The 230,686-nt window shown below is 71.3% G+C and carries 186 protein-coding genes and 1 pseudogene (1 of these 187 cut by a window edge); 65 read left to right on the top strand and 122 right to left on the bottom strand.

Translation table 11 applies throughout. The annotated features are described in order from the left end of the window. The 3 genes from ACFQO7_RS02910 to ACFQO7_RS02900 all read right to left on the bottom strand — a co-directional run. Nucleotides 1-1,136, bottom strand: the 5' portion of a protein-coding gene (locus tag ACFQO7_RS02910; RefSeq protein ID WP_376804894.1) for an MFS transporter. It extends 58 nt beyond the left edge of the window; 1,136 of the gene's 1,194 nt are visible here — the first part of the coding sequence; it begins with the start codon at nt 1,134-1,136; its stop codon lies off the left edge, out of view. A 123-nt stretch (nt 1,137-1,259) separates the two neighbouring features. Continuing rightward, nucleotides 1,260-1,907: a hypothetical protein gene (locus ACFQO7_RS02905; RefSeq protein ID WP_376804893.1), complete on the bottom strand. Its 648-nt coding sequence runs from the start codon at nt 1,905-1,907 to the stop codon at nt 1,260-1,262. Between the two features lie 332 nt (nt 1,908-2,239). Further along, nucleotides 2,240-2,812, bottom strand: coding sequence for an RNA polymerase sigma factor (locus ACFQO7_RS02900; protein WP_376804892.1), 573 nt, complete (start codon nt 2,810-2,812; stop codon nt 2,240-2,242). 122 nt (nt 2,813-2,934) lie between these two features. On the opposite strand from ACFQO7_RS02900, the gene ACFQO7_RS02895 reads away from it, so the two are divergent. Further along, entirely contained in the window at nt 2,935-3,762 is an 828-nt protein-coding gene (locus ACFQO7_RS02895) for an alpha/beta fold hydrolase (protein ID WP_376804891.1), read from the top strand. Nucleotides 3,763-3,908: 146 nt separating this feature from the next. Here ACFQO7_RS02895 and ACFQO7_RS02890 read toward each other — a convergent pair whose 3' ends face one another. The 4 genes from ACFQO7_RS02890 to ACFQO7_RS02875 all read right to left on the bottom strand — a co-directional run bounded on the left by ACFQO7_RS02890 (nt 3,909) and on the right by ACFQO7_RS02875 (nt 8,374). Beyond that, on the bottom strand, nt 3,909-5,219 hold the full coding sequence (locus tag ACFQO7_RS02890; RefSeq protein ID WP_376804890.1) for a ferredoxin reductase family protein: 1,311 nt from the start codon (nt 5,217-5,219) through the stop codon (nt 3,909-3,911). Nucleotides 5,220-5,305: 86 nt separating this feature from the next. Then, on the bottom strand, nt 5,306-5,920 hold the full coding sequence (locus ACFQO7_RS02885; RefSeq protein WP_376804889.1) for a TetR/AcrR family transcriptional regulator: 615 nt from the start codon (nt 5,918-5,920) through the stop codon (nt 5,306-5,308). Beyond that, complete coding sequence (locus ACFQO7_RS02880; RefSeq protein ID WP_376804888.1) at nt 5,920-6,723, bottom strand: fatty acid desaturase family protein; 804 nt, start codon at nt 6,721-6,723, stop codon at nt 5,920-5,922. Before ACFQO7_RS02880 ends, ACFQO7_RS02885 begins: the two co-directional genes overlap by 1 nt. A 64-nt stretch (nt 6,724-6,787) precedes the next feature. Then, complete coding sequence (locus ACFQO7_RS02875; RefSeq protein ID WP_376804887.1) at nt 6,788-8,374, bottom strand: phytoene desaturase family protein; 1,587 nt, start codon at nt 8,372-8,374, stop codon at nt 6,788-6,790. A gap of 270 nt (nt 8,375-8,644) precedes the next feature. On the opposite strand from ACFQO7_RS02875, the gene ACFQO7_RS02870 reads away from it, so the two are divergent. After that, nucleotides 8,645-8,983: a DUF3817 domain-containing protein gene (locus ACFQO7_RS02870; protein WP_376804886.1), complete on the top strand. Its 339-nt coding sequence runs from the start codon at nt 8,645-8,647 to the stop codon at nt 8,981-8,983. A 1-nt stretch (nt 8,984) separates the two neighbouring features. On the opposite strand, the gene ACFQO7_RS02865 is transcribed toward ACFQO7_RS02870, so the two are convergent. Then, nucleotides 8,985-9,635, bottom strand: a complete 651-nt coding sequence (locus ACFQO7_RS02865; protein ID WP_376804885.1) for a TMEM175 family protein — start codon at nt 9,633-9,635, stop codon at nt 8,985-8,987. 83 nt (nt 9,636-9,718) lie between these two features. Here ACFQO7_RS02865 and ACFQO7_RS02860 point away from each other — a divergent pair, with 83 nt between their 5' ends. Beyond that, nucleotides 9,719-10,192, top strand: a complete 474-nt coding sequence (locus tag ACFQO7_RS02860; protein ID WP_376804884.1) for a hypothetical protein — start codon at nt 9,719-9,721, stop codon at nt 10,190-10,192. Here ACFQO7_RS02860 and ACFQO7_RS02855 read toward each other — a convergent pair. After that, nucleotides 10,189-10,416 carry a hypothetical protein gene (locus ACFQO7_RS02855; RefSeq protein WP_376804883.1) on the bottom strand — a complete coding sequence of 76 codons (228 nt, stop codon included), beginning with the start codon at nt 10,414-10,416 and terminating at the stop codon, nt 10,189-10,191. The genes ACFQO7_RS02860 and ACFQO7_RS02855 overlap by 4 nt on opposite strands. Nucleotides 10,417-10,952: 536 nt before the next feature. On the opposite strand from ACFQO7_RS02855, the gene ACFQO7_RS02850 reads away from it, so the two are divergent. Both ACFQO7_RS02850 and ACFQO7_RS02845 read left to right on the top strand, forming a co-directional pair. After that, complete coding sequence (locus ACFQO7_RS02850; RefSeq protein ID WP_376804882.1) at nt 10,953-11,489, top strand: GNAT family N-acetyltransferase; 537 nt, start codon at nt 10,953-10,955, stop codon at nt 11,487-11,489. A 55-nt stretch (nt 11,490-11,544) separates the two neighbouring features. Continuing rightward, a complete protein-coding gene (locus ACFQO7_RS02845; protein ID WP_376804881.1) occupies nt 11,545-12,258 on the top strand; it encodes a DUF4240 domain-containing protein in 714 nt (237 codons plus the stop codon). 24 nt (nt 12,259-12,282) lie between these two features. On the opposite strand, the gene ACFQO7_RS02840 is transcribed toward ACFQO7_RS02845, so the two are convergent. Continuing rightward, entirely contained in the window at nt 12,283-12,627 is a 345-nt protein-coding gene (locus tag ACFQO7_RS02840) for a hypothetical protein (protein WP_376804880.1), read from the bottom strand. A 125-nt stretch (nt 12,628-12,752) separates the two neighbouring features. On the opposite strand from ACFQO7_RS02840, the gene ACFQO7_RS02835 reads away from it, so the two are divergent. Further along, nucleotides 12,753-13,442, top strand: coding sequence for a YoaK family protein (locus ACFQO7_RS02835; protein ID WP_376804879.1), 690 nt, complete (start codon nt 12,753-12,755; stop codon nt 13,440-13,442). A 79-nt stretch (nt 13,443-13,521) separates the two neighbouring features. Further along, nucleotides 13,522-14,406 (top strand): arginase family protein, encoded by an 885-nt coding sequence (locus tag ACFQO7_RS02830; RefSeq protein ID WP_376805016.1) that lies wholly within the window; start codon nt 13,522-13,524, stop codon nt 14,404-14,406. A gap of 1 nt (nt 14,407) precedes the next feature. Here the strand turns inward: ACFQO7_RS02830 and ACFQO7_RS02825 are convergent, their stop codons facing one another. Further along, nucleotides 14,408-15,886: an SDR family oxidoreductase gene (locus ACFQO7_RS02825; RefSeq protein ID WP_376804878.1), complete on the bottom strand. Its 1,479-nt coding sequence runs from the start codon at nt 15,884-15,886 to the stop codon at nt 14,408-14,410. Between the two features lie 157 nt (nt 15,887-16,043). Between ACFQO7_RS02825 and ACFQO7_RS02820 the strand changes: the two genes are divergently transcribed. Further along, nucleotides 16,044-16,346: a putative quinol monooxygenase gene (locus ACFQO7_RS02820; protein WP_376804877.1), complete on the top strand. Its 303-nt coding sequence runs from the start codon at nt 16,044-16,046 to the stop codon at nt 16,344-16,346. Nucleotides 16,347-16,435: 89 nt separating this feature from the next. Here the strand turns inward: ACFQO7_RS02820 and ACFQO7_RS02815 are convergent, their stop codons facing one another. Further along, the gene (locus ACFQO7_RS02815; protein WP_376804876.1) at nt 16,436-17,077 is read right to left on the bottom strand and encodes a response regulator transcription factor; all 642 of its coding nucleotides are present in this window, start codon (nt 17,075-17,077) and stop codon (nt 16,436-16,438) included. Nucleotides 17,078-17,081: 4 nt separating this feature from the next. Next, nucleotides 17,082-18,341 carry a sensor histidine kinase gene (locus ACFQO7_RS02810; RefSeq protein WP_376804875.1) on the bottom strand — a complete coding sequence of 420 codons (1,260 nt, stop codon included), beginning with the start codon at nt 18,339-18,341 and terminating at the stop codon, nt 17,082-17,084. A 135-nt stretch (nt 18,342-18,476) separates the two neighbouring features. Between ACFQO7_RS02810 and ACFQO7_RS02805 the strand changes: the two genes are divergently transcribed. Then, on the top strand, nt 18,477-19,826 hold the full coding sequence (locus tag ACFQO7_RS02805) for a methyltransferase (protein ID WP_376804874.1): 1,350 nt from the start codon (nt 18,477-18,479) through the stop codon (nt 19,824-19,826). Nucleotides 19,827-19,877: 51 nt separating this feature from the next. On the opposite strand, the gene ACFQO7_RS02800 is transcribed toward ACFQO7_RS02805, so the two are convergent. After that, nucleotides 19,878-20,522 carry a nitroreductase family protein gene (locus ACFQO7_RS02800; RefSeq protein ID WP_376804873.1) on the bottom strand — a complete coding sequence of 215 codons (645 nt, stop codon included), beginning with the start codon at nt 20,520-20,522 and terminating at the stop codon, nt 19,878-19,880. Between the two features lie 118 nt (nt 20,523-20,640). Between ACFQO7_RS02800 and ACFQO7_RS02795 the strand changes: the two genes are divergently transcribed. Further along, nucleotides 20,641-21,120 carry a nucleoside deaminase gene (locus ACFQO7_RS02795; RefSeq protein WP_376804872.1) on the top strand — a complete coding sequence of 160 codons (480 nt, stop codon included), beginning with the start codon at nt 20,641-20,643 and terminating at the stop codon, nt 21,118-21,120. Between the two features lie 54 nt (nt 21,121-21,174). On the opposite strand, the gene ACFQO7_RS02790 is transcribed toward ACFQO7_RS02795, so the two are convergent. Then, complete coding sequence (locus ACFQO7_RS02790; RefSeq protein WP_376804871.1) at nt 21,175-22,596, bottom strand: glutathionylspermidine synthase family protein; 1,422 nt, start codon at nt 22,594-22,596, stop codon at nt 21,175-21,177. Between the two features lie 3 nt (nt 22,597-22,599). Further along, a complete protein-coding gene (locus ACFQO7_RS02785; RefSeq protein ID WP_376804870.1) occupies nt 22,600-23,169 on the bottom strand; it encodes a hypothetical protein in 570 nt (189 codons plus the stop codon). Nucleotides 23,170-23,254: 85 nt separating this feature from the next. Here ACFQO7_RS02785 and ACFQO7_RS02780 point away from each other — a divergent pair, with 85 nt between their 5' ends. The 3 genes from ACFQO7_RS02780 (at nt 23,255) to ACFQO7_RS02770 (ending at nt 25,376) form a co-directional block, all read left to right on the top strand. Next, nucleotides 23,255-23,689, top strand: coding sequence for an NUDIX hydrolase (locus ACFQO7_RS02780; RefSeq protein WP_376804869.1), 435 nt, complete (start codon nt 23,255-23,257; stop codon nt 23,687-23,689). Further along, nucleotides 23,686-24,282 (top strand): histidine phosphatase family protein, encoded by a 597-nt coding sequence (locus ACFQO7_RS02775; RefSeq protein WP_376804868.1) that lies wholly within the window; start codon nt 23,686-23,688, stop codon nt 24,280-24,282. The genes ACFQO7_RS02780 and ACFQO7_RS02775 overlap by 4 nt, the downstream gene beginning before the upstream one ends. Nucleotides 24,283-24,374: 92 nt before the next feature. Next, nucleotides 24,375-25,376, top strand: a complete 1,002-nt coding sequence (locus tag ACFQO7_RS02770; RefSeq protein ID WP_376804867.1) for an ArsR/SmtB family transcription factor — start codon at nt 24,375-24,377, stop codon at nt 25,374-25,376. A gap of 7 nt (nt 25,377-25,383) precedes the next feature. Here ACFQO7_RS02770 and ACFQO7_RS02765 read toward each other — a convergent pair whose 3' ends face one another. Continuing rightward, on the bottom strand, nt 25,384-26,346 hold the full coding sequence (locus tag ACFQO7_RS02765; RefSeq protein ID WP_376804866.1) for a hypothetical protein: 963 nt from the start codon (nt 26,344-26,346) through the stop codon (nt 25,384-25,386). Nucleotides 26,347-26,349: 3 nt separating this feature from the next. Here ACFQO7_RS02765 and ACFQO7_RS02760 point away from each other — a divergent pair, with 3 nt between their 5' ends. Then, a complete protein-coding gene (locus tag ACFQO7_RS02760) occupies nt 26,350-26,691 on the top strand; it encodes a hypothetical protein (RefSeq protein WP_376804865.1) in 342 nt (113 codons plus the stop codon). On the opposite strand, the gene ACFQO7_RS02755 is transcribed toward ACFQO7_RS02760, so the two are convergent. After that, nucleotides 26,672-26,809 (bottom strand): hypothetical protein, encoded by a 138-nt coding sequence (locus ACFQO7_RS02755; RefSeq protein WP_360535422.1) that lies wholly within the window; start codon nt 26,807-26,809, stop codon nt 26,672-26,674. The two genes, ACFQO7_RS02760 and ACFQO7_RS02755, sit on opposite strands and share 20 nt — an antisense overlap. 125 nt (nt 26,810-26,934) lie before the next feature. On the opposite strand from ACFQO7_RS02755, the gene ACFQO7_RS02750 reads away from it, so the two are divergent. Both ACFQO7_RS02750 and ACFQO7_RS02745 read left to right on the top strand, forming a co-directional pair. Then, entirely contained in the window at nt 26,935-27,702 is a 768-nt protein-coding gene (locus ACFQO7_RS02750; protein WP_376804864.1) for a hypothetical protein, read from the top strand. A gap of 111 nt (nt 27,703-27,813) precedes the next feature. Continuing rightward, entirely contained in the window at nt 27,814-28,314 is a 501-nt protein-coding gene (locus ACFQO7_RS02745) for an SUKH-4 family immunity protein (protein ID WP_376804863.1), read from the top strand. 89 nt (nt 28,315-28,403) lie between these two features. On the opposite strand, the gene ACFQO7_RS02740 is transcribed toward ACFQO7_RS02745, so the two are convergent. The 4 genes from ACFQO7_RS02740 to ACFQO7_RS02725 form a co-directional block, all read right to left on the bottom strand. Next, nucleotides 28,404-28,613, bottom strand: coding sequence for a ferredoxin (locus tag ACFQO7_RS02740; protein ID WP_376804862.1), 210 nt, complete (start codon nt 28,611-28,613; stop codon nt 28,404-28,406). Then, on the bottom strand, nt 28,610-29,806 hold the full coding sequence (locus ACFQO7_RS02735; protein WP_376804861.1) for a cytochrome P450: 1,197 nt from the start codon (nt 29,804-29,806) through the stop codon (nt 28,610-28,612). The genes ACFQO7_RS02740 and ACFQO7_RS02735 overlap by 4 nt, the downstream gene beginning before the upstream one ends. Before the next feature lie 88 nt (nt 29,807-29,894). Further along, complete coding sequence (locus ACFQO7_RS02730) at nt 29,895-30,389, bottom strand: universal stress protein (RefSeq protein WP_376804860.1); 495 nt, start codon at nt 30,387-30,389, stop codon at nt 29,895-29,897. Between the two features lie 16 nt (nt 30,390-30,405). Beyond that, a complete protein-coding gene (locus ACFQO7_RS02725; RefSeq protein ID WP_376804859.1) occupies nt 30,406-32,217 on the bottom strand; it encodes an MDR family MFS transporter in 1,812 nt (603 codons plus the stop codon). Between the two features lie 86 nt (nt 32,218-32,303). Here ACFQO7_RS02725 and ACFQO7_RS02720 point away from each other — a divergent pair, with 86 nt between their 5' ends. Further along, nucleotides 32,304-32,909, top strand: a complete 606-nt coding sequence (locus ACFQO7_RS02720) for a TetR/AcrR family transcriptional regulator (RefSeq protein WP_376804858.1) — start codon at nt 32,304-32,306, stop codon at nt 32,907-32,909. A 324-nt stretch (nt 32,910-33,233) separates the two neighbouring features. Further along, nucleotides 33,234-34,346: a lysylphosphatidylglycerol synthase transmembrane domain-containing protein gene (locus ACFQO7_RS02715; RefSeq protein WP_376804857.1), complete on the top strand. Its 1,113-nt coding sequence runs from the start codon at nt 33,234-33,236 to the stop codon at nt 34,344-34,346. A gap of 9 nt (nt 34,347-34,355) precedes the next feature. Here the strand turns inward: ACFQO7_RS02715 and ACFQO7_RS02710 are convergent, their stop codons facing one another. The 5 genes from ACFQO7_RS02710 to ACFQO7_RS02690 all read right to left on the bottom strand — a co-directional run bounded on the left by ACFQO7_RS02710 (nt 34,356) and on the right by ACFQO7_RS02690 (nt 37,753). After that, nucleotides 34,356-35,132: a leucine-rich repeat domain-containing protein gene (locus tag ACFQO7_RS02710; protein ID WP_376804856.1), complete on the bottom strand. Its 777-nt coding sequence runs from the start codon at nt 35,130-35,132 to the stop codon at nt 34,356-34,358. 110 nt (nt 35,133-35,242) lie between these two features. Beyond that, a complete protein-coding gene (locus ACFQO7_RS02705; RefSeq protein ID WP_376804855.1) occupies nt 35,243-35,941 on the bottom strand; it encodes a DUF998 domain-containing protein in 699 nt (232 codons plus the stop codon). Nucleotides 35,942-36,013: 72 nt separating this feature from the next. Beyond that, nucleotides 36,014-37,207 carry an MFS transporter gene (locus tag ACFQO7_RS02700; protein ID WP_376804854.1) on the bottom strand — a complete coding sequence of 398 codons (1,194 nt, stop codon included), beginning with the start codon at nt 37,205-37,207 and terminating at the stop codon, nt 36,014-36,016. Nucleotides 37,208-37,248: 41 nt separating this feature from the next. After that, a complete protein-coding gene (locus tag ACFQO7_RS02695; protein WP_376804853.1) occupies nt 37,249-37,581 on the bottom strand; it encodes a DUF3140 domain-containing protein in 333 nt (110 codons plus the stop codon). Then, nucleotides 37,571-37,753: a hypervirulence associated TUDOR domain-containing protein gene (locus ACFQO7_RS02690; RefSeq protein WP_376804852.1), complete on the bottom strand. Its 183-nt coding sequence runs from the start codon at nt 37,751-37,753 to the stop codon at nt 37,571-37,573. Before ACFQO7_RS02690 ends, ACFQO7_RS02695 begins: the two co-directional genes overlap by 11 nt. Nucleotides 37,754-37,965: 212 nt before the next feature. Here ACFQO7_RS02690 and ACFQO7_RS02685 point away from each other — a divergent pair, with 212 nt between their 5' ends. Further along, nucleotides 37,966-39,309 carry a vWA domain-containing protein gene (locus ACFQO7_RS02685; protein WP_376804851.1) on the top strand — a complete coding sequence of 448 codons (1,344 nt, stop codon included), beginning with the start codon at nt 37,966-37,968 and terminating at the stop codon, nt 39,307-39,309. 99 nt (nt 39,310-39,408) lie between these two features. Here the strand turns inward: ACFQO7_RS02685 and ACFQO7_RS02680 are convergent, their stop codons facing one another. The 5 genes from ACFQO7_RS02680 to ACFQO7_RS02660 all read right to left on the bottom strand — a co-directional run bounded on the left by ACFQO7_RS02680 (nt 39,409) and on the right by ACFQO7_RS02660 (nt 60,602). Beyond that, nucleotides 39,409-42,729 (bottom strand): Tc toxin subunit A-related protein, encoded by a 3,321-nt coding sequence (locus ACFQO7_RS02680; protein ID WP_376804850.1) that lies wholly within the window; start codon nt 42,727-42,729, stop codon nt 39,409-39,411. Next, nucleotides 42,726-49,649: a neuraminidase-like domain-containing protein gene (locus ACFQO7_RS02675; RefSeq protein ID WP_376804849.1), complete on the bottom strand. Its 6,924-nt coding sequence runs from the start codon at nt 49,647-49,649 to the stop codon at nt 42,726-42,728. The genes ACFQO7_RS02680 and ACFQO7_RS02675 overlap by 4 nt, the downstream gene beginning before the upstream one ends. Nucleotides 49,650-49,693: 44 nt before the next feature. Continuing rightward, nucleotides 49,694-57,163, bottom strand: a complete 7,470-nt coding sequence (locus ACFQO7_RS02670) for a SpvB/TcaC N-terminal domain-containing protein (RefSeq protein WP_376804848.1) — start codon at nt 57,161-57,163, stop codon at nt 49,694-49,696. A gap of 86 nt (nt 57,164-57,249) precedes the next feature. Next, the gene (locus tag ACFQO7_RS02665; RefSeq protein WP_376804847.1) at nt 57,250-59,118 is read right to left on the bottom strand and encodes a CASTOR/POLLUX-related putative ion channel; all 1,869 of its coding nucleotides are present in this window, start codon (nt 59,116-59,118) and stop codon (nt 57,250-57,252) included. A gap of 167 nt (nt 59,119-59,285) precedes the next feature. After that, complete coding sequence (locus tag ACFQO7_RS02660; RefSeq protein ID WP_376804846.1) at nt 59,286-60,602, bottom strand: ThuA domain-containing protein; 1,317 nt, start codon at nt 60,600-60,602, stop codon at nt 59,286-59,288. Nucleotides 60,603-60,839: 237 nt separating this feature from the next. Here ACFQO7_RS02660 and ACFQO7_RS02655 point away from each other — a divergent pair, with 237 nt between their 5' ends. From ACFQO7_RS02655 to ACFQO7_RS02645, 3 genes are read left to right on the top strand one after another with little or no spacing between them, the layout of a single operon-like run. After that, entirely contained in the window at nt 60,840-62,240 is a 1,401-nt protein-coding gene (locus ACFQO7_RS02655) for a serine/threonine protein kinase (RefSeq protein ID WP_376804845.1), read from the top strand. Between the two features lie 44 nt (nt 62,241-62,284). Next, nucleotides 62,285-63,697 carry an RNA-guided endonuclease TnpB family protein gene (locus tag ACFQO7_RS02650; protein WP_376804844.1) on the top strand — a complete coding sequence of 471 codons (1,413 nt, stop codon included), beginning with the start codon at nt 62,285-62,287 and terminating at the stop codon, nt 63,695-63,697. Between the two features lie 14 nt (nt 63,698-63,711). After that, nucleotides 63,712-65,463: a vWA domain-containing protein gene (locus ACFQO7_RS02645; protein WP_376804843.1), complete on the top strand. Its 1,752-nt coding sequence runs from the start codon at nt 63,712-63,714 to the stop codon at nt 65,461-65,463. A gap of 30 nt (nt 65,464-65,493) precedes the next feature. On the opposite strand, the gene ACFQO7_RS02640 is transcribed toward ACFQO7_RS02645, so the two are convergent. Both ACFQO7_RS02640 and ACFQO7_RS02635 read right to left on the bottom strand, forming a co-directional pair. Beyond that, complete coding sequence (locus tag ACFQO7_RS02640; RefSeq protein ID WP_376804842.1) at nt 65,494-67,608, bottom strand: putative bifunctional diguanylate cyclase/phosphodiesterase; 2,115 nt, start codon at nt 67,606-67,608, stop codon at nt 65,494-65,496. Between the two features lie 356 nt (nt 67,609-67,964). Beyond that, the gene (locus ACFQO7_RS02635; RefSeq protein WP_376804841.1) at nt 67,965-68,312 is read right to left on the bottom strand and encodes a hypothetical protein; all 348 of its coding nucleotides are present in this window, start codon (nt 68,310-68,312) and stop codon (nt 67,965-67,967) included. A gap of 292 nt (nt 68,313-68,604) precedes the next feature. Between ACFQO7_RS02635 and ACFQO7_RS02630 the strand changes: the two genes are divergently transcribed. Next, nucleotides 68,605-70,293 carry a pectinesterase family protein gene (locus ACFQO7_RS02630; RefSeq protein ID WP_376804840.1) on the top strand — a complete coding sequence of 563 codons (1,689 nt, stop codon included), beginning with the start codon at nt 68,605-68,607 and terminating at the stop codon, nt 70,291-70,293. 50 nt (nt 70,294-70,343) lie between these two features. Here the strand turns inward: ACFQO7_RS02630 and ACFQO7_RS02625 are convergent, their stop codons facing one another. The 3 genes from ACFQO7_RS02625 to ACFQO7_RS02615 form a co-directional block, all read right to left on the bottom strand. Continuing rightward, nucleotides 70,344-71,180: an alpha/beta fold hydrolase gene (locus ACFQO7_RS02625; protein ID WP_376804839.1), complete on the bottom strand. Its 837-nt coding sequence runs from the start codon at nt 71,178-71,180 to the stop codon at nt 70,344-70,346. 160 nt (nt 71,181-71,340) lie between these two features. After that, nucleotides 71,341-71,850: a mycothiol transferase gene (locus ACFQO7_RS02620; RefSeq protein ID WP_376804838.1), complete on the bottom strand. Its 510-nt coding sequence runs from the start codon at nt 71,848-71,850 to the stop codon at nt 71,341-71,343. Between the two features lie 91 nt (nt 71,851-71,941). After that, nucleotides 71,942-73,738: a bifunctional metallophosphatase/5'-nucleotidase gene (locus ACFQO7_RS02615; RefSeq protein ID WP_376804837.1), complete on the bottom strand. Its 1,797-nt coding sequence runs from the start codon at nt 73,736-73,738 to the stop codon at nt 71,942-71,944. A 237-nt stretch (nt 73,739-73,975) separates the two neighbouring features. On the opposite strand from ACFQO7_RS02615, the gene ACFQO7_RS02610 reads away from it, so the two are divergent. Continuing rightward, nucleotides 73,976-74,416 (top strand): VOC family protein, encoded by a 441-nt coding sequence (locus ACFQO7_RS02610; protein WP_376804836.1) that lies wholly within the window; start codon nt 73,976-73,978, stop codon nt 74,414-74,416. A gap of 81 nt (nt 74,417-74,497) precedes the next feature. On the opposite strand, the gene ACFQO7_RS02605 is transcribed toward ACFQO7_RS02610, so the two are convergent. Then, a complete protein-coding gene (locus tag ACFQO7_RS02605; RefSeq protein WP_376804835.1) occupies nt 74,498-75,529 on the bottom strand; it encodes a hypothetical protein in 1,032 nt (343 codons plus the stop codon). A 224-nt stretch (nt 75,530-75,753) separates the two neighbouring features. Between ACFQO7_RS02605 and ACFQO7_RS02600 the strand changes: the two genes are divergently transcribed. Then, nucleotides 75,754-78,843 carry an ATP-binding protein gene (locus tag ACFQO7_RS02600; protein ID WP_376804834.1) on the top strand — a complete coding sequence of 1,030 codons (3,090 nt, stop codon included), beginning with the start codon at nt 75,754-75,756 and terminating at the stop codon, nt 78,841-78,843. A gap of 22 nt (nt 78,844-78,865) precedes the next feature. Here the strand turns inward: ACFQO7_RS02600 and ACFQO7_RS02595 are convergent, their stop codons facing one another. The 3 genes from ACFQO7_RS02595 to ACFQO7_RS02585 all read right to left on the bottom strand — a co-directional run bounded on the left by ACFQO7_RS02595 (nt 78,866) and on the right by ACFQO7_RS02585 (nt 82,775). Then, nucleotides 78,866-79,714 (bottom strand): ABC transporter permease, encoded by an 849-nt coding sequence (locus ACFQO7_RS02595; RefSeq protein WP_376804833.1) that lies wholly within the window; start codon nt 79,712-79,714, stop codon nt 78,866-78,868. Beyond that, nucleotides 79,711-80,700, bottom strand: coding sequence for an ATP-binding cassette domain-containing protein (locus tag ACFQO7_RS02590; protein ID WP_376804832.1), 990 nt, complete (start codon nt 80,698-80,700; stop codon nt 79,711-79,713). Before ACFQO7_RS02590 ends, ACFQO7_RS02595 begins: the two co-directional genes overlap by 4 nt. 155 nt (nt 80,701-80,855) lie before the next feature. Next, nucleotides 80,856-82,775 carry a family 43 glycosylhydrolase gene (locus ACFQO7_RS02585; RefSeq protein WP_376804831.1) on the bottom strand — a complete coding sequence of 640 codons (1,920 nt, stop codon included), beginning with the start codon at nt 82,773-82,775 and terminating at the stop codon, nt 80,856-80,858. Between the two features lie 227 nt (nt 82,776-83,002). On the opposite strand from ACFQO7_RS02585, the gene ACFQO7_RS02580 reads away from it, so the two are divergent. Further along, nucleotides 83,003-83,677, top strand: coding sequence for an esterase/lipase family protein (locus tag ACFQO7_RS02580; protein WP_376804830.1), 675 nt, complete (start codon nt 83,003-83,005; stop codon nt 83,675-83,677). Between the two features lie 44 nt (nt 83,678-83,721). Here the strand turns inward: ACFQO7_RS02580 and ACFQO7_RS02575 are convergent, their stop codons facing one another. The 5 genes from ACFQO7_RS02575 to ACFQO7_RS02555 all read right to left on the bottom strand — a co-directional run bounded on the left by ACFQO7_RS02575 (nt 83,722) and on the right by ACFQO7_RS02555 (nt 91,378). Then, entirely contained in the window at nt 83,722-85,608 is a 1,887-nt protein-coding gene (locus ACFQO7_RS02575) for a hypothetical protein (protein WP_376804829.1), read from the bottom strand. Continuing rightward, a complete protein-coding gene (locus ACFQO7_RS02570) occupies nt 85,593-86,366 on the bottom strand; it encodes an ABC transporter ATP-binding protein (protein ID WP_376804828.1) in 774 nt (257 codons plus the stop codon). Before ACFQO7_RS02570 ends, ACFQO7_RS02575 begins: the two co-directional genes overlap by 16 nt. Beyond that, complete coding sequence (locus tag ACFQO7_RS02565) at nt 86,363-86,719, bottom strand: CU044_2847 family protein (protein ID WP_376804827.1); 357 nt, start codon at nt 86,717-86,719, stop codon at nt 86,363-86,365. The genes ACFQO7_RS02570 and ACFQO7_RS02565 overlap by 4 nt, the downstream gene beginning before the upstream one ends. Nucleotides 86,720-86,721: 2 nt before the next feature. Further along, nucleotides 86,722-90,843: an nSTAND1 domain-containing NTPase gene (locus tag ACFQO7_RS02560; protein WP_376804826.1), complete on the bottom strand. Its 4,122-nt coding sequence runs from the start codon at nt 90,841-90,843 to the stop codon at nt 86,722-86,724. Between the two features lie 100 nt (nt 90,844-90,943). Further along, a complete protein-coding gene (locus ACFQO7_RS02555) occupies nt 90,944-91,378 on the bottom strand; it encodes a nitroreductase family deazaflavin-dependent oxidoreductase (protein ID WP_376804825.1) in 435 nt (144 codons plus the stop codon). Nucleotides 91,379-91,584: 206 nt separating this feature from the next. Here ACFQO7_RS02555 and ACFQO7_RS02550 point away from each other — a divergent pair, with 206 nt between their 5' ends. Further along, nucleotides 91,585-93,939, top strand: a complete 2,355-nt coding sequence (locus ACFQO7_RS02550) for an FdhF/YdeP family oxidoreductase (RefSeq protein WP_376804824.1) — start codon at nt 91,585-91,587, stop codon at nt 93,937-93,939. 3 nt (nt 93,940-93,942) lie between these two features. Here ACFQO7_RS02550 and ACFQO7_RS02545 read toward each other — a convergent pair whose 3' ends face one another. Next, nucleotides 93,943-94,311 carry a winged helix-turn-helix transcriptional regulator gene (locus ACFQO7_RS02545; protein ID WP_376804823.1) on the bottom strand — a complete coding sequence of 123 codons (369 nt, stop codon included), beginning with the start codon at nt 94,309-94,311 and terminating at the stop codon, nt 93,943-93,945. A gap of 106 nt (nt 94,312-94,417) precedes the next feature. Between ACFQO7_RS02545 and ACFQO7_RS02540 the strand changes: the two genes are divergently transcribed. Next, nucleotides 94,418-95,002 (top strand): NADPH-dependent FMN reductase, encoded by a 585-nt coding sequence (locus ACFQO7_RS02540; RefSeq protein ID WP_376804822.1) that lies wholly within the window; start codon nt 94,418-94,420, stop codon nt 95,000-95,002. A gap of 35 nt (nt 95,003-95,037) precedes the next feature. On the opposite strand, the gene ACFQO7_RS02535 is transcribed toward ACFQO7_RS02540, so the two are convergent. Continuing rightward, the gene (locus ACFQO7_RS02535; RefSeq protein ID WP_376804821.1) at nt 95,038-95,526 is read right to left on the bottom strand and encodes a hemerythrin domain-containing protein; all 489 of its coding nucleotides are present in this window, start codon (nt 95,524-95,526) and stop codon (nt 95,038-95,040) included. Between the two features lie 150 nt (nt 95,527-95,676). Continuing rightward, on the bottom strand, nt 95,677-96,798 hold the full coding sequence (locus tag ACFQO7_RS02530; RefSeq protein ID WP_376804820.1) for a tetratricopeptide repeat protein: 1,122 nt from the start codon (nt 96,796-96,798) through the stop codon (nt 95,677-95,679). 105 nt (nt 96,799-96,903) lie between these two features. Here ACFQO7_RS02530 and ACFQO7_RS02525 point away from each other — a divergent pair, with 105 nt between their 5' ends. Both ACFQO7_RS02525 and ACFQO7_RS02520 read left to right on the top strand, forming a co-directional pair. After that, nucleotides 96,904-97,278 (top strand): PadR family transcriptional regulator, encoded by a 375-nt coding sequence (locus tag ACFQO7_RS02525; protein WP_376804819.1) that lies wholly within the window; start codon nt 96,904-96,906, stop codon nt 97,276-97,278. Next, nucleotides 97,275-98,642, top strand: a complete 1,368-nt coding sequence (locus ACFQO7_RS02520) for a permease prefix domain 1-containing protein (RefSeq protein WP_376804818.1) — start codon at nt 97,275-97,277, stop codon at nt 98,640-98,642. The genes ACFQO7_RS02525 and ACFQO7_RS02520 overlap by 4 nt, the downstream gene beginning before the upstream one ends. Before the next feature lie 51 nt (nt 98,643-98,693). Here ACFQO7_RS02520 and ACFQO7_RS02515 read toward each other — a convergent pair whose 3' ends face one another. The 5 genes from ACFQO7_RS02515 to ACFQO7_RS02495 all read right to left on the bottom strand — a co-directional run bounded on the left by ACFQO7_RS02515 (nt 98,694) and on the right by ACFQO7_RS02495 (nt 103,197). After that, complete coding sequence (locus tag ACFQO7_RS02515) at nt 98,694-99,686, bottom strand: tyrosinase family protein (protein WP_376804817.1); 993 nt, start codon at nt 99,684-99,686, stop codon at nt 98,694-98,696. Then, on the bottom strand, nt 99,683-100,252 hold the full coding sequence (locus ACFQO7_RS02510; RefSeq protein ID WP_376804816.1) for a hypothetical protein: 570 nt from the start codon (nt 100,250-100,252) through the stop codon (nt 99,683-99,685). Before ACFQO7_RS02510 ends, ACFQO7_RS02515 begins: the two co-directional genes overlap by 4 nt. A gap of 128 nt (nt 100,253-100,380) precedes the next feature. Then, on the bottom strand, nt 100,381-100,941 hold the full coding sequence (locus ACFQO7_RS02505; protein ID WP_376804815.1) for a GNAT family N-acetyltransferase: 561 nt from the start codon (nt 100,939-100,941) through the stop codon (nt 100,381-100,383). Nucleotides 100,942-100,990: 49 nt separating this feature from the next. Continuing rightward, entirely contained in the window at nt 100,991-101,119 is a 129-nt protein-coding gene (locus ACFQO7_RS02500) for a hypothetical protein (RefSeq protein ID WP_376804814.1), read from the bottom strand. A gap of 74 nt (nt 101,120-101,193) precedes the next feature. Beyond that, the gene (locus ACFQO7_RS02495) at nt 101,194-103,197 is read right to left on the bottom strand and encodes an amylo-alpha-1,6-glucosidase (RefSeq protein ID WP_376805015.1); all 2,004 of its coding nucleotides are present in this window, start codon (nt 103,195-103,197) and stop codon (nt 101,194-101,196) included. A 126-nt stretch (nt 103,198-103,323) separates the two neighbouring features. Between ACFQO7_RS02495 and argG the strand changes: the two genes are divergently transcribed. Further along, nucleotides 103,324-104,775: an argininosuccinate synthase gene (gene argG, locus ACFQO7_RS02490; RefSeq protein ID WP_376804813.1), complete on the top strand. Its 1,452-nt coding sequence runs from the start codon at nt 103,324-103,326 to the stop codon at nt 104,773-104,775. A 321-nt stretch (nt 104,776-105,096) separates the two neighbouring features. Here the strand turns inward: argG and ACFQO7_RS02485 are convergent, their stop codons facing one another. Continuing rightward, on the bottom strand, nt 105,097-107,388 hold the full coding sequence (locus ACFQO7_RS02485) for a HelD family protein (RefSeq protein WP_376804812.1): 2,292 nt from the start codon (nt 107,386-107,388) through the stop codon (nt 105,097-105,099). Between the two features lie 320 nt (nt 107,389-107,708). Here ACFQO7_RS02485 and ACFQO7_RS02480 point away from each other — a divergent pair, with 320 nt between their 5' ends. Beyond that, the gene (locus tag ACFQO7_RS02480) at nt 107,709-108,221 is read left to right on the top strand and encodes a winged helix-turn-helix domain-containing protein (protein ID WP_376804811.1); all 513 of its coding nucleotides are present in this window, start codon (nt 107,709-107,711) and stop codon (nt 108,219-108,221) included. Nucleotides 108,222-108,290: 69 nt separating this feature from the next. On the opposite strand, the gene ACFQO7_RS02475 is transcribed toward ACFQO7_RS02480, so the two are convergent. Then, on the bottom strand, nt 108,291-112,640 hold the full coding sequence (locus tag ACFQO7_RS02475; protein ID WP_376804810.1) for a S8 family serine peptidase: 4,350 nt from the start codon (nt 112,638-112,640) through the stop codon (nt 108,291-108,293). A 365-nt stretch (nt 112,641-113,005) separates the two neighbouring features. Between ACFQO7_RS02475 and ACFQO7_RS02470 the strand changes: the two genes are divergently transcribed. Beyond that, on the top strand, nt 113,006-113,503 hold the full coding sequence (locus ACFQO7_RS02470) for a winged helix-turn-helix domain-containing protein (RefSeq protein WP_376804809.1): 498 nt from the start codon (nt 113,006-113,008) through the stop codon (nt 113,501-113,503). Nucleotides 113,504-113,643: 140 nt separating this feature from the next. Here the strand turns inward: ACFQO7_RS02470 and ACFQO7_RS02465 are convergent, their stop codons facing one another. From ACFQO7_RS02465 to ACFQO7_RS02445, 5 genes are all read right to left on the bottom strand, one after another. Continuing rightward, complete coding sequence (locus ACFQO7_RS02465; RefSeq protein ID WP_376804808.1) at nt 113,644-114,975, bottom strand: YibE/F family protein; 1,332 nt, start codon at nt 114,973-114,975, stop codon at nt 113,644-113,646. Nucleotides 114,976-115,120: 145 nt separating this feature from the next. After that, nucleotides 115,121-115,534 carry an arsenate reductase ArsC gene (locus ACFQO7_RS02460; protein WP_376804807.1) on the bottom strand — a complete coding sequence of 138 codons (414 nt, stop codon included), beginning with the start codon at nt 115,532-115,534 and terminating at the stop codon, nt 115,121-115,123. Next, nucleotides 115,531-116,280 carry an aquaporin gene (locus ACFQO7_RS02455; RefSeq protein ID WP_376804806.1) on the bottom strand — a complete coding sequence of 250 codons (750 nt, stop codon included), beginning with the start codon at nt 116,278-116,280 and terminating at the stop codon, nt 115,531-115,533. Before ACFQO7_RS02455 ends, ACFQO7_RS02460 begins: the two co-directional genes overlap by 4 nt. After that, nucleotides 116,280-116,597, bottom strand: a complete 318-nt coding sequence (locus ACFQO7_RS02450; protein WP_376804805.1) for an ArsR/SmtB family transcription factor — start codon at nt 116,595-116,597, stop codon at nt 116,280-116,282. Before ACFQO7_RS02450 ends, ACFQO7_RS02455 begins: the two co-directional genes overlap by 1 nt. Before the next feature lie 82 nt (nt 116,598-116,679). Continuing rightward, the gene (locus ACFQO7_RS02445) at nt 116,680-117,033 is read right to left on the bottom strand and encodes an ArsR/SmtB family transcription factor (protein WP_376804804.1); all 354 of its coding nucleotides are present in this window, start codon (nt 117,031-117,033) and stop codon (nt 116,680-116,682) included. A 90-nt stretch (nt 117,034-117,123) separates the two neighbouring features. Between ACFQO7_RS02445 and ACFQO7_RS02440 the strand changes: the two genes are divergently transcribed. From ACFQO7_RS02440 to ACFQO7_RS02430, 3 genes are all read left to right on the top strand, one after another. Next, complete coding sequence (locus tag ACFQO7_RS02440) at nt 117,124-117,483, top strand: ArsR/SmtB family transcription factor (RefSeq protein ID WP_376805014.1); 360 nt, start codon at nt 117,124-117,126, stop codon at nt 117,481-117,483. 73 nt (nt 117,484-117,556) lie between these two features. Further along, nucleotides 117,557-118,960, top strand: coding sequence for an FAD-dependent oxidoreductase (locus ACFQO7_RS02435; protein ID WP_376804803.1), 1,404 nt, complete (start codon nt 117,557-117,559; stop codon nt 118,958-118,960). Then, nucleotides 118,948-120,195 carry an MFS transporter gene (locus tag ACFQO7_RS02430; protein WP_376804802.1) on the top strand — a complete coding sequence of 416 codons (1,248 nt, stop codon included), beginning with the start codon at nt 118,948-118,950 and terminating at the stop codon, nt 120,193-120,195. The genes ACFQO7_RS02435 and ACFQO7_RS02430 overlap by 13 nt, the downstream gene beginning before the upstream one ends. Nucleotides 120,196-120,212: 17 nt before the next feature. Here the strand turns inward: ACFQO7_RS02430 and ACFQO7_RS02425 are convergent, their stop codons facing one another. From ACFQO7_RS02425 to ACFQO7_RS02415, 3 genes are read right to left on the bottom strand one after another with little or no spacing between them, the layout of a single operon-like run. Further along, nucleotides 120,213-120,932 (bottom strand): NADPH-dependent F420 reductase, encoded by a 720-nt coding sequence (locus ACFQO7_RS02425; protein WP_376804801.1) that lies wholly within the window; start codon nt 120,930-120,932, stop codon nt 120,213-120,215. Between the two features lie 28 nt (nt 120,933-120,960). After that, the gene (locus tag ACFQO7_RS02420; RefSeq protein WP_376804800.1) at nt 120,961-121,989 is read right to left on the bottom strand and encodes an LLM class flavin-dependent oxidoreductase; all 1,029 of its coding nucleotides are present in this window, start codon (nt 121,987-121,989) and stop codon (nt 120,961-120,963) included. Further along, nucleotides 121,982-123,031, bottom strand: a complete 1,050-nt coding sequence (locus ACFQO7_RS02415) for an LLM class flavin-dependent oxidoreductase (protein WP_376804799.1) — start codon at nt 123,029-123,031, stop codon at nt 121,982-121,984. The genes ACFQO7_RS02420 and ACFQO7_RS02415 overlap by 8 nt, the downstream gene beginning before the upstream one ends. Before the next feature lie 89 nt (nt 123,032-123,120). On the opposite strand from ACFQO7_RS02415, the gene ACFQO7_RS02410 reads away from it, so the two are divergent. Further along, entirely contained in the window at nt 123,121-123,636 is a 516-nt protein-coding gene (locus ACFQO7_RS02410) for a MarR family winged helix-turn-helix transcriptional regulator (RefSeq protein ID WP_376804798.1), read from the top strand. A 64-nt stretch (nt 123,637-123,700) separates the two neighbouring features. On the opposite strand, the gene ACFQO7_RS02405 is transcribed toward ACFQO7_RS02410, so the two are convergent. The 3 genes from ACFQO7_RS02405 to ACFQO7_RS02395 form a co-directional block, all read right to left on the bottom strand. Then, the gene (locus ACFQO7_RS02405; RefSeq protein ID WP_376804797.1) at nt 123,701-124,099 is read right to left on the bottom strand and encodes a DUF948 domain-containing protein; all 399 of its coding nucleotides are present in this window, start codon (nt 124,097-124,099) and stop codon (nt 123,701-123,703) included. A gap of 6 nt (nt 124,100-124,105) precedes the next feature. Then, a complete protein-coding gene (locus ACFQO7_RS02400) occupies nt 124,106-124,468 on the bottom strand; it encodes a hypothetical protein (RefSeq protein WP_376804796.1) in 363 nt (120 codons plus the stop codon). Between the two features lie 70 nt (nt 124,469-124,538). Continuing rightward, on the bottom strand, nt 124,539-126,941 hold the full coding sequence (locus ACFQO7_RS02395) for an MMPL family transporter (protein WP_376804795.1): 2,403 nt from the start codon (nt 126,939-126,941) through the stop codon (nt 124,539-124,541). A 244-nt stretch (nt 126,942-127,185) separates the two neighbouring features. Between ACFQO7_RS02395 and ACFQO7_RS02390 the strand changes: the two genes are divergently transcribed. Next, nucleotides 127,186-128,184, top strand: coding sequence for a YihY/virulence factor BrkB family protein (locus tag ACFQO7_RS02390; protein ID WP_376804794.1), 999 nt, complete (start codon nt 127,186-127,188; stop codon nt 128,182-128,184). 60 nt (nt 128,185-128,244) lie between these two features. Here ACFQO7_RS02390 and ACFQO7_RS02385 read toward each other — a convergent pair whose 3' ends face one another. The 3 genes from ACFQO7_RS02385 to ACFQO7_RS02375 all read right to left on the bottom strand — a co-directional run bounded on the left by ACFQO7_RS02385 (nt 128,245) and on the right by ACFQO7_RS02375 (nt 131,588). Further along, nucleotides 128,245-129,756 carry a protein kinase domain-containing protein gene (locus tag ACFQO7_RS02385; protein WP_376804793.1) on the bottom strand — a complete coding sequence of 504 codons (1,512 nt, stop codon included), beginning with the start codon at nt 129,754-129,756 and terminating at the stop codon, nt 128,245-128,247. A 57-nt stretch (nt 129,757-129,813) separates the two neighbouring features. After that, on the bottom strand, nt 129,814-130,011 hold the full coding sequence (locus ACFQO7_RS02380) for a hypothetical protein (RefSeq protein ID WP_376804792.1): 198 nt from the start codon (nt 130,009-130,011) through the stop codon (nt 129,814-129,816). Between the two features lie 149 nt (nt 130,012-130,160). Further along, complete coding sequence (locus ACFQO7_RS02375) at nt 130,161-131,588, bottom strand: RICIN domain-containing protein (RefSeq protein ID WP_376804791.1); 1,428 nt, start codon at nt 131,586-131,588, stop codon at nt 130,161-130,163. Nucleotides 131,589-131,866: 278 nt separating this feature from the next. Here ACFQO7_RS02375 and ACFQO7_RS02370 point away from each other — a divergent pair, with 278 nt between their 5' ends. Further along, the gene (locus tag ACFQO7_RS02370; protein ID WP_376804790.1) at nt 131,867-132,964 is read left to right on the top strand and encodes a substrate-binding domain-containing protein; all 1,098 of its coding nucleotides are present in this window, start codon (nt 131,867-131,869) and stop codon (nt 132,962-132,964) included. A gap of 58 nt (nt 132,965-133,022) precedes the next feature. Here ACFQO7_RS02370 and ACFQO7_RS02365 read toward each other — a convergent pair whose 3' ends face one another. The 14 genes from ACFQO7_RS02365 to ACFQO7_RS02300 all read right to left on the bottom strand — a co-directional run bounded on the left by ACFQO7_RS02365 (nt 133,023) and on the right by ACFQO7_RS02300 (nt 152,922). Further along, a complete protein-coding gene (locus tag ACFQO7_RS02365; RefSeq protein WP_376804789.1) occupies nt 133,023-134,426 on the bottom strand; it encodes a family 43 glycosylhydrolase in 1,404 nt (467 codons plus the stop codon). A gap of 61 nt (nt 134,427-134,487) precedes the next feature. Beyond that, complete coding sequence (locus ACFQO7_RS02360) at nt 134,488-135,936, bottom strand: glycoside hydrolase family 43 protein (protein WP_376804788.1); 1,449 nt, start codon at nt 135,934-135,936, stop codon at nt 134,488-134,490. 346 nt (nt 135,937-136,282) lie between these two features. Next, on the bottom strand, nt 136,283-137,194 hold the full coding sequence (locus tag ACFQO7_RS02355; protein WP_376804787.1) for an ion transporter: 912 nt from the start codon (nt 137,192-137,194) through the stop codon (nt 136,283-136,285). 145 nt (nt 137,195-137,339) lie between these two features. Next, the gene (locus tag ACFQO7_RS02350) at nt 137,340-140,129 is read right to left on the bottom strand and encodes a helix-turn-helix transcriptional regulator (protein ID WP_376804786.1); all 2,790 of its coding nucleotides are present in this window, start codon (nt 140,127-140,129) and stop codon (nt 137,340-137,342) included. A gap of 176 nt (nt 140,130-140,305) precedes the next feature. Further along, on the bottom strand, nt 140,306-141,628 hold the full coding sequence (locus ACFQO7_RS02345) for a diguanylate cyclase (RefSeq protein ID WP_376804785.1): 1,323 nt from the start codon (nt 141,626-141,628) through the stop codon (nt 140,306-140,308). Beyond that, nucleotides 141,625-142,107: a VOC family protein gene (locus ACFQO7_RS02340; protein WP_376804784.1), complete on the bottom strand. Its 483-nt coding sequence runs from the start codon at nt 142,105-142,107 to the stop codon at nt 141,625-141,627. The genes ACFQO7_RS02345 and ACFQO7_RS02340 overlap by 4 nt, the downstream gene beginning before the upstream one ends. A 15-nt stretch (nt 142,108-142,122) precedes the next feature. Further along, nucleotides 142,123-143,076: a redoxin family protein gene (locus ACFQO7_RS02335; protein ID WP_376804783.1), complete on the bottom strand. Its 954-nt coding sequence runs from the start codon at nt 143,074-143,076 to the stop codon at nt 142,123-142,125. A gap of 148 nt (nt 143,077-143,224) precedes the next feature. After that, nucleotides 143,225-145,138 carry a GTP-binding protein gene (locus tag ACFQO7_RS02330; protein ID WP_376804782.1) on the bottom strand — a complete coding sequence of 638 codons (1,914 nt, stop codon included), beginning with the start codon at nt 145,136-145,138 and terminating at the stop codon, nt 143,225-143,227. A 213-nt stretch (nt 145,139-145,351) separates the two neighbouring features. Continuing rightward, on the bottom strand, nt 145,352-145,945 hold the full coding sequence (locus ACFQO7_RS02325; RefSeq protein ID WP_376804781.1) for an antibiotic biosynthesis monooxygenase: 594 nt from the start codon (nt 145,943-145,945) through the stop codon (nt 145,352-145,354). A 105-nt stretch (nt 145,946-146,050) separates the two neighbouring features. Beyond that, a complete protein-coding gene (locus ACFQO7_RS02320) occupies nt 146,051-146,626 on the bottom strand; it encodes a DUF2199 domain-containing protein (protein WP_376804780.1) in 576 nt (191 codons plus the stop codon). 153 nt (nt 146,627-146,779) lie between these two features. Further along, entirely contained in the window at nt 146,780-148,549 is a 1,770-nt protein-coding gene (locus tag ACFQO7_RS02315; protein ID WP_376804779.1) for an ABC transporter ATP-binding protein, read from the bottom strand. After that, nucleotides 148,546-150,156: an ABC transporter ATP-binding protein gene (locus ACFQO7_RS02310; protein WP_376805013.1), complete on the bottom strand. Its 1,611-nt coding sequence runs from the start codon at nt 150,154-150,156 to the stop codon at nt 148,546-148,548. The genes ACFQO7_RS02315 and ACFQO7_RS02310 overlap by 4 nt, the downstream gene beginning before the upstream one ends. A 207-nt stretch (nt 150,157-150,363) precedes the next feature. After that, entirely contained in the window at nt 150,364-151,329 is a 966-nt protein-coding gene (locus ACFQO7_RS02305; RefSeq protein WP_376804778.1) for a DUF389 domain-containing protein, read from the bottom strand. A gap of 15 nt (nt 151,330-151,344) precedes the next feature. Further along, nucleotides 151,345-152,922 (bottom strand): MFS transporter, encoded by a 1,578-nt coding sequence (locus ACFQO7_RS02300; protein WP_376804777.1) that lies wholly within the window; start codon nt 152,920-152,922, stop codon nt 151,345-151,347. Nucleotides 152,923-153,155: 233 nt separating this feature from the next. On the opposite strand from ACFQO7_RS02300, the gene ACFQO7_RS02295 reads away from it, so the two are divergent. The 3 genes from ACFQO7_RS02295 to ACFQO7_RS02285 all read left to right on the top strand — a co-directional run bounded on the left by ACFQO7_RS02295 (nt 153,156) and on the right by ACFQO7_RS02285 (nt 163,331). Continuing rightward, a complete protein-coding gene (locus ACFQO7_RS02295) occupies nt 153,156-154,214 on the top strand; it encodes a cation diffusion facilitator family transporter (RefSeq protein WP_376804776.1) in 1,059 nt (352 codons plus the stop codon). 149 nt (nt 154,215-154,363) lie between these two features. Continuing rightward, nucleotides 154,364-159,814 carry an ATP-binding protein gene (locus ACFQO7_RS02290; protein WP_376804775.1) on the top strand — a complete coding sequence of 1,817 codons (5,451 nt, stop codon included), beginning with the start codon at nt 154,364-154,366 and terminating at the stop codon, nt 159,812-159,814. Nucleotides 159,815-160,025: 211 nt separating this feature from the next. Next, nucleotides 160,026-163,331 (top strand): NACHT N-terminal Helical domain 1-containing protein, encoded by a 3,306-nt coding sequence (locus ACFQO7_RS02285; RefSeq protein ID WP_376804774.1) that lies wholly within the window; start codon nt 160,026-160,028, stop codon nt 163,329-163,331. Between the two features lie 94 nt (nt 163,332-163,425). Here the strand turns inward: ACFQO7_RS02285 and ACFQO7_RS02280 are convergent, their stop codons facing one another. Continuing rightward, nucleotides 163,426-163,839: a MarR family winged helix-turn-helix transcriptional regulator gene (locus tag ACFQO7_RS02280; protein WP_376804773.1), complete on the bottom strand. Its 414-nt coding sequence runs from the start codon at nt 163,837-163,839 to the stop codon at nt 163,426-163,428. Nucleotides 163,840-163,933: 94 nt separating this feature from the next. On the opposite strand from ACFQO7_RS02280, the gene ACFQO7_RS02275 reads away from it, so the two are divergent. Both ACFQO7_RS02275 and ACFQO7_RS02270 read left to right on the top strand, forming a co-directional pair. Further along, complete coding sequence (locus tag ACFQO7_RS02275; protein WP_376805012.1) at nt 163,934-165,721, top strand: ABC transporter ATP-binding protein; 1,788 nt, start codon at nt 163,934-163,936, stop codon at nt 165,719-165,721. Beyond that, nucleotides 165,718-166,218, top strand: coding sequence for a class I SAM-dependent methyltransferase (locus tag ACFQO7_RS02270; protein WP_376804772.1), 501 nt, complete (start codon nt 165,718-165,720; stop codon nt 166,216-166,218). Before ACFQO7_RS02275 ends, ACFQO7_RS02270 begins: the two co-directional genes overlap by 4 nt. 27 nt (nt 166,219-166,245) lie before the next feature. Here ACFQO7_RS02270 and ACFQO7_RS02265 read toward each other — a convergent pair whose 3' ends face one another. Next, nucleotides 166,246-168,120: a CASTOR/POLLUX-related putative ion channel gene (locus ACFQO7_RS02265; RefSeq protein ID WP_376804771.1), complete on the bottom strand. Its 1,875-nt coding sequence runs from the start codon at nt 168,118-168,120 to the stop codon at nt 166,246-166,248. A gap of 193 nt (nt 168,121-168,313) precedes the next feature. Beyond that, nucleotides 168,314-169,858, bottom strand: coding sequence for an MFS transporter (locus ACFQO7_RS02260; RefSeq protein ID WP_376804770.1), 1,545 nt, complete (start codon nt 169,856-169,858; stop codon nt 168,314-168,316). A gap of 151 nt (nt 169,859-170,009) precedes the next feature. On the opposite strand from ACFQO7_RS02260, the gene ACFQO7_RS02255 reads away from it, so the two are divergent. From ACFQO7_RS02255 to ACFQO7_RS02245, 3 genes are all read left to right on the top strand, one after another. Next, nucleotides 170,010-170,642 (top strand): TetR/AcrR family transcriptional regulator, encoded by a 633-nt coding sequence (locus ACFQO7_RS02255; protein WP_376804769.1) that lies wholly within the window; start codon nt 170,010-170,012, stop codon nt 170,640-170,642. Continuing rightward, nucleotides 170,639-171,670: a zinc-dependent alcohol dehydrogenase gene (locus tag ACFQO7_RS02250; RefSeq protein ID WP_376804768.1), complete on the top strand. Its 1,032-nt coding sequence runs from the start codon at nt 170,639-170,641 to the stop codon at nt 171,668-171,670. Before ACFQO7_RS02255 ends, ACFQO7_RS02250 begins: the two co-directional genes overlap by 4 nt. Nucleotides 171,671-171,748: 78 nt before the next feature. After that, nucleotides 171,749-171,982 carry a hypothetical protein gene (locus ACFQO7_RS02245; protein ID WP_376804767.1) on the top strand — a complete coding sequence of 78 codons (234 nt, stop codon included), beginning with the start codon at nt 171,749-171,751 and terminating at the stop codon, nt 171,980-171,982. Between the two features lie 29 nt (nt 171,983-172,011). On the opposite strand, the pseudogene ACFQO7_RS02240 reads toward ACFQO7_RS02245, so the two are convergent. After that, nucleotides 172,012-172,302 (bottom strand): annotated as a pseudogene (locus ACFQO7_RS02240) (glucuronyl esterase domain-containing protein); the annotation flags it as partial. A gap of 217 nt (nt 172,303-172,519) precedes the next feature. Here ACFQO7_RS02240 and ACFQO7_RS02235 point away from each other — a divergent pair. Then, nucleotides 172,520-172,942, top strand: coding sequence for a hypothetical protein (locus ACFQO7_RS02235; RefSeq protein ID WP_376804766.1), 423 nt, complete (start codon nt 172,520-172,522; stop codon nt 172,940-172,942). A gap of 66 nt (nt 172,943-173,008) precedes the next feature. Here the strand turns inward: ACFQO7_RS02235 and ACFQO7_RS02230 are convergent, their stop codons facing one another. Further along, nucleotides 173,009-173,326: a hypothetical protein gene (locus ACFQO7_RS02230; RefSeq protein ID WP_376804765.1), complete on the bottom strand. Its 318-nt coding sequence runs from the start codon at nt 173,324-173,326 to the stop codon at nt 173,009-173,011. A gap of 170 nt (nt 173,327-173,496) precedes the next feature. Between ACFQO7_RS02230 and ACFQO7_RS02225 the strand changes: the two genes are divergently transcribed. Then, entirely contained in the window at nt 173,497-173,877 is a 381-nt protein-coding gene (locus tag ACFQO7_RS02225) for a DUF2255 family protein (RefSeq protein WP_376804764.1), read from the top strand. 2 nt (nt 173,878-173,879) lie between these two features. Here ACFQO7_RS02225 and ACFQO7_RS02220 read toward each other — a convergent pair whose 3' ends face one another. Continuing rightward, nucleotides 173,880-174,887: a GNAT family N-acetyltransferase gene (locus tag ACFQO7_RS02220; protein ID WP_376804763.1), complete on the bottom strand. Its 1,008-nt coding sequence runs from the start codon at nt 174,885-174,887 to the stop codon at nt 173,880-173,882. Between the two features lie 121 nt (nt 174,888-175,008). Further along, nucleotides 175,009-175,320, bottom strand: coding sequence for an STAS domain-containing protein (locus tag ACFQO7_RS02215; protein WP_376804762.1), 312 nt, complete (start codon nt 175,318-175,320; stop codon nt 175,009-175,011). A gap of 164 nt (nt 175,321-175,484) precedes the next feature. Between ACFQO7_RS02215 and ACFQO7_RS02210 the strand changes: the two genes are divergently transcribed. The 3 genes from ACFQO7_RS02210 to ACFQO7_RS02200 are packed head-to-tail and all read left to right on the top strand — an operon-like array spanning nt 175,485 to nt 177,968. Beyond that, nucleotides 175,485-176,327, top strand: a complete 843-nt coding sequence (locus ACFQO7_RS02210; protein ID WP_376804761.1) for a PHP domain-containing protein — start codon at nt 175,485-175,487, stop codon at nt 176,325-176,327. A 50-nt stretch (nt 176,328-176,377) separates the two neighbouring features. Then, nucleotides 176,378-176,998: a hypothetical protein gene (locus ACFQO7_RS02205; RefSeq protein WP_376804760.1), complete on the top strand. Its 621-nt coding sequence runs from the start codon at nt 176,378-176,380 to the stop codon at nt 176,996-176,998. A 46-nt stretch (nt 176,999-177,044) separates the two neighbouring features. Next, a complete protein-coding gene (locus ACFQO7_RS02200; RefSeq protein ID WP_376804759.1) occupies nt 177,045-177,968 on the top strand; it encodes an NAD-dependent epimerase/dehydratase family protein in 924 nt (307 codons plus the stop codon). On the opposite strand, the gene ACFQO7_RS02195 is transcribed toward ACFQO7_RS02200, so the two are convergent. Then, on the bottom strand, nt 177,965-178,933 hold the full coding sequence (locus ACFQO7_RS02195; protein WP_376804758.1) for a helix-turn-helix transcriptional regulator: 969 nt from the start codon (nt 178,931-178,933) through the stop codon (nt 177,965-177,967). The genes ACFQO7_RS02200 and ACFQO7_RS02195 overlap by 4 nt on opposite strands. A gap of 67 nt (nt 178,934-179,000) precedes the next feature. Here ACFQO7_RS02195 and ACFQO7_RS02190 point away from each other — a divergent pair, with 67 nt between their 5' ends. Then, nucleotides 179,001-179,555, top strand: a complete 555-nt coding sequence (locus ACFQO7_RS02190; protein WP_376804757.1) for a mycothiol transferase — start codon at nt 179,001-179,003, stop codon at nt 179,553-179,555. A 17-nt stretch (nt 179,556-179,572) separates the two neighbouring features. Here the strand turns inward: ACFQO7_RS02190 and ACFQO7_RS02185 are convergent, their stop codons facing one another. After that, nucleotides 179,573-181,102, bottom strand: coding sequence for a hypothetical protein (locus ACFQO7_RS02185; protein WP_376804756.1), 1,530 nt, complete (start codon nt 181,100-181,102; stop codon nt 179,573-179,575). Nucleotides 181,103-181,283: 181 nt separating this feature from the next. On the opposite strand from ACFQO7_RS02185, the gene ACFQO7_RS02180 reads away from it, so the two are divergent. Both ACFQO7_RS02180 and ACFQO7_RS02175 read left to right on the top strand, forming a co-directional pair. Next, a complete protein-coding gene (locus tag ACFQO7_RS02180) occupies nt 181,284-181,709 on the top strand; it encodes a GNAT family N-acetyltransferase (RefSeq protein WP_376804755.1) in 426 nt (141 codons plus the stop codon). Between the two features lie 51 nt (nt 181,710-181,760). Further along, nucleotides 181,761-182,615: a DUF1349 domain-containing protein gene (locus ACFQO7_RS02175; RefSeq protein ID WP_376804754.1), complete on the top strand. Its 855-nt coding sequence runs from the start codon at nt 181,761-181,763 to the stop codon at nt 182,613-182,615. 10 nt (nt 182,616-182,625) lie between these two features. Here ACFQO7_RS02175 and ACFQO7_RS02170 read toward each other — a convergent pair whose 3' ends face one another. From ACFQO7_RS02170 to ACFQO7_RS02150, 5 genes are all read right to left on the bottom strand, one after another. Beyond that, nucleotides 182,626-183,714 carry a phosphotransferase gene (locus ACFQO7_RS02170; RefSeq protein ID WP_376804753.1) on the bottom strand — a complete coding sequence of 363 codons (1,089 nt, stop codon included), beginning with the start codon at nt 183,712-183,714 and terminating at the stop codon, nt 182,626-182,628. 67 nt (nt 183,715-183,781) lie between these two features. Beyond that, nucleotides 183,782-184,408: a response regulator gene (locus tag ACFQO7_RS02165; protein WP_376804752.1), complete on the bottom strand. Its 627-nt coding sequence runs from the start codon at nt 184,406-184,408 to the stop codon at nt 183,782-183,784. Further along, complete coding sequence (locus tag ACFQO7_RS02160) at nt 184,405-185,439, bottom strand: sensor histidine kinase (RefSeq protein ID WP_376804751.1); 1,035 nt, start codon at nt 185,437-185,439, stop codon at nt 184,405-184,407. The genes ACFQO7_RS02165 and ACFQO7_RS02160 overlap by 4 nt, the downstream gene beginning before the upstream one ends. Then, nucleotides 185,429-185,794: a hypothetical protein gene (locus tag ACFQO7_RS02155; RefSeq protein ID WP_376804750.1), complete on the bottom strand. Its 366-nt coding sequence runs from the start codon at nt 185,792-185,794 to the stop codon at nt 185,429-185,431. The genes ACFQO7_RS02160 and ACFQO7_RS02155 overlap by 11 nt, the downstream gene beginning before the upstream one ends. Nucleotides 185,795-185,849: 55 nt before the next feature. Continuing rightward, complete coding sequence (locus tag ACFQO7_RS02150; protein WP_376804749.1) at nt 185,850-186,695, bottom strand: alpha/beta fold hydrolase; 846 nt, start codon at nt 186,693-186,695, stop codon at nt 185,850-185,852. Nucleotides 186,696-186,795: 100 nt separating this feature from the next. Here ACFQO7_RS02150 and ACFQO7_RS02145 point away from each other — a divergent pair, with 100 nt between their 5' ends. After that, a complete protein-coding gene (locus ACFQO7_RS02145) occupies nt 186,796-187,242 on the top strand; it encodes a YybH family protein (protein WP_376804748.1) in 447 nt (148 codons plus the stop codon). 6 nt (nt 187,243-187,248) lie between these two features. Here the strand turns inward: ACFQO7_RS02145 and ACFQO7_RS02140 are convergent, their stop codons facing one another. Then, nucleotides 187,249-187,824 (bottom strand): DUF3159 domain-containing protein, encoded by a 576-nt coding sequence (locus ACFQO7_RS02140; RefSeq protein WP_376804747.1) that lies wholly within the window; start codon nt 187,822-187,824, stop codon nt 187,249-187,251. 240 nt (nt 187,825-188,064) lie between these two features. Here ACFQO7_RS02140 and ACFQO7_RS02135 point away from each other — a divergent pair, with 240 nt between their 5' ends. The 5 genes from ACFQO7_RS02135 to ACFQO7_RS02115 all read left to right on the top strand — a co-directional run bounded on the left by ACFQO7_RS02135 (nt 188,065) and on the right by ACFQO7_RS02115 (nt 195,906). Then, on the top strand, nt 188,065-189,642 hold the full coding sequence (locus tag ACFQO7_RS02135; protein ID WP_376804746.1) for a right-handed parallel beta-helix repeat-containing protein: 1,578 nt from the start codon (nt 188,065-188,067) through the stop codon (nt 189,640-189,642). A gap of 203 nt (nt 189,643-189,845) precedes the next feature. Further along, the gene (locus tag ACFQO7_RS02130) at nt 189,846-191,090 is read left to right on the top strand and encodes an SGNH/GDSL hydrolase family protein (RefSeq protein WP_376804745.1); all 1,245 of its coding nucleotides are present in this window, start codon (nt 189,846-189,848) and stop codon (nt 191,088-191,090) included. 202 nt (nt 191,091-191,292) lie between these two features. Then, complete coding sequence (locus ACFQO7_RS02125; protein ID WP_376804744.1) at nt 191,293-192,327, top strand: hypothetical protein; 1,035 nt, start codon at nt 191,293-191,295, stop codon at nt 192,325-192,327. A gap of 73 nt (nt 192,328-192,400) precedes the next feature. Continuing rightward, on the top strand, nt 192,401-194,143 hold the full coding sequence (locus ACFQO7_RS02120) for an ABC transporter ATP-binding protein (RefSeq protein WP_376804743.1): 1,743 nt from the start codon (nt 192,401-192,403) through the stop codon (nt 194,141-194,143). Continuing rightward, on the top strand, nt 194,140-195,906 hold the full coding sequence (locus tag ACFQO7_RS02115) for an ABC transporter ATP-binding protein (RefSeq protein ID WP_376804742.1): 1,767 nt from the start codon (nt 194,140-194,142) through the stop codon (nt 195,904-195,906). Before ACFQO7_RS02120 ends, ACFQO7_RS02115 begins: the two co-directional genes overlap by 4 nt. Nucleotide 195,907: 1 nt before the next feature. Here the strand turns inward: ACFQO7_RS02115 and ACFQO7_RS02110 are convergent, their stop codons facing one another. From ACFQO7_RS02110 to ACFQO7_RS02065, 10 genes are all read right to left on the bottom strand, one after another. Beyond that, complete coding sequence (locus ACFQO7_RS02110; RefSeq protein ID WP_376804741.1) at nt 195,908-196,468, bottom strand: DinB family protein; 561 nt, start codon at nt 196,466-196,468, stop codon at nt 195,908-195,910. Nucleotides 196,469-196,590: 122 nt separating this feature from the next. After that, nucleotides 196,591-197,193, bottom strand: coding sequence for a pentapeptide repeat-containing protein (locus ACFQO7_RS02105; RefSeq protein WP_376804740.1), 603 nt, complete (start codon nt 197,191-197,193; stop codon nt 196,591-196,593). Between the two features lie 138 nt (nt 197,194-197,331). Beyond that, nucleotides 197,332-198,141: a protein kinase family protein gene (locus ACFQO7_RS02100; protein WP_376804739.1), complete on the bottom strand. Its 810-nt coding sequence runs from the start codon at nt 198,139-198,141 to the stop codon at nt 197,332-197,334. Nucleotides 198,142-198,275: 134 nt separating this feature from the next. Next, nucleotides 198,276-199,649: a phosphomannomutase/phosphoglucomutase gene (locus tag ACFQO7_RS02095; protein ID WP_376804738.1), complete on the bottom strand. Its 1,374-nt coding sequence runs from the start codon at nt 199,647-199,649 to the stop codon at nt 198,276-198,278. Beyond that, nucleotides 199,646-200,683 (bottom strand): mevalonate kinase family protein, encoded by a 1,038-nt coding sequence (locus ACFQO7_RS02090; RefSeq protein WP_376804737.1) that lies wholly within the window; start codon nt 200,681-200,683, stop codon nt 199,646-199,648. The genes ACFQO7_RS02095 and ACFQO7_RS02090 overlap by 4 nt, the downstream gene beginning before the upstream one ends. After that, nucleotides 200,680-201,519 carry a radical SAM protein gene (locus ACFQO7_RS02085; RefSeq protein ID WP_376804736.1) on the bottom strand — a complete coding sequence of 280 codons (840 nt, stop codon included), beginning with the start codon at nt 201,517-201,519 and terminating at the stop codon, nt 200,680-200,682. The genes ACFQO7_RS02090 and ACFQO7_RS02085 overlap by 4 nt, the downstream gene beginning before the upstream one ends. Before the next feature lie 97 nt (nt 201,520-201,616). Beyond that, nucleotides 201,617-201,892, bottom strand: a complete 276-nt coding sequence (locus ACFQO7_RS02080) for a hypothetical protein (RefSeq protein WP_376804735.1) — start codon at nt 201,890-201,892, stop codon at nt 201,617-201,619. Beyond that, a complete protein-coding gene (locus ACFQO7_RS02075; protein ID WP_376804734.1) occupies nt 201,889-202,191 on the bottom strand; it encodes a hypothetical protein in 303 nt (100 codons plus the stop codon). Before ACFQO7_RS02075 ends, ACFQO7_RS02080 begins: the two co-directional genes overlap by 4 nt. Then, nucleotides 202,188-202,385: a hypothetical protein gene (locus ACFQO7_RS02070; RefSeq protein ID WP_376804733.1), complete on the bottom strand. Its 198-nt coding sequence runs from the start codon at nt 202,383-202,385 to the stop codon at nt 202,188-202,190. Before ACFQO7_RS02070 ends, ACFQO7_RS02075 begins: the two co-directional genes overlap by 4 nt. Further along, the gene (locus tag ACFQO7_RS02065; RefSeq protein ID WP_376804732.1) at nt 202,382-202,615 is read right to left on the bottom strand and encodes a hypothetical protein; all 234 of its coding nucleotides are present in this window, start codon (nt 202,613-202,615) and stop codon (nt 202,382-202,384) included. The genes ACFQO7_RS02070 and ACFQO7_RS02065 overlap by 4 nt, the downstream gene beginning before the upstream one ends. Before the next feature lie 266 nt (nt 202,616-202,881). On the opposite strand from ACFQO7_RS02065, the gene ACFQO7_RS02060 reads away from it, so the two are divergent. After that, nucleotides 202,882-204,456: a helix-turn-helix domain-containing protein gene (locus tag ACFQO7_RS02060; protein ID WP_376804731.1), complete on the top strand. Its 1,575-nt coding sequence runs from the start codon at nt 202,882-202,884 to the stop codon at nt 204,454-204,456. On the opposite strand, the gene ACFQO7_RS02055 is transcribed toward ACFQO7_RS02060, so the two are convergent. Then, a complete protein-coding gene (locus tag ACFQO7_RS02055) occupies nt 204,453-205,022 on the bottom strand; it encodes a GNAT family N-acetyltransferase (protein WP_376804730.1) in 570 nt (189 codons plus the stop codon). The genes ACFQO7_RS02060 and ACFQO7_RS02055 overlap by 4 nt on opposite strands. Nucleotides 205,023-205,618: 596 nt before the next feature. Here ACFQO7_RS02055 and ACFQO7_RS02050 point away from each other — a divergent pair. Further along, nucleotides 205,619-208,402: an NACHT domain-containing protein gene (locus ACFQO7_RS02050; RefSeq protein WP_376804729.1), complete on the top strand. Its 2,784-nt coding sequence runs from the start codon at nt 205,619-205,621 to the stop codon at nt 208,400-208,402. A 257-nt stretch (nt 208,403-208,659) separates the two neighbouring features. Here the strand turns inward: ACFQO7_RS02050 and ACFQO7_RS02045 are convergent, their stop codons facing one another. The 5 genes from ACFQO7_RS02045 to ACFQO7_RS02025 are packed head-to-tail and all read right to left on the bottom strand — an operon-like array spanning nt 208,660 to nt 215,704. Beyond that, the gene (locus ACFQO7_RS02045; RefSeq protein ID WP_376804728.1) at nt 208,660-209,835 is read right to left on the bottom strand and encodes a macrolide family glycosyltransferase; all 1,176 of its coding nucleotides are present in this window, start codon (nt 209,833-209,835) and stop codon (nt 208,660-208,662) included. Then, entirely contained in the window at nt 209,828-211,144 is a 1,317-nt protein-coding gene (locus tag ACFQO7_RS02040; protein ID WP_376804727.1) for a condensation domain-containing protein, read from the bottom strand. Before ACFQO7_RS02040 ends, ACFQO7_RS02045 begins: the two co-directional genes overlap by 8 nt. Then, a complete protein-coding gene (locus ACFQO7_RS02035) occupies nt 211,141-211,374 on the bottom strand; it encodes an acyl carrier protein (RefSeq protein ID WP_376804726.1) in 234 nt (77 codons plus the stop codon). Before ACFQO7_RS02035 ends, ACFQO7_RS02040 begins: the two co-directional genes overlap by 4 nt. Further along, a complete protein-coding gene (locus tag ACFQO7_RS02030) occupies nt 211,371-214,238 on the bottom strand; it encodes a non-ribosomal peptide synthetase (RefSeq protein ID WP_376804725.1) in 2,868 nt (955 codons plus the stop codon). Before ACFQO7_RS02030 ends, ACFQO7_RS02035 begins: the two co-directional genes overlap by 4 nt. Then, on the bottom strand, nt 214,235-215,704 hold the full coding sequence (locus ACFQO7_RS02025; protein WP_376804724.1) for a class I adenylate-forming enzyme family protein: 1,470 nt from the start codon (nt 215,702-215,704) through the stop codon (nt 214,235-214,237). The genes ACFQO7_RS02030 and ACFQO7_RS02025 overlap by 4 nt, the downstream gene beginning before the upstream one ends. Before the next feature lie 146 nt (nt 215,705-215,850). Here ACFQO7_RS02025 and ACFQO7_RS02020 point away from each other — a divergent pair, with 146 nt between their 5' ends. Then, nucleotides 215,851-217,311 carry a condensation domain-containing protein gene (locus ACFQO7_RS02020; protein ID WP_376804723.1) on the top strand — a complete coding sequence of 487 codons (1,461 nt, stop codon included), beginning with the start codon at nt 215,851-215,853 and terminating at the stop codon, nt 217,309-217,311. Nucleotides 217,312-217,519: 208 nt separating this feature from the next. After that, on the top strand, nt 217,520-218,812 hold the full coding sequence (locus ACFQO7_RS02015) for a cytochrome P450 (RefSeq protein WP_376804722.1): 1,293 nt from the start codon (nt 217,520-217,522) through the stop codon (nt 218,810-218,812). Nucleotides 218,813-218,869: 57 nt separating this feature from the next. Here ACFQO7_RS02015 and ACFQO7_RS02010 read toward each other — a convergent pair whose 3' ends face one another. The 7 genes from ACFQO7_RS02010 to ACFQO7_RS01980 form a co-directional block, all read right to left on the bottom strand. Beyond that, on the bottom strand, nt 218,870-220,483 hold the full coding sequence (locus ACFQO7_RS02010; protein WP_376804721.1) for a pectate lyase family protein: 1,614 nt from the start codon (nt 220,481-220,483) through the stop codon (nt 218,870-218,872). A gap of 265 nt (nt 220,484-220,748) precedes the next feature. Next, a complete protein-coding gene (locus tag ACFQO7_RS02005; protein ID WP_376804720.1) occupies nt 220,749-221,801 on the bottom strand; it encodes a hypothetical protein in 1,053 nt (350 codons plus the stop codon). 2 nt (nt 221,802-221,803) lie between these two features. Further along, nucleotides 221,804-222,313, bottom strand: a complete 510-nt coding sequence (locus ACFQO7_RS02000) for a SigE family RNA polymerase sigma factor (RefSeq protein ID WP_376804719.1) — start codon at nt 222,311-222,313, stop codon at nt 221,804-221,806. A 196-nt stretch (nt 222,314-222,509) separates the two neighbouring features. Next, the gene (locus ACFQO7_RS01995; protein WP_376804718.1) at nt 222,510-223,319 is read right to left on the bottom strand and encodes an SDR family oxidoreductase; all 810 of its coding nucleotides are present in this window, start codon (nt 223,317-223,319) and stop codon (nt 222,510-222,512) included. Nucleotides 223,320-223,689: 370 nt separating this feature from the next. Further along, complete coding sequence (locus tag ACFQO7_RS01990; protein ID WP_376804717.1) at nt 223,690-225,066, bottom strand: extracellular catalytic domain type 1 short-chain-length polyhydroxyalkanoate depolymerase; 1,377 nt, start codon at nt 225,064-225,066, stop codon at nt 223,690-223,692. A 378-nt stretch (nt 225,067-225,444) separates the two neighbouring features. After that, a complete protein-coding gene (locus ACFQO7_RS01985; RefSeq protein ID WP_376804716.1) occupies nt 225,445-228,561 on the bottom strand; it encodes a glycosyl hydrolase family 95 catalytic domain-containing protein in 3,117 nt (1,038 codons plus the stop codon). A gap of 596 nt (nt 228,562-229,157) precedes the next feature. After that, nucleotides 229,158-230,686 (bottom strand): non-reducing end alpha-L-arabinofuranosidase family hydrolase (locus tag ACFQO7_RS01980; RefSeq protein WP_376804715.1); only part of this gene is annotated, 1,529 nt, incomplete at its 5' end.

Genomic DNA, 230,686 nt, shown 5'->3' with positions numbered 1-230,686 from the left:
GCCAGCCCGACCAGCACGATCGGCATGGCGAACAGCGCCGCCAGCGGCGCGATGCCCAGCCACAGCGAGCCCAACCCGAACGCCCCGTACACGGCCAGCGCGCCCAGTTCCGCGCCGAACCCCGACACCGACAGCACGGTGGCGCGGGTGTGCCCGCTCATCGTGTGCTGCAGCCGCGCCTCGGTCAGCACCCGGGTCAGCTGCAGCAGTCCGAAGCAGACCGCGATCGGCACCAGCCCCGCCACTCCCCCGGCCAGTGCGCCGACCGCCAGCGCCGCCCCGGCGACCGCGATCGTCAGCCCGGTCGCGAGCGGCGTCGCCCGCCAGCGCTCGGCCAGCAGGCTGCCCAGCGCCATCGCCGCGATCAGCGCCGCGATGACCAGCGGCACCCCTGCGGTCGCCACACCCAGGTCACGGACGAGCAGCGGCCCGTACTCGTCGAGCGCGCTCAGGCTCGGCACGGCAGCGGCGATCAGCACCGCGTGCCATACCCGCCGGTCCGTGCGCACCTCGGCCAGACCGTCCCGGAGATTACGCAGGTAGGACCACCCGCCAGCCGATTCACGGCGGGTCCGGGGCCGCTCGGGCAGCGCCAGCGCGGCCGCCGCGCTGCCCAGGCAGGCCAGCACGCTGCCCGCGGCGATCAGCCCGAAACCACCGACGGCGTACGCCGGGGCGGCCATCGCGCTGGCCGCCAGCATCGACACCATCGCCACGGTCGCCGCCCGCCCCGCGAGCGCGGTGTAGCGGTCCGTCGCGCCCTCGGCCGCCAGCTCGTCGTAGAGCAGCGCCTCCTTGGTCCCGGAGCTGATCGCGCTGCGCATTCCCCACAGCACGAACCCGACCGCGAACCCGGCGTACGTCGACCACAGGAACCAGGTCGCGAACCCGGCCCCGCGCAGCAGCGCCCCGAAGGCCAGCAGCCGGCGACGGGAGTAGGTGTCCGCCCACGCCCCCGACGGCACCTCCAGGGCGAACGCGACCGCGCTCCAGATCACCAGCAGCGAGGTCAGCTCCGCGGTGGGCAGGCCCGCATCGGCCATCAGCAGCGTGTACACGGGGAAGAACAGCACACCCTCGTCACAGGCGCGCAGCGTCGCATAGATCCGGCCCAGCCTGCGCACCGGCGGCGTCATCGCCGTCCCCCGTGGATCGCCATGCCCCAAGCCTGGCGGGACTCCCGATCGGACGCAATCCGCGCACACGCGTCGTGACCCCGCGGCCGGTCCGCAGCGCGGGGTCACGACGGTCGGTGACGGTCAGTTCGCAGGGCCGCCCGGCGGCGTCGGACGGGGCAGGCACTGCGGCACCGTCACGACAACCCACGGGCGCACCATCGTGCGGTGTGCCTGCCCGTCGATGGCGTAGCCGATGACCAGCTGGTCCGCGGCCGGGATGTGCTGCGGCCGGATGACGACGTAGACGCCCTCGTCGCGCAGCTGGTAGTCGATCGGCGACGTGGCGTGCTCCGGCGTCCCCGGCAGCGGAAACTCGTACTCCGTATCCACCGGCGGCTGCGAGGCGCACTGATCGGCGGGCACCATGCCCATCACCACGGTCCGCGCCCCGGCCTGCGCCAGCTCGGCGTTCAGCTGTGCCGGGTCCGTCAGCTCGTCGGCCCGGAAGCTCACCACCACGGACCCGTCGGCGTTCACCCCGACCGAGTACGCGGGCGCGGCCCACGGCTCGGCCACCGCCAGCACCCCGGCCGCCGCGAACACGACGGTCCCAGCTAGCGCCGTGGCCAGGCGGTGGCGTGCCGGGCGCGGCCGGACGGGCGGGTTGTCCTCGACGGCCAGCACCCGGTCGAGCATGGCGCGGGCGTACGGGTCGTGCGGGTGCAAAACGGGCGGGGCCGGGTCGGCGGCCCTCAGTCGGGCCAGGGCAGTGCTGTTGCGGTCGTTCATCGAATGCCTCCGTAGATACTCCGGCATTCAGGCCGGAGAGGAAACGGAACCCTTGCGGAGCTGGGCAGGAAAAGCTGGTTCGCCGCCAAGGCGAATCCGGCGTCCGCCGGTGCCGCGGGAGTGAACAGGTGTGCTAATTTGTTGAGGCCTGGCAGGCGATAACCAAGCCGGTCGGGCCTACCGCCGGGCTGGCGGGAAGTCAGGTCTGTGGAGCCTGTGTAAGACCGATGGGCGGTACACCGCTCCTTGCTGGTAACCCAGGTCGGCAACGGGCTGTGAAGCAGAAAGCTCAACCCGCGAGGGTCGAAACCCCTGCTTCAGCTGGGGAGATGTCAAGAGCTGGTGCTCCCTTCGGCGACGATCGACCGCATGTGCGGGCGGGATGTCGCCTGGGCGGCGGACTCCTCGGTGGCCAGCAGCCGGGCCGCGAAGCGCTTTCGGGCGCGGTGCAGGCGCACCTTGACCGCGGTCCGGCTGCAGCCCAGCACGACGGCGACCTCGGCCACCTCCAGGCCCTCCCACTCGGTCAGACGCAGGACCTCCTGATCGGCCTCGGAGAGCCCGGCCAGCACGGCACGCACCCGCAGGTGCTCGCCGACCTGCCCGGCGTGGTCGTCCACGGTGGCGTCCGCGCCGACGGCCGCCTTGGCGGACAGCCGCTCCCGGCGGGCGCGGGCCCGCAGCTCGTTGGCGATCACGTGCCGCGCGGTGGCGTACAGCCAGGCCCGGGGGTGTTCGGCGGGCACTTGCGCGAAGCGCCGCCAGGCGACGAGGAACGTGCCGGAGACGACGTCCCCGGCCGCGTCGGGGCCCACCCGACGGGTGGCGAAACGCGTCAGCTCCGCGTAATGGGCGTCGAACAGCTCTTCGAAGCGCCCTCTGGCGGCCGCGTTGTCTGGTTCCATACCCGGGAATGTCCACCTGTCGCGCTCGGGTTACCGGTCGGCGCAGATCATCTCGCGGCCCGTGCCCCCACGGTCGACCGCCGTCAGGCGATGACGGCCGGATGCGGGTGTCGGTGGGTGACGTGGCACTGTATTTCGACGTCGACGGCAGCGAGCTCGCGCCCGACGGCGACCGCATGGCCGAACGTCCGACGCTGCTGCTGCTCCACGGCGGTCCCGGTGCTGACCACAGCCTGTTCAAGCCCGAGACCGCCGCGCTGACGGACGTCGCCCAGCTCGTCTACCTCGACCAGCGTGGGTCCGGCCGCTCCGACCCGGGAGAGCCGATCGACTGGACCTGGGACCGCTGGGCCGATGACGTCGCCGCGTTCTGCCGGGCGCTGGACATCGTCCGCCCGGTGCTGGTCGGCTCGTCGAGCGGCGCGCTCGTCGCCGTGGCCTGCGCCGCGCGGCACCCCGGTCTCGTCGCCGGGCTGATCCTCGACAGTGCCCTCGGCTTGCCCGCGTCCCTGGACGAGACGCTGGACGTGTTCGAGCGGCGCGGCGGGCCGACCGCGCGGGAGGCCGCACGCCGCTACCTCGGCGGCGACCGGGGCGACGAGTCCACCGCGGCGTGGCGGGAGCACTGCCTGCCCCTCTACGGAGCGCCGGACGGGGACTCGGACCTGGCACCCCGGATCGCGCGGGCTCGCATGAACATGGACGTGCAGGCGCACTTCCAGAGCGGCGGCTGCGGACCCGCCGAGATCGCCCCGTACGGACCTGACATCACGTGCCCGGTCCTGGTGCTCGCGGGCGAGCACGATCCGGTGTCACCCGCGGCCGGGGCGCGGCGCCTGCCGGCGATGCTCCCCAACGCCGACGTCGAAGTCCGTGTCATGCCCGGGGTGGGGCACAGTGTGCTGCGCCAGGCCCTGGTGAGGCGCTCGCCCTGGTCCGCGGATTCCTGAAATCGCTGGGACCGACCGGTTGAAACGCATCCCGGCGGCCGGCTCAGGCCTGCACTGCGGCGAAGACGGCACTGGCCGCCACCAGCAGCAGCGCGAGCGCGAGGACGAGCCGGGTCACCTGGGCATGACGCATCGCGGCCGCCGACTCAGACCCAGTTGAAGCGTTCGGTGTGGATGCGGGCGGGAGCCACACCCAGTGCGACGAGGGCGTCCTCCATGGCGTCCATCATCGGGTCGGCTCCGCAGACGAAGTACTGCCAGCGCTCGAAACCGGGCGGCAGGTGACGGCGCAGCATGTCCTCGGTGACGCGCCCGGTCTCACCGGTCCAGCCGGGCGGCGGCTCATCCAGGGTGTGCACCACCTGCGCATCGAGCCGGGAGGCGAGCCGGTCCAGCTCCTCGCGGAAGGTGATCTCGTCCCAGTTCCGGTTGGCGATGACGGCGACGACCGGCCTGCGGTCACCGCGGTCGGCGAAGGTGCGCAGGATGCTCACCATGGGGGTGACGCCGACGCCGCCCGCGATCAGGCAGAAGCCCGGCCCCTCGTACAGGTCGGGACTGAACACCCCGTGCGGGCCGTCCAGGTAGGCCCTGGTGCCGACGTCGAGGCCGGACACGGTGGCGGTGAAGTCGCCGAGCGCCTTGATGCTCACGTCGACGGTGCCCGCCGCGTCGCCGCTCGACGAGAGCGAGAACGGGTGCTTGGTGAGCGAGAACGGCGAGCGCCCGATCGCGAACCAGGCGTACTGGCCGGGCGCGAACCGGAACCCCGGGTGGTCGTCGGCGCGCAGCGTGAGCGTGGTCGTGCGCCCGCGTTCCGGCGTGACCTGCTCGACGGTCCACGGCCGGCGGAGCAAGGTCAGCGGCTTGCCGATCCGCACCCACACCAGCAGGGTCACGAACGCGGCCGACATGACGATCCACAGCGCGCGTTTCCACCCGGCGTCCAGGTAGTGGTCGACGAGCAGCGCGTGCATCAGCGCGGCGACGACCACGATCACGGCGAGCACGGCGTGCAGCGCGTGCCACGCCTCGTACGACAGCCGCAGCCGCCTGCGCCACAGCGACGACGCGACGAGCACGAGCAGCGCGATCGTCGACAGCAGCGCCCAGCGGACCCGCGCGGGCGTGTCCTCGGCGAACGGCCGCACGACCAGGTCCCAGGGTGCCGAGATCGCCACGTGCACGAGCACGAAGACCAGCCCGACCAGCCCCATCTCCCGGTGGAACTGCACGAGCGCGTCGGTGCCGAACGGGGCCGCGACGGCCCGGAACCGGGCGACGAGCGCGAACTCCAGGCCCATCAGGGCGAGCCCGACGAAGCCGAGCGCGGCCGAGAACTCGGTCGCGAAGCCGCGTCCCGGGCCGGAGAAGCCGACCACGGCGAACACCAGCGGCGCGATGGTGACGCCGAGGAACAGCCCGATCCACAGCGCGCCCCGTACGACAAGGCCCACCCTGGTCACCTCCAGCCGGCGCAGCCACGGCGGCTATGTGCAGCTCTGGCCGTTTTGTCCCGCCACTGTGCACCGTACCCCGGCGGTCAGGCCGATCCGTCCGGTTCGGCCAGGCTGAGCCGCCAGGCGTCGAGCAGCGGGGCGAAGCGTTCCGCGGCGTCGAACAGCGCGTCCGGGCCGAGGCGGTGGGCGTCCAGATGCGACAGCATCTCCATGCCGAGGTAGAGGGCGACCGCCGCGGTGGCGACCTCGCGCACCGGGATCAGGTCGGCCAGCGGCGTGCCCGCGAGCAGGCGTTCGATGACCCCGGCCGCGAAGTCCTGCCACACCGCGGTCTGCACCTTCACCTGCTCGGCCAGCCGGGCGTTGGCGTTGGCCGCGGCGACCAGCTCCTGCACCGCGGCGATGTGCCCGGCCGCGCCGTCCTCGTCGTACAGGCGGCGCAGCCGGGCCAGGGTGTCCGTGGCCGTGGTGACGCCGTCGAGTTCGGCGCGGTAGCGGGCCAGCCGGGCCTCGCTGGTGAACTGCGACGTGGCGACGAACAGGTCGTCCATGTCGGCGAAGTGGTAGTAGATGACGCCGGGCGCGAACCCGCCGGTCTTGGCGACGGCGCGGGCGGTGCAGCGGCCGTACCCCTCGGCGGCGAGGGTCCGGGCGGCCGCATGCAGCACCCGCGCACGGGTGTCGGCGCGAGGCGGCATCAGATGACCCGGACCGGGCGCACGCCCGCCGCCGACAGGTGCGGGTCGAGGCGGCGGGCCAGCTCGGGCAGGCGGTGGCTGGGGATCTGCGGGTACAGGTGATGCTCCAGGTGGTAGGTCAGTTCGAGGAAGATCGCGGGGATGACCCTTCCGCGCAGCGTACGCGTCTGCGTGAGCGGCTCGTCGCCGTAGTCGTGGTGCGGCAGGTAGACGGTGAGCAGCGGGTAGACCCAGCTCCCGACGATCGCCATCACCGTGTACGCCAGCAGCGCCGGGGTCACCGGCCACAGCAGCGCTCCCCCGGTCAGCGCGGCGAACGGCATCGCCGCCTCGACGAACAGCCACGTCCGCAGCCCTCGGTCGCCGCGGGCGCGCCGCCACGACCACCACCACAGCCGGGCCAGGAACACCGGTCCGTAGAGGACGGCCCCGAGCAGCGACAGGTTCGCCGGGTAGCCCTCGGGGTCCTCGTCGCTGGGGAACAGCCGGTGGTGCTGCAGGTGGGTGGACCGGTAGGCGTGCCCGCTCTCCAGCAGCACGAGCCCGGTGAAGAACAGCGCCCACTCGGTCTGCCGCGCGGACAGGCCCAGGGCGCGGTGCACCACGTCGTGCGTCACGGTCACCACGGACACGAACACCCCGAACACCACCAGCGGCGTCAGCCACCACCAGCCGGCCCACGCGACCAGCGCGAAAACCCCGATCATCGCGTACGGCCGCACGAGCGCGACCCGGGTGCGCCACGGCGACACGGCGAGCAGATCCGTGCCGACCTCGCTCAGGCTGGGCAGTTTCGCGCTCATGCCTTCTCCTCGCTGCGCTCGTCGGCGGCATCACGGAGGCAGCTGATTCGCTCGCTTTGCTCGCTCATGCCCGCACCCCCGCCGAGCGTTGCACGTCCTCGGCGACCAGGCGGCTGCCCAGCACACAAGCCACGGTGCCCAGCCCCGGCCAGGTCGTGTCGCCGACCTGCCAGAATCCGGGCAGCGCGGTGCGGTGCGGCACGGCGAACTGGTTGGAGTTGCGCAGTGTCTGCCGCACCCCGCCGACCGCCCCGTGGGGCCGCCAGGTGAACCGTTCGTAGCTGCGCGGTGTGCCGACCTGCCGGACCACGGCCTGCTCGCCCAGTCGCGGGTAGACCCGCCGCGCGAGTTCGATGAGGCGCTGCCCGATCTCCTGCTTGCGCGCCGCGTACTCCGGTTCGGACAGCCCCTGCCAGCCGGCCAGCTCGGTGTGGGTGGAGATCATGACGGCGCGGTGGCCGGGCGGCGCGCTGACCTCGTCGCCGGGTGAGGACACGGACACGAACATGTTGTTGCCCTTCCCGAGCGGCCGCGCGTAGTCCTGCATCAGCTGGTGGTGGGTGAACTCCTGCCCGGCGACCTCGTGCTCGGGCACGCCCAGGAACACCACCACCGCACCGCCGAGGTCGGGCTCGTCGCGCTCCAGATACGGCCGCAGCCCCGCCGCGACCGGCGTGCCGGCCGCCACCTGCGCCGTGACGGGCGCGGGCAGCGCGCTCACCACGGCGGCGGCCTCGACGTCGCCGCGCGCGGTGTGCACCGTGTAGCCGCCGGCGTCACCACCCCTACGCTGTCCTAGGAGGCTGCCCCGCTGCCGTCCGGCGCGGGTGGTCACACGCTGGACGCGGCAGCCGGTGCGCAGGTCGCCGCCGAGCGCGCGGTAGTGCCCGACGAGCACCCGCCAGAACCCGTGCATGCCGCCGCGGTGGCGGGTGAGCCCCGCCCCGCGGATGGTCACGCCGAGCGCCGCGTTGATCAGCGGGGCACGGTCGACGGTGCTGTGCACGGTGTCCTCGACCAGCATGCCGAGCAGCGATACCAGCGAGTCCTGCCCGCGCAGCCCGTGCGCCCGCAGCGCGCCGCCCATGGTCCGGCCGAGGTGGCGGACCATGGGCAGGTGCCGCAGCCCGACCGCGCGCAGGTCGTGCAGCGCGTCGGCGGGGGTACGGACCGGCAACCGGATGCCGGACCGGCTGGCCGCCCAGAACACCTCGGCGAGCCGGTCCAGCTCGGCCCAGAAGCGCCGGTGTGCCCGGGTGTCACCGAGGGTGCGCAGCCGCTCGGCATGCCAGCGGGACTGCTCGCGGTGCAGTGTGACGACCCGGTCGGGCAGCCAGGCCACGTATCCGGGCAGCTGCTCGGCGTCGAGCGCGGGCGCGCCCGTGGTGGTGAGAAGCTCGTCGCCGACGCCGCCGGGCGCGAAGTCGACCAGGGTGGTGGCGCCCACGTCGAAGGAGAAGCCGCGGTGGCGGAAGTAGCCCGCGCAGCCGCCGGCGTGGCCGTGCGCCTCGAAGACGATCGTGGACAGGCCCGCCGCCTGCAGCCGCAGCGCGGTGGCGAGCCCCGCGAGCCCGCCGCCGAGCACCGCGACGTCGCAGCGTCGAGGCAGGTCACGGGACCGGGTGAGGGGCGGCGTCCGGGAGAACCCCACGGGCGCATCACGATTCTGAACATCTGTTCTGAACACATGTTCAAATTAGAACTCGCTGTCCATCGAGTCAATGCCATGTTTCGAACACCCCGCCGACCAGCGGATCCTCACCTGGAGGGCGGATCTTCAGCCGGTTTTCACACCTCTGCCAGGTTGCTTCGTGGATCGACCGTTAGGGTCACGCCGATCACAGCAGCGTGGCAAGCCCGGACCCGGGCACCGGCGCGGCTCTATGATCGGCTCCGTCACCGCCGACCTCCTGGAGATTTCATGTCGAGCACCGCAGGCCGCTGGTTCCGCTACGCCGCCATCGCCGAGACCTTCTCCTGGGTCGGCCTGCTCATCGGCATGTTCTTCAAGTACATCGTGGTCAAGAACGACATCGGCGTGTTCGTCTTCGGCCGGGTGCACGGCGCGATGTTCGTCTTCTACCTGGTGACCCTGCTGTGGACCGCCCGCGTGCACCGCTGGAGCTTCGCCCGCCTCGTGGTGGGCGGCGCGGCGTCGATCCCGCCGTTCCTCGGGCTGCTGTTCGAGCGCTGGGTCGCCAAGCGCACCCCGGCCGCCGCGCCCGCCGACGCCGAGCCCGCGCTCACCCCGGCCCGCTGACCTACTCCAGCACGTCGGCCCCGGCCGGGGCGTGCCGGCTCATGAAGATCCCGAACGGGATCGACAGCAGCCACATCGCCGCGGCCAGGGCCGTGCCGACGAAGAACGCCACCGGGATCGACAGCAGGAACGCCACGACCGGCGACAGCGCCATGATCGAACCCCAGCGCATGATCGCCGGGGTCACCTTCACCCGCAGCAGACCGGCCTTCCAGGCATACCGCAGCAGCACCACCTCCAGGCCGCTGACGATCGCGCCGGTCACCGCGTACGCGCTGACCGCCAGCGGGTTGCCGAAGTAGTCGCCGAGCAGCGCGGTCGGGAACGGCATGAACGCGATGAACGCCAGGTAGAGCATGTTGCGGGCGATGAGGCCGTAGTCGACCCCGCGCAGCACGCTGAACATCTTGTGATGGGCCAGCCAGTACCGGCCGATCAGCGCGAACGACAGGAAGAAGCCGGCGAACTCCGGCAGCAGGTCGGCGAGCTTGGCCAGCAGCTCGTGAACGCTTTCGACGTCGCTCAGCCGGGGCACGCCGACCTCGACGATGAGCAGGGTCATCGCGATCCCGAACAGGCCGTCGCTGAACGCGGTCACCCGGCCGAACTCCACCGAGTCGCGCGCCCAGACCCGCGCGGAGCCTCGTACCACATGATCACTTTAGGTCCCGAACGGGCCGTGAGCGGCCGAAACCGGCATGCGCCGGACGATCATCAGGGGTTAGCCTCACGCGCATGTCCCCCTTCTTGGCCGCCGCGCTGCACGCCAACGGGCAGCTGCCCTCCGAGCGACTGCCGTGGATCGCGGCCGACTGGCTGGCCGCGGGCCACAACGGACCCGCGCTGCGCGAGCTCGCCGGCCTGGGCGCGCGTGACTACCAACTGGCCACCGAGCTATGGCCGGCGGCGCTGGCGGAGACCGGCCTGGCACCGCTGACCGAGGAGCTGGGCGCCCGCGCGTACCTCGACCACCTGTACACCTGTGTGCTGGACGGCACGTTGAGCGAGGGCGACCTCTGCTGGAATATGTCCGACATGCGTAATTTAACCCACGGGGTGCGCGGCGTCTGGCCGTTCGACGAGCTGGCGGAGTTCGAGTACCAGTTCAACGTCCGCTACGACTCCCCCACCGACGTGCAGGAGCAGCTCGTCCGCAAGCTCTGCCAGGACCACCGGGACCGATACTTCGGCGGCGAAGCCCTGAGCTAGGCCCCCGGCGCGGGCCGCCGCCCCCCGCGCCACTTGGCCAGGTACGGCAGCGCGAACAGGTAGAGGCCGCTGAGCATGAGCAGGGCGAGCGGGAGCAGCGGCACGTAGGAGACCCAGACGATCGGCTCCCGCTGGGCCAGGGCGACGAACGTGGCGATGACGCTCACGGTGAAGATGACGGACAGCCAGCGGTGGACCTGGCGGATCCCCTTGTTCCAGTTCATGGCGACCTCCTGAGCAGGACGGGACCCGGGCCCCTCGCGACGTGCGGTAGGGGCACGCTATTCGCGGCCACCCCGCCCACGCTTCTCGATTCCTGACCGATTCGGCACGGACGCCGTCGCGGACGTCTCATACGGGGCGCGGGGCACACCAAGACCATCGGACTTACCTGGCACCTGTGCGTATCTTGAGCCCGCTTTCGCCCACGTGCCTGGCAAGTCGGGCGATCTTGGCCGATCGGTGGGCGTTCCGAGGGAGGGCCGGGCGCGTTGGGTGGAGATCGCTGTTGTCGGTCACTCTGCGGTCAGACCCCGCATCGTGACCGGAAACGGCGGTCTTCGTCCGAGCAATGCGTCACCGCTCGGCCACCAGGTTGGGAAGGGCACCTTCTACAACGCATGGCGATGTGAAGGTGCCCTTCCTGCGCCCAGGCGGATCGGCTTCGGCATGGCCGGTGCGGCCCTCCGTGGAAAACCGTGTGCCGTGCGGCGGGCGGTCGCTCATCATCGTCCTCGTGAGTGATCCAGATGAACCTCCGGTGAGGTCGACGGCGCGGCTGGCCTTGCGGGTCCCGGAGCAGGCCGACCTGGACCGGGTGTACCGCCTCTACTCCGACCCGCTGGTCTGGGAACCGGACCCGCTGTCGCGCCACGACGACCCCGCGCAGACCGAGCGGATGATCGGGAACTGGCGGGCGGCCTGGGACCGCGACGGCCTCGGCATGTGGACCGCGTGGGCCCGCGATGAGTTCGTCGGCATAGGCGGCTGCTTCGTCCGGTACGGCGTCGCCTGGAACCTCGGCTTTCGGCTGCGCCCGCTGTACTGGGGACGCGGGTACGCCCAGGAGGTCAGCGCGGCCGCGATCCATGCCGCAGGCAGGCTTCGCCCCGACCTTGCCGTCACCGCGTACCTGCTCGAAGGCAACGACCGGTCGTCCCGTGCCGTCGAGCGGACCGGCCTGCGCCGCATATGGCGCGGCCCTGACGCGGGCAATCCCGACACCGCCGCGATCCGGCTGCTCTACGGTGACCGGCCGCTGCCGCAGGAGACCCTCAGCGCGCTCATCGAACGCTGACCGCGCGCCGAGGTAGTGACCGAATCGTCGGAGCACCGTGCGATAGTCCCGCGTCATGGACACCGCAGACTTCTGGTCGCTGATCGAACGCTCCGCCGCCGCGACCGACGACCCCGTCGATCGGCTGGACTGGCTGACCGACGAGCTGAGCCGGCTGCCGGTCGACGAGATCATCGACTTCGACGTACGCCTCGACGAGCAGCGCGAGCGGGCCGACACCTGGCTCATGTGGGCGGCCGCGCTGCAGATCTGCGACGGGCTGTGCTCCGACGACGGCTTCTGGTACTTCCAGCTGTGGCTGGTCGGCCTCGGGCGGCAGGCGTTCGACCTCGTCGTCGCCGACCCGGACGCGCTCGCGACGGTGCCCGCGGTCCAGGCCCTGGTCACCGCCGACATCGGCGAGCGGACCACGCAGTGGGCCGACGGCGCGTGGCCCAGCCTGGAGGGCCTCGACGACGTCGCCGCGCAGGCCTACCGCCGGGTCACCGGGTGTGCCGACGACGACGAGGGCTTCTTCGAGCTGGTCGAGGAGCGCGGGCACGGCGGCGGGTCGTCGCCGGACCCCGCTGACGTGGACTGGAACCACGAGGACCCTGCCGAGTGCGTCCGCTGGCTGCCCCGGGTGAGCGCGACGTTCCCGCTCTCGGCCCGGTCGGTGCGCGAGGAACGCAGCCGGCAGGCCATGGCGGAGCTGCTGGCCGAGAGCGGGCAGACCGAGGACGAGTTCTTCGCCGAGGTCTTCGGCGCCCGGCCGGATCAGAGGAGCTGACCCGGCCGGGCGTCACGTGCTCGCTCAGATGCGGATCTGACGGGTGATGGTCGGGTCGGTGATGGCGGTGTCGCGGGCGAGCAGGACCACGAACCCGTTGCGGGAGAACGCCTCCACCGCCCGGCTGAACTGCTCCTCGGCGTCGACCTGCCGGTGCTTGCCCATCCGGAACCCGTCGCGCGTCTGCTCGGTCCCGCCGGGCTGCACCAGGCCGCGGAAGTGGTCGCCACCGGCCGCGTTGTGCTCAGCGACCTCCTGAACACCCGCCGCCGGATGATCTCGCGCAGCGTCGGCCGCTCCTCGGACATCTCCAGCCGCCGTGCCGCGGTCGCCCGCCGTCGTCTCGTCGACAAAGGTCACCATCGCCATGGCCGCGCAGTCTAGGGGCTCGTGCCGACATCCACGGCGCACCGGCGACGGGCTGCCCATTCCGGACACGCGCGGGGCGGTGACCCGGAAACATCGTGGGCAGGGTGCGGCGACAGGGGGTGGCGATGACGGAACCGGGCGGCGTCCCGTACCGGACGTCGCGGTCGCTGCGCCTGATCGTGCTGCTCACGATGGCCGCCGGATTCCTGGACGCGTACACCTTCCTCGGCCGCGGCGGGGTGTTCGCGACCGCGCAGACCGGCAACGTCGTGCTGCTCGGGGTGCAGGCGGCGCAGGCGCAGTGGGCCGACGCGCTGCGGCACCTGCCGCCGATCGTCGCGTTCGTGATCGGGGTGTGGACGGCGGAGACGATCCGGCTGCCCCGGGTCGCGGCGGTGCTGCGGTGGCCGGTGCGCGCCGCGCTCGTGCTGGAGATCCTGGTGCTGGTCCTGGTCGGACTGATGCCGTCGGGCGGCTCCGACGAGCTGGTGGCCGTCATGATCGCCTTTGTGGCGTCGGTGCAGATCACGTCGTTCGGCCTGATCGGCCGGTGGACGTTCAACACCACCGTCACCACCACGAACCTGCGCAACGCCGCACAGGCGGTGTACGGCGCGGTGGTGCGCCACGACCGCGACGCGGCCGCGCAGGCCCGCAGCCTGTGGCCCGCCATCGGCTCGTTCGCGGCGGGCGCGCTGCTCGGCGGCCTGGTCACCGCGAGGGTCGGAGATCGCGCGGTATGGGTGGCGGTCGTGCTGCTGCTCGCCGGCCTGGCCCTGTTCCTGGCCGACGACCGCCGCCGCGGCCGGTCATGAGGACGGCACCCGGCCTCCACCGGCGGCGTGCCTGCTTGCCGGTGCCGCCGGCGGCGGTGAGACTCGACCCGTGATCACGATGGTGGGGGTGCCGATCGACTGTGTCGGCGTGCCCGAGGCGGGCGACCCGCCGTTCGGGACCGAGCTCGCGCCGGGCGTGCTGCGCGAGGCGGGCCTGGTCGCGGCGGTGGGCGGCCGCGACGGCGGGGACCTGCCGGTGCGCCTGGTCGGCCGGGTCCGCGACGACCGCACCGGCGTGCTCGCCTGGCCCTCGGTGCGCACCATGACCGACGTGGTACGCCGCCACGTGCACCAGCTGGTCACGGCCGGCCACCTGCCGCTGGTGGTCGGCGGTTGCTGCACGCTGCTGCCCGCCGCGCTGGCCGGGGCGCGCGACGCGCTGGGCGGCACCGGCCTGGCCTACCTCGACGGGCACCTGGACCTCTACGACGGGCGCACCTCCCCCACCGGCGAGCCCGCCGACATGCCGATCTCGGTGGTCACCGGGCACGGGCCGGTGGACTGGGTGGACCTGGTCGGCGGCCCGCTGGTCGCGCCGGACCGGCTGCGCCTGCTCGGGCCGCGCGACCGCGCCGAGGCGGTCGAGTACGGCTCGGTGCTGCCTGAGCAGCTCGGCTACCTGCCCGAATCCACCCCTGCCGACCTGCAGGGACAGGGCATGGCCGAGGCCGGTGCGGCGGCCCGCGACGCGCTGGCGAAGGGCGGGCGGTACTGGGTGCACCTCGACGTCGACGTGCTCGATCAAGACGCCTTTCCCGCCACGGACTACCTGATGCCGGGCGGTCTGCGCCTGGCCGAGCTGCGGGAGCTGATGCGGCCGCTGACCGCGTCCGGCGCCCTGGCCGGAGTATCGGTCGGCTGCTACAACGCCGCGAAGGACCCTGACGGATCGTGCGCGACAGCCCTGGTCGACCTGTTCGGTGAGCTGCTGGCCGGCAGGTGACTCAGACGCGTTCGGCGGCGCGGGCGATGTTGCGGGCCATGTCGGCGAAAACCAGCGAATGCAGGGGTGCGATGGTCCGCCAGTAGAGGTGCCCGGCCAGGCCGCGGGGCGCGAACACGCTGCGCTGGGAGTACCGGCTGCCCCGCGGGTCGTCGCAGACCCGCATCTCCAGCCAGGCGCGGCCCGGCAGCCGCATCTCGGCCCGCAGCCGCAGCAGCCGTCCCGGCTCGACCTCCTCGACCCGCCAGAAGTCCACCGTCTCCCCGGCCCGCAGTGCGGCGGGGTCGCGGCGGCCGCGCCGCAGGCCGATCCCGCCGAACGCCTGGTCGAGCAGCCCGCGAGCGGTCCAGGCCAGGTCGGAGGAGTACCAGCCGTTGTCGCCGCCGACTCCGGAGACGACCTCCCACAGCGCCGACGGCGGGGCCTTCACCCGCTCGGTGTGCTCGTCGACGTAGAGGTCGCCGCCGGACCAGTCCGGATCGGTGGGCAGCGGCTCGGCCGGGGCCCGCGTCCACGACGCCGTCGACCAGTGGGTCTCCACCTCCGCGTCGCGGATGCGCAGCAACGCCAGCCGGACCGCCTCGTCGAACGGCTTCAACCCGCCCGTCGGGTCGGTGACGTACTTGACGATGTCGTGCTCGTGGCAGACCGCCTCGTGGACCAGGCTCTCCACCAGCGGGGTCGCGATCGCGCCGGGCACCGGCGTCACCAGGCCCACCCACAGCGACGACAGCCATGGCGACAGGGTGCGCACCGGCACGACGACCCGGCGGTTGAGCCCGGCCACCCGGGCGTAGCGGCTCATCATCTCCCGGTACGTGAGCACGTCCGGGCCGCCGATGTCGAAGGAGCGGTTCACGTCGCCGGGCACGCTCGCCCAGCCGACCAGGTAGTGCAGCACGTCGCGGACCGCGATGGGCTGGATGCGGTTGCCGACCCAGCGCGGCGTCACCATCACCGGCAGCCGTTCGGTCAGGTGCCGCAGCATCTCGAAGGACGCCGAGCCGGAGCCGATGATCACGGCGGCCCGCAGCGTCACCGTGGGCACGCCCGAGGTGGTGAGGATCCGGGCGACCTCGTCGCGCGAGCGCAGGTGCGCCGACGCCCCGTCGGCCCGGTCCGGGGCGGGGCCGCCGAGGTAGACGATGCGCCGTACGCCCTCCTGCCGGGCCGCGTCGGCGAAGGTGTGCGCGGCCCGCCGGTCGATGTCCTCGAACCCCGGCGAGCCGAGCGAGTGGACCAGGTAGTACGCCACCTCGACGCCGCGCAGCGCGCGCCGGGTCGAGGCGTGGTCCAGGACGTCGGCCTCGACGATCTCGGCCTGCGCGGCCCACGGCACGTCGCGCAGGCGGACCGCCGACCGGGTAAGGCAGCGCACCCGATGCCCCGCCTCGATGAGCCGCGGGGCGAGCCGTCCGCCGATGTACCCGGTCGCCCCGGTGACCAGCACCCGCCGACTGCTCCCGGCCTGCCCGACCATACGCCCAGAGTAGAGCCGTCAGCCCGGCGAGCAGGGCGGATTCGGCAGCGACGGCACGATCCCGCCGTTACTGGAGTAATCGGCTATATCGGACCGCCGATTCTCGATACTCTCGCCTGGGATGACGCCCGATCCCTGCCCCGCGACAGGAGCACACATGGTCACGATCGGCCTCATGGCGACGTTGCACGCCGCCCCTGGCATGGAGGATGAGGTGGCCTCGTTCCTCACCGGCGGGCTGCCCCTGGTCCAAGCCGAGAAGGGCACCGTGGCCTGGTTCTGTTTCCGCATCGACGAGTCGACGTTTGGCCTGTTCGACGCGTTCGCCGACGAGGCCGCGCTGCAGGCCCACCTCGACGGCGACGTCGCTGGCGCCCTGATGGGCCACGCCGGCCAACTCCTCGCCAAGCCCCCCGAGATCCGCACCGTCCACCTCCTGGCCGCCAAACTCCCGGCCTGATCCGCACTTTCGAGGAAACTGCAGGAATCAGGGCGGACTTTCGCGCAGTTTCCTGAAAACTGCAGCGCCGACGTGCGACCGGGCGGGGGTCAGGAGCGCAGGTAGGTCAGGACGGCCAGGACGCGGCGGTGCTGGTCGGCGTCGGGGGCCAGGTCGAGTTTGGCGAAGATGTTGCCGATGTGCTTCTCGACCGCGCCGTCGCCGATGACCAGGGCCCGGCCGATGGCGGTGTTGGAGTAGCCCTGCGCCATCAGTTCGAGGACCTCGCGCTCGCGGGGAGTCAGGGTCTGCACCGGGTCCCTCCTGCCGCGCAGCATCAGCTGGGCGATGACCTGCGGGTCGAGCACGGTCGCGCCCGAGCCGACCCGCTCCAGCGCGTCCAGGAAGCCGTCGACGTCGACGACGGCGTCCTTGAGCAGGTAGCCGACGCCGCCCCGGCCGTCGGCGAGCAGCTCGTCGGCGTACGCCAGCTCGACGTACTGCGACAGCACCAGCACCCGGGTGCCGGGTGCGGACCGCCGGGCCTGCACCGCGGCGCGCAGGCCCTCGTCGGTGTGGCTGGGCGGCATGCGCACGTCGACCACCGCGACGTCGGGCGCGTGCGCGGCGACGGCCTCGACCAGGGCCGGCCCGTCCCCCACCGCGGCGGCCACCTCGTGACCGGCCTCGATCAGCAGCCGGACGATGCCCTCGCGCAGCAGCACGCTGTCCTCGGCGACGACGACACGCATCAGGTCACGCCACCGGCACGGTCGACGGGGCCTGCGCGACCAGGATCGTCGGGCCGCCCGCCGGGGAGTCCACCGCGAACTCGCCGTCCACCGCGCGCAGCCGGTCGGCCAGCCCGGCCAGGCCGTGGCCCTTGGCCAGGTGCGCGCCACCCACGCCGTCGTCGGTCACCATCAGGTATACGCGACCATCCTGCTCGGTGACCTCGATGCGGGCGGTGGCGGCCCCGCTGTGCTTGGCGATGTTGGACAGGGCTTCGGCGGCGGCGAAGTACAGGGCGTTCTCCGTCGCCGCAGGCAGCCGGTCCTCGACGGCCAGGTCGAGGGTCACCGGCACCGTCGAGCGCTCGGCGAGCGAGGTCAGCGCGGCGGCCAGGCCGCGGTCGGCCAGGATCGGCGGCGCGATGCCCCGCGACAGCGCCCGCAGCTCGTCGAGGGTCTCCTTGGCCTGCCCGAGCGCGTCCTCGATCGTGTGCCCGGCGGCGTCGGGGTCGTCGGCGAGCTGGCGGCGGGCCCGGGACAGCTCCATGGCCAGCCGGATCAGCCGCTGCTGCGGGCCGTCGTGGATGTCGCGCTCCAGCTTGCGCAGCGCCACCGCCTCCGCCGACACCGCCGCCGCCCGGCCCTCGGCCAGGTCGTCGATGCGCCCCTGCAGTTGGGCGAGCCGGGTCAGCAGCATCGAGGCGAACCCGGCGTGCAGCGCCGCCACCCCGCGCTGCACGCCGTACACGGTGAGCAGGGCGAACACGCCGACGAGGGTGTTGAACAGGGTGCGGGTGGCTTCGGTGTCCGAGCCGAGCAGCTTCTCGATGACAATGTTCTGGCCGTCCTCCTCCGGGACGAAACGGCCCCAGATCCAGTACGTCAGCCCGCCGATTGCCATCGCCCACCAGGTCACCGTGAACACGAACGCGATGATCGCCACGGGGAGGTTGAGGATGCCGTGGAGCAGGTCGAGCCAGCTCTGGCCCTGGCGCAGCGGGTTGGTCAGGCGGCGGATCCAGCCGGCGCCCTCGGGTGCGGGCTGGTAGCGGGGGCGGGGCACCGGGCGGTCGTACAGCTTCTGCAGGCGCAGCCGCTCGATGTCGGCGAACCCGCGCGCGACCACCAGCGCGGCGCCGAGCACGGCGACCCCGATGAAGAAGGTCACCAGGGTGCCGACGCCCGCGGCGAACAGCGCGACGCACAGCGCGAAGGAGACGACCGCGAGCGGCAGGCCCAGCAGGTTGTACGCGGCGTCGCGCCCGAGGCGGCGAAGGATCGTCATGTCAGATGACGTTATGCGCCCGGCCTGCCGGTTCCCATCCCGCTGCCCGCCGAGGTGATGGTAGGGACAACCCCACCATGCGGACGCGGCCGAAACCCGCACGACATCGGATCGCGTTGCGGACATCATGGGGCGATGGGTGCGGATCAGGTAGAGGTGCTGTTCATCGGTGGTCGCTCGGGCGTCGGCAAGTCGACCGTCGCCGCGGAGGTGTGCGTACAGCTGGAGGCGGCCGGGATCGCCCATGCGCAACTGGAGGGCGACTTCCTCGGGCAGGTCTTCCCACCGCCGCTCAGTGACCCGGACCGGTCCCGGATCGTGCTGGACAACCTCGCCGCGGTCTGGCGCAACTTCGCCGCGCTCGGCTACCGGCGGCTGGTCTACACCAACACCGTGAGCGTGCTGTACGCCGACGAGCTCGCCGAGGCGCTGGACGCGCCGGTGAAGATCGTGCGGGTGCTGCTCACCGCCTCGGACGAGGTCGCCAACGAGCGGCTGGCCGGGCGCGAGCTGGGCAGCGGATACGACGTGCACGTCGCCCGCAGCGCCCGCGCCGCCGCACGGCTGGACCGCGACGTCCCGGCCGACGTGGTGCGGATCGGCACCGACGGCCGGTCGGTGACCGACATCGCCGCCGACGTGGTCGCCGCGACGGGCTGGTCGGCGCAGGCAACGGGTGACGGCCTCGATCGCGAAGCCGCCCGCCCGAGACGGCGGATGTCGTTCGACAGCGCCGCGACCACCTACCAGCGGGGCCGGCCGCCGTACCCGGATGCGGTGTTCGAGCTGCTGGCCGACCGCTGCGGGCTGCGGCCGGGCGCCCGGGTCCTGGAAATCGGCGCGGGCACCGGGCTGGCCACCGGGCCGCTGCTGGCCGCCGGTGCGCACGTGACCGCGGTCGAGCCCGGCGCGAACCTCGCCGAGGTCCTCGTCGCCGCGCACGGGTGCGACCGGCTCGAGGTCGCCGTCGCCGACTTCGAGACCGCCGACCTGTCCGGCGGGTACGACCTGGCGGTCGCGGCCATGGCTCTGCACTGGCTCGACCCGGCGACCTCGACGGCGAAGATCGGCGGACTGGTCCGGCCGGGCGGGTGGCTGGCCGCCTGGTGGACCGAGTTCGGCGACCGCGACCGGCCGACCGAGTTCCGCGACCGGCTCGACGAGGTGTACCGCGACCTGCTGCCCGGCGAACCCGGCTACCGGCAGAGCCGCTCGTACGTGCTCGACACCGACCGGTGGCGGCGCCAGCTGACCGGGGGCGGCTGGTTCGGCGACGTGGCCGTGGAGGTCCTGACCTGGCAGCAGACGCTGACCCCGGCCACGGCACGCGACCTGTGGTCGACGTTCCCGAACATCGCCGAACTCGCCCCGGACGACCGCGAGCAGTTCCTGTCCCGGCTCGCCGCGATCATCGACGACCTGGGTGGGCAGGTCGACGACCCGCGGCTGACTGTCGTCTACACCGCCGCCCGCACCTCCAGGTGATCGCCCGGCATCGGCTGACGACTCCGCCCGCCGGTCGCGCCGTACACACGCCTACTCCGCGTGCACGCCCCACTGTCCGCGGTGGATGACGTCGGCCGTGCCGCGGCGGCGGTCGGCGACGTGCGCGCCCTGGGCCGGGGTGTCCGGGGCACGGTAGCCGATGCAGATGCCGCCGATCGGCACGTACTCGGCGGGGATGCCGAACTCGGCGCGCAGCGCGTCGGTGTGCTTCGGGACCTCGACGACCGCGTCGAAGTCGGGGCCCTGCTGCGGCATGATGCCGAAGAAGCAGGCGCTGAGCCCCTCGTCCACGGCGGACAGCAGCATCATCAGCGAGGCCATCCCGGTGTCGATGTGCCAGTAGGGCACCGGCCAGCGGGCTTCGGCCTGGTCCTCCCAGCCCTTGTCCGCCTGGGCATACCGGGCCAGGTAGGCGGCCTTGTGGGCCAGCGGGATCACCACGAGCGGCGCGAGCTGCATCGTCGGGGTCTGCGCCATCCGGGTCGGCACGAACGGCCAGAAACGCGCCCGGTCGGCCGCTTCGGTCAGCGCCAGGAAGGCCCAGCCCTGCGAGAACCCGGCCGAGGGCGCGCGCAGCGCGCTGGCGAGGATGCGCTCGACGGTCTCGGGGGCGATCGGCTGGTCCGTGTAGTGGCGGACCATCCTCCGGCGGCGGATCACGTCTTTGAATTCCATGGGCCGGATTGTGCCACGCGACCTGCGGCGTCGTCCGTACCATGATCACCGGGGACGGTTGCGGGGCCGGCGCGTCGGTAGGCTGCTGCGCGATGGTGTCGAGCAGTCGGGAGTGGTCGTGGTTGACGAGACGGATCTGGTGTTCCTGCGGCGCTGCGTCGAGCTGGCGGAGCTGGCGCTGGCGGTCGGCGACGAACCGTTCGGGTCGGTGCTGGTCGACGAAGACGGCGAGGTGCTGTTCGAGGACCACAACCACGTCGCCTCCGGCGACGAGACCCGGCACCCGGAGTTCGAGATCGCCCGATGGGCCGCCGAGCACCTGACGCCTCGGCAGCGGGCTGCCGCGACCGTGTACACCTCCGGGGAGCACTGCCCGATGTGCGCGGCGGCGCATGCCTGGGTCGGGCTGGGGCGCATCGTGTACGCCGCCTCGTCGGCGCAGCTGACCGCGTGGCGGCAGGAGATGGGCCTGGCCCCGGGACCGGTGCTGCCACTGCCGATCCAGCACGTCGCGCCCGGCGTGCCGGTCGACGGCCCGGCCCTCGAACTCGCCGACACGGTCCGCGATCTGCACCGACGGCAGCACGGAGCCGCCTGAGCGTTGGGAAGGGCACCTTGCACAACGCATGCGTTGTGCAAGGTGCCCTTCCTTTCAACGGTGGGAGGCGATGGTGTGGGGGACGAAGGAGGCGGTGTTGCGGGTGATGAGGCCGGCGGTGCCGGTGCCTTCGCGGATGCCCATGCCGGCCGGTTCGCCGTCGATCATCCAGACGCCGAGGACCGGGTGGTACGGGCCGCCGGGGCCGTCGAACGTCGGCAGCTCGGCGAGGCCCTGGACGATCATGCCGGTGTCGCCGTAGTCGCCGCCGGTGGCGGCCAGGACCGCGCCGTCGCGGACGAGTTCGACGTTCGCGCCCTCGCGGGACCAGATCGGCTTGCGGGCGTAGCTGGTCAGGTCGGCGGGGCGCTGGTCGGCGAAGTAGGCCGGGAGCAACAGGTCGCGGTGGGCCGGGTCGTCGCGGTGCAGCTCCCACAGGACCGGGAGCAGTGCCTTGTTGGACCAGAGGGCGGCGGTCCACGGGGGTTCGATCCAGACGGTGCCACGTTTGGTGGGGTCGGCCATGTTGGCGAAGATGGGGCGGCCGCCCTCCTCGTGCCACAGCCACTCCCACGGGTACAGCAGGAAGATGACGTCGATCGGCGTCGCGGGCGCGCCCTTGCTGGGCTCGTACACGATGCGGCCGTCGGCCATGTCGACGCCGATCTGCGCCACCTCGATCAGCTCGACCGGGTAGCCGGCCTGCCGGGCCGTCTCGGCGAGGTAGCCGGCGTTCATGGCGTCCTCGCCGGAGGCCTCGGTGCCGTCGTAGGCGAAGTACACCGTGGGGCGCTGCGGCAGCCAGGGGCGGGCGGCGACGAGTTCGCCCAGGTTGCGCCGCCAGGCCTCGATGAGGCGCTCGTGCATGCTGGTCCACTGCCGGTCGAAGTGGTGGGTGTGGCCGGTGTCCTCCAGCCACCGCCACTGCACCACCGCCGCCTCCAGCAGCGACGTCGGCGTCTGCGCGTTGTATTCGAGCAGCTTCGGGGTGGTGCCGCGGCCGCCGTACCAGATGTCGAAGCGGCCGTAGACGCTCGGCGAGAAGTCGGGGCTCTGCCGGGTGTGCGCGTGCGTGCCGAACAGGTCCTTGTCGCCGTGCGCCCAGGTCTGCGGGCTGTTGTCGTACCAGGTGCGGATGACCTGCTCGTGCACGTACTCGGGCACCCCGGTGCGGCTGAGCAGGCAGGTGGCCGGGGTGCACACCGAGGTCAGGTAGGCCTCGCGGCGCACCTGCGGGTCGGTGCGCGGGCAGCGCTCGACGATGTGGTCGCCGGCGGCCACGCACATGCGGTGCAGGGTCGCGGCGGACTGCTCCAGCAGCAGGATCTCGTCGAGGTCGAAGTCGTAGAACGGGCCCTCACGCCAGTACGACACGGCGGAGCCGTCCTCGGCCACGGTGTCGTTGAACACCAGGCCCAGCGAGCGGTTGGTCTCCGCCCAGCCGGGCCTGGGTGCTTCATGATTGACGCGACGCACCGCTCAGCTGCCCACGGTGGTGCCGGAGCCGGTGCCGCCGACGATGCCGGAGCGCACGGTGCTGCCGTTGGTGACCCGCGACGGCAGGCCCCACTGGCTGCGGGTCGCGGTGTCGCCGGCGCTGAACATGTCGCCGCCGGTGGGCACCCGGTCGCCGATGCGCAGGGTGCGCGGGTACGCGGTGGAGTAGGCGAGGTAGTACGGCCAGTCGGTGCCGTACGCCTGGTCGCCGTCGCACTGGATCGGGTCGACGACGACCTCGTACTCGTCGACGCAGTAGAAGACGTAGGCGTCCTCGTAGACGGGCTGCACGACGACCGGCGCGGCGGTGGTGCGGACCGGCGACGGCTTGGCCACCGGCGTCGGGCTCAGCGTGGTCACCGGCGTCGGCGAGGGCACGACCACGGGTTGGGGCACGTACGACGGCTGCTGGTAGTCGATCGCGCTGGGCTGGTACACCGGGTCGTCCGGGGCGCTCGATCCGAACCCGCAGGCGACCGAGCCGCTCGCCAGTCCCAGGAACGCCGCGCTCAGTGCCACGCTGCGCGATCTCAGCCGTACGCCCTCTGCCATTGTCTGCTCTCCCCGTGTGCCGGATGTGGGCCATCACTGTGACAGGGGCCCGCAAGCCGATCAAGGGTGATCTAGGGTGGGCCGAATGGACGACAACCCTGTACAGCTGGCCGTGGTGATGCTCGTGAACCGGGCGGGCGAGCTGCTGCTGCAGTTGCGCGACGAGCACGCCCCGAACTTCCCGAACATGTGGGCGCTGCCGGGCGGGCACATCGAGCCCGGCGAGACGCCGGAGCAGGCCGCGCCGCGCGAACTGATGGAGGAGGCGTCGCTGCGCCCCGACTCCCCGCTGCGGCTGTTCCTGGTGCAGCCGGTGCCCGAACACCACCGGGTGAAGCACTACTTCTACGGGATGACCTCCGCGGTGCAGGACGACGTGGTGCTCGGCGAAGGCGCGGCGATGGTGTTCACCCCGGCCGAGCAGGTGTTCGAGGGGCGCGAGTTCACGCCGGGCACGGCCCTGGCGATCACCGAGTTCCTGGCCTCCGCCGAGTACGCGCAGCTGCGGGAGCGGGCATGACGGGCAACCGGTTGCTGTACCTGGTCCGCCACGGCGAGGCGGACACGCTCGGCGAGCTGACCGAGGCCGGGCTGGAGCAGGCCCGGCTTACCGGCGAGCGGCTGGCGTCGGTGCCGTTCGCGTCGGTGCAGCACAGCCCGGTGCGGCGGGCCGCGCACACGGCCGCGCTGATCACCGCGCACCTGCCGGGGGTGCCGGTCGAACAGTCCCCGCTGGCCGGCGACTACGTGCCGTACCTGCCGCCCGACGACGAGCTGCCCGCCTTCGCCAAGGGTTTCCTGGACGGCTACTCCCCCGCCGAGATCGCCGAGGGCGCGGCCCTGATCGAGGCCGCGCAAGCGCGTTACACCGCGGTCGCCGAGACCGACACGCACGAGTTGGTGGTGACGCACAACTTCCTGATCGGCTGGCTGGTGCGGCACGCCCTGGACGCCCCGCCCGCCCGCTGGATCGGCATCAACCAGGCCAACTGCGGGATCACGGTGCTGCTCTACCGGGCCGGGCGGCCGCCGTCGCTGGTGTCGTTCAACGACTTGGCGCACCTGCCCGACCGCCTGCGCTGGACCGGGTTCCCGCCGGCGCTGCACGTCTGATCATGGACGTGGGGCTGGTGTTGGATCCATGACAACCACTAACCTGCCCCGAAGCGGACAAGCCGTGGCGGGAGAGGGTCTGGCGGATCGTCGTGTACTCCATCCACTTCACCTCACGCGACCTCATGCAGACGCGGATCGTCACGGCCCCGGACCCGCTGTGGGAGATCACCCTCAGCTCCCACCTGCTGGGTCGGCGCAACGAGGATCCGCTGCTGCTGGGTTGGCACCGGGCCGCGCAGCAGTCGCTGCGGGCCGGCTCCGGCCTGCGCGAGCGCGCCGGCCTGTTCCTCGGCGTCAACCTGTCGCACGGCGACTTCCCGGACTTCCTCACCCCGCGCACGCGCGACGGCGGTGTCGACGACGGGCTGGAGGCCGTCGGCAGCACCTGCCGGCGCCAGCTGCGCCGCGACGTGGCGGTCGTCGCCGCCGGCCACGGAACGCTGCCCGCCGCCGCCCAGGACCTCGGCGCGGGTCGCGCGGCGGCGCTGCGCGAGCTGACCGCCGGCATGCGCGAGTACTTCGAGGCCGTGGTCCAGCCGCAGTGGAGCTGGGTGACCGCCTCCTTCGCCGCCGACCACGCCGCGCGCAGCCGCGCCGTCGCCGCCGGCGGCCCGGGCGCGCTGCTGAACTCGCTGCACCCGTCGGTGAGTTTCGAGGACGGCGTGCTGCGGATCGCGGACTACCCGCGGGACCGGCACCTGCACCTGGGCGGCCGCGGACTGGTGCTGGTGCCGTCCTTCTTCAAGCGGGCCACCCGGCCGATCACCCTGCTCGACGACGACCTGCCGCCGGTGCTGGTGTACCAGGTGGACCGCGGCACCGGGCTGGTCGCGGCCCGGCAGCACGCGGCGCTGTCGGCGCTGGTCGGCCGCACCCGGGCGGCGATCCTCGAACTGTGCGCGGAGGGCGGCTCGACCAGCTCCATCGCCGCGCGGCTGAAGCAGTCGCCGAGCACCGCCAGCGAGCACCTGGCCGTGCTGCGCCAGGCCGGGCTGGTGTACAGCGAGCGGCGGCGCAGCAGCGTCGAGCACAGGCTCGCGCCGCTCGGCATGGCGCTGCTGGAGGGGCGGCCCAGCAGTCCCGACCAGTGACGGGAACCTAGGCCTGGCGCGGGCGGGCGAACAGGAGCGCCAGCAGCACCGGGAACTCCAGGTACGTGTGGTAGCTGGCCAGGGCCTGGTAGAGGGTGCGGCCCTGGCCGTAGTCGACCAGGAACAGCGCGCCGAGCACGAGCGCCGCGGCCGCGCCCAGCGCCCACGGCCGCCACCCGGCCAGCCACGGCACGCGCTGCTCGAACTCCGCCGCGGCGTCGGGGGCGAACCGGGGCAGGAAGCCCAGCCACACCACGTAGTGCATGGCCTGCAGGAACGCGAACACGGCCAGGAAGCGCAGCCCGGCGGTGAGGCCGGGCGGGCTGACCGGGGCGGCGATCGACTCCGGGGTGCCCGCGAACGCCACGACGGCGGCCGACCCGTCCGCCAGCAGCGGGTCGAACACCCCGGCCAGCAGCAGCGCGGGCACCAGCAGCACCCAGCCGAGCTGGGCGGCGCGGAACAGCGTCCGCTCGCGCCCCGCCAGCCGCCGCGACCACTCCCACAGGAAGAACAGCGGCACCACGTTGTGCAGGTGGGCCAGCACCACGAAGTGGTACGCGGGCCAGGTCAGCGACACCGCCGCCGCCCCGGCCAGGCCCAGTCCCGCCGGGACGAGCCACCGGCGCGGCACCGCGTGCCACACGCCGGTGGCCAGCACGCCGTAGCAGAGCACGACCTCGGGGATGCGCAGTCCCAGCACGCGGCAGAACACGATCGCGCTGACCAGCGCCAGCGCCGTCCACAGCAGCCGTCCGGTGAGGATGTGCGCGAACCGGCCCGCGACGTAGCGCAGCTCCAGCACGTTGTGCAGCACCCCGAACGCGATCAGCCCGAGGACGGTGGTCGCCAGCGGGGCGCGCAGCGCGGCGGCCAGCGCCACGGCCGCGCAGGCGGCGAACCCGAGCGCGAGGGCGGCGGCGCGCGGCGGCGCGGGGGTGCGCGGGGCGGGCAGGGTGGCTACCGTCATGCGATGCTCCGATACCCGGCCGCGCTCGCGCTGACGCTGGCCGTCGAGATCCCCGTGTACGTGGCCGCGCTGCGCTGGGGCTGGGCGGTGTCCTGGCGGCGGGCGGCGCTGTGCGCGCTGGGCGTGAACCTGGCGACGCACCCGCTGCTGTGGTGGCTGCTCGCGCCGTGGACCGGGCTTTCCGCGTACCCCCTGGTCGTGGTCTTCGCGGAGGCCGTCGTGTGCGGCGCGGAGGCGATGCTGCTGGCCTGGTGGCTGCGGCGGCGTGATCGGCTGCTGGCGGTGCTCGCGATCGCCGCGAACGCCGCCTCGGTGCTCGCCGGGCTCATTTACGCGAGCGCTTGACCAGCACGACGACCAGGACGACCGCGGCCGCGGCGAACAGCAGGCAGACGCAGACCGCGGCCAGGCCGAGGCCCGCGTAATCGGGCTGGGGGGCGACATCGGCGAGAATTGCTGGCATCGGTCCAGTATCGCGATCACAGCGAGGGAGTCCACCGGCCGAACGTGGCGTCCACGATGGCCGGTCGCCGCGACATCCCCAGCGGGCCGCCCCGCGTCCGGGTGGATCATGTGGTCAGATGAGCCATGGGAGACGGCTGGCACGAGGTGGCGGGCGACGAGGCGGACTGGCTGGCGCAGCTGCGGCCGGACGGCGAGCTGACCGGCTACGATCCCGGCGGGCGGCCCGACGCGGTCTGGATCCTGCACGCGATGTACGAGTGGGAGTCCGGCGCGACCCGCACCACCCACCAGGACCTGCGCCGCAGCCTGCTGGACGCGCACCTGGTCGAGCCGGAGCTGATCGGCGGGATCAACCTCGACGAGTGGGGCGTCGTCGACACCGGCGGGGCGATCGGGCGCTCGCAGCACCCGGGGCCGGGCTGGCGGCGGCTGCGCTGGGCGGAGCTGGCCGGGCGCACCGACGAGCCGGTGGTCCCGCCCGGCAGCGCGCCGGACTTCCGCAGCCTGCCCGGCTCCCATCCGGACGGCAGCTGGCCCGCCAGCATCGAACCGCCCGGCGAGGGCTCGCTGGACCGGGAGGGCTGGTCTCGCCTGGTCGACCTGCTGACGGCCTGGTCCGGTCCGGACACCCCGTGCTTCGCGTACATCGCCCGGGGCGCGGCGCCCGACGAGCAGGCACACGTGCTGGCCGGACCGCTCGGCGAGGCCAAGGCGCTCTACGACGACGAGCGCGGCAGCGGCTCCCCGGCGAACCTGTGGCCCGCCGACCGCTCCTGGGTGACCTGGTCGGACTGGGACCTGTGGGGCACCAAGGTCGCCGGCCCACCCGCCTTGATCGAGTCCCTGCTCGCCGACCCGGAACTCGAGACCCTCCGCCTCCCCTGGTGCTGACCCGGCGCGCCAAGCCGGCCCTCGGACCCCGGATGTCGCGGTCGCGGCTCCGGCCGCAGACTCTTTGCCATGCACGAAGCAGGACTTCCCGCAGTGCCGACGTTCGATGAGTTGAGCAGCTGGGCTGGGCCGCAACGCGTCGTCCGGGCGACCATCGGCGGGCTGGCGTCCTGGCGGCTGCCGGCGGAGCAGCTGAACGCGCTCGTCTCATCCGGGGTCCCCGTCCTGGACTGGATCGTCGAGGACGTCGTGTTCCAGCGGGAGCAGCGCTGGTACCGGCTGGCCCAGACGTCACCCGACACGTCGGCGTGGTTCTTCACCGCTGAGCCCGACACCGGACGCGTCTTCCAGCGCAACGACGGAGACGATGAGGTTCGGTTGGTCAACTCCTCGGTCAACCACTGGTTGTGTTCGCTGCACTGGCTGGGTTTGCTGCTGGCGACGTCGCATGCGGTCGCGCACTGGGATGAGTCGGGAGAGCTCGAAGAGGCCGCGCAGGGCGAGATGGCGCAGCTGCGTGATCGGATCGGACGGCTCGACCCGCCCGCCGTCGCCGGTGGGCGCCATGACCGGCTGTTCTGGCCGGCGGTGCTGGACCGATGGCTGTACTAAGACAAGCCGACGGAAGGCATCGGTGCCGGGCGTTACATCTATTTTGATGTGATCACATCTAAATAGATGTAACGCCCGGCGAGTAACCGTCAGCCTTCGGTGACGTCGATCGCGGCGGCGGGGCAGTTGTAGGCGGCCTCGCGAACCGCGTCGTGCTCGGACTCGGGCGGTTCGGCCTGGCGCAGGACGACCAGGCCGTCGGCGTCGTCCTGGTCGAAGACCTCGGGCGCGGTGCGTACGCAGTTGCCCGAGCCGCAGCACGCGTCCCGGTCGACGGCGACCCGCAGCCGTGCGCTCACCACGTCACCGGCAGCCGCTGCACGCCGAACACGACCGCGTCGCGGTAGCGCACGTCGTCGGCGTCCACGGCCAGGGCCAGGCCGGGCAGGCGGGTGATCAGCTCGGACAGGGCGATGCGCAGCTCGGCGCGGGCCAGCGGCTGGCCGATGCACTGGTGGATGCCGAACCCGAACGCCATGTGCTGGTGCGAGCCGCGCTCCAGGTCGAACTCCGCGCCGTCGGGGAACACGTCGGTGTCGCGGTTGGCGGCCGACAGCAGCGCGATCACACCCTCCCCGGCGGCGATGCGGTGCCCGCCGACCTCGGTGTCGGTGACCGCGACCCGGGTCAGCCCGGTGCGCACGATGGTCAGGTAGCGCAGCAGCTCCTCGACGGTGTCGTCGATCAGTTCGGGGCGCTCGCGCAGCCGGCGCAGCTGTGCGGGGTGCTCCAGCAGCACCAGCGTGCTCAGGCCGATCATGTTCGAGGTGGTCTCGTGCCCGGCGATGAGCAGCAGCACGGACAGCCCGACCAACTCCTCCTCGGTCATCTCGCCGGTGGCGACGCGTTCGGCGGCCAGCCGGCTGATCAGGTCCTCGCCCGGCTCGCCGCGGCGGGCCGCGATCAGCCGGGTCAGGTAGTCGCGCAGTTCCTCGATGGCGTCGCGGGCCTGCTCCGGAGTGCTGGACCAGGCCAGCAGGATGCGGCTGCGCTCCTGGAAGTAGTCGTGGTCGGTGTACGGGACGCCGAGCAGGTGGCAGATCACCATCGACGGGACCGGCAGCGCGAAGTGCTCGACCAGGTCGGCGGGCTGCCCGGCGGCACGCATCTCGTCCAAGGCGTCGACGACGGTCTGCCGGATCAGCGGTTCCAGCGTCCGGATGTGCTTGATCATGAACTCGGGGGTGAGCATCCGGCGGAACTTCGTGTGCTCGGGCGGGTCCATGCGGATCAGCGAGCCGTCGGGGCGGCGCGGCATGTCCTCGGGGATGGGCCGGATCAGCGGGAACCCGGGCCGGGTGAAGTCGCTGGAGAAGTCCGGGCTGCGCAGCAGCTCGCGCAGGTGCTCGTGCCGGGTGAACAGCCAGGCCTGCTGGCCGGTGGGCAGCCGCACCCGGCCCACGCCGTCCGGGCCGAGGTCCGGCAGCAGCGGGTCGAGTCCGGAGTTGCCGAACGGGTATGTCAGGACGTTCGTGGCCAGCGTGTCGGACATGTGAGACTCCCCCGTCGAACCCCCAGGACCCCTCCAAGTTACTAGCATTTGCCCGTTTTGGCGGAGTTCTGGCCGACCGGCCGGCTGGTCAGGGAACGACCACCACCGGCCAGCGGCCCTGCTTGACCAGCCGGGTCGCGACCGAGCCGACGAACCGGTGCCCCGCCTGCGCGGACGCCCCGACGACCAGCATGTCCGCCTTCAGCTCGTCGGCCGCGGCGCGCAGTTCCGCGTACGGATCACCGCGGCGCACCGTGAACGTGATGGGCAGGCCCATCTCCTCGGCGGCCTGGCGCACCTGGGCGCGCAGCTCGTCGGCCAGCTCCTCGGCGGTCTGCACCGCCGCCGCCGCGGCCTGGCCGTAGATCGAGGCGACGAGTCCGGCCGACTCCCCCACGAACACCACGACCAGGCGGCTGCGCTGGCGGCGGGCCAGGCCCGCGGCGTACGCGGCGGCCCGCTCCGACGGCGGGCTGCCGTCCACGCCCACCATGATCACTCGCGGGCCGTCGGTGCCTCGCTCGAAAGCGCACGGGGCGGCCGCCGGACCGTAGTGCTCGGTGCGCTGCTGCGGCAGGTCCACGATTCGGCCGCCCTGCTCAGGCCCGGCCCAGCGCCGGAGCCGACTCGCCGAGCCCGCCCGCCGACGCCTGCGAGCGCACGGGGGCGTCGGCGTGTGACGGCCACGGGGTGGACGGCGCGTACGCGAACGCGGGTGCCTGCACACGGGCGTCGGCGTGCGACGGCGCAGCGTAGGCCGGTGCCGGTGCCGGTGCCGGTGCCGGTGCCGGGGCCGGGGCGTAGGCGGGGGCCGGGGCGTGGGAGCGGGCGTCGGCGTGCGACGGGACCGGGGCCGCCGGCGCGGGGGCGACGGGTTCGGGTGCCGGGGCCGGGGCGCCGGAGCGCAGCACGATGTCGGGCAGCAGCAGTGCGGCGATGACGCCGACCGCGCCGATGGCCGCGGAGATGAGGAAGATGTGGCCGGTGGCGTCGCCGTACGCCTCGCGGACGATGGTCTGGGCCATCGGCGGCAGCGTCTTGAGGTTCAGCGAGCCGCCGCCCGAGCCCGCGGGCAGCCCCGCCGCGGCCAGGTGGTCGGCGATGATCGACTGGACCCGGTTGGCCAGCACCGCGCCGAGCACCGAGACGCCGATGGTGCCGCCGAGCGAGCGGAAGAAGGTCACCGAGCCGGTGGCCGCGCCGAGGTCCTTCATGGCGGCGGTGTTCTGCACCGCGAGGACCAGGTTCTGCATGGTCATGCCGACGCCGAGGCCGACGAGCAGCATGCCCACGCTGATCACGGTCAGCGGCGTGTCATGGTCGATGAACGACAGCCCGAGGAAGCCCGCGACCAGCACGATCGCGCCGGTGACGATGTACGGCTTGACCTTGCCGGACTTGGTGACCATGCGGCCGGTGACGGTCGAGGAGACCAGCACGCCGAACATCAGCGGCATGGTGAGCAGGCCGGCCTCGGTCGGGGTGTAGCCGCGGCCGATCTGGAAGTACTGGCCGAGGAACACCGAGCCGCCGAACATGGCCATGCCGACCGCGAGGCTGGCGACGATCGACAGCGCGGGGACGCGCTTGCTGATCACGGTGATCGGCACGACCGGGCTCTCCGCCCGCAGTTCCACCCACACCGCCGCGGCCAGCACCAGCAGCGCCGCGCCGACCATGGCGAAGGTCTGCCAGGACAGCCAGTCGAACGAGTTGCCGACGAACGACACCCAGACCAGCAGCGTGCTCACGCCGATGGCGATCAGGGCCGCGCCCAGGTAGTCGATCTTCGCCTTGACCCGGTGTCCGTGCGGCAGGTCCAGGGTCAGCCACAGCAGCGCGAAGGCGATCGCGGCGATCGGCACGCCGATGAAGAAGCACCAGCGCCAGCCCAGCCACGAGGTGTCCACGATCAGGCCGCCGAGCAGCGGACCGGCCAGCGTGGCGACGGCCATCACGCCGCCGAGGTAGCCGTTGTACCGGCCGCGCTCGCGGGGCGGGATCATCGCCGCGATCACGATCTGGACCAGGGCCTGCAGGCCGCCGACGCCGATGCCCTGCACCGCGCGGGCCGCGATGACCTGGCTGGTGTCCTGGGCGAACCCGCTGAGCAGCGAGCCGATCACGAAGATCACGATGGCGATCTGGACCAGGAGTTTCTTGCTGAACATGTCCGCCAGGCGCCCCCAGACCGGGGTGGTCGCGGTGGCGGCGAGCAGGGTCGCGGTGACGACCCAGGTGTACTGCGTCTGGGTGCCGTTCAGTTCGCCGACGATACGGGGCAGCGCGGTGGACACGATGGTCGAACTGATCATGGCGACGAACAGCACGAGCAGCAGCCCGCTCAGGGACTCCAGGATCTCGCGGTGGCCCATGCGCAGGTGGCGGGGGATGTGGCCGGGGTTGCTCATGGCATCGAATATGGCACTGAATTTGCACAGTGTGCAAAGTTTCCCGATGTGCATTTCGCCACGCCGACCGGTATCGTCTCCTGCTCGTGGAGCCGACGAGCGAGCCGACGCCGACCCTGCGCGAACGCAAGAAGGAAGCGACCAGGCAGGCCCTGCACGAAGCCGTGCTGCGCCTGGCCGTCGAACGCGGCCTGGACGCGGTGACCGTGGACGCCATCGCCGACGAGGCCAACGTGTCCCGGCGCACCTTCTCCAACTACTTCGCCAACAAGGAGGACGCCCTCCTGTACGGCGACCGGATGCGCGTCAACGCGCTGCTGGAGCTGCTGCGCGCCCGCCCCGCCGGGGAGACCCCGTGGCAGGCGCTGACCAACGCGGCGGTCACCCACTTCGAGCAGATCGGCGAGGTCGACCCGAACTGGGTCGCGCAGACCCGGCTGCTGCGCCGCCACCCGTCCCTGCTCGCCCAGCAGGCGGCCGCCCAGACCTTGCTGGAACACGAACTCGCCGCCGAGGTCGCCGCCCGCGACCCCGGCCACGCCGACGAGCCGATGCGCTCGCGCGTGCTGGCCGCCGTCTTCATGACCGCGCTGCGCACCGTGTTCGGGCTGTGGGTCGAGCAGGGTGGCGGGGCCGCCCTGCCCGTGGCCGTGCGAGCCGGGCTGGACCGCGCCGCCGAGCCGTTCGCGTAGCGGCATGCCTGCCCCGGCGGCGGCCGAACGCGCTCGGCTTTCAGCAAACTTTGCGCTGTGTGCAGCGTTACGAGTCGCTCGCCATGCGACCCGCGAGCGGTATGGTCCGTGATCGTGAAGGCACTTCGCCGACGTAGCGCGCCGAGGATCTGCCGACGCCAGGCCCGGCCCTACCGGTCCCCGCGCCGGCAGGCCGCGATACCCGGGCAGCGGACTGCGGCCCGTCGCCACCCGCGCCCGCCCGAGGAGCCATCCCCGCGCACGTCCGCGGCGCTCAGAGCGCCCGCTCCCGTCTGTCGGCGCTGGCTGCGCGGGCTGCTGCCGGTGGCCGTGGTCGTGCTGGCGCTGGTGACCGTACGCGACCAGATCCCCGGCCTCGACCAGATCAAGCCGGTCGTCGCCGACGGCGACCTCGCCTGGATCGGCGTCGCGCTGCTCGCCGAGATCCTGTCGATGTCGCTGTTCGCCCGCCAGCAGACGAACCTGCTCAAGGGCGTCGGGGTGACCGCCCGGCTGGGCGGCGCGCTGGCCCTGGCCTACACCCGCTCCGCGCTGTCGATCAGCATGCCCGCCGGCACCGCGGTGTCCGCCGGGTACGCGTACCAGCGTTTCCGCCGCTGGGGCGCGAGCCGCGAGGCGGCGACCGCCGTCATGATCATGTCGGGCGTCAGCTCGTTCGTCGCCCTCGCACTGCTGTATGTCGCGGGCTTCCTGCTCACCTTCCTCGCCTCGCCGGTGTCGACCTGGCGCGACCAGCCCGTGCTGACCCCCGCGGTGCTGGGCGTCAGCGCCGCGACGGCCGCCCTGCTGGTGCGGCACCGGGTCCGGGCGCGCGCCTCGCTGACCATCGACGGGCCGGTCGACGAGGAGGACCTCGACTTCCTGGCCACCGCCCCGGACACCGCCGACGCCGGGCGACCCGCCCGGTCCGGGCTCGTACGCACGCAGCTGCGCCGACTCGGGCAGCTGATGCGCGACGTGGCCGCGGTCGCCGAGACCATGCCGCGCCGGTACCGCACCGCCGCGCTGGGGCTGTCCGCGCTCAACTGGCTCGCCGACCTCGCCTGCCTGGTCGCCGTCGCGCAGGCCTTCCACCTGCCGCTGGACCTGCTCCAGCTCGGCACGGTCTACGTGGCGGCGCAGCTGGTCCGGCAGATTCCGATCACACCCGGCGGCATCGGCGTCATCGAGGCGACGCTGCTCGCCGCGCTGACCGCCGCGGGCGCGGAACCGGCCGCCGCCGCGGCGACCGTGCTCGGCTACCGGCTGCTGTCCTGCTGGCTGGTCATCCCCGCCGGCCTGACCACCTGGGCGTTCCTGCGCCGCGCCGACAACCGCGCGAGCACCGCCGCGGCTGCTGACCTCGTGGCGGAACCGGTTTCGGCCGTCCCGGCCCCGACACCGGTCGCGGCGACCCCGGCGGCGACGAAGGCCTGACGCGGCCGCTCACCACTGGGTCGCGGGTTGCGCCACCTCGCGACCGCCGGTGTGCACCATGGGAACGTGGTTGGCGGCCGGCTTCGGCAGCGCCTCCACGCACGCCTGAGAGCACGCGTTGACCAGCAGCGGGAGCACGTCGGAGCCGACGCCTCGTGAGATCCAGACCTGGCGTGTCTCACCGTCGGTCAGGGCTTGGTCGCACACGCTGCAGGAGAGGATCTCGTCCGCGCCCCACCGGCCCGGATCAGGCGTCGCGGGCGGTCGGCCGGTTTCGGCGAGCTTCGGAAACGACAGCCGCGTCTTGTAGTTGCCGTACACCGCCCGGGTGCTGACCGTGCTGTCGACCAGCTGCGGGCACCGGGTCAGCTCGTACGGGAACCAGTGCAGCCGGTAGGAGGTGTACGGCTCGAACACCTTCAGGTTGCGCATCAGCCCGATCTGCGGCGGGATCCGCACCAGGTTGCTGCCGTACAGCACCAGGTGTTTCACCTCGGTCAACGTGCCGATCGACGCGGGCAGGGTGACCACCTGCCGCCGTTCCTGCGCGCTCAGCTCCGCCAGCGGCGTGAACTTCTCCCGGCCGTCGGCCGCCGCCTGATTGATCAGGTCCAGCAGCCGCAGCCAGCCCGGGGCCCGCGTGTCCTGCCGGTCGCGGTGGAAGCGCTTCTCCTGCTTGGGCTGCGCCATGCACCGGCAGGTATCGCGGGCGGACTCCGGGTCGCCAGGACCGGCCGCGTCACCGAAGCGGTTCACGAACACCTGCGGCTGCTCTACGTCAGACATGGCGGCACGATAGCCCGCTCTGGCCGGTCCGGATGCCCAGCGGGGTCCGATGATCCGGTCTGTGGTCGCTGAACGTCGCTATAGCAGCGTCGGGCGTCCACAAAAACGGATCATGGTAGCGCTTCGGGTCCGCGGTCCGCCGAAGACGCGGCGGCCTCCGGTGTGGATGAGGCACGCCATGCCCAGCGGCCCAGCGCCAGCACCGTGAGCACCTCGAAGGTGGCCAGGCCGCGTTCCACGAAGCCGAGCGGGATGACATCCCACCACGGCATGCCGGTGTACGGCGTGAGCAGGTACGCGCCGATGATGACGCTGAAGAAGGCGAGCGCGGCCAGCGCGGGGATCGCGGTCAGCCAGACGCTGCGCCGCCAGCGCCGCTCCCGCCGCCACATGACGGTGACCAGCAGCGCGCCCAGGGGCAGGCTGAGGAACGCGACGAGGCTCGCCATCCGGTGGATGTGCCCGTGCAGCGACGGCCCGACCGACCAGTCGTGCTTCGGGAAGTACACCACCGCGGCCAGGCCCGCCGACCACAGCAGCAGGCCGAGCGAGGCGAACGACGCGGGCCGGATCAGCTTCGCGTACGCCAGCGCCACGAACACGGCCAGCGAACCCGCGGCGAGGATCAGCACCCCGAGGTTGAACACCCAGCCGGTCTCGTAGTAGGCGTACTCGCTGATGGTGCGGCGGATCGGGCTGATCGCGGCGGTCGGCGGCAGCACGTGCAGGGCGGACACGGCCAGCACCCCGGCGACGACGGCGGCGAACCCGGCGGCCGCGAAGGTGCGGCCGAGGGAGGCGGACGGCATGCCTCGATCATCCCGCATCGCCGGCATGCGTGGGTGTCCGCAGCGCGCGGACCGACGCACCGTCCGGTGTCGTCAGACGGAGGCGGGAGCCGGCTCTGCCGCTGCGGTCTCCGCCTGGACCACGGCCCGGCCCGATCGCCAGGCGAGCAGTCCCGCGCCGACCGCGAGCACGGCGCACACCGGCCACAGCGCGCCCGGGGCGAGCCCGTAGAGCAGTGCGCCGAGCGGGGCGGCCAGCATGGTTCCGCTGGTCGCGGCTCCGGTGTAGAGGCCCTGGTAGCGGCCGGTCAGTTCGGCCGGGGCACGGTCGAGCACGTGCGCGGTGGCGGTGGTCTTGTAGAGGATCTCCCCGGCGGTCAGCACCACCATCGCGGCGATCACCACGGCCGCGGTGGACCCGAGCCCGAACACCGCCATGCCGACCCCGACCAGCGTGTACCCCACGGCGATGATGGCCGTGGCGGGCAGCCGCCGCAGCAGCATGGTCACCGGGATCTCCAGCAGCAGGATCAGCCCGGAGCCGACGGCGAGCACGGCGGCGTACACGGTCAGCTGCTGCCCGTTGTCGCGCAGGTAGACGGGCAGGGTCGAATACAGCTGCCGGTAGACGACGTCGACCACGACGATCGCGGGCAGCAGCATCAGCAGGCCTCGGTCGGCGAGCACGCTGCGCCACAGCCCGGCGGGCGCGGCGCCGGCGGGCGCGGGTTGCCGCTCCGGTTCGGCGCGCAGCAGCGCGGCGGTGACCGCCCGGACGGCCAGGATGACCAGGCCGTCGATGACGAACAGGGCGGTGAAGTGCTCGACGGCGAGCAGTGCGCCGACCGGCGGTCCGATGACGCAGCCGGCGTTGAACGCGGCCCGGCTGATCGCCACGGCGCGCCGCCGGTCGCCGGGCGGCACCGCCAGCGCGGTGAGCGCGCCCTGCGAGGTGCCGGCGGTCGCGCCGCTGTAGCCGAGCAGGGCCGTGGACACGGCCAGCAGCGCCACCGGCGTCCACGGCACGAGCAGGGTGACGGTGCCCGCGACCGTCGAGGCGAGCAGCATGACCCGGCGGTGGCCGTACCGGTCGCCGAACCAGCCGCCGGTGAAGTTGCCGGCCAGCAGGCCGACGCCGAGCGCGCCGCTGATCAGGCCGGCCTGCTCCAGGGGCAGCTGGCGGGGCCCGGTCAGGTAGAGGAAGAGGAACGTGAAGACGAACGACCCGGCGGCGTTGACGAATCGTCCGACAGCGAGGATCCACACGACCCGGGGTATGTCACGCACGCACGCACCCTAGAGCGCGTGATCATGATCGCGCAAAGGCGTTACCGCAGCGGGTCGTGGCCCCAGTTCATCAGGGAGTACCGCCAGGGCGTCTCGGTGACGTCGCCGGACGGGCGCTGGGCGAGGTGCCGGTGCACGTATCCGACGACCTTGCGCATGTGGGCGAGGTCCGCGTCGCTGAGGTCGGCCTTCTTCGTCCGCAGCAGCCCGACGATGCGCCGCCCGGAGGCGTGCCCGGTCGACTCGCCGCCGCCTTTCTTCTGCCCGACCGCGGTGGAGTCCGCGCTGTCGAGCCACTTCTCCAGTGCGGCCGGGGTCATGTTGACCGCGTCGCCGAAGTCGCGGTAGGTCTGGTCGCGCTCGTCAGCGTTCACGGCGCAGCGCCTCCGGCTTGTGCACCGCGTCGCGGCCGGTCTTGTCGCTGGTCACGCGGTACTGCGGGTCGTCGCCCGAGGCGGCCACCTCGCGTCCGGCGGCTTCGGTGCGGTCGGTGATCTTCTCCTCGACGGTGCCGTGCACGGTCTGCCCGTGACTCCGCCAGGTCACTTTGTCGCCTTTGCGAAGTTTCTTCTGTTCCCCCATGGCCAGGTCAGTTCCCGGCCTGACGGCGGCGAAACCTCGCCGCGCTGGACGCCACCGCCTACTGTGCACGCGTTCCCTCTGCACTTTCAGGGAAGGCGCACGAAAATCGCCGTCCATTGATGCAGTTTCCCCGAAAGTGCAGTTCGGTCCTCGTCACCGCGTCCGAAGGAGATTTCATGCACATCACCGCGCATCTGGACGTCGACGTCGTCGCCGTGGAGACCGACGACCAGCTGTCGGTGCTCATCGAGCTGACCGCGCCGCCCGCCCCGGCCGCCGCCGGTCCCCGCCCGCCGCAGACGCTACAGGTGGTGCTCGACCGCAGCGGCTCGATGGACAGCGGACGCCTCGACGGCGCGAAGACGGCGCTGCTAGGGCTGATCGACCGGCTCGACCCGCAGGACAACTTCGGCCTGGTCGCCTTCGACGACCGGGTCGAGCTGACCGTCCCGGCCGGCAAGCTGACCGACAAGCTCGCGGTCAAACGGGCCGTTGCGGGCCTGCACGCCCGCGGCGGCACCGACCTGTCCGCCGGATACCTGCGCGGGCTGCAGGAGGCCAAGCGGGTCGCCGGAGAGGGTGGAGCACGGCTGCTGCTGGTGTCGGACGGGCACGCCAACGCGGGCGTCACCGACCCCGAGGCGCTCGGCGGGGTGGCCGCCAAGGCGTACGCGGACAGGGTCACCTCGTCCACGCTCGGGTTCGGACTCGGCTACGACGAGCGGCTGATGTCGGCGATTGCCCGGGGCGGGATGGGCAACGAGCTGTTCGCCGAGGAGGCCGACACCGCCTCCGCACAGATCGCCGGGGAGGTCGACGGCCTGCTGTCGCAGACCGCGCAGGCCGCGTCACTGCAGATCACGCTGTCGCCCGAGGTCCGGGCGGTGCAGATCCTCAACGACCTGCCGGTGACGGCGACGGGCAAGACCATGCTGGCCGAGCTGGGCGCGTTCTACGCCGACGAGACCCGCAAGCTGCTGCTGGTGTTCGACGTCCCGGCGATCGCGGCGCTCGGCCTGGCGCAGGTCGCGACGTGCGAGTTCACCTGGGTGGAGCTGCCGAGCCTGACCCAGCACACGGTGACGGTGCCGCTGCACGTCAACGTGGTGCCCGGCGACCAGGCCGCGGGCCGAGTGCCCGACCCGGTCGTCCGCACCGAGCTGGTTTACCTGCAGGTTCAGAAGATCAAGCGCCGCGCCTCGGCGCACCTGAGCGCCAGCTCGGTCCGCCGGGCGCTCGACGAGATCCGCCAGGCGCAGCGCGCGGTCGACGACGTGCTGAAAGACGCCCCCGATTTCCTGCGCGCCGACCTGGACGAGGAGGCGTCGTCGCTGAGGTATCTGGCCGAGCAGACCGAGCAGGGCATGATCGCGCGGGCCGCGAAGTACTCGTCGTCGGACTCGTCGTACAAGTCCCGCAGCCGCGGCAGGAATCTGCCGCCGACCACGGGCGGCCCGGCGAACGAGCCGAAGTCAAGTGGCGACACGTCCGGCGGGCCGCAGGCCCCGCGCAACCACTGACCCCCGCGTCGGCGCACGCGCCAGGAGGCGATGACCGGGCGGCCCGGGTCCGGACAGGACCCGGGCCGCCGGTGTCCGACCACGACTGCTCCGCGGGGCCTACTCGGTGCCCCAGGTGAGCACCAGCCAGGCGTCTTCGAGGCGGGTGTCGTCGAAGTGCCAGGTGAACGCGCCCAGCGCGGCGGGCGGGGTCACCGCGTCGGGCAGCCTGCCCCAGAGCACTCCGGGCGGGGCGCCGTCGGCGGACAGCGCGAGCACCGGCTGCGTGCCCGCCGCGTCGGCGGTGACGGTGACCGTGGTGGCCGCGCCCGGCTGGGCGTACACCTCGATCCGGCGCAGCACCGCGCTGCCGGTGTCGGCCCAGAACGGGTAGTGCTCGGGCCGCAGGGTGACCGTGAACGGGGTGCGGGCCGCCGCGGGCGCGGAGCGGAACTTCGCCCACGCCGTCGGGAAGTCCTGGCGCAGCGACAACAGCCGCACGTTGCCGACCGCGCCCGCCGCGGCGATGCGTTCGGCCAGGGCCGTCTCGGCCGCCTGGCGCAGCGGCAGGCCGCCGTCGCGGGCGGTCATCCGCAGGTGCAGGATCACGTCCGGGATGGCCAGGTAGTCGTGCTGGCGCAGCTTCGGCAGCTCGATGCGCCAGGTGCCGATCGCGCCCTGGCCTTCGAACGGGCCGAGGCGCTCATCGCGGCCGTTCGGGCCGTCGAAGGTCCCCCAGTCGCCGACCGCGTTGCTGGTCGCGATCGACTCGACGCGGCCGTAGCTGTCGCGGAAGCGCTCGGTGTCCTCGCCGTCGCGCTCGTACGCGCCGTCGGCCAGCTGCGGGGTGACCCGGATGCTGCTGTGCAGCAGGGTAAGGGTGCAGGCGACGGTGGTCTGCGGCCCGGCGGTGGCCGGCATGCTCACCCCGACGGCGCGCAGCCGCCGGAAGTAGTGCCCGGGATAGTCCTGGTCGAACAGGTCCTCGGTCAGGATGACCTCGCAGAACCCGTACGTGCGCAACCGCATGAGCGCCCCGGGGTCGAGCTGGCGCAGGCTGACGTTCTTGGTCAGCTCCAGCTCGCGCCGGTTCAGGTCGTGGTAGGCGTGCTCCATGCGCTTGACGTCCAGCAGCAGCCGCTCCCCCGCCAGCAGCCCCTCCTTGCCGGTGGCGTAGCCGGGCTGCACGAACGACTGCCCGGGGTCGCCGAGTTCGTACTGCAGCGCCCGTTCGGCCTTGCGGGCCACCTCGACGGCCAGGCTCAGCCCGGAGTTGTACAGGGCCCGGATCTCCCGGCGCAGCCAGGTGTACAGGGCGGCGGTGCTGGTCTTGGTCGCGCCGTCCACCTTCTCCCCGGCCAGGAACTGCTCGATCTGCTCGGCCTCGGCGATCTGCTGCTGGTGGTTGCGGAACTCCTGCTCGCTCAACGCCTCGCGGATCTGCGCGGCCCGCCAGTGCTTGAGCGTCACCGCGAGGTCGGCCAGGGCCTGGTTGCTCTGGTAGGACCAGTCGAGCTGGCGGCGGGCGTACGAGCCGACCTTGCCCGCGACCGCGGCGGTGTGCGACCGGGACTCGGCGGTCTGCTTGTCGTAGGACGCGTTCCAGGAGACCCCGGCGGCCAGGTTGCCGCCGCCGAACGAGATGGTGCCGCCGGTGCCGAACGGCTCGAAGCGCGCCCCGAAGGTCGGGATCATGCTCAGCATCGCGGCCAGCGAGTCGCCGTCCATCGCCTTGTCCCGCGACGACTGGGCCAGCTTGAGGAACTCCAGCTCCTTGGCCTCGTACGAGGAGACGAGCTTGCCGTCGGCGTCGGCCAGGTTCTTGGCGATGTCGACCTCCAGCGGCCGCGGCTGCGGGCCGGGCTCCTCGCCGGAGGTGAACTTCAGGGTCGCCATCGCGGCCCGGTCCAGGTCGTCCAGGCCGGGCACGACGATCTCCGCGTCGGGTTTGCCGAGCTGCAACTCGTAGTAGCGGTAGCGGGTCAGCGCGGACGCGAACGACTTCTGCACGCCCTCGCGGGCCTTGACCGCCTCCTGCCACTGCTGGAAGCGCACCAGCTCGGCGCGCTGGAGCAGGCTGCGCTCGTACCGGGCGCGCAGCGCGTACAGCGTCTCGGCGTCCTGCTTCTCGATCGCCGACAGCAGGTGCGCGCCCAGCGAGCTGACGTCGCGGGCCAGCTCGGCCGCCTTGTGCACGAGCACCGAGAAGCGCACCAGCGGCGCGGGCTGGTGCAGGCCGGCCAGCACCGAGGACACGTCGAGGCCGGCGGCGGCGGCCTTGGCCAGCAGCGCCGGGTCGATCGGCGGGTCGAACAGGGGCAGCTGGCGGAACACGCCCTGCAGGTTCAGGCTGTTGCGGATCTTGAAGAGGCGGTCGGCGACGGTGTCCCAGTAGCCGAGCAGCTTCTCGTTGGGCGGCACGCAGAAATACAGCGCGCCGCCGATGCTGGCGACGGTCTGCAGCGCGGCCGCGTCCGACGGGGCGCTGGGCGGGGGCAGCTTGTCGAACGGGATGTCGACTTCCAGCTCGGTGAACGTGTTGCCGAGCGCGTCGAGTTTCGGGCGCAGCGACTCGTAGGACTGCGGCTGCTGCCAGCCCTTGCGCGGCACCGCCTGCGGGCGCGGGCCGAGCAGCTGCGCGGCGAGCACGTACAGCTGGGTGGCCTCGCCGATCGACTCGCCGTTGTCCTCGGCGAACAGGCGGTCGCCCCAGGCGATGAGGTTGTCCAGGTAGAGCGTGACGGTCTTGACCATGTAGGCGCTCTGCCGCCAGCGGGCCACCACGTGCGGGCGGAACGGGTGGTCCTTCCAGTCGTGGATGGCGGCCAGGGTGTCTTCGAGCAGTTTCTTGTCGGCCTGGGTGGACAGGTTGGCCAGCACCTTCTCGATGCTGACGACCTCCAGCTCGTGGAAGCGGCGCACCTTCCAGAACCGCATCGGCGACGGGTCGACACCGGTCGCGGTCGGGTCGAAGACGTAGTGCAGCCAGCGCTGGCAGTCCTCGTTGCGCTGGGCGCGCATCAGGTGCGTCGCGATCGCGATCGGCACGTGGTAGAACAGCTCCCAGTTGTAGCAGGAGTACGCGCCGGTGGCGGTGAAGTCGAGGTCCTTGACCGGGTGGTCGCCGGTGACCCGGGCGCTGGGCGCGTACGCGGCGAAGAACTCCTCGTACAGGCGCGGCCGGGGCCGGCCGTCGGGCAGGGTCTTGACCTTGCCGTCGGGCGTGCGCAGGTAGTCGGTGTCGGCCGCCTGCAGGCCGCTGACCGAGCGCTCCACCAGCTCGTGGATCAGCTCGTGCACGTACGGGTGGAAGTGGCCGAAGAAGCGGTACGCCAGCTCCCGCTCGACGACCGTCGTCCGGTTTATCTTGTACGCGCCGAGCTGGCTCGCCAGCGCGCTGCCCCCGTGGAACTGCTGGACGAGCTGGTCCTTGGCGATCACAACGCGCCTCCGGAGAAGAAGTGCCCGCCCTGCGGGCCGATGACGGTGTCGCCGAACGCGACGGTCTTGCCCAGCGCGGTCATCTCGTCGAACCTGGGCTCGATCTGGTACAGCACCCGGGGATCGACCTCCCACTGCGGCGGGCCGGGCGGCACCGGCACGTGCGCGACCAGCGGCGGCAGCTCGAAGTGCGGCTCGATCAGCGGCGTGGTGAAGATCAGCCGGTCGCCCTGCTCGATGGTGCGCTCGGTGAGCTGCGGCTCGACCCAGAAGGTGGCGTGCTCGTCGGCGACGAAGAACGGCAGCACCAGGTTGCCGACGTCGGAGGGCAGCCCGCCGATCGGGGTGCCGTTGGTGACCAGCGTGTACTCGGAGATCTTGCCGAGGATGGCCAGCTTGGTCGGGCAGGCGGGCTGCTGCACGCCGTTCTTCGTGGTGATCTTGTCGACGTAGAACGACGACAGCGTGCCCGTGGCGTCCCAGCGGCCCTGGTCGCCGTCGGTAATCTCGGCGAACGGCGGGCGCGGCGGCTGCGCCGCGGTCTTCAGCGTCGGCGTCGCGTGCCTGCTGACGACCCGGAACGCGGTGTTGAGCCGCCCGGTCAGGTGGACCCACACGGCCCCGTCGGCGGCCGTCGTCGCGTGCACGTGCTCCTCCTTCGGGTCGAACGACACCATCGCCCCGAGCGGCACCTTCAGCACGCCGCTCGAACCGGCCGGGCTCCACTCGCGGCCGAAGCGGTGCGTCCAGCCGAGCTTGACGTTGACCGACAGCAGCGCCGACAGCCCGGACAGCTGGCCGAACGTCAGCGTCGCCGCGCCCTCGCCGGCGAGCGGGCCGGGGTCGGGCTTGCCGGGTTCGGGCACGAAAGTGACCCAGAAGATGTGCACCCGGTCGCGCCACTTCGCGATGGCGACGTGGTCGCCCTCGATCTCGGCGGTGACCGGCGACCACGGCGTCCAGGACCGGTGCGCCAGGGTGCGGTAGAAGTACTTGTGCGGCGCGGCGAACGTGCGCCCGACGACGTGCACGACGTTGTCGGACGGGTCGGGGGCCTGCTCGACGTACACGGCGCGGATGTCCAGGCGGGCGATCTCGTCCAGGCCGCGCAGGTAGCCGAAGAGCGCGTCCTCGGCGTCGTCATTGGTCAGGTCGGTCTGCGTCAGCGCGCTCTCCAGCTCCTGGAACAGGTGCGTCTTGTCGTCGCGGAACTCCGGCTCCAGCCAGTTCGGGGTCCACACCAGGATCTTCAGGTTGGCCTCGCTGACCCGGTAGCGCTTCATCCAGGCGAAGTGCGCAGCGTCGATGACCGACGGGCTGACCTTCGGCTCCAGGTTGAGCAGGCAGCGTTGGATGAACAGCTGCACCGAGGAGATCGCCTGGCGCAGCCGGGAGGTCTGCACGACGGGTTCGGTGCCGGGGTCGACGAGGAAGATCTCGTACAGCTGCTCCAGCCGGTCCAGGTCCATCGTCTGCAGCAGGTGCGCCACGAGCGCGTCGCGGCGGGCCTGGCGCAGCCGGTCGGCGATCGGCTTGACCACGGCCCGCCACACCTCGGGCGCGTAGCGGGCGCGCAGGGTGTCGCGTATCCCCTGGGCGACGGCCGCGTCGGGTTCCGGGTCGGCCCAGCCCGACAGCACCGCCGGGCTCACCCCGAACCGTCCGGCGAGCTGCAGCAGCCGCCACAGCCGGGCCAGGCCGCGCTCGTCGGCCAGCGCGGTGGCCTCGACCGGGTAAGGGTCGCCGGCACCGGCGGTGGCGGTGACGCCGAGCAGGTCCATCGCCGCGCGCACCGCCGCCGGGTCGCGGCGGGTGACCGCGCCGACCGCCGCGGCGAGACCGGCGAGGGTCTGCTCCCGCGCGTCGGCGGCCGTCACGTCGGCCGGGAAGGCGCGGCGGGCGGCGGCGAGCAGCGGCGTCAGGTCCGCGCCCAGCTCACCCTTCAGCCGGGCGTACGCGCACAGCCGCAGCACCTGCGCGAACAGCTTGCGCGCCCGCACGTCGGTGTCGTCGGCGGCCCTGGTCGGCAGCTCCCCCAGATCCAGCCCGTCGAAGTCGGCCGGGTGCGTGAGCAGGTAGTTGGCCTCGGCCGCGTCGAGACCCAGCACACCGAGCAGCTCCGTCGTCTTGCCCAGCAGCAGGTGCGCCCGGTGCAGCGCCTCCACCCCGTCACGCGGGTAGGTGATCAGCTGCGTGACCGGCCCCTGCGGCACCGTCTCGCCCTGCACCAGCAGCACCGGCGTGACCGTCCCGGCGGCCCACACGGTGATCGCGTACGGCTGCCCGGCCGCCAGCTCGGTGAACGCCGACGGCTCAAGCGCGGCCGACGAGGTCGTGGTGTGCAGGAGCGGATCGGCGAGGTGACCGAACCGGACCGACACCAGGGTGCCGGCGGGCAGCCCCGCGACCGTGAACCGGTACGGCCCGGTCGCGGGCACCTCGACATGACCGGTCAGCGTCACCGCACCGCCCGCGGTGTCGGTGCTCAGGCCCGGCCCGGCCGCGGCCGCGTAAGCGCCCAGCAGCGCCTGGCCGGGCTGGTCGGGCCGGTCCAGCAGCGCCGTGTCGGTGAGCAGCGACTCGGTGAACGCGGACGCGGTGCCCAGGTCGGCGGCCACGGCCGTGATCACGGCCTGCCGGATCAGCCGGTCCCGCAGGTACGGCAGCAGCGCCCCGGCGAGCAGGGCACGCCGGTCGCGGTCCGCGGCGGCGGTCAGCGGCGGCGCGGCGAACAGCGTGTCGAAGTCGCCCGCCGCCAGGAACCCGGTCTCGCCGACCCCGGGAACCGTGGTTCGCAGCAGGTGCCGGTCGAACAGCGCCCGGCCCTGGGCCTGCACGTCGTCGAGCAGCCCCGCCAGATACGCGGGCTGCGCCCCGGTGACCGCGGCGAGCAGCGCGGCCCGTTCGCCGTCGCGCAGCACGCCGCGGTGCACCAGCTGCTGCTCCTGGCGCACCGGGTCGTACACGACGGTGACCTGTGGCAGCGCGGCGAAGTCGGCCGGGTCGAGGGCGGCGGCCGGGGCGGCGGGCCGGACCGCGCGCAGCGGCACGGTGTCGGTCCACATGCCGAACAGGGCCTCGGTGACGTCGGCCGGGAACACCAGCGCGAGCCGGGCGCGCAGCACGTCGTCGGTGAACAGCGCCGGGTCGGCGGGCACCGCGTTTTCGGCCCGGATCCGGGTGATCTCCGCCGCGAGGCCGCGCAGCAGCGCGAACGGCGGCTCGGCGGCGGCCCGGTGCGGGCCCAGCGGGTCGAACCGGTGCCGCAGGAGGAAGTTCAGCCGCTCGACGCCCAGGTCCTTGACCGCCCGCACCGCGTCGACGAACGCCATGGTCTGCGTGAACGCGTGGTCGTCGGCGAGGTCGGCGATCGGGGCCGCCGCGGTCGGCGTGAACGGGTCCAGGCCGGTCAGGCCCTTGAGCGTGAGCAGGTCCGCGACCGGCAGTTTCAGCAGCCGGGCCAGTAGCGCGTGTCGGTGCAGCACCGACACGACCGGCATGGTCAGCGGTGCGTCGTCGACGGTGTGCGCGGTCGCCGCGGCCAGGATCGCCGCGATGTCGTCGGCGGTCAGCCGCAGCGCCGACTGCACCGCCGCCAGGTGCGCTTTGAGCAGCACCGAGGCGTCCGACACGTAGTCGCCGAGGGGGTGGTCGAACGCCGGGTCGGCGGTCGGCAGCGCGCCGGACCGGAACAGCTCGGTGTAGTGCCGGTCGTCCAGGTCGGCCCACAGGGCGAGCAGGTCGGTGCGGCCGCGTTTGCCGGCCTTGAGGTCGGCCGCGAGCACGTCCAGGTGGGCCAGGCCGAGCAGGGCGCTGCGCAGCGCAGCGCCGATCGTGCCGGCCGTGCGGGGATCGGGGGTGGTCGGCAGGAACGTCAGCAGCGCCCGGTCGAGGTCCTCTATCGGGCGGCGCAGCCGGCGCTGCATCCGTACGAACAGGTTGAGCAGCAGGAAGTCGAAGGGCTGGGCGGAGGTGCCGTCGAGGCGGCGCAGCACGGTGTTGGTGAAGCCCGGGTCGGCCCCGGGGTCGGCGAGCACCAGCACGCTGCCGAGGGCGGTCAGGTCGACGCCCTGCAGCCAGGTCACGCCCGCCGAGCCGAGCTTGGCCTCCAGGGCGGCCTGCTCCTCGGCGGTGAACGGCGCGTGCCCGGCGGCGGCCCGGTAGCGCAGCGCGTCCTCCATGCTCAGGTCGAGGCGGCGCAGGGTGGCCAGCCCGGCCAGGCCGGGGTTGGCGAACCCGGTGCGCACCAGGGCGACCAGCTCGCGGTAGGTCACGCCGAGCCGCCGGGACAGGGTCACCGCGCCGGACAGCTCGGTGAGCGCCTGCGCCTCGGTGACCGTGCCGTCGTAGCCGTACAGCGTGGTCCAGGTGGGCAGCGGGTTCGCGGCGGTGAGCAGGCGCTGCTCGTCGGGGGTGAGCCCGAGGCGTTCGAGGAACACCGCGGCCCGGCCGTAGGGTTCGGTCCCGGCCGGGTACAGCGCGTCGGTGGGGCGCAGCGTGTCGAGCAGCGTCCACAGGGGCGCGTCGAAGTGGTCGCAGAACTCGCGCACCGTGGTCAGGAACAGGTCGAACGGCAGCGTGAGCGGGTAGCGGGCGGCCTGGAGCGTGGTGTACGCCTTGGCGAGCTGGTTCGCCGGTTCGGCGATCAGGTTCTCGCCGGCCGCGTTGCCGGTGTCGTACACCGGCATGCCGGTCAGGGTGCCCTCGGCGGTGTACTGCTCCAGGATCTCGTTCACGATGTCCAGGTAGGGCAGCGCCGTGTTGGTGTTCTCACAGGTCAGCGGCAGCTTCGGCAGGTCGGGGCGGCGCTGGGTGAGCACCTCGTACGGCGTCATCGGCGCGGGTTCGCCGTCGGCCTGCCACGCCGGGATGTCCGCGTACGGGTACGGCGCGCCGCCGTGCGCGGTCTTCCAGTCGGCCAGCCGCTTGGCCCACGCCTCCGGTGCGGGGTCGAGGAAACGCAGCAGGTTCACCAGGTACGCGGCCGGGCCGAGGATCGAGCGGCAGTGGTCGCACTCGCAGAAGTCCATCGAGCCGAACAGTGTCTCCAGCGTCGGATACTGCTTGATCAGCTCGCTATTGGCCGCCGCGACGGCTTCGGCGGGCGGGCTCGCCACCGGCAGCACGACCTCCGCGCCCGCCTGCTGCACCACCCCGAGGAAGCTGTAGACGACCGTGGTGACCTGCTGCGCCTTGCGGTAGATCCGGTCGGCGATCTGCGGCCCGGCGAACAGGTGCGCCTTGGTGTCGAGGAACGTCTCGTACGACACCGCGGTGACGTCGAGCGCCGAGCCGAATCCGGCGGCGAGCATCGCCTGCATCGACTCGTCGTCCGGCGTCACCTGGTAGAGCCGGGCCAGCGTCTTGACCTGCGCGGTCGTCTTGGTGACCTGGTCGTCGCCCATACCCGCGAACAGCTCGCCGCCGTGCTCGGCCAGGAACGTGTTGACCGGGGTGCGGCCCAGCGCGAAGCCGTGCCGGTTCGCGGCGGTGTCCAGCACCCGGGCGACGTCGTCGCGGACCTCGTCGTGGCGCAGCGCGAGCGCACCGGTGGCGACCATGTCCCCGACGACCTGCGTCGGGTAGGACAGCCGCACCTTGCGGGCCAGGTCGGCGGCGTAGGCGGTGAGCCGCTCGGCGGTGTCCGCGCCGTCGTAGGCGGGCGGGATGAGCGCGTCGAGGCGTTCGGGGTCCTGGCCGGACAGTGCGGTGATCCGCTCGGACCAGCGGTCGGGCCGGTAGAGGCCGTCGCGGACCAGGGCCGGGCCGAGGTCGGCGGAGCCGTCCACGCCGCGCTGCAGGTCGCCGATCAGGTCGGCGTTGTTGAGGGTCAGGTGCGCCAGCCGGGCGCTGACCCGCAGCGTGTCGGTGGGCAGGCCGCGCCGCTCGGCGGCGTCCCAGAACCCGTCCACGTCCCGGTCCCGGCCGTGTTCGGTGAACAGGGTCTCCAGCACCGAGGTCTGCTCCTGCGGCAGCTTCGTGGTCGCCAGCACGTCGCCCCAGCTGGACACGGTGCCCGCGCCGACCATCCGCCGCCGGATCTTCACCGCGTACGCCTCGTGCGCCTGCACCGCGGCCCGGATCTGCTCCTCGTCGAGGCCGACCACCCCGGCCTCGACCGCGCCGCGCAACGCGCGGTCCACGGCTCCGGCGTCCACGCGCGCCAACTGCACCGGGTCGGTGGGCAACCCGGCGCGCAGCATGCCGTACAGGGCGGGCGGCTGCACACCGGTGCCGCGCGACAGCTTGTCTGCGGTCGCGGCCAGCGCCAGCAGCCGCGCGTCCCAGCTGGTCGCCGAGGCGAGCAGGGTCAGGTCGTTGGTGACGCCGTCCTCGACCGCGCTGCGCAGCCGCGCGTCACCCAGCATCGGGCGCACGTCGGAGTCGAGCCGTTCGTACTCGCCGGCCATCGGCCGCAGCCGGGCGGGCACCACCACGTTCAGCGGACCGTCGAACCGGCCCCGCAGCCCGTGCCGCACCCCGGTCAGCCGGATCTCGCCGCCCTCGCCGGCCTGCCGCGGAACGGACAGCCGGTCCTGCCTCGTCGCGCCGAGCTGCGACGCCTGTTCGACCTGCCCGGCCCGGCGCAGGTTCTGCCGGGCGTCGTGCCCGGACGTGTCGACGGCGGACACCTGCAGCCGCTCCACGACGTGCGGGTCGAGGCGCACCGTCGGCTCCTCGCCGGTCTCCGGCTCGGCTGCCCGGCGCACCGGCCGCCCGTCCTCGCCGTCGGTGACCGCGCGGACCTCCAGGTTGACCGGCCCGTCGCGCTCGACCGTCACCGAGTACGCGCCGTCACCGCCGGTCCGTGCCTCGGCGAGGACGTCGGCGCGGCCGTTGAAGCCGACGTCGACGAACCGCAGCGTCACGTCCGCGGCGGGCCGCCCGTCGTCGAAATAGGCGCGACCGCTGATCTGCATGCGTCCTTCTCCTGCCTGTGTCCGGGGAACTGCCGCGCGGGTCACTACTTGGGCGAGACGACCACGTTGGTCATCTCCTCCTCGGTCAGGCCGATGACCCGCACGATCACGCCCTTCTCCGCGCCGTACTTCTTGATCGCGTCCATGGCCGCCTTGAACTCGGCCGCCAGGCCCGCCGGGCCCGCGTAACCGGCCGGGGTGGCGATGTCGAGCGCCACGTTCGACAGCGCCCGCCCGTCCTGCATCACCCCGGCCTTCTTCGCCGCGGCCAGCTCGTCGATGAACACCTTGTACGCCGACACGCTGGGCACGCTCTGCAGCGTCTTGAGCTGGATGCCGAGCTTGGCTTCCTTGGCGTAGAAGTCGAACGTCTTGAAGAAGCCGCCGTTGAGCCGCCCGACCCACTCCAGGAGCCGGTAGCGGGTGCCGGCCAGCGCCCCCTCCAGGACGGTGCCCCGCCACACCGCACCGAGCGGTTCCTTGTCCAGCGCCCACGTCTCGCGGATGGCGTCCATCAACTGCTTGGGCTTGAGCATCCGCACCGATTTGACGACCAGGTCCTCCGCCCCGGCGACCTGGGCCAGGGTGCGCACCTCGGCGCCGGTGGCGTGCCCGGCGGCCATCAGCGGATTGGCGTCCAGCGGGGACATGCCCGGTGGGTGCGGGTCGACCAGCCCGACCGCGAACTGGCCGAGCACGCTGATCACGGCGGCCTTGGCCGGGTTCGCCAGCAGCCAGAACGTCGCGGACTCGCTGGCGGTCATGGCCAGCGAGCCCAGCGCGATGCCGCCGTACACCAGGCCGACGGTGGCGATGGAGCCGACCGCGGCCATGCCGGTGCCCACGCCCATCCCGACGACCTGGCCGGACAGCGCCCCGTTGGTCATGTCCCGGCGGCCCTCGGCCTCCCACTTCTGCCAGCCCGGGTTGTCCTTCAGGCACGGGTTGAGCTGCGGGCGCACCGCGTACCCGGCATGCGCCGGGAGCAGGAAGCTCCACCAGGGCAGCTTCTGCTCGGTCACCTCCTTGCAGTCGGCGCCGTCGGGGTCGTGGAAGCGCACCGGGTTGCCGCGCACGTACATGTAGGTGCTCTCACCGGGGCGGTGGGCTTCCGGGTCGTAGCTGTTCCACCGGCCCAGCCAGGGCACGTAGTAGCGGGCCCCGTGATAGGACAGGCCGGTCTCGTCGTCGCGCTCCTTGCCGGTGTACCGGTAGCGGCGCGCGCTGACCTCGGGCGCGTTCAGCCACAGCGACGTCGTGCCGTACGGGTGGTACTCCTCGACGGAGATCACCTTGCCGGTGTCGTCGAGTTCGAGGCGCGCCGAGCCGGTCTGGTCGTCGTACTGGAACCGGTGCCGCAGTGTCCCGGCCTGCTGCGGCTGCCAGGTGTCCACGGTGGTCCGCTCGACCGTCGCCACCCGGCGCGGGCCGTCGAGCAGGTGCACGGTCTGCCGCTCGAAGACGACCTGGCCGTTGACGCGGCGGCGGTACACCTCGTAGCCGCCGAGGTAGACGAACTCCTCGGTGACGCCGCCGTTGCGGCGCAGCACCCGGCGGGCCCGGTTGCCCGCGCCGTCATAGGTGTAGTACGCGTTCCCGCCGCCGCCGAGGTCGACCGACGCCATCTGGTCGTGGTGGTCGAACCCGATCGCGCCCAGGTGCGGCAGCCCGGTCAGGTTGCCGTGCGCGTCGTGCGTGAACGAGACGCTGCCCGCCCCGCCTGGCACGGTGTGCGACAGCAGCCGGTTGGACCCGGTCGCGTAGGTGTAGTTCCTGGTCCAGCTGCCGACCCCGGCGACGTGCGCCATGATCAGGATGTTGCCCGCGGGGTCGTAGGTGTAGCGCTGCGTGTAGGCGCGCACCGCGTCGACGTCGTCGGGGTGCGGGATCGGCCGGCTCGCCAGGTTCGCGCCGTCGGGCTGCACGCCGAGGCTGGCGTGCTCGCGGCCGGTGGCCTCGATGAGCCGGTAGAGGGAGTCGAAGACGTAGTGGCTGTCGCCGGAGGTGACCTCGCCGTCGAAGAACACCGTGCGCTGCGCGGCGTCGGCGGCGTCGACGGTGTTGCCGGACGGGTCGTGCACGTATGACAGGTCCTGCAGCGCGCTCGTGCCGCGCCGGGTGACGACGCCGCGCAGCCGGAACGTGTGCGGGTCGAAGCGGTGCTCGGTGACCGTGCCGTTGCCGTACGCCGCCCGCACCCGCCGCCCCGCCGCGTCGTAGTCGGCCGAGGCGAGGTACACCGTCTCGGCCACCGCCCCGGACAGCCGCGCCGACAGCGACTCCAGCAGCCCGGCCTCGTTGTAGCGGGGCAGCAGCACGGTGCCCTCGGGCAGCACCTGCATCACCGGCCGGTCGAGGGCGTCGTAGTCGGTGGCGGTGGCCAGCGGCTCGGCTTCGATCAGCGGCAGCGCGGCGGCCTCGATCCCGGCCGGGGCGACCCCGGCCAGCGCCGACCAGTCGGGGGTGGTGTCGTAGGCCTTCGCGAGCTGGCGGCGGGAGGCCAGCAGGTTGCCCTTGAAGTCGTGCCGGTGCGCGGTGAGCAGCCCGCTGCCGTCGCAGGTGTACCGGACCCGGCCGCGCACGTTGTCGGCCGCCGCCGCGGGGACGGCCTCGCCGTACACGGTCAGCGCGGCCAGGATCTCGGTGACGGAGCCCGGCGCGGTGATCCACAGCTGGGCCGGGCGGCGGGCGGCGTCGTAGGCGTGCCGGGCCGTGAAGCCGCGGGAGTCCCAGCGGCGGATCGGGGCCCCGACCGCGTCGGGGACGTACCAGTGCTCGCCCGAGTCGGGGCTGCGGGTGGCGATGGCTCGCCCGGCGACGTCGAACACGGTCTCGGCGGTCGTCACGCCCCGGGCGTCCGTCCGCGACAGCCGCGCGCCCTCGACGTCGAGCACGTCGCGCACCGCGTGCCGCTCGTCGACGACGACGCCGGTGCCGGGCGTGGTGTGCCGGTCGTGGGCGACGGTGACCACGGTCCGGCCGAGCACGTCGGCGTACCCGGCCCCGGGCGTGGCCGCGTGCACGGCGGCCTCGATCGCGGCGCGCTGCTCGCGCGGGCCGAGGCCGCCGGCGATACGCCGCTGGTGCCAGGTCTGCCAACCGGCGGGCTGGGTCGCGAAGTGGGCGGCGAGCAGCGCCGACACGTCGGGGTCGGTGCGCGGGTCGAGCAGCACCGTGTCGTTGGGGTCCCACACCTCGTGCTGCCACGGGTCGAACCGGGTCTTGCTGTAGGTCCCGTCCGGGGCGAGCAGCACGACCTCGCGCCCGACCGGGTCGTAGGCGACGACGTTGCTGACGCCGACGGTGTAGGCGAGTTCGAACGCGGCGGTGCCGGTGAAGAACGGCTCGTAGCGGCGGACCGGGCGGCCTTTGTCGTCGAAGACCGTCCAGCCGGAGCCGACCCAGCGGGGGCCGTCGGGGCCGGGTTCGGCCTGGGTCTTGACCTGGATCTCGCGGGCGAAGCCGTCGCTGTAGGTGATCCGGTGCAGCACCCGTCCCGGGTTCGTGCCGTGGGTCTCCCGGCTCAGCAGGGCGGTGGCCACGGGCGCGGGCCGGGCGTCGTCGCGGGTGCGGTGGAACGCGGCCACGTCGACCAGGAACCGGGTCGTCGCGCCGCCGAGCAGCCCCGCCTGGCCGAGCGGGTCGGCGAGGTAGGCGGCGGCATCGGGTTCGGGGTCGAGCCCGGCGAGCGTGTCGCCGACGGCCTCCTCGGGCTTGCCGCGGCGCGCGGTCGCGGTGACCAGGCCGAGCGCGTCGTACAGCACCTCGGTGCGGTTGCGGTTGGCGTCGCTGGTCACGGCCGGGGCGAGCACCCGGTAGTCCAGCCGCGGGGTCAGCGCCTCCGCGTCGGACGTCGCCGCCTTGGCCCGCTCACCGGCCGACATCCGGTTGCCGACGGTGTCGACGGTGTCCAGCAGCAGCAGGTCGTAGCCGTCGTAGCGGGCGTAACCGACCGCGCCGAACGCGTCGGCGTGCCGGGTGACGGTGAAGAAATGCTCCCTGGCGTACGCCAGCTCCTGCGCGGCGGTGTCGGCCGCGCCGGGCGAGTACAGCAGGCGGCCCGACGGGATCCACCAGCCGCCGTCGGCGTACACGTGGCCGCCCTCGACGCCGAGCACCAGGGCGGGCTGCGACAGCAGGTTCTCCGCGCCGCGCCGATAGGCCCGCTCCAGCAGCCCGGGGGTGAACGCGAGCCGGTAGCTCTCGTACGGCAGCCCGAGCGGCTCCTGCACGCCGGGCCCGAGCGGGCCGGTGAGGTCGTCGCGGCGGTAGCGGACCCGGGTGTGCTCCAGCAGCCTGCGGCAGGGCCCGGCGACGGGCGGCTGCTCGTAGGACACCTCCGCGGCGGCGAGCACCCGCTCCTTGAGGTCGGCGAGCGCGAACGGGCCGCCCGGCGGCGGGGTGACGTGCACCAGCTCGTACGTGCGCACCTCGGCGGGCTGCGGGGCCCGGAACGCCGCCGCGGTCTGCACCGGGTTGGTGAACGTGCTCGCGGTGACCTTCACCCGCACGCCGGTCTGCGCTGCCCGGATCGCCTCGCGGGTGGCCGCGTCGAGCATCGGGTCCACGTCGGCGTCGGGGTGGCGGCGGCCGTACCCGACGGTCGCCGACAGCAGCACATTGCCGAAGTCGTCGGTGTCGAGGACCAGCTCGTGGCTGATCCGCGGGTCCATGACGGTGGTGGTGACGCCGCCGGCCTCGACGGCGTACTCGCGGCGTTCGTAGTGCAGTTGCAGCGTCTCGCGGGGGCGGGCGAAGCAGACCGCGTGCGCGTTGGCGCCCTTGGGCTGGAGCAGGTCGACGGCGTAGTCGCGTTCGGTGACCGTGTACGGCAGCGGGCTGTCCTCGGCGTACACCTCCTGCCGCAGGATCAGGCCCTTCAGCGCCCGGCAGGCCTCCCGCAGGTCGTCGGGGTCGAGGTCGCCGTCCGGCCACACCGTGTCGGGCAGCCGGAACTCGGGGTCGCCGGGCCAGTACTCGCCGGCGTACCCGGCCGACAGTGTTTCGCCGCCGTCGGCGAACGCGCCGGTGTGGTACCAGGTCCGGGTCAGCGTGCGCGGACCCGAGGGCAGGTCCCCGGCGACCGCTCCGATCCGGCCGCCGTCCCACTGCTCGACCATGCCGAAGCCGCGGAACTCGCGCTCCGCGCCGTCGAAGAAGCCGTGGTGGTAGGCGTACGAGGTGGTGAAGACGCTGCCGGCGACCAGATCCTCGGTGGTGACCGTGTCGACGACGTGCACCGGGAACGGCAGCCGGGTGTGCCACGGCCGCCCGGCGGCCTTGTCGGCCAGGTAGTGCCGGGTCGAGGGCGCGTAGTCGACGGTGATGCGGGAACCGAGGTTGTTGACGACCTCGGTGAGCAGGTGCGGTTTGCCGCCGCCGTAAAGGTCGAGGTAGTGCAGGCAACGGCGCTCGCGGCCGGGCAGGGTCGCCGACCACACCAGGCAGGCGGTGCCCGCGCCGAGCAGGTCGGCCACGGTCAGCTCGCCCTGCGGGGTCGCGGTGAGCAGCTCGCCGTCGGCCCAGCCGTTGCCGGACCGGTTGCGGTACAGGGTCACCTCACGCGGCCCGGCGTAGACCAGGTCGGTGACGCCGGAGCCGTCGACGTCGGCGAACAGCACCCGGCGCGGGTCGAACAGCTCCTCGGTGGCATAGCGGGGGGCGTTGTCGGTGACGACGCGGCGGCCGAACCGGCGGCCCAGGTTGGGCCAGTAGCAGACCTCGCCGTTGCGGACCCGGACCAGGTCGAGCAGGCCGTCGCCGGTCATGTCGGCCAGGTGCACCGCGGCCCGGCCCTCGGTGAACAGCAGCCGCGGCCCGTCGGCCTCGTCCGGCGGGTTCAGCACGTGCCGGGCCGGGCCGAAGCCCTCCTCGGCGCGGGAGGCGTACCAGGTCAGCCCGGTGTCCCCGGCCAGCAGCAGGTCGGGGAAGCCGTCGCCGTCGAGGTCGGCGAAGCGCAGGTTCGGGTCCCGCCAGTCGATCGCGGGCAGCGAGGCGAACGACCGGAACGGGGCCCAGCCGTCGTCGGCGCGCTCCACGAAACCGGGCAGCGGCCCGCCGTAGGAGACCAGGTCGAGTTGCCCGTCCCCGGCCAGGTCGACCAGCGTGGTGCCGGTCTGGTTCGGTACGGCGGGCAGCGCCCGCGCGGTGTCGAAGCGGCCGCCGCCCAGGTTGGCCTTGTAGTAGAGGCCGCCTGGGGCGTCGAACAGCATGCCCGCCAGGCCCTCGCCGTCGAGGTCCACCCAGCGGCAGCCGGTGGTGCCCAGCCCGGCGGGCAGGTTGCGCAGGCTCTCGGCGTCGACCTCGCCGAACTCGCCGCGCAGCGTCGCCGGGCGGTAGCCGAACTCCACCGGTGGCATGGCCCGCTCGGCGTAGCCGTCGCCGTCGCGGCGGTAGCCCCGGGTGGTCGCCGAGGCCAGCAACGATCCCGCTGCCTCGTCCGCCGTGTAGCCGAACTCGGTGGCCTTGACCAGGCAGTCCGCGCCGACGCCGGGCTCGCTTGGGAAGTGGTGGAACATCAGCACCCGGCGGCACAGCCGGTAGGTGCGCACCTCGAAGCCGGGCCGGTACACCGAGAACGGGTCGGGGCGCACCGGCCAGTCCCGGTCGGGCGCGGGCAGCGGTCGCGCCGGGTCGTGGTCGCCGTAGTCGAACACGGCCTCGAACAGCCAGCTCTGCGGCTGCTCCGAGGTGGACAGCAGGCTGACCCGGTTGCCGTAGCGGACGCGCTTGAGGTGGCGCTGCGCGCCCCGGTCGGCGGCGGTGCGGTGCTGCTCGTGCGCGCTGGTGAGGTCGACGCCGCGGCCGTCCTCGGGCAGGTACTCGTACTCGACGGCGTTGCCGTGCTGGTCGTGCGCCGAGCTGATCAGCCACGACCAGACCAGGCCGTCGTGCTCGATCCGGGAGCCGCCGTCGCCGCCGTACACGGTGGTGACGCCGTCGCGGGTGATCGAGCGCCAGTGCACGTCGCCGTCGGCGGTGCGCCGCCAGCGTTCGATCCGGCTGAACGCGCCCTCGATCCGCGGCCGGAACCGGTCCACGGTGTACCCGGCGGGGTAGTCGCCCGACGGCACCGGGTTCGGCACGGGCACCAGGTCCTCGGTGCCGGTCATCAGGAACACGTCGTCGTCGGTGTACTCGGGCAGCCCCTTGTCGGTGCGCCGGGACACCGCCGGCAGCGACAGGCCCCAGCCGAGCCCGAACGGGCCGTTGCCCTGGCCGGAGTCGTAGGACAGCGACAGGTTCGGGCCGAACCCGGCCCGGCCCTTGCTCAGGTGCAGCGGCACCGACAGCGAGCCGGTGCCGGTCACCGGGTTCGCCGCGAACTTCTCGCCGAGCCCGCGCACCGCGCCACCGCCCTGCGGCAGGTTGATGGTGGGCAGACCGACCGCGCCCTCGCCGCCGGAGGGACCGGCGCCCGACACGGGACCGGCCGGCTCACCGGCGCGCTGGGCCGGCGGTCCGGAGGGCGCTGCCTGCGGCGATGTCGGGTACGAAGGCTGGGGGGCCGTCACGTTGAGCACAGTAGGCGCGCATGCGGTCACCGGCTTCGATCTGTCGATGTCCGGTCACCTGGACCACCCCGGCAGGGCTGCGCCGGTCAGCTGCTCGACAGCACGATGACCCGGTCGATGGGCGGCATGACCTGCTCCTTGTCGGGGTTGAGGACCACCCCGTGCCCGTCGCCGCTGTCGCTGACCCGGTAGCCGATGGCGACCTCGCCGCGCCGGGCCGCCGACGCCACCACCGTCGCGAAGGTGATCGTCGCCCCGGCGCGCAGGTAGTAGCTCGCCGGGCGGATGTAGATCTCCGCGCCGTCGGCGTCGAACAGGTCCGCGAACACCGACTCCAGGTGGCGGTTCTCCGAGATCTGCGTCATCAGCAGGCTCACCAGCTGCTCGCTGACCACGAAGTCGTCGGCCTTGGTCAGCTGGGCCAGGGCCCGGTCGCGGTCGTCGCGCATCTCGCTGACGATCGAGCCGGGGCCGCGCCCGGCCAGGATGTCGCGCAGGTGCAGCAGGGTCACCAGCACCCGCGAGTCGGCGGTGAGCGCGTCGAGGTCGTCGTCGGACAGCACTATCACGTTGTGGTACGACGCCACGTCCAGCGTCTCCAGCACGCCCCGGTCGCGGGTGTCGCCCGCCTTGGACCGGATCACCAGCCGGCGCAGCCGCGGCACGAGCCGCCCCACCGCGGGGGTCGCGTCGGCCCGGTCGGTGACCACGTCGACCGTCGAGCCGGCGGCGACGTACACGTCGAGCTGCTCGACGATCCGGGCGGCGCGCCGGTTCCAGCCCAGGATCAGGGTGCTCTCCGGGGCGGCGGGGCCGCGCACCCCGTGCACGATCGCGGTGTCGTCGACGGCGAACGGCGCGGTCGCCAGGCTGATCATCGAGTCGTCGCGGGCCAGCAGCACGATCCGGTCGCCGGGGCTGATCATCGTGCCGGGCGGCGGGTTGAGCACGGTCTTGCCGTCGGCCAGCAGCAGCCCCAGCGGGCAGCACTGCCTGTACGCCAGCAGCGCCTGCGCGAACGGCCGCCCGACCAGGGTCGGCTCGACGGTCATGTAGATCTCGTCGCCGCCGAAGTCGAACAGGTCGTGGTAGACCACGGACAGCTTGGACTGCCGGGCGGTCTGCACGATGAGCCGCGCGCCGATGTCGTCGCCGTCGAGCACGATCGCGTCGCCACCGGCCAGTTTGGCGACGGCCCTGTTGCGGCTGTCGCGCACCGCCGCGACGACGTGGTGCGGGCGGCCCCGGAACGCGGGCCCCTTGTTGATCGCGAGCAGGGTCTTGAGCACGTACGCGTCGGCGTCCTCGGCGCTCGCCCCGTCCGGGGCCAGCACGATGATCGACCTGGCCTCGTTGAGGTTGACCATCTCCAGGTCCTTGAGGTCCAGCGGGCTGCCGGTGCGGAAGATCAGCCGGGTGCGGCCGGTGTCGCCGATCCGGTGCTCGACCCGGTCCTCCATGGTGACCTTGTCCTGCTCGGCGAGCACGACCACGGCGGCCTTGCGGCGGCTCGCGTTCGCCTCGACCATCTCGGTGATCACCGTGTAGATCTGGTCGGACCAGCCGAGCACCACGGTGTGGTCGCGTTCGAGCACCGCCGAGCGGCCCTTGCGCAGCTGCTCCAGGCGGCGGTTGATGCCGTTCGTGAGCAGACCGATCAGCGCACTGGCGACGAAGATGCCGCCCAGCGCCAGCACGAACCACATCGGCAGGACGACCCACTCGGCCTCCGTCGGTGCGGAAAGGCTGAACGCGGTGACGAAAGTGCTCCACAGCACCCGCAGCGGATCACCGTTCATGGCCGACGGGTCGACGATCTCGATGGCCACGGTGACGAGCAGCACCAGGCCGAAGGAGGCGACGGCGAGCCAGCCGATGAGCCCGGTCGTGCCGCGCGACATGGTGTTGTCGAACCAGTAGCGCATCCGGGCGCGGAGAGTCACTCGACGGGCCATGAGCTGGAGTTCCTTTGAACGCAGGGAGGGGGCATGCGTTGCGGTCGATCCAGGTGCGCGCTCACTCTAGTGGCGCTCGCATGCGGAACGCGGCGGGGTCGCCGCGGCCGGTAACGACGGAGCGGGCCGGTGCGCGTGGCACCGGCCCGCTCGCCCTCCCCCGAGGTCTAGGGCTGCTGCACCAGCCGGAACGACTGCGCGCCGGTGCCGTTGCAGGCGTACTGCACGAGCTGGACGCTGTCGGCCGTGGACGCGGCGGGCACGTCCAGGCACTTGCCGCTGTTGCGGTTGACCAGGTGGTAGTAGCCGCCGCCCTCGGCGACGGGCTGCCACTGCTGGTTGAGGCCGCCGCTGTAGGTCCACAGCTGGATCGGCGCGTTGTCGGCCGCGGACACGTTGGTCACGTCGAGCGAGCGGGCGCTGTTGAGCCGGATGTCGACGTGGGTGTAGGCGCCGGTGGTCGGCGTGAAGCGATACTGCTGGGCGGTGGTGTTGTTGCAGGTGTACTGCTGGATCGCGGTGCCGTTGGCCGAACCCGCGGCGCGGGCGTCGACGCACTTGCCGCTGTTGCGGTTCACCAGGCTGTACCAGGCGGTCGGCGAGATCGGCCCGGACGACGCCGACGGCGCCGGGGAGGCCGACGGGCTGGGGCCGGGGGTGACCCCGCCGAGCCACAGCAGGCCGTCGATCAGCCAGCGGTTCTGCACCTCGCTGGCGAACGTCGAGGACAGCCGGGTGTTGGTGCTGTAGTTCATCGCGTTGTGCCCGAAGTTCGCGTACAGCATCTTGTAGTCGCGGTTGGTCCAGATCAGCGGGTGGTAGCCGCTGTACCAGGTCTGGTTCGGGTCGGTGCCGACCGGGTAGCTGCCGGGGTCGATCGAGGCCAGGATGTCGATGCTCGGGTTGTTGCGCAGGTCGTTGCGCCACGAGTACCACTCGCTCACCGCCGAGGTCCAGGTCGCGGGCAGCCGGGTGGTGGACGGGTGGGCGCGTTCGGTGCGCATGGTGACGCTGGTCGGGCCCCAGGTGTTGGAGACGAACGCGCCGGTGCCCAGGAAGGTGTTGTAGTACCAGCTCCAGGTGTTCGGGTCGGTGTTGAACGCGGTCACGTGGAAGCCCATCCACGCTCCCCCGTTCTGCATGTACTGCTGGAACGCGGCGCGCTGCCCGGACGGCGGCGCGTCGTCGAGGAACATGATCACCTTGTACTGGGCGAGGTTGCCGGTGTTGAGCCGGCTCCAGTCGGTGGTCGCCTCCCAGGTGAAGTTGTTCTGGGCGGCGGCCTGCGGGAACCAGGTCAGCGCCTCCTTGTCGAAGTCGATGTGGGCGGCGTCCCAGGTGCCGTTGTAGAAGGCGAGCACCTTGAACGCGGGCGCGGCCTGGGCGGTGCCCGGGCCGGCGACGACGGTGGCGGTGATCGCGGTGAGCAGGGCGGCGAGCGCGGCGAGCCACCATCTGACGGTGGTCTGCAGTGTTCTGGGCACGACGGGTCCTCCGGTTTCGTGCATAGCGGGGCGAGGAACGGGTTCTGCCCCTCCAGGACCACCTGGTGAAACCGTTCGTAAACATTCTTAACTGACAATCCGTCGATAGGCAAGATTGGTTTCCTATTCGGATCGGCCGTCCATCCCGTGAGGACGGCTCACCTCCGGGTATGGATGCTGGATCGGCGGCGCTATCCTTGCGGCTCGTTGATGGATCATCGGGTTTCAGGAGGGCAGATGGCCGGCTCGGCAGACGACCCCGTCACCGGCGTCAGCCCGCTGACGAGCCACGACCCGCGCTCGCTCGGCCCGTACCGGCTGCTCGGGCGGCTCGGCAAGGGCGGCCAGGGCGTCGTCTACCTCGGGGCCGACGGCAGCGAGCGCCGCGTCGCGGTCAAGACGATCAACATCGACCTGCAGCACAACCCTCGGGCCAAGGCGCAGTTCGCCAAGGAGATCGCCGCCGCCCGGCGGGTCACCCCGTTCTGCACCGCCCAGATCCTGCACGCCGAGATCGACACCGAGCTGCCGTACGTCGTCAGCGAGTACATCGCCGGGCCGACCCTGCACAAGCAGGTCCGCGACCACGGGCCGCTGGCCGGCAACGCGCTCTACCGGCTCGCCGTCGGCACCGCGACCGCGCTCGCCGCGATCCACCAGGCCGGCATCGTGCACTGCGACTTCAAACCCGACAACGTCATCCTCGGCGGCGACGGGCCGCGCGTCATCGACTTCGGCATCGCCCGCGCGCTCGGCGCGGAGACCATGTCCGGCCACGTCATGGGCACGGTGCCGTACATGGCCCCGGAGCGCTTCCACAATGTGGACGTCGGTCCGGCATGCGACATCTTCGGCTGGGCCGCGACCATCGGGTTCGCGTCGTCCGGGCGTGGCCCGTTCGGGCACGACTCGATGGCCACCGTGATGGCCCGGGTGCTCACCGACCCGCCCGACCTGGACAACCTGACCGGGACGCTGCGGGAACTCGTCGTCGCCTGCCTGGCCAAGGACCAGCACGCCCGGCCCACCGCGCAGCAGGTGCTGATGCGCCTGCTCGGCCACGAGGCCACCCCGGCCGCGCCGGTGCCGCTGGTCGAGGCGCTCCAGGAAGGCAGCGACGCGGCGACCTCGCTGCTCCAGGTGGGGACGGACTCCCCCACCGCGCCCGCGCCCGCGCCGACGGTCACCGCGCCGCAGCCGACCCTGACCGCGACCGCCACGCACCCGGCACCACCCACCGCGACCGCCGCGCAGGCGAGCCCGCCCACGGTCGCCGCGCCGCGCCTGCCGACCGATCCGAACTCGGTTCCGCCGCAGGTGCCGACGGTGCCGCAGCCCCCGGCCACCAGGACCGCTCCCCCGGTCCCACAGCAGCCGGCGGGCGGTGACCGACAGGCCGGGCCGCAGCCGGATGCCGAAGACCGGGCACCCCGGTCGCGGCGGCTGGCGCGGCAGGTCGGCGATCCGCTCGGCATCGCCACCGCGCTCGTGCTGGGCGCGGGCGGTTTCGCCGCCGGGTACGTGCCCTCGGGGCAGCCCGGCACCGGCGCGGCCGTCGGCGGCGGCGTCTTCGCCGTGGTGTACCTGGTCCGGCTGTTCACCGCCGTCGCGCTCGACGACGGCGGGTCTGACACGTGATGCATGGGGAACGGTCGCACCTGGTTGGTGGATCGAAGCAACCGATGAAGGTAACCCGGATCGCTCACTCGGACCGTCTCAACCCTGGTAAATACGCTGCGCTGGCCGAGCAGGCCCGCCGGTTGGGCCAGGTTCGTTCGGCGGTGTGGCAGCGTCATGGCTCGGTCGCAGGCGCCGGTCTGACAGACCGGCAAGTCCGGGACCGATGGCTGGCCGATGGCACCCACCAGCGGTTTCAGGTCTTGGCCAACGCGTGGGAAGAAACGGTCCGCGATGCGATGACCAATATCGCCGCGAACCGTGCCGCGGCGAAGGTCGCGGTGCGAGAGGCGATCCGCAGGCACACCAGCGACCCAGCCGAGCAGAAGCGGCTGTTCACGCTGCTGCGGGCCGACAGGTGGGCCGAAGACCGCTATCTCGCCCGGCAGATGCGCAAGCATCGCAAGCGCGGCAAGAACCATACGCACGACCAGATCGTCGTGCGCGCCGACCAGCACAACACCCGCGCCGACAAACACGGCAGGCTGTGGCTGGCCATACCCAGCCTCCACCTCCGCCGACTCGTCAAGATCCCACTGAACACCACGGTCGCCCCGACCGGCACGCTGCGGCTGGTGCTGCGCGACGGCCGGGTCGAGATCCACTACCAAATCGACCCAGCGGCCATGCCTACCTCGCAGCGGCCGTGCGGCACCAGCACCGTCGGTGTCGACAAGGGCTACACCGAGGCTCTCACCGACTCTGACGGCGTACATCACGGCACCGGGCTGGGCGCATTGTTGACTGCGGAGTCGGACCGCATCAAGGAACGCAACCGGCGCCGGGCCACGCTGCGCTCGATCGCCAACAGCGCCGCCACCCGAGGAAATTTCGCCAAGTCTGAGCGGATCCGCCGGCACAACCTGGGCACCGCCAAGCGCGACCGGCAGGCCGCCAAGCACCGGGCCCGGGTTCGTACGGAGATCTTCACCGCCGTGCACGCTGTGGTCGACAAGGCTTCCACGGTCGTCGCCGAAGACCTCACCAAGACCTTCGCCGGGCGCAAGCCGCTCGGCAAGGACATGAACCGACGTCTCGCCGGGTGGACCAAGGGGGTCACCGCCGAGGCGTTGAAGAACGTGTCGGAGCGCAGAGGTTCTGTGCTCGTGCACGTCAACGCCGCCTACACCTCACAAGTCTGTTCCGGTTGTGGTGCCTTTGGGGATCGCAGCGGGGACCGGCTTCACTGCACCGTGTGCGGGGTGGTGTGGCAGGCCGACGTGAACGCCGCGATCAACGTCCTGCAACGACATGGTGATCCCGACACCACCCTGCACACCCCGTACCGCGCGGTGAAGCAGATCCTGCAGGCGCGGGCTAATCGCCACCGGACCAGACTGCCGGTCCAGGACTCCAGCCAGGCACCTGCCGGGCGGAGAGCGAACTATCCGAACCGCTCAGTAACGAGCGGCAAGTAGGAAGCAGGAATGCCATGGCTTCGCGCCGGACCCAGCGGTGGCTGCCGGTCGCCTTCGCCGCGACCGTCGGCCTCGCCCTGATCGCGGGCTCCTACACGTACGTGTCCACGGTCGCGGGCGACCGCAGCGGCTGCGTGGTGCTCGACGTCGTCTCCTCGACCGAGAAGAGCGAACTCGTCAAGGACCTCGCCGAGCGGTACAACGGCAGCAGGCGGCGGTTCGGCGACCGCTGCGCCGATATCGCGGTCACCGGCCTCACCTCCGGCCAGGCCATGCAGGCGCTCGCCGGGGACTGGGGCGCGCTGTCCGGCACCGGCAGCCCGCGCCCGCAGGTGTGGCTGCCGACGTCGACGCTGTGGACCGGCCAGTTGCAGCTGCTCGACCAGGCCGCCGGGCACCAGGTGCAGACCGGCGGGGAGTACGAGTCGATCGCCAACAGCCCGCTGGTAATCGCGATGCCCGCCGCCAAGGCGCGCTACCTGCAGCAGAAAGGCCCGCTGGGCTGGGGCGACATCCTCGGCATGTCCGGCGAGCAGGGCTGGGCGCAGTTCGGCAAGCCGGAGTGGAAGCGGTTCACCTTCGGCAAGGACAACCCGAACCTGTCCACCTCCGGCCTGGCCGCGACCATCGCGACGTACTACGCCGCGACCAACACCTCCAGCGACCTCACCACCGCCGACCTGCGCGACCCGAAGGTGACCCGGTTCGTCCGCCAGATCGAGGCGAACGTCTCGCACTACAGCGACGACGTCGTCGACCTGCTGCGCGGGCTCGCCGCCGCCGACCTGGCCGGGGACGCCGCCGCCTCCGACCTCAGCGCGATCGTCACCCAGGAGGAGCTGGTCTACCTCTACAACAAGGGCGAGCTGAGCGGCGGGCGGGAGCCGAACGAGCCGCTGGTGGCGCTGTATCCGAAGGAGGGCACCTTCAACCTGGACCACCCGTACGTGGTCCTGCCGCAGGCCGACGCCGCGCAGCGCGCCGCCGCCGCGGACTTCCTGGCCTTCCTGCAGGACGACCGGCAGCAGCGGGACTTCGCCGCCATCGGGTTCCGCGACCACGAGCGGGCCGCGTCCGACGACCTGGTGAAGGTGGTGGGCGGCAGCAAGGCGCCGGGCACCCTGTTCGAGCCGCCGTCGCCAGAGGTCGTGCAGGGCATCAAGGCGGGCTGGGCGACGCTGCGCAAGAAGGCGAACATCCTGATGGCCGTCGACGTGTCCGGTTCGATGACGGCGAACAAGGTCGGCAACGCGCAGACCCGGCTCGCGTACGCGACGGCCGCCGCGAAGAAGGGCATCGAGCTGCTCAACAGCGAGGACCGGGTGGGGCTGTGGGCGTTCTCGTCCAGGTTCGACGGCGCGAAGCTGCCCTACCGCGAGCAGCTGCCGCTGTCCCGGCTGGACGGCCGCAGCTTCGGCGCGAAACTGGACACGGTGCGCTCCGGCGGCGGCACCGCGCTGTACACGACCGTCCGGGCCGCGCAGCGGCACCTGCTCGACAACTACGACCGCACCCGGATCAACGCGGTGGTCGTGCTGACCGACGGCGAGAACGAGTACCCCCAGGACAACGACCTGGCCAAGCTGCTGCGCGACATCGAGCTCGACCCCGACCGGCCGGTGAAGGTCTTCTGCATCGCCTTCGACAAGGGCTCGGACCTGGTGTCACTGCAGAAGATCGCGGCCGCCACGGGCGGCAAGGCGTTCGACGCCAGGGACCCGGAGAAGATCGACGAGGCTTTCGTGAAGCTGCTCAGCAGCTTCTGATCCGCCCCGCCGACCCGCCCCGGACCGGTGTCACCAGCGTGCGCCGGCCTGCTCCGGGTAGAGCGCGGGAGCGGGCGTCACCGGCAGCTCGGGCCGCGTGGCGAGCTCGTCCGCGACGGACGCGGCCGCCGCGTCGGCGACCAGCGCGGGGATGCGCTCGGCCGGCACCGCCGGCGACAGCAGGTAACCCTGCATCAGCGAGCAGCCCGCCGCACGCAGCTGCCGCCGGGTCTGCGCGTCCTCGATGCCCTCGGCGACGGTACGCAGCCCCAGCGTGCCGGCCAGCGCGATGACCGACGAGACGATCGCGCTGTCGTGCTGGTCGGAGGTCATGCCCGAGACGAACGACCGGTCGATCTTGATCTCGTCGAGCGGGATCATCCGCAGGTGCTGCAGCGACGAGAAGCCCGTGCCGAAGTCGTCCAGCGCCAGGCCGACGCCCAGGTCGCGCAGCTGCGCGATGGTACGCATGGCGCGGGCCGGATCGGCCATCAGGGCGCTCTCGGTGATCTCCAGTTGCACCATGCGGGCCGGCACCCGGTGCTCGGCCAGCCGGTCGCGCAGCCGCTTGACCAGGTCGTCGCGGAACAGGTCGCGGATGCTGACGTTGACCGACGTGCGCAGGTCGAGCCCGGCGGCCCGCCAGCGCCCGGCCTGGGCCACGGCGTCGTCGATGATCCGGTCGGTGAGCTGGTGCATCACCGGCGTGTGCTCGACCACCGAGATGATCGCGGCGGGTGAGACGGGCCGGCCGGTCGGGTCGGTCCAGCGCAGCAGCGCCTCCACGCCGACGATCCGGCCGGTGGCCAGGTCGGCCTGCGGCTGGTAGTGCACGGCGATGCGCTCGCGGTCCTCGGTCACGATCGCGTGGCGCACCTGGTCGAGCAGGGCCAGCCGCTGCGGGTGCCGGTCGGTGCCGGGGCGGTAGAGGGCCACGCAGACGCTGTCGCGCTTGGCCTCGTACATCGCGATGTCGGCGTGGCGCATCAGGGTGGCGAAGTCATCGCCGTGCTGCGGGCTGACCGCGACCCCGACCGCGGCCGTGACCTCGACCTCCAGGCCGCTGAGCCGGACCGGGCCGTTGACGGCGGCGCTGATGCGCCGGGCGGCCTGCAGCGCCCGGTCGGCGTCGGCCTCGTCGAGCAGCACGCCGAACTCGTCCCCGCCGAGGCGGGCGACCAGGGCGCCGGCCGGCAGCCCGCCGCGCAGCCGCTCGGCGACGGCGGTGAGCAGCTGGTCGCCGGTCTCGTGGCCCAGCGAGTCGTTGACGTACTTGAAGCCGTCGAGGTCGAGCAGGAGCAGGGTCGGGCCCTGTCCGCGGCGCAGCGGCTCGGCCAGCGCGTCGGTGTACGCCGACTGCAGGCTGGCCCGGTTGCCCAGGCCGGTGAGCGGGTCGGTGAGCGCGGCCCGCTGGCGTTCGGTGGACAGGCGCGCCATGCGCTCGACCGCGTACAGCGGCATGATCACCAGGGGCACGAAGCCGAGGCTGACGTGGCCGGTCACGGCGAGCACCGGGCTCAGCATGGTCAGCGCGGCCAGGTGCACGACCGGATCGCGCATGGCCGTCAGCCGTTCACGCAGGCTCTCCTGCGGCTTGGCGCGACCGGCGGACCGCTCGCGCCGCTGGCTGACGACGACCGACCAGCCGTACACGCCGACGAAGACCAGCGCCGAGCCGGCCACCGCCAGGGTGTCGTTGAGCAGGTCGGCGAGCGCCACGCTGTGGAACGGGTTGGGCTCGCCGACCAGCAGCACCAGGTAGGCCGCGCCGAACGCGACGGCGTACCGGGCGGCGCTGAGCACGGCGTCGCGCCACGGCTGCCGGGCGCGGACCGCGATCACGGCCACGGCCAGCGCCTGCACCACGATCGCCGGGCCCAGGTCCCAGCACAGCAGGATCGCGAAGGTGAACACGAGCGACGGACTGATCACGGCGCCGGTGGCTCGGCCGGACGCGGGCAGGTAGGTGACGGCCGCGGCGGCGAGGGCCAGGAACGACATCACCCAGAACGGGACCTTCTCCATGGCCGGCGTCACCTGAACCACGGTCAAGGCCGCCAGCACGACTCCGGCCAGCGTCAACACGGCCGGCACCAGCGCCGGACGTCGGATCAGGGGCAGACCGCCCGCGGTCAGCGGCGTCACATCGCCCTCCCAAGGCAATTCGTGGGCTGAGATCACACGAGCCGCCAGCCTAACCGAGCAAATCGGGAAATCCGAGCAATCCCCGCTTTACTCAGATTTCCCCCACATTGCCGAACCACCGGGAATGCCCCGCCCCCACCCCAGCCGACGATCTTGCGTGAAATGTGGTACGAAACGCCCACAACGGGAGAAACGGCAAAAGCCCACGCAAGATCGTCGCGATCTTGCGTGAGAACGACGTTCGGAGAGGCGGGACCGTCGCGAGGCGGGCAAGATCGCTCGATTTGCCGGGCAGGGGGGCGTGCGCGGGGTCGAGATACGTGCGGTTGCCTGGCAAGTCGAGCGGTCTTGGTGCGTCAGTGGTCGTCGATCATCCGGTCGAGGCGGCGGACCAGGGCGGCGTGCTCGTCCGCGAGGCGCTGTACGCGCTCGGTGTCGCGTGCGTCCAGGGTGCGGCGCAGTTCGGCGACCGCTTCGAGGTCGTGCTCCCACTGCGACATCCGCTGGAAGTCGGGCGACGGCCTGCCCTCCTCCTGCTCGATGAGGACGGAGTAGCACACGATCGCGATGCCCATGATGTCCAGGGCCGTCTGGTGGCTCACCGCCAGCCCTGCCGGCAGGGCGCTCTCCGGCGCGTTGTGCGCCACCGACTCGGTCACCGACACCTCCATGTCGACCGGTGCGCCGCAACGATGATCGGCCACCGTGCTGGACGATACGCCCTGCCCGGAACGACCTGACAGCAGCACCTGCGTCCAGTGGGCGAGATCATCCGCCACGCCCGCGCGGGCCGCCTCCCGCGGCCGGGAACAGGTCGGCAACCGGTCCACCGGCACCCCGCGCGCCCGCGTGGGATGACCGGAACCAGGTCGCCCACCGGGCACAAGCGCATCGATTGACATCACGATGCGAGCCACGTAGGTTGCGACGGAAAGCGCTTTCCATTTCGTGCGATGTCCCCTCGGACACCGACGCCCCACAGAGTGGAGCCGACACATGACCATCACCGACCTGTCCCGCCGCGCACGATGGCGACCCGCCGCGGCAGCCGCGGGCCTCGCCCTGGCCACCGCGCTGGCCACGCTGGCCTTCACCACGACCGCCGCGGCGGCCACGCTCTACGCCGACGACTTCGAGGACGGCAACTCGTCCGGCTGGACCTCCTCCGGCGGGAGCTGGACGGTCACCACCGACGGCAGCAAGGTGCTGCGGCAGGCCGGCACCAGCGCCGACGCCCGCGCCCGGACCGGGTCGTCGTCCTGGCGGGACTACACCGTCACCGCCCGGGTCAAGCCCACCGCCTTCAACGGAGCCAACCGGTTCACCGCCGTCATCGCCCGCGCGCAGTCGAACACCAGCTACTACTACCTGGCCCTGCGGTCCAATCACACCGTCGAGCTGAAGAAGCTGGCCGGCGGCTCGTCCACCACGCTGGCAACGGGTCCGGTCACCGTCTCCACCGGTGTCTGGTACACCCTGTCGCTGTCGGTGGCGGGCACCGCGCTGCGCGGCACGGTCAACGGCGCGACCACGCTGACCGCGGTCGACGCGCAGTTCGCCACGGGTGGCATCGGCGTCGCGACCTTCTACGCCGCCGCGTCCTTCGACGACGTGACCGTGTCCGACAGCGCCGCGCCGTCGCCCAGCGCCTCCCCCTCGGCTCCGCCCACGCCGTCGAGCAGCCCGTCGGCCCCGCCGTCGGCGAGCCCGCCGCCGGCCGGCGCGATCGTGGTGGCCAAGGACGGCAGCGGCCACCACACCACGGTGCAGGCCGCCGTCGACGCCGTGCCCGCGAACAACACCAGCCGTGTCACCATCGCCATCAAACCGGGCACCTACCGGGAGCTGGTGACCGTGCCCGCGAGCAAGCCGTACGTCTCGTTCGTCGGCACCACCGGCAACGCCGCCGACGTCGTCATCACGTACGACAACGCCAGCGGCACGCCCAAACCCGACGGCAGCGGCACCTACGGCACCACCGGCAGCACCTCGGTGCTGCTGGAGGGCAACGACTTCACCGCCCGCAACCTCACCTTCTCGAACACGTTCGACGAGGCCGCCCACGATTACAGCGCCGAGCAGGCCGTCGCCGTGACGACCCGCGGCGACCGCCTGGTCTTCGACAACGTTCGGATCCTCGGCAACCAGGACACGTTGCAGCCCAGCTCCCCCAACGCGGCCACGGTCAGCCGGGCCTACTACCGCGACTGCTACATCGAGGGCGACGTCGACTTCATCTTCGGCCGCGGTACGGCCGTTTTCGACCGCTGCGAGATCCGCTCCCTCAACCGCAACTCGACCAGCAACAACGGGTACGTCACCGCGGCCTCGACCACGCTCACGAACCCGTACGGCTACCTGTTCACCAGGTGCACGCTGACCGCGCCGGCCGACGTCGCCGCGCAGAGCGTGCACCTCGGCCGCCCCTGGCACCCCAGCGGCGACGTCAACGCGATCGCGCAGGTGCTGTTCCGCGACTCGGTGCTGGGCGCGCACATCAAGGACGCCCCGTGGACGGACATGTCCGGGTTCTCGTGGCGGGACGCTCGCTTCTTCGAGTACCGCAACACCGGTCCCGGCTCCACCGTCACCGCCGACCGTCCGCAGCTGCCCGACACGGACGCCCCGCAGTTCACCGCCCAGGCATACCTGGCCGGAACCGACGGCTGGAACCCGGTCAACTGATGGGAAGGGCACCTTCTACATCGCATGGCGATGTGAAGGTGCCCTTCCTTTCACAAACGGCGGAGGAAGCGGTCGACGGTGGCGCGGAACGCGGCGGGCTGCTCCACCCAGGGATGGTGTCCGCACCGGTCGATCACGGCGAACTCGGCCAACGGGAAGAGCCCGGACAGCGCGCGCACCGGTGCGACCCCGGCGCTGCAGTCCTGCGCGCCCGCGACGACCAGGACGGGCGCGGTGACCTCGCCGAGCAGCCGGGCGAGGTCGGCGGGCGGCTCGACGCTGAAGTAGGCGCGGTTGGCAGCGTAGCTGTAGCGGGCGGTCGCCGCGTGGGCCTGCTCCGGCTCGCCCCAGGCCGCGTAGCCGAGCGGGGCGGCCTGCCGGTACCACATGTTGAAGGCGTCGTCGTCGGTGCTGCCGGGGCCGGCGGACCAGGCCGCGACCGCGGCGTCGAAGGCCGGGTCGCCGCGCCGGGCGTCGATCAGCGCCGAGGTGTCGGAGGGCTCGTCGACCAGGTAACCCGCGGGCGGGGTGACGAGCACCAGCCCGGCGAGCCGGTCGGGGAAGCGCGCCGCGTAGCTGATCGCGAGCCGGGTGCCCGCCGAGTGGCCGAGCAGCAGCAGCCGGTCCAGGCCCAGGTGGACGCGCAGCTGTTCGAGGTCCTCGGCCTGCCGCCAATACGACGCCGTCTGCACGGACTCGGGCAGCGGGGACAGTCCCACGCCGCGCAGGTGGGGAACGATCAGGCGCTGCGGGAGTCCGGCCAGGTCGCCCAGGTAGCGCGGATGCAGGGCCGCACCACCGGCGAGCGCCACGACCGGTGTACCGCCGTCATGGTTCAGTTCGTCGTAGTGCAGCGCGGCTCCGTCGGAGCCGAAGTAGGTCGTCATGAGTGGTCAGCCTTTCGCGGGATGCCTCGCGGGCGCCCCGGCGGCCACCTACGTCAGATGGACCGCGCTGCCTTGCGGAGGGGGAGCACCCAGCCTGATGTCGCGTTGATGGGTCTCACCTCCTCGGATCGGTCGCGTGAGCGGTGACGTTACCAGACGATCATGCGGGTGGATCGGCCGCGGCCAACTCGGCCACGATGTCCAGGTGCCCGGCGTGGCGGGCATACTCCTGCAGCAGGTGGAACAGGACCCGCTCCAGTGTGGGCGGCTCGGCCCCGTCCCAGCGCTCGCTGGGCTGCCCGACCGTGGCCAGGTCCGTGGCGAGCACGACCTCGCGGGTGTGCTCGCCCTGCGCCAGCAGCACGGCGACCAGTTCGGCCAGTGACTCCGTGGGGTCCACGTGCCAGCGGTCGTCGCGCCGGTCGCCCCAGGGATAGCCGACGTCGCGGCCTTCGAAGCCCCACATGATCCAGCGCAGCTCGACATGCCGCAGATGTTTGAGCAGTTCGACCGGTGTCCAGCCGGAGGCGAGCCGGCTGTGCCGCTGCTCCGCCTCGGACAGGCGCTCGACGGTCCGGATGACGGTGGTCCGGTAGTAGTCGAGGTAGGCGGTGAACACCTCGTTGCGGGAGCCGATCGGGGCGGTCGGGCTGGGCGGGGCATCGCTCACCCGTCGAGTATGCCGCCCGCCGGTGGTGTGGACCGCCGGGCGCGGTGCGCGGAGTGCCGTGTCGTGGCACCCCGCGCGCCGCGTCAACGGGTCAGAAGACCGGGACGCCCTCGCGGACCAGCTTCCAGTTCTGCTGGAAGAAGTCCGCCGGGTCGATGGAGCCCTTGGCCTGGGCCCAGTCGATGAGCAGCTGGCGGATCTCCTGCTGCTCGTTGTAGACCTGCGTCTTGACGATGCCGGGGAAGCCGCCGCCGCCGCTGCGCCGGTAGTTGTTCACCGCCACCACGAACTGGTCGGTGTCGGCGACCGGGGTCGTCGTGCCCGCATGGTGGAGGACCGTGATGCGCTGGCCCACCGGCTTGCTGATGTCGATCTCGTAGTCGACGCCGGAGAACGTGTCGTAGTTGTAGTCCGGCACGGTGGGCTCGCTGATCGCGGCCGGGTCGACCGGCGCGCCCGGGGCGAGCGTGCGGAAGTACTTGGCCGAGTACTCCAGGTAGGCGCGCACCTCGGCGCCGGTGAGCACCACGGCTTCGAGGGTGTTGTCGTAGATGTACAGCCCGGCGACGTCCTTGATCTTCACGTCGCCGGCCGGGAACAGCGCGGTGCGGCTGAACGGCGCGGCGATCGACAGCACCGGCAGCCCGGCCTGCGGGGTGCCGGCCATGGCCGCGGTCACGGTGTCGGTCTGCACCTTGTTGATGAAATCGAGGATCGGGGTGTCGACGTAACGGGACTGCTCCGCGGACAGCTCCACCACCGAGGTCGCCACGACCTGGTTGATGTACGCCACGGTCTTGTCGTGCTGCGCCTTCACCGCGGCGACGACCTTCGGGTCCTCGACGACGGTGTTCGTGTTCAGCATGGTGGCGTGCTTGGCGGTGACCTTCCAGCGGCCGCGCTCGCGGCTCAGCGTGAAGTCCATCCGGGTGACCCGCTGACCCCACTTCGACGGCTCCGACAGCAGCACCAGCTCCCCGGTCGCCTCGTTGGCGACGAACTTCTCCACGACCTCGCTGTGGGCGTGGCCGAACAGGATCGCGTCGATGCCGGGCACCTGCTGGGCGATCAGCGCCGTCGGGTTCTCGTTGGGCAGCAGGTCGCCGTAGCTGGACACGCCGCTGTCGCCGCCGTGCGCGGAGATCAGCACGATGTCGGCGCCGCGGTCGCGCATGATCGGGACGTACTTCGCCGCGGTCGCGATCATGTCCTCGAAGCGCAGCTTGCCCTCGACGTTCGCCTTGTCCCAGATCGCGACGCCGGGGTTGGTCAGACCCAGGATGCCCACCCGCAGCGACGGCGCACCGTGGCCCAGCGACACCTTCTTGATGACGTACGGCGTGAACGCCGGCTTGCCGGAGCGCGCCTTGACCGCGTTCGCGGCCAGCGCCGGGAAGCCGAGCTGGCGGATCCACAGGTCGAGCAGCGGCAGGCCGTAGTTGAACTCGTGGTTGCCCAGCGTGATGGCGTCGTAGTCGATGACGTTCATCGCGCGGGCCATCGGGTGGCGCTCGCCCGTCGACGTGATCGGCTCCTGCTTGGCGTAGAACGTCGCCAGCGGGGTGCCCTGGATGGTGTCGCCCGCGTCGAGGACCAGCGTGGCCTTGCCCTTGCGCTCGGCGCGGATCTGGTTGACCAGGGTGGCCACCTTCGCGACGCCGACGTCGTTGTGCGCGCTGTCGTCGTACTCCTTGTCGCGGTAGTAGTCCCAGTTGAAGACGTTGCCGTGGGTGTCCGAGGTGCCGAGGACCGTCAGGTCGTAGGTCTGCGGCTGCCCGTGCCCGGCCGCCTGGGCCGGGACCGCGGCGACCAGCGGTCCCGCGACGACGGCCGCGGCTGCGCCGGTGAGCAGCTGCCGCCGCGACGGCATACCGGAGGGGGAGGTCATGTGTCGAGCCTTTCCATGGGGGTCTCGCCCGGTGGGGCGCCGCCCCGCACCCTAACCAAACAGGTGACCCCCTGCCACCCGATCGACCATCCCCACTGCCCCACCCCTGCGCACCCGCCCGAGATCATCCGACTTGCCCGGCAGACGTGCGTATCTTGGACGCGCTTTCGCACAGGTGTCGGGCAAGTCGAGTGACCTTGACGGGCGGCGGGGCGGCGGCGGGGCTACGGTGCTGCGATGGAGCAGCGCATCAGCATCGTCACGCTCGGGGTCGCCGATCTGCCCAGGGCCAGGGCCTTCTACGAGCGGCTCGGCTGGCAGGGCCAGGAGATCGAGCAGACCGTGTTCTTCCAGACCGACGGCATCGCGGTCGTGCTCTGGGGACGGGACAAGGTCGCCGCCGACGCCGGGGTGCCGGACCTGGGCGGCGACGGCTTCGGCGGCGTCACCCTGGCGCACAACGTACGCAGCCGCGCCGAGGTCGACGAGATCATGGCGGTCGCGGCCGGGGCCGGGGCGACGGTCACCAAGCCCGCCCAGGAGACCTTCTACGGCGGCTACGCGGGCTTCTTCACCGACCCCGACGGGCACGTCTGGGAGATCGCGCACAACCCGGGCTTCACGCTGTCCCCGGACGGCTCGCTGATCCTGCCCGACTTCGGCCAGGCCGCCGGCTGACCGCCCAGCTCCGACTACGCCAACCGATGGGCAGGGCACCTTCTACATCGCATAGCGATGTAGAAGGTGCCCTGCCTTTCCTTAGAAGGCGATGAAGCTGTACAGGGCCAGGTGGTTGGACTTGGTGGTGGGCACGGTGTGGCCGATGGGTGAGGGCTGCACGGTGCCCCGGACGAACAGATAGTCGATCTTGCTGGAGCCGTTGGTGGCAGCTGTGCCGTAGCCGGTCATGCCGTAGCCGCTGAGTGTGCTCGCGGGGATGCCGGTGCGGTTGGCGTCGATGCCGACGATCCGGATCGTCGACGCGTTCAGCAGGGTGGTCGCGTCGGCGCCGAGGTGGATGCCGGTGCCTCCGATGCCCTTGTCGCCGTCGCCGGCGCAGGCGTTCTGCCGGTTCTCCTGCGGCAGGTGCATGGTCGCCACGAACACGCTGGTGCCGGTCGCCTTGATGGTGAACCGGGCGGCGATCGCGCTCGTGCGCTTCCACTTCCACTCGTTGGTGCTGCCGTCGTCGTTGTTCGGCGGCTTGTAGAGGGTGCAGCCCGCGCCGTTGTTGTAGGACGTTCCCGGTTTGAGCCAGCCTGCGCTCCAGTACTTGGAGACGTCGCCGGAGGCCAGGCTGAGGCGCTGGGTGTTGTAGACGATGGCGTTGGTCTGCTTCTTCTTCAGGTCGCCCAGGGACTGGTCGTCGCAGCGGTGCGTGCTGCCCCACGGCTCGGGGTCGTCCCAGACCACGATCGCCTTGTACGTGCCCGCCGGGTAACCGAACTTGGCCGACAGCTGATCGGCGTACGCGGAGGCCTGCCCGGTGCCGCGGACCTGCTGCACGATGAGGATGTCGGGCGCGACGACGCCGCTGGTAGCGGTGCGCCCGGCGTCGTCGACCAGCATCGAGGTCAGGTGGTCCGGGCCTGAGATCCGGGTGCACGACCCGTCGGAGTTGTTGGTCACCAGGTTCTCGATGTTGTTGTTGTAGACCCGCAGCACGCGATCGGCCACGGCCGCTGCCGGTGCGGGGGCGGCCGACGACGCGGCCGGCGCCGCGACCCCGCCCGCGAGCAGCACCGCCGCGACCGCGGTTACCCGGACGAATCTGCGGTGACGAACCGGCATGGGGCTTCCTTCCACCGTTGGACAGCCGACCGGTTCACGATGACGGCATTGCCTACATTCGCCCTACATCAGGGCTACAGCGGGGCAACGCCACAGGGAACGGCGCTCGGCGACGCCGCCGGGTGGCGGCCACGCTGTCGGGAGGATGTCCGGCCTGGCGGATAGCCTGGTCGGTCTATGGGCATTCGGGGCAGCGGGCCGGCGACGATCGTGTGGAGGCCGGCGTGAGCGCGGGGCTGATCGGGCGTGCGCACCCGGCGGCGGTGCTGCACGACGAGGTGTCCCGGGCGATGGCCGGGCACGGCGGGTTGGTGCTGGTCGCCGGGGAAGCGGGCATCGGCAAGACCTCCCTGCTCACCGCGGCCATGGCGCAGGCCCGCGCGTCCGGTGCGCTGGTCGTCGCGGGAACCTGCTGGGACGCCGAAAGCGCGCCGGGGTTCTGGCCGTGGACGCAGGTGCTGCGGGCCGTGCGTCGCGGCGTGGACCAGGCCGACTGGGCGGCGGCGCGGCAGGCCGGCGGGGCCGGGCTGAGCGTGCTGCTCGGCGAGGGCGGGCCGGACGCGAACGGCACGGCGTTCGACGGCGAGTTCCCCCTGTTCGACGCGGTGACGAGCGCGTTCGTGGCGCTGTCGCAGCGCCGTCCGCTGGTGGTGGCCCTGGACGACCTGCACTGGGCGGACGCGGCGTCGCTGCGGCTGCTCCGGTTCGCCGCGCAGCACACGTGGTCGGAGCGGGTGCTACTGATCGGGGCGTACCGCGACGTCGAGGTGGAGGCGCCGAAACATCCGCTGCGGGCGTTGATGGTGCCGCTGTCGGTGAAGGCGACCACGGTCACGCTGACCGGGCTGGGCCGCGACGAAGTAGCCGAGCTGATGGCGCGTACCACCGGGAGGGCGCCGGACCCGGCGCTGGCCGAGGAGGTGCACCGGCGCACCGGCGGCAATCCGTTCTTCGTGGAGCAGACGGCGCGGTTGTGGCACAGCGGCGGCAGCCTGCTGGCGGTCGCGCCGGGGGTGCGCGACGCGCTGGACCGCCGGCTGGCGTTGCTGCCCGAGGACGTCACCGCGCTGCTCGCCACGGCCGCGGTGCTCGGCCGGGAGTTCCCGCGGCAGGTCCTCGTGGCGGCGTCGGGCACGCCGGAGGCCGGGGTGGACCGGTTGCTGGCGCAGGCCGAGGAGGCCCGGCTGGTCGCCGTGCGCGGCGTCGGACGGTACGGCTTCGCCCACGACCTGGTCCGTGAGGCGCTGCACGACGGGTTGCCCGAGCGGGCGCGGCAGGAACTGCACGCGGCGGTGGTGCGGGCGGCCGAGGCCTCGCCGGAGCTGGCCGTCCAGGTGCTGCCCGCGGATCTGGCGCGGCACGCCTACCTGGCCGGCCCGTTGCTGGAGCCGGAGATCGCGGTGCGGCGGCTGCTCGCGGCCGCCGCCGACGCGGGCGAGCGGCTGGCCGCGGACGAGGCGATCTCGCACTACCGGCGGGCGCTGGAGCGGGTGCGCGAGCCCGCCCGGCGGGTGCGCGTGCTGGTCGAACTGGGCCGCAGCGTCTACCACCTCGGCGACAAGTCGGAGGGCTGGCGGCTGTTCGAGGAGGCTGCCGCGATCGCCCGGGAGACGGGCGACGGCGAGCTGCTGGCCTGGGTGGCGCTGGTGGTGCACCCGCACGGCCGTCCCGGCGGCAGCGGGACCGAGCTGCGGCAGAGCCTGCTGCGGGAGGCGTACCGGCTGCTGATCGGCGAGGGCGCGGAGGCCGCGACGCCCGAGCAGCTGGCGCAGAGCCTGATCGTCCGCACCGAGGCGCTGGCCCGCACCGGTCGCGACGACGAGGCGCTGATGTTCAGCCTGTGGGCGCGTCACGATCTGAACTGGGGGCCGGGCGGCGCCCGTGAGCGTGAGGCGCTGACCGCCGAGATGGAGCAGGTGAGCCGCCGCGCGGCGGACACCGGCACGGAGGCGCTGGCCGCATCGTTCCGGTGGGTGGCGCTGCTGGAGATGGGCGACCCGGGCTATCTGGAGCAGCTGAGCGTGTTCCTGGCGGCGGCCGAGCGCGACGGCAGCTTGCGGATGCGCATCTCGCAACTTGTCGACCAGGCCGTCATCGACACCATGCGGGGCCGCTTCGCCGAGGCGGAGGAGCTGCTGGCACGGCTGCGCGCCAGCGAGGGCCATCCGCACGCGGACTTCACGTTCATGCAGTACCACCTGGAGTGGGCGCTGGCGATGCAGCGCGGTCGATTCGCCGAGGCGGACCGGCTGCTGGCGCCGCTCGACGCGCAGGACCACCCGTACCTGCCGCTGGTCCAGGCGATCACGGCGGTGGAGCGCGGTGCCGTCGGCGAGGCGCTGCGGCTGGTGGCGGCCGCGGAGGCGTACAGCAGGCACGACCCGTACCCATCCTCGGTCAACCGGTTGTGCCTGCGCCTGCGGGCGCAGCTGGCCGCCGCGACGGCGGACCCGGAGCGCTGCGACGAGGCCCGGGAGGCGCTGCTGCCGTACCGCGGCGAGTGGGCGGTCTCGCTGTGGGGCTGCGACGTGAGCGGCCCGCTGGACCTGTGGCTGGCCGAGGTCGATGCGGCGGCGGGGCGCTGGGATGACGCCGTGGCCGAGTACACGGCCGCCGCGGAGTCGGCCGAGCGGATGCAGGCCCCGCCCTGGGCGGAGCGGGCCCGGGCGGGCCTGGCCCGCGCATTGACCGCCCGGAACGCCCCGGGCGACACACCGGCCGCCTCGCTGCTGCGCGACCCGGGCGCGCGCGAGGCCGAGGCCGCTGCGGCGTGCGAATTCCTGCGGGAGGACGCCACCTGGCGGCTGCGGTACGCGGGCCGGACAGTGCACCTGCCCGACGCCAAGGGCCTGCGCGATCTGCACGAGCTGCTCAGCCACCCGGGCACGGACATCCCGGCGGTGGAGCTGGCCGACCCACCGGGCGGCGCGACGGCGGTCGTGGCCCGGCGCATGGGCGCGGACCCGGTGCTCGACGACACGGCGAAGGCGCACTATCGGCAGCGGCTCGACCAGCTCGACGACGCGCTCGACGCGGCCGCGCGACGCGACGACACGGCTCGGCGGCGGGCGCTGGAGTCCGAACGCGACGCGCTGCTCGCGGAGCTGCGGGCGGCGGCGGGCCTGGGCGGGCGCACGCGGCGGCTCGGCGACGACGGCGAGCGCGCCCGCAAGGCGGTCACCGCCCGGATCCGCGACACGCTGCGGCGGCTCGACGACCTGCACCCGGAGCTGGCCGCGCATCTGCGGGCGAGCGTGTCGACCGGCAACGCTTGCGGCTACCACCCGGTCCCGGCACCGCCCTGGCGGCTGTGAGCGCCGCCAGGGCGGTGGACCGTCATTTGCGGTTGTAGCGGTACATGGTCAGTGCGCCGAACACGGCGGTGCACACCACGCTCGCGACCAGCACCCAGGTGATCGCCCCGGCGTCGGGCGCGCCGGTCATCACCGAGCGCACCGCCGCCACCAGGTGGGTGATCGGGTTGACGTCCACGAACGCCTGCAGCCAGCCGGGCATCGTGGTGGGCTGCACGAACACGTTGCTGAGGAAGGTCAGCGGGAACAGCACCAGCATGCTGACGCCCATCACCGACTTCTCGCTGCGCAGGATGAGGCCGAGCCAGGTCCAGATCCAGGAGAACGCGAACGAGAACACCACCAGCAGGCCGATGCCGGCTGCCACGCCCATCACGCCGCCGCCGGGACGGAAGCCCAGCACCAGCCCGACGCCCATGATCACGAGTGCGGCCAGCACATAGCGCAGCAGGTCGCCGAAGATCATGCCGACCAGCGCGGCGGGCCGCCACACGGCCAGGGTGCGGAAGCGGTCGAAGACGCCCTTCTCGATGTCGGTGTTCAGGCCGACCCCGGTGTACATCGTGATCATGACGACGCTGGTGACCATGATGCCGGGCAGCAGGTACTGCAGGTACTCGCGCGGAGAACCGGCCAGCGCGCCGCCGAACAGGTACGTGAACATCAGCGTCATGATGATCGGGAACATCGTGACGTCGAACAGCTGCTCGGGCACGTGCTTGATCTTCAGCATCGCCCGCCAGCCGAACGTCAGCGACGCCGACAGCGGCCCCGGCCGGCGCGGCTTCTCCCCCGGCGCCAGCACCGCGGCAATGGACTCCGCCGACGGCGTGTAAGCCGACGTCTCAGGTGCGACGGTCGTCGTGCTCATGCCTTCTCCTCCGTGCGGGCGGCCTTGTCGGTCAGGGCCAGGAACACCTCGTCGAGGCTGGGCTGGCCGAGGGAGAACTCGTCGACGACGATGCCCGCCCCGGCCAGCTCCGCCAGGGCCCGCGAACCGGCCGCGGCGGCGTCCACGGCCGCGCCCGAGCCCCCGACGCGCGCGGTCAGCGCGACCGGGTCGGCCTCCTGCTGCACGGTCGTGTCCAGCACCTTCGCCAGGATGCGCTCCGCTTCGGGGCGCTGGGCCGCGTCGCGCAGCCGCAGGTGCACGGTGCCCGCCCCGATCGAGGACTTGAGCTGCCCCGGGGTGCCCTCGGCGATCACCTTTCCCTCGTCGATGACCGCGATCCGGCCCGCGAGCTGGTCGGCCTCGTCGAGGTACTGCGTGGTCAGCAGCACCGTGGTGCCCTGCGCCACCACCGCCCGGATGATCTCCCAGACCTGGTTGCGACTGCGCGGGTCCAGGCCCGTCGTCGGCTCGTCCAGGAACAGCAGGTCGGGGGTGTTCAGGATGCTGGCGGCGATGTCGATGCGCCGCCGCATGCCGCCGGAGTACTTCTTCACCTGCCGGTCGGCCGCCTCGGTCAGCCCGAACGCCGCGAGCAGCTGCGCGGACCGCTCGCGCGCGGCCGGTTTGCGGTAGCCGAGCAGCCTGCCCAGCAGGATCAGGTTCTCGGTGCCGGTCAGGTCCTCGTCGACCGAGGCGTACTGCCCGGTCAAGCTGACCCGGGTGCGCACCGCGTCGGCCTCGGTGCGCAGGTCGTGCCCGAACACCCGGGCCTGTCCCCCATCGGGTCGCAGCAGCGTGGCCAGCATGCGCACCGCCGTGGTCTTGCCCGCCCCGTTGGGCCCGAGCAGGCCGTACACCGTCCCGGCGGGGACCGCCAGGTCGAGCCCGTCCACCGCCCGGGTCTTGCCGAACGTCTTCACCAGCCCGGAGGTCTCCACCGCCAGGCCGGTTCGGTTCACCGCCATCACATTCCTCTCGTCCACCACTCAACGCGGCCGGCTCGCACGGTGCGGCGACCCCGCCACCCGGTAGGCGCCAGACGCCCCGCCAGATCGGATCTGGCGGGGCGCGGGTGCCCCGCCACCCGGACAACCGAGCAGGCGCGGCGGGCGGAAACGGGTCAGCCGAAGACGCGCAGCTCGTAGACACGGGTCGCGATGTCGGAGTTCTGGGTCGGTGTGGCCACGTCCAGCCGGACGTACCGGGCGCTGACGGTGACCGGGTGGGTGCTAGTGGCCGCGGTGTTGGCGGTGACGTTGACGGCCTGGGACCAACTCACCCCGTCAGCGGACACGGAGATGCTGAACGCCCTGGTGTTGAGGGACGCCGACTCGCCGCCCGCCTGGGCGTGGGCGACCTCGAAGCGGTTGATCGTCCGCGTCGCGCCGAGGTCGACGCGCAGCCAGGCCCCGGTGACGGCGGAGCAGAACTTGTCGGTGTTGCCGCCGTTGACGGTGCCGTTCACGGCCTTCTCCGGGCCTTCGGCGGCCTGGCACGCGGTGGAGCCGGTCGCGGGGCGGCCCTGCGCCAGGTTGGTCCCGGCGCCGACGTGCGGGCTGACGGCGACGTTGTCGAAGGCCGCCGCGGCGTTGAACACCCGCAGCCCTGTCGCGCCCGTGGCGTAGGTCGCGTCCGTGACGTTGATCTTCGGCATGGCCATGTCGTCGACGTACACCTTGATCGAGGATCCGATCGCGGTCACCCGCATGCGGTAGGTCGTGCCGACGGCGACGGTCATGGCCGTGGCCTGGAGCTGGGTCCAGTTGTTGTTGACCCGGCCGAGCACGACCCGGCCCGCGGGGCTGATGCCGGCGTAGTAGCCGGTGTAGCCGTCGGTGCCGGTGGAGGGGTTGGTGACCCGGAAGATCAGCCCGGCGTCGCCGCCGCCCGAGGTCACCGCCACGTCGGCGTCGTAGGTGAGGTTGCCGAAGTTGGTGTCCAGCAGCGCCTTGCCGCCCAGCGAGTTCGCCGCCGTGTAGCGGCCGCCGGTCGCCGACCAGGAGCCGCCGTAGGTGCGCCAGCCGAAGGCGTTGTTGTCGGCGAAGTTGTCGCGCACCCGCATCGTCACCGGGGCGATCGTGCCGTCGGCGTTGAAGACCATCCGGTCGTACGCGAGCTGCCGGTGGTTGCCGTCGGTCTCGCTGAGCGGGCGGCGGTGGTAGACGATGTACCAGGTGTCGGTGCCGGGGATGTTGACCACGGAGTTGTGCCCGGAGCCGCGGGCTACGGCGGCGTCCTGGGCGAGCACCTTGCCCAGGCGGGTGAACGGGCCCAGCGGCGAGTTCGCGATGGCGTACGCGACGGAGTAGTCGGGGCCGGTCCAGCCGCCCTCGGACCACATCAGGTAGTACTTTCCGTTGCGCTTGAACATCTGCGGGCCCTCGACATAGCCCGCGGGCGTGATCTCCTTGTACACGGTGCCGTCGGTGTGCGTGCCGAGGCTGATCATGTCGGCGTTGAGCCTGACCACGTTCGCGTGGCCCCAGCCGCCGTAGTACAGGTAGGCCTGGCCGTCGTCGTCGATGAAGACGTCCTGGTCGATGGGCTGCGCCCCGTTCTGGAACTGCGCGATCAGCGGGCGGCCCAGCGCGTCGGCGTAGGGCCCCTGGGGCTGGGTCGCCACGGCCACGCCGATGCCGCCGAGGCTGCTGTTGTTCTGGATGTCGTTGGCCGCGAAGTACAGGTAGTACCTGCCGTTGCGCTGGATCGGCGCGGGCGCCCACATCGCGTAGGACGCCCAGGAGACGTTAGCCCTGGTCAGCACGTTGGGGTGCTTGGTCCAGTTGACGAGGTCGGTGGACGAGAAGGCGTCGAGGTAGGTCTGCTCGGCGTAGCTCTTCGAGGTGGTCGGGAACACCCAGTAGCGGTCGCCGTAGACGACGGTGTCGGGATCGGCGTACCAGCCGTCGGCGAACGGGTTGCCGGCCTCGCTGGTGGTGTAGTCGGGCGGCACGGCCGAGGCCGCGGGCGCGCCGAGCAGCATCCCGGCGAGGACGGCGAGCATGGTGGCGGCGGCGACGCGGCGGGGACGGTTGCCCATCGGCGGTCTCCCATCAGTGGATTCACGTTCGATCCCGAATCAACGGAATCAAAAACACGGGAACGCGAGTGGCCGCCGTACCACCGGTCGTCACTATACGTCGACACATCGTCATCTGACGATGAGTGAGGTGGATCCCGGACCGGCGATTACACCGATGCAGACAGCAGGCCCCTGCTCCGATGCTCGTTGGCACCACACGCACCGTCCCGACGAAGGGCTCCCCCATGCGTATCCGCCAACGTCTCATCGCCGCCGGCGCGGCCCTGGTCGCCGCCGCGGCACTCGTGGTCGCCCCGGCCACGCCCGCGAACGCGGCGACCAGCACACCGGTGATCTTCGTGCACGGCTTCATCGGCAACTCGTCGAACTGGACGACCGCCCTGTCGGTCTTCCGGGCCGGCGGCTTCACCCGGCTCTACACGTACGACTACAACTGGGCCGGTTCCAACCAGCTCAGCGCCGCCGGCCTGCGGGACAAGGTGAACCAGGTCAAGGCGCAGACCGGCGCGTCGAAGGTCGCCATCGTGAACCACTCGATGGGCGGCCTGGTCACCCGCTGGTACCTGGAGGAGCTGGGCGGCTCGGCCAACGTCAGCCACGTCGCCTCGATCGCCGGCGCCAACCACGGCACCACGTACGCCGGCGCGTGCCTGATCAACGTCTCGTGCATCGAGATGTACCCGGGCTCGCTGTTCCTGCTCGACCTCGCCGACGGCGACGAGACGCCCGGCAGCGCCAAGTACGGCACCTGGTACTCGGCCTGCGACGGCATCATCATCCCGTACACCAGCACCCGCCTGACCGGGGCGAGCAACAACAACGTGCTGTGCGAGACGCACATCGGGTTCCTGACCAACACCAGCGTGCTCACCCAGATCCGCAGCTTCATCGCGGCTTGACCGGCCCGTCGGCGCCGCCCTGCCCGGGGGCGGCGCCGACGCGCTCAGACCGATTCGAGCTGCTGGTTCTGGCCCGGCGTCGCGCGCGGTTTCCGGCTCGCCTTGATGGCGAGGAAGTACAGGTAGCTGCCGAGCAGGACCATCACGGTGGCGATCGGCCACGCGTACGCGCCGGGCACGTGCATGGCCAGGAACCAGGACTTCACGTCCACGCCGACCAGCAGAAAGATCATCGGCACGAGCCCCTGCGGGAACAGCGCGATCGAGCCCAGCGTCCAGCCGATCAGCGCGGTGCGCGCCGCACCCTTGGACACCTCGGCACGCTTGGGCAGTTCTACGCGGACCGGCTTGCTGCGGCCGGTGCGCATCAGGAAGAGCAGCTCCGGCCCGCCTGCCCGCAGCCGCCCGACCGCGACCCGGCCGAGCCACCAGGCCAGGAAGACGCCGGTGGCCACGCCGACCGGCACACCTGCCCAGAGCAGGAAAGCATTGTCGTACGCCGTGCCGAGGGCGAGCACCGTCGCCGCCGGGATGCCCGGCAGCAGTCCGCCCCAGAACATGAGATTGGCCTGGCCGGTCGTGTCACCGTGTTCGAGGGGGTTCTCGGGACGCTTGTGGGCGTCGGGGCCCGGCGCGAGCGCCACCACGGACAGGAGCGCGCCCAGCCCCGCACCGCCGCCGAGCATCGCCGGCACCAGGGCCAGCACCCAGGGCCACACCCAGACCAGCCCGCTCCACGCCGTGAACCCTACCGCGACCGCGAGCGTGACCGGCCCGAAGACCAGCAGGTAGGCCAGTTGACGGCCGCGCAGGTCGGCCCGCTCGCTGCCGATGAGCAGGGTCATCCACAGCGCCGTGCCGTCCTGCCCGTACAGGTTGGCCACCGACGCGCCCGCCATCAGCGCGAGCGCGGGCGCGGCCCACGGCAGCAGCACCTTCTCCCCGAACGTCAGCGGCAGCGCGGTCGTGCCGAGCGCCCAGGCGAGCGGCACGAACACCGACTGCGTCCGCTGCGGATCGCGCCACCAGGTGCGCAGTTCCTTGCGCAGCACCGCGCCGGTGCGCCCGGCGAACAGGCCCCGGCGCGGCGCGGCAACCCGGCGGGAGCCGCGGATGGTCACCCGCGCTCGGCGCGGGGTGCCTAGGCTGCGGCTCCACGCGAGCAGCAGCAGCACGATCAGCAGCACCAGCCCGGCCAGCGCAGCGACCGCCCACCACCAGTCGCCCCGGGCTGCCGACTCGACGGCGACGACGCCCCAGCCGGACGGCACGGCGCGCACCGTGCGGGCGAAGCCCGGTCCGAAGCCGGTGTCGAGCACCCCGGACACCTGGATCGCGACAGCGACCATCCAGCCGGACTGGGCGAGCACCATCATCGCCGCGATGAGCATGCCGGTGAACGCCGCGCCGGTCCGCGACTTCGCCACCACTCCGAACACGACCGTCGCGACCCTCGACAGCAGCACCACGAACACCAGCTGCAGCACGACCGCGGGGAGCGCCACGACCACGGATGCGGGGCTGAGCCGGACCGCGTAGCCGACCAGGCTGACGAACGCCAGCAGCGTCACCGAGGCGGTGACGCCGACGAAGGCCGCGGCGAGCAGGCCAACGGCGAGCCGCCGACGCGGCACGGGCAGCAGCCCGAAGTGGTCGGCGCGCAGCAGCGTCGAGCCGCCCCAGACCGGCCCGACCACCCAGCCCAGTGCCCACATCAGGTACACGGCGGCGAGCAGGTCGGCGACCACCGTGGGGTGGGCAGGCAGGGCCAGGCTGAGCCATATCGTGGCGGCCGCCAGCGCAAGCCCGAGGACCCCGCCGACGACCATCCAGGCGGCTTTTCCACCGGTCATGGAGTGGCGCATGATCGCCAGCTTCATCCGGATCAGGATGCGCGCCTCGGCCGGCAGGGCGCTCAGGACGCCAGCCACGACAGGCCCTCCCGGTCGCCGGTGTCGACACCGACGAGCCGGACGAACGCCTCCTCCAAGGTGCCGTCGCCGCGTACGGCGTCCAGCGGGCCCGCGGCGACGACCTTGCCCTTGGCCATCACGGCGACGGTGTCGCACAGCTGCTCGACCAGTGCCATGACGTGGCTGGACAGGATCACCGAACCGCCCGCGGCGACGAAGCGCACCAGGATCGACTTGAGTGCGGCCGCCGACACGGGGTCGACCGCCTCGAAAGGCTCGTCGAGCACCAGCAGCCGCGGCCCGTGCAGCAGGGCCGTGGCCAGGCCGATCTTCTTGCGCATGCCGGTGGAGTAGTCGACGACCAGGGTGCGTTCGGCGTCGCCCAGCTCCATCACGTCGAGCAGTTCCTGGACCCGCCCGGTCAGGACGTCGTCGGGGATGCCGCGCAGCTGGCCGAGGAACGTCAGCAGCTCCCGGCCGGTGAGGCGTTCGGGCATGGCCAGCCCGTCGGGCAGCACGCCCATGAGCGCCTTCGCCCGGTCCGGGTCCGCCCAGACGTCGACGCCCAGCACCTGCGACCGGCCGCCGTCGGGTCGCAGCAGGCCGACCGCCATCGACAGCGCCGTCGTCTTGCCCGCGCCGTTGGGCCCGACGAGCCCGAAGAACGAGCCCTGGGGCACGGCCAGGTCGACGTGGTCAACGGCGACAGTGTCGCCGAACGCCTTGTGCAGCGCGGTCAGCCGCAGCGCCGCGGCCGGTTCGGCCTCCACGGTCACTCCCCCGGCAGCCGCGGACCCGGGACCTGGCCGCGCTCCGGGCCGGACCACTCCATGGTCAGGGTCAGGTGGCCCTCGCTGGCGGCTTTGGCGATCACCACGCCGGACTCGGCCGTGATCTTGATGCCGATCTCGACGGTGAACTTGTCCGGCCGCCGGGGCAGCGAGCTGACCTGGTCGGTCACCGTCTGGATGACCGGGCGCAGCCGGCTCATCATGGTCTGGAAACTGTCCCGCGCGGTGGTGATGTGGTCGCCGACCCCGGCCTCGACCAGCTCGTCGCGCTCGCCGTCGCTCGGCTCGACCAGCAGCCGGGTGCCGTCCTCCAGGGTCACTTCGATCAGCGGTTGCATGCTCAGCCTTTCCAGCCGGGGCAGATGTCCTCGTCGTCGGGTTCAGCCGCGGCGGCGCGTCGTTCGTCTTCGGTCAGTCCGCGGCCGACCACCTCGCACAGGTGCCGACGCCACTCCTGCGGGTCGAGGGCGAACCGCCGCAGGCCGAACTCGACGCCGCTGACGGTCATGGTCGTCACCGCCCCATCGATGGCGGTGCCGCCCTGCCGGTACTCGTCCAGGTCGTCGGACTTGGGCAGCACCAGTGTGTAGCGCACCGTCGGCCCGGTCACGTCCCAGACCGCGAACTGCTCGCCGCGTTGCAGGTAGACCGTGTCGCCGTGGAAGCTGTGCAGCCGGCAGCAGGCGTTGGCGAGCTGGGGGTTCGCAGGCGGCGCCAGCGTCGCGACTAGCTTCAGCTGTGCGAGGTCGACGATGCCGACCTGGCCCCGTTCGCTGGAGACGGCCAACCGGTCGCCGCGATCGTCGAAGGCCAGCTGCATCACGCTGCTGAACTCGTCGAACCGGAGCAGGGAACCGTGCTGCTTGCCGGTCTCGGCATTCCACAGCGTGACCACGCCGCCTGACGTGTTCACCGCCAGCAGCTGCCGCTGCTCGTTGTAAGCACAGGTGCCGTTGGGGGCCCGGGTGTCGATGCCCGGCTCCCCGCTCAGATCGACCGGATCCAGGGGGCGCAGGCTCGGATAGTCCCAGCGGTGGATCACGCTGCCGTTGAAGTGGACCAGTTTGGTCGCGCTGCGGACCACGCAGGCCCAGCCGAGCCGGGCGTTCGCGGCCTCGCCGGGCGTGCTCGGCGGGGTGGTCAGCGTATGCCGCACCACCGCCGGATCGTGCAGATCGCGCAGCGAGAGGGTGGCGTTGCCGGCGTCGGCGGTGAAAAGGTAGCGGTCGTCGGCGATCAGCACCCGCTCGGTGGGCGGCAGTGCGCTCTCCACACGGCGTCCTGACGGCAGCTGCCACAGCCGGGCCGGAGTGGCCTGCCGGTCAACGGCGAACGGGCCGACCGGGACCGCCCGCTGCGCGCCGGGCGCGACGAGGTCGGCACCCAGCTCGGTGAGCGTTTTGCGCGGTACGTCGGACAGCATGACGCCGCCGTCGGCCGCGTACGCCACGAGCCAGCCGCCGTCGTGCGGCACGGCCACCGGCACCACCCGCTGGTCGGGGCCCTCTCCGCCGAGTCGCGGCAGCGCCAGCACGCCGGTGTCGCCGCTGCCGGTCGCGACGACCTGTATGGCCTGGCTGGCAGAGGTGGCCTCCCACACCAGGCTCAGCAGCACCTCGCCCGCGGGGTCGAAACCGAGCTGGTTGCCGAACACGGCGTTGCACGGTGTCGTCAGTTCGCGCACCTGCCGCATCGCGGGCAGTTCGAACAGCCGCATCGTGCCCTTGCCGGAGAACTTCGGGCAGCGCACCAGCTGCTTGCCATCCGGGCTGACGCCCACGACGTCGTCGCCGATCTGCGCGGTGGCCCTGCCCGCCTTGACGTCCCACACCACGGTGTCGCCGGTCGCCGAGGACCTGAGCAGCACGGTGTCGGCGTCGGGGCCGAACCAGGCGTACTGCACCTCGGTCGGCGGCAGCTCGGTCTCGGTGTCGTCACGCAGGTCCCAGATCATCGCCCGGACGGGATCGTCCGCATGCCGGCTCACCAGCAGCAGCAGCCGCTGACCGGACGGGTCGAAGCGCGCGAGCCTCACGCCCGTGTACTTGGCGAGCGCCAGGCTCTTCCGGTCACCTTTCTCGTCGATGACCGTCACGCCTTCCGCGCCGCGGTAGGCGATGCGCGTGCCGGTCCGATCGGTGATCACGTCCGAGGCGGACTCGTCGAGCAGGATGGAGACGGGTCGACCGCTGCCGTCGAGCTGCCATCGGCGCAGCCTGCCGTCTGCGGTGAGCAGTGCCGGCGGGTCGGCGGCGACGGCGAGGCTGGTCACGTTCGCGGTGTCCGGCAGGATGCGGCTGACCTGGTGGAGTTGCGCGTACACCTGGAACAGCGCGCTGGTCGACTCCGGCAACGGCTTGTCGTGGTAGGCGGCCAGCGCGGTCAGCGCCGCCTTGTCGAGGTCGATCGAGGTGTACCGCAGCGCCTGCGCCGCCTGGTCGCGCGCGCTCGCGTCACGTAGCCGCGCCAGCAGGTCGTCGCTCTGCTCCTGCAGCCGCACCGCGAACACGGCCGTCGCCGCCAACAGCAGCACCAGCACCCCGGCCACCGACCGCCACGCCCAGGCGAACCGGCGGCTGCGCTGCCGGCTGGCCAGGATGAAGTCCCGGTCGTCCTGGGTGAGGTCGTCGCCGTTGCTGCGCAGCCAGTTTCGGGCCGCCTCCAGCCGCGCGCCGCGCAGCGGCTCACCCTGCTCGCGGCTGATGCGCAGGGTCTCGTACCACTGCCAGAACTCGGCCGACTCCTTCAGCCAGTCCTCCAGGCGCTGCCAGCGGCGGGTCAGCGCGTCGTGGGTCAGCTCGTAGGTGACCGCCCCCGTGTCGCGGTCCTGCGACGTGACGACGAGCCGGGCGGCGGCGAGTTCGCGGGCGACGGCCAGCATCGGCGCGGTCAGGTCCTGGGCGCGCACCGGACGCCGCAGCGCGGTCCCGGCAGCGGTCGGCTGCACCAGGCGCAGCATCAGCGAGCGCACCGCGGGCAGCTCGGCCCGCGGGACGCGTTCGCGCAGCACCTCCTCGGCGTAGCCCGCGATGACGCCGCCGACCCCACCGAGCGCGTCGTACGTCTCGTGGGTGAGCACGTCGCCGGGTTCGGACCGCCACAGCCGCTCCAGCAGGAACTCGACCATCGGCAGGGCGCCGGCGGTCGCGCCCGCGTCGGTGAGGATGCGGTCCACCAGCCGGGGTTCGGCGGCGCGGTCCGCCGCCGCGAGCGGCCCCTCGACCGCTTCGCGCAGGGCGTCGCCGGTCAGCGGCGCGAGGTAGGTGATCGCGTGCGTCCACGCCGGGCCGAGCCCGGACAGCGCCGCGGCCTGGTCCAGGAAGTCCGAGCGCAGCGTGACGATGACCCGGACGGTGCGGGTCGACTCCCACAGCGCCCGCAGCAGCGTGAACAGCTCGGTGGCCTGCGCGGGGTCGTGGCCGACCAGTTCTTCGAGCTGGTCGACGACGATGACGAGCCGCTGCGCGTACGCCTGATCGAGAACTCGGACGATGAGGTCGCCGATCCGGCCGGCCCGTAGTTCGGCGGCGATCTCTGCGGGAGTGGCGTCGGGAAGGTCGAACGCCTGCGAAAGCGCGCGGGTGAGCACGCTCTCGGCGGTGACCCCGGCGGCGACCCGCAGGCCGACGATGACGGCGGGCCGCTTCCGCAGCCGGGGCAGCACCCCGGCGGACAGCAGGGACGACTTGCCGGTGCCGGACGCGCCGTTGAGCACGGTGAACGGCTCCCGCCACACGGTCTCGGCCAGCTCGGCCGCCTCGGTGACGCGTCCGAAGTAGAGCGGGGCGTCCTGCTCGCGGAACGGCTCCAGGCCGCGGAACGGGCTGTCGTCCCACCGGCCCGGCGGTTCGGCCCAACCGGCCAGCCCCGGTGCCGCGGCGAGCAGCGCGGCCGCGGGCTGGGCGTATGCCGTACGCCGCCCGGCCAGCGCCTCCGTCGCAACGATCATGCCGGTCACGGCCTGGCGGTCGTCGTCCCAGACGGGGCCGCCACTGAAGCCCTGCGTGGCCCAGAAGCCGGCGTTGCGGTCGTCGTCGATCTGCAACCAGCCCGAACCCTGCCGGCCGTGCATCGTGCCCACGGCCCACACGCCGTCCGGGTGGTGTTCCGGGAAGCCGAACATCCGGCACCGGTGCCCCCAGGCGTCGGGCTCGTCCACGAGGCGGACCGGGCGCACCCCCTCGGGCGCGGGCTCGGCCAGCCGCAGCACGGCGATGTCGGTCTCCCGCGCGGGCCGCCACACCTCGACGACGGCCGTGCCGGTGGTGCCGGTGGCCCGGAAGCGGACCTCGATCCGCGTGCCCACGCCGGGCTCCGCGGAGCCGCGGGCCAGCAGCTTGGTGAGCACGTGTGCGGCGGTGCAGACCAGGTCGGGGGCGGCCACGAAGCCCGCGCCTACCGGGTGGCCGTTCGGGAGATCGATCGACACCACGCTCGCGTGCAGCCGTTGCTCGGCGGACATTCCCCGCTCACGCCCCCTCCGCGCCGGTCGGCGGCCCGGCCCGACGAAGGCTCCATATTAGAGGCTCGTCGGGCCGGGCGCGGTCCCGGAGGGCGTGCGCTCAGGCCGGGTCGAGGACGAACACCGGGATCTCGCGGGCGACCTTGCGCTGGTAGTCGGTGTAGGTCGGGAACGCCGCGACGGCCCGGTCCCACCACACCCGACGCTCGTCACCGGTGGCCAGGTGCGCCGTGTACGCCCTGCGGTCCGGCCCGTCCTGCAGCATCACCTCGGGGTCGGCGACGATGTTGTGGTACCAGTCGGGGTTGCTCGGCCGCCCGCCGACCGACGCCACGATGGCGTAGCTGCCCCCGTGCTCGACCCGCATCAGCGGGGTCTTGCGGATCTTCCCGGACCGCGCGCCGCGCATCGTCACGATGACCACGGGCTTGCCCATGATCGTGGTGCCCTTCGTGCCGCCGCTCGACTCGTAGGTCTCGACCTGCTTGACCGACATGTCCCAGGTTCCGGGTACGTACTCCCCTGTCAGCTCCATTCGTCACACTTTAGGGCGGACGCCGCCGACCGCGCGGCCGGTGCGGTCCGCGCCGCGGATTGGCCGAACCCGCCCCGGGCCGGGCCGGCGGGCATAAAATGATCTCCATCTGCGCCGGTCGCTGCCCCGTGGAGGCGTCACGACCCGGCGGCCCGAGCCATGGCACGCCGACCGGTCCCGGCAGGCGCGTAAGGAAGGCGGATCCGATGGCACCGTCACCCGACCCGGCAGCCGACACCGAGCAGCTGATGATGGGAGCCGTGCCCGGCGCGGCCGCGCTGGGCCGCGGCCCGGTGCCGGACGGCGACCACTCGCGGCACGAGTACCACCACCCGGCGGCGGGCTGGGGTGCGGCGCGCAGTGTCAGCAAGGTGCTGCTGCGCAGCCCGGAGCCGGTGGAGGGTATCCGAGCGCTGCTGGTGATGAACCAGGAGGACGGCGGGTTCGACTGCCCCGGCTGCGCCTGGCCGGACGACCCGACCGGCCTGCGGCTGGACATCTGCGAGAACGGCGTCAAGCACGTCACCTGGGAGATGACCCCGCCCCGGGCCGACCGCGACTTCTTCGCCGCGCACACCGTCGCCGAGCTGGCCAGGTGGACCGATTACGACCTGGAGGCGGTCGGCCGGCTGGCCGAGCCGATGACCTACGACCCGGACACCGACCACTACGTGCCGATCTCCTGGGAGGACGCGTTTGCCCTGGTCGGTAGCACTCTGCGCGGCCTGGGCAGCCCGCACGAGGCGGCGTTCTACACCTCCGGGCGGTTGAGCAACGAGGCCACGTTCCTCTATCAGCTGTGGGTACGCGAGTTCGGCACGAACAACCTGCCGGACTGCTCGAACATGTGCCACGAGGCCAGCGGCCGGGCGCTGACCGCCGCCATCGGCTCCGGCAAGGGCACCACGGACCTGGAGGACTGGGAGCAGGCCGACGCGATCTGGCTGATGGGTGACAACGCGGCCAGCAACGCGCCCCGCATGCTCACCTGGCTGGCCGAGGCCGACCGGCGCGGCGCGGCGCTGGTGCACATCAACCCGCTGATCGAGGCGGCCTCGCGGCGCACCATCGTGCCGCACGAGTTCGTCGACATGGCCACCTTCCGCACGACCCGCACCGGCACCCGCAACGTCCAGGTCCGCATCGGCGGCGACCTGGCCCTGATGCGCGGTGTCGCCAAGGCCGTGTTCGAAACGGCCGACCGCGACCCGGCCGCGCTCGACCAGGACTTCATCGACACGCACACGTCCGGCTTCGAGCAGTACCGCGCGGTCGTCGCGGCGACCCCGTGGGCCGACCTCGTGCAGGGCTCGGGCATCGCCGAGGCCGACATCCGCTCGCTGGCCGCGTCGTACCTGGCCTCGCAGCGCGTCATCATCGCGTGGTGCCTCGGGCTGACCCAGCACGAGCACGGCGTGGACACCGTCCGGGAGATCATGAACGTGCTGCTGCTGCGCGGCAACATCGGCCGCCCGGGGGCCGGTCCCGCGCCGGTCCGCGGGCACAGCAACGTGCAGGGCAACCGCACCTGCGGCATCGACCACCGGCCGACCCCGGCGTTCCTGGACAAGCTGGCGCAGGTGTGCGGGATCGACCCGCCGCGCGAGCACGGCCTGGGCACCGTGGCGGCGATCGAGGCGATGCAGCGCCGCGACGTGAAGGTGTTCGTCGCCCTGGGCGGCAACTTCGTGCTGGCCGCGCCCGACCTGCCGCGCACCTTCGAGGCGATGCGCAACTGCGACCTCACCGTGCAGGTGAGCACCAAACTCAACCGCAGCCACGTGGTGCACGGCAAGCGCGCCCTGATCCTGCCGTGCCTCGGCCGGTCCGAACGCGACGCGCAGGCCGCCGGGGAGCAGGGCGTCACCGTCGAGGACTCGATGGCGATGGTGCACATCTCGTACGGCATGAAGGACCCGGCCTCACCGCACCTGCGCTCGGAGTGCTCGATCCTGGGCGGCATGGCCCGCGCCACCCTGCCCGACAGCCGTACGCCCTGGCAGGACTATGTCGACGACTACGACCGCATCCGCGACACCATGTCGCAGGTGCTGCCCGGGTTCGAGGACTTCAACGCCAAGGCCCGCCGCCCGCACGGGTTCCGGCTCGCCCAGCCCGCCCGGGAGCGCACGTTCCTGACCCCGTCGGGGCGGGCCGAGTTCTGGTCCGGGCCGCTGCCCGACGACGTCGAGCCGGGCGAGGGCCGGCTGATGCTGACCACGGTGCGCTCGCACGACCAGTTCAACACCAGCATCTACTCCAACGACGACCGCTACCGCGGTGTCAAGGGCCTGCGCACGGTCATCTTCATGAACGCCGACGACATGCGCGACCGGGGACTGTCCGACTTCGACCTGATCGACGTGACCAGCTTCTCCAAGGACGGCACCCGGCGCACCCTGTACGGCTACCGGGCGGTCGAGTACATGGTCCCGCCGGGCAACGCGGCCGGCTACATGCCGGAGCTGAACGTGCTGTGCGGCCTCGCCGACATGAGCACCGAGAGCGAGCAGCCGGTGACCAAGCACCTCGTGGTCGAGGTGGTCAAGCAGGCCGGCTGACGGTCACTCCTGGTGGACGAACACGCCCGGGTTGCGGGCGGTCCAGTCGAACAGCGGCTGCAGCGCGTCCATCAGTTCGACGCCGCGGGCCGTCGGCGTGTACAGGATCTGCACCGGGGTGCTGGGGATGACCTGCCGCTCGATCAGGCCGTGCTGTTCGAGTTCGCGCAGGCGCTGGGTCAGCACCCGGTCGGAGATGCCGTCGGCGAAGGCGCGGTAGTGCCCGAACCGGCGTGCCCCGCGCCGCCCGGCCAGCATGATCATGCCGACCCAGCGGCGGCCCAGCAGTTCGAGGACCGGCTGGAAGCCCCGGCAGGCGGCGTCGCTGGCGTCGTGGTGGTCGGGCACGTAGGCGGAGAGCTTCGTGGTCACTTACCCATGGTAAGTAGCTAACCCGAGTTTTGCCCACTCGGGCCCACCCCGGCCAAGCTGGGGAAACGCGGTGATCAATGCCGCGAGGCCACGAAGGGACCATGACATGCTCATCCAGGTCATCAACGGAACGACCCGCGAGGGACGGTTCAGCGAGCGGATCGCCCACTGGGTGCTGGACTTCGCCCGGCAGTACGAGGGGGTCGAGTTCGAGCTGGTCGACCTGCGCGACCACCCCCTGCCGTTCTTCGACGGGGCCGCCCCCATGTGGACCCCCCGGCAGTACGCCGACGAGGCGGTGGCGCGGTTCGGCCGGACGGTGGACCGCGCCGACGGATACATCTTCCTGACCGCCGAGTACAACCACGGCTACTCCGCGGTGCTCAAGAACGCCCTGGACTGGACGTACGCCGAATGGCACCGCAAGCCGGCCGGCTTCGTCGGCTGGGGCGGCGTCGGCGGGGCGCGGGCGATCGAGCAGCTGCGCCAGGTCACCGTCGAGTTCGAGATGGCCCCGCTGCGCCACGCGGTGCACATCGCGCCCGAGATCTACCTGCCCGCCCGCGACCAGGCCGATCCGACTGACACGGCGGTGTTCGCCCCGGCCGAGCCGTTCCTGAAACTGCTCACCGACGACCTGCTGTGGTGGACCGGCGCGCTGCACGCCGCGCGTACCCGCGACGCGTCCTGACCCGGTGCCGGGGTGCGGCCCGCGCCGCACCCCGGTCAGCCCACGTGGTCGCGGAACCGGAACACCGGGTCGGTCCAGCCGGTGTCCGCCACGCCCCGGTCGAGCGCCTCGCCGAGCACACGTTCCTCGTAGGCGAAGTGGGATTCCATGATCGCCGTCAGGCCGTCGAGCTCGCGGCCGATCGCCTCCGGCGCGTCGTCGGGCGAGCCGGCGGCTCCGGCGAGTTCGGCGACCCGGGACACGATCGATGTGATCAAGCCGTGGTCCTCGACGAGTTTGGCGATCGTCGGGGCCAGGTCCGGGCGCTGGGCGAGCAGCTCGGCGAACAGCCCGTCGTCCTCGCCCCGGTGGTGCGAGGTCAGCGCGGCGCAGAACGCCAGGCAGTGGGTGACGAGCGCGTCATGGCCCGCTTCGCGGCGGGTGATGCCCGATCTGATCTCGCGGATACGCCGCCGCAGTTCCTGGTGCGCTTGCGCGAGCTGGGTGCTCAAGGCGACCGTGCGGTCGTCGGCAGGGGAAGCCACGGGGGCGGTCCCTTCGATTCCACACCTCCATGCCTGGCGCAGTCCGCCACCGGCACGCGATGCTGCCGCCATCCGATCATGAAACGTGCGGAGAGGGCAACCCAGGCCGTTCGACGCCCCCTGTGCTACGGCAATCCTGGTGGCAGGGCCTCAGCCGCCGTCCGGGCTCCGGCGCAGCCGGGTGACGAGGTCGGCGGCGCGCCGCCACCAGTACTCGTACCGGCCGGGGAACTGCTCGTTCAGCCGGTCCAGCCGCTCGAACGCCTCGGCGGCGTAACCGGGATCGTCCTCGGCGTCGCCGATGAGCAGGCACACGTTGGCCAGCGAGCCTTCGACCAGCAGCGGCGCATGCTCGGCGTACTCGCGCAGGATCGGCTCGGCCCGGCGCGCGGTCCGTGCGGCCTCCTCCCGGCGGCCCTGCGCCAGCAGGACCTCGGCCTCGGTGGACAGCGGCATCGCCCAGCGGCGGCGTTGCACGGCGGTCGCCGGTTCCCCGTCGGTCTCCCGCAGCACTTCTTCGGCCTCCTCGACCTTGGCGAGTGCCTCGTCGAGCCGGCGGGTTCGGGTCAGCGTGGTGGCGTGGTTGGTCAGCGCGGTGGCGAGCAGGTGCCGGGCGGCCCGGCCGGTCTGGGTCCGAGCCAGCGCGATCGCCTCGGTCTCGGCGGCCGCGGCGTCGCCGAAGCGGCCGAGCAGGGTCAGCGACGTGCCCTGCAGCACGAGCAGCTCGATCTCGATCTCGCGATGGCTGCCCGGCGCGGTGTCCCGCAGCACGTCGAGCGCTTCGGTCAGCGGTGCGAGAGACGCGGCGGTGCGGCCGAGGTCGGCCAGCGCGGCGCCCCGGTTGAGCAGCAGCGGCACCCGGCCGACGGCGGACAGCACTTCCGGCGCGGTCTGCTCCAGCTCGGCGAACAGGTCCAGGGCCTGCTCTCCCGCCGCGAGACTCTCGGCGGCGTGCCCGAGCTGGCGCAGCACGAAGCTGCGCAGCGACATCAGTTCCGCGCCGAGCACGTGCGCCATCTCCGAGCCCTGGACGGCCGGCGAGCGCCAGGTCTGTTCGGCCTCGTCCAGCGTGCGCAGGGCCGCGGGTCGGTCCGGCTCCTCCTGCACGGCCAGCCAGCGGGCCATGCACAGCCGGACCCAGACGAGCATGGTCGCGCCGTCGTCCCCTTCGTGCGCGTACAGCGTCTCCAGCTCGCGGGCGAAGCGGAGCGCGCCCGCGTGGTCACCGAGGTTGGCCAGCCGCTGGGCCGAGGTGAGTGGATCCTGCTGCACCCGCCCAGCCTGCCACACCATGATCACGGGTTGCCGGGCGGCGTTGCGCCGCGGCGATACCTAGCACTAATATGCATAGCAGTTCAAGGTATAGGCGGTGTCCTCGTGCACATCACGAAAGATCTCGTCGCGGCCTCGGCAACCCCCCTCGTGCTGGGCATCCTGGCAGAGGGCGAGAGCTACGGCTACGCGATCCTCAAACAGGTCAACGAGCTGTCCGGCGGCCAGCTCGAATGGACCGACGGCCTGCTCTACCCGCTGCTGCACCGGCTGGAGCGGCTCGGCCACGTCGAGTCGACCTGGCACAGCCCGATCGAAGGGCGGCGGCGCAAGTATTACCGCATCACCGAGCAGGGTCTGAAGGAGCTGGCGGAGCAGCGCCGCCAGTGGGCCGCGGTCGTGGAGACCCTGCGGGGTGTCTGGAACGCCGGTGCTTCGCTGCGCCCCATCCCCGCCCCCGCCTGGGGCGTGGCCGGATGACGGTGGACAGCGGCAACGAACTCGAACAGCAGATCGCCGAGTGGCGGGCGTACATGCGCCGCCGGCGGGAACTGCACACCACCGACGCCGAGGAGCTGGAGGACCACCTCCGCGACCGGATCACCGAGCTGACCGAGGCGGGCCTGCACCCCGACGAGGCGTTCCTCATCGCCGTCAAGCGCATGGGCAGCCTCGACGAGCTGTCCCGGGAGTTCGCCCGGGAGCACTCCGAGCGGCTGTGGAAGCAGCTCGTGCTGACCGGCGACGACGCCGCCGCGCCCAGCAGCGGCAACCGGCGCGAGCTGTTCATCATGATCGCGTTCGCGGCGGCGGCGGCGCTCGGCATCAAGGCTCCGGCGCTGTTCGGGGTGAGCATGGAGGGCCCCAGCACCTTCTACGCCCGCAACCTCGGCCTGTTCGCGCTCGCCCCGCTGGCGGCGTACTTCGTCTGGCGGCGGCGGCCGGCCCCGGCCGTGATCGGGGTGCTGGCGGGGCTGTTCGCGCTCGGCGCGGTGGCGGCCAACGCGTTCCCGATGGCCGAGGACTCGCAGACCATCGTGCTCAGCGCGATCCACCTGCCGATCGCGCTGTGGCTCGTGGTGGGGGTCGCCTACACCGGCGGCGACTGGCGCAACGACCGGCGGCGGATGGACTTCATCCGGTTCACCGGCGAGTGGTTCATCTACTTCGTGCTGATCGCCCTCGGCGGCGGGGTGCTGACCGCGTTCACCGTCGGCACGTTCTCGGCCATCGGCCTGGACGCCGAGACGTTCGTCGGCACCTGGCTGGTGCCGTGCGGCGCGATGGCCGCGGTCGTGGTCGCGGCCTGGCTGGTCGAGGCCAAGCAGAGCGTCATCGAGAACATGGCGCCCGTGCTGACCCGGGTGTTCACCCCGCTGTTCACGGTCACCCTGGTGGTGCTGCTCGGCGCGATCGTCTGGTCGAGCAACGGCATCGACGTCGAGCGCGACGTGCTCATCATCTTCGACCTGCTGCTGGTCGTCGTGCTGGGCCTGCTGCTGTACGCCATCTCGGCCCGCGACCCGGCCGCCCCGGCCGGGATCTTCGACAAGGTGCAGCTCGCGCTCGTGGTCACCGCGCTCGTCATCGACGTGCTGGTGCTGGCCGCGATCACGGGCCGGATCACCGAGTTCGGCTTCACCGCCAACAAGACCGCCGCGCTGGGCGAGAACCTCGTCCTGCTGGCGAACCTGTCCTGGTCGGCGTGGCTGTTCTTCGGCTTCGTGCGCGGCAGGCTGCCGTTCGGCAAGCTCGAGCGCTGGCAGACCCGCTACCTGGTGGTGTACGCGGCCTGGGCCTGGATCGTGGTGCTGGTGTTCCCGCCCCTGTTCTCCTTCGCCTGAGCGGACGACGTGCGACGGCGCGGCCTTCTCGGCCGCGCCGTCGCGCTGTTCCTAGGCGATCGAGTCGTAGCTGTACCAGGCGGACGCGTCGAGCACCTGGGACGGGGTCAGCGGCTCGCCGAGCAGCGTGACCATGGTGTCGTCGGGCCCCTGCCCGCTGGGCCGCTGGTCGTCGCCGTCGCCCGGGGAGTACACGCGCCCGCCGCGGGTGAGCCACGCCTCCCACAGCCGGTCCACGTTGCAGTGGTTGAGGTAGAACAGCGGGTCGTTGGGCGAGCTGCCCGGACCCATGTCACCGCCGACCCACACGTGCACCCGGTTGTGCATCTGCGGGCTGCCGGCCTGGCCGATCCGGCGCGGGTCGATCCAGCCCTCCACCCGGTTGCGGAACCCGTCGGAGCTGACGTCCCAGGGCGCGCTGTCGTAGCCGAGCCCCTCTTCGAGCGCCCACTTGGCGTCCTCGGCGGTCGGCAGGCCCGGCACGTCGGTGTCGGTGCCCGCGTTGCGCTGCAGCGGGCGCGGCGCGACCGACCAGAGCTGCGTGCCGTAGCCCATCAGGCGCACCCGCATCGCCGCGAGGGGGCCGCTGACCACGTCGCCGCGTGCGTCGCCGAGCGCCGCCGCGCCCCACAGCGAGCTGGTGTGCTGCTGGTCGGCGGGCAGGCCGCCGTCGACGGTCCAGTCCCAGTACGGCAGTCCGGCCTCAAGGTCGCCGGTGACGCGCTGGATCTGCTGCTCCAGGCGCAGCAGGAACATCCGGTGCCAGGGCAGGAAGATCGGGCCGCCGTGGGCCAGGTTGCGCATCGGGCGCTGCGGGCTGCTCGGCATCTGCATCGCCACGAAGTGCCACAGCACGAACAGGTCCCAGGTCGTCAGCGGCTGGTCCACGCCGTACAGCCGGAAGCCCGGGATTGACGGCGACAGCAGCTGGTTGAGCTGCGAGGTGGTGTAGCCCGACTGCTCGGCGTTGAGGGCGACGACACCGGCCAGGAAACGTTCGCGGGCGGTGTCGGAGGTCTGGATGTCGGCGCGGACGGCGGTCACCGGTGCCCCTCCCCGTGGTGCTCATGCTGGTCGTGGTCGTGCGGTTGCGGCTGCGCGGGGACCGGCTGCGGCGCTTCGGGCTCACCGTGCTGGTGCTCACCATGCTGGTGGCTCGTCCCGTGCTCGTGGTCCGTGCCGTGCTGGTGGGCCTGGTCGGGCACGCAGCAGGTGGTGCCGTTGCCGCAGTGCTCGCCGTGCTCGCCGGTCAGGCAGCCGAGCTCGTCGACGGCCGGCGGCTCGGTGCCGAAGTAGTCCAGGACCCGCTTGCACATGTCGATCGCCGACGGCAGCGCGTACTGCGGCAGCCCGTGGTAGTGCACCGCGCCGTTGTCGAGGACCTCCAGCCCGCCCTCCAGCGGCTTGCCGTCGATAGTGATCTTGTATGTGGTATCGATGCGGATCTCCCGCCCCCGGTGCACCGCCGTACGCACCGACGTCGACACCCCGTCGACGCCGTGCGCGTGCCCGTGGCCAGCCGTCGACGGGTCGGGCAGCCCGTACCCGCCCGCCTCCAGAGCGGCGGTGAACCCGGCGGGCGCCGGACCGTCGTCCTTGGTCAAACTCACTGTTCCTCCACCGTGCTGCGACACCCGGGGCGAACACCGCCGCGGGCCCACGCACTGTGGCACCGGCGCGCAGCGACCGCCAACGGCTCGACGCCATTCCGACAGGCACGCCACCCGGACGGCGGAGGTCAGCCCTCGGCCGACCGCCACTCGCGGTCCAGCACGGCGAAGACGAGCTGGTCGGCCCACTCACCGCGGAACAGGTAACTCTCGACGTGGCGCGCCTCCTGGCGCATGCCGAGCCGCGCCATCAACCGGGCCGACGCCTCGTTGCCGGCGTGGCAGCGGGCGTAGACCCGGTGCAGGCCGAACTCGCCGAATGCCCAGTCCAGCAGCGCGCGGGCGGCCTCGGTGGCCAGCCCGCGGCCGCCGTGGTCGGGGTGGAAGACGTAGCCGAGTTCGGCAGTGCGGTCGGCCTGGCTGCGCCAGACCAGTTCCACGGTCCCGATCACCCTGGTGTCGGCGACGACGGCCAGGGTCAGGCAGTCGCCTTCGGCGCGCAGCGCGTCCTCGGCCACCATCGCGGTCACCGACGCTCGGGACTGCTCCCGGGTGCGCGGTCCCGCGCCGAGCATCCAGCGCACGACGTCGGGCCGGCTCTGCCAGGCGTACACGTCGTCGAGGTCACCCGGCACCATCGGGCGCAGCGTGAGCCGTGCGGTGCGCAGCGGATACGGCGGCTGGAACATCAGGTGATCTTAGGCATGGCGCACGACCACGCTCACCCTGCCGCCGGGTTCACCAGCCCAGGGCCACGGCGGCACCGAGGCAGACCAGGGTGCCGCCGGTGAACAACTGCAGTCTGCGGTGGACGGCGGGCCGGGACACCAGCGTGCGGCCGCGGTTCACCGCCCAGGTGAACAGCACGTACCAGGCCGAGTTGCGGCTTCGGCGTGGCCGGGATGGCGCGACTCCTTAGGAGTTGCGCCAAGAGTGAAGTGTCAGAGGGCGATGGTGTGGCGGTGGCCTCGGACGAGGACGTTGTCCAGGCGCATGGGGCCGTCGAAGGCGGTCGGGCGCTCGGCCCAGCGCAGGGTTCCGTTCTCGACGTCGAGGCCGAACAGGGTGCGCAGCACCAGCAGCACCGAGCCCGCCGACCAGGCCTGCGGCGAGGAGGGCGTCGGGTACTCCACCGGCTTGTCGCCCTCTCGGTCGAAACCCGCGAAGACCTCGGGCAGCCGGTAGCCGAACGCGGCCGCGGCTTCGAGCAGCTTGACCGCGAGTTCGACGGCCTCCTGGCGGTGGCCGTACCGGCGCAGGCCCTCGGCGATGATCGCGGTGTCGTGCGGCCAGACGGTGCCGTCGTGGTACTCGATCGGGTTGTAGCCGTGGTCGGCGCTGGACATGGTCCGCACGCCCCAGCCCGACGACATCCGCGGATCGAGCAGCAGCGCGACGGTCGCTTCGGCGTGCTCGTCGTCGACGATGCCGCTCCACAGCAGGTGCCCGATGTTCGAGGTGGCCGCGTCGACCTGGCGCTTGTCGCCGTCGAGGGCGAGCACGAAGTGGCCGCGTCCGGGGTGCCAGAAGTCGGTGTTGAACCGCTGCCGCAGCGCGGCCGCCTCCTTTTCGAGCTGCTCGGCCAGGTCGGGATCGTGCCACAGTTCCCGCGCCAGGCGTGCCGTGCGGATCCGCGCGTCGTAGGCGTAGCCCTGGATCTCACAGGTCGCGATGGGCGGGGTCGCGATCCGCCCGTCGGCGAACATGATCGAGTTCCAGGAGTCCTTCCAGCACTGGTTGGCCAGGCCCTGCGGGGACCGGGTGCGGTATTCCAGGTAGCCGTCGCCGTCGGGGTCGGCCGGGCCGCGCATCCAGCCCACCGCGGCGCGGGCCGCCGGTTCGAGCTGCCGGACCAGCGTGGTGTCGGCGGTCCACCGCTCGTACTCGTCGAGCAGGATGAGGAACAGCAGCGTCGCGTCATGGGTGCCGTAGTACGGGCTGTGCGGGCTGCGGCCGGTGAAGGTCAGCTCCCCGTGGCGCAGCTCGTGCGGGATCTTGCCCGGATCGGCGTCCCGGAAGTCGTCGCTCTCCTTGGCCTGGACCATGGACAGCGCCTGCAGGGTCGTGCGGGCGAGCCGGGGATGGAACGGCAGCGCCTGGTACGCGGTGATCAGGCTGTCCCGGCCGAACAGCGCCATGAACCAGGGCGCGCCGGCCGCCGGGACCGAGTGCGCGCTGCCCTTGAGCGGGCGGAAGCGCAGCGCGGCCAGGTCCATCAGGGCGTGCCGGTACGCGTGCCGGGCCGGGTCGAACGTGGTGTGCAGGACGGGAGCGGCGTCCAGCCACTGCTGCATGGTCTGCGGCATGTCCGGCTCCAGCTGCCCGAAGCCGCCGTGCCCGACCCGCAGCGGGTGCTCGCCGTCGTTGTCGGAGCAGGTCACGTCGATGCACGTCATCCACTCGCCGTGGGCGGGCAGCCGCACCGCCCACCGCATGCTCGTCGGCCGCAGCTCGCCCGGCTCGCTGAATACCACGGTCGTCGCCCGGGTGAAGTCGCCGTTGCGGTACGCGAAGGTCACCGTGTCATCCGTGACGGTGGCGTTCACCTGCCGGGGGCCGATCTTCGCGTCCTTGACCTCGAAGATGTCGGCGAAGTCGGCGTCCAGCGACAGTTCGAGGACCAGCTCGCACACCTCGTCGCCGTAGTTCTGCACGATGACGTCCTCGTGCACGCCGGTGGACACGATGCGGTCGCGCCGGACGGACAGTGCCGGGTTGACCCCGACGCTCGCGCTGGGCAGCGTCGCGTGGATGCGCGCCGAGTAGTACTGGGGCGTGTCGAAGCTGAGCAGGCGCAGCTCCGCGCCGTCGAGGGTCAGCCGCCAGGTGGACAGGTGGCGGGTGTCGGCGAAGTAGAGGCCGTCGTCGGGGCCGCCGGTGTCGCCGAGGCCGTTCGTGGTGAAGAAGGTGCTGCCGTCGAGCAGTGTCAGCCGTTCCTGCGACATCGCCACCACCACAGGCTAAACCGGCCCGGGTGTGCTCCCGGACAGGTCACCCGGATGGGTGAGCGCCGCGACTCACTCACCCGCTCAACTTGCATAGTCATACGGCCGTGTGCATATACTTTGCAGGTGTCCAAGGTCCTAACGTCCCTTCCTGTCGGTGAACACGTCGGCATCGCCTTCTCCGGCGGGCTCGACACCTCCGTTGCTGTCGCGTGGATGCGCGAAAAAGGTGCGATTCCATGCACCTATACCGCAGACATCGGCCAATATGATGAACCGGACATCGCGTCGGTTCCCGGTCGCGCCCACGCGTACGGCGCGCAGATCGCCCGGCTGGTCGACTGCCGCGCGGCTCTCGTCGAGGAGGGCCTGGCCGCCCTGGCCTGCGGCGCGTTCCACATCCGCTCCGGCGGCCGCGCCTACTTCAACACCACCCCGCTCGGCCGCGCCGTGACCGGCACCCTGCTGGTGCGGGCCATGCTGGAGGACGGCGTGCAGGTGTGGGGCGACGGCTCCACCTTCAAGGGCAACGACATCGAGCGGTTCTACCGCTACGGCCTGCTGGCCAACCCGTCGCTGCGGATCTACAAGCCGTGGCTGGACGCCCAGTTCGTCACCGAGCTCGGCGGCCGCAAGGAGATGTCCGAGTGGCTGCTCGCCCGTGACCTGCCCTACCGGGACAGCACCGAGAAGGCGTACTCCACCGACGCCAACATCTGGGGCGCGACCCACGAGGCCAAGTCCCTGGAGCGGCTCGACACGGGCATCGAGATCGTCGAGCCGATCATGGGCGTGCGGTTCTGGGACAGCTCGGTGCCGATCGAGCCCGAGGACGTCACCATCGGCTTCCAGCAGGGCCGGCCGGTGACCATCAACGGCAAGGAGTTCGGCTCCGCCGTCGACCTGGTCATGGAGGCCAACGCCATCGGCGGCCGGCACGGCCTGGGCATGTCCGACCAGATCGAGAACCGGATCATCGAGGCCAAGAGCCGGGGCATCTACGAGGCGCCCGGCATGGCACTGCTGCACGCGGCGTACGAGCGGCTGGTCAACGCGATCCACAACGAGGACACGGTCGCGGCGTACCACAACGACGGCCGCCGCCTGGGCCGGCTGCTCTACGAGGGCCGCTGGCTCGACCCGCAGTCGCTGATGCTGCGCGAGGCCCTGCAGCGCTGGGTCGGCTCGGCGATCACCGGCCAGGTCACCCTGCGGCTGCGGCGCGGCGAGGACTACTCGGTCCTCGACACCACCGGCCCCACGCTGAGCTACCACCCGGACAAGCTGTCCATGGAGCGCACCGAGGACTCCGCGTTCGGCCCCGTCGACCGCATCGGCCAGCTGACCATGCGCAACCTCGACATCGCCGACTCGCGCGCCAAGCTGGAGCAGTACGCCCAGCTCGGCATCGTCGGCGGTGGCCCGCACCTGCAGGTCACCGCCGCTGTCCCGCCCGGCCCGCACCAGCTCATCGGAGCCCTCCCCGAAGGCGGCGCCGACACGATCGCCTCCCGCGGCCACGCCCCCGGCGACGACGAACTGCTCGACAACGCCGCCATGGAATCCGGCACCGACTGACGCCCCGGACTAAGGAAGGGCACCTTCTTAACGCTCCGCGTTTTAGAAGGTGCCCTTCCTAACATCAGACCGGCTTTGACCAGGGCGGGCTCGGCGGCCGGCCATCGGTCTCCGTGGCCTCGCCGGCCACGCCGCCATCAGCGCAGCCACCGCCGGAGAACCCGCTGGTCACGCGCGGCGAGCCGGACACGTTCGACGGCGCCGGAACACCATGGCGAGTGTGCGGCTACATCTTTTTTGATGTGGCCACATCAAAAAAGATGTAGCCGCTGTCGAACAGGCCTTCGCCAGGGCCGACGCATCCGCGCGAGCCGGTCCGGCTCAGGGCAGGAGGGCGGGCGGCAGCGGCGAGCGGTGCAGGATCTCCAGGCGGGCGACCGCGCGGGTCAGCACGACATAGAGCCGCTGCTGTCCGCGGGGTTCGGCGGCCACGATCTCGGCGGGCTCCACGACGATCACGTGGTCGTATTCGAGGCCCTTGACCAGGCCCGCCGGGACCAGGGTGACATGCGGCGCGTCGGCGAGCGGGCCGAGCGCCGCGATCATGTGGTCGGCGGCGACGACCGCGACACTGCCGTCGCCAGGCGCGTTGCGGGCCGCGTCACGGACGGCGGCGGCCAGGTCGTCGACCTGCCGCACCGACAGCTCTCCCCCGGGCCGGTACGAACGGGTCGGCGCGATGCCCGGGGCGAGCATCCGCGCCGCGTAGTCGGCGAGGGTCTGCGGCACCCGGTATCCGGTGCGCAGGTCGAGCATCCGCGCCTCGCGCCGGTCGAGCCGGGCGAGCAGCTCCTTCCACGATGCGGCGGCCAACGGATGGGTGGCCTGGCCGAGGTCGCCGACGATCGTCATCGACGCGTACTCCGCCCGGCGCGCGATCATCCGGCACTCCATCGGCGACAGGTCCTGCGCCTCGTCGAGGATCACGTGCGCGTAGTCGTCCCAGGTGGCCGACTCCTCCTCCGGCTCGGCCACCGGCAGCGGCTCGGCCAGCACCGGCACGTAACCGTCCTCGCCGTACGGGTCGTGCCCGTCGATCCAGCTGACGACCTGGTGGCCTTCGCGCAGGATGATCGCGGCGGCCCAGCGCTGCGCGGCGGCGATCGCGTCGTTGTCGATCGACTGCCCGGCGACGGCCATCGGGGTGGGCAGGCCGGGGGCGTACAGGCTCCAGCCGTCGTGCAGGCCGAGGCTGAGCACGAACGTGTCCACCAGCTGCGGACCCATGGTCAGCTCGCGCAGCCGGGCGGGTTCGACGCGGGCGGCCGGGGCGGCCGGCGGCTCGCCGAGCAGCTCGGACAGCTCGTCCAGCAGCGGCACGTCGTCGATCGACCAGTCCGCGCCGCCTCGAGAGGAGCCGGCGAGGAGCTCGGCCGCGTCGTCGCCGAGCACGCCGCGCGTCCGGTCGGCGTCGGCGAGCCACGCCAGCACGTCCGGCGGGCTGAGCCGGGGCCACCAGGCGACGAGGAAAGCCCGGAACTCCGGGCGGTCGCCGACGTCGTCGATGAACAGGTCACGGTCCAGGTGGTCGCCGTCGACCACCGCCCACGACGCCTCCAGCAGCGCCTTCGCGGCCAGCGGCCGGGCGGTGTTGGGCAGGGTCCCGGTGGCGGCGGCCGCGGCGCGGACCCGCTCGCGCACCGCGGACAGTTCAGCGGGGCCGAGCTTCAGGACCTGGCCCGCGTACACCAGTTTGAGCTGTTCCGGTGCGGTCGGCGGGGCCTGCCAGATCAGCTCGGCCAGCACCGCGTCCATGAGCCGGGTGCTGCCCTTGATCTCGGCGACCGGCGCGGGGTCGCGGCGGACCGCACTCACGCCCTCGACCAGCTCGCCGAGGGCGCGCAGCTGGATGCTGTCCTCGCCGAGCGCGGGCAGGACCCGGCTGATGTAGTTGGTGAAGACGGTCGAGGGCCCGACGACCAGGACCCGGCCGTCGGCGAACCGGCCGCGGTCGGTGTAGAGCAGGTACGCCGCGCGGTGCAGAGCGACCTGGGTCTTGCCGGTGCCCGGCCCGCCGCTGATCAGGGTCACGCCGCGGGCGGGAGCGCGGATCGCCTCGTCCTGCTCGCGCTGGATGGTGGTGACGATGTCGCGCATCTGCGGCCCGCGGGCCCGCTGCAGAGCGGCGAGCAGCGACCCCTCGCCCAGTACGCGCAGCTCTCCGGCGTCGTCGGGGGTCAGCAGGTCGTCGTCGAGGTCGACGACCTCGCGGCCGCGGCTGATGATGACGCGGCGGCGGACGACGCCGAGCGGTTCGCCGGGCGTGGCCCGGTAGAAGGCCGCCGCGGCGGGGGCCCGCCAGTCGATGAGCAGCGGCTCGCGGTCCTCGTCGCGGACGCCGAGGCGGCCGATGTGGTAGGTCTCGCCGTCGTCGAAGTCGAGGCGGCCGAACACGAGCCCTTCGGCTTCGGCGTCCAGCGCCCGCAGCTTGCCCGCCGCGTGGTGGACCATCGCGTCGCGTTCCACGAGTCCGCCCGCGGGCCCGGCGGCGGCGCGACCGTGGCCCTCGCGGACCAGCTGCCGGGCCTGGGCGCGCATGGCCTCGGTGCGGTCGTAGACCCGGTCGACGAGCTGCTGCTCGGCGGCGATCTCCTGCGTTCTGACGTCAGGCACAGTGCTCCCCTGGAGTGGCGGCTGGGGTGGAGTTCACGAGCATATGTGCGGCTGAGCGCACAAAGATCGTCATTCGGGCCGATTCGCCACGGGGCTGGCACCGGTTAGACTGGAACCGCGGGAGGGACAAGCGAGGGCTTGGTTCACCTCCCGTCGCTGTTTCCGGTGAGCGCGGCGGAGCATGCCACGATACTCGTACCGGCAGATATTTATCCCCATCGAGGCCGTTCGTCGGTTAGGGTCAGTGCGCCGATTGTGGATCTATCGGTCGGCTGTGTGGGAAACCGTCCAGACCCGTGGGGAACCGGAGGTGTCGGCAGATGCGGGGAATCCCGGCCGACTCGCTGGTCATCGGCATCGCGTCCTCGCCGGCCGAGCGCTGCCACCTGGCCCGGCTGCTCGGCGGCAGCGCCGCCCTGCTGATCGTGTCGAGCGTCGAGCAGGCCCGGGACTTCCTGGGCGTCGCCGGAACGCCGCCCGCAGCCGCGGCCGCTCCCCCGCTGCCGAAGGCGACCGCCCGGGTTCCTGAACCGCCGCAGCAACCACCGACCGACCTGGCTGTGGACTCCGACCGGCGGGTGCTGCGCTGGCGCAACCGGGAGGTCGCCCTCACCCGGCTGGAGCACGACTTCCTGCTGTGCCTGGCCGACGTCCCCGGGCAGGTCTGGACCTACGAGCGGCTGCACCTGGAGGTGTGGGGCAACAAGCACCTGGGCCGCGGCTCGGACATGCACTCGGTGGTGCGGCGGCTGCGCCGCAAACTCGCCCGGCTGAACGCGGCGGTCACCGTCCACGCGGTACGCGGCGTCGGCTTCCGGCTCGCCCCGGTCTGACCGGCCTGGACGCGATCCGGCCCGCCCGGTCGGAGGACCAGGCGGGCCGGATCAGCTAGCGGTCAGCCGTCAACACCGGATGGGGGACAACGCGAAGTCCTCCACCGTGGGTGTGCTGGTGTTGATCCTCGTCTGACGGGTCTGGGGCTTCCAGCCGTCCTTGGCGACGATCAGCTGCAGCGGGTTGTTGCGGCGGTCCATCCAGTAGGCGTACTTGCCCTGGGCGTCGGTCGCGAACGTCCACGAGTTCGCCCACGAGTCGACCTGGACCACCGCGCCGACGATCGGCGCGCCCACGCCCTGGCAGCTGGTCCCGGTGACGGTGCCCAGCAGCTTGCCCCAGGTCTTCGGCGGCGTCACATTCATCGTGACGGCCACCGGAGCCATCGTGTACGGCGTGTTCTCCTTGATCCCGACCGAGGCGGTGTACGTGCCCGGCTGGTCCACGTTCGCCGACATGCCGACGGTGACGGTGACCTTCGCCCCCGGCGCCAGCGTGACGGCGGACTTGTCGATCGTCAGCCAGCTGACGTCGGCGGCCGCTTCGGCGCAGCCCTCCAGACCCGGCAGGACCTCGCTGTCCGGCATCGCGCTGAAGTTGCCCGACGAACCACCGATCTTGTAGAAGCCGCACGCCGCGCCGCCGCGGTACCGGGCGGTGTTGGCGTTGGGCAGGTTCGACCACGAGTTGGTGGCCGGGTCGTACGCGAAGCCGGCGTTGCTGATGGCCCCGCCCAGCGAACCGCCGACGACGAGCAGCTTGCCGCTCGCGACGGCGAACGAGCTGGCCCAGTTGTCGGTCGGCGCGTCGGCGATCGCCGTCCACGTGTCCGCGCCCGGGTCGTAGGCGTAGCCGGCCTTCTGCGCGGCGGATCCGTCGTTGCCGCCGGTGCAGTAGACCGTGCCGTCGATCCCGCCGCAGGAGGCGAACGCCACCGACTTCGGGTAGTCGGCGACCGCCGCCCAGGTGTTCGTGGCGGGGTCGTAACGGACCACGTCGTTGGACATCGGGGTGCAGCTGGCGGTGGTGCAGCCGCCAATGGCGTACAGCTTGCCGTCGACGACCGCCTGCCCGGCCGCGGCGCGCGGCGCGGGGTTGTCGGCCTTCTCCGTCCAGGTGTTGGCCGCCGGGTCGTACGACCAGGTGCTGCCGTCGGGGCCGGAGTCACCCCAGCCGCCGGTGGCGATGATCTTCCCGCCGACGACGCCCACGGTCATCGCGTTGCGGGCCCCGGGCAGGTCGGCGATCGCCGTCCAGGTCTGCGCGACGGGGTCGTAGACGAAGTTCTTCGTCGACGAGTCCGTGCCGTCGCCGCCCGCGATGGAGTACACCTTGCCGTCGAGGCTGACGACCCGGTTGTCCATCACGTTGGCCGGGTAGTCGGCGATGTCGGTCCACGGCTCGGCTTGCGGGCCGACCGCGGGCGACGCCGCATCAGCCGACTTGCCCATCGATGCTTTCGCCGCGAACGACGTCGGCGTGTTGAGCCGCTGCTCCGGCGCGCCGGCGCTGCCGAGGACCTCCTGCCTGGTCAGCCGCGAGCCGTCGGCCCGCAGCAGTTCGAAGCCGCCCTCGCGCTCACTGAACTCGACCTGCACCGGCGCGCCGCCGGTATTGGTCACCGTGAACGTCTTGCTCGCCTTGCCGGTCGGCATCTGCACGGTCGCGCTCACCGCGGCCGGATTGACCGTGAGCTTGCCCGCCGCGAGCACGAAGCTCGCCGCGGTCGCCCAGTCGGTCTGCACGGTGACCGACTTGCTCAGGGTCACGTAGTTGCCGGCCCGCGCGGTGAACTTGTGCGCGCCGGTGAGCGAGGAGTACATCCAGTAGAAGCCGTCGGGCAGTTCCGGGTCGTCCGGGGTCGCCACGGTGGTGGCCTTCTCGGCCGGCTTGTCGTCGCTGGTGACCGTCGCGCCGTTGAGGTAGGAGTTGTCGTTCTTGTCGCGCACGTGCCCGAGCACCAGCCCGCCGGGGACCGGGGCGCAGGTGACCTGGCTGCCGATCAGCACGTTGTCGACCGACCACCACCACTCGTACGAGGCGTCGTAGTAGTGGAAGCGGACCTGGACCTGCGACTGGCCCGCGGCCTGCGGGATCGGGATCTCGGTGGTCCGCGGACCGCGGAAGTCGGCGGCCTGCCGCAGCAGGTTCGTCCAGGTCGCGCCGCCGTCGAGGCTGAGGTCGACGTCGGCCCGGTCGGAGCCGAGCTGGTTGAAGTCCTGGTTGAACCGGATGACCGGGGCGGTGACCGCGGTCAGGTTGACCACCGGGCTGACCAGCGAGCTGTCCTGCGCGCCGCCGAGCCCGTAGTCGTCGCTGTCGATGATCGCGAAGCCGCCGGTGCCGCCGGTGAGGTTGCCCCGGTTGCCGTCGTCGGTGAACTTCCAGACCTGGCCGTTGCCCTTGTTGTCGACCACGGACCAGCCCGGCGGCACGGTCGTGCCGTCGAAGGTCTCGTACTCGCCGTCGGAGCCGTAGGCGTAGCCGGGCGCGGCGGTGCAGCTGTCGGCCTTCACCGGCACGGCGACGTTGGCCACGACGTTGCCCGTGCCGACGACGACCTGCTTGGTCACCGTCTGGTAGCCCGGGTACTGCGGCTCGACCTTCAGGCTGTACGTCGCCCCGGCCGGCAGCCGCAGGGCGTAGCGCCCGTTGACCGGCGTGGTGTGGTCGTAGACGCCCGACGGGCCTTCCACGGTGACCTTCGCGTACAGCGGCCAGCCGTGCCCGGAGCCGTCGGTGACCGAGCCGGTGACGTCGACGCTGGGGACAGGGCTCAGCGCGACGTCGACCGTGGTGGTCGCGCCGTCGGTGACCGTGGCAGTGCGCGTCGCCGCGGTGTACCCGAACAGCGCCACGGCGACCTGGTAGTCGCCGGCCGGCAGCAGGGTGGAGAACCTGCCGTCGGCCCCGGTGGTCACCTCGCGGTCGACCGAGCCGGTGATGGTCACCGTCGCGCCCGCCAGCGGGCTGCCGGTGCCGGCGTCGGTGACGGTGCCGGCCAGCGTGCCGGTGTCGCCGATCGGCGCGGAGTTGAGCAGCACCAGCGCGTCCAGGCGACCCTCGCCGTAGACGTTGTTGTCGGCCGCGGTGCCGCCGCACTGGGTGTCGGCCTTGTCGATCGCCGCGCCGTTGAGCAGGGCGCGGGTCGCGTCGATGTCACCGACCAGCGCCGGAGCCGCCGACCACAGCAGCGCGATCGCGCCCGCGAGGTGCGGAGCCGCCATCGAGGTGCCGCTGATGCTGGCGTACCCGTTGCCCGGCACGCTGGAGCGCACGTTCACGCCGGGGGCGGAGATGTTCGGCTTGATCTCGCCGTTCTGGCCCGCGCCGCGGGAGGAGAAGCCGGCGATGTTGTTGTTCACGTCGTACGCGCCGGTCGAGTAGTTGCTGACCAGGCTGCCCGGCGAGCCGCTGGTCTGGCAGCCGGAGCCGTTGTTGCCGTTGGACCAGGTGCCGAAGATGCCCGAGGCGGCCCAGGCCAGCGTCACGTCCTCCATGAACGGGTCGTTGGACGGCAGCTCGGTGCCCCACGAGTTGTTGATGATGTTCGGACGCTTGCTCGCGTCGGGGTTCTGACCGTCGAGGTCGGTCGGCTCCAGCATCCACTCACCGGAGGTGATCAGCGCGGCGTCGCTGGGGCAGCAGCCGTTCGCGGCGATCCACTTGACGCCGGGGGCGACGCCGATCTGGTTCGCGCCGTCGGCTCCGGCCATGGTGCCCATGGTGTGCGTGCCGTGGCCGTCGTCGTCGCACGGGGTGTCACAGGTGCCGGCCGCGTTGAACCAGTTGTAGTCGTGGTCGAAGGTGCCGTCGCCGTTGTTGCCCCGGTACGAGGCGACCAAGGCCGGGTGGTCGAACTGGACCCCGGTGTCGATGTTGGCGATGGTGATGCCTTCGCCCTTGACGCCGTACTGCGCCCAGACGTCGTCGGCGTTGATGTTCGCGATGCCCCACTCCAGGGCGTTCACGGTCTGCTCGTCGGTGCCCTTGGTGGTCTCGGGCACCTGGTAGACGACCGGGGCGTAGAGCCCCTCGACCTCGGCGTGCGCCGCGTACTTCTGCGCCATGGCCAGGGAGCCGCTGCTCACCTTGATGGCGTTGGTCGCCCAGAACGTCTGGTACTTCACGCCTGCGGCGTCGAGGTCGGCGCGGACCTTCTTCTGGCTCTCGGCGGCGGTCTTGCGCAGCGCCTGGGCGACCGCGGTGCCGCGTTCCGCCCAGTCCTTGACGGCCTTGGCCTTGCCGAGGTCGGCCCGGTCGGTGAACCGGATCCAGAAGTCTCCCTCACTCTTGGCCGCGAGCTGTCTGGCGAGCTCTGGCCGGATCTTGTCGGCTGCGGCCTGCGCCGCCTGTGCGGTCGAGCCGGTGCCGACCAGCCCGGTCGCGGCGAGCAGAACCGCCGCTCCGGCGCTCACCAGCGATCTGGTGGCACTGGTTCTCCATTGTGGACGTCTGAACATCGGTGCTGCCTCCCTCAGAACGACCCCGATTGAAACGAGCCAAAGTGAGGGTGCGGGGGCGTCCCGGTTCGATGGAGCCGAGCCGACGACTCCCTCAGTGACACCCCCATACACCGCGCGGGTCACGCCGGTTGCCCGTTTGGACACTATGATCGAGCAGAAAGGACGATCAATAACTTGCCGTGAGCAACTTGTCGCTAACGGTTGCCAGGTTGGCGGCGAATTTGCCCATCACTGTCAGGACCATGACGAGAGCTGGTCAGCATGCTCACCACATTCGGGCGGTAGCCGTGATCGAGGACCAGAAAAGCGCATCGCCGGTGTCCGATCCGGACACCGATCCGTTCCCCCTGCTGATCGCGGTCGCACCGTCGCCCGCCGAGCGGATCCGGCTCGCCGAACGCCTGGACGGCATCGCCCCGCTCCTGCTGGTGGCCGACCTCGACGAGCTGCGCCGGCTGATCGCGGCTCCGCAGCAGCGCGCCGAGACGGCGCCCGCCACCGGCGACGGCTCCCTGGTCATCGACTCGGCGAGGTCCACGGCGCGCTGCCGCGGCCGCGAGGTCGACCTGACCCGGCTGGAGCTGGACCTGCTGACCTGCCTGACCAGCGAGCCCGTCCGGATCTGGAGCTACGCCGAACTGCACCGCACGGTATGGCGCGACGAGGGCCTCGAAGGCAAGGCCGACGTCCAGTCCGTGGTCAAGCGGCTCCGGCACAAGCTGCGCCGGCTCGGCACGGGCACCACGATCGACGCGGTGCGGGGCGTCGGCCTGCGGCTGACCGACCGGCGGCAGCCGCAGATCGGGCGCGCCTGATTACTGCCCGAAACAGGCACGTGCTCGGCAGCGCGGCAGCCGCGGACGGCAGCACCGACACTGCCATCGACACGTCCGAATGCCGACACCCTGCCCACCCCGTATCCCGGCGGTAGCGGCAGGGCTTCGGCGATCGCAGCTCAGCCGTGGTCGTGCCGGGCTGGTGCCGGGTGCCGGAACGCGTCCGCCTCCGGCGGCAGGCCCCAGGCCTGTTCGAGCGCGTCGGCCTGACGCGGCCTTGTCCGTCGCGGCGTCGCGGCCCTGCCCTCGCCGCGGCTGCTGACGAGGGCCGCCAGCGCCGTAGTGATCGGCACCGCGGAGATCAGCCCGATCGTGCCGACCACGGAGCGCACGATCTCCTGCGCCAGGAACTCGTTGGTCAGCATCTCCCCCAGCGGCGCGCCGCCCGCGGTGAGCAGCAGCAGCGTCGGCAACGACGCGCCGGCGTACGCCAGCACGATGGTGTTGATGACCGAGGTGATGTGCGCGCGCCCGACCCGCGACGCCGCCCGGTACAGGCCGCCGAAGCCCAGATTCGGATTGGCGTTGGCGAGTTCGGCGACCGTGTACGCCTGCGTGACGGTGACGTCGTCGAGCACGCCGAGCGCGCCGATGAGGATGCCCGCCAGCAGCAGGCCCGGCATGTTGATGTCGGCGTTGACGAACGTGACGTACAGCGACTCCTCGCTGGCCATGCCGGTCAGGTGCAGCAGCGACACGGACAGCGCCGACAGGCCGCCGGTCAGCGCCAGGGCGGTCAGCGTGCCCAGCACGGCCATCGACGTGGGCGCGTTGAAGCCGTGGGTCAGGTAGAGCACCACCAACATGATCAACGACGAGCCGACGATCGCGACCAGCAGCGGCGAGCTGCCCTGCAGGATGGCGGGGACCACGAACATCAGCAGCACGGCGAAGGTGAACGCCAGCCCGGCCAGCGCCGACACGCCGCGCCAGCGGCCGAACGCGATCACCGCGCCGACGAACGCCAGCACCAGCGCCCACAGCCCGTCGGTGCGGTCGTGGTCCGCGATGTCGTACTTGATCGTGCCGTCCTGCTCGAACGACTCGGTCTCCATCACCACGACCTTGTCGCCGGCCTCGACCTCGGGCGCGCCCGGACCCGACGGGATCGCGGTGGTGACCACCTTGCCGTCGGCGAGCCGCACCACGACGTCACCGCACACCGGCGGCGCTTTCTGCTCGGGGGTCTGCACGGGCGGCTCGGCGGCGTCGGCGCAGTCGATGATCCGCACGGACGCCACGACGCCGTCGTGGTTGACGGCCCCGGTCCACGGCTCGGTCTTGAGGTCGCCAGGCCACAGCAGGAACAGCCCGACCAGGGTGAGCACGGCGGCGGGGATCAGCGCGGCCAGGGTCAGCCGGGTGGCCCGCCGGGACACCGGGACCGGGGCGTGGGAGTGCGCGTGCCCGGCGTGGCCGTCGGCGGTGTCGTGGTCGTGGGCTCGGTTCACCGGATGCTCCTCGGCGGTGGTCGACGCCACGGCACCCGGGGTCGGTGGCACGGTGGCGTCGCTGTCAGCGTCCGGCGAAGTGTAGTCGCTGCTCCGACCGTACCCGCCGTGAGCCGCGCCGGGCCGTCGCGGCCCCCGGAGCGCTTCAGCGTTCGGCGGCCGTCAGATCGTCGAGCAGTGCCCGGACCCGGTCGCGGATCTCGTCGCGGATCGGACGCACGGCGTCGATGCCCTGCCCGGCGGGGTCGTCGAGCTTCCAGTCCTCGTGGCGCTGGCCCGGGAAGTACGGGCACACGTCTCCACAGCCCATCGTGATGACCACGCTGGACGCCTCGGACGCCTCCGGGGTGAGGATCTTCGGGGTCTGGCCGGTGATGTCGATGCCGACCTCGCGCATCGCCTCGACGGCGACGGGGTTGATCTGATCCGCCGGCGCGGAGCCCGCGGAGCGGACCTCCACGGCGTCGCCGGCGAGGTGGCGCAACCATCCGGCGGCCATCTGGGAGCGGCCGGCGTTGTGCACGCACACGAACAGAACGCTGGGCTTGGGGTCGGTCATCGCCGTTCTCCTACGGTCAGTTCTTCGATAGGTCGTCCCGCTCGGACGTCGATGTCGTCGCGGGTGGCCCGCACCGCGGGGAAGAGCGCGGCGACCAGGCCGACGCCGATCAGGGCGCCGAGGACCTGTGCGCCGATGTACCCCGGTACGGAGGTGGGGGTGATCCCGGCGAAGGTGTCGGTGAACGCGCGGCCGACGGTGACGGCGGGATTGGCGAAGCTGGTGGAGCTGGTGAACCAGTACGCCGCACCGATGTACGCCCCGACCGCGGGGGCCGCCAGCGCCGCGCGGCCCGTGCGGACGAGCGCGAAGACGAGCAGCACCAGGCCGGCCGTCGCGACGACCTCGCCCAGCCAGAGCTGCGGCTTGTCGCGTACGGTCGCCGACAGGCCCTGCGCGACCCCGAACATCGCGTTCGCGAGAACCGATCCCGCGATCGCGCCCAGCGTCTGGGCCGCGAGGTAGGGCGCGATGTCCCGTGCGGGCAGACCCGCGGGGTCATGCCGGTCAGACCACCACGCTGCGACGGTCACCACGGGGTTGAAGTGCGCGCCGGACACCGGGCCGAGGATCAGGATCAGCACGGCGAGCGCGAATACGGTCGCCGTGGAGTTCTCCAGCAGTTGCAGGCCGACGTCGTCCGGTGACAGCCGGGTGGCCATGATGCCGGAGCCGACGACAGCGGTGACCAGCAGCATGGTGCCGAGCAGTTCGCCCAGCAGGCGGCGGGGCAGCGCGGCGGGCATCAGCACTCCCGGCGGTTGTCGGAGGTCGCGCGCGCCCTCGCGGCGAGTTCGGAGAAGTGTGCTGCGGCGGCGTCGAGAGCGTCGGCGTTGAGGTGGTAGTAGGTGTAGCGGCCGTAGGGTTCGGCCTTGACCACACCCGCGTGGCGCAGTGCGCGCAGGTGGTTGGACACGTTCGGCTGCGACAGGCCGAGGTCCTCGACGAGATGGCAGGTGCAGGCGGGGCCTGCCGCCAGGGCGTCGACGATGGCAGCGCGGGCGGGGTCGGCCAGCAGCCGCAGCACCTCCGCCGGCGCATCACCGGAAACTGATATCACCACGCGGTAATCAAACAGTCCCGCCGGTCAGGGCCGCAACTTCGCGATCATGAACATTGGGTGACGCACTCACCCCACGAACCGCTCAGGTAGCGGGAGCGATGTCCAGCAGAGCGGACAGGGCAGCCATGCGCGGGCGGTTCGCCCGGTACCAGACCCAGGTGCCGCGGCGGTCGGACTCGACCAGGCCGGCCTCCCGGAGCACCTTCAGGTGGTGCGAGATCGTGGGTCCGGTCAGGTCGAACGCGGGGGTCAGGTCGCAGACGCAGGCCTCTCCCCCGTCCGCGGAGGCGATCATCGACAGCAGCTGCAGGCGCACCGGGTCACCGAGCGCCTTGAACGCGGCCGCGAGGTCCGTGGCCGCCTCGGCGGAAACCGTGGCGGCGGTCAGGGGTGCGCAGCACACCTCCGACTCCAGGACGGTCAGCTGCTTCGACATACCCCTAGGTTGACAGTTTTCGAAGCAGACGGCAACGCGGGTTGTCGCGCCTCACGCCCGCCGCCTATCATCGTCTATCGGCGATTAACGATGATGTTGGAGGATGGCATGGAGGAGCTGCTCGACCGCGAGGTCGCCCAGCGGTATGCATCCTGGTTCCGGGCACTTGCCGATCCGACTCGGGTGCAGATCGCAGAGTTGCTCGCCCGCAGGCGCGAGCCGATGAGCGTCGGGCAGCTCACCGCCGCGATGGGCCTGGCCCAGTCGACGGTCTCGCAGCACCTGAAGATCCTTGCCGAAGTGCGCTTCGTGCTGGTCGAGGCGGCAGGCAACGCGAACCTCTACCGGATCAACGCGAACTGCCTGGACCGCTTTCCCACCGCCGCCGATGTGGTGATGGGCCGTCCGGTTGCCAGTCCGGGCGACGCGGCACAGCGACAGGCAGGCTGAGTTGACAGATTTCTAAGTAGGCGGCACTCTAAATACGTCGCTTAGAGAAACTTCTAAACAAGGAGTCGCCACCATGCCCTCATCGACTACCAACTCCCCGGACAACCTCCCGATCGTGGTGGTCGGCGCTGGCCCGGTCGGCCTCGCCGCCGCCGCGCACCTGGCCGAGCGCGGCCTGGACTTCCTGGTCCTGGAGGCTGGCAGTGGTCCCGCCGCGGCCATGGCGAGCTGGGGGCATGTACGGGTGTTCAGCCCGTGGCGGTTCAACCTCGACCACGCGGCCCGCCGGCTGCTGGAGGCCGACGGCTGGATCACGCCGGACCTGGCCGAGCTGCCGCTGGGCGCGCAGATCGTCACCGACTACCTGGAGCCCCTGACCAAGCTGCCCGCGCTCGCGGGCCGGGTCCGCTACGGCGCGAAGGTGGTCGCGATCAGCCGCGACGGGCTCGACCGGGTCCGCACCACCGGGCGCGAGGACACCCCGTTCCTGATCCGCCTCGCCACCGGTGAGGAACTCACCGCCCGAGCGGTGATCGACGCCTCCGGCACCTGGCCCACCCCCAACGTGCTGGGCGGCTCCGGCCTGCCCGCGCACGGCGAGCCCGAGGCGGCAGCATACGTCGACAGTGCCCTGCCCGACGTGCTCGGCGCGGACCGCGACCGCTTCGCCGGCCGGCACACCCTCGTCGTCGGCGCGGGCCATTCCGCCGCCAACACCCTGCTCGCCCTGGCGCAGCTCGCCACCGAGGCACCAGGCACGACCGTGAGCTGGGCCATCCGCACCGGCGCGGCCACCCGCACGTACGGCGGGGGCGACGCCGACGCCCTGCCCGCCCGCGGCGCGCTCGGCACCCGCGTGCGGGCGCTGGTCGAGTCCGGGGCGATCACCCTGCACGCCGGGTTCTCGGTGCAGGCCGTCACGGTCGACGGCGGCATGGTGACCGTGACCTCCCGCAGCGGGGCGAGCGTCACCGCGGACCGGATCGTGTCGGCGACCGGCTTCCGGCCGGACCACACGATCGCCTCGGAGCTGCGCCTGGACCTCGACCCGGTGCTCGGCTCGACCCGCGCCCTGGCCCCGTTGATCGACCCGAACCAGCACTCCTGCGGCACGGTCCCGCCGCACGGGGTCGACGAACTAACCCAGCCCGAGACCGGCTACTACGCCGTCGGCGCGAAGTCGTACGGCCGCGCGCCCACCTTCCTCATGGCCACCGGCTACGAGCAGGTCCGCTCGGTGGTCGCCGCCCTGGCCGGGGACTGGGACGCCGCCCGTGACGTGCGGCTGGAACTGCCCGAGACCGGGGTCTGCTCCTCGTCGGCGGCGCTCAGCGCCGACGACGCCGCGTGCTGCGGCACCCCCGAACCGACCGCCGCGCCACGTGGCCTGGTCACGGGTGTCGCCGGTGGGCTACTGAGCCTGCCGGTGGTCCAGGCCGCCCCGGGCGAGACCGAGACCGGCGGATGCTGCGGCTGACGTCGCCCACGCCGGCCTCCACCGCGGAGGCCGGCGGTCGCCTGCGGCCGGTCGTGGCCGCGCTCGCCGTCACCCAGACCATCGGGTACGGCGTGCTGTACTACGTGTTCAGCGTCTTCCTCGCACCGATGGCGACCGACCTGCACACCACCACGGCGGCGGTCACCGGCGCGCTGACCGTCAGCGTGCTCACCACCGCCGCGGCGGCCGTCCCGATCGGACGGTGGCTGGACCGCCGCGGCGGGCGCGGCCTGATGACCTTCGGCTCGGTCCTCGGCGCCGGCGCGGTCCTCGCCTGGTCGCAGGTCACCGACGTCGGACAGCTGTACGCGGTGTTCACGGTGCTGGGCGTCGCCTCGGCGATGGTCCTCTACGAGGCGGCGTTCGCGGTCGTCGTCGCCACGAGCACCGCGGCGCAGCGGGCGGGCGCGCTGCTGGCGATCACCGTCGTGGCCGGATTCGCCAGCACGGTCTTCCTGCCCACGGCCGCCGCGCTGCAGGAGCGCCACGGCTGGCGGACCGCGCTGGTCGTCCTCGCGCTGACCTACGCCGTGATCGCCGTCCCGCTGCACTTCCTCGCCGTCCCGGCACGGCCCCGGGGGCATCCGGCCGCAGCGGCGGTCGACCACGCGGCGCGACGGGCCGCGGTCCGCGACGCGCTGCGCCACCGCGGGTTCTGGCTGCTGACCGCCGCGTTCGTCGTGCACGGCAGCGCCGTCTCCGTCGTGTCCGTACACCTGATCAGCTACCTGACCGGCCTCGGCCACCCTGCCGCGTTCGCCGCCACCGTCGCCGGGCTGCTCGGGGTCATGTCCGTCACCGGCCGGATCGTCGCCACGGGCCTGACCCGCCGCCGCTCCACCGCCGCCGTCACGGCGGCCGTGTTCGGCATTCAGGCGGGGGCCGCCGCCGCGCTGCCCGTGCTCGGCCACACCCGCCCCGGCGCGGTGTGCTGCGTCGTGCTGTTCGGCACCGGTTTCGGCGTCGGCACCATCGCCCGCCCCGCGCTGCTGGCCCAGCGGTACGGCACCACCGGCTATGCGACCATCGCCGCCGCCCTGACCGTGCCGACCACCGTCGCCAAGGCGGGCGCGCCGCTGGCCGCCGCCGGCCTGTACCTCGCCGCCGGCACCTACACCCCGGTCCTGGCCGTGGTCAGCGCCGCATGCGCCGTCGCGGCCACCTGCCTCACGCTGGCCGCGACTCCGGCAGGATCACCGCGTCAAGATCGGTGAACAGCTCCCGGGGAACCTCACCCCTGTTCGGTGGCGAGCAGCTGCCCCCGTGCCCGGGCGACGGCGCGGCCGCGTTCCGAATCCGGGAAGCGGTCGAGGCGGGTCCGCACCTCGGCGACGTCGACGTCCGCGCCGAAGAGTTCGGTGCCCGGTTCGAAACGGATGCCCTCGGCCAGCGGACCGGCCACCACCGGGTCGAAGCCGAGCGCGTCGACCAGCGCGGCGACCGCGGCGACGTCGGCGGGGCCGTCTCCGGCGATCGCGACGGCGGTGCGTCCGGCCTGCCCGGCGGGCCGGGCCTGGTCCTCGATGTCGTGGTAGCCGACGTGGTTGAACGCCTTCACGACGCGGGCCCCGGACAGGTGGGCCTGCACGGTCTCGCTGGAGGACGTACGCGGGTCGGTGAGATCCTCCCGGATGCCGTCGACCTCCCACCAGTAGTTCATCGCGTCGACGACGAGCTTGCCGCGCAGCGGGTCCGGGTCGATGGCGCGGTACTTGCCGAGCGGCAGCGCCAGCACGACGATGTCGGCGCGGGCCGCCGCGTCGCGGGCGGTGGTGGCGACCGCGCCGGGGACGAGCACCTCGACGGTCAGCGCGATCTTGGCCGGGTCGCCGGAACCGGCGATGAGCACCCGGTATCCGGCGGCCACGGCGAGCCGCCCGAGGACGGTGCCCAGCTTGCCCGCGCCGAGGATGCCGAGGGTCCGGGGACCGTCCTGAGCGGTGTCGTTCATGTCGTGCCCTTCGGTGTCGATGCGGCGATCAGGCGAGCAGGTCGCGGACCATCGGGATCACCTTCGCGCCGTACAGCTCGACGGCGCGCAGGCGGGCGCTCACCGGCTGCGCGCCGGCCGTGTAGATGAGGTCGAACCGGCCGACGCCGAGCGCGCGTACCGTATTGGCGATCTTGCGGGCGACGGTGTCGGGTGAGCCGATGTACAGCGATCCGTGCTCGACCTCGGCGTCGAACTCGGCGCGGCGGATCGGCGGCCAGCCGCGCAGCGCGCCGATCCGGTCGCGGATGACCCGGTAGTGCGGCCAGAAGATCTCCTTGGCCTGCTCGTCGGTGTCGGCCACGAAGCCCGGCGAGTGCATGCCGACCGGCAACGCGGTCGTGCCGAGCTGCTCGGCGGCGCGCCGATACAGCTCGATGTAAGGCGCGAAGCGGCCGGGCTGCCCGCCGATGATCGCGAGCATGAGCGGCAGACCGTGCCGCGCGGTGCGCACCACCGACTGCGGCGAGCCGCCGACGCCGACCCAGGTGCTCAGCCGACCCGATTCGGTCTTCGGGAACACGTCGGCGTTGCGCAGCGGGGCGCGCACAGTGCCGCTCCAGGTCACCGGCTGCTCGTCGAGCAGCTTCACGAACAGGTCGAGCTTCTCCTCGAACAGCACGTCGTAGTCGGCCAGGTCGTAGCCGAACAGCGGGAACGACTCGGTGAACGAGCCGCGCCCGAGGATGACCTCGGCTCGGCCGTTGGACAGCGCGTCGACGGTGGCGAAGCGCTGGAACACCCGCACCGGATCGTCGGAGCTGAGCACGGTGACGCCGGACCCGAGGCGGATGCGCTTGGTGCGGGTGGCGATCCCGGCCAGCACGGTCTCCGGCGTGGACACCGAGTACTCCGGCCGGTGGTGTTCGCCGACGGCGAGCGCGTCGACGCCGAGGTCGTCGGCGATCACCGCCTCGTCGACGACCTGCCGGATGGCGGCGGCGTAGGAGACGGGGTGGCCGGTGTCGTCGTCCGGCACGTCGCCGAAGGTGTCGAGGCCGAACACGAGGTCAGACATGGGTGGGCTCCTTCGAGAGCAGTTCGCGCACCCGCGGGGCGACCTCGCGGCCGAACTGCTCGATGCTGCGGGCGCGGGCTGCCCGGGGCAGGCGCATGATGTCGTACTTGAGGTCGAAGCGGCTGAGCCGCAGGTCACGTGCCATGGTCGCGATCTTGCGGGCGACGGTCTCGGGAGAGCCGACGAACAGGGCGCCCCCGTCGAGTTCGGCTTCGTAGCGCTGGCGCGTCGGGGCGTAGAAGCCGCGTTCGCGGGCGAGGTCCGCGACGACCGGCTGCCAGTACCGCCACCAGGTCTCCACGGCCTCGTCGTCGGTGTCGGCGACCAGGCCCAGCGAGTGCTGCGCGATGGGGAGCGGGGCGTGCCCGAACCGCTCCAGGGCGCGCAGGTACAGCTCGACGTTGCCCGCGAAGCGCTGCGGCCGGCCGCCGATGATCGCCATCATGAGCGGCAGCCCGTAGCGGGCGGCGCGCAGCACCGAGTTCGGGCTGCCGCCGACGCCGATCCAGGTGGGGATGCCGCCCTCGGGCATCCGCGGGTGCAGCCGCTGCCCGGTCAGCGGGGTGCGCACGGTGCCCGACCAGGTGACCGCGTCCTCCCGCTGCAGCCGCATGAACAGGTCGAGCTTCTCCTCGAACAGGCGCTCGTAGTCGGCCAGGTCGTAGCCGAACAGCGGGAACGACTCGGTCGCCGAGGCGCGGCCGAGCACCAGCTGGGCGCGGCCGCCGGACACCGCGTCCAGCGTATAGAACTCGTGGTACAGCCGGACGGGGTCGTTCGTGCTCAGCACGGTGACCGAGGTGCCGAGCCGGATCAGCTGCGTGGCCCGCGCGATCGCGGCGAGCAGCACGGGTGTCGCCGAGTCGGTGAAGCCCTCGCGGTAGTGCTCGCCGACGCTGAACACGTCGAGCCCGACCGCGTCGGCGAGCTGCGCCTCCTCGACGATGAGCCGCAGGGTCTCGGCGTCGCTCAGCAGCCGGTCGCCGTCGGTGGCCACCTCCCCGAACGAGTTGAGCCCCAGTTCGAAGCGTTCGGTCGTCATGGTCTCCCCCTGCCCCGCCGCGCCGCGCACGGCTGATTGACACGTCAATTAGTAGCCCCGGTATGATTGACATGTCAATTGGAGGTGGGATGACCCAGGACACACCTCGGCCACGCCGGGCACGCCGGCTGCCGACCACCGAGGAGCTGCGCATCTGGCGCGACTTCATCGAGACCGCGGAGGTGCTGCGGTCCGCGCTCACCGCGCGGCTGCAGAGCGAGTCGTCGCTGTCGTCGGGCGACTACGCGGTCCTGCTCGCCCTCAGCGAGGCCGAGGGGCAGCGTTTGCGCTCCTCCGAACTGGCGGCGCACATCGACTGGGAACGCAGCCGCCTCTCCCACCACCTGGGCCGGATGGAGCGGCGCGACCTGATCCGCCGAGAGGAGTGCGCCGCCGACAGCCGGGGCGCGGAGATCGTGCTGACGGCCACCGGCCTGCGGTCGTTCCGGCAGTCGACGGTGCCGCACCTGACCGCCGTGCGCGAGCTGTTCGTGGACGCGCTCAGCCGTGATCAGATCGTCGCGGCCGGCGACCTCGCCGCCACGCTGCGGGCCCATCTCGAAGAGTCGGGCAGGCGGCGCGGCACGCCCGCGCAGACCGGCTGACCCGCAAACGAGGCGTGGCCGGGCCCGAATGCCGGGCCCGGCCGTTCACGTCACCGGCGTCAGGTCACTGCCGGTGGTTGCGCGCGGCGAGCGCGCGGCGGATACCGAAGGCCAGCGTGGCCGCCTTGCCGACCGGCGTCGCCGACGCGCCCGTGATCGCGTCGGCGACCTTGGCGATGTTCGCCGCTGCCGACGACAGCGGCCCGGTGACCGCGTCGACCCGGACCAGCTGGACGTTGATGCCGTCCAACGTGGTCTGGACCTGCCCGACGGTGGTGTTCACCTCGCCGACGGTGTTGTTGACGTTGTCCAGCAGCGGGCCCGTCTTGGCGGTGACCTCACGGATCATGTCGGTGGTCGCGTCGACGGTGCGCCGCAGCCGCAGGATCGGCACCGCCAGCACCAGCACCAGCATCGCGAAGGCTCCCGAGGCGACCAGCGCCGCGATCTCCGTACCCGACATCGGCGGTTACTTCTTGGTCCCGGCCGAGCTGCGGCCGATCAACCAGCCCACCAGGAACACCGCCGCTCCGGTCGCCCACGGGGTGGGGTTGCGGCGGATGTTGTCCAGCAGGCTCCGTCCCGCGGCCTCCCACTCGTCGGCAGTGTGCGGCAGGCGGTCGTTGACCGCGGTGAGGGCCTCGGCGGCCGCGTCCTTTGCCGCCACGGCGGTGTGGGCGACGTTGGCCTTGAGCTCGCCCGCCCCCGCGGCCAGGGCGTGCCCGGTGTCGATCGCGGCCTGCTTGGCCTCGGCCGCCTTCTCTGCCACGACCGTGCCGGCCGTGTTCAGCGCGTCCTGCGCGCCGGCGATGGCGTCGTCCTTGCTTGGCATGTCATCTCCCCAAGTGGTGTGTGGTGTTGGCAGGCCGATACCCGCTCGCCCGCGGCATATGCCACAGCGATCAATCGGCCGCGGCCTTGGCCGACGCGTCGCGCGCCACCGGCTCGGTCCTGACCGGCGCGTCGTCCGCCACCGGCTCGGTCGTGGCCGGCGCGTCGTCCGCCACCGGCTCGGTCGTGGCCGGCGCATCGTCCGGGACCGGCTCGGAAGGCCGCCCGTGCGGCTGCGAGAAGCGGCCGAACAGCCGCCGACCCGGCCACTCGCTGGCCGAGCCGAGAACCGTGAGCAGTGCCGGGGCGAGGATCGACCGGACGATGAACGCGTCGATGAGGATGCCGACCGCCAGCGCGAACGCGAGTTCCCGGAACGGGCGCAGCGGCACCATGGCGAGCAGTCCGAAACTGACCGCGAGGGTGAACGCGGCGATGCGGATCGCGTGCGCCGACTGCGGCAGTGTGATCGCGAGCGCCTCGCGCAGCGGCCGTCCTCGGGCCTCCTTCCAGGCGGGGCCGATGCCGAAGATGTTGTAGTCCGAACCCAGCGCGACCAGCAGCACCGCGGCGGCGAACGGAACGTAGAAGGTCAGGCCGTCGGCGTGCAGCACGTCCTGGAACAGCCACGTGGTCAGGCCGAGCGTGGCCCCGATGGCCAGCACGCTGCAGGCGAGCAGACCGATGGGAGCCACCAGCGCGCGCAGGAACAGCACCAGGAACAGCAGGTTGGCCGCGAGCGCCGCGAGCGCGATCCGGCCCAGGTCCTGCTTGGTCTGCTCGACGATGAGCTGCGCGATGGCGGTGTCGCCGCCGATGCTCGTCCGCACGTCGGCCAGCCCGGCGGCCCGCACCAGACCGGGCAGGTCCTGCTGCAACCGGGTCAGGGTCTGCACGGCGCGGGCGCCCAGGGGCTCGTCGGCCAGGATCACGAGGAAACGCGCCGCGGTGCCGTCGGCCGTGCGGAACACGTGAAGATCCTGCGGGATCGCGTCGTCGGCGGGGCCGAGCACGGCGGCTACCCCGGGCTCCTTGCGCAGCGCGTCCTGCAGGCCGGCGAGCTCCTTGTCCCGGGAGCCCACCCCCTGCCCTTCCACGAGCACCTCGGTCGGCGACAGGATGCCCTCGGCGAAGCCCTGCTGCGCCTGCGCGGCGGCCTGGCGGGTCGGATGGTCGGCGGGCAGCGCCTCCACGAACGACACCCCGAGCGCCAGGTCGCGGACCGGAAGCGCGGCCGTGACCAGCCCGGCGACACACAGCAGCAGCACCGGCGCGGCGACCCAGGGGCGGGTCAGCAACCGCGACCAGCGTCCGCTGCCGACCTCGGGCTCCGGGGTGCTCGGCACGGCGGCCCGGCCGCGGCGCGGCGACCACAGGACCGCCCGGCCGAGGATGGCCAGCAGCGCGGGCACCAGGGTGACCGACACCAGCATGCCGATGAGCACGGCCAGCGCCATGCCCGGCCCGAACGCGCGGAACGCCGCCGAACCGGCCACCACCAGCGCTCCGGTGCCCGCCGCGGCGGTCGCCCCGGCGGTGGCGATGATCGGGGTGAACCTGGCGGTGGCGGTCTCGGCCGCCTCCAGCCGGTGCGCGCCCGCGGCGAGCTGGGTGCGCGCCGCGGCCAGGTAGAACACGACGTAGTCGGTGACCACGCCGAGCAGCAGCGCCACCAGCAGCGGCTGGGTCTCCTGCGGCACGGGCACGCCCAGCCGGTCGGCGAGCGCGCCGCCGACGTGCAGGGTCAGCACGATCGCAACCCCGGCCACACCCAGGGCCAGCAGCGGCGCGATCAGCGACCGGAACGCGATCGCGACGATGATGAACACCGCGGCGACGGTGACGGCCTCCAGCCAGGGCAGTGTCGACAGGACGAGGTCGCCCTGCTCCACCCGGGCCGGGACCGAGCCGGTGATCCCGACGACGGCGTCGTCGGCGTCGTAGTGCGCGGCGACGAACTTCTCGGCCGCGGCCAGCTGACCGGCGAAGCTGACGTCGGGCGCGGTGAACAGCATGGTGACGACGGTCGTGCCGTTCTCCTGCGAGCCCGGCATCAGCTGCAGCGTGTTGGTCACCGGCACTGCGCCGAGGATGGGCGCGGCGTCGGGGTATTCGCCCTGGGTCACGGCGCGGGCGCGGGCGACGGCCTCGGCCTGGACCGCCAGCGGCAGGCCGTCGGGGTTGCGCTGCACCACGGAGACCCGGCTCAGCAGCGGGAAGCCGAACTTCTCGAAGGAGCGGACCTCGCTGCGCACGGCCGCGTTGTCGGTGGCCACGAGCTGTCCCAGGTCGCTGCCGCCGTGGCCGATGGGCGGCAGGTACAGCACCGACGCCGCCACGGCGGCGATCCACAGCGCCACCACGACCCAGCGCAGCCACACCACCGCGATCGCGTAGTACTCCAGCAGCCGGCTCGGCCGCCAGCGGCTGCGCACCGGCATGTCCTCGCCCGACGGCGACGCTGCCCCGCTCACCGATGCACCCGCTCGGCGACGACCGGGTCCGACTGCCTCATCCGCATGGTGTTTCCTCCTGTGGCGGCACCTGTCGAGCCGCCACGCGCAGCCCGGTGGGGGCCGTTGCCGCGGGGCGGTTCGGCAGGGTGGGATTTCGTGAGTCGGGTACCCGGCCGACCGCGCGGCAAACGAGGACGACCCGAGCCGCGCGCAGCCGTGTCGGGGGCGTTAGCGGCGGCGCCGCCGGCGGTATGGCAGGGGCATGACCTCCGAAGATCCCCACCCGGCGAACGCCGTGCCCGCGCCACCGCCGGACGCCGGCCCGCGCAGTCCCACCCAGCTCAGCCCGCGCGCCTGGTGGCAGGTGCTGCGCCGGACCGCCAAGGAGTTCGACACCGACAGCCTGCAGGTGTGGGCCGCCGCCCTGACCTACTACGGGGTGCTGTCGCTGTTCCCGGGCATCCTGGTGCTGGCCGCGGCAGTAGGCCTGTTCGACGACCGGCTGGTCGACGACGTGCTCGACGACGTCACCCCGATCATGCCGACGGCGGTGCGCGAGGTCTTCACCGCCGCGCTGGACAACGTGCAGGCCAACGACAGCAAGGCGGGGGTGGCCGCGATCATCGGCCTGGCGGTGGCCATGTGGTCGGCGTCGGGCTACGTCGACGCGTTCATGCAGGCGTCCAACGCGATCTACGATGTGCCCGAGGGCCGGCCGCTGTGGAAGCGACTGCCGATCCGGCTCGCGGTGACCCTGGCGACGGGGGTGCTGCTGGTCGCGAGCGTGCTCATCGTCGTGGTGAGCGGGCGGCTGGCCGAGGCGCTCGGCCGGGTGCTCGGCCTGTCCGGGCCGGTGGTGACGGCCTGGCAGATCGGCAAGTGGCCGCTGCTGGTCGCGCTCATCGCGCTGCTGTTCGCGATCCTGTACTGGGCCTCGCCCAACGCGCGGCAGGGCGGCTTCCGGTGGATCAGCCCCGGCGGGCTGGTCGCCGTCGTGCTGTGGATCGCCGCGTCGGTGGGCTTCGGCTTCTACGTGACCCACTTCGGTTCGTACGCCGAGACCTACGGCAGCCTCGGCGGCATCATCGTGTTCCTGGTCTGGCTGTGGATCTCGAATCTGGCGATCCTGTTCGGAGCCGAACTCGACGCCGAACTCGAACGCCAGCGCGCCATCGCCGCGGGCCACCCCGCCGACAGCGAGCCCTACCTGCAGGTGCGGGACAGCTCGGCGATCGACCGCGACGGCAAGCAGCACCTCTGATCGGCGCACGCCCTCACGGCCGCGACCGGTCCGGTGAACACGCCCGGAACCCGGTCGCGGCTAGGGCTTCGGCTTCTTCGGCGGCTTCGGTTTGCCGCCGTGCGGCTCGGGTTCGGCAGCGGGACGGCGTGCTTCCGGGGTCGCCTGGACCGCGGCCGGTGACGGCGCACCACTGATCACGTCCACCTCGCCCTGGCAGGCCGTACCGTCCAGCACGAACTGGGCGGGCCGACCGGCCGACGCCCCCGCCGTGCCCGTGAGCGCGACGGCGGCCGGGCTGCCCGCGACGAGTTCGGTGCGGCCGGTGACGACCACCCGCGGGCCGTTCTGGCGGACCTCCCCCGCGCGCACACCGCCGACCCGCCAGCCGTCGGGGACCGTGAAGGTGAGCTGCCATCGCTGCGGGCGGCGGCCTGACGCGCCGACGGCGAGCGATGCGGTGTACTCGGTTCCGGCTGTGTGAATCTGCAGGCTGACGTGGCACGACTGCGGCGGCGGGGGTGTCTGGGTCGCGTCGGCGACGTCCGGACCCGCGTTCAGCACCAGCACGCCCACCAGGCCGGTGACGGCGAGCGCCCCGGCCGACAGTCCCGCGCGGCGGCGTCGGGGCATGGTGCGCACGGCAGCGGCCACCCGGCCGGCCACGCCGGTGGCCGGGTCAGGGTCCCGTCTGGTCAGCTCGGCGGGCAGCGCCAGCAGCCGGGTGCGCGTCTGCTCCTCGGCGTCCTGCGCCAGGCGGGGCGCGGGCACGCTCCACTGTTCCAGGCCGGCGACCAGCTCGGCGGCGGTGGGCCGGTCGTCAGGGTTCTTGGCGAGGCAGCTCAGGCACAGTTCTCTGATCGCCGGCGGCATGCCCGGCACGGGCGGCAGAACGTCCGGCGGGCTGAACACGTGCTGGCGCAGCCGCCGCGTCGGAGTGGTCGGATCCCATGGCAGATGCCCTGACAGGCACCGGTACATGACCATGCCGAGCGAGTAGACGTCGCTGGCCGGGGTCACCGCGCTGCGCCCGGTGACCCGTTCCGGTGCGATGTAGTCGACGGTCCCGACCAGTTCGTCCTCCTGGCCGTCGTCGAAGCCGGCCAGCACGCAGATGCCGAAGTCGAGCACCTTGACCCCGGCCGCGGTCAGCATGATATTGGCGGGGGTGACGTCGCGGTGGACGATGCCGCGCGCGTGGGCTGCGGCCAGGGCCGCGGCGACCTGCGCGGTGATCGAGAGGGTGGCCTGCCAGCCGAGGCCGGTGGCGGCCTCTCGCAGCGTCTGCCGCAGGGTGACGCCGTCCACCAGCTCCATGACAAGGTACGGCTGCTCGTGGCCGTCGAGCCGCTGCTGGCCGTAGTCGTAGACGCTGGTGATGCGTGGATGGCTCAGGCCGGCTACGGCGAGCGCCTCGGCCCGCAGCAGGCGCAGGTTGTCCGGCTGCGCGACCAGCCGCGGGGAGAGCATCTTGACGGCGACGGTACGGTGCAGGACCTGGTCATAGGCGCGCCAAACGACCGCCATACCGCCCGCGCCGACGGGCTCGACGAGACGGTAGCGCCGGCCGAGCACCACGGGTTGATCTGTCACCACACTGATCTACCCGGCCTCCGGCGGCGTTAACGTCGATCCGGCCGCCAGAGCCGGTCAGGCGAACCGGCCGTCGGCCGACTCGGCCCCGAGGCTGGCCGCCGCCTGGATCTGCCGGGCGTTCACCGAGGCTTCGCACGGGGCCGGCTCGCCGCAGTTGGCGCAGGACTGGTCGTCCACGGAGACGGGATGGTGGGTGCGCAGGAGTTCGGTGGCCGTGCTGACCACCACACTGTCGGCATCGAACAGATACACAAGGGGCCCCTCGGTCTCAAGCCGGTTGTATGACGGCTGTCGCCGAGGGATAACCGCCGAGCCCGCCGCCTAAACATGTCGACGTCGGACGCGGTGTGGTCGATGCCGGGTCGTGCACCACCGGGCGCGGGCACCCGACCCGGCGTGGATCAGGCGGTGGCCCGGCTCCACTGCTGGTTGTTGCCGGTGCCGCAGGTGTACTGCTGGATGTCGGCCCCGTCGCCGGTGCCGGAGCTCACCACGTCGAGGCACTTGCCGCTATGCCGGGCGACGATCCGGAAATAGCTGCCGGTGGCCTGCCACTGCCACTGCTGGTTCGTGCCGCCGCCACAGGTGTACTGGATGACGTTGGCCCCGTCGGCCGTCGATGCGCTCGCCACGTCCAGGCACTTGCCGCTGTACTGGTTGACGATGCGGAACCACCCGCTGCCGGCGTCGGCGAACTCCCACTTCTGGTTGCCGCCGCCGTTCCAGGTCCACTGCTTGACCTCGGCGTTGTTGGCCGTCGACTGGTTCACCACGTCGATCACCTTGCCGCTGTTGCGGTTGCTCACCCGGTAGTACGGCGGTGCGACGCCGGTGACGGTGCCCGCGGCCGCGTCGATGGTGACCTGCGGATACCAGCTCAGGCTCATCGTCGTGGCGCTCGGGAAGACGATCGGCAGCCAGACGTACTGGGAGTCGCCGACCGGCCCGCCCCACGCGCCCGCCCACCGGTCCCCCAGGTACAGGTAGCTGGTCGCGGCGGTGCCCTGAATCGTCAGCACGAACGTCGACTGGGAACGAAACGTCGTCGCGTCGCCGACGTTGGTCCAGCCGCTCCACGGGCCGGTGATGCTCGACGCGGTGGCGTACTTGGCCTGGTTCGGCGACCAGCCGGTCAGCCCCGAAGTGATCAGGAAGTAGGTGCTCCCCCGCTTGAACAGCGCGGGCGCCTCCCGGGCCGCGTCGTTCCAGAAGTTGCCGACCAGCGACCCGATGCCGAGGTAGTCGGCGGTCAGCCGGTAGATGTGCAGGTCGCGGTTCTCGTCGGCGGCCGAGAGCATGTACGCCGTGCCGTTGTCGTTGTAGATGGTGATGTCCCGGGACATGTGGCCGAGCGGCCGGAAACTGCCCCGGTAGGTGTAACTGCCGTCGACGGTGTCGCCGACCGCGACCGCGGCCCGCGCTTCGCCGTAGTCCGAGCCGTTCTCCTTGTGCATCCACATGACGTACTTGCCGGTGGCGGCGTTGTAGATCACCTTCGGGCGCTCGATGTTCGCGACGCCGAGTTCGGCCGCCGACGACTGGGTCAGCACGTTGTTGCGGAACTCCCAGGTGCGCAGGTCGGTGGAGCGGTAGGCGGCCACCGCCTTGAACGTGTTGTCGGCGTTGCGGCTCTCCCCGAACCAGTAGTAGTAATCGCCGACCTTGAGGACCCCGCCGCCGTGCGCGTGCACGACGTTGCCGCCGGTGTCGGTGAACTGGGTGCCGTTGGTGACGGTGACGGGTGCCGCCTGCGCGGGCGGGACCGCCACGCCCAGCGACGCCACGATCGCGGCCACCGTCAGGGCCGTGAGCCGTCCACTCCTTCTCATCTCGTGTCCTTTCCGTCGGAGAGCGGTGACACGTCGGTGACATCTTCGTAATCGGCAGCGTCCGGTTTCCCCACAGTTCGGTGGCAGTCGTTCACGGTCGTACACAAACGAACGTCGTCCGCGGCGCGAACTTCGTCGATGTTTTCGGGGAAAGATCTGTTACGGTCAGGACCGCTCGACAAGCTGAGAGATGCCGACGAAAGGCACCGGTCAGCGCCGCCTTGTCGCGCGCTCCGCCGGGGCGACCCGGGCCGACCCATCCGGCGCAGGAGGCGCCCATGACGACGCAGCGACTCTTCGGCGTCCAGCGGCAGGAACTGCTCCTCGACGAGTTGCGCAGGCACGGTGCCGTGCGGGTGCGCGACCTCGCCCGCGAGCTGGCCGTCAGCGAGCTCACCATCCGCCGCGACATCGACTCCCTGGCCAGGCGCAACCTGGTGACGAAGGTGCACGGCGGCGCGACCCTGCCCACCCCCATCAGCCGCGCGAACCGGCCCCGGCAGGCGCGCGACCGGTTCACCATCGGCATGGTCGTGCCGTCGCTCGACTTCTACTGGCCGCTCATCGTCAGCGGGGCACGTGCGGCGGCGGCCGCCCTCGGGGTGAACCTGCAACTGCGCGGGTCGAGCTACGAGCCCGACGAGGACCGCCGCCAGATCAGCCGGCTGGTCGAGGCCGGCCAGGTGCAGGGCCTGCTGCTCGCGCCGAGCCTGGACGGCGAGCGGGCGCACGAGATGGTCGACTGGATCGGCCGGCTGCCGGTGCCGACGATCCTGGTGGAGCGCCAGCCCGACCGGTGGACCTCGACGCCGCGGCAGATCGAGTGCGTGCGCAGCGATCACTCGCTGGGCATGGAGATGGCCGTGCACCACCTGCACCAGCACGGACACCGGCGGATCGCGCTGCTGCTGTCCAAGGGCAGCCCCACCTCGGCGTACCTGCTGCAGGGCTGGCGGGTCGCCTGTGCCGACCTCGGCATCTCCGACGCCATCGTGGTGCGCGAGTCGGTCGCGCTGACCACCCCCGGCCACCGGCAGATCATCCACAACGTGCTCGGCGAGTGCCGGCGTGCCCAGGTCACCGCGCTGATCGTGCACAGCGACCCCGACGCGATCTCGGTCGCCCAGTACTGCGCGGAGAAGGGCGTCAGCATCCCCGACGACCTCGCCATGGTCTCCTACGACGACGAGGTGGCCCACCTCGCCGAGCCCTCCCTGTCGGCGGTCCGCCCCGCGAAGACGCACGTCGGCCGCGTCGCGGTCGAACTGATGGTGTCCCGCCTGCTCGACGGCGAACGCCGCCCCTCCCAGCGCGTGCTCATCGCTCCGGAGCTGTTCGTGCGCCGCTCCTCCCTCACCCGCAGCCGCCCCCGCTGAAAAGCGAAGGAAGGGCACCTTCTCATCGCTATGCGATGAGAAGGTGCCCTTCCTTGCATCAGAGGGTGGGGACGACGGGGGTGATGGTGCCGTCGGTGTTGAAGCGCATCGGGTCGATGGTCACCTCACGGTTCGTGCCGTCGCCGGCGGGGATGGCGAACCGGTGGTAGGCGATGTACCAGGTGTCGCTGGTCGGGGCCTTGACGACGGAGTGGTGGCCGGGGCCCTTGATGCCGAGGCTGAGGTTCTTGGACAGGATCGTGCCGCGGTGGGTCCACGGCCCGAACGGCGAGGTCGCGGTGGCGTACTCGACGTGGTAGTTCTCCGAGCGGGTGTCGTCGACCGAGTACGACAGGTAGTAGACGCCGTTGCGCTTGAAGGTGAACGGGGCCTCCCGGAAGTTCGGCAGGCTGAACGTGCGCACCTGCGCCGCGTCGAAGGAGATCATGTCCGCGTTGAGGCGCACCCCGTAGGCGTAGCCGTTGCCCCAGTACAGGTAGGACTGGCCGTCGTCGTCGGTGAAGACGTGCGGGTCGATCATCTGGCCGCTGCGGAACCCGGCGGGCACCAGGGGCCGCCCGAGGGGATCGGTGAACGGGCCCGTGGGGCTGGTCGAGGTCGCCACACCGATGTTGGTGTCGGCGCAGAAGTAGAAGTAGTACCGGCCGTTGCGGTAGGCCATCGTCGGCGCCCAGGCCCGGCTGTCCGACCAGCTGATCTGGGGTCCGAGGTCCAGGATCGTGCCGTGGTCGGTCCAGGTGAGCAGGTCGGCGGAGGAGAACGCCTTGAACCTGGTCGAACTCCAGCCGCTGTAGCCGTCGGTGGTCGGATAGACGTAGTAGCGGCCGTTGAGGTAGGCGATGTTCGGGTCGCCGTACAGGCCCTTGATGACCGGGCTGCGCCGCCCGGCCACCCACGGTGCGGTGACCTGGAACGAGCTGTCCGCCGCGAACGTGCCGGGGTTGGTGGTCGACGGGTCGATCCACAGCTCGTTGTTGCGGTGGCGCAGGTACCGGCCCGGGAAGTTGGCCGACTCCAGGCGCACCGAACCGGTGGCCGAGCCGTCCCGCACGCAGAAGCTCGCGTCCGCCAGGAACGTGGTGCTGCCGCTGTTGGCCTCCAACCGGATGCGGTAGTCCCGGTGCCGCAGCCACATGCCGTTGGCCGCCTGGAACGACACGCAGCCCGCGCCGCCGGCCAGCGCCGGGGTGACGGTGAAGGTGGCGTCGCTCTTGGCCAGCGCGGAACTGCCCGACGTCACCGCGGCGACGCTGCCGAGGTAGTCGCTGTGCCGCACGTAGGAACCGGGGAGGTTGACCGACTGCAGCGACCGCGCGCCGGTCGGGATCTCGGCGGCCATCGCCGGTTCACCGGCCGCCACGGTCAGCGCGGACGCGGCCAGGCACACGGCCAGCGCCCGGGAGATCGCCCGGCGCCTGCCACGGGTCACGAACGTTGTCATGGGGCCTCGCTCTCGGAAAGACGGGGGCGCCCCGGGCACGGCGTCCCGGGGCGCCCACGGATCAGCTGGTGATGAGGCGGAAGGTCGCATCGGAGCGTTCGGTGGCGGTGCTGATCGGGTCGAGGCGGAGCAGGTAGTTGTAGTGGCGGAGGTAGCGGCTGGTGTTGTTGTAGGACTGGTACGACACCGCCGACGAGTCCGCCAGCCCGGCGACCTGCCGGAACGTGGCGTCCGCGGCGAACTGGGCCGAGCCGTCGCCGCGGACCAGGGCGAAGTCGTAGTTGCTGTGCCGCAGGTAGTGGCCCGGAAAGTTCACCGACTCGAACGACACGTAACCGGAGGCCGCGTTCGCCAGACCGGGCACGAGCCGCCACTGCGAGTCGGCGAGCGGGCTGACGTTCGGGTCGATGCGCGCGTCGAAGTTGGCGTGGCGCACGTACCGGTCGGTGAAGTTGAACGACTGCACCCGTCGCGCGGTGCCGCTGCCCCACTTGGCGCGCAGGCGGTCGTACTGCGCCTGGGTGATGCCGATGATGGAGCCGTGCCGCTTGTGGCTGGCTCCGAGCGAGTACTCGGAGGTCGCGCGGACCCGGTAGGTGCTGGTGGCGGCCAGGTTGGTCGAGGTAAGCGGGAGGTAGCCGCGGCCGCTGGCGTACTGGTCGACCCACAGGCCCCACTCGTTTCGCCCGTTGTACTGGTGGAGGATCGGGCCCTCGACCTGCGCGCCGGTCATGCCGAGGTGGGCGATGTCGCCGAGCCTGGTCCAGCCGCTGAGCAGCTGGTTGCTGCCCTCGATGGAGATCTGCCCGTCGCCGGACGCGCGGATGTAGCGGTATCCGCCGACACTGCCGGGGATCTCCAGGATCTGCGTGTCGATGATGCCCTGGCTGCCGGGCCGGTCGATGTACGGCTGGGCAGCGGTGAAGGTGCGGAAGTCGGTGGTCCGGGAGTACCAGATGCGGGCCTTGTCCACGCCATTGCGCGGCGAGATGGTCGCCCAGTAGACGAGGTAGTTCCCGGCGGCCGGGTCCCAGATCGCCTCCGGCGCCCAGGCGCAGCCCGCGCCGCTGATCCCGCCGGCGACGTCGACCAGCCGCGGCGCGGACCAGGTGACCAGGTCGGTGGACTCCCACACGACCAGCGACGTGCTGCCCGCGTGCTGGGCGGCGTCCCAGCCCTTGCCGCTGGCGATGCGCAGGTCGGTGGCCAGCAGGAAGAACCTGTCCCCGGCCGGGGAGCGCACGATGCTGGGGTCGCGTACGCCGAGTTCGCCGACGTTGGAGCGCAGCACCGGTTGGGAGTAGTTGAGGTCGGTCCAGCGCAGACCGTCGGTGCTGGTGGAGAAGTAGATCTGCTCACCGCTGGCGCTCTCGCCGGTGAAGTGGGCCATGAGGTACGCCGCGTAGGTCTCGGCGGCGGCCGCGGGCGACGGCAGCGTGGTGAGACCGAGGGAAAGCAGCAGGGTGGCGGTGAGTCCGCCGAGCCCGAGCCGCCGCAACCGGTGTGTCATTCGTTCCTCCTCGGAACGTCAGTGCGGGCCTGCTGAACGGGTCCGGACTTCAGCGCACGACGGCATGGCGGCACGCGCCACCGGCATCGCTGCAGTCGGGTGAATCGTCACCGGGACACGGCAGGGCACGACGCGGCAGGCGGCTGTTAACGTTCACACCCGCGCCTCGGGTAGCCCTGGTGTCCGCTGAGGATCCAGAGTCGAGCCTGGTCAACTGCAGGTGCGGGCGCGGTGTTTCCCGTACCACACGGGAAGGTTAAGGCCGTGTTAGGAGAATGTTAGCGATAACATTCATGGTGTCAAGACTGTCGATCGGCCCTGCCGAAACAATTTCAGGCCGCCGCCGTCAGCGCCGGCCGGGGTCCCGGCCCACCCGCAGGTCGCGCTCGAGCTCGTCGAGCAGCGTGCGCAGATCGTCCAGACGCCTGCCGACCGCGAGCCGGTCGACCTCGCCCGGTGCCGCGTCGCCGCCCGCCGGTGGCGTGAGCGGCTCGGCCTGCTCCAGGCGGCGGGCCTCCTCCATCGAGTTGATGATCACGCCGACCAGGATGTTGACCAGCAGGTTCGCGGTGATGAGCACGTAGCTGATGTAGAAGACGAGCGTCCACGGCGACAGCGCCATGCCCTGCTCGATGAGGTCCGGCAGGTTCTCCAGCGACAGCAGCACGAACAGGGTGAGCACGGCGCTGCCGATGGTGCCGTACTGCTCGGGCTGGTGCTCGGCGAAGACCAGCCAGCCGGCCATGCCGTAGACGTAGAGCACGACCACCGCCAGCGCCAGGAAGCCGCCCACACCCGGCAGGCTGCGCAGCAGCGCGGTGACGATGGTGCGCAGGCCCGGCATGAAGCGCATGAGCCGCACCACCCGCGCGATCCGGATGACCCGCAGGATCGCCGAGTCGCCGTGCAGGCCCGGGACGAACGCCGCGGCGACCACCGCGAGGTCGAAGACGTTCCAGCCGTTCCGGAAGAAGTCCAGCGGACGCCTGCCGTAGCTGAGCAGGCGGATCGCGATCTCGACCACGAACACCGCCCGGAACAGCCACTCCAGCACGGTCAACCAGCCGGCCGACCGCAGCTCGGGATAGGTCTCCAGGCCGAGGATGACGGCGTTGGCCGCGATGGCCGACACGATCGTGATCTCGAAGCCGCGGGAGGCGGCGACCCTGGCGCACCAGGCCGTGATCCCGGAGGCCGGTGCGGGTGCGGGCGCGACGTCGGCCTCAGCCGGCGCGGTGCGTACGAGAAGCTGGCTCATGCCCCGATCCGGGTCGTCGACCGGCGGGTGCACGTCCGGATCGGACGGTCCGCGCCGGTGGGCGGGAATGACATGGGCGCCACCTTACGGGCAGCCACCGCGACGGCCTCCGGGGCCCACACCGGCGACCGGCTCGGCCGGTGTGCTAGCCGGCCGCCGCCGCGCGATCCTCCACCGTGGACGCGCTGACCGCGATCTCGACCCGGGAACGCAGCCCTAGTTTGGCCAGGATGCTGGACACGTGCGACTGGACGGTGCGCGGCGACAGGAACATCTGCGCCGCGATGTCGGGGTTGGACCTGCCCTCCGCCACCGCGAGCGCGACCTTGTGCTCGGTGTCGCTCAGGGCGGCCCAGCCGTGCTTCGGGCGGCCGCGCGGGCCGCGTACACCCTGCCTGATGCCCGCCTGGCGGGCGCGGGAGCGGGCCCGGTCGATGTCGCGCGACGCCTCCAGCCCCGTGTAGAGCGCCACCGCGGCCGCCAGCTCGTCCCGGGCCGGCTGGAGGCAGCCGGCCGCGGCCAGCAGCACGGTCGCGTGCTCGCGGGCGTAGCCCTCGTGCATCGGCCAGCCGGCCTGCGCGAACCACGCCGCCGCGGCCAGCAGCTGTGCAGGCTCTTCGTGCAGCAGCCCGGCGCAGAACGCGGCGGTGCCCTCGACGCTGCCGATGGCCTGCCGGCTCAGCAGATCGGCCGTGGTGTCGGCGAGCACCCGCAGGCGGCCCGTGTCACCGGCCGCGTACGCCAGCCGGGCCAGGTCCGCGCACAGGCGGTAGCCGATGCAGCGAGGGCTGAAGGTCGGCGGCTGCGCCCAGATCGGGAACAGGATGTCGAGGGCCGCGCCGGGACCCGCCTCGTTCTCCTCCGCCAGGGCCTGGGCCCAGCGCAGCGGGGCCGTGAACGGCGCCTCCAGCACCCTGGCGGTCGCCAGTTCGTCCAGTTCCGGGTCGAGGGTGCGCGCCTGGCCGCGGTGCATGGCGACTAGTGCGGCCAGGCCCCGCAGCGCCGGGGCCTGATGCAGCGGGTCCGGGTTGTCCAGCGCGGCGCGGATCTCGGCCAGCGCGTCGTCCCAGCGTCCGCGCAGGAACAGCACGTTGGCGCGCAGCAGCTGCGCGCTGGTCAGGTAGACCCCGCCCGTGTCGCGGTTGCGGCGTATGGCGGCGTCGAGGACCAGGTCCAGTTCGGCCGGGCGGTCCAGCGCGAACAGGCACATGGCCCGGACCACGAGCGGGTCCACGACCATCGTGGCGTCGCCGTTGTCGAGCGCGGTCATCGCGTCGGTGTTGAGGTCCAGCGCCTCCAGCACCCGGCTCTGCGAGAACCGGAGCACCGCGAGGGTGTTGTGGCCGTACGCCTGCGCGACGGCATCACCGGTCGCCAGGCCGGTACGCAGCGCATCTCCTGCCAGTCGGTCGGCGGTGTCGAACTCGCCGATCAGCAGCCGGCACACGGCGGCGAAGCCGTACAGGCGGCCGGGGTGCGCCGGTGCCAGCCGGGCCGCGTCCTCACCGGCGGCCGCGGCCTGCTGCAGCCGCCCCTGCCGGAAGTAGCCGTTCATGCGCAGTTCGAGCAACTGCGTCCGGGTGGCCGGCGATTGGAAGGCGGCGAGCTGGTCGTGCAGGACCTGCTCGGCGTCATCGGTCTGGCCGGCCCACAGCAGCGCCCGGATCAGCGCGAGGTTCAGACTGGTCGCGGCCCGGTCGTCGGGGGCCGCGGCCGCGGCGGCGCGCAGCAGGGTCACGGCCAGGTCCGGGGCGCGTACGGTCAGCTGCGGGGCCGCCGTCATCAGCCACTGCCCGTGTTCGGTGTGGTCGAGCTGGGCGAGGTGCTCGGCGATCCGCTCGACGTCGGCGCCCCGGTCCATCAGCGCCTGGGCGGCTCGCTGGTGCAGCACGCCACGCACCGAGGACGGGGTCTGCCGGGCGAGCCCCTGCCGGATCAGATCGTGGCGGAACTGCAGCCCGGCCTCGGTTTCGACGAGCAGTCCCGCGCCGGCCGCCGCGGTGAACGCCTCGGCCAGCTCCAGTACCGGGGTCTCCAGTACCGCGGCCAGCATCGGCAGGTCCACGTTCGCGCCGAGCACGGCGGCGTGCTGCAGCACGGTCTGGGTCTGCGATGGCAGCGGGCCGAGCCGCGACATGATCATCGCCTGTAGCGATTCCGCGGCAGGCGTCTCGTGGTCGGTCTCCGCCCGCCCCTGGCTGATCCGCAGCGCGCCGTCCCGGGCCAGGCCTGCCACCAGCTCGGACAGGTACAGGGGATGGCCTTGCGCGGCAGCGACCAGATTCGCCAGCTGTGGCCCGGTCGGCGCGCCGACGGTCGCCTCGACCAGTTCGGCGACCGCGCGCGGGTCCAGCGGCGGCAGGTTCATGCGGTGCGCGCCCTTGGCCGTCATGCTGCGCACCAGCGCGCCCATCGCCTCGCCGCACGGCTCCGGGGCCGCGGCCAGCACGACCAGCAGCGGGTACTGCGCTATGCCGCGGCACAGCCGGTGCAGGACCACGATGCTCTGCGCATCGGCCCACTGCACGTCGTCGACGAGCACGGCCACCGGCCCGGCGGCACACCAGTCGTCGACCAGGTCGAGCATCGCCTCGGTGACGACGAAGTCGTGACCGGCCGCGCCGGGCTGCCGGTCCGCGCCCTCGCCCCGCAGCAGCGCCGCGACCCGGGCCTGGTTCGCCTGGCCGCCGGTGGTCAGCACGCCCAGGCAAGCCCCGGCGACCGCGAACGGCAGGTCCTGCTCCAGCTGCTCGCCCGTCGCGCGCAGCACCCGCATCCCCAACCGGTCGCAGTGTGCGGCGACCACGTCCAGCAGCGCCGACTTGCCGATGCCCGCCTCGCCCTCGACCAGAGTCGCCGAGCCGCGGCCTGCCGCGGCCTCCGCCGCCGCCGATTCCAGCGAGCGCACCTGCGGCTCACGGCCGAACAACGTCATCGGCACACCCCGATTCACCGCGCAGCCCCGTTGATCATCACGGGTCTGCCGTTTCGTGACGACAGCGCACGAAACGGCGGAGACCGGCGCCCAGGCCCGCGCAAGGTACGGGCGACGCTGGCGACCCGCCGGTAACCAGCGTACGGCGATCGGCCGGCCTGCGCCGGTGTGCCGGATCATGCGGTGGGCGGGCTGTGCACGCGGTCGCGGCCGGCCCGTTTGGCGGCGTAGAGCGCGACGTCGGCGCGGCGTACCAGTTCCTCGCTGGTCAGGCCGTGCTCGGGATAGGTGACCACGCCGAGGCTCGCGGTGACCTGTACCGCGTGGCCCTGGAACTCGATCGGCGTGTGCGACAGCGCCGCCCGCACCCGCTCGGCGGTGCACAGGGCCGCGTCGCGGCCGGTGTCGGGCAGCAGCACGGCGAACTCCTCCCCGCCGTGGCGGCCGGCCAGATCCGTCGCGCGCACCTGCGACTGGAGGATCTTGCCGACCTGGCGCAGCACCAGATCACCGGCGATGTGCCCGTACTCGTCGTTGACCGCCTTGAAATGGTCGAGGTCCAGCAGGATCAGCGAGAACGGCCCGCCACGGCGACGGGCATGCTCCAGCTCGCGGGCCATGCCGGCGCGCAGCGCGCGGCGGTTGGGCAGCCCGGTCAGCGGGTCGGTCGTGGCCAGGTCGACCAGCTCCGCCCGGCGCTGCGCGATGCGCCCGGCCATCGTGTTCAGCGCCTCGGCCAGTTCCCGCAGCTCACCGCGGGACTTCACCTCCGCCCGGGTGTCGTAGTCGCCCTCGGCGTACCTGGTGGCCGCCTGCGTGAGCCGGCGGACGTCGCGGACCATCCCGCGCGAGAACGCCCAGCCCAGCCCGAGCGCCACCGCCATGCCGGTCAGACCCGCCGCGACGGTCAGCCGGCGGCTGTGCGCGCTCGTGGCCAGCACCTGTTCGTAGAGCCTGGAGTAGTCGAGCACCAGCGCCCCGACGATGCCGTCGTCGGCGGTGCGGATCGGGACGACCATCAGCTTGGCCTCCGATCCGGCACCGTGCCGGGTGACGGCGCGGATCAGGCCGTCGCGCAGCGTGGCGGCGATCTGCCCGTCGGGGTCGGCGGCCAGCCCCGCCGCCCCGGCGGGCGTCGTGCCGGTGACGCTGCCGCGCCGCAGGTCGACGAGCGCCACTTCGCCGCCGGTCTGGCGTTTCAGGTCGTCGAGGTAGGGCCGCGCGGCGGCACTGTCCAGCCGCCCGCGGTCCTGGACGCCGCCGCCGATCTCGGCCGCGGTCACCCGCGCCAGGTCCTGCGCATCGACCTGGGCGTCCCGCGCGCCCGTGATGCGCTGCTCGCGTTCGGCGATCAGGCCGATCATCGGCAGCAGCGCGGCGACCAGCAGGAACGCCACCGCCAGCCGCGGGCCGACCCGGGTCGGCCAGGCGAGCGCGTGCCACCACCGCCGGAGTCGCGCGAACCCGTACCGTTCCCACCAGGTGTGCCGCCCGGTCACCGCCCCGGTGCCCGCTCCTTGACCTCCTGCATCAGCCATCCGTTGCCGTCCGGGTCGGTGAACGTGGCGAACGAGGCGTAACTGCGGCCGTCGGGAGCCCTGCCGTCCACCCGCTCCTGGAAGCCGTTGTCGTAGGTGTTGTGGAACACCGGGCTCACCTCGACTCCCCTGCCGAGCAGATCCTCACGCGCCCGGTCGAGGTCGTCGACGACGAGGTAGGTGCCCTGGACCGTGCCCGGTGCCGCCGGGGTGAGCCCCCGACCCAGGTGGACCGAGCACGCCGACCCGGGCGGCGTCAGCTGCACGATCCGGAACCTCGGCCCGGCCTCGTAGTCCGCGTCGAGCCGCCAGCCCAGGCCGCGGTAGAAGTTCAGGGCGCGGTCGACGTCGGCCACCGGGAGGACGACGACCTCGACCTTCATGTCCACTGCCGGCGGGGCGACGGCGTCGGCCGGCCGGTCTGGCTGCGCGCTGTTCATGCTGACCTCCTGTGATCACCCGAACGTGAACGCGTACGCCTCGGCGCCGGGCTCGGCGAACGTGATCTCCAAGGTGCGCTCGCGGACGTCGCCGCGTTCGCGTACGAGCTGGTAGAGCCGTCCCTCATCGAGCACGCCCGCGCCGTTCTCATCGACGTCCACGCCGTGCGATCGCCCTGGCGAGCGGCCGTCCACGAGCACCCGGAACGCCACCGGGCCACGCTCGCCCGAGGACAGGACCAGATGGGCGTCGCGCGCGTGGAACCGGCAGGCCAGGGTTCCCCCGGCGCGGGCGAGCACGACGCTCTCGCGTTCGGCCGTCCACTCGCCGGCGAGCGCCCAGTGGTTGAGGCGCAGCTCCGCGGGCAGGTCATAGGACCGCGGCTCGTCGAACGCGATCCCGCCCCGCGAGGCGAAGTTCTCGCCGCGCGCGTAGCCCAGATACGTCTCCGGCGAGCGCAGGTGCGTCCAGTCCGCCTCGGCCTCCACGCCGTCGCTTTCGACGTGGGTGGAGACCAGTGCCCGCTCCACCCCGAGCAGCCGCTGGAGGACCTGCTCGGAGCGCTCGTAGCGGCCCTCGCCGAAGTGCTGGTCGCGGACCACGCCGGCGGCGTCGAGGAAGTAGAGCGCGGGCCAGTAGTGGTTGTCGAACGCCTGCCAGACGGCGTAGTCGTTGTCGACCGCGACCGGATAGTCGATCTCCCGCGCCGCCACGGCCTGCCGGACCCGGCCGCTGTCGCGTTCGAACGCGAACTCCGGCGTGTGCACGCCGACGACGACCAGGCCGTCGTCGCGGTAGGCCTGCGACCAGGCACGCACGTACGGCTGGGCGCGCAGCCAGTTGATGCACGTCAGCGTCCAGAAGTCGACCAGCACGGCCCGGCCGCGCAGCTCGGGGCGGTCGAGCGGCGCGATGTTGAGCCACTCGCTCGCCCCGTCGAACGCCTGCAGGTGCACCGGCTCGGTCATGGTCGCCCTATCGCGGTGGCGTGGTCGTCATGTCTTTCACCTCTTCGCTGATGTTAAGTGGTGGATCAGCTGCGGGAACGGCTATCCGTAGCGGGCCCCGGGCCGGAATGCGACATACCGCGCGGTGCGGCCGAGGCCGCCCATCCGGTCATCGCCGTCGCCTGCCGGACGTCTCCGCGCGGACCGGCCGGTAACCCGCGAACGCCGACTCCAGCACGCCTTCGCCGCCGGTCGCCTCCGGCAGCACCCGGTGCAGCTCCTGCGCGTCGGCGGCGGTCAGCGTCGCGACGACCGTCATCTCGTCGCCGCGCGCGACCTGGTCGCCGACGGCGGCCCGCAGCCTGCTGAGCAGGCTCAGGACCGGCCCGAGCGCCCACGCCGGGAGATCGAGGGTCACCCGGGCCAGCGGCTCGCACAAGATGGTCCCGGACGCGGCCAGCGCCTGCGCCAGCACCAGCGGGGTCAGCTTGCGGAAGTCCGCGGAGGTGCTGTCCGGCCCGCGCAGCGACGGCGGCCCGTCCGCGACGCTGTACCGCGATTCGGTCATGGTCACCACGCAGTCGGTCACCGGCCAGCCGCGCGGGCCCGCGCGCAGCGCGTCGCGGACGTACTCGTCCATGGCCTGCTTGAACAGGTCGAGGGTGCGGTACACGTACAGCGGCGCGTACCGGTAGTCCACCGGCACCTGCACCTGGACTCCCGAACCCGGCGGTGCGGGTTCGACGCGCAGCCCGATGGTGGCCTGGTACGGGTTGGACGGTGTGTTGAGCCGCTCCACCGCGTGCCCGGTCCCGGCGGGCCGTTCGACGCAAAGGGTCGTCGTCTCCCGGAAGTGCGCGTCGATGCCGAACTCGGTGGCGAGGGTGGCCTGGATGACCTCCTTCTGCACCTCGCCGTAGAGCGACACGGCGGTGCCGAGGTGCTCGTCGGCCCGTACGTCGATCAGCGGGTCCTGCTCGGCGAGCTGCGCCAGCGCCGAGCGCAGGCGCGCGCCGTCGGCGGGGTCGGCGGGCACCAGCAGCGCCTCCAGCATGGGCGGGGCGAAGTGGTGTGCGGCCAGGCCGTGCGCCGCGCCGACGGCGTCGCCGACCTGCACGGCGGCCAGGCCGCGCAGCGCCGCGATCCCGCCCGCGGTGACGCTGTCGTGCGGGGTCCAGTGGCCCTGCGCCAGCATGTGCAGCCCGGTGATCCGGTCCCGGCCGCCGGTCGGGTGGTCGCGCAGGTGCAGGGTCCCGTCGAACATACGCACGTAGGCGACCTTCTCCCCCGCCGGGCCGCGTTCGATCTTGAAGATCCGCCCGCTCGGGGGCGCGGCGGGGTCGCCGGCCGACGCGGGCAGCAGCTCCGTCAGGCCCGCCATCAGGGCGTTCACGCCCGCGCCGGTCATCGCCGAGCCGGCGAAGACCGGGTGCACCGCGCACCGGGCGGTCTGCGCGGCCAGTTCGGCGCGCAGCCGCTGCGGCGTCAGGCAGGACTCGTCGGCGACGTACGCGGCGAGCAGCGCCTCGCTCTCGCCGGTGAGCACGTCGGCCAGGGCCCCGGTGTCCGGCTCGGCCTGTGCGCGGCGTTCGCCGGGCCACCTGACCCGGGTCATCGGCGCGGCCTTCACCTCCAGGCGGCGCACCAGGTCCGCGAGGGTGCGGCCGGCGTCGGCGCCACCCCGGTCGATCTTGTTGATGAAGATCAGCGTCGGTACGGCGAGCCGCCGCAGCGCGCGCATGAGCAGCCGGGTCTGCGGCTGCACTCCCTCCACGGCGGACACGACGAGCACCGCGCCGTCGAGCACGCCCAGGACACGGTCGACCTCGGCGATGAAGTCCGGGTGGCCGGGCGTGTCGATGATGTTGACCACCGTGTCCGCGATACGCAGCGACGCCACGGCCGAGCGGATGGTGATGCCGCGCTGTCGTTCCAGCGCCAGCGAATCGGTCTGCGTCGTGCCGGTGTCGACACTGCCGACCGTGTCGATGACCCCGGCCGCGTACAGCAGCCGCTCGGTCAGTGACGTCTTACCGGCGTCGACATGGGCCAAGATCCCGAGATTGAGCGTGCGGAGCGACAAACGTCAAGTCCTTCGAACGAACGGGCAGGAGAGCTTCGAAAGAACCGACCGTCGCTCGCATGTCCCGCTCCTCGTCCGTGGAAAGTCTGCCGCCGCCCACGTAACCACCATCCGCCCCACCGCGCGACCGATTTCCGCCCGCCACGCCGCCCCCAAACGAAGGAAGGGCACCTTCTTAACGGACGTCCGTTAAGAAGGTGCCCTTCCTTCGGGCTAGCGGCGGGCGGTGCGCCAGGGGGCGGGGCGGCCGTGCAGCCACCACTCCAGCCGCCGGGTGATCCACGGCAGCATCAGGTAAGTCATCAGCGGGGTCAGGCACAGCGTGCTGAGCAGCGTGCGCACCACGAGCGGGGCCCCGGCCAGGTAGCGCACCACCACGGCGTTGGCCAGCAGGCTGAGCGGGAAGAACACCAGCCAGATGGTGACCGCCTGCTTCCAGCGCGGCGGGGCGGGCGTACGCGCCTCCTCGACGCTGTGCTCCTGCGGCGGGTCGAACCAGCCCTCGATGCCGGTACGCCGCTCGGTGCGGGCGTGCTCGACGATGCCCTGCGCCGACGACAGCCACCACTGCCGCTGCGCCGACTCCTCCCAGGTACGCAGTGCGTCGGCGTCGGCGAACCGGTACAGCATGTGCCAGTCGACGGAGCCCGGCCCCGGGCGCACCCACCCCGCCCCGAGGAACCCGGGGAACTCCTCGGCGAGGGTGGTGCCCGCCCGCATCCACGCGATCATCTCGCGGGCGTGGCTGGGGTCGGCCCGGCGCGTGATGGCGATGGTCACCGGTACGGCGCCGTTGCTGCTGGTCATGCCTCCATCTAACGCGGCCGCGCGGCGCGGCGGTGTTACCGGGATCGCGTTCGGGGCGCGTTCTTGGTCACGTCGGGGCGGCGAGTCCGGCCGCGACGGTCCGGGTCAGCGGCCGCTCAGCCGCGACCAGAGCGAGCGTCGGTACGGATTCGGGGTCGGGCCGCCGCTCAGCGGCCGGACCGCGTGCAAGCCGCGGGTGCGGATCAGCTCCTCGGGCCACCGCTCGGTCAGCACCCGCGCCAGCAGCGGATCATGGCTGTGCACCAGGCGGGGCACCTGGTCCGGGCCGGGCACGACCGCGCGGGTCCACGCGCCGAAGACGTCCGGCCAGGGCTGGAGCGCGGTGGCCAGCCGCCCTTCGAAGGTGGTGCCCGCCCAGGCCGAGCCGCCCTTCCTGGCCGCCTCGTTGATCCGGGTCCACTCCTTGGCGTCGGGGACGCACAGCCATACCCCGAAGGTCGCGGTGCGGTCGTGCTCGACCGGCACCGGCAGGATCACCCGGATGAAGGCGCCCAGGCCAGCGATGTTGAAGACCTGCTCCGACTCGAACAGGGTGCGCTGTGCCCGGTCGTCGTCGTCCAGGTAGGCGACCGGATCCGGCATCTCCAGGTCCCACGCGAGGTTGCCCGGCGGCAGCGGCTCACCGCAGCAGCTACACAGATTCGCGGTCTCCTCGGCCACGGCAGATCCCCCGTCTCGATCGTCGCCGCGAGTGCGGCGGCCAGACCCTACACCGCACCGGACCACGAGAGGATCCCGTCGACAGCAGTCGATAGCTCACGCACGGGCGAAGTGGCGTGTGAAGCTCTGGGCACCATGCCGAACCGGCGGGCCTCAGGCCTTGTCGCCGTGCCAGGAGCGCCACAGCGCCGCGTACGCCCCGTCCGCGCGGACCAGCTCGTCGTGGCTGCCCAGCTCGGTGATCCGGCCGTCGGCCAGGACGGCGACCCGGTCGGCGTCGTGCGCCGTGTAGAGCCGGTGCGCGATGGCGATCACGGTCCGGCCGTGCAGAACCGCGCCGAGCGAGCGTTCGGTGCGGCGGGCGGTCGTCGGGTCCAGCGCCGCCGTCGCCTCGTCGAGGATCAGCGTGTGCGGGTCCGCGAGCACCAGCCGTGCCAGCGCCACCTGCTGCGCGTCGGCCGGGTTCAGCGCCCGCGCGCCGTCGCCGAGTTCGGTGTCGAGACCGTCGGGCAGGTCGGCGTACCAGTCCGCGCCCACGGCGACGAGTGCGGCGAGCATGTCGTCGTCGGTCGCGCCGGGCGCGGCGAAGGCGAGGTTGTCGCGCAGCGTGCCGATGAAGACGTGGTGCTCCTGGGTGACCAGCGCGATGCGGCGGCGGCGTTCGGCGGGGTCGAGGTCGGTCACCGCGACGCCGCCGAGGCTGACGGTTCCTTCGCGGGGCGCGTCGATCCCGGCGAGCAGGCGGGCCAGCGTCGACTTGCCCGCGCCGGAGGGGCCGACGACGGCGAGCCGCTCGCCGGGGCGCACCTCCAGGTCGATGCCGTGCAGCACGTCGTGGCCGCCGGCGTAGCGGAACCGCACGCCGCGGACGACGAGCCGCTGCCCGGGCGGGGCCGTGGCTACGCCGCGGGGTTCGGGCGCGACCAGGCCGATGCCGAGGACGCGGGCGAGCGAGGCGAATCCCCGCTGCGCCTGCTCCAGAAAGATCATGATGCGGTCGACCGGCTCGATCGACTGCTGGGCGTAGAGGGTGGCCGCCACCACCGCGCCGAGGCTGACCCAGCCGTTGGCCAGGAAGAACCCGCCCGCGAGCAGCATCGCCGCGGCGGGCAGCGCGTATCCGAACTCGACGACGGGGAAGAACACGCTGCGCAGCGCCAGCGTCGTCCGGCGGGTCGTCCACTGGCGGGCGATGCGCGCGGTGCCCTCGCGGGTCCGCTGCTCGGTCAGCCGCAGCGCCTCCACGGTTCGCGCGCCCTCGGCGGTGGCCGTCATCGACTCCGTCAGCTCCGAGGCCGCCTCCCCTTCGGCCAGGTACGCCTGCGGGGCCCGGCGCAGGTACCAGCGGGCGACGGCCAGGGTCGTCGGCGCCCCGGCGAGGATGAGCACGCCGAGCAGCGGGTGCAGCAGGAACGCGGCCGCGACGACCAGCAGCAGCTGGATGATCGAGATCAGCACGGTCGGCACGACCTGGCGGACGGCGTTGCCGACGGTGGCGACGTCGACGGAGCTGCGGGTGGCCAGGTCACCGGTGCCCGCCCGCTCGACCACGGCGATCGGCAGGCGCAGCGTACGCGCGACGAAGTCCTCGCGCAGCCGGGCGTTGGCCCGTTCACCGAACCGGTTGCCGACGTTCTGGGCGGTGCGCGACAGCAGGATCTGCGCCAGCACGCACCCGGCGATGGCCACGGCGAACATGTCCACGGCGGAGGCCGGTGCGCCGGCGGTGACCCGGTCGACGATCCGCCCCACCAGCCACGGCGAGGCGAGCCCGGCGATCGCGGCGGCCACGTGCAGCACGAGCGCGAGGATCAGCGACCGTCTCTCGGCGCGCGCCAGTTCGGCGACCGAGCGGCGCACGGTCGCCCGGTCCGCGACGGGCAGTGCTTTCATCGCCGAGGCGACGGCGGTGGTCTCGGTCATCGCGCGGCTCCTACCTGCCTGGCGGCGTCGGTCTCGGGCTCGTCGGCGTCGCGGGCGACCAGCGCCCGGTAGCCGGGTTCGGTCTCCAGCAGCTCGCCGTGCCGGCCGACGGCGGCGACCCGGCCGTCGCGGACGAACGCCACGAGGTCGGTGCGGTCCAGCAGCAGCGGGGACGTCGCGATGACGACGGTGGTCCGGCCGGCGCGGTGCTCGTGCAGCCGGTCGGCGATGCGGGCCTCGGTGTGCGAGTCGACGGCCGAGGTCGGGTCGACGAGGATGAGCACGTCGGGTTCGGCGAGCAGGTGCTGGGCCAGCCGCACCCGCTGGCGCTGGCCGCCGGAGAGGTTGCGGCCGCGGGCCTCGATCGGCGCGGCGAGCCCGCCGGGCAGCGACTCCACGACGTCGTCGGCGGAGGCGGTCCGGATCGCGGCGGCGAGCTGCGCGTCGGTGGCGTCACCGCGGCTGCGCAGCACGTCGCGCAGCGGGCCCGGGAACAGGTACGAGTCGTGGTCGGCGACGAGGATGCGGGCCCGGACCCGCTCCGTGTCGACCCCGGTGATCGGCAGCCCGCCCCAGGTCACGTCGCTGGGCACGTAGTGGCCGAGCCGGTCGGCGAGCGCGATCGCGTCCGCGGGGTCCTCGGCCGCGACACCGAGCATACGGCCGACCGGCACGGTCAGCCCCGACTGCGGGTCGTGCAGCTCGGCGGGGCCCGCGGGGGCGGCGCCGGACGCGGCCGCTGCGGGCTCGATGCGCAGCACCGCGATGATCCGGCGGGCCGCGACGATGCCGCGTACGGTCATGAAGCCGCCTTCGAGCAGGAACCAGACCGGCACCGACAGGACCGCGGTGTATCCGTAGACGGCGACCATCTCCCCGACGGTGATCTGGCCTTCGGTCGCCAGGCGCGCCGCCAGCCAGACGGTCGCGGCCAGGAACAGGGCGGGGATGCCCGCGGTCAGCGCCTGCACCCAGCTCATGATCGAGCCGACCCGGTAGCCCCGCCGGAGCAGGCTCTGCGATCGGGCCGCGTACCGGCGGGCGAACAGGTCGCGGCCGCCGACCCCGGCCAGCACCCGCAGCCCGGACACGATGTCACCGGCCCGGGTGGTCAGGATCCCGAGCTCGTGCCGGTACGCGGTGTCGACGCCCTGCAGCCGGTTGAGCAGCGGCCCCACCGCGAGCGCGACGGTGGGCACGCCGAGCAGCACGAACAGGGCCAGCATCGGGTCGACCGACCACAGCACGACGGCCGCGATGGCGTAGGACAGGACCGCGCCCACGCCCGGCCCCGTCATCGTCAAGGCCCACGAGGCCTGCGACACGTCCGTGCCGCACACGGTCGCGATCTCGCCGGACGCGACGGTGCGGGGCAGCACCGCGCCGAGCCGGGCGATGTGGTGCAGCACCACCTGCGAGGAGCGGGCCGTGGCGTCCTCGCGCAGGAAGGTCATCGTCCGGTGCCGCATGATGCCCAGCCAGGCGACGACCGTCCCGGCGACCACGATCGCGGCGACCCAGGTCAGCAGCGCCCCGGTGTCACCCGTGCGCAGCCCGTCGTCGATCGCCCGCGCGATCAGCCACGGCCGCACGGCCAGCCCGATCATCCACGCCGTGCCGACGACGCTGCCGCGCAGGGCACGCGGCCACTGGCTGCGGACCAGCCACCACAGGTACCGCACGGGGCCTCTGGTATCCGGAATGCCGGGATCGGGGTGTGGGAGGCGTGGGGGCATGGGGCCAGGCTACCGACGGCCCCCGCCTGCCGGCTTCCGGTTTTGTCCCATCTCACCGGTGTGTGCGCTCTGGACGGTTCACCCGTTCGATACGGCGGGCTCGACGCGATCGCGCCGCTGCGCCACCCGGCGCCAGACGAACCGCTGGGCGCGCAGCGTGACGAAGCCGACCACGATCAGCACCACGATGTTGAGCAGCAGTTGCAGCAGGGAGCCCCGGGCTTCCCGCCACAACGCGTACGCGCTGGCCAAGCCGATGTCGGACGCGGCCGGGATGGTGGTGACCGAGATGAACACGCCGAGCATGGTGCTGAACCGCGCCTCGGTGAGCGCCACCACCCCGACGACACCCGCCAGCACCGCGACGACCAGCGAGAAGAAGTTCGGCGAGTCGATCAGGTGGGACACCGGCCGCAGCCCCAGCTCGAAGGCGGGCGGCGTCCGGCCCGTGCCACGGACGACCAGGCCGAACCCGTACGCCGCCAGGCAGGCCAGCGCGAAACCGCCGGCCAGCGCGGACAGCCCTTTGCGGACCGGGGCCCACGCACGGCGGTCCAGCCCGGAGGCGACACTGACGACGGCCGCGTACTCGGGTCCCACGACCATCGCCCCGACGATCAGGATCTCCGAGTTGGTGAGGATGCCGACCGCGCCGATGACGCCCGCGACGGCCAGGAAGAGATAGAAGCTCGGCGTGTAGAAGGCCCCGGCCCGGATGCGGGACTGGACCTCGTCCCACACCGGCGCCCGCGCGAGCGCGCCGAGCCGCCGGGTCTCGGCCTGCGCGGCCCGCTCGGACAGGGCCAGCTCGACGTGTTCGATGACGACCGAGCCGCGCCGGTCGACGCCCAGGTCGCGAAAGCTGCGCAGGACCCGGTTGGCCGCGCCGGTGAGCAGGTCGCACTCGACGGCGTCGCCGTCGGGGTTGCGGGCCGCCCCGGGCAGCACGACCAGATTGACGACGGCCGGATCGGCGGCCAGCACGCCGACGAGCCGGTCGCTGAGATCCGGCGGGCTCACCGCCCGGATGTGGATCATTTCCATGGGCCCACCCGCCCGTCAGCTGCCCGCGTCGGTGGCCGCGTACTCGTCGAGCAGCCGCTGCTCCTGCTCTTTACGGGGGAAGAACACGTAAACGATGGCCGCGCCGATCAGCACCGCGACGATGCCGGCCAGGTAGGCCCACTGGTCGCCCTGCAGGAACGCCTCCTTCGCCCCCGCGATGATCTGCGTTGCGTACTGCGGGTACTGCTCGGCGGTGGTGGCGGCGCTGGAGAACGACTTGGTGAGCTGCGCCTGCACGCTGGCGGTGATCTCCGGGCTGGGCGGGGCGGCGGTGACGGCGGCCGCGGCGGCGGTGGCGTACCCGGCGGTCAGCAGCGCCCCGAAGATCGACTGCATGACCGCACCGCCGAGGTCGCGCTGCAGGTCGGCGGTGCCGGAGGCCATGCCGGCCCGGGTCACCGGGACCGCCCCGGTCAGCGAGTGCGAGGCGGGCGTGCCCGCGAACCCGACGCCCGCGCCGATGAAGGCGTAGCCGAGGCCGACCTGCCAGTAGCCGATGCCCTCCCGCCACAGCAGCAGCATGGTCAGGAACCCCAGCAGCACGAAGACGTATCCGGTGAGCAGCGTGAACCTGGCCCCGTGCGACTCGACCAGCTTCGCCGAACGCGGCGCGATGAGCACCATCAGGATCGCCGAGGGCAGGATCGCCATACCGGCCTGCACCGTGGTGTAGCCGAGCACGTTCTGCAGGAACTGCTGGCCGACGAACATCGCGCCCATCAGCGACCCGAACACGATGATGCCCGCGCAGGCCGCGACCCAGAACACCCGCCGGGAGGCGATGCCCAGATGGTAGAGCGGATTCGCGGCGCGGCGCTCGCGTAGCACGAACGCGACGACCGCGGCCAGCGCGAGCACGGTCAGTCCCGCGACGAGCGCGCCGGAGTTCGGCACGGGCGCGAAGTTGATGGCCAGGATCGCCGCGCCGACCAGGACGACCGACAGGATGCCGCCGAGGTTGTCGACCGGTTCGGTGGTCTCGTGCACGTGCGCGGGCACCAGCGCCAGGGCCATGACCAGCGCGAGCGCCGCGAGCGGCAGGGTGAGCAGGAAGACCGAGCCCCACCAGAAGCGCTCCAGGGCGAAACCCGCGGCCAGTGGCCCCAGTGAGGCGATCGCGCCGCCGACCGCCGACCAGAGCGCGATGGCGTGGGTGCGGGCCGGTCCCGACCACAGCGCGGCGATGAGCGCCAGCGTGGTCGGGTAGGCCATGCCCGCCGACAGCCCGCCGACGAAGCGGGCGACGATGAGGACGGTGTCCGTCGGCGCGTACGCGGCCAGCAGGCACGCGGGGACCGACAGCAGGATGCCCAGCACCAGCATGAGCTTGCGCCCGTACCGGTCGCCCAGCGCGCCGAGGTAGAGCACGGAGCAGGCCAGGCCGAGCGAGTACGCGACCGCGATGAGGTTGAGCGCCGTCTGCGAGGAGTCGAAGGCCCGGCCGATGTCGGGCAGTGCCACGTTGGCGACGGCCAGGTTGAGATTGGCCACCGCCGCCACCAGGATCAGCGCGGCGAGCACGAGCCCCTGCCGCGCCGGCGCCGGCGGCCGCCCGTCCGGCGATGAGGTCATCGGCCCACTCCCCTCCCCATCCGGTCGGCGAGGTGTTTCGCTCAGGCTATCGAGTGTTCTGTCCTTCATGAGTTGTTTGCGGCATTAGATCCGCCCTATCGGCCCGAAAGTGAAAAACTGGCCGAGACGGTTGTCGATCCACACCGGAACGTTCGGCCTCGGCGGGGCCGGATATGGTCGGAGGCGGAGACGACCGGCAGGGAGCAGATGATCACCCGCGCAGGTGGCGATCGATGAGTCGACCGGGCCGCACCGGCCCACCGCAGGAATCCGCAGGCGACGGTGCGCCGGGCGGGTTCGCCTTCCTGCTGCCCGGTGACACCCGCGCGCCCGACAGCTTGCGCACCGTGTTCGTGGCGTTCGGGGCCAACCTGCTGATCGCGGTCGCCAAGACGGCCGCCGCGCTGATCACGAGGTCGGCGTCGCTGACCGCAGAGGCGGCGCACTCCTGGGCGGACACCGGCAACGAGGTGTTCCTGCTCGTGGCCAACCGCCGCGCCGTCCGCCCGGCCGACCGGCAGCACCCGCTCGGACACGGCCGCGAGGCGTACGTCTGGTCGCTGTTCGCGGCGGTGGGGCTGTTCGTGGCCGGCGGCGCGTTCTCGATCACGCACGGCGTCGGCCAGCTGCGCAACCCGACCCCGGCCGACGACTTCCTCCTCGGGTACGCCGTGCTGGCCCTGTCGTTCCTGCTGGAGGGCGTGTCGTTCGTGCAGTCGGTGCGCCAGGCCCGGGCGGACGCCAGGGTGATGCAGCGCGATCTCATCGAGCACGTGCTGGCCACCTCCGATCCGGCGCTGCGGGCCGTGTTCGCCGAGGACGCCGCGGCCCTGACCGGCCTGGTGCTGGCGACCGCCGGGCTGGCCGCGCATCAGCTGACCGGCTCGGCCGTGCCGGACGCCGTCGGGTCGATCCTGGTCGGGGTCCTGCTCGTGGTGGTCGCGGCGGTCCTCATCAACCGCAACCGCCGGTTCCTCGTCGGGGAGGAGGCCGACCCGCGGGTGCGCACCGCGGTGCTGCGGTCGATGCTGGCCATGCCCGAGGTCTCCCGGGTGACCTACCTGCGGCTGGAGGTGGTGGGACCACGCATGATCTCGGTGGTCGGCGACGTCGACCTCACCGGCGAAGACACCGAGTCGCAGGTGGCGGTGCGGCTGCGGGCACTGGAAGCCAAGATCGCCGCCAGCGCGGCGGTGGCCGGGGCGGTCTTCAGCCTCTCCGCCCCGGACGAGCCGTCACTGGCGCCGGACGACACCGGATCTTGTCCGGAAATGCGCCAGGATGTCCAATAGAGCGCCATCTGGTTTTGGTGGTTCTCCACAAAATTAGCTGTCGTCCCCTGACCAGTACAACGGTTTGCTACCGCTCAGTAGCTGCAAAGGTTGTTGACGGGGACCCACCCCATGGGGTTCTTCGTTCGGTTCTTTGGAAGGCTTACTCGGTGTTCAATCGCATCGCCATCGTCAACCGGGGTGAGGCCGCCATGCGGCTGATCCACGCCGTCCGCGAGATCAACGCGGAGTCCGGCGCGCCACCGATCGAGACCATCGCGCTCTACACCGAAGCGGAACGCACCGCGACCTTCGTCCGCGAGGCCGACGACAGCTACTGCCTCGGCCCAGCGTCCGCGCGCCCCTACCTCGACCACGCCGTGCTGGAGCGCGCCCTGGTCGAGATGCAGGCCGACGCCGCGTGGGTGGGCTGGGGCTTCGTCGCCGAGGACCCCACGTTCGCCGAGCTGTGCGAGAAGATCGGCGTCACCTTCATCGGCCCGAGCGCCGAGGCGATGCGCAAGCTCGGTGACAAGATCGGCTCGAAGCTGATCGCCGAGGAGGTCGGCGTTCCGGTCGCGCCGTGGAGCCGCGGCGCGGTGGAGAGCCTGGAGGCGGCCACCCGCTCGGCGGCCGAGATCGGCTACCCGCTGATGCTCAAGGCCACCGCCGGCGGCGGCGGGCGCGGCATCCGCGTGGTGCGCAGCGACGAGGAGCTGGCCAACGCGTACGAGCGCACCAGCCTGGAGGCCAAGCGCGCCTTCGGCAGCGGCATCGTGTTCCTGGAGCGCCTGGTCACCGGCGCCCGGCACGTCGAGGTCCAGGTCATCGCCGACGGCCAGGGCACCGCGTGGGCGCTGGGCGTGCGCGACTGCTCCGTGCAGCGGCGCAACCAGAAGGTCATCGAGGAGTCCGCCTCGCCGGTGCTCGCTCCCGAGCAGGTGGCCGAGGTGAAGGCGGCGGCCGAGCGGCTGGCGCTGGCGGTGAACTACCGCGGCGCGGGCACGGTGGAGTTCCTGTACCACCCGGGCGAGAAGCTGTTCGCCTTCCTGGAGGTCAACACCCGCCTGCAGGTCGAGCACCCGATCACCGAGGCGACCACCGACTTCGACCTGGTCAAGGCGCAGATCCACGTCGCCTCGGGCGGCCGGCTGGGCGACCTGGTCCCGACCGAGGTGGGCCACGCGGTGGAGGCCCGGCTCAACGCCGAGGACCCCGACCGCGACTTCGCCCCGTCCCCCGGCCGCATCGAGCGGCTGACCCTGCCCGCGGGCCCCGGCGTGCGGGTGGACACCGGCGTCAGCGAGGGCGACGTCATCCCCGCCGACTTCGACTCGATGATCGCGAAGATCATCGCCTTCGGGCGTACCCGCGAGGAGGCGCTGGGCCGGCTGCGCCGCGCGGTCGCCGACACCACCGTCATCATCGAGGGCGGCGCGACCAACAAGAGCTTCCTGCTCGACCTGCTCGACCAGCCCGAGGTGATCGACGGCAGCGCCGACACCGGCTGGATCGACCGGGTCCGCGCGCAGGGCCGTCTGGTCTCGGCCAAGCACTCCGGCATCGCGCTGGCCGCCGCAGCGATCGAGGCGTACGAGGACGAGGCGCTCGTCGAGCAGCAGCGGCTGCTGTCCACCGCGCACGGCGGCCGCCCGCAGGTGCAGCACAAGAGCGGCCGCCCCATCGACCTCAAGCTGCGCGGCGCCGCCTACCGGGTGTCGGTCGCGCAGATCGGGCCGCACCGCTTCCGGGTCGGCATCGGCGAGACCCCGACCGTGGACGTCGAGCTGGAGCGCTTCGACGAGCACACCGGCCGGGTCCTGGTCAACGGCCGCCGCTTCCGGCTGGTCACCGACACCCACGGCCCGATCCACCTGGTCGAGGTCGACGGCGTCACGCACCGGGTCAGCCGCGACGAGGGCGGCGTGCTGCGCTCCCCCGCCCCGGCGCTGGTGGTCGCGACCCCGCTGCAGGTCGGCGACGAGGTCGAGGCCGGCGCGCCGGTGCTCGTGCTGGAGAGCATGAAGATGGAGACCGTGCTGCGCGCACCGGTCAAGTCGAAGGTGCGCGAGATCGCGGTGTCGGTCGGCAGCCAGGTCGAGTCCGGCGCGCCGCTGATGCGCCTGGAGCCGGTCGGCGACGACAGCGCGGCCGAGACCGCCACGACCGAGACCGTGGACCTGGAGCTGCCGCCCGAGCCGGCCGGCCTGACCGCCGAGGCCCGGGTCGCGCGCGGACTGGCCGACCTGCGCAGCCTGCTGCTCGGCTACGACCTCGACCCGCGCGACGAGCGCCGGGCCCTGTCGGCGTACCTGGCCGGGCGGGCCGAACTGGGCCGCGTGCCGATCGAGGGCGAAACCGAACTGCTGCAGGTGTTCGCCGACCTGTCCGAGCTGAGCCGCAACCGGCCGGCCGGCGAGGAGACCCAGGCCGACACCCGGGTGCACAGCCCGCGCGAGTTCTTCCACGCCTACCTGCAGAGCCTGGACGTCGACCGGGCCGGGCTGCCCGACGCGTTCCGCCAGCGGCTGGGCCGGGTGCTCGCGCACTACGGCGTCGACGGCTTCGACCGTACGCCCCAGCTGGAAGAGGCCGTCTTCCGGATCTTCCTGGCGCAGCAGCGCTCCTCCGCCGACGTCGCGGTCATCGTGTCGCTGCTGCAGCAGTGGCTGACCGAGCCGATCCCGGGCGAGGCCCAGCGCGAGGCGGTCGGCCAGGCGCTGGAGCACCTGATCTGGGCGACCCAGGTCCGGTTCCCGGTCGTCGGCGACCTGGCCCGCAGCATCGTGTTCCGCTGGGCCGCCCAGCCGATGCTGCGCCGCAAGCGCGCCGAGGTCTACAACGAGGTCCGCGACCACCTGCGCCAGCTCGACCGCGACCCGGCCGCCGCCGACCGCGACGAGCGCATCGCGAAGATGGTCGCCTCGCCGGAGCCGCTGGTGCGGCTGCTCGCGCAGCGCATCGGCCGGCCTCACGCCGACAACGGGCCGATGCTGGAGGTGCTCAGCCGCCGCTACTACGGCAACCGCGGCGTCAGCGACACCCGCTGCGCCGAGGTCGCCGGGCACACGTTCTTCACCGCGGCGTACGCCCGCGACGGTGAGCGCTTCCGGCTGATCTCGACGGCGACCGACTTCGCCGAGCTGCCTGCCGCGCTGGAGAAGACGGCCGGGCTCGTCGACGGGGCGGCGTTCGCCGACGTCTACCTGACCTGGGCCGACCAGCCCGACACGGACACGATGGCCACCACCCTGCGCGAGGTGCTCGACCGCGCCGGGCTGCCGGAGGCACTCCAGCGGGTGACGGTGTCGGTGGCCGGCCCGACCGGCGCGGCCATGCACCACCACTTCACCTTCCAGCCGGGCCAGGGCGAGGACCGGGTGATCCGCGGACTGCACCCGCAGATCGCCGAGCGCCTGCAGCTGCCGCGGCTGCGCAACTTCGACCTGACCCGCCTGCCCTCGATCGACGAGGAGGTCTACCTCTTCCGCTGCGTCGCCCCGGACAACCCGGCCGACGAGCGCCTCGCCGCGATGGCGCAGGTCCGCGACCTGACCCCGCTGCGCGACGCGGACGGGCGGGTGCTGGCCCTGCCGGCCCTGGAGGGCATGCTCGACGGCTGCCTCGACGCGATCCGCAAGGTGCAGGCGCGGCGACCGGCCAAGAAGCGCCTCGACACCAACCGCATCACGCTGTACGTCTGGCCGAACAGCGAGCTGACCATGGAGGACCTGAACACGGTCATCCAGCGCGTGCTGCCGCGCACCGCCGGGGCGGGCCTGGAGCAGGTGCTCGTCCTGGGCCGCCAGCGCGACCAGGTCACCGGCGAGATGAGCGACGTCGCGGTCGAGGTGTCCTTCGACCAGGGCATGCGCATGTCGGTGACCGCGCCGACGACCGAGCCGATCGAGCCGCTGGACGACTACCGGCAGAAGGTGCTGTCGGCCCGCCGCCGCGGCACGACCTACCCGTACGAGCTGACCGGCCTGCTGGCCGGCCGCGAGGGCAGCTTCACCGAGTACGACCTGGACGACACGGGTGAGCTGGTCGCCGTGGAGCGGCCGAAGGGGCGCAACAAGGCGGGCATCGTGGCCGGTGTGGTCAGCACGCCGACCGCGCGCTACCCCGAGGGCGTCACCCGGGTGGTGCTGCTCGGCGACCCGACCAAGGCGCTGGGCGCGCTGTCGGAGCCGGAGTGCGCGCGCATCATCGCGGCGCTGAACCTCGCCGAGCGGATGCAGGTGCCGCTCGACTGGTTCGCGCTGTCGGCCGGCGCCCGGATCTCGATGGACTCGGGCACCGAGAACATGGACTGGGTGGCCGCGGCGCTCAAGCGCATCGTGGAGTTCACCCAGGACGGCGGCGAGATCAACATCGTGGTCGCGGGCATCACGGTCGGCGCGCAGCCGTACTGGAACGCCGAGGCCACCATGCTCATGCACACCAAGGGCATCCTGGTGATGACCCCGGACTCGGCGATGGTGCTGACCGGCAAGCAGTCGCTGGACTTCTCCGGCGGCGTGTCGGCCGAGGACAACTTCGGCATCGGCGGCTACGACCGGGTCATGGGCCCCAACGGCCAGGCCCAGTACTGGGCCCCGGATCTGCGGGCCGCCCAGGGCGTGCTGATGGCCCATCACGAGCACGCCTACATCGCGCCGGGTGAGTCCGGTCCGCGCCGGGCGGCCACCACCGACCCGGTCGACCGCGACATCTCGCCGTTCCCGCACGCGGTGCCGGACAGCGACTTCACCACCGTCGGGCAGATCTTCTCCAAGGAGCACAACCCCGACCGTAAGAAGCCGTTCGACATCCGCACGCTGATGCGGGCGCTGGCCGACCAGGACCACACGATCCTGGAGCGCTGGGCGGGCATGGCCGACGCCGAGACGACGGTCGTGCAGGACGTGCACCTGGGCGGCATCCCGGTGTGCCTGCTGGGCATCGAGTCCCGGTCGGTGCCGCGGCGCGGCTTCCCGCCCACCGACGGCCCCGACACGTACACCGCGGGCACGCTGTTCCCGCAGTCGTCGAAGAAGGCGGCGCGGGCCATCAACGCCGCCAGCGGCAACCGGCCGCTGGTCGTGCTGGCGAACCTGTCCGGGTTCGACGGCTCGCCGGAGTCGATGCGCAAGCTGCAGCTGGAGTACGGCGCGGAGATCGGCCGGGCGATCGTGAACTTCCGCGGCCCGATCGTGTTCTGCGTGATCTCCCGCTACCACGGCGGCGCGTTCGTGGTGTTCTCCAAGGCGCTCAACCCGAACATGACGGTGCTGGCGCTGGAGGGCTCGTTCGCCTCCGTGCTCGGCGGCGCGCCGGCCGCGGCCGTGGTGTTCGCGGGTGACGTCAACGCCCGTACCGCCAAGGACCCGCGGGTGGTCGACCTGGAGACCCGGATCGTGGCCGCGACCGGTGGCGAGAAGGCGGCCCTGGTCGGGCAGCTGCTCGACGTGCGGGCCTCGGTCCGGGCGGAGAAGCTGAGCGAGGTCGCCGCCGAGTTCGACGGCGTGCACAGCATCCAGCGTGCCGTGCAGGTCGGCTCCGTCGACGCCATCATCAGCGCCGCGGAGATGCGCCCGCAGATCATCGCGGCCATCGAGCGGGGACTCATGGTCGCCTAACACGAGCATTCGTCCAAAAGCCGGTCAGTGCGTCACTTGTTGGCGCCCTGACCGGCTTCGTAAGTGTGATTACTTGCCGTTAGTCGCACCCATTTGATTCACCATCGAGATCATGGTGCGGCCACTGTCGCGGACACGACACTTGGAAAACTCAGGACATGACTAGCGCGAACGTACCATCTCAGTTCTCGAACAACTGAGAGGTTTGACCGTGCCAGCACTAGAGTCGGCTGCGCTTGGCCTAGCGCGGACCGTAGCGAGCAGCGCCGCAACACTTTGGCTAAGCCATCGTCGCGACAGAGCCAATAGCTCTGGCCAATTGTCGGACCTAATCTCCACACAGTTCCGGGATCGTTTCCAACGTCGCAAAGCAGAATTACAGCTCGAGAGCATGGCATCCGACATAGCCGAGCGGATAGAGCGGCTCTTCGAGGCAGACGGATCACAGATTCCCAACAACGAGGCTGTCGCTGCGATAGAAGTCGTTTCGCGAACGCTGCGCAATCCCGCGTTGACAGACAAAGTCCTATTCGTCAACGACGCAGATCCATCCACACTGCTCCTGAGCCTCAGACCCACGCTCAATGCCAACATTACGAGCGCAGGCCTCAGTGAAGCGAGTACTCGAATGGCAGAAATTGTTCTACAAGACTGCGTCCGGTGCTATGTCGAACTCGTTCGCCATCTTCCGGAGTTTAACAACCGCGCGAACCAAGAGATTCTAGCAAGACTTTCACAAATGTCGACAGACCTCTCGGTCCTGTTGTCCATGATGCCACCTCTTCAGTCGACGGAGAGCAATCGAAGCGAAGATCCACAGATAACGTTGGATCGCTACACCCAGTTCATCTCAGCGCACTACGACCAACTTGGACTTTTCGGCGTTGACGTACGCAACTTTAGTCCAGAGACCACGTTAAGCATCGCCTACCTAAACTTGGCCGTTACTGGTCCAGACACCAATACGCAGGCTGTCCTGAGTCGCCAACGCCCATCCAACCGATCATTTCTCAACGGGTTAAAAGGAACCTACGACGATGACACAACTGGACTTCGAGTCGAGTCTGCTCTCAGCAAGAGCAATCGCATACTGATTCGAGGAGAAGCTGGTTCAGGGAAAAGCACGCTGCTACGGTGGCTAGCAATTAACGCTGCACGTCGCGAGTTCACGGGAAACCTAAGCGCATGGAATGGAAAGGTTCCCTTCCTAGTAAAACTTCGAAGCTACGCCGATCGCGCGCTCCCTGTTGTTGGAAACCAGCTCGGAGAGGATATAGCCAGTTTCGGCGCAGACCTTCCTAGTGGATGCGTGAATCGCCTCTTCGCAGAAGGGCGTGCAATTTTATTAGTCGATGGCGTTGACGAGCTCGTCAAGAACCAACGCGCAGCGGTGCGAAGTTGGCTACGAAAGATCTTGGATCAATACCCAGACGTGGTCGCGGTAGTAACATCCCGACCCACGGCAGCACCAGCAAGGTGGCTCACTAATGAGGGCTTCACCGCACTGATGCTGGAACGGATGACTCCTACAGATATAGCCGAGTTCGTTTACCGATGGCATCGGGCGATTAGGGGAGCCCGCCACCTACCTTGCGATGTAGATGAATTGCCACGGTATGAGCGTCGTCTACTCGCACGACTCGATGCTAACCATCACTTACGCGGTTTGGCCACGAATCCACTGATGTGTGCGATGCTGTGTGCCCTAAACCTCGACCGTACCGATGATCTTCCACACGACCGCCTTAGTCTCTATAGAGCCGCTCTGGAGATGCTGCTCGAACGCCGCGATGCTGCACGTAGCGTCCCGGCTTACCGTCGAATAGCCCTGGGTGGCCAACATTCCATGTCGCTCCTTCAGGACCTAGCGTGGAGATTCAGCATTGCCGGCCATGCGGAACTGGATATTGATCATGCCAAGTCGCATGTTAGGCGCAAGCTCACGACTATGCCAAAAGTCGAGGCGTCCACCGATGATGTCTTCGAGCACTTACTTGATCGTAGTGGCGTCCTGAAAGACATCGCAGAAGATCGCATATCATTCGTTCATCGGACATTTCAAGAATACCTGACAGCGAAGGAGGTTTCCGAGGAGAACTACATCGACATGCTATTGCAGCATGCTAGCCGAGACATGTGGCGAGAGACAGTCATCATGACCGCCGGTCATGCGAGCACAGAGTACCGGCATCGACTAATTAATGGCCTGCTGGACAGGGCCGAAAAAGCGAGCCAGAAGCAAGCAAGGTGGCTACGCTTGCTCGCGGCCGCTTGCATTGAGACCTCCCCCGCTCTCGCGCCCGATATATTGGCCCGAATAGACAACCATCTAGCTCTCCTCGTTCCCCCTAGAAGCGTCATCGAGGCACGATCACTAGCCCTTGCTGGGGAACGAGTAATTGACCTACTACCAGACGACATTTCTCTGCTATCGAATAACGCAGCGCGTGCCGCCGTTGAAACGGTTTCCTATGTGGGAGGACCTAAGGCGTTGCGGAAACTTGCGCGATACGGAACCGATGACAGGTCGTCCACCATAGGAGCACTACTGGAGGCCGCAAACAACTTTGAGCCTGAGGAGTATGCGCGTACCGTTCTTGCAGATTCACCATTGCATGATGGTTTCGTCAATGTCAACGACTGGACGTCATCCATGCTTCCCCATCTTCGGCAGCTCACTGGAGTGCGCGCACTCGTGGAGGATCTCGATGCGCTTCTGAAATTGCTGCCGCCGGTGCGACGGTTGGATGTCATGAACCGGCGTATGTCCCGTGGCGGAAGAGCACTAGACTTGAGTGGCTTGGCGGGTAGGAATGATCTCGAAGAACTACTCGTCGAGTCTTACGTCCGTGCAGAAACCTTACCTGAGAGCCTAACTGCACTCAAGCGCCTGAGACTCTGGCAGGTTCATTCCGATGCGTCGAAAATGGACCTCAATTGGCTCGCTAAGTTCCCCCAGTTGACCACCTTGCAGCTCGGTGAGTTTATTGGTGCGCGCAGCATGAATCCGCTGCTGCAAATTGCGGCACTGTCATCCCTCACCCTGAACGCACGATTGGATCGCAAGCCATTCGGCAAGGTTGAGTTCATTTCCCGCTTGCCACATTTGGATTCTCTCGGAATCAATGGATGCAGCGACGAAGACGTCTTGAGTATTGTTGCGACCGCACAACCCAAATTAACCAACCTGCAACTTATGCGACTAAACGTTCGAAGTATCGATTTGAACCATGTTACGCGCCTGCCTTTGAAGCACCTTGACATCGACTCGTGTACAGCTCACGTCGATTTACTTCCACTCGCCAATCTTCAAACACTTGAAACACTTGACATCCGCGGCTGCATGTCAGTAGGCGATCTTTCGCCGCTCGCCGCTTTGCCGAACCTATCAAGTATATACTTATATGGGGTACCAGACTTAGACCTTTCTCCATTGGCAGGCATGGGTCATCTCACGGTATGGGCATATAGCAGTCAGGTTCGCAATGCTGCTGGCGTGCGCGTGAGAGGTTACTAAAGGAAGTTGCATCGCCGATAATGCTCGTGTTGTTGGGGCTTCTGCCGTCCGTGTGTATCTGAGCAGTGTCAACCGGCAAACCAGAACCGCCGTACTACGTAAGCGCCCGCAGGATACGACTTAGGTGAGCCCGATCGTCTGGGCTAAGCACACCGAAGAAGCGGTCGGTCTCGGTACGGCGGGCCATCTCGATCGCTTTTGCAGCATCCCGGCCAGGGCCCGTAAGGGCCACCAATGTCGCGCGGCGGTCAGCGGGGTCGGGGCGGCGTTCGACCAGGCCGCGGGTCTGCAGGTCGTCGACGACCTCGGTGGCCGAGCGCGGGGCGATGCGCAGCTGCTCGGCGAGTTCGTTGAGGCGCAGCGCCTCTTGACGGCCCAGCACATTCAGCGCCCGCGACTGCGACGGGGTGATCTGCCACGGGGCCAGCGCGTCCTTGGTGAGGTGGCGCAGGCGGCGGGCGACCGCCCAGAAGGCCTCCGACAGGCCCGCTTCCTCGTGCTCGTCCACGGGAATACCGTACCAGCGGTTGCTGTTGAAACCTCATGTTGAGGTAACCTCAGCACCCACCTACGGAAGGACCCACCCCTTGGACAGCCCACAGATGGAACGAGGAGGCCGCCGCGGCGGCCCGCACACCGTCACCGCCGAGGAGAAGGCGCAGGCCCGCGAGGTCTCGCCGCGCCGCATCGGCGGCCTGTTCACCGCCCACCGCTGGCAGCTCGCCACTGTCACCGCGATCATCGTGGCCTCCTCCGTGATCGCCATGGCGACGCCGTTCCTGCTGCGCGAGGTCATCGACGTCGCGCTCCCCCACGCCGACCTCACCCTGCTGGTCTGGCTGGTGCTGGGCATGGTCGCCGTCGCCGCGCTGACCTCCGCGCTGGGCGTCGTGCAGACCTGGATCTCCACCAGCGTCGGCCAGCAGGTCATGCACCGGCTGCGCACCGACGTCTTCACGCACCTGCACCGGCAGTCGATCGCGTTCTTCACCCGCACCCGCACCGGTGAGGTGCAGTCGCGCATCACCAACGACATCGGCGGTATGCAGGCCGTGGTCACCTCGACGGCCACCTCCGTCGCCTCGAACCTCACCACCACCGTCGCCACCGCCGTGGCCATGGCCGCGCTGTCCTGGCAGCTGTCGCTGGTCTCCCTGGTCGTGGTGCCCCCGGCCGTCTACCTGACCCGGCGGGTCGCCCGCATGCGCCGTACGATCACCGCGCAGCGCCAGCGCGAGCTGGCCGACCTCAACGTCACCATCGACGAGGGCCTGTCGATCAGCGGCGTGCAGTTGAGCAAGACCACCGGCACCGGCCCCGCGCTCGTCGAGCGCTTCGCGGCCTCGTCGGCCCGCCTCATCGACCTGGAGCTGCGCTCGGAGCTGGCCGGCCGGTGGCGCATGGCCTCGATGAGCATCGTCTTCGCCGCCATCCCCGCCGTCATCTACCTCAGCGCGGGCCTGCCCGCGACCGCCGGCACGCTGAGCATCGGCACCCTGGTCGCGTTCACCGCGCTGCAGGCCAACCTGTTCCGGCCGCTGATGGGCCTGCTCAACGTCGGCGTGTCGCTGACCAGCTCGCTGGCCCTGTTCGCCCGCATCTTCGAATACCTGGACCTGCCCGTCGACGTCGACGACCCCGCGCACCCGGTCGAGCTCGACCCCGCCCGCGTCACCGGCCACCTGCGCCTGGAGGACGTCACCTTCGCGTACCCGGGCAGCGATGCCGCCGCCGTGGCGGGCGTCAGCCTCGACGTGCCCGCCGGCACCTCGCTGGCCCTGGTCGGCGAGACCGGCTCGGGCAAGAGCACCATCGCCGCGCTGATCTCCCGGCTCTACGACCCGGCCGCCGGCCGGATCACCGTCGACGGCGTCGACCTGCGCGACCTGCGGCTGGCCGACCTGGCCCGCATCGTCGGCGTGGTCAGCCAGGAGACCTACCTGCTGCACACGACGATCCGGGAGAACCTGCGCTACGTGAAGCCGGACGCCACCGACGCCGAGATCGAGCAGGCCGCCCGCGCCGCGCAGATCCACGACCTGATCACGGACCTGCCCGACGGCTACGACACCGTCGTCGGCTCGCGCGGGCACCGCTTCTCCGGCGGCGAGAAGCAGCGCATCGCGATCGCCCGCACCCTGCTGCGCGACCCGCGCATCCTGGTGCTCGACGAGGCCACCAGCGCCCTGGACACCCAGACCGAACGGGCCGTGCAGCGCGCCCTCGACGAGCTGACCCGCGGGCGTACGACGATCACCATCGCGCACCGGATGTCGACCGTGCGCGACGCCGACCAGATCGCCGTGCTCGACCACGGGCGGATCCTCGAATCCGGCTCGCACCGCACCCTCGTCGAGGTCGGCGGCGCGTACGCGACACTTGCGGCATGACCCGGCACCGCTTTCACGGCGACGAGACCCGCTTCGACGTGCTCGCCGAGTACGTCACCGCCCGGTTTCCGCAGGCCCGCTACGTCGCCGACGTGGCGGGCGGCCAGGGCATGCTGACCCGGCTGCTGCGCAAGCGGTTCGGCCTGGACGCCGAGGTCGTCGACCCGCGCGGCTGGACGCTCAAGGGCGTGCCCGCCCGGGCCGAGCCCTACCTGGCCACGCTCGCCGACTACTACGACCTGATCGTGGGCCTGCACCCGGACGAGGCGCTGCGCGAGGTCGTGGACTCGGCCCGGGTCCGCCCGGTGCTCGTCGTGCCCTGCTGCAACTTCTGGGACCGCGACCGCAAACTCGGCCGCGACGAGCTGATCAACGCCATCACGGCACACCACCGGGCTCTGGGCGGCCAGGTCGAGCACCTGGAACTCGCCTTCCGGGGCCCGAAGAACCACGCCCTGGTCCTGCTGCCGCCGCAGAAACCGGGCCGGGACGGCTGAGTCGCCGCCCACGGCCCATGGACCGGCTCAGTCCGTGGCGATCACGATCACGCTGTCGCCCGCGTCCAACCGCACCATGCGGGACCGGCGCGGGTTGAGCACGACGCCGTAGAACGGGGTCTGGTCGGCGTCGTCGCGGCGGCGGAAGCCGATCGCCGACTCGCCGCGCCGGCGGGCCGACTCGACCACCGTCGCGAAGGTGACCTCCGCGCCGGGCTGGACGTAGTCACCGGCGGGCTTGAGGTGGATCTCCGCCCCGGAGGCGTCGAACAGGTCGGCGAACACCTCGTACAGGTGCCGGTTCTCGGCCAGCTGCGTCATCAGCAGGCTGATCAGCCGGGCCGAGACCACGAAGTCGTCGGCCTTGGTGACCTGGGCGACCTCGCGGTTGCCGTCGTCGTTCATCTCGGTCACGATCGAGTACGGCTCGCCCAGGTTGACCTCGATGTCACGCAGGTGCAGCAGGGTCACCAGGGTGCGGTCGTCGGCGTGGTCGGGCTCGGCGGAGTCGTCGGACAGCACGATGATGTTCTGATATACGCCCAGCTCCATGGCCTCCAGGTCACGGCGGCTGGTGGGCTGGCAGCGCTTGTGGCCGACGGTCACGTTGGCCCGCTGCGCCGCCAGCGCCTCCTCCGGCGCGAGCGGGGCGGCGACGTCGAGCACGGAACCCGGTTCGGCGAAGCGGTCCAGCAGGTCCAGCACCCGGTCGGCGCGCGAGTTCCAGCCGACCATCAGCGTGCGGTCCGGTGCGCGCTTGCTGTCGGGCACCAGCACGATCGCGTCGCCGTGCACCCGGGCCGGGTCCGCGGCCAGTTCGATCAGCAGGTCGTCCTCGGCGATGAGGATGACCTCGTCGCCGTCGGCCAGCACGGTGTCCATCGGCGGGTTGACCGTGATGGCCCCGTCGGCGCGGCGCAGCCCGATCGGCGCGCCCGCCTCGAACGCGCCGAGGATCTCCCCGTACGCCCGGCCGGTCAGTGACGGCTCGGACCTGATGTAGATCTCGTTGCCGGCGAAGTCGAGCAGGTCGGTGCAGACGGTCGACAGGCCCGACTGCCGGTGCGACTGCACGACCATGCGCACGGCGATGTCGTCGGCGTCGACGATCAGGGCGTGCCGCCCGGCGGCCAGCTTCGCCGCGGCGACGTTCGCCGACTCCTGCACGGCGGCGACCACGTGCGGGCGCGCCTGCGGCCAGGGGCGGTTGTTGAGCAGCAGCAGCACCTTGATGACGTCGATGTCGGGGTCGTCGCCGGCCGGCGACAGCACCATCACCGCGCGGGCGGTGTCGAGGCTGACCAGATCGAGATCGGTGCGCTTGAGCGGGCTGCCGGACCGGCACACCACCCGGGTACGGCCGGTGTCGCCGACCCGGGCGCGGATCTGGTCCTCCATCTCGACCTTGTCCCGATCGGCGAGAACGATCACACTGCTGCGGCGCGAGCTTCGGTTGGCCGCGGCGAGCTCGCTGACGACCGTGAACACCTGGTCGGACCAGCCCAGCACCACGATGTGGCCCTGGGCGATCACCTGCGAGCGGCCCTTGCGCAGGTTGGTGATCGCGTCGTTGAGGCCGGTGGTGAGCACGCCGATCAGCGAGCTGACGAGGAAGATGCCACCGATGGTGACGAAGAGCATCAGCGCCAGGTAGACCGGCCCGCCGATGTCCGCGCCCATCGTGCCCGGGTCCAGGGTGCGCAGCACGCTGCGCCACAGCACGGCCGCCCAGCCGCCGTCTTGCTTGGTCTCCGTCGGCGCGAACAGCGCAGCGAGTCCGGTCACGACACTGATCAGGATCAGCGACGCCAGACCCAGCCAGCCGATGAGGGCGGGGGTGCCGCGGTCCATCGTGCCGTCGAACCAGACGCGTACGCGTCGCCGCACTCCCAGCCGAACCACTGAGCTTCCTCCCACTGCCGCCGCGCCCGGGCCGCTGTCGAATGTCCAATAGGCAGGGACATCCTAGAAGCGGTCGTGGACGGGCCCGCGAGCCGCCACCCGAAGCACCGGAACCCGCCTGCGCGCACGACGTTCGCGCAGGCGGGTGGACCGGTGCGGTGCGGCGGGCGGGCTCGGCCCGCCGGACCGTAGGTCACCGGCCTGCCGGCGCCTCCTCGTGGTGGCGCGTCACGTGCAGGTGGGGCAGGTGCAGCTCGGGCGGCTCGGGCGGGAGGTCCTCGACGCCGGTGGCCACCGCCTGCTCGTGGCGGCGGTGCGCCGAGGGCAGGGCGAGGGTGGCGACGACGGCCAGCACGGCCACGCCCGCGCAGACCCAGAACCCGGTGCTGAACGCCGTGTCGGTGGGCAGGCCACGCGGGGTGCTGTTCGACGTGATGACGGCGGCGACGACGGCCGAGCCGATGCTGCTGCCGATGGTCCGGGCGATGGTGTTGACGCTGGTGGCCTCACCGGTCTGGGTGGCGGGCACGCTCTCGATGATGGCGTTGGACATCGCCGCGAACGCCAGGCCGATGCCCGCGCCGACGAGCAGCCCGGAGACGACGACCTGCCACTCCACATTGTGCGCGAGGGCGGGCAGGGTGAAGCCGCCGACGACCGCGACCGCGCCGAGGAACATCGGCAGCTTCGGGCCGAACCGGCGGACCAGCAGGCCGGCCAGCGGTCCGAACAGGACCATCGACACGACGGTGGGCAGCAGGAACAGGCCCGCCTCGGACACCGACTTGCCGTAGCCGTAGCCGGTGGCGGCGGGCAGCTGCAGCAGGGTGGGCACGAGCAGGAACGAGCCGAACATCGCAAAGCCGAGGATCAAGGCGACGAGGTCGGTGGCCCATACGCCGCGGATCTTCATGAGGCGCATGTCGACGAGCGGCTCGGCGACCCGCAGTTCGATGACGACGAAGAGGATCAGGGTGACCACGCCGGCGGCGAGCAGGCCGATGGTCTCGGCGGATCCCCAGCCCCAGGATTGGCCTTTGCTGATGGCCAGCAGCAGGGACACCAGGGAGACCGACAGGACGGCCGTGCCGAGCAGGTCGAGCTTGCCGGGCTTGCGCACCGGCGACTCCCGCATGCCGAAGATCGCGCCGAGCAGCGCGATGACGACCAGTGCCAGGGGCAGCCAGAACAGCCAGTGCCAGGACAGGCGCTCCACGATCGGGCCGGCGGCCACGATGCCGACGCCCGCGCCGACGCCGAAGATCGCCGACAGCAGGCCGACGGTGGCGCTGACCTTCTCGCGGGCCAGCTCGTCGCGGACCATGCCGATCGACAGCGGCATGATGGCGCCGGCCGCGCCCTGCAGGGCGCGCGCGACGACGAGCACGGCCAGGTTCGGGGCGAGCGCGGCCAGCAGGGTGCCGACCGCGAGGACGGCCAGCACGGCGATGAGGACGCGGCGCTTGCCGACCATGTCGCCGAGGCGGCCGAGCACGGGCGTCAGCACCGACGCCGACAGCAGGTACGCGGTGAGGACCCAGCTCGCGCTGGCGGTGGTGACGTTCAGATCGTGGGCGATGGTCGACATCGCCGGGGCGACCAGGGACTGCAGCACCGCGAAGGCCAGGCCGCCCAGTGACAGGTACAGCACCAGCGTGGTGCCGTTGGTGCGGCGGGCCGGGCTCGGCTCGCCGCCGGTGACGCCGGCGGCGCCCGGCCGCACGATCGTCTGGGTCATGAAACGCCCCCTGGAGCATGTTGTAAACGTCTGCTGACTTGGCGAGTATTCACCCTCCCCGCCGTCGTCAACAGTTGTTTACATCACTTGTAAGCAGTTGTTTACGTCACGTTCCGGGGCCGCTATCCTGGTTCCGGAGCGAGAGGAATCCATGGCGACGAGCAGTCCGCGCACCTCCACCACCGGCGAGGCCGGGCAGCGCCGCCGCGACGCGGCCGGCACCCGCCGGCTGCTGCTGGACGCCGCCCGCCGCCGTTTCGCCGCCGACGGATACACCGGCACCACCGTGCGCGACATCGCCGACGAGGCCGGCGTGAACGTGGCGCTGATCAGCCGCTACTTCACCTCCAAGGAAGGCCTGTTCGAGGCATGCCTGGTCGGTGCCGTCGACGAGCTCAGCCACGCGGTGGAGCCCGACGTGACCCTCGACCGGCTTCCCGAGACCATCGCGACGCAGCTCGCCGGCACCGGCCGCGGCGGCAAGCCGAACCAGTTCCTGCTCCTGCTGCGCTCCTCCGGTGACGAGCAGGCCGACCAGATCCGGCGCAACACCGTGCATTCCTTCGCCGAGCGCCTGGCGCGGGCCGCCGGCTGGCACCCCGACCACCCCGACGCCGACCGGCTCATGCTCAGAGCACAGATCGCGCTGGCCACCGGGTTCGGCATCGTCCTACTGCGCGCGTCGACCGGGCTGGAGCCGCTGTCCTCGGCAGGGCGCGACGAACTGGTGGGCCCCATGCGGGACGTCATCGACGGCCTGCTGCGCGAGCGCGACGCGCGGTGAGCGCCCCGACGATGCGGGCCGCGGTGCTCACCGCGCCGGGCGAGTGCTCGGTGCAGCGAGTGCCCGCCCCGCGCGCGGCCGCGGGCGAGGCCGTCGTGGACGTCGAACGGGTCGGGGTCTGCGGCACCGACGTCGAGTTCTTCACGGGCGAGATGGCATACCTGCACGAAGGGCATGCGCAGTTCCCGATGCGGCTCGGCCACGAGTGGGCCGGTGTCGTGCGGGCCGTCGGCGACGGCGTCGACCCGGTTTGGATCGGGCGGCGAGTCATGGGCGACACGATGCTCGGCGACGGCACCTGCCGCCGCTGCCGTCGCGGGCACCAGCACGTGTGCGCCCGGCGGCAGGAGGTCGGCATCCGCGGCGGCCGCCCCGGCGCGCTGGCCGAGCAGCTCGCCGTGCCGGTCACGTCGCTGCACGAGCTGCCCGACGGCGTCGACCCGGTGCTCGGGGCACTGGTCGAGCCCGGTGGCAACGCCCTGCGCGCGGCGCAGGCGGCCGAACTCACGCCCGGCGACCGGGTGCTCATCCTCGGACCCGGCACCATCGGGCTGCTCACGGCGATGTTCGCCCGCGCCGCGGGAGCCGAGGTGCATCTCATGGGCCAGACGGGCGCGTCGCTGGACTTCGCCCGCTCCGTGGGCTTCGCCAGTGCCTGGACCGAGCAGCAGCTGCCCGACCTGCCCTTCGACGCGGTCATCGACGCCACCAACGCCGCCTACCTGCCGGCCAGGGCGCTCGACCTCGTCGAACCGGCCGGCCGGGTCGTCTACATCGGCCTCGCGGGCACCCCCAGCCAGATCGACACCCGGTGGCTGGCGCTCAAGGATGTCACCGCAGTCGGGATCCTGTCGGCTTCCCCGGGGCTCGCCGCCACCATCGCCGCGTACGCCGCCCGGCAGGTCGACCCGCGGCCGCTCGTGGCCGCCACGGTCGGCCTCGACCAGGTAGGCGCGGTGCTCGCCGGCGAGCGCATACCCGGGGCGGGTCCCGGACCCAAGTTCCACGTCGATCCGCGCACCCGCTGACGGCGGCCGGGTTCGGGCGGTGACACGCTAGGCGAAGGCCGTGCGCTCGGCGACGGCGGCGTACTAGGCGAGGGCGACGTGCTCGGGGACGGCGGGGTGCTGGGTGACGGCGGGGTGCTCGGGCCGTCGGACAGCGTGGGGGTCTGCCAGTCCCGCCACTCGGCGAGGTTGCCGGCGGCGCGGCTGGAGATCCTGATCGCGCCGGGCAAGGTGCCCGTCTTCAGCAGGAACTTCTGGATGTTCTGCTGCAGCGGGGTGCTCCACTCCGGCCTGGTCGCGCAGTGCCTGCCGTTCTGGATGTCGGACCAGTAGGTGATGTTCTCCCCCGCGCCCAGCGCCTTGTAGACCTCCGCGCCGCCCAGGGCCGCGACGGTGGCGGACTTGGGGCCGAGGTTGACGATGTGCGGGTTGTCCATGATGAACAGCCCTCGCGGGGCGACCATGGCCACCATCTGGTGTGGGTCGACCGGCAGGTTGTTCGGGCTGCCGGTGAACGAGCCGAACGCGTCGCCCAGCCACGGCTGCTCGCCGTACGCGCTGCTCAGGCTCTGTGCGCCCTCGCCGGGGATGCCGCGGAAGATGGGCACGCCGGCGCTGCCCGACTTCGAAAGTTTCGGCTTGGGTCTGAAAATATCGACGGCAGCGATCGGCCGACGTGTCCATCACGGAGGGTCACGCAGTAGGCTGCGGGCAGTCTGCCGATCGCACGTTCGTCCGCTTGCGGACGCCATGGCGCCGGTGCTTTGATGCCGCCGGAGCCGGACGCGTCACACCGCCGTGGAGCACCCCCCACGAGGTGGCGGAAGAGTGCGAGAATGCCGACCCAAGATCTTCACAGGAGTGGTGTCCGTGGCTCTGCCCGAGGGGTTGAAGGCGACCGTCATCGTGCTCGCCGCCAGTGCCGTGGCGGTCGTGTGCACGCCATGGCCCGTGCCGCTCCTGCCGGAGGCGCTCATCACCGGCGACCAGCCCAGCCCGACGACGTGGCAGACCGTCGCCCAGCCGATCGCGCTGGCGCTCATCGCGCTCGCCGCGGGCCGCTGGGACCTGAGCATCCTGACCAGCGGGCTGGCCGTCACCGTGCCCGCCGCCGTGGTCTACGGCATCTATGACGAGTTCTTCACCGACAGCGACGGTGCCGACGCCTGGCCGATGGGCATCGTCGTGCTGGCGCCGATCGTGTTCGGGGCCGCGGTCGGGCTCGCCGCCCTCGGCCGGACGTACCGGCGACGGCGCGCCGCCCGCAAGAGGGCGATGCGCACCGTCCTCTGAGCGACGGCGCAGTGCCCCCGCGGCGCATCCGAGCCGGTGACCGGCCCGGATGCGTGCCGGTCGGCGTCAGCCGGCGTGCGGAAGCCGCACCCGGGCCGACAGCGTCAGCTGGTGCAGGCTCTCGGTGACCTCCGGCCGGGTGCGCAGCAGGTCCTCGATCCTGGCCCGCCACTTGCCCCCTTCGACGTCGCGCGTGTTCGCGCGCGGCGAGGTCGTGAGCTCCTTGCGGGTGGCGGACAGGTCGCGCCGGCAGGACGGCCCGAACACGGCCACGAGCTGCTCCGCGTACCAGGCGAACAGGCCGGCGTCACCGCCCGCCACGTCCACGAGCACCCGGGCCGCGTCGAAGGCGACCCTCGGTTGGTGCCGTGCCACGCCATTCATACATGCCTCCCCGTCGCTGCTGTGTCCAATCCCCAGATGGTCCGGGACAACCACGCGCCGCGCAAGACCTCGCACGGCCAAGCCGCCGCGATCGTAAAATGGAGCGGAGAGCGCCGCTCGCCCGCCGCTCGACCGCGGCAGGTGTCCGGCATCGGGAAGGAACCACTCCGATGACCACGACCTGGACCACCAAGGAACTCGACCGCATCGGCGCCGCCGACGAGCTCGACATCGCCGCCCGGCGACGCGACGGCTCGCTGCGCAACCCGACCACGATCTGGGTGGTCCGCAGCGGCGACGACCTGTACGTCCGGTCCTACCGGGGCCCCGAGGGCGCCTGGTACCGGGCGACGAAGACCCGCCACGAAGGCCACATCCGGGCGGCCGGCGTCGACAAGGACGTCGCCTTCATCGACGAGCCCGACCCCGCCGTCAACGCCCGGATCGACGACGCCTACCGGACCAAGTACCGCGGTCACGGGGCCGAGTACGTCGACCCCATGGTCGCCGCGCCCGCCCGGACCACGACGACCAGGATCGTCCCCGCCTGAGGTCAGGCCATCGGCACGTCGCCGGACTCCAGGTAAATCCCGGCCGACGCCTGCGCCAAGCAGGTCCGGATCCGCTGCGCCAGCCTCGGGACCATCAGCGCGTCGAGGTCGGCCACCGCGACGAACCGCCATCCGCTGAGCTCGTCCGGCGCCGCCCGGATCGCCTCGGTCTGCGCGTCGGTGAGCTCGCCGCCGTCGAAGACGAACGTCAGGGCGCCGTCCCAGTGCGGACGCGGCGGCGTCCAGTCGACGCCCAGCAGCCCACCGACCGGCAGGTCGAGCCCGAGCTCCTCGCGGACCTCGCGGCGGCAGGCCTGCAACGGCGACTCGCCCGCCTCCAGCGCCCCGCCCGGGATCTCGGCGGTGTCCTTGTAGGTCGGCTGGACGACCAGCACCCGCCCCTGCCCGTCCCGGTACAGCACACCCGCGGCGACCCGCACCCGGGTGAGTCCGGCGACATACTGCGGGTCGGGCACCTGATCGGTGTCGTCGACGGCCGCCGGCGCGACGGTCGGCTCCGGCTCGGCAACCGGAGTGGTATCCAACGGCTTGGCCATCTGCTGCGCCATCACGGCGAAGCCGAGGCTCTCGTACAGGGCGATGGCCCGCTTGTTGCCGCCGAACACGTTGAGGCCGAGCCGGGAGACGCCCAGCTCGCGCAGCTCGGCCTCCAGGGCCAGGATCATCGCCCTGCCGTGGCCCCGGCCCTGGTGTTCCGGGTCCACGTCGATGTTGTGCAGCCAGGCCATCTCAGGACGGGTGGGCGCGCCCGGCAGCATGGCCCAGAGCCAACCGACCTGGACACCGTCCACCTGCGCGGACCGCAGGATCGACAGGTCGCTGTCCAGGCCTCGCGGCAGGACGACCGCCATCTGCCGGCGCGCCTCGGCCTCGGCGTCGGCGGGAGCCACACCCTTCTCCCGCTCCAGGTTGCCGGCGTAGCGACGGCGCAGCATCGCCGCACGCCGCTCGAAGTCCGGGCCCGACATGGGCACCAGAACCAGGTCCATACGTTTCCTCGTCACACTCGCCCAGCCGGCCACTGCCTGCGACCGGTGAAGGTCGGCCTCTTCGCGACGGGATCAACGTCTCTCGGCGCAGCCGTGCCGCCCATGATCGCATACACCGGCCTCAGGACAGGTCGAGGTGGTCGGCGACCCCGGCGACCTGAAAGACACGCCGCACCCACGGCTGGACGTTGACGAAGCGCAGCCGCACGCCCTGCACGCGCGCGTGCTCGTGCGCCCGCACCAGCACCGCGATGCCCAGGGAGTCGAGGAAGCGGGTGTCGGCGAGGTCGACCTCGACCGCCTCGCAGCCCGAGGAGTCGATCGCAGCCCGCAACCACTCCGTGACCGCTTCCGCCTCCGCCATGTCGACGTCCCCGGCCAGCCTGACGGTGCAGACGCCGCCGTCGACGACCGTGGCGTGGGTGACTCGCATCGGCCCAGCCTCCTAGCGCTGACCGGCGGCAACTCCCGCGTTCAGTACCCGGTGAACCCGTCCGCCAAACGCCGCCGTTCCGGCCGGGGCAGCAGCGACAGCGAACCCTGTATACGGTTGCCGGAGCGAAACGAAGGACCGGCCTCGGGGAAGCGGTGGGGATCGTGACGTTGCCTGCGGACAGCCACCTGCACAGCGAGTGGTCCTGGGACGCCGAGAAGGGCTCCATGGAGGGCTCGTGCGCGCGGGCGGTGGAGCTGGGCCTACCGGCGATCGCCTTCACCGAGCACCTGGACCACACCGTCTGGACGGTCCCGCTCGACACCATCCGGCCGGGTGGGCGCATGGCGAGCCTCACCGGACCGGACGGCCTGCTCACTCCCCCGTCGTTCGACGTGACCGGCTACCTGGCGGCCGTCGAGGAATGCCGCGAGCGGTTCCCGAGCCTGCGCATCCTCAGCGGTCTGGAGATGGGCGAACCGCACTGGCACGCGGCGGCGGCCGCGAAGATCCTCAGCGCCGGGCGGTTCGACCGGGTGCTCGGCTCCGTGCACTGCCTCACCGACGGCGACGGGTTCACCGAGCCGCCGGGCCTCCTCCGGCACCGGCCCGCGGACCAGGTCGTCCGGGACTACCTGGCCGAGGTCGCCAGGATGGCCGCCGGAAGCGACCTGTTCTCGGTGCTCGCCCACATCGACTACCCGGTCCGCTACTGGCCGGCGCAGGCCGGTCCGTTCGACCCGAACGTCTTCGAGGACGAGTTCCGGCACGCGCTGCGGGTGCTGGCCGGCAGCGGCCGGGCGCTGGAGGTCAACACGAAGGTGCCGCTGCATCCGGAGGTCGTGCGCTGGTGGCGGCAGGAGGGCGGGCGGGCGGTCACGTTCGGCAGCGACTCCCACGACCCGACCGGGCTGGCGTTCGGGTTCGGCGCGGCGGTGGACATGGTGCAGGCGCACGGTTTCCGGCCCGGACGGGATCCGTACGACTTCTGGACCTGCGCCCGCTGAGATCCGAAACTGCTCGACAGGACTGCCCCGGGATCGCTTCAATCGTGACCGTGAACAGCTTCGATGCGTGGTTGGCGTACCTGTTCGACAAGCCGCGTGACGACGACGGCTCGCCGGACGAGCAGCCCTCCGCCTGGCTGCAACGGCACGCCCGCCAGGACACCCCCGCGGCGACCGCGGAACGGATCCGGCGCCTGTTCGGCGACGCAGGCGCGCTGCTGAGGCCGTACTCCGACGATCAGGCCGCCCGCGGGCTGCAGGAGATCATCGACGACGGGTCGCTGTGGGCGCTGCGCGATCCGCGGGTGCCGGTGGTGTCGCGCACCCGCGGGTTGCGCTCCATCGTCACGCTGTACGCCCAGGTCTTCGCCCCGCGGATCACGGTCGAGCACCCGAAACACACGCCGAAGCTGGAGCACGTCTGCTTCATGTTCTTCGACGTCGCCCCGCTGGACCTGGGCGAGGACACCGTGCTGGACGTGCTGGAGGAGACGTTGGCCCTGCCGTCGGTGCCGTGCCAGCGGGCGGCCCTGCACGGGCTGGGCCACGCGCACCACCACTCTCCGGAGCACGTGCCACCGATCGTGGACCGCTGGCTGAGAAGACATCGGGACGCGCCGCAGGAGCTGCGCGACTACGCCCTCGCCGCCCGCGTTGGAGCCATCATGTGAATCTCGCGATTTGTCGCGGGCACGATCCAACGTGGACGATGCGATCGTGAGAATTCTCGTGGTGGGTGGAACCGGCCTGATCGGCGCACACGTGGTGGAGGTGCTGGGCGAGCACGGCCATGCCGCGACCACGGTGGCGCGCTCAGCCCGGCCGGGCGTCGACCACGTCCTCGACATCGGGTCGGCCGAGGTCGAGCAGTTGCGGCCGCTGCTCGCCGGACACGACGGCGTGGTGTACGCGGCCCGCACGGACGAGCAGCGGCCGCTGCGCAAGCCGATCCATCCGGCGTTCCGCCGGGACATGGTCGATCCGGTGGTACGCCTGTTCACCGCCGCCCGCGCCGAAGGGCTCACCCGGGGCGTCGTCATGGGCTCGTACTACACGTATTTCGACCGGCTGCACCCGCAGTGGCGGTTGACCGACCGCCACACCTACATCCGGTGCCGGGTGGAGCAGGCCCGGGAGGGGCGGGCGGTCGCCGGGCCGTCGCTGCCCGTAGCGGTGCTCGAACTGCCGTTCGTCTTCGGCCGGGCCGGGGACCGCCTGCCGAACTGGGCCGGTCCGCTGGACGGCTGGGCCAGGTCGCGCGCGCCGCTGGCCGCGCCGCCCGGCGGGACCGCCGCGACGTCCGCGCGCCACGTGGCGGAGGTCGCGGTCGACGCGCTGGAGCGGGCCAGTGGCGAGGACATCCCGGTCGCCGACGAGAACCTCGCCTGGCACGACATGATCTCGCGGATCGCCGAGGCGGTCGGCCGTGGCCGCCGGGTCCGCCGCCTGCCCGCCGGTGCGGTCCGGGCCGCCATGCGCCTCACAGGTGTGCTGCAGTCGCTCGGCGGCAAGGAGTCGGGCCTGCACCCGGCCCATTTCGCCGGCCTGCTGCTCGCCCGCCTGTTCGTCGAGCCCGTGTCCGGCCGTTCGCTGGACACTGCGCTGCGCGAGACGTTCGCCGAGACGACGCAGGCGCGTTAGGCGGTGGGCGCGTCCTCGACCGCGGCGAGCAGCCGCCGGCCGAGAACCTGTGCGGTGTGGCGGACCTCCGGGCCGCCCAGGATCCGGAACGGGGCCGGCAGGGCGGTGAGCTGTTCGGCGTACCACCAGGGGTTGCTGGTCGTGCCGGTCAGGCGGCAGGTGCCGGCGTCGACCGGTTCGAGGCGGCCGAGGTTGCGTGACACGTGCCGGGCAGCGATGTCCAGCGGCGCTTCGATGATCACCTCGACGGCGTAGTCCCAGCCGACCGCGAGGTGCTCCTCCAGCGTGGCGACCGGGTCGAGGTCGGCCGGTGGGACGAAGCTTTCGTCGAGCACGTCGAGGCCGCGGACCCGATCGATCCGGTAGGCGCGGCGGCCGTCGGACGTGTGCGACCAGCACAGCAGGTACCAGCGGCTGTGGCGCACGACGACAGCCCACGGGTCGACGTCGAGGTCGCGCTCCACACCGGCCTCGGACCGGTAGCGCAGCCGCACGCGCCGGTGCTCGGAGCAGGCGCTTACGAGTTCCGTGGTGGTCTGCGGGTCGGGCCGGGCGGCGCCGCGGTCTGGCGCGGGCGCGGTGGCCCGGCGGACCGCCTCGGCCTGGGCGGCGACCGGCTCCGGCAGCGCCCGCACGATCTTGCCGAGCGCGCTGCCGACGGCGCTGGTCGGGTCCCCGGCGTCGTGGTGGCCGTCGAGGACCGCCATGACCAGGCCGAGCGCCTCCGCCGCGCTGAACACCAGCGGCGGCAGCCGCAGGCCGCGGCCCACCCGGTAGCCGCCGTACGGGCCGCGCACGGACTCGATCGGGATGCCCGCCTCGCGCAGGACGCCGACGTAGCGCCGGGCGGCCCGCTCGGACACGCCCAGCTTGTCGGCGAGCCGGTCGGCGGTGATGCCCGGGCTGGCCTGGAGGAGTTCCAGCGCCATCAGCGCCCGTGCGGTGGGGCTCGCCTCGGGGTTCACCGGTTGTCCTTCCTGCGCTGTCAGTTCCGGACGTGAAACGTCCGGAACCGAATCTAGCCTGCCTCCCATGACCGACGACATCGTCCTGGACACCACGATCAACGAGCCGTCCATGACGGCCGGCGAGGTCGAGATGCTGCTGTTCGCCCTCGACCGCTCGCGCGCCACGTTCGCCTGGAAGTGCGGCGGGCTCGACGCGGCGGGCCTGAACCGCACGCAGCCGCCGTCCACGCTGACCCTTGCCGGCCTGCTCAAACACATGGCGGCGGTCGAGGAGCGATACACGATCGACTTCACCGGCGACGCGCCCGGCCCGCCGTTGAACGTGCCCGAGGCCGCCGACCCGGGATGGGTCTGGCGCAGTGCGGCCGACGACACGCCCGCCGAGCTCTACGGCCTGTGGCAGGGCGCGGTGGACCGCTCGCGGGCGGCGCTGGGCAAGGCCCTGGCCGACGGCGGGCTCGACCAGCCGGCGAAGTACACGGCGGCGGCCGACGGCACGTCGCCGAACCTGCGCCGCATCGTGGTGGACCTGCACGACGAGTACGCCCGCCACGTCGGCCACGCCGACCTGCTCCGCGAGGCCGTCGACGGGCTCACCGGGGAGGACCCGCCGCAGTGACGCCGACCCCCGGTGACTCAGGCGGGCAGGCGCGCGCCCCGCGGCAGCCAATCGGGGTCGAGTTCGAAGACGAAGCGGTATCCGTCGTCGTGGTCCGCCGGCCCGAGCCTCTCGATCGGGCCGGCGGGCATGCCGTCGACGAACTGCTGCCGGTACTCGATCCCGGCGTGCCGGCGGTACACACTCACCCAGAGGCTCAGGAGCGCTGCGAGGCCCAAGCCGTAGATCCTGTCCGGCCCGAACAATCCGTGCCTGACGAGTTCGTCGACGTCGAGTTCCGGGACGTCGTCAGTCCGCACCGTCATGGAGAACTGCCGCGGCCCCTCGACGGCCACCGCGTCTCCGCGGGATGAGAGCGCGCTCAGCAGCTTCGACATCAGGTCAGGATCGGTGCGGTTCGCGCTGAAGAACCTGCGTGTTGACTCCCTCACGAGGCGAACAGGGGGGATCGACACCAATCGCAAGCCTTCGTACGTGGGCCGCCCGGCGCTGTCGAGCACGACAGGGCTGCGCACGCTGCGCCAGCGTTCGCGGTCATGCGGCAGGCCGGCCGCAGCGAACGCCTCGGCAGCTCGGGTGTTGCCGGCTTTCCAGAGTTCGTCCCGGGAAGCGAGCGCCTCGGCGAAAGCAATCTGCTCCCCCGTCGCGGTGCCGTCCTCGACCAGTCCGGCGGGAAAGGCGCGGCGCAGGTAGGGCCCGGACTCGACCGCGAACGAGTCGAAGCCGCGCAGGTCGGCCGCTGCCAGGGCCGCGTGGAACAACCGCCCGAAGTCGCCGACCCGCTCGCAGACAGTCCGGATCAGCACCCGGTGCGGCCCTTCCTGCAACTGGGGCGGGCACATCACGCGGTACGCCGGTGCCACGAACGGTTCGGTGAACGAGTGGTCGAACGCGCGTGGATGTTCGGCGGCTCGAAGCAGCACCTCGGTCGCCTCGGCGTCGTCGGCCAGCGCCGGCGCGAGCGCGGCACAGGTGCGAACCGCCAGTCGCGAATCGTCGAGCCAGTCCCGTGGCGCGACGCCGAGCTCTCCCAGGCCGAGGACCAGGCCGGCACAGTCGTGGCGATCGGCGGTGTGCCGTGCGGTCTCCTGGTGATAGGCGATCACCTCGGGTCGGCGGTCCGCGAGTTCAGGGTGCCGGACCAGCATCGCCGTCGCGGCTGCGGCCATCACCCGGGTTCGCGCGGGCCAGGCGGCCGGAATCGGCCACACCGCCGCGAAGACCTGCGGCAGCAGGCCGAAGGAGTCCACGACCGCGTTGTGCAGCAGCACCCTTCCGGGACCGTCGCCGTCCGACCATTCGTGCACGGCAGGTGGGCTGGGGTGTGCCAGGTGGCCGGCGAGCCAGTCCTGGACATTGCCGTCGACAGCGGCGTGATGCCTGACCTCCTCCGCGTCTGCCGTCACCCTCGCGATCTCGCGCAGCAGGAACAGGACACCGGGCCGGATCGTATGGTCGCCTGCGCCGAGGGCCGGGTCGTGGAGCGCCGACACCAGATGGCGTACGGCCTTGGGCGTCGCGGGGGTGAGGCGGCCGCCGGCGAACACCCGTGGCCACAGCGCGGCGAAAGCCTCACCGGCGGCGTCGGAGTCCGAGCCGCACAGCGCGGTGAGGATCGCCGGAAGGTCGCCGGCCGGCCCGAGCGCGTGGAACAGCCGCTCCCAGCCGGTCCCGTCAGCGATAGCCATCAGCGGAGGGTACGCGTCACACCGCCGCTGTGGTTGCCGGATGGATCTGGTCGAGGCGGCTCCCGAGCAGACCCACCGGCTGCGGTCCGAGGTGCTCGCCTGGGCGTCGCCCGCGATCCGGATCGACGACGGCGCGGAGCATCTGGCGCTGGTCGACGGCGCGGCCGTGATCGGCGCGGTATCGCATGTGACGTGGCCGTGTCCCGACGAACCCGGGGTCCCGGCGCGCTATTTCTGGGCGATGGCGGTCGACTGCGCGTACCAGCGCCGTGGTTGTGGGCGGCGGCTGCTGGCCGCGGTCGCCGACCGGGCCCGCACCCAGGGTGAACGTGTGATGTGGGCTGACGCCCGCGAGTCCGCCGTCGGCTTCTACCTCGCCTGCGGGGCGCGGGTCGCGGGCGACCCGTACGTGGACGAGGGCACCGGCCTGTCGGTCCGCCACGTCGTTTTCAGGCTGGACGGTTGATCGGCGGGCCCTGCGCCAGGCCGGGCCCGCCGATCCCGGGATCAGACGCGGGTGAGGGAGAAGTCGTCGAGCTGGATCCCCACGCGCGCCGGGGTGCTGGCGGGGCTCACCGTCGCGCACACCCGCGGCGACCTGTACCGGGCGGCGCTGGAGGCGACGGGGTTCTGGCAGGACGGCGTGCAGGTGTTCTGGGACGAGTTGTGCTCGACCGGAGCCGAACGTGTCCCCGGCGACGAACCAGATCCGACCGATATTCACCGCTTATGCGCGGCGGGGATCTCTGTGCCCGCGGTCGTGGGCAGCCGGTGGGGCGCGCCTGCGGTTACCATCTCCGCTGTGCTGACGGGGATGTCGTGGCTGAACGAACCGGGTGAATGGTCACAGGAAGGCGACGTGCTGCGCGCCGTCACCGAGTCGAGAACGGACTTCTGGCGCAGGACGTTCTACGGCTGGGTCACCGACAACGGGCACTTCTACCACCGGCCGGTGACCGGCGACTTCACCGCCGAGGTCGTCGTGTCCGCCACGCACACGACGCTGTTCGACCAGGCCGGCATGATGGTCCGGGCCGACGCGGGCAACTGGCTGAAGACCGGCCTGGAGGTCACCTCCGGCACCGTGCACGTCAGCACGGTGTACACCCGCGAGTTCTCCGACGTGTCGATGGTGCCGGTGCCCGGTCACCACGGTGAGATGGCGATGCGGGTGACCCGGTTCGGCGAGGCCCTGACCGTGCACTTCCGCAGCCCCGACGGCATGTGGCGGCTGGCCCGCCTCGGCTACCTCGACCTGCCGGAGACCGTCGATGTCGGCCTCATGTGCTGCTCGCCGGAGCGCGCGGGCCTGCAGGCCACGTTCCGCGACCTCCGGATCGGACCGCCGATCTCCCGGGAGAACCTCGAATAGCCGGGAACCGTCAACCTCGGAAGGCCCGGGCGAGCGCCAACGGCACCTCGCCCCACCTGCCCACCAGCGCCTCACGCAGCTCGCCGGCGAACGCGGCGATCTCCGGCAGCGCCGAGGTGCGCCGAGCGAGGTCGAGGCGGTGCAGCAGCAGCGCGCGCCGCCGGGGCGAGTCCAGCCCCTTCGCGGCGGCCGGGTCCGCGGCGAGGGTCTGCGGCAGGAACCACGACGAGTACAGCGCCGCCCACAGGACCGTGGCCGAGGCGAGGTCGCGGTCGAACTCCGGCGTGCTCACGTACGGCAGGTGGGCGGCCATCGCCTCGCGGTAGCGGGCCACCGCCCGGTCGGCGACGTCGTCCGGCAGCCGCCAGGAGCACCAGCACGACGGCCACGGCACCCGCAGGTAGGCGACGTCCCAGGCAATGTGCCGCCACTCGGCGTGCTCGAAGTCGATCAGGGCGAGCCCGTCTCGGGTGAGCACGTTGTTGTCCGGGCAGGCGTCGCTCGGCGACAGCGCCGACACGGCGTCGTCGTCGAGCCGGGCCGCCTCGGCTCGGAACGCGTCGGCCAGGGACTGCGGCACGGCGACACCGAGCGGCCCGCACGCCTCCCGCAGGCCGGTGATGTTCTGGTCGAGTTGGGCCGCGACCGAGGTCATCGGCGCGGAACCCGGCTGGGCGCGGGCGTCCAGCTCGGCGCGGAAGGCCTCCCGCAATCCTGCTGTCGTCCGGTGCACGGCGGCGATCGCGTTGGCCCAGGCGTACACGGCGGACTCGGCGGCCGACGGGTCCGTGCCGAGCAGGGCGTCGGCCACGTTCGTGCCGGTGCCGAGGTCGGACATGACGATGACCGGCGGGACCGGCCCGGCGGCGAGCAGCCGCGGCGCCGGTGTGCCCGGGGGCAGCACCGCGAGGGCGGCCGACTCGCGCGCCCAGCTCTCCGGATGGAGGAAGGTCTTCACGATCACGGTCGTCGGCGGCTCGCCCGGTCGCGTGATCCGTGCCCGGCGGACCGCGGACCGGCTGCTGCCACCCAGGGCGTCCACCGGGGAGACGGTCACACCGGGCAGCAGGGCGCGTACTTCGTCCAGTTCGTCGGTCACCGCGCCAAGCTACCGCGCGCCTCACCCCGGCGCAGCCGGAAAACGCGGGCCGGCGGCCCGGGTCGGGTCAGGACGTCAGTCCGTGGTCGCGGGCGTAGACGGCGGCCTGGGTCCGGTCGCGCAGGCCGAGGCGGTCGAGGATACGCGACATGTGGTTCTTCACGGTGCCCTCGCTCAGATGCAGCTCACGGCCGATCTCGCGATTGGTCATCCCCTGCGCAACCAACCGCAGGATGTCCGTCTCGCGGACACTCAGCGCGACGGCAGGTGTGCGCCGCGGGACGGCGGCGGTCAGCCGCGCCGCGACGGCCGGGTCGAGCGGGAGCACGCCCGCGTGGGCCAGCTTCACCGCGGCGGCCAGGTCCCGGGACGGCAGGTCCTTGAGCAGGTATCCGGCCGCGCCCGCCTGCAGCGCCCGCACCACGTAGTCCTGGTCGTCGAACGTGGTCAGCATGACCACCCGGCACGCGGGCAGTTTCGCCGACAGCACCGCCACCGCCGCCACACCGTCCATGCCCGGCATGCGCACGTCCATCAGCACCACGTCGGCGCCGGTGCGCAGGGCGACCTCGACCGCCTCACGGCCGTCGCCCGCCGTCCCGACGACCTCGACACCGTCCTGGATGCCGAGCAGCGACGCGATCCCCTCCCGGATGAGCCGCTGGTCGTCGACCACCACCACCCGTGTCGTCACAGCGGCACCGTCACTTCGATCCGGGTGCCCGACGCGGCTTCGCTGCGCACCTCGACCACTCCCCCGACGCCGCGGACCCTGCGACGCATACCGCGCAGCCCGAAGCCTTCACGGTCCGCGGTGAAACCGGGGCCGGTGTCGGTGACCGTCAGCAGCGCCCGATCCGAACCCAGGTCGGCGTACACCTCGACGACGCCGTCCCCGGCGTGCCGCCGGGCGTTGGTGATCGCCTCCTGCGCTGCGTGGAACAGCGAGCGCAGCACCGGTTCGGGGTAGCGGCTCTCGTCCCCGGCGAACCTGAGCACGACCGTGTCCGTGCACAGTTCGCGCAGCGCCGTGCCGAGGTGGAAGTCCCACGAACGCACCGAGGTGCGCACCTCGGTCAGCGCACGCCGGGCCGAGCTGCTCGCGTCGGCGAGGGCCCGCTGCGCGGCCTGCGGGTCGCGCTCGCGGAACGCCTCCGCCTTCTCCAGCAGCACGATGACGGCGGTCAGGTGATGGCCCAGGTCGTCGTGCAGGTCGCGGGCGAGCCGCTGCCGTTCGGCCGCCGCGGACAGCTCGGCGATACGTTCCCGGCCCCGGCGCTCCTCCACGGCCACCGCCGCCATCGCGATGGCCAGGGCGATCGCCAGGACCAGCATGAGCAGGTCCGACACCTGCTCGCTGTCGGACGTCCAACCCGGGCGGCGCAGCTGCAGGACCGTGGCGACCCCGGCCAGGCAGACCGTGCCGAGTGTGATGGCCGCCGTCCGGCCGAAGGCGAAGTACGCGGTGAACGGCAGCAGGGCCAGCAGCACGCGGGACAGGCCCGATCCGTCGGCCCAGACGACGGCGGCGATCAGGGCGATGCGGCCGAGCAGGGCGATCAGGTCGTGCCGCACGAACTCCAGCGCGAACAGCGCGCCCATGCCGCCGAGGAACAGCGGCAGCCGGGTGTCGCCGATGCCGACCAGCCAGGCGTGCAGCCCGGCGGCCAGGACCGCCGTGTACAGCACCGGCGACACCCACCGGACGGAACGGTCAGGGTTCACGGGTCGAGGGTACGGCCCACACGGCGGCGGACAGCCACACCAGCGAAGCCGCTGCCGCGATGTGCGCGGCGCTGCTGAGCAACGAGTCCGGCAGCGGGGCGAGCGCGGCGAGCATGACCAGCGAGACGATGTAGCCCGCCGCCGCGACCCGGGGCAGCACCCGTGCCCGCAACATGGACACTCCGAACAGGACGCTGCCCGCGATGAAGACCATGAAGGCCGCGCCGAGCCCGGCGACGAAGCTGGTCACCGTGGTCTCCCCGGTGAACGGCTCCACCACACCCGGCACGCCCAGCGACAGCGCGAGGATGACTCCGCAGACCGCGCCGAAGCGCGACAACCATGGCATTGACATGCGGCGCACGGTAGGCAGGCCGTTGGTCACTTCGGCAGTGCCGACCGTCCCCTGTTCACGGACCCGTGCCGGCTGGACGGTCTGCCAGCGCGCGGACGAGTTCGACGACCTCGTGCGGGGTGTCGGTGATGGAGAAGTGGGCCGCGCCGGAGATGGTCTTGAGCGTCACATGCGGGGCCGCGGCGATGGCGGCCTGTTCCTGCGCCGTGAAGCCGACCTCGTCGCGGTCGCCGCGGCCGACCCACACCGTGTTGCCCGTGCCGGCGAGCCGCGAGGCGAGGTCGCCGTGGCGGCGCAGGTTGTCGAAGAAGCCGGCGACCAGCCGCCGGTTGGCGGCGTGCGGGTTGCGTTTCATCTGCGCGAACAGCTCGTTGAAGCGGTCCGAGGGCAGCCGGTCGCGCATGCCCTTCTTCAGGGTCGGGTTGATGCCGAGCCAGACCAGCGTGCCGACCACCGGGACGTGGCCGGCCTCGTCGAGGGCGATCAGGTCGTGCTCCTCGTCGTCGCGGGAGAAGGACGGCGACAGCAGCAGCAGGCGGCCCGGGTAGTCGCCGCGGGCGGCGATCTCGATGCCGACGTTGGCGAAGTACGAGTGCCCGACGATCACGTCGACGGCCTCGCGGGCGGCGAACTCCTCGACCAGGTCGGCGTAGCGTTCGATCGAGTAGTCGAACCCGGACGGCACGGGGCGGCCGGCGAATCCGGGCGGGTCGGCTGCCATGGCGAGCACACCCGCCTGGGCCAGCGCGGGATCGGCCAGCATGGCCGTGTAGAACTCGGCGGTGCAGAACAGGCCGGGCAGCATGAGCACCCGGTGCCGGACCGTGGCGGGCTCGTTCTCGATGATCGCCCAGCCGTCCTGCTCGCGCCGCCGCAGCGGCTGGTGCTGTGTCGCGGTCACGGCACTCCTCCCGTACCCCCATCTTGATCTTAGTTGGACGGTCTCGGCCGGGTGCGCGTTTCCGCAGTTCCGGGACGGTGACGGGTCGTAGGCTGCGGGCATGGGCGGGGCAGCGGGCAGGGCGCGGGACGAGGAGGCGATCGGCGCGGTGCTGACGCGCCTGGCGCAGGCTTTCGCGGGCCTGTCCGCCGACGGCGTCGCCGAGCTGTACACCGCGGACGCCGACTGGACGAACGCGTTCGGGACCAGCCGCACGGGCGGCGCGCAGATCGCGGCGTACCTGGCAGACCTGTTCGCCGACCCGCACTTCGCGGCGGGCCGCCCGCTCGGGCCGCCGCAGGTCGAGCTGCGCCGGCCGACTGCGGACGTGGCGGTGGTGAAGACCTATCTCGAACGTGAGGGGCAGCAGCGCGCCGACGGGTCGACCATGCCCGTGCGGCGCGACTTCTCCCTGAAGGTGCTCGTACGGGAGCCCGACGGCTGGAAGATCGCGTCCGACATGTACATGGACGCCCGCGACGACAGCACCCTGCCCGGCAGGTCCTGACCGCGCTCAGGCGGCGGACGCCCCGGCCGCCTGCGCGGCGGCTTTCACGTGCTCGGGATACCAGGCGGTGAACTTGAAAGCACCGGCCAGCAGCGCGATCGGGATGATCCAGTTCAGCCACGCGGAGCCGCCGTTCTCGGGCTGAGCGAGGAAGCCGAGCACCGCGCAGACGGCGAACACCAGCCCCCAGACCAGGGTCAGCATCCGGTTGACGTGTTTGAACCGGGGTGAGGACCAGAACTGCTGCGGCACCTGCTCGCGGGCGTACTGCTCGGTGAACGGCGTGAACGCCAGCGAGCCGAGCACGACCACGGCCAGCACCGTGCTGGAGATCGCCTGCGCGTACTGCTCCAGCCACAGCAGCCGGCTGTGGTCGAGCACCAGCCCGGCGACGGTGAGCGCGCCGAAGAACAGCACCGAGACGACCTCCAGCAGCTTGATCCGGCCGTGCTCGTGGGACGGGATCAGCAGGATCAGCGCGGCCACCAGCGCGCCGCCGGCGGCGAACTCCCACGTGCTCGGCCCGCTCACCACCCAGAAGATGATCCACGGCACGAAACCCCGGAACGTCTTAGCCCCCATTGTCCAAATTTCCCACATCCCCGTGGACTGAGTGATCGATTCCGGATCTCCCGATCGGACGGCGCTCGCCTGCAACAAATCTGCAAACGCCAACCCTTGCCAATCGGCAAGCGCTTTCCAGAGACTGGGACGCATTGACGTTCCGGGTTCTTCTCCGGGCGAGGGCCCGTCGTCCCGCCCCTGCGGCGTGGGTCCGCACGGCCGTGCGCTCGCACCACGCCGCTCCAGCATGGGAGACAGATGAGAGTCACATCATTGGCCCTGGGCGTCGCCCTGGCCGTCGGCGCGGTGCTCGCGCTGCCCGCGCCCATGGCCGCCGCCGCGCCGACCCGCCATGAGGCCGAGACGTCGCCCGCCGTCTGCGTCGGCACCGTCGACAGCAACTGGGCCGGGTTCTCCGGCTCCGGCTTCTGCAACGGCACCAACAGCACCAGCGGATACGTGCAGTTCACGGTGACGGCAGCGGCCGCGGGCAGCGCGACGCTCGGTGTCCGCTTCGCCAACGGCACCACGACCGCGAGGCCGGCCGCCCTGGCCGTGAACGGCGCGACCGTGCAGACCGTGTCCTTCGAGGGCACCGGCACCTGGGACGCCTGGACCACCAAGACGCTGACGGTGAACGTCAACGCCGGCAGCAACACCGTCCGCCTCACCCCGACCACGTCCACCGGCCTGGCGAACGTCGACTACCTGGAGTTCGAGGCCGGCTCCACCCCGCCGCCGACGACGGCGCTTTACGTGGCGACCGGCGGCAACGACGCGAACGCGGGCACGCTGAGCGCCCCGCTCAAGACCATCCAGCGCGCGATCGACCTGGTCCAGCCCGGGTACACGATCTACGTGCGCGGCGGGACGTACGCGCCGAGCACGAACGTGCAGATCCTCAAGAACGGCACGTCGAGCCAGCCGATCGTCCTGCGCAACTACGGCAGCGAGAAGGTGGTGCTCGACGGCGAGAACATGTCGTACACCCCGGGTGCGGTGGACTCCACCATCCCCCGCTCCGAGCGCGGCGCGATCCACATCGAGGGCGACTGGTGGCGCATCATCGGCCTGGAGATCATCCACGGGCCGTACGCCGTCTTCGGCCTGGACACGAACAACAGCGTGTTCGAGCGGCTGATCACCCGCGACAACTACGAGAGCGGCCTGCACCTGCAGGGCTCGTCCAGCAACAACCTGATCCTGAACCTGGACAGCTACGGCAACCGCGACCCGCGCAAGAACGGCGAGAGCGCCGACGGCGTGGCCATCAAGGAGGGCTCCGGCAGCGGGAACGTGGTGCGCGGCGCGCGGCTGTGGAACAACTCCGACGACGGGCTCGACTTCTGGATGTTCTCCTCGCCGATCCTGCTGGAGAACAGCCTGTCCTGGGGCAACGGCTTCAACCGGTGGAACCTGCCGAACTACACCGGCGACGGCAACGGGTTCAAGCTCGGCGGCAACGCGGTGTCCGCGAGCCACACCGTACGCAACAGCATGACCTGGGACAACGCGGTCGGTGGTTTCATCGACAACAACAATCCCGGCCAGCATGTGATCGACCGCTGCACGGCCTGGGACAACCCCGGGACCGGGTTCAACGTCAACCGCTCGGACAGCACGCTGACCAAGAACCTCGCGATGGCCAACGGGACGGCCGTGTCGCTCGGCTCCAACTCCAGCGGCTCGGGCAACTCGTGGGACCTCGGCGGCACCTGGTCGCCGCAGAGCACCGACCCGAGCACGATCACCGGGACCCGCGCCTCCGACGGTTCGATCCCCTCCTCCACGTTCCTGCGTCCGGCCAACGGCGCGGACGTCGGGGCACGCTTCTGATCCGCGGTAGACCGGCGGGCCGCCCGGTGCCCCCCGGGCGGCCCGCCCACCGCACGTCTGGACGTACCGGATAAATCAGCCGAACCGGTAATCACGACAGCAGATTCGTATATCTCCACATTGGAGATTTATTGACATCGTGATGCCGGTGGCGGGACGGTCCGCCGCATCCCCCTCGGGAATCGACGGAGGTTCCACAAGTGATGATCAACCGAAGGCGCGCCGCGGCCGCGCTCGCCGCGCTCGGCCTGCTCGCCACCACCCTGGTCGGCGCGGCGGGACCGGCCTCCGGCGGGTTGCCGCCGCGCTGGGTGGGCACCTGGGGCACCGCGCTGACCGCGCCGAGCCTGGCCAACACCGGCAGCTCGCTCAACGGCTTCACCGACCAGTCGATCCGCCAGCTCGTGCGGGTCTCCCTCGGCGGCCAGAAGGTCCGGCTGCGCTTCACCAACGCGTACGGCACGCAGCCGCTGACCATCGGCCACGCCACCGTCGGCCTGCCCGCCGCACCCGGCTCGCCCACCCTGCAGCCGGGCAGCCTGCGCGAGGTCACCTTCAACGGCAGCGCCTCCACCGTGGTGTACAAGGGCGCGGAGGTACTCAGCGATCCGGTGGACCTGCCCGTCGCCGCCTCCCAGGACCTGGCGGTGACGCTCTACCTGCCGACCGCGACCGGTGCGACGTCGTGGCACTGGACCGCCCGGCAGACCTCGTACGTCTACGCGGGCGACCGCGCCGGCGACGTCGACGGCAGCGGCCAGACCGCCGCCTACAACCACTTCTACTACCTGGCCGGGATCGAGGTGCTCACCCCGACCGGCCTGGGCACGGTGGTGGTGCTCGGCGACTCGATCAGCGACGGGTCGGGCTCCACGCTCGGCGCGAACACGCGCTGGCCGGACTACCTGGCGAGCCGGATCACCGGCACCTGGCCCGCGCTGGCCGACCCGGGCGTGCTCAACCTGAGCCTGGCCGGCAACCAGGTGACCCGCGACGGGTCGACCCTCAACTCCCCCGCTCTCGGTGACAGCGCCCTGGCCCGCCTCGACGACGACGTGTTCAGCCAGCCCGGCGTACGCACCGTCATCGTGGAACTCGGCATCAACGACGTGCACCTGTCCGGCTACCCCGCCGACCGGATCATCGCCGGGCTGCGCCAGCTCGCGATCCAGGCCAAGGACCGCGGGCTGCGGGTCGTGGTGGCCACGCTCGGCCCGTTCGAGGGCTACTCGTCCTGGACGGCCGACAAGGAGGCCGTCCGCCAGGCGGTGAACGCGTGGCTGCGCGGCGACAACGAGTTCGACGGGCTGCTCGACTTCGACCAGGTCCTGCGCGACCCGGCCGCGCCGAGCAAGGTCCTGCCCGCGTACGACAGCGGCGACCACATCCACCCGAACGACACCGGCGCGCAGGCCTTGGCCGCGGCCGTGCCGCTGTGGCTGCTGTGACCCGATGACGCCGGATTTCGCGCGGAATAACGGCCTCCACCGGCTTTGATGGCATGCAACAAATCTGCACATGCACATACTTGATACCGGAAAACGCTTACCCGTAGCGTTGGTCCGCGAGGTTCGGTTCCCTGACCGGGACCGAGAAGTGCAGACGGGGGCGGCCGGCATGCCGCCCCCGTCTTCTCCCCGGGACGGTGTGATGGCACAGCTGCTCGCCCTTGTGGAGAAGACCAAGCCCTACCCCCTCGCGGTGGCGGGCCCCGCCGACTTCCGCTGCGAGCCGGTGGCCGCCGTCGATCCGGGCATCGTGCTGACCGAACCCGGCCACAGCCTGTACTGCCTCGACCACGACACCCGCCGCGCCCTGTTCACCAGGACCGACGTCGACCCCTGCGGCGCGCCGTTCTACTTCCAGGCGCAGTACGAGCACGCCACCGGCCTCGTCGCCCTGTCCTACGACGAGCTGCACGCGCTGCCTGTCCCCGGCGAGCCGAGCGGTGTGTTCCTCTACTCCACCGGCCGGTGCGGCTCCACCCTGGTCGGCGCGGCGCTGGCCGAGCACGGCGAGCTGACCGGCCTGTCCGAACCGGACGTGCTCACCCAGCTCGTCACGCTCGCCCCGCGCCTTCGCGAAGCCGAGCTGCGGGACCTGGCTCGCAGCTGCGTTCGGCTGCTGTCGCGGGGACGGCCCGTCGCGATCAAGCCGCGCAGCTTCGTCATCGAACTCGGCGCACTGCTGCATGACGAGTTCCCGCAGTTCGCCGCCGTCTTCCTGTACCGGGAGCCGCTGTCGTGGGCCCGGTCGACCGCACGGGCGTTCGCCGGGTACGACCCCGCGCTGACCACCGACCCGGCGGCCGTGCAGGACCGCCTCGGGCGGCTGATTCCGCTCGTCGCCAGGTGGCGGCAGCGGGTCGGCCGACTGCTGTCCCCCGAGGAGGTCATGGCCTGCCAGTGGGTGGCGCAGCTGGAACGCGCCCTGGCGCTGCGGCACCGGGGCGTCGACGTGTTCACCGCGACCTACGAGGACCTGCTCGCCGACCCGCCGGGCGTGCTCGCGGCGATGTTCGCCCACTGCGGCCTGCCCACCGGGCCGGCCGAGCTGCCGGCCGGGGACTCCCAGGAGGGCACACCCCTGTCCCGGTCGGCCACCTCCGCCCGCAGCGGGCCCGGGTTCGACGAGACCGCGTTCATGCGGACCGTCGCCGAGCTGTGGGTCGAGGCGCTGCGATGACGGCACGTGAACGCCACCGCCGCCCTGGCCCCGTCGCAGCGGGCCGTTGCGACGCCGGCGCGGAGGCGCTGCGATGAGCACTCGCGAGCTGGTCGCGCAGGGCACCCGGCTGTGCGGCCGCATGATCCGGTCCGAGCCGCGGCTGTTCCTCGTCTCGCTGGGCGGGGCGGCCCTGGTGGTGGTGCTGTCGATCGGCAGCGCGTTCGCGATCGGCGCGGTGGTCGCCGACGTGGTCGCGCCGATGCTGGACCGCGGACGGGTCGACGCTGGGCTGCTCGTCGCCGCCGCGGCCGCGCTGCTGGGGCTGAGCGCGCTGAAGGTGCTCGGCATCTTCAGCCGCCGCCTGGGCGCGGTCTACCTGCAGCAGAGCCTGCAGGCCGGGCAGCGCAAGGCGATCGTGCGCAAGTACCTCAGCCTGCCGCCCGCGTGGCACCGCGACAACCCGACCGGGGCGCTGCTGTCCAACGCGTCGTCGGACGTGGACGCGGCGGCGTCGCCCGCCGGCAGTCTCGCCTACGCGGTCGCGACGGTGTTCCTGCTGGCCGGGGCGCTGACCGCGCTGTTCGCCGTCGACTGGACGCTCGGACTGGTCGGCCTGGTCGTGTTCCCGGGTCTGGTCACAGTGTTCGCGGTGTACTCCCGCCGCGTCGCCCCGCGCTACCGGCAGGCGCAGTCGTTGCGGGCGCGGGTGACCGCGCTGGCGCACGAGAGCTTCGACGGGGCGCTGACGGTCAAGGTGATGGGCCGCGCGGATCACCAGACGGCCCGGTTCGCCGAGCAGGTCGGCGAGCTGCGCCGGGCGCTGGTGTCGATCGGCCGGACGCGCGCCTGGCACGACCCGGTCATCGACGCGCTGCCCCACGTCGGCACGGTCGCGGTGCTGGTCGTCGGCGCGTGGCGGTGCGAGCAGGGCGCGCTCGACCTGAGCGACCTCACCGCGGCGGCGTTCCTGTTCGCGCTGATGGACATGCCGATCCGTGCGATCGGCTGGCTGCTGGGCGCGCTGCCCCGGGCCGTCGCGGGGTCGGAGCGGGTGGACCGGGTGCTCGCCGCAGCGGACGACGCCCCGCCCGGCACGGCCACCCTCGGCAGCGAGCGGGCCGAACTGCGGTTGCGGCAAGTGGGCGTACGCAACCTGACCGAGGTGTCGTTGCGGGTCGGGCCGGGCCGGGTCGTCGCGCTGGTCGGGCCGACCGGCTGCGGCAAGTCGACCGTCGCGGCCGTCGCCGCCCGGCTGCTGCACCCGGAGTCGGGATCGGTGCTGCTCGGCGGGGTGGACGTGCGGGAGCTGACGGCCGCGGCGTACGCGGCGGCGGTGGCGTACGTGCCGCAGGTGCCGTTCCTGTTCGCCGACAGCGTGCGCGGCAACGTCGCCCTCGGCCGGCCCGGCGTCGACGACACCGCGATCTGGCAGGCGCTGGCGGTGGCCCGCGCCGACGACTTCGTGCGGCTGCTCCCCCAGGGCCTGGACACCGGGCTCGGCGAGCGCGGCGCGGCCCTGTCCGGCGGCCAGCGCCAGCGCATCGCGCTGGCCCGCGCCCTGGCCGGCGGCCCGCGGCTGCTGGTGCTCGACGACGCCACCAGCGCCGTCGACCCGGTCGTCGAAGCCGACGTCGTCGCGGGACTGCGCGCGGCTCCCGGCGGACCGGCGATGCTCGTCGTCGCGACCCGCCGCCCGACGATCGCGCTCGCCGACGAGGTCGTCTACCTCGACCGGGGCCGGGTCGAGGCGTGCGGCACACACCACGAGCTGATGCGGTCGGCGCCCGGCTACCGGGACCTGCTGGCCGCCTACGACCGGCGGGAGGCGGCATGAGCGGCGGCGGCATGTGGGACACGTTGCGGCGGGCACTGCGGCTGTCGCCGGAACTGCGGCGGGGCCTGGCCGTCACGCTGCTGCTCGCGGTGGGCATGACCGCGGGCCGGGCCGCGGTGCCGGTCGCGGTGCAGCGCGGCATCGACGACGGGCTGCGCGGCCCCGGCGGACCGGACGCCGGGGTGGTCGCGGTGATCGGCGCGGCCGGGCTGGCCGTGCTGGCACTGTCGATGATCTGCGGGTACGCGATGATGCTGCGCCTGTTCGACGTCAGCGAGTCGGCGCTGGCGGCCGTACGGGTGAAGGTGTTCGGGCACGTGCACGACCTGCCGGTGCTGCGGGTCGGCGCGCAGCAGCGCGGCGCGCTGGTCGCGCGGGCGACGTCCGACGTGGACCAGATCACCTCGTTCCTGCAGTGGAACGGGGTGGTCCTGTTCATCTGCGTCGGGCAGACACTGGTCACCGGGACGGTCATGTTCCTGTACTCGTGGCCGCTGGCGCTGGTGGTCCTGGCCGTGTTCGCGCCGGTGGGGTGGGTCGTGCGGGCCGCGATGCGGGACCTCGCCGACGCGTACGGAACGGTGCGGCAGCGCTCGGCGGAGATGCTCGCGGTCGTGTCGGAGAGCGTCGTCGGCGCGGAGGTGATCCGCTCCTACGACGCGTCGGCCCGCACCGTCGCCCGCCTCGACGAAGCCGTCGACGCCCACCGGCTGGCCTCGCAGCGGGCGTCGCGGCTGACGGTCACGGCGTACTCCGCCGGTGAGATCGCGACCGGTGTGGCCATGGCGGCGACGGCAGCCGTCGGCGTGCTGCTGGGCGTCGGCGGGCGGATGACGGTCGGCGAGATCGCCGCGTTCCTGTTCCTGGTGGCCCAGTTCGCGCTGCCCGCGCAGGTCGCCGGGGAGATGCTGAACGGGCTGCAGAACGCGGTCGCGGGGTGGCGGCGGGTCCTCGACATCCTCGACGTCGAACCCGACGCCGCCGACCACGCCGAAGCGGTCGACCTGCCGCCGGGGCCGATCACGGTGACCCTGCGCGGGGTCGGGTTCACCTACCCGGACACGTCGGCGCAGGTGCTGCGGGACGTGGACCTGGAGATCGCCGCGGGTGCTCGGGTGGCGGTCGTCGGGCAGACGGGGGCGGGCAAGACCACGCTGGCGAAGCTGGTCGCCCGGCTGGCCGAACCGAGCCGGGGTCAGGTGCTGCTGGCGGGGGTGCCGCTGGACCGAGTGCGGCTGGGGTGCCTGCGCGAGCGGGTGGTGATGGTGCCGCAGGAGGGGTTCCTGTTCCGGGGCACCCTGGCCGACAACATCCGGTTCGGGCGGGCGCTCGGTGACGTCGAGGTGGCTGAGGTGCTGCGCGAGTTGGGCCTGCTGGATTGGGCGGCCGGCCTGCCCGAGGGGCTGGACACGGTGGTGGGTGAGCGTGGCGAGGGGCTCAGCGTCGGCGAGCGGCAGTTCGTCGCGGTCGCGCGGGCCCATGCTGCGGGCGCTGACCTGCTGATCCTGGACGAGGCGACCAGTGCGGTGGACCCGGCGACGGAGGTGCGGCTGCGGGAGGCGATGGACCGGGTGTCGCGTGGGCGGACCACGATCACGATCGCGCACCGGCTGGCCACGGCGCGCGGGGCCGACGAGGTGATCGTCGTCGACGACGGGCGGGCTGTGCAGCGCGGGCGGCATGAGGACCTGGTCGCGGTCGCGGACTCGCCGTACGCGAAGTTGCACGCCGCCTGGCTGGCGGGCGAGAACGCGCTGGCCTGAGCTATCGGCGGAGTGCGGCTCCGTCCTGCCAGCGGTAGAGGTCGCGGAGAAGGGAGATCTCGGCGCCGTGGTGGATCAGTTCCCGGTTGACGTGCAGGACGGTGACCTCCAGGGGAAGCCGCTCGGGACCTGCCACGGGCGGATTGTCCAGGTCGGCGTCCGACAGCTTGCGGACGCCCGCGTTCCATCGGCCGTACATCTCGTCGAGTTGCTTCAGCGCCTCGTCTGCGGTTCCGGCGTAGGGGAAGGTCTGGTAGTCGACCTCCCGACCACCGAAGTGCCAGGCGACCCGATAGGCCAGGCAGGAGACGATGATGTGCGCCAGCCGCCAGGCGATCGTCGTCACCGGTGCCGGCTCCGGGTCAGGGGACGCGAAGTCCATCGTCCATTCCCCGGAACCCGCCGACATCGGTGCGGTCGACGTGCCGTGTGGGCGGATGCTCCAGCAGCCGGGCACCGGCTCCCAGAAGTACTCCTCGTCAGTAAGGCCGTGCAGCCTCGGCTGCAGGCGCCTCTGCCAGTACCAGTCCAGCTGGTCGGCGATTCGCTCGCTTCTTGTCACCTGCGCACACTACCTACACCGCGGCTGCGATCATGCAGACGCCGTCGCTGGCCGTGGTCCGTGAGGACGTACCGCACTGGGTGAACCGGGGCTGCGGATGTTTGAGGAGTCGAAGACGAGCGTTATCGCACGATCAGGGAAAGATCGTTGACCAGGGCCTCCGTCAGCGCGGGCAACTGGACATCGGCGACGATCGCGCCGCGCAGGGACATGATTTCCCCGACCGTGGAAAGGTCGTTGCCGCGAAGGTCCGCTCCACGCATGTCGCACGCCTCGAAGCGGGTCGACGTGAGCCGGCATTCGTCGAACACGAGCACGTTGAGCTTGCACCTGGTGAACTCGGTTTGGACGACGGAACATCCGATCAGTGCGACAGGGCCCGTGGCCCGTAGGCCGGTGAAGGTCGCGTAATCGAGGCGGCAGTTCTCCAGGACGACATTCTTGAACGTCACTCCGGTCCACTGCGATCCGGCCAGCGTGCAGCCCTTCAACAGGCAGCGGTCGAGTGTGACCCGATCGAACTGCGAGGACGTGAGATCGGCGTCGACGAACCAGGACCGCGAGACTGCCACTCCTCCGAGCTGAGCGCGGGCCCAGGCCTCTCCCCTGATCAGCACCTCAATGAGGTTGGCACCGTCGCGGGGCAGCTCGTCAGCCAGGTCGAGCTCGTCCGGTTCCGCGCCGGGAAGCATCACGGACAGCTGGCGCAGGGTTCGGGTCTCCATCAGACATCACCTATCGCGTTGCTTCGTGGCTCTCGCCTTGTCCGCGCGGGCAACCGGTCGTCGTTCGCGCCGACTTCGCACAAGCACACCAAGGGTGACGCCGATCTGGTAGAAGGTCACGGCTTCGGCTCTCGGTCGTCACATGCCCCGGTGCTCTGCCCACATCCGGGCAGCCTTGGCAACCTCGATCTTCCATCGCTGCGGGTCGGCGGCGCTGATTTCCGCCCATAGGCTCCGGGCGGCGGCGACGAAGGCAGATATCGCCTGGTCGGTGGCGGCCGCAAAGGCGGGCGAGTGCTGGCACCACAGCTCGGCGTCCTTCGGGGTGTGCCCGGCCTGGACGAGCTGCAGGCCGACGCACGCAGTGTCGAACCATGGCGCGGCCAGTGTCGGCCAGGACCAGTCCACGAACTTCGCGGTCCCGTCGACCATGATGTTGTGTCGGTGCAGATCCGTGTGCGCGATGGCCGTTCCGGCGAGCAGTTGGGCGTGGTCACCTGCGTAGTCGCGCCAGCGGTCCTGGGTGGTGCGCAACGTCAGCCCGCGGGGAACCGGGATCGAGGCGAGAAGCTGCAGGCTCGTGGCGATCTTCGGAAGGTCCGGTGAGCCGGGGCTGAGGTCCGCGTGGTGGCCGTCGAGGTACTGGAAGCCGAGCACGTCCCAACCGTCGGCGGCGACATGGAAGGCGAGTGGGGCCGACAGGTGCCGGATGTAGGGATTGATCGCGGCTTCGTTGCTCTGGGTCCAGACGGCCCTCTTGTGGTCGGCGGGGACGCCCTTGAGGAAGTAGCGGTCGTGGGCTGTGTGCAGGACCATGCCGAGCAGGCAGTTGTGCCCAGTGTCGACGTGTTCGGCGCGGACGAGGACCCCCGCCTCGGCCTCGATCAGGCGGCGCAGGCCAGCGGGAAGATCCTGCCATGACACACGCGGGTTCATGGTCTCCTCCACATCGGCGGGGCGGCATCTGGACCTTTGTCACGTAGCCGAACGGAACGCCGCCGAGCTGCGCATACAGAACGCAGCTCGGCGGCCGGGCGACGGTCGCTGAGAGTAGTAGCGCCCGCAGGGCGCGTTCCACTCTGTCAAGCAGATGAGGACGTGCCGCGGACGAGGGACAGGACCTCGTCCCGAATGCGAATCATTTCGCCGGTGGTAGCCGCTTCGACGTTGAGCCGCAGTACGGGTTCGGTGTTCGACGGTCTCAGGTTGAACCAGCCGCCTGGCAGTTCGACGGTGACTCCGTCGATTCGATCGACGGAGATGCCCTTGCCTGCGAAGTGGGCTGTCACGGCGTCGATGGTGGCTGCCACGTCCGCTACTTCGCTGTTGATCTCGCCGGAGGCGTGGTATCGCGAGTAGCCGCCAGTCAGCTCCGAGAGCGACCGATCCTGCCCGCCAAGGGCCGCCAGAACGTGCATCGCCGCGAGCATGCCGGTGTCGGCACGCCAGAAGTCGCGGAAGTAGTAGTGCCCGGAGTGCTCGCCCCCGAAGACCGCGTCATGTTTGGCCATCGTCGCTTTCATGAACGAGTGCCCCACCCGTTCCCGCACAGGTATGCCGCCGTGTTCGGTGACGATCTCCGGCACAGCCTTGGAGGTGATCACGTTGTAGACGACGGCCGCTCCGGGCGCCTTGGCGAGTTCGCGGGTGGCGATGAGGGCGACGATCGTCGAGGGTGGCACCGGGTCGCCGTTCTGGTCGATCACGAAGCAGCGGTCGGCGTCGCCGTCGAAGGCTAGGCCGATGTCCGCGCCGTGCTCCACCACGGCCTTCTGCAGGTCCACGAGGTTCGCCGGGTCGAGAGGGTTGGCCTCGTGGTTGGGGAAGGTGCCGTCCAACTCGAAGTACATCGGGACGATCGATAGCGGCAGGGCGGGCAGGATCGCGTCACCGAGCACGGCTGGGACCATGTGTCCACCCATTCCGTTGCCTGCATCGGCGACCACCTTCAACGGCCGGATACGACTCAGGTCAACCAGGGAGCGCAGGTAGACGGAGTACTCGGCGAGCAGGTCCCGGTGGGTGACCTCACCGCGGCGCACGGGGCCGGCGGGGATACCTTCCTCCAGCATGCGGCGGATGTCACGGAGGCCGGTGTCCTGCCCGACCGGTGCCGCGCCGGCCAGGCACATCTTGATGCCGTTGTACTGCGCGGGGTTGTGGCTGGCAGTAAACACCGCGCCGGGCAGGTTGAGATGCCCGGCAGCGAAGTACAACAGATCGGTTGAACCCAACCCTGCGTCGATCACGTCAAGCCCTTGGGCGGTGACACCCTCGGCGAACGCGGCCGACAAAGACACCGACGACGGTCGCATGTCGCGAACGACGATGACCGCCTCCGCCTGGACGAGCCGGGCGAACGCCGCGCCGATCTGGCGGGCCAGGTCCTCGTTGAACTCGTCGGGGACGACGCCGCGCACGTCATAGGCTTTGATCAGCTTGGCTAGGTCGGTCATATGGGCTCCTCGCTCTGGTCTGGCAGGATGACGACGCCATGGGGTTCCCCGGTCGTGAACAGCATGACACGAACGGGCAGATCGGACAGCGAGGCACGAACAGCAGGAACCATCTCTACCGGGGCGAGTGCGAATAGGCAGCCACCATGGCCCGAGCCGGTGATCTTTGCTCCGTAGGCACCTGCCTTGACAGCACGAGCCACGCATTCGTCGATGATCGGTGTGGAGCAGCGCACTCGTTGGCGCAGGAGGGCTTGGGCTTCTTGCAGCAGTTCCCCGACGGCCGGGTAGTCGGCGTCCGGCATGGCGAGGAGTTCGGCCAGGTCGGCCACGATGCGTGGGGCAACGACGGCATAGTGACGAAGGTCGGCGTCGCCGGTGTAGAAGCGTTCGTGTTTGCCCACCAGTGTGCGGGCGGTAGCGCGGCGGTCGAGGGTGTCGATGAGGATGATCGGACATCCGATCTCCTCCCGCAGCGGCCGGATCGCGGCGGGGGTGCCGCCGGTGAGGTGGTTGACGCCGCCGTAGGCGCAGGCGAGGAAGTCCATCCATCCGGCTCCGGTATGCAGTTGCATGGCCTCGGCTGCGTGCGCGGTGGTGGCGACCGTACGGGGTGCCGGAATGATGTTCTGCCCGGCGAGCAGCAGCGCGGCGCTCGCGGCGACTGCGACGGCAGCGCTGCTGGACACGCCTGCGCCGACCGGCACACGGGTGATGGAGTCGATCTGACTGCCGGGCAGCACTGCCGCGCAGGTTTCGGCAAGCACATAGGCGGTGGCTTGCAACAGGTCCATGGGGTCACCTCGGTAGCGGCCGAGGTCCCCGATCGTGGTGTGACGAGTGGCGTTGATCGGTTCGGCTGCTTGCAGGCGCACCGTGTCGCCCACGCCTCGGGTGATGCGCACGGTCGTCCGCAGCGGGACGGCGGCGACCACGGAGGGGCCGTCGATCATCCAGTCGAGGCTCTCTCCGGCGAGACAGATGCGTGCCGGGGCGGACGCGGCGACGCTGTGGGGAAGGATTCTCTGTTTCATCGCCGGGTCTCCGGGAGTGGCTGGGTGCACGAGGTGCACGCGGGCGACAGGGACCAGTCGGCGCGGGCGTGCGCGTCGCGCCATGCCTTCATCTGCGGGCCGGCCCACAGCTCGGCGAAGGTGTCGGTGGACAGGTCGCCCACGATGTACTGCTCGTGGTCGTCGGTCTCCGGGTAGACGCAGCAGCACATCTTCATGCGGCCGGCGTAGTCGATGACGGCGGAGGTGGCGGTCATCAGGCACGGTTCGGAACGTCGTTTGACCAGCAGCGGGAGCTGCTTGATCGATCCGCCTCGGTTGTTGTACGTGTCCAGGATCTTCGGTCCGATGACCTCGATGGTCACTTTCTCGGAGGTCCAACGGGCGGCGATACCTTGACGGACCGGCTCGAAGGACCAGGTGACGAGGTCGGCCAGGCCCTTGCGCCGCAGGTACGCGTGGAGTCCGGCGTAGGTGGGCCGGATGTCGGCGCGGCGGGGGTAGCGGGTGACGCGCAAGTAGGCGACACCGGCGTCGAGCAGCCTGGTGAACAGCGCCGCGTCGAGAACGTCGCCGTTGGTGTAAATGGCTGGGCGGGCGCGCGGCAGGACGGCACGTACGTGCTCGATCTCGCGAATGATGCGCGGCGACAGCAGCGGCTCATTGTAGTTGTGAAACGCGAGGTAGCCGCCATAGTCATGCTCGGCGAGCTGTTCGATGATCCGGGTGAACAGATCCCAGTCCATCAGCTGCTGCATCTTGCGGGCGTCATGCTCGCCGTTGGGACACCAGGAGCAGGTGCGGTTGCACCGGCGGCTGGTCTCGACCTCGATGTACCTGGGCAGGTCAGGGGTCACGGCTGTCTCCTCGGTAATTGCGGACGTGGTGGGCGATGCGCCCTTCGGCGGGCGCTGCTACCTGCCGGCCTACGGCCAGTGGGCGGAAGCGTGGGGTTCATGAGCGAGCGCCGAACGCGTCGAAGGGAGCCACATCGCGGGTGGCGAAGTCGCCGGTGGCGCCGATCAGCTCCAGCGGACGGCGACGGGGCAGCTGCCTATCGTGGCCGAACAGCACCGAGTGCGCAGTGTCCCGCTGACGGCACGGTTCCAGCTCCCGGCAGGCCAGGCACCGTCCGCCTCCGTCAGTGCGCAGATGTTCGGCGATGACCCGATGTGCGGCCTCGGGGCCGTGCAGCGCGTCCGCTGCGACCGTCGCGCGAACCGTGCTCAAGATTGGCCCGCACGGTCGCGCATCGGGTGTTCCCACCGTGCGGCGATCTGCAACACGATCGAGCGACCCGTCTCGGTGAGGCGTAGCGTCAAACTCCGCTGATGGGCGACCGGCACCACCAGACGGTCACTGAGTAGCAGGTAAAGCGTGGTTCGGACCGCCTCCACCGACACCTCCGGCAACCGTGCGGTCAGTTCGCTGACGCTCCAGTCGCGCTCCGGGGCCGACAGCAAGGCCCGGTAGATGCGCGCACGTGGTTCGCTGTAGACGGCCAGGATCGGCGCGTGCAAGTGCTTCATGACTCGCCGCCTTCGTCGGTGCCGGCGGTCACCTTCTGTGCCCACGTCGCCTGGGTGCACGGGAACCGCGCAAAAGTGCAGGTGAACTCCAGGCAGCCGGAGCACAGCCCGTCCGGGGCGGCGCGGTGGACCAGCAGAATTCGTCGCGCGTCCGCGGTCTCGTCGGCGTCTGACTTGTCTGTCTCGATCGTCATGACCATGGACCCGTCCTCACATCCAGGGCTTTGATCCGCTCGGCACTCCAGCCCGCATCGGCGAGCACGTCGAACGCCCGTCCGTAGGTGGAGCAGGGAAAGGGTTGGTGGCAGTTGAGGCAGCGGTCACCCTGCGGCCAGGCGATCGGGCAGTGCACCCGACCAACCTGCTCAGCGGCCACGAGCCTGGCGTCGATCGACTCCTGCGCTGTCAGCGCGTGCTCACGCATCGGTCCTCCGTCTCACTGATCAGGCTGCGCACTCAGCCGGGCGGAGGCGATGTCACGCCCGGCCGAGGCGGCAATTGGCCAACCATCGATGGCCCACAACGATGGTTCTCGACCATCACGGGCAGTAACACCACGATCACGCAGAACTTGCGGCGGGAATTCCACGCCAGCGTGGAATATCGGTTCCGACGGATGCGGATCACGTTTCTGGCCACCTACGATCGATGCGCACGGTCCACATTCGGCGGCCTGGGCAAGGAGCGACCATGCCAAAGGCGGCTTACCGCAGTAGGCGTGCAGAGTTGGCGGCGCTACGCGCTGAGCTAACCGGGCGGGGAACGCCGGTCGTCCGGGTCGCCGCCGTCGTGCGCGCACGCTTCAACGTCAACTCGCGTGTGGCGTTCCGCAACGCTGTCGGCATGACTCAGCAGCAGGTCGCCGAACAATGGAACCTGCTGTGGCCCTCGGACCGGCCGTTGACCCACAAGCAGGTCTCCTACTGGGAGGCCTGGCCTTCTGCCAGTGGCCGGCCGCCATCGATCGATGACCTCAACCGGCTGGCCCGGATCTACCAGTGCAGCGCCGCCGACCTGCTCGACGGCGATGACTTCACGGCCGACGACGCGGTGAGCGCCGCCAGCAGTGAACCGGTCGGCACGGCGGTTGCCGTCGCTGAGCGCACCCTGCGCGTTCAGCCCACCGACATCGTCGGCCGGGTGGACGCTTTCCTCACGTCATCTGGCCCTCACCTGGTCGCCAACGAGGTCGACTACCAGCGGCTCGTACACGAACTCATCGAGTGGGCACAACGAATGCAACGTCGCGATGTCTTGCAGTGGCTCAGCTTCGCCGCCGCTGCCGCCGCCGCAGCCCCGGTTCTCGCCGGGCTGGACCTTGACGAACGAGAACGGACCATCGCGGTGTTCGCGTCGCCGTCCCGAGTCGATTCCCAGACCATCGACCACATCGAGGCCGTCCTCTGGCGTTGCATGCGCCAAGACGACGCCCTCGGCCCGACAGCGGCGATGGAGACCACGCTCGCGCAGCGCAACCTGGTGCGAGGCCTCCTGCCCGCTGCCCGCGGCGCCGCCCGTGACCGGCTGCTGTCGCTGTACGCCAACCTTCTGCGCTTCGCGGGCTGGCTCTGCTTCGACCTCAACGACTACGAGACCGCGAACACGTATTTCGAGCAGGCTCGCACGGCCGCACACGAGGCGCACAACACTGAACTCGGCGCGCTGGTGCTGTGCAACATGAGCCACCTGGCGACCTGGCGAGGCCAGCCGCGAACCGGAATCGACCACGCGCTCGCCGCCGGCGGATGGGCGATGCGCACCGACGACGACCACCTCAAGGCGTACGCGTTCGACGTCGCTGCCCGCGCCTACGCCATGGACAACCAGCACAACGCGGCGCTCAGCGCGGTCAACTCCGCCCGAGCACTCATCACCAGCTCTGCAGGAAGCCCCACCGGGCTGGTGTACTTCTACAACGCTGGCCAGCTCGCCAGCACTGAGAGCACCTGCTACCTCTACCTCGGCCAGCCCGAACGGGGAGCGACAATCGCAGAGCACGCCCTTGAGAACATCGATCCCGCGTTCGTCCGCAACCTCGCACTCACCTCGCTGCGGCTCGGAGTATGCCGCATGCGGGCAGCCAAGCCGGACATCGCGCAAGCAGCACAAGCCATCGGAGTCGCCGTGCAGCTCGCAGGCCACAACCGATCAGCCCGCTTGATCGATCGCCTACGACGTGGCACCAAGGAGCTGGCAAAGTGGCCACACATCCCCGAGGTGCGCGACGTGTCCGAACAGATGATCACGTACGGGCTGGCAGGCTAGCCGGCTCTCCGCAGGTCCGTGAGGCCATCGCGCAGGTAGCAGTCGAAGAGCGGTGCGGCGGCGGTCGGACCGCCTTCCACCTGGCCGACCATCCGCCAGCCCCACCGCTCATAGATTCTCTTGGTGTCCACGGCAGCCGGCTGGACAGTCAGCGTCGCCCGCTCCTCAGAACGACTCGACAGCAGAAGATCATGCAAAGCCTTGCCGATGCCCCGGCCGCGCAACGGTGAACGCACCGCATAGTCGAACAGCAGGAAGGTGCGTCCCGGCCACTCCCGTGCAGTCTCAGGATCGACATCTTCCTTCAACCGCTGCCACCGCTGCGTGTCCGCGGGGATCGTGAAACCATACGCGAAGCCGACCAAGTCGCCCGCTACCGTCGCGGTAGCCAGGCCAAACGTCGGGTCGTCAAGTAGGCTCTCCAGCCGATCCCGGTGGAGTTGGGACTCGTCATCACGCCAGAAGAACGGCGGTGCGGAGAAGACCTCGTCGTACACGTTACAGATCGAATCGATCAACTCCCGACCGCGCGCAGCGTCAGCCAACAAGACCGCAACGTCATTCACGCGCCCAGCATATGAGATCAGCGCCGGGGTCGCAGAAGCGCCCGAGCTCAATCGGACGAGGAGTTATCGACCAGGTTCACGAGGTGGCATCCGACTGTCAGCCCTCTCCGCCCGGATCAATAGGCGCCCTGGAACGACGACATCGGTCGATGCCTGCCATTGGGCTACGCCTATATCGGTCGGATATGGGCCAAACTAGCACATCAATGGAGGTTCGATCCGCGCCTCTCATGGCAGCACGGGCCCCGCATCTTGACCAGTGGTCAAGATGCGCTTCCAGCCAAACGCACTTGACCAACTGGCCTCTGGGAAGCGAAGAAGGCTGATCCCAAGGTTGGGATCAGCCTTCTGATCTGCATATTTGCCCTGTCGGGCTGGCCGGATTCGAACCGACGACCCCTTGACCCCCAGGACGGGTGACGAAGCGTCCACGCACATCAGCAGCGATAACGTCGTGACCAGATCCCGAAAGTGGGCCTGTACGGACATGAAGTGCAAGACGCGTGGTCCCCGAGTGGTCCCCCGGAACGTGCATGGTTTCCTGAAGCTGTCCAAGGCAAAATGACTCTTGAATTTCGCCATAGGAGGCCGCCGCGATGGAACCGATACTGAACCAGGCTGTCCGCGCTGCAGCGCAGGTGCTCCCTCTTATCGGCAAAAAGCTTCAAGCAGTCGCCAATGAACGAAAGCTTATCAAAGCCGCGACGTCGGTCCTCGTTGCAGACGGTGCCGAGCGTTTTGTCGAACGCCTCAATGTTCAGCAGCTTATGAAGTTGGAGAGCTTTCTAAAATCGCAGCAGTTCTCACATCTTATGCTCCAAGCATACGTATGCGCAGCTACGGGGCACAAGGAAAGCGAACTGCTCTTGATTCGCGAACAGGTTTATTACTCGCTTCAACACGAGGGCATTTTTGCAGGCGCGGATTTAGTGCAGGCCACGGACGTCACGCTTGACCTACTCCTTAGCGCCGTTCATGCCGTCCGATTGTCAGCGCCCGACAGTGTAGATCAGCACCATGCAGCAATCCTCGGCGCTCAGATGGCAGCCGCGAGCGCGCGGAATAGTGACCTGCTGAAAAGAATCGACTCGCTGTCTGACATCTTCCGCTTTTGCACAAAGCCAAGAAGTCAGTGCAGAGCCCTACACGGAAAGCTACGCCTGCCCAACGTGGTGGAGTCGCGAGCCGTGAACTACTCCCAGTTATACGTTCAGCCATCACTCCGCGACAAAACAACTGGACAGAGCGTGGATGCAGGACTTCTCGTGAGCCAACGCCTGAGATGTGTAATTGTGGGCGATCCAGGCGCAGGAAAGTCGACGCTTGCCGCCAAACTCGTCTATGATGTAGCTTCCGACAAGATTCCCAGCCTTAAAGGGAAAGTTTCCATCCTGCTCGTTGTTCGCGATCACACATCGGACTTAATCTCTGCTCACGAGACGCTGCTACATTACCTAGTCGCATCCTGCAAGCGTCCATACGGCGTTGTGCCGCCTCCGGACGCACTTGAATACCTTCTACTCAACGGCCTTGCGGTCGTTGTAATAGACGGTGTCGACGAATTAGGTGACAGCCATTTTCGTGTTCGATTCGCGCAGATGGTTGATGCATTCTCTCAGCTCTTTCCCCTGGCAACTATCGTTGTAACGTCGCGAGTTGTCGGATATCAGGATGCGCCACTGGATAAGGATCTGTTTCCTATCGCCATGGTCGAAAGCTTCGACGCCAAACAGGTTTCGGCGTATGCACACGCGTGGTTTCGGCTAAACGAATCCCTTACGGCCGAGCAGCAGGAAACACTGTACAAAGCCTTTATGCAGGAGAGCGCCAGCGCATCAGACCTCCGCGCCAATCCATTGATGCTTTCATTGCTTTGCGTATTATACGTCTCCGAACGCTTCATTCCCCGCAACCGCCCGGGTGTATACGAGCGATGTGCTGAAATTTTGTTTGACCGCTGGGACCGGTCGCGGGGTATCGATGTGATACAGGACTTCCGACCGTACGTGAAACCAGCAGTCCAGCAACTTGCTTGGCGTCTGTTCACAGATGCCAGCGGACAGCAGTCTCTGGGTAAATCTGCGCTCGTAGAATTTCTAGCCACTTCTGTCCTCTCGAAGAGGTACGACACGTCCGAAGAGGCCCAACAAGCCGCATCCGACTTTCTCGAATACTGCGCAGGACGCGCTTGGGTTCTGACGGATGTCGGATCAACGCGCCTTGAGGCACAGTATGGCTTCGTTCACAGAACCTTCCTCGAATACTTCGCCGCAGCACAACTGGTGAAGCAGAAGCCTGAGCCGGCGGCAGTTTGGCACAAATTAAGGCCATATAGCAACAACGCGCAGTGGTTCATCGTCTCACAACTTGCAATTCAAATTCTCGATCGCGACTACCAAGACGGTGGAGATATTGCTTTGACGCTCATTCTCGACGACGCTAAGGCTGCGTCGCCAGGGGAGCAGCTAAGTCTACTCACATTTGCCGCACGGACATTGGACACCATATCACCGAGTAACGACGTTCTCAAACGCGTAGTATCGGACGTACTCCATGGACCTATTTCGATATCCTCGTCATCGCGTCGGTTTATTACTAAGCCTGGCGAATTCGATGCCGTCTCGATAGACGATGCCCTCACGGTATTACTGAAGATACGTGCTCCCGAGAATGCTGGACGCATTTCTAGAGCGATGAGCGCTCTATTGGCGGAGCTGGCTCAGGATAGTCCCGCATCCTCATCGGTGCCACTCGTCTATTTTTTCCTCCGGAAAAGTTCCGGATGGTTTGCTACAGCGGGAAGCGTGCGACACTTAGTCGAAGCCGACCTCGAAACCCAGGACAACGGAAATATTCCTACTGCGGTGAGCGATTGGGAAAGGCTAATCAACTCACCGAACGAGGATGACATTTCAGAGTTTGGCTATAGATTTCTTTACGAATCAACAACAGTATGCGATACCCGATGGATGTCAATCGCAGAGGGGACTCTCACTGCATTATGGGGCGGAGATGTAACGCCTCTAATCAGGTCACATGTGGAGCAACAGCTAGTGAACCTGTACCGCGCCATCGCTGGCCATGTGTTGCCCGCGCATATTCAGTTCCGTAGCACGGAATGGCACAATCTGGTCGGGCGAGTCACTGTAGCCTCCATTTGCGATCTTGACCCTTATGCGCGTGGCTCAGCTCTACTATTGTTAACTCCCACTCTTCGCGGTTTGGAAAGAGCGGATTTTGGCACGACTACTGCCGATCGATTCATGAGGTACGCACTTGCGAGGACTGAGTTTGGCACATTGGCCGCAATAGAGCTGATCAATGAGTGGAATCTACCAAAAGAAGCTCACCATAGGCTCATAGAGTGGTTCCAGAATTAATTGAATATCGCGATTGAAGAGGTGGCGTTCGTACCTAGACTCACCATACTTTCCGTACCAGCAAGTGAAGAGAAACTTTAGTCCGAGCCTGATCCCATCGGGCAACGACCAGGTTGGAGCGGCCGCAAGATTGATTCCCGGGGCTCAAGCAGGATTCAGCGAGATGGCAATCGCGGCTTGGGCATGGGATTACAACCCCAGAAGGCTTGGCAATGTATGTGAATGGAGGTTGTATCCTGCCGCTCAAAGTCCAACGGTCATAGCAAGCATTGCTCGATGACGGTGGCGGCGCGACCCGTGCCCCCACCGGCCACGATCGCACGGCGCATATGGTCAACCCCGTCCATGACCGCAGGGTCCTTGACCATGAGTTCGACTGCAGTCCGGAGCGCGCCGGGATGGGTGTGCTCGGCTGAGAACCGGGTGCCGAGCCCGAGCTGTTCCACCCGCAGCGCGTTTGCCTCCTGCTCCAGCGTCTGCGGCGCGGCGAGCACGGGCACGCCGTGGCTCATCGCCTCCATGACCCCGCCCATGCCGCCGTGGCAGATCATGGCCGTGGCATGGGCAAGCACGTCGAGCTGCGGCACGAACCGCCGCACCTCGACGTTGCCCGGCACCCGGCCCAGCGCCCCGAGATCGATGCGCTCCCCGACCCCGAGCACCACATGCCAGTCGGTGCCGCCGAACGCCTCGACGCAGTGCCGGTAAAAGTCGGGCCGGTTGTTGTAGACGGTGCCGAGCGTCACCAGCAGCACGTCCCGGTCGCGGGGCGGCCGCCACCGCAGCGGTGTACGCCGCAGGCACGGCCCGACGAACCGGTACCCAGGCCCGAACAGCTCCCCCGCATACTGGAACGAGCGCGGGTAGAACGCCAGGTGTGCCTCGGGCTGCGGGCTGAGAAACTGTGCCGGGTCCAGGACCGGGCAGTGCTCGGCCAGGAACGACTCCAGCCGGGACTGGTAGATCCCGAGGACCGGGTCCGCGGGATCGAACGCGGCCAGAGCCTGGCCCATCGACCAGTGCTCGTTGGACACCAGCATCGGCCACAGCTGCACGGTCGGCACGTCCAACCGAGCGGCGAGCACCCGCCCCGCGAACGCCATCCGATCGAAGACCACCAGATCAGGCCGGTCGTCCCGGTACAGCGGCGCGAGCTGGGCGTACGTCGCCTCGGCCTCTTCAAGGAACGCCAGCAGCGTCTGACTGATGTACCCGTCCCGGGCCGGCGCGCACAGCGTCGGGTCGTGGTCCAGCGGCCGCAGCGACCGATACGGCCGCACGACAGCCCCTGCCGCCTCGACCACCGGCCGGCGCTCCTCGGTCGTGCAGTACGTCACCCGGTGCCCGCGCCGGGTCAGCTCCTCCACCACCGGCAGCGTCGGAAACAGGTGCCCGATGGCCGGAATGTTGAAGAACGCGATGTGTCTACCCACGGGACACCACCAGCTCGGACAGGCGGTCGCCCGGCCGGGCGACCACGGCGGACAGAATCTGCTCATACCGCCGGGCCATCGCCTCGACGGTGTCCGGCCGGAACAGCGCCGTGTCGTACCGGATCCCCGCGCGCATCCCCGTCTCGTCAAGCCGCCAGATGTCGAACACGAGATCGTGCAGCACCTTGGCGTGCCCGTGCGGGAACCCCTCGACCTCGACCGGCCCGAGCCGGGACAACGCGGCCGGGGTGTCGTTACGCATGCTGAACACCACGTCGAACAGCTGGGTCCGCCCCGGCTCACGGGGCACACCGAGCGCCGCGATGACCCGCCCGAGCGGCGCCGACTGCCGCTGCAACCCGCCGATGACCGTCGTCCGCGTACGTCTGAGCAGGTCAGTAAAGGTCGGGTCACCGGTCAGGTCGGCCCGCAGCGCAAGGGTGTTGGCGAACAGCCCCACGACCGGCTCGAACTCGGCACGCACCCGCCCGGCGACGGGGGTGCCGACGCAGAAGTCGTCCTGACCGCTGCGCTCGCCCAGCAGCACCTGCAACGCGGCCAGCAGCACCATGAACGGCGTGCAGCGAGCGGCGCGGGACAGCTCGACGACCTTTGCGCCCAGCTCCTGGCTCATCTGATGAAGGTGCTCAGCACTGTGCGCGGACTTCTCGGCCGGACGCGGCAGGTCGGTCGGCAGTTGCAGCTGCGGTGCCCCGGCGAGGCGCTCGCGCCAGTACGCCAGGTCGCCCGCCTGGTCCTGCTCGGCCTGCCACAGCGCGAAGTCGCCGTACTGCAGCTCCAGGTCGGGCAGGTCGGGTTTGGCCCCGTCGAGCGCGGCGACGAAACCGGCCCGGATCTCGCGGCCGACGATGCGCAGCGACGCCCCGTCGGCGAGCAGGTGGTGCATGGTGAAGCACCAGACGTGGTGGTCGTCGGCCAGCCGCAGCAGGCACGAGCCGACCAGCGGGTCCGCGGTGAGATCGAGCAGCCGGTGGGTACGGCCCGACAGCAGCTCGGCCGCGCGGCCTTCCCGCTCGTCCTCCGGGAGCCCGCGAAGGTCGATGACCTCGGTGTCGATCCCGGCGGGCGGTAGGACCACCTGGACGGGTTCGCCGTCGCGGAGCACGAAGCCGGTGCGCAGGCTCTCGTGCCGGTCGACGACCGCGCTCACGGCCGCCTGCCAGGCGGGCACGTCGAGCGGCCCGCGCAGCCGCCAGTTGAGCACCAGGATCGGCGACGCGTCCCCCGGGTATGCCGTGCACAGGTACCAGAAGCGCTGTTGCAGCGCGGACAGCGGCAGGTGTCTCATAGCCGGTCAGCCACCATTCTGGTGATCGCGTCGAGGGTGTCCGATCCGGGCCCGAGGTCGATCTCGACGCCGAATTCGAGGTCGATGGCGTCGATGAGCCGCAGCGCACCGAGCGAGTCCAGGCCCAGGGCGCGCAGCGAACCGCCGGTCAGGGCCTGGCCCGCGCTGACCGACCCGCCGGTGACGTCCTGGACGAGCGTGGCCAGCCGCCCGCTCAGCTCGCCGCTCACGACTGCTCCCGCAGGTACGCGGCGATGTCGGCGATGGTCGGCGTGTCGAAGAAGACCTCCAGCGGCACGTCCTGGCCGAGCTGCTGCATGATGCGCACGTTGATCCGGGTGATGGTCAGCGAGTGCCCGCCGAGGTCGAACAGGTCCTCGTCGACGCCGATGTCGTCGACACCGAGCACGTCCTGCCAGATGCCGCGCAGCACCTCGACGAGTTCGTCGGAACCGCCTTCGGCAGGCACAGCTGCCGGGGCGCGGACCGGGGCCGGTTCGGGCAGCGCGGCCCGGTCGAGCTTGCCGCTGGGCGTTACCGGCAGCCCGGTGAGCACCGTCCACAAGGTCGGCACGGTCGCGGCGGGCAGCCGGGTCGCGAGGTGGCGGCGCAGGTCGGCGGCGTCGGGGGCGTCGCCGCGGGGCACGAGGTAGGCGGCCAGTTCGCCGCCGCGCAGCGTGACGGCCGCCTGGGCGACGCCGGGGTGCTCGCGCAGGTGGGTCTCGATCTCCTCCAGCTCGATCCGGTGTCCGCGTATCTTGACCTGGCTGTCGTTGCGCCCGCCGAAGGCGATGCGGCCGTCTGCGGTCCAGCGGCACCGGTCGCCGGTGCGGTAGAGCCGCCCGCCGCCGAACGGATCGGGGCGGAAGCGCTGCTCGGTGAGGTCCGGGCGGCGCAGGTAGCCGTCGGCCACGCCGTGGCCGCCGATGCACAGCTCGCCCCATACGCCGATGGGCAGTGGGCGTCCGTCGTCGTCGAGGATGTAGGTGCGGGTGTTGGCGATCGGGCGGCCGATGGTGACGGTGTCGGGTTCGGCGGGGATCTCCTCGGCGGTCGACCAGATGGTGGTCTCGGTCGGGCCGTACACGTTGACGAGCCGGGCCACCCGGGCGCGCAATTTCCTGGCCAGGTCGAGCGGGAGGTACTCGCCGCCGGCGAGGGCGGTGCCCGTGGACCGGCCGTCGAAGCCGGCCTCCAGCAGCACCTGCCAGCCCGACGGGGTGGCCTGCACGTGGGTGACGGCTTCGCGTTCGATCAGCGCGTTGACGGCCCGGCCGTCCAGGTTGCCGGGCTCCCCCGCGATGACCAGGCGGCCGCCGGTGACCAGCGGCAGGAACAGTTCCAGGCCGGAGATGTCGAACGACAGCGGGGTGAGCCCGAGCCACCGGTCCCCCGGCCTGCTGCCGACCGTCTCGGCCATGCCGAGCAGCAGGTTGGCCAGGGCGGTGTGCGGCACGACCACACCTTTGGGGCGGCCTGTGGTGCCGGAGGTGTACATGACGTACGCGGTGCCCTCCGGAACCTCGCCGCCCGCCGACGCGGCCGGGACGGCGTCGATGTCGTCGAGGACCAGTGCGGGCTGGGCGTCGGCGAGGATCAGCTCCTGCCGGGCCACCGGATAGGCCGGGTCGATCGGCACGTACGCGGACCCGGCGCGCATCACGGCCAGCATCGCCACCAGCGCCTGCCGGCCTCGGGGCAGCCGGATCGCGACGAGCGCGCCCGGACCCGGCAGCCGGGTCGCCAGCTCGGCGGCGGCGGAGTCCAGTTCGGCGTAGGTGAGCCGGTGGTCGCCGTCGACGACCGCGACGTCCTGCGGGCGCAGCCGGGCCTGGGTGGCGAACAGCTGGGCCACGGTGCCGCGCTGCTCGCGGGCGGTGTCGTTCCAGCCGTGCAGGACGGCGGCGATTTCCTCGTCCGGCATGACCGTCATGGCCGCGACGTCGGTGTCCGGGTCGGCGGTGACGGCGGCGAGCACGGTGCGCAGGTGCTGGCCGATCCGGTGTACGGCGGCGGTCGGCAGGTGGGCGGGGCTGTGCTGCAGGCTCACCGCGAGGTCGCCGTCGGGTCCGTCGACGATCTGCAGGTGCAGGGCGTTGCGCGCCGCGCCGTGGAACAGCGACCACAGCACGTCCGTGGACAGGCCGGGGAAGGCCGGGGCGGGGCCGCGCCGCCGGTAGCCTACCGACACCGTGGTCAGCGACGGCGCGGCCCGCAGGCCGCCGACGACCTGGGCCAGGGGCACGGTGCGGTGCCGGTAGAGCTCACGCAGCCGCGAGCGCAGGTCGTGGGCGTACTCCCGGAACCGGCCGCGGGCCGGGGCCACTCCGATCGGCAGCTCGTTGACGTGCAGCCCGATGCGTGCGGCAGTGTGCTCGTCGCGCGTGGACAGTCCCACGGCGACGGGGAGGCCGGTGTTGCCGTACCGCGCCAGCAGCACGTGGATCGCGGCGAGCAGCACCTCGAACCGGGTGAGGCCGGGGACGTCGACGGGCGGCACGGCAAGTTCGACGGTGTGGCCCGGTTCGGCGGCGGCCGGGGTGCCGGTCAGGTCGGGCAGCACGGCGTCGCCGACGCCGGTCCAGTGGTCGGCCCAGTAGGCGCGGGCGGCTTCCACGGCCTGCTCGCCGGGTTCGGCGACGCCCGTGTCGGGCAGCGGCGTCAGGTCCGCTCGGCGGTAGGCGGCGGCGAGGTCTTGGAGCAGTAGATCCTTGGACATGCCATCGAAGACGAGGTGGTGGGCGGTGAACAGGAGCAGGTGGCGGGTGGCCGACTCACGCAGCAGCGTGAACCGGGCCAGGGGGCCGCGGCTCAGGTCGTACGGCCGGGCGATCTCCTCGCGCACCCGCGCGTCGCTGTGCGGCGCGTCGGTCAGGGTGATCTTCTCGGCGGCGGGGACCAGCCGGGGCAGGTCGCCGTCGAGGACGACCGCGCAGGCCAGGCTCGGGTGCCTCGTCACGACGGCGGCGCAGGCCTCGCCGAGGGCATGCCGGTCCAGCTCGCCGTCGAACCAGACCCCGAGCGCCATGTGGTACGCGGTGCCCGCCACCGCCGCCTGTTCGGTGAACCACACGCCGTGGCTGATCGGATTCACGCGCCACCTCCGGTGCCGGCTGGGAAGAGTTTCACCAGCTGTCGTTTGAGGACCTTGCCCGCGTCGTTGCGCGGGAGTTGATCGAGCACGAGCAGGTCGCCGGGCAGCTGGTGGTCGGCGAGCCGTTCGGCGAGGAACGCGCGGATGCCGGGCAGGCCGACCTCGCCCGCGTCGGGCCGGGCCACGATCGCTGCCGCGAGGCGCGCGCCGAGCACCGGGTGCGGAACCCCGACCACCGCGGCCGCGGCCACGGCGGGGTGCTCGTGCAGGGCGGCCTCCACCTCCAGCGTGGAAATCTTGTACGCGCCCGACTTGACCACGTCGCTGTCGCGGTCGGACAGGAACAGGTGTCCGCCCTGCAACCGGCCCAGGTCGCCCATCCGGACCCAGCCGTCCTGGAACGTGTCCCGGGTGGCGTCGTCGTCGCCGAGGTAGCGGCGGGCGTGCGGCGAGCGCAGCCACACGTGGCCGACCTCGCCGTCGGGCAGCGGCCTGCCGTCGGCGTCGGTGATCCGCACCGCGCCGGTGGTCACCCGGCCGACCGCGTCGGAGTGCGCCGGGTCGAAGATCATGTTGGTATGGGCGGGAGCCGCCTCGGTGGACGTGTAGTGGTTGACGATCGCGGCGCTCGGGAACGCCCTGCTCAGCCGCAGGGCGACGGCGGGCGGCAGTGGCGCGGCGGTCGAGCCGACCAGGTTCACCCCGGACAGGTCGAGGCCGTCCAGCGCGCCGGAGTCGAGCAGCTCGATCGCGGTCGCGGGCACCAGGAACACGGTGCCGACCTCGGTCAGCCGCTGGGCGAACCGGCGGGGCGTGAACCGCGGCAAAGTCAGCGCCGAGGGGCGCGCGGTCAGGGCGTTGACCAGCATCGTCTGCGCGGCGTTGGTGCCGATCGGGAAGGCGTGCAGGAAGCGCCGGGAGTGGGCCAGCGCCAGGCGCTTCGGGTGCGCCGGTACGCCGTCGGCGAGGTTGGCGTGGGTGGCGGCGACCGCCTTGGGCCGCCCGGAGGTGCCCGAGGTGAACAGGATCTGGGCGATCCCCTCGGGGCGGGCGTCGTCGGCCGGGTCCGGTGCGCCCGCCTCGACCAGTGCGTCCACCTCCGCGCGGCCGCTGATGACGAGGTCGGCTCCGCAGGCCGCGAGCAGCTGGGACAGCCGGGCCGGCGGCAGCTGGTCGGGCAGCGGCACGGCGACGGCCCCCGCGCGCTGCACGCCGCAGTACGCCACGGCGAAGCCGGTCCAGTCGCGCCCGGCGAAGACCAGCCCGACGGCCGCACCCGGGGTGACGCCCTGGCCGCGCAGCGCCGAGGCGAGCGCGGAGGCGTCACGGTCCCACTGCTCGAAGGTCAGCGTGTCGACGCCCGCGACCTCGATGGCGACGTCGGCGGGGTTGCGCGCACGCCGCCACGCGAGCAGCCCGGGGACTGTCCGACACGGTTGAAGCGGGGGTTCGCCGATCCCGGGCATGGGAGAACGTCTCCTAACGCGACCTGGAAGCGGGGATCGGCATCTCGCCCGCATGTATCGACCCGAGTCTGCATCCGGGGGCGGCGGGCAGGGATCGGCCGAACGGAGGAAAGCGCTTTCCGTCATCGACGTCCTACGCTGTCGTGATGTCCGCCCACGGCCACTCCACCGACACCGCGGCACCGGCCACCACGATCGCGCACGCCACGCAGACGTCCGCCCCCTTCGCCGGCCCGGCCGATCCGGGCGCGCCACTCACGTGGGGCCAGCGCGCGCTGTGGATCGCCATCCGCCGCCACGGCGCCGCCCACGCCATGTTCAGCCTGCGCCGAGTCGTCGCCGCCCCGCGCCGGACCGCGCTCGACGTGCCGACGGCGCTACGGGCGGTGGGCGCGCTCGTCTCCCGGCACAGCTCGCTGCGCACCCGCGTGCAGGAGGTCGGCGGGCAGCTGCGCCAGGTCGTGGCCGAGCAGGGCGAGCAGCCGGTGCTGGTGATCCCGCTCGAAGAACCGCCGGGCGACGGCGGCGCGGCGCTCGCCCAGCAGGTCGCCACCGAGCTGGCGGCCACGCCGTTCGAGCACGACCGGGAGTGGCCCCAGCGGTTCGCACTGCTGGTCGCCGACGGGCAGGTGCGCCAGATCGTCGTCGTGCTGAGCCACACGACCGTCGACTTCCGGGCCGCCGAACTCGTCCTGCGGGACCTGCGCCTGCTGCTGGTACGCGGCGAGGTGCCCGCGGCCCCGCCCGCGCAGTCGGCCGACATCGCCCGGCTGGAGGACGGCGAGCGCCTGCGGCGGCGCTGCGAGCGGGCCGTGCGCTACTGGCTCGACAGCCACCACCGGCTGCCCGCCGACACCCTGCCCGCCGTCGGGCCGGCACGCTCGCCCCGGTTCCAGCGCTGCGTGCTGACCTCGCAGGCCGCCGACACGGCCGCGCGGGCCGTGGCACGGCGCGAGCGGGTGTCCAGCTCGACGGTGCTGCTGACCGCGGTCGCCGGGGTCATCGCGGCCTGGTCCGGCCAGGACACCTGCGGGATCTACACGATGGTCAACAACCGGTCCGCCGACGAGTACCGGGAGGCGATCTCGAAGCTCAATCAGCTCGGCCTGCTGGTCATCGACCTCGCCGACCGGCCGTCGTTCAACGCCGCGCTGCCCCGGGTCTGGCATGCGGCGGTAGAGGCCTACCGGCACGCCTACTACGACCCCGAGCGCATGGCGGCGGCGCACGAGCAGGCCGGGCTGCCGTACGCCACAGGGGTCAACAAGCACTGCTACTTCAACGACATCCGCCTCGCGCCCGAGGCCGACGCGCCCGGCGAGGACCTCGACGAGGCCGCGCTGCGAGCCGCCCTGGCGCGCAGCGGCTTCGCGGTCGCCGAAGGGCTGGACACGTTCACCTGGCTGATCCGGGTGGAGGTGATCGACGCGCCCGGCGGCATGGGCCTGGCCGTCACCGGCGACACGGCATACCTGCCGCCGGACGTGGCCGAGCGGTTCCTGCGCGACGTCGAGCGGCTGCTGGTCGACGCGGCGCTCGGCGTGCTCGCCTGGCCATGGTCCGAACCTCGGCTCGCCGAGCCCGTTGCGCCCGCCCGCGCCGCGTGAAACGATGCTCGGCAATATACGCCTCTCTATATAGGAGGTTGTCATGGTGCGTGCGCTCCGCCACGTCGCCGCTCGCCTGATGGGCAGGTCACAGGTCAGCGGCCGGTACCCGTACTGGTTCTACAACTACCCCGAGTAGGCCGACCCCGCCCCGAAAACCCGGTCGCAGGACCTCGATCCGGGGACCTGCGACCGTAGGGAGAACGCGATGGCACGGGCCGAGCAGCGCACCCGGCCGCCGGGGCCGCGCGGGCACTGGCTGATGGGCAACACGCCCGCGTACGACGACGACCGCATCGGTTTCCTGCGCCGCACCCACGCCGAGTTCGGCGACGTGTTCGCGTTCGACGAGCGCACGGTCTTCGTGACCGATCCCGCGGTCGCCCACGACGTGCTCGCCCGCACCAACACCGACTTCCTCACCGAGCTCGCGCCGTTCGACGCCCAGCCTGACCTGGGTCACGCCGCCGCCGAGGCCGGGGCCTGGATGTCCGCGCGCCGCACGGTGTGGCCCGGACTCAACCACACCGCCGCCGCGGCCGCCGACGCCCGCACCGTGGAGATCCTCGACGAGCTCGCCCGGCCCGCCACCACGCACGAAGTCGACGTCCTCCCGCTGGCCCGCGCGTTCACCGCGTACGCCGTCGCCGACTACTGCTTCGGCCGCGACGCGGCGGGCCTGCCCGAGCTGCTGGCCGACAACCTCGACATCACCGAGCCGTTCACCGCGTCGTCGTACCAGTTCCCGGCCTGGCTGCCGCTGCCCCGTCACCGCCGCTTCTTCCGGGTGCACCGGCACACCGTGCGGACGCTGACCGACCTGGTCCGGCGGCGGCGCGGCGACATCCGCCCGGAGACGCCGCGCGACCTGCTGGACTTCCTGCTCGACGCCGACCCGGCGATGCCCGACGGCACGGTGATGGCCACGCTGCGCGGCATCCTCATGGGCGGGCACGGCATCCCGGCGGCCGCGATCGTGTCCATCGTGCGCGAGCTGGCGCTGCGCCCCGAACTGGTCGCCGACCTGCGCGCCGAGGCGGGCGACGCCCTGCCCGCGGCCCGGCTGCCGCTGGCCGAGGCGGTGGTCAAGGAGGTGCTGCGGCTGTATCCGCCGGTGTGGCTGATGACACGCACCGCGCGCACTCACACACACCTCGCCGGCTGGTCGCTGAACCCGGGCGACGAGGTGCTGCTGAACCCGCACCTGATCCACCGCGATCCGCGCTGGTGGGAACGCCCGGACGAGTTCGACCCGGGCCGCTGGCTGACCGGACGCCCCGCGCCCCGCATGGCCTACCTGCCGTTCGGAGCCGGACCCCGGGTCTGCGTCGGCTCGGCCCTGGCGATGCGGCAGCTCACCCTGACCACCTCCCGGCTGGCCCAGGCGTACACCGTCGAGTCGTCCAACGCTGCCTCGGCCGCCCCCAGATTCCTCGGCCGCCTCGCCCCCGCGGACCTCTGCGCCCGCCTGGCCCCCACCGGCCGCTGCCCCATGGCATGAAAGGAAGGGCACCTCCACAACGCTATGCGTTGTGAAGGTGCCCTTCCTTTCCTCAGGTCAGAGCTTGCCCGCGCCTGCGCCGGCGGTGACGGAGGACTTGACGGTGGCGGAGCTCTGGGCGGTGTAGGCGTACGGGACCGCAGCGACGGAGCCGTTGGTCTCGCACGGGCCGGACGCGGTGAGCAGGTTGTCGCGGGCCACCAGGCGGCCCGGGTCGGAGTCGGCGTAGCCGCTGGCCGACCAGCACGCCTGCACCACGTTCTCGAACACGTTGCCCTCGACGAGCACCCCGGCGTTCATCGTCGAGGCGATGCCGTACGACGAGGTGTTGTTGTCGATGTTGGAGTAGTAGTTGTTGTAGACGTGGACCGTCTCGCCGAAGCGCACCCGCGGGTTGCGCTCGAAGGTCCGGTCGAACCAGTTGTGGTGGTACGTGATCCGCAGGTGGCCGACGTCCTCACCGGAGTTGCCGTCGGAGTGCCCGACCAGCGAGTTCTTCCAGTGGTTGCGCAGGATGTTCCACGACACCGTGATGTAGTCGCCGGCGTGCGTGATGTCGACCATGCCGTCGTAGAAGTCGACGTCGCTCTCGATGGTGCTGGACATCGTGTTGTGGTCGATCCAGATGTGGGTGGCGTTCTCGATCTGGATCGCGTCGCCGCCGGGCACCCCGCGGATGTTCAGGTTCTGGATGATCACGTTGGCCGGGTGCATGTCCTCGATGTTGAGGGTGGTCCCGGAGATGCCGGAGTTCGCGCCGACGCCCTGGATGGTCTTGTTCGCGGTGACCTCGATGGTGCCCGAGCCGCTGAGCATGCCGTTGACCAGGATCGTCCTGGTGCCGGCGGCCTGGGCCTGGGTCCGCAGGTCGGCCCAGGTGCTCACGGTGACGGTGGTCCCGCCCGCGCCGCCGGTGGTGCCGCCGGCCTGCGTGGCCCAGCCGACGATCCCGCCCGGGGGCGGCGGCGGGCTGGTGCTCGGCGAGGGCGGCGCCGACGGTGACGCCGGTGGCGAGGCGGGCGTGGTCGGCGGCGTCGACGGGCTCGGGCCGGCCGCGTCGGTCGCCAGCACGTCGTCGAACGAACCGGCCGTGTAGTTGGCCAGCAGGCCGGCGCGGCCGGTGGCGTAGGAGCCGTCCGAGACCGACACCACCTGGGTGCCGTTGACCGAGCCGACCAGCGAGCTGCCGGTCGCGCTCAGCGAGAGGGTGTACCAGGTGCCGGTCGCCGCGGAGAACGGTGCGGAGGCCAGCGTGGTGGTGCTGCCCTTGCGGATCTGGACCGCGGTGGAGGTGAGCACGAGGGCGTAGAAGTTCGACGTGCTCTGCACCCGGGCGGCGACGCCGATGCCGCGCGAGGCCGAGTTGCTGAACGTGTTGGCGCGGACCTTGGCCGAGACCGTGGCGGTGGACCAGGACGTCGAGCCGGACAGGGCCTTGGCGCTGGCGCCGGTGCTCGACTGGGAGTAGGCGCCGGACGACACCGACCAGCTGCCGCCCGAGGTGCTCCAGCCGGTGGCGTTGCCGTCGTTGAAGTCGTCGGACAGCAGCGTGGCCGCGTTGGCGGCCGCGCCGACGGTCAGGACCAGCGCCGTGACGGTGACGCTGACGGCGGCGGCCAGGGCGCTGCGGGCGCGCCTGCTGCGCCGGAGGGGGACGTGCGCTTCCTGCACTGTGGACCTCCCTGTGTTGGAATGCGCTTTCCGCCAACATAGGAAGGTACATATATGTCAGTCAATGGCCTTGATTTGCAGCTTTGTTGCATTGAATGAGGCAAAACGCCCATAGCCGACTGTCGGCCGGCCCTCATTGGATAGCTATTGCCAACTTTGCGGCGTGGGTCGTTGTCCCTCCGTTCGCAGGATGGGGACGATTCTATGGCAAGCGCTTTCCGGTAGCCACCGGTCGCGTGCCGCCACCGAGGTGGCCGGCAGGCCGTCAAGTGATCACGACGACGGCCCCATCGGTCGCCATATCGGCGATGATCGCTTCACCATCGCTCAGTGCAGCCAGCCAGGTCAGCTTGTGCCGGCCGGGTGGGGTGTCCGGCGGAACCCGGCCACGCAGAGTGAACCGCATGCTGCCGTGCGCCGCGATACTGGTGGGGGCACACGTGATGCGCCGCCAGGTATCGGTCGCCTCGGCGGCGAGGCCGAGCCGGTAGACCGGGCAGGAACGCAACTCGTAGTCGCGGGGAAAGGCGTTGTCGATCCGCACCGTGTAGGTGAAGTCCTGTCCGGCACGCAGAGTCGTCGGTGCCTGGACGGTGGCGTTCAGGGGCGCGTAGTCCAGAGGCGGCTCGACGAACCATGGGCTCACGTCCGCGCCGCACACATCGGTCAGAACCCGGAACTCAGGCAACTTCAGCTGCCTGGTGCCGACGGTGAGGACGAGAGCGCGGTATGACCGGGGGTTCTGCCCTTCCGGACAGGTGGTGGCCGCGCGGATGTGGATGCGGGCGGGCTCGCCGGGATCGACGGTGGCCGGAAACTGGCGGGTGATGCGATCGTCGAGCGGGCCGACGCTCACGGCGGTGATCGGTTCGGACATTCCGGTCGCGACGTTCGTGCCGGACAGTTGCGGTGTGCCGGACAGGGTGCAGCGCTCGCTGTTGTTGGGCCGCAGCGCGAACCCGGTCGACGGTCCCCAGGGCGCGGACTGGACGATCCACTCCAGCGACTCGACCCGGTCCAAGCGGCACGGCTGCCGGTCGGGGCGGGGGGAGCGACGCTCGATCAGCGGCTCCGCTGCCTGCTCGGTGGCGTCGACCGTGGCGAGGGTGGTCGGTGGCGGGGTCGTGGACCGGAGAGTTCCGGTAAAGGCCACACCGGTCAGCAGTACCGCCGCGGCGACAGCCGCGACCGACCTGTTGCGCCTGCGGCGGGTGATGCCGTGCTCGACCCTTGCCACCGGGTCGGGCCAGCCGGGCACGGGGTGCGGTCCGGCGTGCATCGCGGCGCGGAGGTCGTCCTCGATCGTCTGCGGGTCCATGGTCACAGGGCACCTTCGCTGGTCAGTTGCTGGTGAGGATCGTCGGTGAGGTCGCGGCGCAGCCGGGCGATCGCCCGCGACGCGGTGCTCTTGACCGTTCCTGCCGAGCAGCCGAGCGCCTCGGCGATCTGCGCTTCGGAGTAGTCCAGGTAGTAGCGCATGACCATCACCGCCCGTTGCTGGCGCGGCAGACAGGACAGCAGTCGCATCAGCGATCCGTCGGAGGGCTCGGCGTCAGTCACGCTGGTGTCGGGGGCGTCGCTGACGAGGCGTTCACGGCGCAGCGACCGGACGCGGTTGAGGTAGCGGTTGGTGATGATCCGACGCACGTATCCTTCTGGGTCGCCCTGCCGTTCGATGCGCCGCCAGGCCATTCCGGTGCGTTCCAGCCCGTCCTGCACCAGGTCCTGCGCGAGGTGCGGATCGCCGCATAGCAGGTACGCGTATCGCAGCAGCGCCGCATGCCTGTTGCGCACGAATTCGGCGAACTGTTCGGGCGCCGCCCATCTCATCACGAACCCAGGACACCGCAGAGGCAGAGTTGGTTGTCACGCGTGCGGCGCGCTGCGCTCACGGCGCCTCTGCCAGGATCCGCGACTCCCCCGTCTGCCTCGGCGACGGGCGGCCGGACGAGATCCACGCCCACCGAATCGCCTGAACGCCTACACCGGGACGCGGAGATGTCCGTGTCCCGGCTTGCTCGGCACGTCAGGCGAACGCCTGCGCGTTCTCCCGACACCACTGGGCGAACGTGCGCGCCGGTTTGCCCGTCACGTCCTGCACGGTGGGCACGACGGTGTATCCCACCTCCGGGGTGTTGCCGTATGCCCAGATCAAGAAGTCGATGATGTGCGGGGCGAGACCCTCGCCGGCCCACTTGTCGCGAGCCTGCGCCTCGGTCAGCTCCTCCAGCCGGATCTCCCGCCCGATCGCCTTGCCGAGCAGCTCGACCTTGTCCGCCACGGTCAGCACGTCGGGGCCGGTGACCGTGTAGACCTGACCGCCGTGGCCGTCCTGGGTCAGCGCCGCGGCCGCGACCGCGGCGATGTCGGCCTCGTGCACCATCGCGCTGCGGCGACCGATGAACGGCTCGCTGACCACGCCGTCGCGGACGGCGGGTGCCCACTTCAGCGCATTGGCCATGAACTCCACCGGCTGCACGACCGTCCAGGCCAGGCTGCTGCCACGGACCGCCTTCTCGACGCCGTTGTCGGCGTTGCCGCCGAGCACGGTCACCCGCTTCACCCCGGCTCGCTCGGCCAGCTCGACGATGTCCGCGCCGGTCTGCAGCGGCTCGTAGCCACCACCGTCGAAGGTGATCAGATGCACGGCTTCGACGCCCTCCAGCGCTGCGCCGAGGCCGGCCGTATCGGTCAGGTCGCCGACGACCATCTGCGCTCCGGGCAGCGTGGCGGCGGGGTTGCGAGTCAACGCCCGCACCGAGTGTCCCTGCTCGACAAGCTGCGCGACGATCTGACGGCCCACGGTGCCGGTCGATCCGGCGATCAGAATTCTCATACGCAGAACGCTAGCGGCACATTAGGAACACTTCGTTCCTAATACTGCGGCTCTTTTCGCGTCCCTGACCGACGGGAGACCGGCGTTCGCTCCTGCTCCTGACGACACCGCCGGCCGGGGCCGAGCAGCGGGCCATTCGCGCCGGCCGAACTGAAGAAGGAACCCACCGAACTGCGGTGGCTCCGTGAAGACGCCCAAGAGGAACAGCGGGCCTTGGCCTGGCCGGAACCACCACGCATGGGGCCCGTGACGGGACACCGGAACGACAGCCGCCGTGCGGGTCGGGTCGATCCGCACGGCGGGCTTGCTGCCCCCGAGTGGATGTCACCGGGCCGGTGTGGTCGAGGGGCCGGCCCAGCGTCATCGCGACTCAGTTACGCATGGTCCACTGCTGGTTGGTGCCGCCGTGGCAGCTCCATAGCTGGATCTTGGCGCCGTTGGCGGTCGCTGCGCCTGCCGCGTCGACGCAGAGCCCCGACTGGACGCCGGTGATGGTGCCGTTGGCGTTGAGGTTCCACTGCTGGTTGGTCTGACCGCTGCAGTCCCAGATGATCACGGCGGTGCCATTGGCGGTGCCGCGGCCGGAGGCGTCCAGGCATTTGCCCGCGACGGTCAGTTGCTTGCCGGAGGTGTACGTCCAACGCTGGGGGGTGCCTCCCCAGCAGTCCCACAGCTGCATCTGGGTTCCGTTGGCCGTGGCGCCGTTGGGCGCGTCGACACACCGGCCGGAGCCGGTCCCGACGATCATCACGTTGGAGCGGCTCGGCGGCGGGCTGCTGGGAGGCGGGCTGGTGGGTGGGGCGCCGCCGTCCAGGCCGAGGAAGGAGATCGAGTAGGCGAGCATTCCGGCCTGGGGAAGGGTGTGTCCGGTGCCGGAGATGCTCACTGCCTCGACAGTGGCCTGCGTGCCGGTGCTGCCGTAGCGGGACCGGGTCCAGGTCGGCTGCGGGCTGTCGGTGTATGACGGCGTCTGGCCCAGGCCGTTCAAGGTGGTCCACTGTTCGACTTCCTCGTTGAAGTTGGGGTAGGCCAGCGTGGTGTCCGTGGTGCCGTGCCACAGCTGCATGCGCGGGTAGCGGCCGGTGTAGCCCGGGTACATCGCTCGGGCGACGTCTGCCCACTGCTGCGGTGTCTTGCCGACGTTGCCGCTGGAGCACTGGCTGTTCCACAGGGAGCCGTCGCTGGTGGCGAAGCATCCGGCGGGCACGCCGGAAAACGCCGAGCCGGCCGCGAAGACGTCGGGGTATTCGGCGGCCAGGACGTTGGTCATCATCGCCCCGGATGAGAAGCCGCTCACCACGATCCGGGCCGGATCGACGTTGTATCTGGTGCGGGCCCAGCCGACCATCGACATGATGCCGGTGGAGTCGCCGCCGCCGTCTCGGCGCAACGCCTGCGACGTGGAGACGTCGAAGCAGCGTCCGGAACGGGTCGCCTCCGGCAGGACGATGACGTAGCCGTACCTGTCGGCCGCGGTCACGTAGTCACGGCCGTTGCCGCCGACTATCGCCGATGCCGATCCGCCGCAGTAGTGGACCAGGACGAGCAGCGCCGGGCGCGATGCCGTCGTGTCGGGCGCGTACACGTACATATTGAGGTTGGTGGGGTTGTTGCCGAAGTTCACCACTTGCGTCAACGTCGCTGCTGCGGCTGGCTGGGCGGCCACGGCGACGACACCCAGCGTGATCAACACGCCGGCCACCGCCGCGGCGAGCATTCGCTTGGTTCGTGTGTGGACTGTCGTCACGGTGGGATCTCCTAATCTTGGCGAGCCGAGGCGGCACCGCGGGGGCGGCGTAGGACTGGAGCGTTCCGACGGCACGGCCGGGCCGCGGTACCCCTGTACGGGGAGGCGGTCGGTCGATGTGCCGGCACGGGTCAACCGAGCCACGGTGTTGTGGCCGGTGGCGCGACCGGGGGTGGCCCGGTGTTCCTTCACCCTGCGGCTGCGTGGACGACGCTCGGCCCGGGTACTCGCCCGTGATCACGAAAGAAACTTTGTGCGCTAAAGCTGCGCCGCACACATCATATGACTAGCCGGCTATGGTCGGCAGACGGCTTGCGACCGACGGAGATTGTCGGGGCAGTCGACGCGACGGCCCCGAGAATCTCACGTTCGCTGGAGTCAGACTGCCACGATGCTCCACTGGTTGTTGGTGTTGGTGTTCGGCGTCCACATGACGCAGGTCGATCCGGCCGTCGTGTTGCCCGCGCCGTCCAGCGCTGTGCTCGTGCCGCGGTTGATGATCTGGAAGCGGCCGTTACCCATCGCGTTGAGCCGCCACTGCTGGTTGACCCCGCCATTCCACGCCGATTGCCGGCACGGGGCCCCGTTGGCGGTGTTGCCCCAGCTGTCCGCGACCATCCCGTTCGTACGGTTGACCATCCGGTACCACCCGCCGCCCAGATCGACGAACTGCCACTGCAGGTTGTTCGACCCGTCCCAGTTCCACTGCTTCACATTCGATCCCGATGCGACATTGCCGCCGCTGTCGAGGACCAGACCGGTCGTGCCGTTGGCGATCCGCACATACCCGGTCGGGATCGGGCTGCCGGCCGTCACCTTCAGCGACGCGATGGCGTCGTTGTTGCCGGTGTTGCGCAGGTCGGCATTGTCGGCCGGAATCGTCCAGCTGGTGCCTGTGAAGCCGTCGTTGGCGTAGCCGACGACCTGGTATCCCGCGGAGACCCGAACCGAGGAGATGACCCGCAGGCCGATGCCGCGCGACTGCAGCGCCGCCGCCGAGTAGTCGCCCGGCCCGAGCGCCGCGCTTGCCCCGGCGTAGTTCGCGTCGGCGTACACGGTCGCCCCGTCCACGGCCTTCTGGGTGACCGTCACCCGGTAGGTGCGTCCGGCCTGCGCGGAGAAGACCAGGACGTCGGACTCCGGTCTGGTCGGCGTGACGACGTTTCCGCTGGAGTCGACGACTTGAACGGTTCCGGCGAGCGCGCGGCTGCGCACCCTGACGGTGCCGGCGCGGTCGGCTTTGACGACGATCTCGTCGGCCTGGCCTGCGCTCCACGTCGCGTCGACGGTGTACCCGCCCCGGCCGCGCAGACCGGTCACCTTGCCGCCGGGCCACGCCGACGGAAGCGCCGGCAGCACGTGCAGTTCGCTGTTGTGGCTCTGCAGCAGCATCTCGGCGATGCCGGAGGTGGCGCCGAAGTTGCCGTCGATCTGGAACGGGGGGTGCAGGTCGAACATGTTCGGCGCCAGCCGGTCGGTGCGCACGAGCAGGCGGATGAGGTTGTGCGCGCGGGCGCCTTCTTCCAGCCGCGCCCAGAAGTTGATTTTCCAGGCGAGCGACCATCCGGTTCCGTCGTCGCCGCGAAGCTCGAGGGTCCGCCGCGCCGCGTTGTAGAGAGTCGGCGTGCCGCGCTTGGTGATCTGGTTACTGGGGTGCAGGCCGTACAGGTGGGAGACGTGCCGGTGGTTCGGCTCGGTCTCCACCCAGTCGTACAGCCACTCCATGATGTTGCCGCGGGAGCCGACCCGCGTCGTGGGCAGCCGGTCCCTGGTGGCCAGCACCCTGGTCCGGAAGTCGCTGTCCACGCCGAGCACCTGGCTGGCCTGGGCCACCCCGTTGAACAGGTCGCGCAGGATCTGGTTGTCCATGGTGGGACCGGCGCACACGCTGACGCCGGAGTGATGGTTCAGTTCGGGCGAGTTCGACGGGTTGGTGACCAGGAATCCGAGAGCCGGCTCCTGAACCAGGCTGTCCAGGAAGAACTGCGCGGCGCCCTTCATCGCCGGGTAGTTCTGCTGCAGGAAGGTGGTGTCGCCGGTGAACAGGTAGTGATCCCAGATCATCGTGGCCAGCCAGGCGCCGCCGGTCTGCCACATGCCGGCCGCCGCAAAGTCCACCACCGATGCGCCCCGCCACGCGTCGGTGTTGTGGTGCGTCACCCAGCCTCCGGCGCCGTACTCCACCTGTGCGACCCGGGCGCCGGTGACCGTGAGGTCGTTGACCATCCGGAACACCGGCTCGAAGCACTCCGCGAGGTTGGTGGTGTCGGCGTGCCAGTAGTTCATCGGCAGGTTGGCGTTGAGGGTGTACTTCGACTCCCACGCCGGGCTCAACGAGTCGTTCCAGATGCCCTGCAGGTTGGCCGGCTGGGTGCCTGGTCGCGAGGACGAGATCAGCAGGTATCGGCCGTACTGGAAGAGAAGTGCGGAGAACTGAGGGTCGCTGACCGAGCTGTGCTGGGCGATCCGGACGTCGGTGGTCTGGTCGGCCGCCGACGTACGGCCGAGATCGAGCGTCACCCGCCCGAACAGAGCCTGGTAGTCGGCCACGTGCCGGCTGCGCAGAGTGTCGTAGGCCGTGCCCTGGGCCGCGTTCAGGCGCGCGCGGGCGATACCCAGGTAGTCGCCGTTGACGTTGTTGTAGTTGACGTAACTGGACCCGATGGAGATCAGCAGCGTCACACTGTCGGCGTTGGTCACGCGCAGGGTGCCGCCCGAGCTGCTGGTGCTGCCTCCCGTGGTGATCGCCTTCGCCAGCGCGACGAACCGCACCGAGCCGGCGATGCCTCGTTGATCCCCCGACCGGCCGTCCACGGCGATCGTCGTGCTGTCCGGGCTGGACATCGTGACGCGCTGCGGGCTGGAGTACGAGGCCGTGAACGAGATCGCCCCCGCCCGGTCCGCCGTCAGGCGAACGGCGATGACCTGGTCCGGCGCGCTGGCGAACACCTCACGCTGATACCGCACGCCGTTCTGCACGTAGGAGACCGTGGTGGTGGCGGTGGTCAGGTCCAGGGTCCGGTTGTACTGCGACGGCGTGCCCGAGGGAAACACCAGATTCAGGTTGCCGATCGTCTGGTACGCCAGCTGGCCGGCCGGCCGGCCGAGCATGTTCTGGTCGATCATGCTCTGGGCCTGGCTCCACTGGTTGGCGAAGACCAGGCGCCGGATCTCCGCCAGCGCACCCGCGCCCTGCGTGTTGCTGTAGTCGTGCGGGCCGCCGGCCCACACCGTGTCCTCGTTGAGCTGCAACCGTTCCGTGTCGGTGTTGCCGTACACCATGCAGCCCAGGCGCCCGTTGCCGATGGGAAGCGCGCGCAGCCATTCGGTCCCGGCACTTTCGTCGTACCAGAGGGCAAGGTCGTTGGCCGCGAGCACCTGTGCCGGAGCTGTCGCGCCGGCCGAGGCAGCCGCGGTCCACGCCCCCGGCGCCAACACCGACCCTGCTCCGGCGACCGCGGCGCCGAGTACCCGCCTTCGTGATACGTCTGTCATGTGTCCTCCAAGCAGGAGCGGCATGCCGGGTCATCCGGGCGACGGCCTCGACACGTCTGATCAGTGGGGGATGGTCCGTTTCTGGTTGGTACCGCTGCGGCAGCTCCCGGGATGGATCCGGGTGCCGTCGGCAGGTGCGGCACCTACCGCGTCGAGGCAGAACCGGGCCTGGCATCCGGTGGTGGTGCCGTTGATGTGAGCTTCCGCTGCGGATCGGTCGGCCGCTGCCGTCACGGATGATGGCAGCAGATCACCATGCCGCTTCAGCCCTGAAGCGCGGCCCTCTGCCCCGGACCGCATGTGCGTGGGACTGTGCAACGCTAACGACATCACACGTCACATGTCAACGACTGATGTCGATCCCGTTTCCGCCGAGATGCACGCGGGTCCAGACGCGCAACCCGGGACGGCGCCGACATCGCCACCTCGGTGACCGCCGGATTCATGAACAACGGCCAGGCGTGCTTCGTCGGCACCCGCATCCTCGCCCCGCACAGGGTCCGCGATCCTGATCCGCCCGGCCGAGACGGGCGTGTCCGGCGCCGGTCGGCGCCGGACACGCGCCCGGTGGGTCAGCGAGCAGGATCGGTCTGTGCCTAGCGCTGCAGGGTCAGCACGCCCGGCCGCCACGGCAGCAGGTTGTAGTCGCCTCCCGCGCTGGGGTTCTTGCCCTGGTAGAGGAACTGCAGGTTGCACGGGTCGATGGTCTTGGTCTGGTCGGGGTTGTTGCGGACCAGGTCACCGTGGCTGATGTCGTTGGTCCAGGTCGCCCCGCTGTTGGCCTTGCCGGCGAAGGGGTTGCTCTCGGTGGCGGCCTGGGGGGTCCAGGAGCCGTTCAGGCTGCTGGATGTGAAGGAGCGGAAGTAGCGTCCCTGGCTTCCGATCGCTTCGACGATCATCAGGTACTGGTTCTGGCCCGCGACCTTGTAGACCTCGACGCCCTCGAACAGGTTGTTGGTCGAGTCGGTCATGATCGTGGTGTAGTTCGAGCCGAAGCTGCCGGGGAAGTTCCCGATCGGCATGCTGGACCGGTAGATCTTGCCGTTGTCCCCGGCGAAGAACAGGTACATGTTCTGGTCGTCGCCGATGAGGGTCTGGTCGATCACGCCGTACGGGGCGTCGGGCAGGCTGGCGGTGGACAGCGTTTGCGCCGAGGACCAGCCGTTGGCGTTGGTCGGGTCGTTCGACGTCTTGTAGCTGAACGAGGTCGGGCCCCACTGGTATGCCAGCACCCAGATGTTCTTCGGGGCGAAGTACAGCAGCGTCGGCGCGACCGTGCCCTGGCTCATGCCGTTCTGGCTGGCCGAGGCCATGTCGGACCAGTTCGTGAACAGACCGAAGTTCATCGAGCTGTACGAACCTCCGCTGTTGACGTACGACCCGTAGACCAGGTGCTTGCCGTTGTAGACGACGTTGGTGAAGTCCTTGAGCGAGACCCACCCGTTCTGCGGGTTGGTCAGCGCGCCGGTCGAGGTCCACCGGTAGGTCGAGGGAAGTGAGCAGCCCCCCGGGGGCGGCGACGACGGGGGCGTCGACGGCGACGGCGACGGGGAGCTGCCGAACTGGGTCCGCCACTGCTGGTTGGTCTGGCCGTGGCAGTCGTACAGCTGGATCTGCTGGCCGTTGCCGGTGCCCCACACGTCCAGGCAGCGGCCGGACTGCACGCCGCTGATGGTGCCGTTGGAGTTGACGTTCCACTGCTGGTTGGTCTGCCCGTTGCAGTCCCAGATGATCACGGCGGTGCCGTTGGCGGTGCCCTGCCCGTTCGCGTCGAGGCACTTGTTGCCGTAGACGTTCAGCGCCTTGCCTGCGGTGTACGTCCACCGCTGCTGGGTCTGGCCGTTGCAGTCGTAGAGCTGCACCCGGGTGCCGTTGGTCTGCGTCGCGTTGGGCACGTCGACGCACCGGCCCGACTGCACCCCGACGATCGTGCCGGCGCCGCCGGGCGGCGGGCTCGAACTCGGCGGCGTGGTCGGGCTGACGGCGTTGAGGGCGTTGAGCACCGAGGTGTAGGCGGACTTCTTGTTCCCGTTGCCGTCGAACAGCAGCGGGCTCTCGCCGGAGCGCCAGGAGTCGCTGTCGCGCACGCCCCACACGGTGATGCCGATGCAGCGCGGCACGTTCA

Origin of the sequence: Catellatospora aurea (assembly GCF_042663325.1) — a bacterium.
GTDB lineage: Bacteria > Actinomycetota > Actinomycetes > Mycobacteriales > Micromonosporaceae > Catellatospora > Catellatospora aurea.
The sequence above is the reverse complement of the archived record's forward strand: the minus strand, read 5'-3'. Positions and strand labels throughout refer to the sequence as shown.

What these genes read in the sequence shown, in the direction of transcription:
- ACFQO7_RS02905 (WP_376804893.1), bottom strand. Translation starts at nt 1,907, where the DNA reads ATGAACGACCGCAACAGCACTGCCCTGGCCCGACTGAGGGCCGCCGAC.
- ACFQO7_RS02900 (WP_376804892.1), bottom strand. Translation starts at nt 2,812, where the DNA reads ATGGAACCAGACAACGCGGCCGCCAGAGGGCGCTTCGAAGAGCTGTTC.
- ACFQO7_RS02885 (WP_376804889.1), bottom strand. Translation starts at nt 5,920, where the DNA reads ATGCCGCCTCGCGCCGACACCCGTGCGCGGGTGCTGCATGCGGCCGCC.
- ACFQO7_RS02880 (WP_376804888.1), bottom strand. Translation starts at nt 6,723, where the DNA reads ATGAGCGCGAAACTGCCCAGCCTGAGCGAGGTCGGCACGGATCTGCTC.
- ACFQO7_RS02870 (WP_376804886.1), top strand. Translation starts at nt 8,645, where the DNA reads ATGTCGAGCACCGCAGGCCGCTGGTTCCGCTACGCCGCCATCGCCGAG.
- ACFQO7_RS02860 (WP_376804884.1), top strand. Translation starts at nt 9,719, where the DNA reads ATGTCCCCCTTCTTGGCCGCCGCGCTGCACGCCAACGGGCAGCTGCCC.
- ACFQO7_RS02855 (WP_376804883.1), bottom strand. Translation starts at nt 10,416, where the DNA reads ATGAACTGGAACAAGGGGATCCGCCAGGTCCACCGCTGGCTGTCCGTC.
- ACFQO7_RS02845 (WP_376804881.1), top strand. Translation starts at nt 11,545, where the DNA reads ATGGACACCGCAGACTTCTGGTCGCTGATCGAACGCTCCGCCGCCGCG.
- ACFQO7_RS02840 (WP_376804880.1), bottom strand. Translation starts at nt 12,627, where the DNA reads ATGGCGATGGTGACCTTTGTCGACGAGACGACGGCGGGCGACCGCGGC.
- ACFQO7_RS02835 (WP_376804879.1), top strand. Translation starts at nt 12,753, where the DNA reads ATGACGGAACCGGGCGGCGTCCCGTACCGGACGTCGCGGTCGCTGCGC.
- ACFQO7_RS02830 (WP_376805016.1), top strand. Translation starts at nt 13,522, where the DNA reads ATGGTGGGGGTGCCGATCGACTGTGTCGGCGTGCCCGAGGCGGGCGAC.
- ACFQO7_RS02825 (WP_376804878.1), bottom strand. Translation starts at nt 15,886, where the DNA reads ATGGTCGGGCAGGCCGGGAGCAGTCGGCGGGTGCTGGTCACCGGGGCG.
- ACFQO7_RS02820 (WP_376804877.1), top strand. Translation starts at nt 16,044, where the DNA reads ATGGTCACGATCGGCCTCATGGCGACGTTGCACGCCGCCCCTGGCATG.
- ACFQO7_RS02815 (WP_376804876.1), bottom strand. Translation starts at nt 17,077, where the DNA reads ATGCGTGTCGTCGTCGCCGAGGACAGCGTGCTGCTGCGCGAGGGCATC.
- ACFQO7_RS02810 (WP_376804875.1), bottom strand. Translation starts at nt 18,341, where the DNA reads ATGACGATCCTTCGCCGCCTCGGGCGCGACGCCGCGTACAACCTGCTG.
- ACFQO7_RS02805 (WP_376804874.1), top strand. Translation starts at nt 18,477, where the DNA reads ATGGGTGCGGATCAGGTAGAGGTGCTGTTCATCGGTGGTCGCTCGGGC.
- ACFQO7_RS02800 (WP_376804873.1), bottom strand. Translation starts at nt 20,522, where the DNA reads ATGGAATTCAAAGACGTGATCCGCCGCCGGAGGATGGTCCGCCACTAC.
- ACFQO7_RS02785 (WP_376804870.1), bottom strand. Translation starts at nt 23,169, where the DNA reads ATGGCAGAGGGCGTACGGCTGAGATCGCGCAGCGTGGCACTGAGCGCG.
- ACFQO7_RS02780 (WP_376804869.1), top strand. Translation starts at nt 23,255, where the DNA reads ATGGACGACAACCCTGTACAGCTGGCCGTGGTGATGCTCGTGAACCGG.
- ACFQO7_RS02775 (WP_376804868.1), top strand. Translation starts at nt 23,686, where the DNA reads ATGACGGGCAACCGGTTGCTGTACCTGGTCCGCCACGGCGAGGCGGAC.
- ACFQO7_RS02765 (WP_376804866.1), bottom strand. Translation starts at nt 26,346, where the DNA reads ATGACGGTAGCCACCCTGCCCGCCCCGCGCACCCCCGCGCCGCCGCGC.
- ACFQO7_RS02760 (WP_376804865.1), top strand. Translation starts at nt 26,350, where the DNA reads ATGCTCCGATACCCGGCCGCGCTCGCGCTGACGCTGGCCGTCGAGATC.
- ACFQO7_RS02755 (WP_360535422.1), bottom strand. Translation starts at nt 26,809, where the DNA reads ATGCCAGCAATTCTCGCCGATGTCGCCCCCCAGCCCGATTACGCGGGC.
- ACFQO7_RS02750 (WP_376804864.1), top strand. Translation starts at nt 26,935, where the DNA reads ATGGGAGACGGCTGGCACGAGGTGGCGGGCGACGAGGCGGACTGGCTG.
- ACFQO7_RS02735 (WP_376804861.1), bottom strand. Translation starts at nt 29,806, where the DNA reads ATGTCCGACACGCTGGCCACGAACGTCCTGACATACCCGTTCGGCAAC.
- ACFQO7_RS02725 (WP_376804859.1), bottom strand. Translation starts at nt 32,217, where the DNA reads ATGAGCAACCCCGGCCACATCCCCCGCCACCTGCGCATGGGCCACCGC.
- ACFQO7_RS02710 (WP_376804856.1), bottom strand. Translation starts at nt 35,132, where the DNA reads ATGTCTGACGTAGAGCAGCCGCAGGTGTTCGTGAACCGCTTCGGTGAC.
- ACFQO7_RS02705 (WP_376804855.1), bottom strand. Translation starts at nt 35,941, where the DNA reads ATGCCGTCCGCCTCCCTCGGCCGCACCTTCGCGGCCGCCGGGTTCGCC.
- ACFQO7_RS02685 (WP_376804851.1), top strand. Translation starts at nt 37,966, where the DNA reads ATGCACATCACCGCGCATCTGGACGTCGACGTCGTCGCCGTGGAGACC.
- ACFQO7_RS02675 (WP_376804849.1), bottom strand. Translation starts at nt 49,649, where the DNA reads ATGCAGATCAGCGGTCGCGCCTATTTCGACGACGGGCGGCCCGCCGCG.
- ACFQO7_RS02665 (WP_376804847.1), bottom strand. Translation starts at nt 59,118, where the DNA reads ATGGCCCGTCGAGTGACTCTCCGCGCCCGGATGCGCTACTGGTTCGAC.
- ACFQO7_RS02655 (WP_376804845.1), top strand. Translation starts at nt 60,840, where the DNA reads ATGGCCGGCTCGGCAGACGACCCCGTCACCGGCGTCAGCCCGCTGACG.
- ACFQO7_RS02650 (WP_376804844.1), top strand. Translation starts at nt 62,285, where the DNA reads ATGAAGGTAACCCGGATCGCTCACTCGGACCGTCTCAACCCTGGTAAA.
- ACFQO7_RS02645 (WP_376804843.1), top strand. Translation starts at nt 63,712, where the DNA reads ATGGCTTCGCGCCGGACCCAGCGGTGGCTGCCGGTCGCCTTCGCCGCG.
- ACFQO7_RS02630 (WP_376804840.1), top strand. Translation starts at nt 68,605, where the DNA reads ATGACCATCACCGACCTGTCCCGCCGCGCACGATGGCGACCCGCCGCG.
- ACFQO7_RS02625 (WP_376804839.1), bottom strand. Translation starts at nt 71,180, where the DNA reads ATGACGACCTACTTCGGCTCCGACGGAGCCGCGCTGCACTACGACGAA.
- ACFQO7_RS02615 (WP_376804837.1), bottom strand. Translation starts at nt 73,738, where the DNA reads ATGACCTCCCCCTCCGGTATGCCGTCGCGGCGGCAGCTGCTCACCGGC.
- ACFQO7_RS02610 (WP_376804836.1), top strand. Translation starts at nt 73,976, where the DNA reads ATGGAGCAGCGCATCAGCATCGTCACGCTCGGGGTCGCCGATCTGCCC.
- ACFQO7_RS02605 (WP_376804835.1), bottom strand. Translation starts at nt 75,529, where the DNA reads ATGCCGGTTCGTCACCGCAGATTCGTCCGGGTAACCGCGGTCGCGGCG.
- ACFQO7_RS02595 (WP_376804833.1), bottom strand. Translation starts at nt 79,714, where the DNA reads ATGAGCACGACGACCGTCGCACCTGAGACGTCGGCTTACACGCCGTCG.
- ACFQO7_RS02590 (WP_376804832.1), bottom strand. Translation starts at nt 80,700, where the DNA reads ATGGCGGTGAACCGAACCGGCCTGGCGGTGGAGACCTCCGGGCTGGTG.
- ACFQO7_RS02585 (WP_376804831.1), bottom strand. Translation starts at nt 82,775, where the DNA reads ATGGGCAACCGTCCCCGCCGCGTCGCCGCCGCCACCATGCTCGCCGTC.
- ACFQO7_RS02580 (WP_376804830.1), top strand. Translation starts at nt 83,003, where the DNA reads ATGCGTATCCGCCAACGTCTCATCGCCGCCGGCGCGGCCCTGGTCGCC.
- ACFQO7_RS02565 (WP_376804827.1), bottom strand. Translation starts at nt 86,719, where the DNA reads ATGCAACCGCTGATCGAAGTGACCCTGGAGGACGGCACCCGGCTGCTG.
- ACFQO7_RS02560 (WP_376804826.1), bottom strand. Translation starts at nt 90,843, where the DNA reads ATGTCCGCCGAGCAACGGCTGCACGCGAGCGTGGTGTCGATCGATCTC.
- ACFQO7_RS02555 (WP_376804825.1), bottom strand. Translation starts at nt 91,378, where the DNA reads ATGGAGCTGACAGGGGAGTACGTACCCGGAACCTGGGACATGTCGGTC.
- ACFQO7_RS02550 (WP_376804824.1), top strand. Translation starts at nt 91,585, where the DNA reads ATGGCACCGTCACCCGACCCGGCAGCCGACACCGAGCAGCTGATGATG.
- ACFQO7_RS02540 (WP_376804822.1), top strand. Translation starts at nt 94,418, where the DNA reads ATGCTCATCCAGGTCATCAACGGAACGACCCGCGAGGGACGGTTCAGC.
- ACFQO7_RS02520 (WP_376804818.1), top strand. Translation starts at nt 97,275, where the DNA reads ATGACGGTGGACAGCGGCAACGAACTCGAACAGCAGATCGCCGAGTGG.
- ACFQO7_RS02505 (WP_376804815.1), bottom strand. Translation starts at nt 100,941, where the DNA reads ATGTTCCAGCCGCCGTATCCGCTGCGCACCGCACGGCTCACGCTGCGC.
- ACFQO7_RS02495 (WP_376805015.1), bottom strand. Translation starts at nt 103,197, where the DNA reads ATGTCGCAGGAACGGCTGACACTGCTCGACGGCAGCACCTTCTTCACC.
- ACFQO7_RS02480 (WP_376804811.1), top strand. Translation starts at nt 107,709, where the DNA reads ATGCGGGGAATCCCGGCCGACTCGCTGGTCATCGGCATCGCGTCCTCG.
- ACFQO7_RS02460 (WP_376804807.1), bottom strand. Translation starts at nt 115,534, where the DNA reads ATGACCGACCCCAAGCCCAGCGTTCTGTTCGTGTGCGTGCACAACGCC.
- ACFQO7_RS02455 (WP_376804806.1), bottom strand. Translation starts at nt 116,280, where the DNA reads ATGCCCGCCGCGCTGCCCCGCCGCCTGCTGGGCGAACTGCTCGGCACC.
- ACFQO7_RS02445 (WP_376804804.1), bottom strand. Translation starts at nt 117,033, where the DNA reads ATGTCGAAGCAGCTGACCGTCCTGGAGTCGGAGGTGTGCTGCGCACCC.
- ACFQO7_RS02440 (WP_376805014.1), top strand. Translation starts at nt 117,124, where the DNA reads ATGATGTTGGAGGATGGCATGGAGGAGCTGCTCGACCGCGAGGTCGCC.
- ACFQO7_RS02435 (WP_376804803.1), top strand. Translation starts at nt 117,557, where the DNA reads ATGCCCTCATCGACTACCAACTCCCCGGACAACCTCCCGATCGTGGTG.
- ACFQO7_RS02430 (WP_376804802.1), top strand. Translation starts at nt 118,948, where the DNA reads ATGCTGCGGCTGACGTCGCCCACGCCGGCCTCCACCGCGGAGGCCGGC.
- ACFQO7_RS02425 (WP_376804801.1), bottom strand. Translation starts at nt 120,932, where the DNA reads ATGAACGACACCGCTCAGGACGGTCCCCGGACCCTCGGCATCCTCGGC.
- ACFQO7_RS02420 (WP_376804800.1), bottom strand. Translation starts at nt 121,989, where the DNA reads ATGTCTGACCTCGTGTTCGGCCTCGACACCTTCGGCGACGTGCCGGAC.
- ACFQO7_RS02415 (WP_376804799.1), bottom strand. Translation starts at nt 123,031, where the DNA reads ATGACGACCGAACGCTTCGAACTGGGGCTCAACTCGTTCGGGGAGGTG.
- ACFQO7_RS02410 (WP_376804798.1), top strand. Translation starts at nt 123,121, where the DNA reads ATGACCCAGGACACACCTCGGCCACGCCGGGCACGCCGGCTGCCGACC.
- ACFQO7_RS02405 (WP_376804797.1), bottom strand. Translation starts at nt 124,099, where the DNA reads ATGTCGGGTACGGAGATCGCGGCGCTGGTCGCCTCGGGAGCCTTCGCG.
- ACFQO7_RS02400 (WP_376804796.1), bottom strand. Translation starts at nt 124,468, where the DNA reads ATGCCAAGCAAGGACGACGCCATCGCCGGCGCGCAGGACGCGCTGAAC.
- ACFQO7_RS02390 (WP_376804794.1), top strand. Translation starts at nt 127,186, where the DNA reads ATGACCTCCGAAGATCCCCACCCGGCGAACGCCGTGCCCGCGCCACCG.
- ACFQO7_RS02375 (WP_376804791.1), bottom strand. Translation starts at nt 131,588, where the DNA reads ATGAGAAGGAGTGGACGGCTCACGGCCCTGACGGTGGCCGCGATCGTG.
- ACFQO7_RS02370 (WP_376804790.1), top strand. Translation starts at nt 131,867, where the DNA reads ATGACGACGCAGCGACTCTTCGGCGTCCAGCGGCAGGAACTGCTCCTC.
- ACFQO7_RS02365 (WP_376804789.1), bottom strand. Translation starts at nt 134,426, where the DNA reads ATGACAACGTTCGTGACCCGTGGCAGGCGCCGGGCGATCTCCCGGGCG.
- ACFQO7_RS02360 (WP_376804788.1), bottom strand. Translation starts at nt 135,936, where the DNA reads ATGACACACCGGTTGCGGCGGCTCGGGCTCGGCGGACTCACCGCCACC.
- ACFQO7_RS02355 (WP_376804787.1), bottom strand. Translation starts at nt 137,194, where the DNA reads ATGAGCCAGCTTCTCGTACGCACCGCGCCGGCTGAGGCCGACGTCGCG.
- ACFQO7_RS02350 (WP_376804786.1), bottom strand. Translation starts at nt 140,129, where the DNA reads ATGACGTTGTTCGGCCGTGAGCCGCAGGTGCGCTCGCTGGAATCGGCG.
- ACFQO7_RS02340 (WP_376804784.1), bottom strand. Translation starts at nt 142,107, where the DNA reads ATGAACAGCGCGCAGCCAGACCGGCCGGCCGACGCCGTCGCCCCGCCG.
- ACFQO7_RS02335 (WP_376804783.1), bottom strand. Translation starts at nt 143,076, where the DNA reads ATGACCGAGCCGGTGCACCTGCAGGCGTTCGACGGGGCGAGCGAGTGG.
- ACFQO7_RS02325 (WP_376804781.1), bottom strand. Translation starts at nt 145,945, where the DNA reads ATGACCAGCAGCAACGGCGCCGTACCGGTGACCATCGCCATCACGCGC.
- ACFQO7_RS02315 (WP_376804779.1), bottom strand. Translation starts at nt 148,549, where the DNA reads ATGACCGAGACCACCGCCGTCGCCTCGGCGATGAAAGCACTGCCCGTC.
- ACFQO7_RS02310 (WP_376805013.1), bottom strand. Translation starts at nt 150,156, where the DNA reads ATGATCGGGCTGGCCGTGCGGCCGTGGCTGATCGCGCGGGCGATCGAC.
- ACFQO7_RS02305 (WP_376804778.1), bottom strand. Translation starts at nt 151,329, where the DNA reads ATGGAAATGATCCACATCCGGGCGGTGAGCCCGCCGGATCTCAGCGAC.
- ACFQO7_RS02300 (WP_376804777.1), bottom strand. Translation starts at nt 152,922, where the DNA reads ATGACCTCATCGCCGGACGGGCGGCCGCCGGCGCCGGCGCGGCAGGGG.
- ACFQO7_RS02295 (WP_376804776.1), top strand. Translation starts at nt 153,156, where the DNA reads ATGAGTCGACCGGGCCGCACCGGCCCACCGCAGGAATCCGCAGGCGAC.
- ACFQO7_RS02275 (WP_376805012.1), top strand. Translation starts at nt 163,934, where the DNA reads ATGGAACGAGGAGGCCGCCGCGGCGGCCCGCACACCGTCACCGCCGAG.
- ACFQO7_RS02270 (WP_376804772.1), top strand. Translation starts at nt 165,718, where the DNA reads ATGACCCGGCACCGCTTTCACGGCGACGAGACCCGCTTCGACGTGCTC.
- ACFQO7_RS02260 (WP_376804770.1), bottom strand. Translation starts at nt 169,858, where the DNA reads ATGACCCAGACGATCGTGCGGCCGGGCGCCGCCGGCGTCACCGGCGGC.
- ACFQO7_RS02255 (WP_376804769.1), top strand. Translation starts at nt 170,010, where the DNA reads ATGGCGACGAGCAGTCCGCGCACCTCCACCACCGGCGAGGCCGGGCAG.
- ACFQO7_RS02230 (WP_376804765.1), bottom strand. Translation starts at nt 173,326, where the DNA reads ATGAATGGCGTGGCACGGCACCAACCGAGGGTCGCCTTCGACGCGGCC.
- ACFQO7_RS02225 (WP_376804764.1), top strand. Translation starts at nt 173,497, where the DNA reads ATGACCACGACCTGGACCACCAAGGAACTCGACCGCATCGGCGCCGCC.
- ACFQO7_RS02220 (WP_376804763.1), bottom strand. Translation starts at nt 174,887, where the DNA reads ATGGACCTGGTTCTGGTGCCCATGTCGGGCCCGGACTTCGAGCGGCGT.
- ACFQO7_RS02215 (WP_376804762.1), bottom strand. Translation starts at nt 175,320, where the DNA reads ATGCGAGTCACCCACGCCACGGTCGTCGACGGCGGCGTCTGCACCGTC.
- ACFQO7_RS02190 (WP_376804757.1), top strand. Translation starts at nt 179,001, where the DNA reads ATGACCGACGACATCGTCCTGGACACCACGATCAACGAGCCGTCCATG.
- ACFQO7_RS02180 (WP_376804755.1), top strand. Translation starts at nt 181,284, where the DNA reads ATGGATCTGGTCGAGGCGGCTCCCGAGCAGACCCACCGGCTGCGGTCC.
- ACFQO7_RS02155 (WP_376804750.1), bottom strand. Translation starts at nt 185,794, where the DNA reads ATGTCAATGCCATGGTTGTCGCGCTTCGGCGCGGTCTGCGGAGTCATC.
- ACFQO7_RS02145 (WP_376804748.1), top strand. Translation starts at nt 186,796, where the DNA reads ATGGGCGGGGCAGCGGGCAGGGCGCGGGACGAGGAGGCGATCGGCGCG.
- ACFQO7_RS02140 (WP_376804747.1), bottom strand. Translation starts at nt 187,824, where the DNA reads ATGGGGGCTAAGACGTTCCGGGGTTTCGTGCCGTGGATCATCTTCTGG.
- ACFQO7_RS02135 (WP_376804746.1), top strand. Translation starts at nt 188,065, where the DNA reads ATGAGAGTCACATCATTGGCCCTGGGCGTCGCCCTGGCCGTCGGCGCG.
- ACFQO7_RS02130 (WP_376804745.1), top strand. Translation starts at nt 189,846, where the DNA reads ATGATCAACCGAAGGCGCGCCGCGGCCGCGCTCGCCGCGCTCGGCCTG.
- ACFQO7_RS02125 (WP_376804744.1), top strand. Translation starts at nt 191,293, where the DNA reads ATGGCACAGCTGCTCGCCCTTGTGGAGAAGACCAAGCCCTACCCCCTC.
- ACFQO7_RS02120 (WP_376804743.1), top strand. Translation starts at nt 192,401, where the DNA reads ATGAGCACTCGCGAGCTGGTCGCGCAGGGCACCCGGCTGTGCGGCCGC.
- ACFQO7_RS02115 (WP_376804742.1), top strand. Translation starts at nt 194,140, where the DNA reads ATGAGCGGCGGCGGCATGTGGGACACGTTGCGGCGGGCACTGCGGCTG.
- ACFQO7_RS02105 (WP_376804740.1), bottom strand. Translation starts at nt 197,193, where the DNA reads ATGGAGACCCGAACCCTGCGCCAGCTGTCCGTGATGCTTCCCGGCGCG.
- ACFQO7_RS02095 (WP_376804738.1), bottom strand. Translation starts at nt 199,649, where the DNA reads ATGACCGACCTAGCCAAGCTGATCAAAGCCTATGACGTGCGCGGCGTC.
- ACFQO7_RS02090 (WP_376804737.1), bottom strand. Translation starts at nt 200,683, where the DNA reads ATGAAACAGAGAATCCTTCCCCACAGCGTCGCCGCGTCCGCCCCGGCA.
- ACFQO7_RS02075 (WP_376804734.1), bottom strand. Translation starts at nt 202,191, where the DNA reads ATGAAGCACTTGCACGCGCCGATCCTGGCCGTCTACAGCGAACCACGT.
- ACFQO7_RS02070 (WP_376804733.1), bottom strand. Translation starts at nt 202,385, where the DNA reads ATGACGATCGAGACAGACAAGTCAGACGCCGACGAGACCGCGGACGCG.
- ACFQO7_RS02065 (WP_376804732.1), bottom strand. Translation starts at nt 202,615, where the DNA reads ATGCGTGAGCACGCGCTGACAGCGCAGGAGTCGATCGACGCCAGGCTC.
- ACFQO7_RS02060 (WP_376804731.1), top strand. Translation starts at nt 202,882, where the DNA reads ATGCCAAAGGCGGCTTACCGCAGTAGGCGTGCAGAGTTGGCGGCGCTA.
- ACFQO7_RS02050 (WP_376804729.1), top strand. Translation starts at nt 205,619, where the DNA reads ATGGAACCGATACTGAACCAGGCTGTCCGCGCTGCAGCGCAGGTGCTC.
- ACFQO7_RS02040 (WP_376804727.1), bottom strand. Translation starts at nt 211,144, where the DNA reads ATGAGACACCTGCCGCTGTCCGCGCTGCAACAGCGCTTCTGGTACCTG.
- ACFQO7_RS02025 (WP_376804724.1), bottom strand. Translation starts at nt 215,704, where the DNA reads ATGCCCGGGATCGGCGAACCCCCGCTTCAACCGTGTCGGACAGTCCCC.
- ACFQO7_RS02020 (WP_376804723.1), top strand. Translation starts at nt 215,851, where the DNA reads ATGTCCGCCCACGGCCACTCCACCGACACCGCGGCACCGGCCACCACG.
- ACFQO7_RS02015 (WP_376804722.1), top strand. Translation starts at nt 217,520, where the DNA reads ATGGCACGGGCCGAGCAGCGCACCCGGCCGCCGGGGCCGCGCGGGCAC.
- ACFQO7_RS02005 (WP_376804720.1), bottom strand. Translation starts at nt 221,801, where the DNA reads ATGGACCCGCAGACGATCGAGGACGACCTCCGCGCCGCGATGCACGCC.
- ACFQO7_RS02000 (WP_376804719.1), bottom strand. Translation starts at nt 222,313, where the DNA reads ATGAGATGGGCGGCGCCCGAACAGTTCGCCGAATTCGTGCGCAACAGG.
- ACFQO7_RS01995 (WP_376804718.1), bottom strand. Translation starts at nt 223,319, where the DNA reads ATGAGAATTCTGATCGCCGGATCGACCGGCACCGTGGGCCGTCAGATC.
- ACFQO7_RS01985 (WP_376804716.1), bottom strand. Translation starts at nt 228,561, where the DNA reads ATGACAGACGTATCACGAAGGCGGGTACTCGGCGCCGCGGTCGCCGGA.